Annotated in this window: 200 protein-coding genes, 5 tRNA genes, 3 rRNA genes, 1 other RNA gene and 1 riboswitch (1 of these 210 running past the window's edge); of the genes, 121 read left to right on the top strand and 88 right to left on the bottom strand. The window is 55.7% G+C overall.

Translation table 11 applies throughout. The features are described from left to right. From GVJ63_RS14090 to rrf (GVJ63_RS14075), 4 genes are all read left to right on the top strand, one after another. Nucleotides 1-99: ribosomal RNA gene (locus tag GVJ63_RS14090) — 23S ribosomal RNA — on the top strand; the annotation flags it as partial. Nucleotides 100-190: 91 nt separating this feature from the next. Continuing rightward, nucleotides 191-306: ribosomal RNA gene (rrf, locus tag GVJ63_RS14085) — 5S ribosomal RNA — on the top strand. A gap of 14 nt (nucleotides 307-320) precedes the next feature. Continuing rightward, nucleotides 321-396, top strand: a tRNA-Thr gene (locus GVJ63_RS14080). 34 nt (nucleotides 397-430) lie between these two features. Beyond that, nucleotides 431-546 (top strand): 5S ribosomal RNA (gene rrf, locus GVJ63_RS14075). Between the two features lie 193 nt (nucleotides 547-739). On the opposite strand, the gene GVJ63_RS14070 is transcribed toward rrf (GVJ63_RS14075), so the two are convergent. From GVJ63_RS14070 to msrP, 14 genes are all read right to left on the bottom strand, one after another. Continuing rightward, nucleotides 740-1,501, bottom strand: a complete 762-nt coding sequence (locus GVJ63_RS14070) for an amino acid ABC transporter ATP-binding protein (RefSeq protein WP_010699823.1) — start codon at nucleotides 1,499-1,501, stop codon at nucleotides 740-742. Between the two features lie 8 nt (nucleotides 1,502-1,509). Continuing rightward, nucleotides 1,510-2,610, bottom strand: a complete 1,101-nt coding sequence (locus tag GVJ63_RS14065; RefSeq protein ID WP_010255980.1) for an amino acid ABC transporter permease — start codon at nucleotides 2,608-2,610, stop codon at nucleotides 1,510-1,512. Between the two features lie 15 nt (nucleotides 2,611-2,625). Then, nucleotides 2,626-3,804, bottom strand: a complete 1,179-nt coding sequence (locus GVJ63_RS14060) for an amino acid ABC transporter permease (RefSeq protein ID WP_010255982.1) — start codon at nucleotides 3,802-3,804, stop codon at nucleotides 2,626-2,628. A gap of 68 nt (nucleotides 3,805-3,872) precedes the next feature. Beyond that, nucleotides 3,873-4,898, bottom strand: a complete 1,026-nt coding sequence (locus GVJ63_RS14055; protein WP_010255984.1) for an amino acid ABC transporter substrate-binding protein — start codon at nucleotides 4,896-4,898, stop codon at nucleotides 3,873-3,875. Nucleotides 4,899-5,441: 543 nt separating this feature from the next. Continuing rightward, a complete protein-coding gene (fis, locus tag GVJ63_RS14050; protein ID WP_003855228.1) occupies nucleotides 5,442-5,738 on the bottom strand; it encodes a DNA-binding transcriptional regulator Fis in 297 nt (98 codons plus the stop codon). A gap of 23 nt (nucleotides 5,739-5,761) precedes the next feature. Beyond that, nucleotides 5,762-6,727 carry a tRNA dihydrouridine synthase DusB gene (gene dusB / locus GVJ63_RS14045; RefSeq protein WP_008925814.1) on the bottom strand — a complete coding sequence of 322 codons (966 nt, stop codon included), beginning with the start codon at nucleotides 6,725-6,727 and terminating at the stop codon, nucleotides 5,762-5,764. Between the two features lie 367 nt (nucleotides 6,728-7,094). Then, entirely contained in the window at nucleotides 7,095-7,976 is an 882-nt protein-coding gene (gene prmA, locus GVJ63_RS14040; protein ID WP_010699821.1) for a 50S ribosomal protein L11 methyltransferase, read from the bottom strand. A 16-nt stretch (nucleotides 7,977-7,992) separates the two neighbouring features. Continuing rightward, entirely contained in the window at nucleotides 7,993-9,438 is a 1,446-nt protein-coding gene (gene panF / locus GVJ63_RS14035) for a sodium/pantothenate symporter (protein WP_010256003.1), read from the bottom strand. Continuing rightward, nucleotides 9,428-9,670, bottom strand: coding sequence for a YhdT family protein (locus tag GVJ63_RS14030; protein ID WP_010256005.1), 243 nt, complete (start codon nucleotides 9,668-9,670; stop codon nucleotides 9,428-9,430). Before GVJ63_RS14030 ends, panF begins: the two co-directional genes overlap by 11 nt. A 72-nt stretch (nucleotides 9,671-9,742) precedes the next feature. Continuing rightward, entirely contained in the window at nucleotides 9,743-11,092 is a 1,350-nt protein-coding gene (accC, locus tag GVJ63_RS14025; RefSeq protein WP_010256007.1) for an acetyl-CoA carboxylase biotin carboxylase subunit, read from the bottom strand. Nucleotides 11,093-11,103: 11 nt separating this feature from the next. Then, a complete protein-coding gene (accB, locus tag GVJ63_RS14020; protein WP_010256009.1) occupies nucleotides 11,104-11,565 on the bottom strand; it encodes an acetyl-CoA carboxylase biotin carboxyl carrier protein in 462 nt (153 codons plus the stop codon). Between the two features lie 25 nt (nucleotides 11,566-11,590). Beyond that, nucleotides 11,591-12,043 (bottom strand): type II 3-dehydroquinate dehydratase, encoded by a 453-nt coding sequence (gene aroQ / locus GVJ63_RS14015; protein WP_010256011.1) that lies wholly within the window; start codon nucleotides 12,041-12,043, stop codon nucleotides 11,591-11,593. A gap of 232 nt (nucleotides 12,044-12,275) precedes the next feature. Beyond that, a complete protein-coding gene (gene msrQ, locus GVJ63_RS14010; protein ID WP_010699820.1) occupies nucleotides 12,276-12,881 on the bottom strand; it encodes a protein-methionine-sulfoxide reductase heme-binding subunit MsrQ in 606 nt (201 codons plus the stop codon). Next, complete coding sequence (msrP, locus tag GVJ63_RS14005) at nucleotides 12,882-13,886, bottom strand: protein-methionine-sulfoxide reductase catalytic subunit MsrP (protein WP_010256016.1); 1,005 nt, start codon at nucleotides 13,884-13,886, stop codon at nucleotides 12,882-12,884. A 286-nt stretch (nucleotides 13,887-14,172) separates the two neighbouring features. On the opposite strand from msrP, the gene csrD reads away from it, so the two are divergent. From csrD to tldD, 8 genes are all read left to right on the top strand, one after another. Next, a complete protein-coding gene (gene csrD / locus GVJ63_RS14000) occupies nucleotides 14,173-16,122 on the top strand; it encodes an RNase E specificity factor CsrD (protein WP_010699819.1) in 1,950 nt (649 codons plus the stop codon). A 311-nt stretch (nucleotides 16,123-16,433) separates the two neighbouring features. After that, a complete protein-coding gene (mreB, locus tag GVJ63_RS13995; RefSeq protein WP_004385136.1) occupies nucleotides 16,434-17,477 on the top strand; it encodes a rod shape-determining protein MreB in 1,044 nt (347 codons plus the stop codon). A 148-nt stretch (nucleotides 17,478-17,625) separates the two neighbouring features. Further along, complete coding sequence (gene mreC, locus GVJ63_RS13990) at nucleotides 17,626-18,648, top strand: rod shape-determining protein MreC (protein WP_010256043.1); 1,023 nt, start codon at nucleotides 17,626-17,628, stop codon at nucleotides 18,646-18,648. After that, nucleotides 18,645-19,133 carry a rod shape-determining protein MreD gene (gene mreD / locus GVJ63_RS13985; protein WP_010256045.1) on the top strand — a complete coding sequence of 163 codons (489 nt, stop codon included), beginning with the start codon at nucleotides 18,645-18,647 and terminating at the stop codon, nucleotides 19,131-19,133. Before mreC ends, mreD begins: the two co-directional genes overlap by 4 nt. Nucleotides 19,134-19,141: 8 nt before the next feature. After that, entirely contained in the window at nucleotides 19,142-19,735 is a 594-nt protein-coding gene (locus GVJ63_RS13980; RefSeq protein WP_010699818.1) for a nucleoside triphosphate pyrophosphatase, read from the top strand. Continuing rightward, nucleotides 19,725-21,194: a ribonuclease G gene (gene rng / locus GVJ63_RS13975; RefSeq protein ID WP_003855268.1), complete on the top strand. Its 1,470-nt coding sequence runs from the start codon at nucleotides 19,725-19,727 to the stop codon at nucleotides 21,192-21,194. Before GVJ63_RS13980 ends, rng begins: the two co-directional genes overlap by 11 nt. 148 nt (nucleotides 21,195-21,342) lie before the next feature. Beyond that, nucleotides 21,343-25,167, top strand: coding sequence for an AsmA2 domain-containing protein YhdP (gene yhdP, locus GVJ63_RS13970; protein WP_159227027.1), 3,825 nt, complete (start codon nucleotides 21,343-21,345; stop codon nucleotides 25,165-25,167). A gap of 64 nt (nucleotides 25,168-25,231) precedes the next feature. Continuing rightward, nucleotides 25,232-26,677 carry a metalloprotease TldD gene (gene tldD / locus GVJ63_RS13965; RefSeq protein WP_010699816.1) on the top strand — a complete coding sequence of 482 codons (1,446 nt, stop codon included), beginning with the start codon at nucleotides 25,232-25,234 and terminating at the stop codon, nucleotides 26,675-26,677. 252 nt (nucleotides 26,678-26,929) lie between these two features. Here tldD and aaeR read toward each other — a convergent pair whose 3' ends face one another. Further along, on the bottom strand, nucleotides 26,930-27,847 hold the full coding sequence (aaeR, locus tag GVJ63_RS13960) for an HTH-type transcriptional activator AaeR (RefSeq protein ID WP_010256055.1): 918 nt from the start codon (nucleotides 27,845-27,847) through the stop codon (nucleotides 26,930-26,932). A gap of 230 nt (nucleotides 27,848-28,077) precedes the next feature. Between aaeR and aaeX the strand changes: the two genes are divergently transcribed. From aaeX to GVJ63_RS13935, 5 genes are all read left to right on the top strand, one after another. Then, complete coding sequence (gene aaeX, locus GVJ63_RS13955; protein ID WP_010256058.1) at nucleotides 28,078-28,281, top strand: p-hydroxybenzoic acid efflux pump operon protein AaeX; 204 nt, start codon at nucleotides 28,078-28,080, stop codon at nucleotides 28,279-28,281. A 7-nt stretch (nucleotides 28,282-28,288) separates the two neighbouring features. Continuing rightward, on the top strand, nucleotides 28,289-29,221 hold the full coding sequence (aaeA, locus tag GVJ63_RS13950) for a p-hydroxybenzoic acid efflux pump subunit AaeA (RefSeq protein ID WP_010256061.1): 933 nt from the start codon (nucleotides 28,289-28,291) through the stop codon (nucleotides 29,219-29,221). Nucleotides 29,222-29,230: 9 nt separating this feature from the next. Beyond that, nucleotides 29,231-31,183, top strand: coding sequence for a p-hydroxybenzoic acid efflux pump subunit AaeB (gene aaeB, locus GVJ63_RS13945; protein ID WP_010256064.1), 1,953 nt, complete (start codon nucleotides 29,231-29,233; stop codon nucleotides 31,181-31,183). A gap of 113 nt (nucleotides 31,184-31,296) precedes the next feature. Next, complete coding sequence (locus GVJ63_RS13940; protein WP_033780631.1) at nucleotides 31,297-32,748, top strand: NAD-dependent succinate-semialdehyde dehydrogenase; 1,452 nt, start codon at nucleotides 31,297-31,299, stop codon at nucleotides 32,746-32,748. Between the two features lie 55 nt (nucleotides 32,749-32,803). After that, the gene (locus GVJ63_RS13935; protein ID WP_010256069.1) at nucleotides 32,804-33,073 is read left to right on the top strand and encodes a hypothetical protein; all 270 of its coding nucleotides are present in this window, start codon (nucleotides 32,804-32,806) and stop codon (nucleotides 33,071-33,073) included. A gap of 65 nt (nucleotides 33,074-33,138) precedes the next feature. Here the strand turns inward: GVJ63_RS13935 and yhcN (GVJ63_RS13930) are convergent, their stop codons facing one another. The 4 genes from yhcN (GVJ63_RS13930) to argR all read right to left on the bottom strand — a co-directional run bounded on the left by yhcN (GVJ63_RS13930) (nucleotide 33,139) and on the right by argR (nucleotide 35,059). Next, entirely contained in the window at nucleotides 33,139-33,402 is a 264-nt protein-coding gene (gene yhcN / locus GVJ63_RS13930) for a peroxide/acid stress response protein YhcN (protein WP_010256072.1), read from the bottom strand. A gap of 93 nt (nucleotides 33,403-33,495) precedes the next feature. Next, the gene (locus tag GVJ63_RS13925) at nucleotides 33,496-33,762 is read right to left on the bottom strand and encodes a YdgH/BhsA/McbA-like domain containing protein (protein WP_010256074.1); all 267 of its coding nucleotides are present in this window, start codon (nucleotides 33,760-33,762) and stop codon (nucleotides 33,496-33,498) included. A gap of 88 nt (nucleotides 33,763-33,850) precedes the next feature. Continuing rightward, on the bottom strand, nucleotides 33,851-34,114 hold the full coding sequence (yhcN, locus tag GVJ63_RS13920) for a peroxide/acid stress response protein YhcN (RefSeq protein WP_022623941.1): 264 nt from the start codon (nucleotides 34,112-34,114) through the stop codon (nucleotides 33,851-33,853). A 474-nt stretch (nucleotides 34,115-34,588) separates the two neighbouring features. Then, nucleotides 34,589-35,059, bottom strand: coding sequence for a transcriptional regulator ArgR (argR, locus tag GVJ63_RS13915; protein ID WP_010256080.1), 471 nt, complete (start codon nucleotides 35,057-35,059; stop codon nucleotides 34,589-34,591). A gap of 428 nt (nucleotides 35,060-35,487) precedes the next feature. On the opposite strand from argR, the gene mdh reads away from it, so the two are divergent. Next, a complete protein-coding gene (gene mdh / locus GVJ63_RS13910; RefSeq protein ID WP_159227026.1) occupies nucleotides 35,488-36,426 on the top strand; it encodes a malate dehydrogenase in 939 nt (312 codons plus the stop codon). A 289-nt stretch (nucleotides 36,427-36,715) separates the two neighbouring features. Here mdh and mscM read toward each other — a convergent pair whose 3' ends face one another. The 3 genes from mscM to rsgA all read right to left on the bottom strand — a co-directional run bounded on the left by mscM (nucleotide 36,716) and on the right by rsgA (nucleotide 42,180). Further along, nucleotides 36,716-40,045, bottom strand: a complete 3,330-nt coding sequence (mscM, locus tag GVJ63_RS13905) for a miniconductance mechanosensitive channel MscM (RefSeq protein ID WP_158148963.1) — start codon at nucleotides 40,043-40,045, stop codon at nucleotides 36,716-36,718. 14 nt (nucleotides 40,046-40,059) lie between these two features. Further along, nucleotides 40,060-40,959, bottom strand: coding sequence for an archaetidylserine decarboxylase (asd, locus tag GVJ63_RS13900; RefSeq protein ID WP_010256089.1), 900 nt, complete (start codon nucleotides 40,957-40,959; stop codon nucleotides 40,060-40,062). A 171-nt stretch (nucleotides 40,960-41,130) separates the two neighbouring features. Beyond that, nucleotides 41,131-42,180 (bottom strand): small ribosomal subunit biogenesis GTPase RsgA, encoded by a 1,050-nt coding sequence (rsgA, locus tag GVJ63_RS13895; protein ID WP_010256092.1) that lies wholly within the window; start codon nucleotides 42,178-42,180, stop codon nucleotides 41,131-41,133. 101 nt (nucleotides 42,181-42,281) lie between these two features. Between rsgA and orn the strand changes: the two genes are divergently transcribed. From orn to GVJ63_RS13875, 4 genes are all read left to right on the top strand, one after another. After that, nucleotides 42,282-42,830, top strand: coding sequence for an oligoribonuclease (gene orn, locus GVJ63_RS13890; RefSeq protein WP_159227025.1), 549 nt, complete (start codon nucleotides 42,282-42,284; stop codon nucleotides 42,828-42,830). A 154-nt stretch (nucleotides 42,831-42,984) separates the two neighbouring features. Then, nucleotides 42,985-43,060: transfer RNA gene (locus GVJ63_RS13885), tRNA-Gly, on the top strand. 28 nt (nucleotides 43,061-43,088) lie between these two features. After that, nucleotides 43,089-43,164: transfer RNA gene (locus GVJ63_RS13880), tRNA-Gly, on the top strand. A 25-nt stretch (nucleotides 43,165-43,189) separates the two neighbouring features. Continuing rightward, nucleotides 43,190-43,265: transfer RNA gene (locus GVJ63_RS13875), tRNA-Gly, on the top strand. A 350-nt stretch (nucleotides 43,266-43,615) separates the two neighbouring features. Here the strand turns inward: GVJ63_RS13875 and queG are convergent. Next, nucleotides 43,616-44,755 carry a tRNA epoxyqueuosine(34) reductase QueG gene (queG, locus tag GVJ63_RS13870; protein WP_010256097.1) on the bottom strand — a complete coding sequence of 380 codons (1,140 nt, stop codon included), beginning with the start codon at nucleotides 44,753-44,755 and terminating at the stop codon, nucleotides 43,616-43,618. On the opposite strand from queG, the gene nnr reads away from it, so the two are divergent. The 15 genes from nnr (at nucleotide 44,754) to GVJ63_RS13795 (ending at nucleotide 63,059) form a co-directional block, all read left to right on the top strand. Then, entirely contained in the window at nucleotides 44,754-46,274 is a 1,521-nt protein-coding gene (gene nnr / locus GVJ63_RS13865; RefSeq protein WP_159227024.1) for a bifunctional ADP-dependent NAD(P)H-hydrate dehydratase/NAD(P)H-hydrate epimerase, read from the top strand. The two genes, queG and nnr, sit on opposite strands and share 2 nt — an antisense overlap. After that, nucleotides 46,271-46,747: a tRNA (adenosine(37)-N6)-threonylcarbamoyltransferase complex ATPase subunit type 1 TsaE gene (gene tsaE / locus GVJ63_RS13860; protein WP_010256103.1), complete on the top strand. Its 477-nt coding sequence runs from the start codon at nucleotides 46,271-46,273 to the stop codon at nucleotides 46,745-46,747. Before nnr ends, tsaE begins: the two co-directional genes overlap by 4 nt. Further along, nucleotides 46,744-48,414: an N-acetylmuramoyl-L-alanine amidase AmiB gene (gene amiB, locus GVJ63_RS13855; RefSeq protein ID WP_010256106.1), complete on the top strand. Its 1,671-nt coding sequence runs from the start codon at nucleotides 46,744-46,746 to the stop codon at nucleotides 48,412-48,414. Before tsaE ends, amiB begins: the two co-directional genes overlap by 4 nt. A gap of 46 nt (nucleotides 48,415-48,460) precedes the next feature. Beyond that, a complete protein-coding gene (gene mutL / locus GVJ63_RS13850; RefSeq protein ID WP_089414878.1) occupies nucleotides 48,461-50,326 on the top strand; it encodes a DNA mismatch repair endonuclease MutL in 1,866 nt (621 codons plus the stop codon). Next, nucleotides 50,319-51,269 carry a tRNA (adenosine(37)-N6)-dimethylallyltransferase MiaA gene (miaA, locus tag GVJ63_RS13845; protein WP_010256112.1) on the top strand — a complete coding sequence of 317 codons (951 nt, stop codon included), beginning with the start codon at nucleotides 50,319-50,321 and terminating at the stop codon, nucleotides 51,267-51,269. The genes mutL and miaA overlap by 8 nt, the downstream gene beginning before the upstream one ends. A 104-nt stretch (nucleotides 51,270-51,373) precedes the next feature. Next, complete coding sequence (gene hfq / locus GVJ63_RS13840; RefSeq protein ID WP_010256116.1) at nucleotides 51,374-51,685, top strand: RNA chaperone Hfq; 312 nt, start codon at nucleotides 51,374-51,376, stop codon at nucleotides 51,683-51,685. Nucleotides 51,686-51,757: 72 nt separating this feature from the next. Further along, entirely contained in the window at nucleotides 51,758-53,038 is a 1,281-nt protein-coding gene (gene hflX / locus GVJ63_RS13835) for a ribosome rescue GTPase HflX (RefSeq protein ID WP_010256119.1), read from the top strand. Nucleotides 53,039-53,265: 227 nt separating this feature from the next. Continuing rightward, entirely contained in the window at nucleotides 53,266-54,504 is a 1,239-nt protein-coding gene (gene hflK, locus GVJ63_RS13830; RefSeq protein ID WP_159227023.1) for an FtsH protease activity modulator HflK, read from the top strand. 3 nt (nucleotides 54,505-54,507) lie between these two features. Continuing rightward, on the top strand, nucleotides 54,508-55,512 hold the full coding sequence (hflC, locus tag GVJ63_RS13825) for a protease modulator HflC (RefSeq protein ID WP_010256123.1): 1,005 nt from the start codon (nucleotides 54,508-54,510) through the stop codon (nucleotides 55,510-55,512). A gap of 57 nt (nucleotides 55,513-55,569) precedes the next feature. Continuing rightward, a complete protein-coding gene (locus GVJ63_RS13820; RefSeq protein ID WP_010256126.1) occupies nucleotides 55,570-55,770 on the top strand; it encodes a DUF2065 domain-containing protein in 201 nt (66 codons plus the stop codon). A 166-nt stretch (nucleotides 55,771-55,936) separates the two neighbouring features. Next, entirely contained in the window at nucleotides 55,937-57,235 is a 1,299-nt protein-coding gene (locus GVJ63_RS13815) for an adenylosuccinate synthase (protein WP_010256129.1), read from the top strand. 218 nt (nucleotides 57,236-57,453) lie between these two features. Next, a complete protein-coding gene (nsrR, locus tag GVJ63_RS13810; protein WP_010256130.1) occupies nucleotides 57,454-57,897 on the top strand; it encodes a nitric oxide-sensing transcriptional repressor NsrR in 444 nt (147 codons plus the stop codon). 16 nt (nucleotides 57,898-57,913) lie between these two features. Beyond that, nucleotides 57,914-60,406, top strand: coding sequence for a ribonuclease R (gene rnr / locus GVJ63_RS13805; protein ID WP_061902002.1), 2,493 nt, complete (start codon nucleotides 57,914-57,916; stop codon nucleotides 60,404-60,406). A 69-nt stretch (nucleotides 60,407-60,475) separates the two neighbouring features. After that, complete coding sequence (gene rlmB, locus GVJ63_RS13800) at nucleotides 60,476-61,210, top strand: 23S rRNA (guanosine(2251)-2'-O)-methyltransferase RlmB (protein WP_010256134.1); 735 nt, start codon at nucleotides 60,476-60,478, stop codon at nucleotides 61,208-61,210. A gap of 220 nt (nucleotides 61,211-61,430) precedes the next feature. Further along, complete coding sequence (locus tag GVJ63_RS13795) at nucleotides 61,431-63,059, top strand: isovaleryl-CoA dehydrogenase (protein ID WP_159227022.1); 1,629 nt, start codon at nucleotides 61,431-61,433, stop codon at nucleotides 63,057-63,059. On the opposite strand, the gene bsmA is transcribed toward GVJ63_RS13795, so the two are convergent. Both bsmA and GVJ63_RS13785 read right to left on the bottom strand, forming a co-directional pair. Beyond that, entirely contained in the window at nucleotides 63,033-63,359 is a 327-nt protein-coding gene (gene bsmA / locus GVJ63_RS13790) for a biofilm peroxide resistance protein BsmA (protein ID WP_022623934.1), read from the bottom strand. The genes GVJ63_RS13795 and bsmA overlap by 27 nt on opposite strands. Nucleotides 63,360-63,415: 56 nt before the next feature. Further along, nucleotides 63,416-65,347 (bottom strand): methyl-accepting chemotaxis protein, encoded by a 1,932-nt coding sequence (locus GVJ63_RS13785; RefSeq protein WP_033758909.1) that lies wholly within the window; start codon nucleotides 65,345-65,347, stop codon nucleotides 63,416-63,418. 158 nt (nucleotides 65,348-65,505) lie between these two features. Between GVJ63_RS13785 and yjfP the strand changes: the two genes are divergently transcribed. Continuing rightward, nucleotides 65,506-66,255: an esterase gene (gene yjfP / locus GVJ63_RS13780; RefSeq protein ID WP_159227021.1), complete on the top strand. Its 750-nt coding sequence runs from the start codon at nucleotides 65,506-65,508 to the stop codon at nucleotides 66,253-66,255. 48 nt (nucleotides 66,256-66,303) lie between these two features. On the opposite strand, the gene GVJ63_RS13775 is transcribed toward yjfP, so the two are convergent. Continuing rightward, nucleotides 66,304-66,510, bottom strand: a complete 207-nt coding sequence (locus tag GVJ63_RS13775; RefSeq protein WP_010256150.1) for a hypothetical protein — start codon at nucleotides 66,508-66,510, stop codon at nucleotides 66,304-66,306. A 405-nt stretch (nucleotides 66,511-66,915) separates the two neighbouring features. On the opposite strand from GVJ63_RS13775, the gene rpsF reads away from it, so the two are divergent. Genes rpsF through rplI form a run of 4 tightly spaced genes read left to right on the top strand, consistent with a single transcriptional unit; the run spans nucleotide 66,916 to nucleotide 68,356 of the window. Further along, nucleotides 66,916-67,311 (top strand): 30S ribosomal protein S6, encoded by a 396-nt coding sequence (gene rpsF, locus GVJ63_RS13770; protein WP_003855334.1) that lies wholly within the window; start codon nucleotides 66,916-66,918, stop codon nucleotides 67,309-67,311. 6 nt (nucleotides 67,312-67,317) lie between these two features. Continuing rightward, on the top strand, nucleotides 67,318-67,635 hold the full coding sequence (priB, locus tag GVJ63_RS13765) for a primosomal replication protein N (protein WP_010256154.1): 318 nt from the start codon (nucleotides 67,318-67,320) through the stop codon (nucleotides 67,633-67,635). Nucleotides 67,636-67,639: 4 nt separating this feature from the next. Then, a complete protein-coding gene (rpsR, locus tag GVJ63_RS13760; protein ID WP_002210155.1) occupies nucleotides 67,640-67,867 on the top strand; it encodes a 30S ribosomal protein S18 in 228 nt (75 codons plus the stop codon). Nucleotides 67,868-67,906: 39 nt separating this feature from the next. After that, on the top strand, nucleotides 67,907-68,356 hold the full coding sequence (gene rplI / locus GVJ63_RS13755) for a 50S ribosomal protein L9 (protein ID WP_010256429.1): 450 nt from the start codon (nucleotides 67,907-67,909) through the stop codon (nucleotides 68,354-68,356). An 82-nt stretch (nucleotides 68,357-68,438) separates the two neighbouring features. Here the strand turns inward: rplI and GVJ63_RS13750 are convergent, their stop codons facing one another. Further along, nucleotides 68,439-69,116: a LysM-like peptidoglycan-binding domain-containing protein gene (locus tag GVJ63_RS13750; protein ID WP_152931566.1), complete on the bottom strand. Its 678-nt coding sequence runs from the start codon at nucleotides 69,114-69,116 to the stop codon at nucleotides 68,439-68,441. Nucleotides 69,117-69,336: 220 nt separating this feature from the next. On the opposite strand from GVJ63_RS13750, the gene fklB reads away from it, so the two are divergent. Next, nucleotides 69,337-69,957 carry an FKBP-type peptidyl-prolyl cis-trans isomerase gene (gene fklB / locus GVJ63_RS13745; protein ID WP_010256433.1) on the top strand — a complete coding sequence of 207 codons (621 nt, stop codon included), beginning with the start codon at nucleotides 69,337-69,339 and terminating at the stop codon, nucleotides 69,955-69,957. A 44-nt stretch (nucleotides 69,958-70,001) separates the two neighbouring features. On the opposite strand, the gene GVJ63_RS13740 is transcribed toward fklB, so the two are convergent. Continuing rightward, nucleotides 70,002-71,945, bottom strand: coding sequence for a bifunctional 2',3'-cyclic-nucleotide 2'-phosphodiesterase/3'-nucleotidase (locus GVJ63_RS13740; protein WP_050680379.1), 1,944 nt, complete (start codon nucleotides 71,943-71,945; stop codon nucleotides 70,002-70,004). A 293-nt stretch (nucleotides 71,946-72,238) separates the two neighbouring features. Between GVJ63_RS13740 and cysQ the strand changes: the two genes are divergently transcribed. Next, nucleotides 72,239-72,982 carry a 3'(2'),5'-bisphosphate nucleotidase CysQ gene (gene cysQ, locus GVJ63_RS13735; protein ID WP_010256437.1) on the top strand — a complete coding sequence of 248 codons (744 nt, stop codon included), beginning with the start codon at nucleotides 72,239-72,241 and terminating at the stop codon, nucleotides 72,980-72,982. 74 nt (nucleotides 72,983-73,056) lie between these two features. On the opposite strand, the gene GVJ63_RS13730 is transcribed toward cysQ, so the two are convergent. Then, nucleotides 73,057-73,614: a YtfJ family protein gene (locus GVJ63_RS13730; RefSeq protein WP_022623931.1), complete on the bottom strand. Its 558-nt coding sequence runs from the start codon at nucleotides 73,612-73,614 to the stop codon at nucleotides 73,057-73,059. 314 nt (nucleotides 73,615-73,928) lie between these two features. Between GVJ63_RS13730 and GVJ63_RS13725 the strand changes: the two genes are divergently transcribed. Continuing rightward, nucleotides 73,929-74,135: a DUF1107 domain-containing protein gene (locus GVJ63_RS13725; RefSeq protein ID WP_003855513.1), complete on the top strand. Its 207-nt coding sequence runs from the start codon at nucleotides 73,929-73,931 to the stop codon at nucleotides 74,133-74,135. Nucleotides 74,136-74,281: 146 nt separating this feature from the next. On the opposite strand, the gene GVJ63_RS13720 is transcribed toward GVJ63_RS13725, so the two are convergent. Then, nucleotides 74,282-75,604, bottom strand: a complete 1,323-nt coding sequence (locus tag GVJ63_RS13720; RefSeq protein WP_010256442.1) for a hemolysin family protein — start codon at nucleotides 75,602-75,604, stop codon at nucleotides 74,282-74,284. Nucleotides 75,605-76,122: 518 nt separating this feature from the next. Between GVJ63_RS13720 and GVJ63_RS13715 the strand changes: the two genes are divergently transcribed. Genes GVJ63_RS13715 through GVJ63_RS13705 form a run of 3 tightly spaced genes read left to right on the top strand, consistent with a single transcriptional unit; the run spans nucleotide 76,123 to nucleotide 81,958 of the window. Then, nucleotides 76,123-77,838: an autotransporter assembly complex family protein gene (locus GVJ63_RS13715; RefSeq protein ID WP_154210861.1), complete on the top strand. Its 1,716-nt coding sequence runs from the start codon at nucleotides 76,123-76,125 to the stop codon at nucleotides 77,836-77,838. Continuing rightward, nucleotides 77,835-81,602 carry a translocation/assembly module TamB domain-containing protein gene (locus tag GVJ63_RS13710; protein WP_159227020.1) on the top strand — a complete coding sequence of 1,256 codons (3,768 nt, stop codon included), beginning with the start codon at nucleotides 77,835-77,837 and terminating at the stop codon, nucleotides 81,600-81,602. The genes GVJ63_RS13715 and GVJ63_RS13710 overlap by 4 nt, the downstream gene beginning before the upstream one ends. A gap of 2 nt (nucleotides 81,603-81,604) precedes the next feature. Further along, the gene (locus GVJ63_RS13705) at nucleotides 81,605-81,958 is read left to right on the top strand and encodes a gamma-glutamylcyclotransferase (RefSeq protein WP_010256451.1); all 354 of its coding nucleotides are present in this window, start codon (nucleotides 81,605-81,607) and stop codon (nucleotides 81,956-81,958) included. 59 nt (nucleotides 81,959-82,017) lie between these two features. On the opposite strand, the gene ppa is transcribed toward GVJ63_RS13705, so the two are convergent. From ppa to GVJ63_RS13690, 3 genes are all read right to left on the bottom strand, one after another. Further along, nucleotides 82,018-82,548 (bottom strand): inorganic diphosphatase, encoded by a 531-nt coding sequence (gene ppa, locus GVJ63_RS13700; protein WP_003855519.1) that lies wholly within the window; start codon nucleotides 82,546-82,548, stop codon nucleotides 82,018-82,020. Nucleotides 82,549-82,648: 100 nt separating this feature from the next. Beyond that, nucleotides 82,649-83,098: a DUF441 domain-containing protein gene (locus GVJ63_RS13695; protein ID WP_003855520.1), complete on the bottom strand. Its 450-nt coding sequence runs from the start codon at nucleotides 83,096-83,098 to the stop codon at nucleotides 82,649-82,651. Nucleotides 83,099-83,159: 61 nt separating this feature from the next. Continuing rightward, nucleotides 83,160-83,570 (bottom strand): lysozyme inhibitor LprI family protein, encoded by a 411-nt coding sequence (locus GVJ63_RS13690; RefSeq protein WP_045139590.1) that lies wholly within the window; start codon nucleotides 83,568-83,570, stop codon nucleotides 83,160-83,162. 169 nt (nucleotides 83,571-83,739) lie between these two features. Here GVJ63_RS13690 and GVJ63_RS13685 point away from each other — a divergent pair, with 169 nt between their 5' ends. Both GVJ63_RS13685 and GVJ63_RS13680 read left to right on the top strand, forming a co-directional pair. Beyond that, nucleotides 83,740-85,299, top strand: a complete 1,560-nt coding sequence (locus GVJ63_RS13685; protein WP_010256457.1) for a methyl-accepting chemotaxis protein — start codon at nucleotides 83,740-83,742, stop codon at nucleotides 85,297-85,299. Between the two features lie 156 nt (nucleotides 85,300-85,455). Beyond that, nucleotides 85,456-86,109, top strand: coding sequence for a hypothetical protein (locus GVJ63_RS13680; protein WP_010699794.1), 654 nt, complete (start codon nucleotides 85,456-85,458; stop codon nucleotides 86,107-86,109). Between the two features lie 61 nt (nucleotides 86,110-86,170). On the opposite strand, the gene fbp is transcribed toward GVJ63_RS13680, so the two are convergent. Beyond that, a complete protein-coding gene (fbp, locus tag GVJ63_RS13675) occupies nucleotides 86,171-87,178 on the bottom strand; it encodes a class 1 fructose-bisphosphatase (RefSeq protein ID WP_010256459.1) in 1,008 nt (335 codons plus the stop codon). A gap of 168 nt (nucleotides 87,179-87,346) precedes the next feature. Here fbp and mpl point away from each other — a divergent pair, with 168 nt between their 5' ends. Further along, nucleotides 87,347-88,699 (top strand): UDP-N-acetylmuramate:L-alanyl-gamma-D-glutamyl-meso-diaminopimelate ligase, encoded by a 1,353-nt coding sequence (gene mpl / locus GVJ63_RS13670; protein WP_010256463.1) that lies wholly within the window; start codon nucleotides 87,347-87,349, stop codon nucleotides 88,697-88,699. A gap of 352 nt (nucleotides 88,700-89,051) precedes the next feature. Then, entirely contained in the window at nucleotides 89,052-89,792 is a 741-nt protein-coding gene (locus GVJ63_RS13665; RefSeq protein WP_010256466.1) for an oligogalacturonate-specific porin KdgM family protein, read from the top strand. A gap of 40 nt (nucleotides 89,793-89,832) precedes the next feature. Here GVJ63_RS13665 and yjgA read toward each other — a convergent pair whose 3' ends face one another. Then, nucleotides 89,833-90,378, bottom strand: a complete 546-nt coding sequence (gene yjgA, locus GVJ63_RS13660) for a ribosome biogenesis factor YjgA (RefSeq protein WP_010256467.1) — start codon at nucleotides 90,376-90,378, stop codon at nucleotides 89,833-89,835. Nucleotides 90,379-90,493: 115 nt separating this feature from the next. Here yjgA and pmbA point away from each other — a divergent pair, with 115 nt between their 5' ends. The 11 genes from pmbA to GVJ63_RS13605 all read left to right on the top strand — a co-directional run bounded on the left by pmbA (nucleotide 90,494) and on the right by GVJ63_RS13605 (nucleotide 100,190). Beyond that, nucleotides 90,494-91,834 (top strand): metalloprotease PmbA, encoded by a 1,341-nt coding sequence (pmbA, locus tag GVJ63_RS13655; RefSeq protein ID WP_010256470.1) that lies wholly within the window; start codon nucleotides 90,494-90,496, stop codon nucleotides 91,832-91,834. A 63-nt stretch (nucleotides 91,835-91,897) separates the two neighbouring features. After that, nucleotides 91,898-92,284 carry a cytochrome b562 gene (gene cybC / locus GVJ63_RS13650; RefSeq protein ID WP_010256473.1) on the top strand — a complete coding sequence of 129 codons (387 nt, stop codon included), beginning with the start codon at nucleotides 91,898-91,900 and terminating at the stop codon, nucleotides 92,282-92,284. A 295-nt stretch (nucleotides 92,285-92,579) separates the two neighbouring features. Next, complete coding sequence (locus tag GVJ63_RS13645) at nucleotides 92,580-92,927, top strand: glycine dehydrogenase (protein ID WP_022623928.1); 348 nt, start codon at nucleotides 92,580-92,582, stop codon at nucleotides 92,925-92,927. Between the two features lies 1 nt (nucleotide 92,928). Next, nucleotides 92,929-93,285: an SFCGS family glycine-rich protein gene (locus tag GVJ63_RS13640; RefSeq protein ID WP_010256477.1), complete on the top strand. Its 357-nt coding sequence runs from the start codon at nucleotides 92,929-92,931 to the stop codon at nucleotides 93,283-93,285. A 2-nt stretch (nucleotides 93,286-93,287) separates the two neighbouring features. After that, nucleotides 93,288-93,587 carry a DUF4312 family protein gene (locus GVJ63_RS13635; RefSeq protein ID WP_159227019.1) on the top strand — a complete coding sequence of 100 codons (300 nt, stop codon included), beginning with the start codon at nucleotides 93,288-93,290 and terminating at the stop codon, nucleotides 93,585-93,587. Nucleotides 93,588-93,714: 127 nt separating this feature from the next. Further along, nucleotides 93,715-94,491, top strand: a complete 777-nt coding sequence (locus GVJ63_RS13630) for a DUF4311 domain-containing protein (RefSeq protein ID WP_010256480.1) — start codon at nucleotides 93,715-93,717, stop codon at nucleotides 94,489-94,491. An 11-nt stretch (nucleotides 94,492-94,502) separates the two neighbouring features. Beyond that, nucleotides 94,503-95,144, top strand: coding sequence for a DUF4310 family protein (locus GVJ63_RS13625; RefSeq protein ID WP_159227018.1), 642 nt, complete (start codon nucleotides 94,503-94,505; stop codon nucleotides 95,142-95,144). A gap of 43 nt (nucleotides 95,145-95,187) precedes the next feature. Further along, nucleotides 95,188-96,318 (top strand): amidohydrolase/deacetylase family metallohydrolase, encoded by a 1,131-nt coding sequence (locus GVJ63_RS13620; RefSeq protein WP_159227017.1) that lies wholly within the window; start codon nucleotides 95,188-95,190, stop codon nucleotides 96,316-96,318. Beyond that, nucleotides 96,302-97,423 carry a DgaE family pyridoxal phosphate-dependent ammonia lyase gene (locus tag GVJ63_RS13615; RefSeq protein WP_159227016.1) on the top strand — a complete coding sequence of 374 codons (1,122 nt, stop codon included), beginning with the start codon at nucleotides 96,302-96,304 and terminating at the stop codon, nucleotides 97,421-97,423. Before GVJ63_RS13620 ends, GVJ63_RS13615 begins: the two co-directional genes overlap by 17 nt. Further along, entirely contained in the window at nucleotides 97,420-98,160 is a 741-nt protein-coding gene (locus GVJ63_RS13610; RefSeq protein WP_159227015.1) for a KDGP aldolase family protein, read from the top strand. Before GVJ63_RS13615 ends, GVJ63_RS13610 begins: the two co-directional genes overlap by 4 nt. Before the next feature lie 107 nt (nucleotides 98,161-98,267). Next, nucleotides 98,268-100,190, top strand: a complete 1,923-nt coding sequence (locus GVJ63_RS13605) for a transcription antiterminator (RefSeq protein ID WP_031594357.1) — start codon at nucleotides 98,268-98,270, stop codon at nucleotides 100,188-100,190. Between the two features lie 9 nt (nucleotides 100,191-100,199). Here the strand turns inward: GVJ63_RS13605 and GVJ63_RS13600 are convergent, their stop codons facing one another. Continuing rightward, nucleotides 100,200-101,099: a LysR family transcriptional regulator gene (locus GVJ63_RS13600; protein ID WP_010256496.1), complete on the bottom strand. Its 900-nt coding sequence runs from the start codon at nucleotides 101,097-101,099 to the stop codon at nucleotides 100,200-100,202. A 129-nt stretch (nucleotides 101,100-101,228) separates the two neighbouring features. Between GVJ63_RS13600 and GVJ63_RS13595 the strand changes: the two genes are divergently transcribed. Then, complete coding sequence (locus tag GVJ63_RS13595) at nucleotides 101,229-101,933, top strand: pirin family protein (protein ID WP_010256500.1); 705 nt, start codon at nucleotides 101,229-101,231, stop codon at nucleotides 101,931-101,933. Between the two features lie 52 nt (nucleotides 101,934-101,985). Here GVJ63_RS13595 and dolP read toward each other — a convergent pair whose 3' ends face one another. Genes dolP through GVJ63_RS13575 form a run of 4 tightly spaced genes read right to left on the bottom strand, consistent with a single transcriptional unit; the run spans nucleotide 101,986 to nucleotide 105,552 of the window. Further along, a complete protein-coding gene (gene dolP, locus GVJ63_RS13590) occupies nucleotides 101,986-102,558 on the bottom strand; it encodes a division/outer membrane stress-associated lipid-binding lipoprotein (RefSeq protein ID WP_010256504.1) in 573 nt (190 codons plus the stop codon). Between the two features lie 14 nt (nucleotides 102,559-102,572). Next, nucleotides 102,573-103,160 (bottom strand): DnaA initiator-associating protein DiaA, encoded by a 588-nt coding sequence (gene diaA, locus GVJ63_RS13585; protein WP_010256507.1) that lies wholly within the window; start codon nucleotides 103,158-103,160, stop codon nucleotides 102,573-102,575. 14 nt (nucleotides 103,161-103,174) lie between these two features. Continuing rightward, entirely contained in the window at nucleotides 103,175-103,570 is a 396-nt protein-coding gene (locus GVJ63_RS13580; RefSeq protein ID WP_010256511.1) for a YraN family protein, read from the bottom strand. After that, on the bottom strand, nucleotides 103,528-105,552 hold the full coding sequence (locus tag GVJ63_RS13575; protein ID WP_045139594.1) for a penicillin-binding protein activator: 2,025 nt from the start codon (nucleotides 105,550-105,552) through the stop codon (nucleotides 103,528-103,530). The genes GVJ63_RS13580 and GVJ63_RS13575 overlap by 43 nt, the downstream gene beginning before the upstream one ends. A gap of 62 nt (nucleotides 105,553-105,614) precedes the next feature. On the opposite strand from GVJ63_RS13575, the gene rsmI reads away from it, so the two are divergent. The 4 genes from rsmI (at nucleotide 105,615) to GVJ63_RS13555 (ending at nucleotide 108,739) form a co-directional block, all read left to right on the top strand. After that, entirely contained in the window at nucleotides 105,615-106,481 is an 867-nt protein-coding gene (rsmI, locus tag GVJ63_RS13570; RefSeq protein WP_045139595.1) for a 16S rRNA (cytidine(1402)-2'-O)-methyltransferase, read from the top strand. A 33-nt stretch (nucleotides 106,482-106,514) separates the two neighbouring features. Next, nucleotides 106,515-106,893: RNase P RNA component class A (gene rnpB / locus GVJ63_RS13565), an RNA gene on the top strand. 726 nt (nucleotides 106,894-107,619) lie between these two features. After that, entirely contained in the window at nucleotides 107,620-108,312 is a 693-nt protein-coding gene (locus tag GVJ63_RS13560; protein ID WP_132500349.1) for a hypothetical protein, read from the top strand. Between the two features lie 13 nt (nucleotides 108,313-108,325). Further along, nucleotides 108,326-108,739: a hypothetical protein gene (locus GVJ63_RS13555; RefSeq protein ID WP_232526493.1), complete on the top strand. Its 414-nt coding sequence runs from the start codon at nucleotides 108,326-108,328 to the stop codon at nucleotides 108,737-108,739. Nucleotides 108,740-109,096: 357 nt separating this feature from the next. On the opposite strand, the gene GVJ63_RS13550 is transcribed toward GVJ63_RS13555, so the two are convergent. From GVJ63_RS13550 to GVJ63_RS13505, 10 genes are all read right to left on the bottom strand, one after another. Next, on the bottom strand, nucleotides 109,097-110,071 hold the full coding sequence (locus tag GVJ63_RS13550) for a glutathione S-transferase family protein (RefSeq protein ID WP_033769817.1): 975 nt from the start codon (nucleotides 110,069-110,071) through the stop codon (nucleotides 109,097-109,099). Nucleotides 110,072-110,147: 76 nt separating this feature from the next. Further along, complete coding sequence (locus tag GVJ63_RS13545) at nucleotides 110,148-110,561, bottom strand: DoxX family protein (protein WP_010256522.1); 414 nt, start codon at nucleotides 110,559-110,561, stop codon at nucleotides 110,148-110,150. 202 nt (nucleotides 110,562-110,763) lie between these two features. After that, entirely contained in the window at nucleotides 110,764-111,048 is a 285-nt protein-coding gene (locus GVJ63_RS13540) for a YqjK-like family protein (protein WP_010256526.1), read from the bottom strand. Further along, nucleotides 111,048-111,443 carry a phage holin family protein gene (locus GVJ63_RS13535; protein WP_010256529.1) on the bottom strand — a complete coding sequence of 132 codons (396 nt, stop codon included), beginning with the start codon at nucleotides 111,441-111,443 and terminating at the stop codon, nucleotides 111,048-111,050. Before GVJ63_RS13535 ends, GVJ63_RS13540 begins: the two co-directional genes overlap by 1 nt. Nucleotides 111,444-111,445: 2 nt before the next feature. Next, nucleotides 111,446-111,751: a YqjD family protein gene (locus GVJ63_RS13530; RefSeq protein ID WP_010256532.1), complete on the bottom strand. Its 306-nt coding sequence runs from the start codon at nucleotides 111,749-111,751 to the stop codon at nucleotides 111,446-111,448. A gap of 35 nt (nucleotides 111,752-111,786) precedes the next feature. Beyond that, on the bottom strand, nucleotides 111,787-112,161 hold the full coding sequence (locus tag GVJ63_RS13525) for a DUF1090 domain-containing protein (RefSeq protein ID WP_010256536.1): 375 nt from the start codon (nucleotides 112,159-112,161) through the stop codon (nucleotides 111,787-111,789). A gap of 194 nt (nucleotides 112,162-112,355) precedes the next feature. Continuing rightward, on the bottom strand, nucleotides 112,356-112,703 hold the full coding sequence (gene mzrA, locus GVJ63_RS13520; protein ID WP_010256540.1) for an EnvZ/OmpR regulon moderator MzrA: 348 nt from the start codon (nucleotides 112,701-112,703) through the stop codon (nucleotides 112,356-112,358). Continuing rightward, complete coding sequence (locus tag GVJ63_RS13515; protein WP_010256544.1) at nucleotides 112,703-113,377, bottom strand: DedA family protein; 675 nt, start codon at nucleotides 113,375-113,377, stop codon at nucleotides 112,703-112,705. The genes mzrA and GVJ63_RS13515 overlap by 1 nt, the downstream gene beginning before the upstream one ends. Before the next feature lie 324 nt (nucleotides 113,378-113,701). Continuing rightward, nucleotides 113,702-114,478: a transcriptional regulator ExuR gene (exuR, locus tag GVJ63_RS13510; RefSeq protein WP_022623920.1), complete on the bottom strand. Its 777-nt coding sequence runs from the start codon at nucleotides 114,476-114,478 to the stop codon at nucleotides 113,702-113,704. Between the two features lie 86 nt (nucleotides 114,479-114,564). Further along, nucleotides 114,565-115,869: an MFS transporter gene (locus tag GVJ63_RS13505; protein WP_010699779.1), complete on the bottom strand. Its 1,305-nt coding sequence runs from the start codon at nucleotides 115,867-115,869 to the stop codon at nucleotides 114,565-114,567. A gap of 399 nt (nucleotides 115,870-116,268) precedes the next feature. Between GVJ63_RS13505 and uxaC the strand changes: the two genes are divergently transcribed. From uxaC to GVJ63_RS13490, 3 genes are read left to right on the top strand one after another with little or no spacing between them, the layout of a single operon-like run. Beyond that, entirely contained in the window at nucleotides 116,269-117,684 is a 1,416-nt protein-coding gene (uxaC, locus tag GVJ63_RS13500; protein ID WP_159227014.1) for a glucuronate isomerase, read from the top strand. Nucleotides 117,685-117,686: 2 nt separating this feature from the next. Continuing rightward, nucleotides 117,687-119,135 carry a tagaturonate reductase gene (locus GVJ63_RS13495; protein WP_159227013.1) on the top strand — a complete coding sequence of 483 codons (1,449 nt, stop codon included), beginning with the start codon at nucleotides 117,687-117,689 and terminating at the stop codon, nucleotides 119,133-119,135. Between the two features lie 4 nt (nucleotides 119,136-119,139). Then, on the top strand, nucleotides 119,140-120,630 hold the full coding sequence (locus GVJ63_RS13490) for a UxaA family hydrolase (protein ID WP_033780651.1): 1,491 nt from the start codon (nucleotides 119,140-119,142) through the stop codon (nucleotides 120,628-120,630). A gap of 295 nt (nucleotides 120,631-120,925) precedes the next feature. Here the strand turns inward: GVJ63_RS13490 and sstT are convergent, their stop codons facing one another. The 3 genes from sstT to GVJ63_RS13475 form a co-directional block, all read right to left on the bottom strand. Further along, nucleotides 120,926-122,158 carry a serine/threonine transporter SstT gene (gene sstT / locus GVJ63_RS13485; RefSeq protein ID WP_010256557.1) on the bottom strand — a complete coding sequence of 411 codons (1,233 nt, stop codon included), beginning with the start codon at nucleotides 122,156-122,158 and terminating at the stop codon, nucleotides 120,926-120,928. Between the two features lie 235 nt (nucleotides 122,159-122,393). After that, a complete protein-coding gene (locus GVJ63_RS13480) occupies nucleotides 122,394-123,362 on the bottom strand; it encodes a TerC family protein (RefSeq protein WP_159227012.1) in 969 nt (322 codons plus the stop codon). Between the two features lie 256 nt (nucleotides 123,363-123,618). Then, complete coding sequence (locus GVJ63_RS13475; RefSeq protein WP_010699776.1) at nucleotides 123,619-124,605, bottom strand: Gfo/Idh/MocA family protein; 987 nt, start codon at nucleotides 124,603-124,605, stop codon at nucleotides 123,619-123,621. 146 nt (nucleotides 124,606-124,751) lie between these two features. Between GVJ63_RS13475 and GVJ63_RS13470 the strand changes: the two genes are divergently transcribed. Further along, nucleotides 124,752-126,440, top strand: coding sequence for a chloride channel protein (locus GVJ63_RS13470; protein ID WP_122889570.1), 1,689 nt, complete (start codon nucleotides 124,752-124,754; stop codon nucleotides 126,438-126,440). Here the strand turns inward: GVJ63_RS13470 and GVJ63_RS13465 are convergent. Next, nucleotides 126,437-126,940, bottom strand: coding sequence for a M48 family metallopeptidase (locus GVJ63_RS13465; protein ID WP_010256568.1), 504 nt, complete (start codon nucleotides 126,938-126,940; stop codon nucleotides 126,437-126,439). The two genes, GVJ63_RS13470 and GVJ63_RS13465, sit on opposite strands and share 4 nt — an antisense overlap. An 83-nt stretch (nucleotides 126,941-127,023) precedes the next feature. Here GVJ63_RS13465 and rlmG point away from each other — a divergent pair, with 83 nt between their 5' ends. Then, on the top strand, nucleotides 127,024-128,142 hold the full coding sequence (gene rlmG / locus GVJ63_RS13460) for a 23S rRNA (guanine(1835)-N(2))-methyltransferase RlmG (RefSeq protein WP_159227011.1): 1,119 nt from the start codon (nucleotides 127,024-127,026) through the stop codon (nucleotides 128,140-128,142). Here the strand turns inward: rlmG and GVJ63_RS13455 are convergent, their stop codons facing one another. Further along, nucleotides 128,143-130,161: an NADPH-dependent 2,4-dienoyl-CoA reductase gene (locus tag GVJ63_RS13455; RefSeq protein WP_159227010.1), complete on the bottom strand. Its 2,019-nt coding sequence runs from the start codon at nucleotides 130,159-130,161 to the stop codon at nucleotides 128,143-128,145. Between the two features lie 267 nt (nucleotides 130,162-130,428). Next, nucleotides 130,429-131,136: a polyphenol oxidase family protein gene (locus tag GVJ63_RS13450; protein ID WP_115387156.1), complete on the bottom strand. Its 708-nt coding sequence runs from the start codon at nucleotides 131,134-131,136 to the stop codon at nucleotides 130,429-130,431. Between the two features lie 106 nt (nucleotides 131,137-131,242). Here GVJ63_RS13450 and GVJ63_RS13445 point away from each other — a divergent pair, with 106 nt between their 5' ends. From GVJ63_RS13445 to GVJ63_RS13430, 4 genes are all read left to right on the top strand, one after another. Beyond that, nucleotides 131,243-132,052: a 5'-nucleotidase, lipoprotein e(P4) family gene (locus tag GVJ63_RS13445; RefSeq protein WP_010256579.1), complete on the top strand. Its 810-nt coding sequence runs from the start codon at nucleotides 131,243-131,245 to the stop codon at nucleotides 132,050-132,052. Nucleotides 132,053-132,632: 580 nt separating this feature from the next. Continuing rightward, nucleotides 132,633-133,268 carry a carbonic anhydrase gene (locus tag GVJ63_RS13440; protein WP_029519418.1) on the top strand — a complete coding sequence of 212 codons (636 nt, stop codon included), beginning with the start codon at nucleotides 132,633-132,635 and terminating at the stop codon, nucleotides 133,266-133,268. Next, nucleotides 133,265-134,740 (top strand): SulP family inorganic anion transporter, encoded by a 1,476-nt coding sequence (locus GVJ63_RS13435; protein WP_159227009.1) that lies wholly within the window; start codon nucleotides 133,265-133,267, stop codon nucleotides 134,738-134,740. Before GVJ63_RS13440 ends, GVJ63_RS13435 begins: the two co-directional genes overlap by 4 nt. Before the next feature lie 269 nt (nucleotides 134,741-135,009). Beyond that, nucleotides 135,010-136,431 (top strand): GGDEF domain-containing protein, encoded by a 1,422-nt coding sequence (locus GVJ63_RS13430; protein ID WP_159227008.1) that lies wholly within the window; start codon nucleotides 135,010-135,012, stop codon nucleotides 136,429-136,431. 20 nt (nucleotides 136,432-136,451) lie between these two features. Here GVJ63_RS13430 and ddlA read toward each other — a convergent pair whose 3' ends face one another. Both ddlA and GVJ63_RS13420 read right to left on the bottom strand, forming a co-directional pair. Next, on the bottom strand, nucleotides 136,452-137,549 hold the full coding sequence (gene ddlA, locus GVJ63_RS13425) for a D-alanine--D-alanine ligase (RefSeq protein ID WP_159227007.1): 1,098 nt from the start codon (nucleotides 137,547-137,549) through the stop codon (nucleotides 136,452-136,454). Between the two features lie 225 nt (nucleotides 137,550-137,774). Beyond that, nucleotides 137,775-146,360, bottom strand: coding sequence for a GH36-type glycosyl hydrolase domain-containing protein (locus tag GVJ63_RS13420; RefSeq protein WP_159227006.1), 8,586 nt, complete (start codon nucleotides 146,358-146,360; stop codon nucleotides 137,775-137,777). A 307-nt stretch (nucleotides 146,361-146,667) separates the two neighbouring features. Between GVJ63_RS13420 and GVJ63_RS22495 the strand changes: the two genes are divergently transcribed. Further along, nucleotides 146,668-146,823, top strand: coding sequence for a YnfU family zinc-binding protein (locus GVJ63_RS22495; RefSeq protein WP_216844881.1), 156 nt, complete (start codon nucleotides 146,668-146,670; stop codon nucleotides 146,821-146,823). 118 nt (nucleotides 146,824-146,941) lie between these two features. On the opposite strand, the gene GVJ63_RS13415 is transcribed toward GVJ63_RS22495, so the two are convergent. Next, a complete protein-coding gene (locus GVJ63_RS13415) occupies nucleotides 146,942-147,214 on the bottom strand; it encodes a hypothetical protein (protein ID WP_223566104.1) in 273 nt (90 codons plus the stop codon). Nucleotides 147,215-147,580: 366 nt separating this feature from the next. Here GVJ63_RS13415 and GVJ63_RS13410 point away from each other — a divergent pair, with 366 nt between their 5' ends. From GVJ63_RS13410 to GVJ63_RS22380, 5 genes are all read left to right on the top strand, one after another. Continuing rightward, nucleotides 147,581-147,883 carry a hypothetical protein gene (locus GVJ63_RS13410; RefSeq protein ID WP_159227005.1) on the top strand — a complete coding sequence of 101 codons (303 nt, stop codon included), beginning with the start codon at nucleotides 147,581-147,583 and terminating at the stop codon, nucleotides 147,881-147,883. Between the two features lie 498 nt (nucleotides 147,884-148,381). Further along, entirely contained in the window at nucleotides 148,382-149,461 is a 1,080-nt protein-coding gene (locus tag GVJ63_RS13405) for a hypothetical protein (protein ID WP_235038359.1), read from the top strand. A 13-nt stretch (nucleotides 149,462-149,474) separates the two neighbouring features. Beyond that, on the top strand, nucleotides 149,475-149,939 hold the full coding sequence (locus GVJ63_RS13400) for a serine/threonine protein kinase (protein WP_159227004.1): 465 nt from the start codon (nucleotides 149,475-149,477) through the stop codon (nucleotides 149,937-149,939). Between the two features lies 1 nt (nucleotide 149,940). After that, complete coding sequence (locus GVJ63_RS13395) at nucleotides 149,941-151,968, top strand: hypothetical protein (RefSeq protein ID WP_235038358.1); 2,028 nt, start codon at nucleotides 149,941-149,943, stop codon at nucleotides 151,966-151,968. A 351-nt stretch (nucleotides 151,969-152,319) separates the two neighbouring features. Continuing rightward, nucleotides 152,320-152,523 (top strand): hypothetical protein, encoded by a 204-nt coding sequence (locus GVJ63_RS22380; RefSeq protein ID WP_235038357.1) that lies wholly within the window; start codon nucleotides 152,320-152,322, stop codon nucleotides 152,521-152,523. A 384-nt stretch (nucleotides 152,524-152,907) separates the two neighbouring features. Here GVJ63_RS22380 and GVJ63_RS13385 read toward each other — a convergent pair. Both GVJ63_RS13385 and GVJ63_RS13380 read right to left on the bottom strand, forming a co-directional pair. Then, nucleotides 152,908-152,983: transfer RNA gene (locus tag GVJ63_RS13385), tRNA-Ile, on the bottom strand. Nucleotides 152,984-153,185: 202 nt separating this feature from the next. Beyond that, complete coding sequence (locus GVJ63_RS13380) at nucleotides 153,186-153,977, bottom strand: SDR family oxidoreductase (RefSeq protein WP_159227003.1); 792 nt, start codon at nucleotides 153,975-153,977, stop codon at nucleotides 153,186-153,188. 138 nt (nucleotides 153,978-154,115) lie between these two features. Between GVJ63_RS13380 and GVJ63_RS13375 the strand changes: the two genes are divergently transcribed. Further along, nucleotides 154,116-154,700, top strand: coding sequence for a TetR/AcrR family transcriptional regulator (locus tag GVJ63_RS13375; protein WP_154210442.1), 585 nt, complete (start codon nucleotides 154,116-154,118; stop codon nucleotides 154,698-154,700). Further along, entirely contained in the window at nucleotides 154,697-155,215 is a 519-nt protein-coding gene (gene mug, locus GVJ63_RS13370) for a G/U mismatch-specific DNA glycosylase (RefSeq protein ID WP_033758840.1), read from the top strand. Before GVJ63_RS13375 ends, mug begins: the two co-directional genes overlap by 4 nt. 74 nt (nucleotides 155,216-155,289) lie before the next feature. Here mug and rpoD read toward each other — a convergent pair whose 3' ends face one another. From rpoD to rpsU, 3 genes are all read right to left on the bottom strand, one after another. Next, nucleotides 155,290-157,131 (bottom strand): RNA polymerase sigma factor RpoD, encoded by a 1,842-nt coding sequence (gene rpoD, locus GVJ63_RS13365; protein ID WP_010678531.1) that lies wholly within the window; start codon nucleotides 157,129-157,131, stop codon nucleotides 155,290-155,292. A gap of 536 nt (nucleotides 157,132-157,667) precedes the next feature. Continuing rightward, on the bottom strand, nucleotides 157,668-159,413 hold the full coding sequence (gene dnaG / locus GVJ63_RS13360) for a DNA primase (protein ID WP_159227002.1): 1,746 nt from the start codon (nucleotides 159,411-159,413) through the stop codon (nucleotides 157,668-157,670). Between the two features lie 118 nt (nucleotides 159,414-159,531). Next, nucleotides 159,532-159,747 carry a 30S ribosomal protein S21 gene (gene rpsU / locus GVJ63_RS13355; RefSeq protein WP_001144069.1) on the bottom strand — a complete coding sequence of 72 codons (216 nt, stop codon included), beginning with the start codon at nucleotides 159,745-159,747 and terminating at the stop codon, nucleotides 159,532-159,534. 278 nt (nucleotides 159,748-160,025) lie between these two features. Here rpsU and tsaD point away from each other — a divergent pair, with 278 nt between their 5' ends. Next, nucleotides 160,026-161,039 carry a tRNA (adenosine(37)-N6)-threonylcarbamoyltransferase complex transferase subunit TsaD gene (tsaD, locus tag GVJ63_RS13350; RefSeq protein ID WP_010249066.1) on the top strand — a complete coding sequence of 338 codons (1,014 nt, stop codon included), beginning with the start codon at nucleotides 160,026-160,028 and terminating at the stop codon, nucleotides 161,037-161,039. Between the two features lie 29 nt (nucleotides 161,040-161,068). Here tsaD and plsY read toward each other — a convergent pair whose 3' ends face one another. Next, the gene (gene plsY / locus GVJ63_RS13345; RefSeq protein WP_010249063.1) at nucleotides 161,069-161,674 is read right to left on the bottom strand and encodes a glycerol-3-phosphate 1-O-acyltransferase PlsY; all 606 of its coding nucleotides are present in this window, start codon (nucleotides 161,672-161,674) and stop codon (nucleotides 161,069-161,071) included. A 108-nt stretch (nucleotides 161,675-161,782) separates the two neighbouring features. Here plsY and folB point away from each other — a divergent pair, with 108 nt between their 5' ends. Beyond that, on the top strand, nucleotides 161,783-162,142 hold the full coding sequence (gene folB / locus GVJ63_RS13340) for a bifunctional dihydroneopterin aldolase/7,8-dihydroneopterin epimerase (protein WP_159227001.1): 360 nt from the start codon (nucleotides 161,783-161,785) through the stop codon (nucleotides 162,140-162,142). Between the two features lie 191 nt (nucleotides 162,143-162,333). Beyond that, nucleotides 162,334-163,152, top strand: coding sequence for an undecaprenyl-diphosphate phosphatase (bacA, locus tag GVJ63_RS13335; protein WP_010249058.1), 819 nt, complete (start codon nucleotides 162,334-162,336; stop codon nucleotides 163,150-163,152). Between the two features lie 15 nt (nucleotides 163,153-163,167). Here bacA and GVJ63_RS13330 read toward each other — a convergent pair whose 3' ends face one another. Both GVJ63_RS13330 and GVJ63_RS13325 read right to left on the bottom strand, forming a co-directional pair. Next, nucleotides 163,168-164,400, bottom strand: coding sequence for a multifunctional CCA addition/repair protein (locus GVJ63_RS13330; protein ID WP_159227000.1), 1,233 nt, complete (start codon nucleotides 164,398-164,400; stop codon nucleotides 163,168-163,170). A 158-nt stretch (nucleotides 164,401-164,558) separates the two neighbouring features. Then, entirely contained in the window at nucleotides 164,559-165,179 is a 621-nt protein-coding gene (locus GVJ63_RS13325; protein WP_010671133.1) for a TIGR04211 family SH3 domain-containing protein, read from the bottom strand. A gap of 272 nt (nucleotides 165,180-165,451) precedes the next feature. Between GVJ63_RS13325 and GVJ63_RS13320 the strand changes: the two genes are divergently transcribed. The 3 genes from GVJ63_RS13320 (at nucleotide 165,452) to hldE (ending at nucleotide 171,143) form a co-directional block, all read left to right on the top strand. After that, on the top strand, nucleotides 165,452-166,762 hold the full coding sequence (locus tag GVJ63_RS13320) for an inorganic triphosphatase (protein WP_010671132.1): 1,311 nt from the start codon (nucleotides 165,452-165,454) through the stop codon (nucleotides 166,760-166,762). Nucleotides 166,763-166,795: 33 nt separating this feature from the next. Next, entirely contained in the window at nucleotides 166,796-169,648 is a 2,853-nt protein-coding gene (gene glnE / locus GVJ63_RS13315; protein WP_159226999.1) for a bifunctional [glutamate--ammonia ligase]-adenylyl-L-tyrosine phosphorylase/[glutamate--ammonia-ligase] adenylyltransferase, read from the top strand. A 70-nt stretch (nucleotides 169,649-169,718) separates the two neighbouring features. Further along, nucleotides 169,719-171,143: a bifunctional D-glycero-beta-D-manno-heptose-7-phosphate kinase/D-glycero-beta-D-manno-heptose 1-phosphate adenylyltransferase HldE gene (gene hldE, locus GVJ63_RS13310; RefSeq protein WP_159226998.1), complete on the top strand. Its 1,425-nt coding sequence runs from the start codon at nucleotides 169,719-169,721 to the stop codon at nucleotides 171,141-171,143. Nucleotides 171,144-171,182: 39 nt separating this feature from the next. On the opposite strand, the gene GVJ63_RS13305 is transcribed toward hldE, so the two are convergent. Beyond that, a complete protein-coding gene (locus GVJ63_RS13305) occupies nucleotides 171,183-171,572 on the bottom strand; it encodes an accessory factor UbiK family protein (protein WP_033772624.1) in 390 nt (129 codons plus the stop codon). Nucleotides 171,573-171,743: 171 nt separating this feature from the next. Beyond that, a riboswitch (FMN riboswitch) is annotated at nucleotides 171,744-171,901 on the top strand. A 110-nt stretch (nucleotides 171,902-172,011) separates the two neighbouring features. Between GVJ63_RS13305 and ribB the strand changes: the two genes are divergently transcribed. Together ribB and ygiD are read left to right on the top strand one after the other, a co-directional pair. Next, nucleotides 172,012-172,668, top strand: coding sequence for a 3,4-dihydroxy-2-butanone-4-phosphate synthase (gene ribB / locus GVJ63_RS13300; protein WP_022623886.1), 657 nt, complete (start codon nucleotides 172,012-172,014; stop codon nucleotides 172,666-172,668). Nucleotides 172,669-172,903: 235 nt separating this feature from the next. After that, the gene (ygiD, locus tag GVJ63_RS13295; RefSeq protein WP_064689998.1) at nucleotides 172,904-173,689 is read left to right on the top strand and encodes a 4,5-DOPA dioxygenase extradiol; all 786 of its coding nucleotides are present in this window, start codon (nucleotides 172,904-172,906) and stop codon (nucleotides 173,687-173,689) included. A gap of 51 nt (nucleotides 173,690-173,740) precedes the next feature. On the opposite strand, the gene GVJ63_RS13290 is transcribed toward ygiD, so the two are convergent. The 3 genes from GVJ63_RS13290 to tolC all read right to left on the bottom strand — a co-directional run bounded on the left by GVJ63_RS13290 (nucleotide 173,741) and on the right by tolC (nucleotide 177,189). Next, nucleotides 173,741-174,901, bottom strand: a complete 1,161-nt coding sequence (locus GVJ63_RS13290; RefSeq protein WP_022623884.1) for a glutathionylspermidine synthase family protein — start codon at nucleotides 174,899-174,901, stop codon at nucleotides 173,741-173,743. Nucleotides 174,902-174,908: 7 nt separating this feature from the next. Then, complete coding sequence (locus GVJ63_RS13285; RefSeq protein ID WP_010249037.1) at nucleotides 174,909-175,580, bottom strand: DUF1190 family protein; 672 nt, start codon at nucleotides 175,578-175,580, stop codon at nucleotides 174,909-174,911. Between the two features lie 142 nt (nucleotides 175,581-175,722). After that, nucleotides 175,723-177,189, bottom strand: a complete 1,467-nt coding sequence (gene tolC / locus GVJ63_RS13280; protein WP_010249035.1) for an outer membrane channel protein TolC — start codon at nucleotides 177,187-177,189, stop codon at nucleotides 175,723-175,725. 213 nt (nucleotides 177,190-177,402) lie between these two features. Between tolC and nudF the strand changes: the two genes are divergently transcribed. The 6 genes from nudF (at nucleotide 177,403) to GVJ63_RS13250 (ending at nucleotide 182,854) form a co-directional block, all read left to right on the top strand. Continuing rightward, nucleotides 177,403-178,038 (top strand): ADP-ribose diphosphatase, encoded by a 636-nt coding sequence (gene nudF, locus GVJ63_RS13275; protein ID WP_033758832.1) that lies wholly within the window; start codon nucleotides 177,403-177,405, stop codon nucleotides 178,036-178,038. Continuing rightward, entirely contained in the window at nucleotides 178,035-178,460 is a 426-nt protein-coding gene (locus GVJ63_RS13270; protein ID WP_008925735.1) for a DUF1249 family protein, read from the top strand. The genes nudF and GVJ63_RS13270 overlap by 4 nt, the downstream gene beginning before the upstream one ends. Nucleotides 178,461-178,502: 42 nt before the next feature. Then, the gene (gene cpdA, locus GVJ63_RS13265; protein WP_022623882.1) at nucleotides 178,503-179,330 is read left to right on the top strand and encodes a 3',5'-cyclic-AMP phosphodiesterase; all 828 of its coding nucleotides are present in this window, start codon (nucleotides 178,503-178,505) and stop codon (nucleotides 179,328-179,330) included. 3 nt (nucleotides 179,331-179,333) lie between these two features. After that, nucleotides 179,334-179,915 (top strand): esterase YqiA, encoded by a 582-nt coding sequence (gene yqiA, locus GVJ63_RS13260; RefSeq protein WP_033772614.1) that lies wholly within the window; start codon nucleotides 179,334-179,336, stop codon nucleotides 179,913-179,915. 49 nt (nucleotides 179,916-179,964) lie between these two features. Continuing rightward, the gene (gene parE, locus GVJ63_RS13255; RefSeq protein WP_010249031.1) at nucleotides 179,965-181,860 is read left to right on the top strand and encodes a DNA topoisomerase IV subunit B; all 1,896 of its coding nucleotides are present in this window, start codon (nucleotides 179,965-179,967) and stop codon (nucleotides 181,858-181,860) included. A gap of 94 nt (nucleotides 181,861-181,954) precedes the next feature. Continuing rightward, a complete protein-coding gene (locus GVJ63_RS13250; RefSeq protein WP_010671124.1) occupies nucleotides 181,955-182,854 on the top strand; it encodes a LysR substrate-binding domain-containing protein in 900 nt (299 codons plus the stop codon). A gap of 295 nt (nucleotides 182,855-183,149) precedes the next feature. Here the strand turns inward: GVJ63_RS13250 and GVJ63_RS13245 are convergent, their stop codons facing one another. Both GVJ63_RS13245 and GVJ63_RS13240 read right to left on the bottom strand, forming a co-directional pair. Further along, nucleotides 183,150-183,458, bottom strand: a complete 309-nt coding sequence (locus tag GVJ63_RS13245) for a putative quinol monooxygenase (RefSeq protein ID WP_010249029.1) — start codon at nucleotides 183,456-183,458, stop codon at nucleotides 183,150-183,152. 48 nt (nucleotides 183,459-183,506) lie between these two features. Then, the gene (locus GVJ63_RS13240; protein WP_010249028.1) at nucleotides 183,507-184,088 is read right to left on the bottom strand and encodes an NAD(P)H-dependent oxidoreductase; all 582 of its coding nucleotides are present in this window, start codon (nucleotides 184,086-184,088) and stop codon (nucleotides 183,507-183,509) included. A 114-nt stretch (nucleotides 184,089-184,202) separates the two neighbouring features. Here GVJ63_RS13240 and GVJ63_RS13235 point away from each other — a divergent pair, with 114 nt between their 5' ends. The 4 genes from GVJ63_RS13235 to ftsP all read left to right on the top strand — a co-directional run bounded on the left by GVJ63_RS13235 (nucleotide 184,203) and on the right by ftsP (nucleotide 189,842). Further along, nucleotides 184,203-185,021 (top strand): transporter substrate-binding domain-containing protein, encoded by an 819-nt coding sequence (locus GVJ63_RS13235; protein WP_029519639.1) that lies wholly within the window; start codon nucleotides 184,203-184,205, stop codon nucleotides 185,019-185,021. A gap of 192 nt (nucleotides 185,022-185,213) precedes the next feature. After that, nucleotides 185,214-187,487 (top strand): DNA topoisomerase IV subunit A, encoded by a 2,274-nt coding sequence (parC, locus tag GVJ63_RS13230; protein WP_159226997.1) that lies wholly within the window; start codon nucleotides 185,214-185,216, stop codon nucleotides 187,485-187,487. Between the two features lie 45 nt (nucleotides 187,488-187,532). Beyond that, on the top strand, nucleotides 187,533-188,270 hold the full coding sequence (locus GVJ63_RS13225) for a 1-acylglycerol-3-phosphate O-acyltransferase (protein WP_010671121.1): 738 nt from the start codon (nucleotides 187,533-187,535) through the stop codon (nucleotides 188,268-188,270). Nucleotides 188,271-188,411: 141 nt separating this feature from the next. Next, nucleotides 188,412-189,842, top strand: coding sequence for a cell division protein FtsP (gene ftsP / locus GVJ63_RS13220; protein ID WP_010249023.1), 1,431 nt, complete (start codon nucleotides 188,412-188,414; stop codon nucleotides 189,840-189,842). Between the two features lie 98 nt (nucleotides 189,843-189,940). Here the strand turns inward: ftsP and dkgA are convergent, their stop codons facing one another. Next, nucleotides 189,941-190,765 carry a 2,5-didehydrogluconate reductase DkgA gene (dkgA, locus tag GVJ63_RS13215; RefSeq protein ID WP_010249022.1) on the bottom strand — a complete coding sequence of 275 codons (825 nt, stop codon included), beginning with the start codon at nucleotides 190,763-190,765 and terminating at the stop codon, nucleotides 189,941-189,943. A 204-nt stretch (nucleotides 190,766-190,969) separates the two neighbouring features. Here dkgA and GVJ63_RS13210 point away from each other — a divergent pair, with 204 nt between their 5' ends. Beyond that, nucleotides 190,970-191,878 (top strand): AraC family transcriptional regulator, encoded by a 909-nt coding sequence (locus tag GVJ63_RS13210; RefSeq protein ID WP_159226996.1) that lies wholly within the window; start codon nucleotides 190,970-190,972, stop codon nucleotides 191,876-191,878. Nucleotides 191,879-191,910: 32 nt separating this feature from the next. Here GVJ63_RS13210 and GVJ63_RS13205 read toward each other — a convergent pair whose 3' ends face one another. The 5 genes from GVJ63_RS13205 to GVJ63_RS13185 form a co-directional block, all read right to left on the bottom strand. Further along, a complete protein-coding gene (locus tag GVJ63_RS13205; RefSeq protein WP_010249020.1) occupies nucleotides 191,911-192,573 on the bottom strand; it encodes a DedA family protein in 663 nt (220 codons plus the stop codon). A gap of 210 nt (nucleotides 192,574-192,783) precedes the next feature. Continuing rightward, nucleotides 192,784-193,974, bottom strand: coding sequence for a cystathionine beta-lyase (gene metC / locus GVJ63_RS13200; protein ID WP_010671119.1), 1,191 nt, complete (start codon nucleotides 193,972-193,974; stop codon nucleotides 192,784-192,786). Between the two features lie 135 nt (nucleotides 193,975-194,109). Beyond that, nucleotides 194,110-195,396: a TRAP transporter large permease gene (locus tag GVJ63_RS13195; protein ID WP_010671118.1), complete on the bottom strand. Its 1,287-nt coding sequence runs from the start codon at nucleotides 195,394-195,396 to the stop codon at nucleotides 194,110-194,112. Between the two features lie 14 nt (nucleotides 195,397-195,410). Continuing rightward, nucleotides 195,411-195,917 (bottom strand): TRAP transporter small permease, encoded by a 507-nt coding sequence (locus GVJ63_RS13190; RefSeq protein ID WP_010671117.1) that lies wholly within the window; start codon nucleotides 195,915-195,917, stop codon nucleotides 195,411-195,413. Nucleotides 195,918-195,965: 48 nt separating this feature from the next. Further along, complete coding sequence (locus tag GVJ63_RS13185; protein ID WP_010249015.1) at nucleotides 195,966-196,937, bottom strand: TRAP transporter substrate-binding protein; 972 nt, start codon at nucleotides 196,935-196,937, stop codon at nucleotides 195,966-195,968. 352 nt (nucleotides 196,938-197,289) lie between these two features. Between GVJ63_RS13185 and exbB the strand changes: the two genes are divergently transcribed. From exbB to GVJ63_RS13170, 3 genes are all read left to right on the top strand, one after another. Beyond that, nucleotides 197,290-198,012 carry a tol-pal system-associated acyl-CoA thioesterase gene (exbB, locus tag GVJ63_RS13180; RefSeq protein WP_022623877.1) on the top strand — a complete coding sequence of 241 codons (723 nt, stop codon included), beginning with the start codon at nucleotides 197,290-197,292 and terminating at the stop codon, nucleotides 198,010-198,012. A 6-nt stretch (nucleotides 198,013-198,018) separates the two neighbouring features. Further along, nucleotides 198,019-198,441, top strand: a complete 423-nt coding sequence (exbD, locus tag GVJ63_RS13175; protein WP_159226995.1) for a TonB system transport protein ExbD — start codon at nucleotides 198,019-198,021, stop codon at nucleotides 198,439-198,441. A gap of 235 nt (nucleotides 198,442-198,676) precedes the next feature. Then, nucleotides 198,677-199,999 (top strand): MFS transporter, encoded by a 1,323-nt coding sequence (locus GVJ63_RS13170; protein ID WP_010671115.1) that lies wholly within the window; start codon nucleotides 198,677-198,679, stop codon nucleotides 199,997-199,999. Here GVJ63_RS13170 and GVJ63_RS13165 read toward each other — a convergent pair. Genes GVJ63_RS13165 through GVJ63_RS13145 form a run of 5 tightly spaced genes read right to left on the bottom strand, consistent with a single transcriptional unit; the run spans nucleotide 199,996 to nucleotide 205,256 of the window. After that, nucleotides 199,996-200,973: a spore coat U domain-containing protein gene (locus GVJ63_RS13165; protein WP_010671114.1), complete on the bottom strand. Its 978-nt coding sequence runs from the start codon at nucleotides 200,971-200,973 to the stop codon at nucleotides 199,996-199,998. The two genes, GVJ63_RS13170 and GVJ63_RS13165, sit on opposite strands and share 4 nt — an antisense overlap. Continuing rightward, nucleotides 200,970-203,417, bottom strand: a complete 2,448-nt coding sequence (locus tag GVJ63_RS13160; RefSeq protein ID WP_158131382.1) for a fimbria/pilus outer membrane usher protein — start codon at nucleotides 203,415-203,417, stop codon at nucleotides 200,970-200,972. The genes GVJ63_RS13165 and GVJ63_RS13160 overlap by 4 nt, the downstream gene beginning before the upstream one ends. Nucleotides 203,418-203,424: 7 nt before the next feature. Further along, on the bottom strand, nucleotides 203,425-204,123 hold the full coding sequence (locus GVJ63_RS13155) for a molecular chaperone (RefSeq protein WP_010671112.1): 699 nt from the start codon (nucleotides 204,121-204,123) through the stop codon (nucleotides 203,425-203,427). A gap of 25 nt (nucleotides 204,124-204,148) precedes the next feature. Beyond that, nucleotides 204,149-204,664: a spore coat U domain-containing protein gene (locus GVJ63_RS13150; protein WP_159226994.1), complete on the bottom strand. Its 516-nt coding sequence runs from the start codon at nucleotides 204,662-204,664 to the stop codon at nucleotides 204,149-204,151. A 22-nt stretch (nucleotides 204,665-204,686) separates the two neighbouring features. Next, on the bottom strand, nucleotides 204,687-205,256 hold the full coding sequence (locus tag GVJ63_RS13145) for a spore coat protein U domain-containing protein (protein ID WP_010249006.1): 570 nt from the start codon (nucleotides 205,254-205,256) through the stop codon (nucleotides 204,687-204,689). A 543-nt stretch (nucleotides 205,257-205,799) separates the two neighbouring features. Between GVJ63_RS13145 and GVJ63_RS13140 the strand changes: the two genes are divergently transcribed. The 3 genes from GVJ63_RS13140 to GVJ63_RS13130 all read left to right on the top strand — a co-directional run bounded on the left by GVJ63_RS13140 (nucleotide 205,800) and on the right by GVJ63_RS13130 (nucleotide 211,732). Further along, nucleotides 205,800-207,881, top strand: a complete 2,082-nt coding sequence (locus GVJ63_RS13140; protein ID WP_159226993.1) for a bifunctional diguanylate cyclase/phosphodiesterase — start codon at nucleotides 205,800-205,802, stop codon at nucleotides 207,879-207,881. Nucleotides 207,882-208,034: 153 nt separating this feature from the next. Continuing rightward, on the top strand, nucleotides 208,035-210,203 hold the full coding sequence (locus tag GVJ63_RS13135; RefSeq protein WP_159226992.1) for a bifunctional diguanylate cyclase/phosphodiesterase: 2,169 nt from the start codon (nucleotides 208,035-208,037) through the stop codon (nucleotides 210,201-210,203). A gap of 125 nt (nucleotides 210,204-210,328) precedes the next feature. Continuing rightward, complete coding sequence (locus tag GVJ63_RS13130) at nucleotides 210,329-211,732, top strand: PLP-dependent aminotransferase family protein (RefSeq protein WP_159226991.1); 1,404 nt, start codon at nucleotides 210,329-210,331, stop codon at nucleotides 211,730-211,732. Here GVJ63_RS13130 and GVJ63_RS13125 read toward each other — a convergent pair. Beyond that, nucleotides 211,729-212,211, bottom strand: coding sequence for a YlaC family protein (locus tag GVJ63_RS13125; RefSeq protein WP_010249002.1), 483 nt, complete (start codon nucleotides 212,209-212,211; stop codon nucleotides 211,729-211,731). The two genes, GVJ63_RS13130 and GVJ63_RS13125, sit on opposite strands and share 4 nt — an antisense overlap. 331 nt (nucleotides 212,212-212,542) lie before the next feature. On the opposite strand from GVJ63_RS13125, the gene GVJ63_RS13120 reads away from it, so the two are divergent. From GVJ63_RS13120 to GVJ63_RS13095, 6 genes are all read left to right on the top strand, one after another. Further along, nucleotides 212,543-213,142, top strand: a complete 600-nt coding sequence (locus tag GVJ63_RS13120) for a cupin domain-containing protein (RefSeq protein ID WP_010249001.1) — start codon at nucleotides 212,543-212,545, stop codon at nucleotides 213,140-213,142. Between the two features lie 133 nt (nucleotides 213,143-213,275). Further along, complete coding sequence (locus GVJ63_RS13115; RefSeq protein WP_159226990.1) at nucleotides 213,276-214,343, top strand: ABC transporter ATP-binding protein; 1,068 nt, start codon at nucleotides 213,276-213,278, stop codon at nucleotides 214,341-214,343. A gap of 15 nt (nucleotides 214,344-214,358) precedes the next feature. Continuing rightward, a complete protein-coding gene (locus tag GVJ63_RS13110; RefSeq protein WP_159226989.1) occupies nucleotides 214,359-215,360 on the top strand; it encodes an ABC transporter substrate-binding protein in 1,002 nt (333 codons plus the stop codon). A gap of 2 nt (nucleotides 215,361-215,362) precedes the next feature. Then, a complete protein-coding gene (locus tag GVJ63_RS13105) occupies nucleotides 215,363-217,102 on the top strand; it encodes an iron ABC transporter permease (protein ID WP_159226988.1) in 1,740 nt (579 codons plus the stop codon). Next, the gene (locus tag GVJ63_RS13100) at nucleotides 217,090-218,178 is read left to right on the top strand and encodes an MBL fold metallo-hydrolase (RefSeq protein WP_159226987.1); all 1,089 of its coding nucleotides are present in this window, start codon (nucleotides 217,090-217,092) and stop codon (nucleotides 218,176-218,178) included. The genes GVJ63_RS13105 and GVJ63_RS13100 overlap by 13 nt, the downstream gene beginning before the upstream one ends. 178 nt (nucleotides 218,179-218,356) lie before the next feature. Further along, nucleotides 218,357-221,206, top strand: coding sequence for a bifunctional diguanylate cyclase/phosphodiesterase (locus tag GVJ63_RS13095; protein WP_033772588.1), 2,850 nt, complete (start codon nucleotides 218,357-218,359; stop codon nucleotides 221,204-221,206). A gap of 41 nt (nucleotides 221,207-221,247) precedes the next feature. Here GVJ63_RS13095 and GVJ63_RS13090 read toward each other — a convergent pair whose 3' ends face one another. After that, nucleotides 221,248-222,312 carry a LacI family DNA-binding transcriptional regulator gene (locus GVJ63_RS13090; protein WP_159226986.1) on the bottom strand — a complete coding sequence of 355 codons (1,065 nt, stop codon included), beginning with the start codon at nucleotides 222,310-222,312 and terminating at the stop codon, nucleotides 221,248-221,250. Further along, on the bottom strand, nucleotides 222,309-222,563 hold the full coding sequence (locus tag GVJ63_RS13085; protein WP_159226985.1) for a hypothetical protein: 255 nt from the start codon (nucleotides 222,561-222,563) through the stop codon (nucleotides 222,309-222,311). Before GVJ63_RS13085 ends, GVJ63_RS13090 begins: the two co-directional genes overlap by 4 nt. Here GVJ63_RS13085 and GVJ63_RS13080 point away from each other — a divergent pair. Both GVJ63_RS13080 and GVJ63_RS13075 read left to right on the top strand, forming a co-directional pair. Next, a complete protein-coding gene (locus GVJ63_RS13080) occupies nucleotides 222,535-223,845 on the top strand; it encodes an MFS transporter (RefSeq protein WP_159226984.1) in 1,311 nt (436 codons plus the stop codon). The two genes, GVJ63_RS13085 and GVJ63_RS13080, sit on opposite strands and share 29 nt — an antisense overlap. Nucleotides 223,846-223,855: 10 nt before the next feature. Further along, on the top strand, nucleotides 223,856-226,219 hold the full coding sequence (locus tag GVJ63_RS13075) for a TIM-barrel domain-containing protein (RefSeq protein ID WP_159226983.1): 2,364 nt from the start codon (nucleotides 223,856-223,858) through the stop codon (nucleotides 226,217-226,219). Nucleotides 226,220-226,279: 60 nt separating this feature from the next. Here GVJ63_RS13075 and ftnA read toward each other — a convergent pair whose 3' ends face one another. Continuing rightward, a complete protein-coding gene (ftnA, locus tag GVJ63_RS13070) occupies nucleotides 226,280-226,786 on the bottom strand; it encodes a non-heme ferritin (protein WP_010248984.1) in 507 nt (168 codons plus the stop codon). A gap of 489 nt (nucleotides 226,787-227,275) precedes the next feature. Here ftnA and GVJ63_RS13065 point away from each other — a divergent pair, with 489 nt between their 5' ends. The 3 genes in view from GVJ63_RS13065 to GVJ63_RS13055 are tightly spaced (at most 4 nt apart) and all read left to right on the top strand, a layout consistent with a single transcriptional unit that may run on beyond the window. Then, nucleotides 227,276-227,944, top strand: coding sequence for a nucleoside recognition domain-containing protein (locus GVJ63_RS13065; RefSeq protein WP_010248983.1), 669 nt, complete (start codon nucleotides 227,276-227,278; stop codon nucleotides 227,942-227,944). Beyond that, nucleotides 227,934-228,407 (top strand): YjiG family protein, encoded by a 474-nt coding sequence (locus tag GVJ63_RS13060; protein WP_010248980.1) that lies wholly within the window; start codon nucleotides 227,934-227,936, stop codon nucleotides 228,405-228,407. Before GVJ63_RS13065 ends, GVJ63_RS13060 begins: the two co-directional genes overlap by 11 nt. A 4-nt stretch (nucleotides 228,408-228,411) precedes the next feature. After that, nucleotides 228,412-229,022, top strand: the 5' portion of a protein-coding gene (locus GVJ63_RS13055; protein WP_010248978.1) for a M20 peptidase aminoacylase family protein. Its footprint extends 493 nt past the window's final position; 611 of the gene's 1,104 nt are visible here — the first part of the coding sequence; its start codon is at nucleotides 228,412-228,414; the stop codon falls past the right edge of the window.

The raw sequence follows: 229,022 nt of genomic DNA, 5'->3' as shown, positions 1-229,022 counted from the left end.
CTGAAGGGACGTTGAAGACTACGACGTTGATAGGCCGGGTGTGTAAGCGCAGCGATGCGTTGAGCTAACCGGTACTAATGACCCGTGAGGCTTAACCTTACAACGCCAGAGGCGTTTTTGAGAGACACAATTTTCAGCCTGTACCGGATATATCTGCGCGGCCTTACGGGCGGCGCGGAGACAGAATTTGCCTGGCGGCTTTAGCGCGGTGGTCCCACCTGACCCCATGCCGAACTCAGAAGTGAAACGCCGTAGCGCCGATGGTAGTGTGGGGTCTCCCCATGCGAGAGTAGGGAACTGCCAGGCATCAAATTTAGTGTGCTGATATGGCTCAGTTGGTAGAGCGCACCCTTGGTAAGGGTGAGGTCCCCAGTTCGACTCTGGGTATCAGCACCAGTTAAGACACGAGTTCGGTAAATAAAAGAATTTGCCTGGCGGCTGTAGCGCGGTGGTCCCACCTGACCCCATGCCGAACTCAGAAGTGAAACGCCGTAGCGCCGATGGTAGTGTGGGGTCTCCCCATGCGAGAGTAGGGAACTGCCAGGCATCAAATAAGAGAGAGCCCTTTGCGTATGCGAAGGGCTTTTTTCGTTGTGGCAAACCGCGATAAAACTCCCTCTTCACAGCGTATCTGTCTGTCTATTCATAACAGCAACAGGTCAGTAAGCATATTAAAGCGGCTGTTCAGTCCATAAAAAACCCGGCACCAGGCCGGGTAGTGAGATAACTGAACGTCTGATCAGTGAATAACCTGCGATAGAAACGCCCGGGTACGCTCCGATTTTGGATTCGCAAAGAACTCCTGCGGTGGCGCGACTTCGACGATCTCTCCCCGATCCATAAAGATCACCCGGTCAGCCACCGTTCGGGCAAAGCCCATCTCATGCGTGACGCACAGCATAGTCATCCCATCCTCCGCCAGACCAATCATCGTATCCAGCACCTCTTTAACCATCTCAGGATCCAGCGCTGACGTGGGCTCATCAAACAGCATAATTTTGGGCTTCATACAGAGTGAGCGGGCGATGGCGACACGCTGCTGCTGTCCGCCAGAGAGCTGGCCCGGAAACTTATGTGCATGCTCGGCAATACGCACGCGTTGCAGATAGTGCATGGCCAGCTCATCAGCTTCCTTCTTTGGAATCTTTCTTACCCAGGAAGGTGCCAGCGTGCAGTTTTGCAGTACGGTCAGATGTGGAAAGAGATTGAAGTGCTGGAAGACCATACCGACTTCGGTGCGCACGCGCTCAATGTTACGAACGTCATCATTAAGATGGATACCGTCAACAACAATGCGGCCCTGCTGATGCTCTTCCAGATGGTTGATACAGCGGATCGTCGTCGATTTGCCGGAGCCGGAAGGTCCGCACAGTACGATGCGTTCACGGGGTTTAACCTGCAGGTTGATGTCTTTCAGTACATGGAATTGCCCGTACCATTTATTCACGTTCTCAAGCGAGATCATCAACGCGTCGGAAGAGTGTGTCATAGAGTCAGTCATGTAAAACCTCAGTGCGATGTACGCCCGGTGTGAAAGCGCTTTTCCAGATACTGGCTGTAGCGCGACATGCTAAAACAGAAGATCCAATAGACCAGTGCAGCAAAGACATAACCTTCGGTCGACATCCCCAGCCAGGTCGGATCGACCGTTGCCTGCTGGACGCTGCTGAACAGATCGAAAAGACCAATGATGATGACCAGGCTGGTATCTTTAAACAGTGCGATGATGGTATTGACCAGGCCGGGAATAGTGAGCTTCAGCGCCTGGGGCAGAATAACCAGCATCTGCGTCTTCCAGTAGCCCAGCGCCAGAGATTCGGCTGCTTCGTACTGACCTTTCGGCAGTGCCTGCAGGCCACCGCGAACCACCTCTGCCACATAGGCGGACTGGAACAGAATGACCCCGACCAGCGCGCGCACCAGCTTGTCGATGTTAGTGCCTTCAGACATAAACAGCGGCAGCATCACGGATGACATAAACAGCACGGTAATCAGCGGCACGCCGCGCCAGAACTCAATAAAGATAATCGACAGCGTGCGCACGACCGGCATGCGTGAGCGACGGCCCAGCGCCAGCAAAATACCCAGCGGCAGCGCACCGGCAATACCCACTGACGCAATAATCAGCGTCAGCGTTAATCCGCCCCATTGACGTGTTTCGACACGTTCCAGCCCCAGATAGCCGCCATACAGCAGAAACCAGACAATCACCGGATAGATGACAGCCCAGGCAGCAATGTAGCGTCCACGATACGGCAGGCTCTTCAGGAACATCGGCACAATCGACAACAGGCCGATCACCAGCGCCAGGTTAATACGCCAGCGCAATTCATGCGGGTAAAGCCCATACATGAACTGGCCGAAACGAGCATGGATAAAGACCCAACAGGCACCCTCTTTGGTGCAATCGGCGCGCGTGGTGCCGATCCAGTTTGCCTGAAAGACCAGCCAGTTCAGCGCGGGTGGAATGACGTGCCAGATAACCCAGATGCAAAACAGCGTCAGTAGCGTATTAAACCAGCTGGAAAACAGGTTTTTACGAGCCCAAAACCAGGCGCGACTGACCAGAGTCGTCGGGACGGGGGGCGTTTCATGCGTAGTCACAGACATAGTTATCCCGTTCTCTTAACGCTCAACCAGCGCAATTTTGCGGTTGTAGAAGTTCATAAGCATTGATATCAGCAGGCTGATAATCAGGTAAACGCCCATCGTGATAGCAATCGTCTCGATGGCCTGACCGGTCTGATTAAGTACCGATCCGGCGAACAGCGACACCATATCGGGATAACCGATAGCGGCGGCGAGTGAGGAGTTCTTCACGATGTTCAGATACTGGCTGGTCAGTGGCGGAATAATGACGCGCATGGCCTGAGGAATAATCACCTGGCGCAGCGTAACCGGATTAGGCAGCCCCAGCGACCGCGCTGCTTCATGCTGACCATAGGGTACCGACTGGATCCCGGAGCGGATCACTTCAGCAATAAACGACGACGTATAAATCGACAGTGCCAGCGTCAGGGCTGCCAGCTCCGGTATCATCACCGAGCCGCCACGGAAATTGAAACCGCGCAGTTGTGGCACATCCCAGTGCGTGGCTGGGCCAAACCCAAGGTGTGCAAGCAAAGGAAAGAGAATCAGCATCGCAACGGCAGCGGGCCATGTGCGACGTAACTGACCGGTTTTCAGCTGATGTTTACGGTTAAAGCGGTACAGGCCATAGCTCACAGCCGCGGCCAGAAGCAGTGCAATAACAAACGGCCAGCTGCCTGCTGCATAGGTCGGCCATGGAACGTAGAGTCCGCGATTACTGACATATGCCAGGTCAAAAGCATTCAGCGCCTGACGTGGGCCCGGTAGATTGCGTAAGACTGCAAAGTACCAGAAGAAGATTTGCAGCAGGGGTGGGATATTACGGAAGGTTTCGATATAGATATTCGAGAGTTTCCGCAGCAGCCAGTTGTCAGAAAGGCGGGCAAGACCGACCGCGAATCCGAGAATCGAAGCGAAAACAATACAGAGTGCAGAGACCAGCAGCGTGTTGGTTAATCCGACCAGAAACACGCGCGCGTAGGTATCTCCCTCAGTGTACTCAATCAGATGCTGAACGATGCCGAAACCGGCAGTGCGCTCAAGAAATCCAAACCCCGATGTAATACCGCGATTAGCAAGGTTAATAATGGTGTTATGCACCAGATAACCCACCACACCAAGCACCGCGACGACGGCGATGAGCTGATAAATCCAGGCGCGAACCGTGGGATTACCAAATGAAAAATCCCTTTTCACGGTTGGGCGTTGTGACATGTTGAAACCTCAGTAACGAAAGCTGGGGTAGGGCACCACAGAATAGGGTGCCCGATTAGTGAGGTCTGTTAACGTACCGGTGGTGCGTACTGAATACCGCCCTGGTTCCACAACGCATTCTGACCACGTGCAATCTTCAGTGCGCTGTCTTTACCGACGTTACGGTCAAAGCTTTCCTGATAGTTACCCACCTGCTTGACGATGTTGTAGGCCCACTTGTTATCCAGCTTCAGATCCTTACCAAAATCACCTTCGGCGCCCAGGAAGTGTGCCATGTCTGGTGTGGTTGGCTTGGCCGTCATCTGATCAACGTTCTTCGAGGAGATGCCCATCTCCTCCGCATTCAGCATGGCGTAGAGCGACCACTTCACGATGGTGAACCAGTCATCATCACCACGACGCACCAACGGCCCCAGCGGCTCTTTGGAGATCACTTCGGGCAGAACAATAAATTCGTCCGGTTTGCCCAGCTTAATGCGTAATGCGTAAAGCTGAGACTGGTCAGATGCCAGCGTATCGCAACGTCCGCTATCCAGCGCTTTAGCCGATTCATCAGAGCGGTCAAAGGTCACAGGCGTATATTGCATTTTGTTGGCTTTAAAGAAGTCCGCTACGTTCAGCTCGGTGTCGGTTCCCGCCTGAATACAGACAGTGGCACCATCCAGCTCTTTCGCACTTTTCAGGCCGGCCTTCTGGTGAGTCAGGAAGCCGATACCGTCGTAATAGTTCACGCCCGCAAACAGGAAGCCCATGCCGCCATCGCGCGATGAGGTCCAGGTGGTATTACGTGAAAGCACATCCACCTCGCCGGACTGCAGAGCGGTAAAACGCTCTTTCGCGGTCAGCGGGGTATATTTCACTTTGGTCGCATCACCAAACACAGCGGCAGCCGTCGCACGACACACATCCACATCGATACCGGTAAACTTGCCGCCAGCATCTGCATAGGAGAAGCCCGGCAAGCCGTCACTGATACCACATTGAACAAAACCTTTTTTCTTTATCGCATCCAGTGTGGTGCCTGCGTGTGCTTGCTGAGCAACGGCAACCAGCGAGGCAGCAGCGATCAGCGTAGAGAGCATCATCTTTTTCATAAAGCATCCTGTGTGGCGGGATCATGTTGTTATGTTTGCGCACTTTAGTGTGCGTTTTTCCTGTCTGTGGCGGTCAGCCATCCACGACTCTGCAAAGCTGATGCCAGGTTTGCAGGTTCCTGAATTCGTATGAAAGAACGGTTAATAATCGGAAGCACTTAGAAAGTTCCGCTAATATGGCGCACCAAAAGGAAGCAATGCGAGTCGACCCGATCACATTTAGTGCAAATAGTTTCACTATGTGGGAGCAGTGTGAGCATTCACTCAGGCAGAAATGTATGAAGAGATTGCGTTACTTTTTAATGCGCAGAAAGTCACATACCCAGCAGTGGCAGGGATGTGAAGCGAGGTGAGGGTCAGGCAGGCACTAAGTCAAATCACAGCGGGCGAAAGCGAGAGGGTGAAATATCACGCCAGCGATTGCAACTACAGTTACCATATTACCGGAAACTGTTTCACTATCATTACCGTGGCTTTGTGCGTCGACGCACAAATAAAAACGCCAGCCCGAAGGCTGGCGTGATTTACAGACAGAACTAAAAATCAGTTCATGCCGTATTTTTTCAATTTCTTACGCAGCGTACCGCGGTTGATACCCATCATCAGGGCAGCACGGGTCTGATTGCCACGGGTATACTGCATCACCATGTCCAACAGAGGCTGCTCGACTTCAGCCAAAACCAGCTCATACAGGTCGCTCACATCCTGACCATTCAGTTGAGCAAAATAGTTCTTCAGTGCCTGTTTAACCGAATCACGCAAAGGTTTTTGAGTTACCTGATCCTGTGAGTTAACGGTTGAAACGGTCAGTACGTCAGAATTTACGCGTTGTTCGAACATAGTTCTTTCAGCTCTTTATTTCGTTACGCAAGATTTTCGAAGTATGCCTCCAACGCCTCCAGCTGTTCGCTGGCATCCTCAATGGCGTTGAATGTGCGCCGAAACTGGTCATTCGGGGCGTGCTCCTGCAGATACCAGGAGACGTGCTTTCGCGCTATACGGTATCCCTTGCCTGAACCGTAAAAGTCGTGCAGCTCACGTATATGCGAAACAAGCAAGCGCTTGACCTCTGCCATCGGCAGCGGGGCAAGCAACTCCCCAGTGTCCAGATAATGCTGGATTTCCCGGAAGATCCACGGTCTTCCCTGAGCAGCACGTCCTATCATCAGAGCATCGGCCCCTGTATAGTCGAGCACCGCTCTGGCTTTATGCGGGTCAGTTATGTCTCCATTCGCGATAATCGGAATGGAGACACTCTGCTTAACTGTCCGAATGCTGTCATATTCAGCTTCTCCGTTGAACAGGCAGGCACGAGTGCGACCATGTATCGTCAGAGCCTGTATACCGCAGCGTTCAGCCAATTGGGCAATCGCGACACAGTTCCTGTTTTCAGGATCCCAGCCAGTACGAATTTTCAGCGTAACCGGCACATTCACTGCATTAACCACTGCGGAGAGAATTGACTCCACCACGGTGGGATATTGCAGCAAGGCTGAACCCGCCATTTTGCGGTTAACCTTCTTGGCAGGGCATCCCATATTAATGTCGATGACCTGTGCACCAGCCTCAACATTAATGCGTGCAGCTTGCGCCATTTCACTGGGATCGCAACCGGCAATTTGCACGGCGCGAATGCCTGGCTCATCGCTGTGAACCATACGTAATCGAGATTTGTCGCTAGCCCAGACTTCCGGGTTTGAAGACAACATCTCAGAAACTGCCATGCCTGCACCCATTTCGTGACACAGCGCCCTGAACGGCCTGTCGGTAATACCGGCCATCGGTGCTGCAATCAGTCGATTTCTCAGCTGGAGGTTTCCAATACGCATGAAGTCAGAATGGCCATACTGTGTCTGCAAGGCGGCGTATATTACGCATTTTTGCAGGAAGATGAAAGGCCAAACTTTGAACAATCAGCAAGAAAGATCAATGAAATCCGGGTCATGATCGATGCGCATATTTATTAAGCTTAAATATCAATGAGTTAACAATTTATGCTGAAATTGTGAGCAAAAGTTTTTCCAGAAAAGTACGTCAATTCGCCAGATAAAAAACGTCACATGCCGTGATTAACGATACAAGCATCCATTTCAAATCGGGAAAGCCCGCAACTTACGCTACGGGCTGGCTGAATGTTCTGTTAAGGCACTTTGTTACGGGCAGCGCGATATCAGAGGCGGCAGACAGGCGCTATATTCAGGATTTAATCCCGGTAATCCGGCACCACTCCTCTTTAACCGCAACCGGGTCGAGCGTGAACTCGCTGACATACGCTTCGCAGACGCTCTCTGCCTGGCTCTCTAACACGCCCGAGAGGCCCAGATGACCGCCAGACTTCGGCAGTACGCTGATCAGCGGGGCCAGTTCACGTAGCGGGCCGGCCAGGATATTGGCCACCACCACATCAGCCTGCAGATTTTCGGGTTGCTGGTGGGGCAGATAGAGTGACAGGCGATCAGAGACGCCGTTGCGCTCAGCATTATCCCGGCTGGCCTGAATAGCCTGCGGATCGATATCAATCCCGATCGCCTGAGCCGCACCCAGCTTCAGTGCGGCGATCGCCAGGATCCCCGAACCACAGCCGAAATCGATCACCGTTTTGCCCACCAGATCCAGCCCGTCAAGCCAGGTAAGGCAGAGTGAGGTGGTCGGATGCGTGCCGGTCCCAAACGCCAGGCCGGGATCGAGCATCACGTTGACGGCATCAGGATCCGGCACATCACGCCAGCTCGGACAGATCCAGAGCCGCTCACCGAAGCGCATCGGATGGAAGTTTTCCATCCATTCGCGCTCCCAGTCTTTATCTTCGATCTGCTCGATCCGGTGACGAAAACCGGCGCCCAGCAACGGATGCTGCGCCAGTTCGGCGGTAATCGCGGCCATATCAGTTTCTGCATCGAACAGGCCGATAACATCGGTATCGCCCCACAGGCGGGTTTCACCTGGCAGCGGCTCATACACCGGCGTGTCGTTGGTATCCTGAAAGGTCACTGAAACCGCACCGATGTCCATCAGCGCATCGCTCAGCGTTTCTGCGTGTTCACCTGAGCTATTAATTTTGATTTGAATCCACGGCATAACGTCTCTCTTTCCGTCAATGTTGCGGCGCGTCGACCGTTTGCGGCGCGCGTCCAAACAGGTTGCCCACTAAAAATGCCAGCAGGCTTAAAAGCAGTGAGGGCACAATGGGATGAAAACCCAGAATCTGCAGGTTCAGGCTCGCCAGAAAAGCGTAGCAGCCTCCACCCACCACCATGCCGGTGATGGCGCCTGCGGCATTAGCGCGTTCCCAGTAGAGACCCAGTACCAGCGGCCAGAGGAAAACCGCCTCAAGGCCGCCAAAGGCCAGCAGGTTGAGCCAGATAATCATATCGGGTGGATTCCAGGCCGCAATCAGCAGCAGGAGACCCAGTGCGAACGTAATGGTGCCAGATAACAGCCGCAGCCGCGTCTCATTTTCCATCTGCTGTGGGGCAACACGCAGATAGAGATCTTTGATCAGCGTAGCCGAAGCCTGTAACAGCTGGGCATTAATGGTCGACATAATGGCGGCCATGGGGGCTGCCAGAAACAGTCCGGCAGCTAACGGTGGCAGCACAGTGATCATCAGGGTGGGTATAACACTATCCGGCACGGTCAGATTCGGCAGTATCGCCCGGCCCAGCGCACCGGCCAGATGCATTCCCAGCATCAGGATCACCACCACAATGGTACCCAGAATAATGGCCCGATGGACTGCCTTGCTGTCTTTATAAGAGATGCAGCGCACCGCAGTATGCGGCAAGCCAATCACCCCAAAGCAGACCAGCACGACAAATGAACTGAGGAAGGTCGGCGTTATAATCTCACCCGGTCCCTGCGGCGACAGCAGAGCGGGATCAATGTCATGCAGTTTCTGCACGGCCGTGCTCAGGCCGCCAGCCTGATGAATCACCGCGAACAGCAGCAGAAATGTGCCAATCAGCATCACGATGCCCTGCATGGCGTCATTGAGAACGCTGGCACGGAACCCGCCAAAAGCGGTGTAGAGCGCAATAGTGCCGCCAAAAATCAGCAGACCCGTGTCATACGGGATGCCTGCGGCGGTTTCGAGCAGCCGCGCGCCGCCAATAAACTGCACCGTCATGGCACCGATAAAGGCAACCAGCAGGCTCAGACTTGCCAGCCAGATCAGCAGCGGGCTCTGATAGCGGGCGTAGAGCATGTCATTCAGCGTCACCGCATTATGCTTACGCGCCAGGATGGCAAACTTTTTCCCCAGCACACCCAGCGAGAGCCAGACGGCGGGCACCTGCACCATCGCCAGCAATACCCATCCCAGCCCATATTTGTAGGCGGCACCGGGACCACCAATAAACGAGCTGGCGCTGATATAGGTGGTGGTGAGCGTCATCGCCAGCACAAATCCGCCCATGGAGCGGCTGCCAAGGAAATATTCAGTGAGGAAGCTGCCCTCGCGCCTTTTGCGCACGGCAAACACCGACAGCGCGGCAATTAGCACCAGATAAATCAGTAACGGCAGGATAATTTCACTGTTCATTTGTGTCCTCCAGCGGCATGTCGCGGAAAATTAACCGCACCATCATCCAGCACAGGAATATGAACAACAGGGGAGCAAACAGGCAGGAGAGTTCAAACCAGCGCGGCAGGCCGGTGATACCAATTTCACTGCCACCCAGCCAGGCAGAAAGCCCCCAGGCTGCGAGCCAGAGCAGGGTGAGGTAGAGCGACCAGCGCGCCTCTTTATGTGCCTGTATAAAACGAGCATCCATGATTCAACCTTAACGCCAGCGGCAAAAGAAAAAGGCCGGATTAACCGGCCTCTGACTGACTCAGCGTTGCGTTTACTTCTCGTGCAAGCCGAGTTTTTTCTCCAGATAGTGGATATTGGTACCACCGTGCTGGAAGTTTTCGTCGGACATGATTTTCATCTGCAGTTCAACGTTGGTTTTGATACCGTCGATGATCAGTTCCGCCAGCGCATTCTTCATGCGGGCGATAGCCACGTCGCGCGTTTCGCCATAGGTGATCAGCTTACCGATCATGGAGTCGTAATACGGCGGTACGGTGTAGCCTGAGTAAATATGCGACTCCCAGCGCACGCCAAAACCGCCTGGCGCATGGAAGCGGGTGATTTTACCCGGACTTGGCAGGAAGGTGACCGGATCTTCAGCGTTAATACGGCACTCGACCGCATGTCCGCGAATAACCACTTCGTCCTGTTTGATCGACAGTGGCTGACCCGCAGCAATGCGCAGCTGCTCTTTGATCAGATCCACACCAGTGATCATCTCGGTCACCGGATGTTCCACCTGAATACGGGTGTTCATCTCAATGAAGTAGAACTCACCGTTTTCGTACAGAAACTCGAAGGTACCTGCGCCACGATAGCCAATCTCAATACAGGCTTTGGCACAACGATTGCCGATAAAGCTGCGCTGTTCTTCAGTAATACCTGGGCCTGGCGCTTCTTCAACCACTTTCTGGTGACGACGCTGCATAGAGCAGTCACGTTCGCCCAGATAGATCGCGTTGCCCTGGCCGTCAGCCAGAACCTGAATCTCGATGTGGCGCGGATTCTCCAGATACTTCTCCATGTAAACCATGTCGTTGCTGAAAGCCGCTTTGGCTTCCGCTTTCGTCATGTTGATGGATTGTTCCAGATCTTTGTCGCTGCGCACAACGCGCATACCACGACCGCCGCCGCCGCCAGAGGCTTTGATGATGACCGGATAACCGATGCGCTTCGCAAAGGCACGGTTTTTTTCCATATCATCGGTCAGCGAACCGTCAGAACCGGGTACGGTTGGGACGCCTGCTTTCTTCATCGCATTAATCGCAGAGACTTTGTCGCCCATCAGGCGAATGGTGTCTGCTTTCGGACCGATAAAGATAAAGCCGGAGCGCTCAACCTGCTCAGCAAAATCGGCATTCTCAGAGAGGAAGCCGTAGCCAGGGTGAATCGCCACCGCGCCGGTGATCTCTGCAGCAGAGATCAGCGCCGGGATGTTGAGGTAACTTTTAACTGACTGCGCCGGGCCGATGCAGACGGTTTCGTCTGCCAGCAGCACGTGCTTCAGGTCACGATCCGCGCTTGAGTGTACCGCAACAGTCTTGATGCCCAGTTCTTTACAGGCACGCAGAATGCGCAGCGCAATCTCACCACGGTTAGCAATAACAATTTTATCCAGCATGATCTGCCCCGTTACTCGATGATAACCAGTGGCTCGTCAAATTCGACCGGCTGACCGCTTTCAACCAGGATAGCTTTCACTACACCTGATTTGTCAGCTTCGATCTGGTTCATCATTTTCATGGCTTCGACGATGCACAAGGTATCGCCGGCATTCACTTTCTGGCCGACTTCCACAAAGGCTTTCGCATCCGGGCTCGGCGTACGGTAGAAGGTCCCTACCATTGGTGAACGCACGATGTGACCGCTGATTTCAGCCGGTGCCGCTTCGGCAACCGCTGCAACAGGAGCAACAGCTGTTGCCAGAGCAGGCTGTTGAACCGGCGCAGCGTAAGTCTGCTGCATCATCGGGTAACCCACGTTTGCAGGTGCACGGCTGATGCGAACGGACTCTTCACCTTCAGAAATTTCCAGCTCTGAAATGCCAGACTCTTCAACCAGTTCGATCAGTTTTTTAATTTTACGAATATCCATGAGTGGGGTTCCGTACTCAGTTTGATTAATTAGTTTGAGACAGGCGTTTTACTGCCGTTTGTAAAGCCCATGTGTAGCCGTCAGCGCCAAGCCCACAGATCACGCCAGCAGAGACATCAGAAAGATAGGAGTGATGGCGGAAGGGCTCGCGGGCATGCACGTTGGAGAGATGAACCTCGATAAACGGTATTTCTACCGCCAGCAGGGCATCACGTAGTGCGACACTGGTATGGGTAAACGCGGCAGGATTAATAATGATGTAATCCACATTGCCTTTGGCCTCATGAATGCGATCAATCAGCTGAAATTCAGCATTGGTTTGCAGGTGGCTCAATTCCACATTCAACTGGTCTGCCTGACGTGTCAAATCGTCAACGATCTGACGCAGCGTGGTATGACCATACTTCTCAGGTTCACGCGTTCCCAACAGGTTCAGGTTGGGCCCGTTTAAAAGCAGAATATGTAATTTATGCGCCATCGTGCTGCCATCTCCCGCAATCATTGAGGCATCGCGTAAAATACCTTGCGAATCTTCATTTGTCACCTTTGAGAATGAAAAAGAAGACCCGACGAGCAATAAAGCCGGGCATTATATCCGTTTCGTGTCATTTCGCAGCAAAATACTGGTCTTATCTGCGAAGATGATCGGATGTGGCCAGCGGGCCACATCTTTTATCAGAAAAGTGCAGAGGAAAACAACGGGTGAAGCGCTAGCGAGGCCACCATTTGAGAAATTTTTTGTAACGCCAGGCTAACAGTATTGCAGCAAGTAGTGCGTAGATAAGTGGCTGGGGTGACACGGTTTTCACTGACCAGATATAGTGAATCGGCACCAGAATGGCCACCAGATAGACCGCGTTGTGCAGGGTTTGCCAGCGCTTACCGAGCTTGCGCTGAGCGCGCTGAAACGACGTCAGCGCCAGGGCCAGTAATATCAGCCAGCTGATAATCCCCAGTGTCAGATAGGGACGGGAAATCAGCTCGCTGCCCAGCAGACGCAGATTGTCAGCGCCCAGCTCCAGCAGGTAATAGCTCAGCAGATGGAGGGAAGCCCAGACAAACGTCCAGACGCCAAGCAGACGCCGGGTGCGGATTAACAGCGGTTGCCTGCCATAACGTGCCAGCGGTGAGACCAGCAGCGTACCCAGCAGCAGTTTCAGCGCCATGCGGCCGGTAAAATGCTGAATATCTTTTGCCGGATCCGCACTCAGGCCGCCCTGCATCGCGGCAAGAACCAGATAAACCAGCGGCAACAGGGCCGCCAGATGCAGAATCACCTTAAGCCAGGTGATCTGTTTTATCGACAGGCGTACCACCTAGTAATTCTCCCGTAAATCCAGGCCACGATAGAGCGACGCAACCTGTTCGGCATAGCCGTTAAACAGCAGCGTTGGCTGACGTTCGACCTTCAGACTGCCGCCCGGGCCAATAAATCGCTCAGTGGCCTGCGACCAGCGTGGATGATTAACATGCGGATTCACATTGGCATAAAAACCATATTCATCTGCGGCGATCTGGTTCCAGGTCGTTGGCGGCTGATTTGCGGTCAGGGTGATTTTGACAATCGACTTAATGCCCTTAAAACCATATTTCCACGGCACCGTCAGGCGAATCGGCGCGCCATTCTGCGGCGGCAGCGCTTTGCCATAGACGCCGGTGGTCAGAATGGTCAGCGGATGCATGGCTTCATCCAGACGTAAACCTTCGACATAGGGATAATTGAGTCCGCCGCCAATAAAGCGATCTTTCTGACCTGGCATCTGCTCAGGATCGTACAGCGTCTGGAAGGCGACAAAACGCGCTTTGCTGGTGGGTTCCGCCAGAGAGATAAGCTTATTCAGCTCAAAGCCTATCCAGGGCACCACCATCGACCAGGCCTCCACGCAGCGCATGCGATAGATTCGCTGCTCCATGGCAAACCGTTTAAAGATGTCATCCATATCCAGGGTCACGGGCTTAGCCACTTCGCCATCAATGGTCAGTTTCCAGGGCTCTGTTTTCAGCGTACCGGCATTGGCGGCCGGATCGGCCTTATCCAGCCCGAACTCATAGAAGTTGTTATAGCCGGAAACTTTATCCGCAGGCGTTAAGGTCAGATCGGCCTGATATTGCGCTGGTTTGGTAAAGTCCAGCGGCCGGCCTGCTGGCGCGGGTGGGCGATCGTTGCCTTTGAACCAGCTGAGAATATCGGCTTGCGCCACGCCCGGCATACCCATCGCCGCTGCGCTCAGTCCCAGCGTTTTCAGCACCTGGCGGCGCTTCATGTTAAAAATGCTTTCCGGCGTTACGTCGGCTTCGGTCAGACGGGGTGTGCGTTTCATGGTGCCCTCTCCAGACAGGATGTCATTAACCAGCATGATGACTATTACTGATATCAGCCAGTTTCGCCCTGAAAATGTGAAATTTCCTGGCTGGCCGGTACGATGAGAATGCACCGAAAAGTGCCAGGATCAACGTCAGCGATGATATCCCGACGATATACTTCGGCTTCATACGTCCCGGCGCTGTCGGCAACGGCAAATTATGCTATTTTTGCTCGCGTTTTCGTCAGGCTGACGGTACAAGGTTGGGTGATCCGGTTATCACCGCAGTAATACAGGCACAGGGATGCGATTAACCACAAAATTATCTGCGTTTATTACCTTTTTAAGCCTGCTGGCCATGTCGTTGATGCTGGCAGGCTGTGCATTCAGTGTTTTCTGGTTCAGTCATCAGCGGGTTGAACATCGGGCGCAGATACTGGCGACCGAAGTGGATCAGGCGATGTTCACCCAGACGCCGGCAGAGCTGCATGTCTGGCTCACGCGTATGATGCCGATAATGAATGCCGAGCAGATTTCTCTTCACAACGGCAGGCAGACTTTCCTTACCCTCTCCCGACACGAAAACCAGATGCTGGAAGACGAGCCTAATCGTTTTATCCAGGTCGATGTGCCTTTGATGCACCAGACGGGTTTAGAGCTGCGGGTCGTCACCCTTGATCCTGCCAAAACCTGGCTGCGCTCCATTACCGGCACCTCTACGCTGGGCATCCTGTTTACCGTCATGCTGGTGATGAGTCTGGTGCTGCTGCTGATGCATCGCTGGCTCAGTCGGCAGTGGCGCGGTATGGAGCATCTTGAAGTGCGGGCAGAGGCGATTATCAGCGGTGAGCGCGGTGTAATGCCGAAACGCGGTGCGGATGAGTGGCCACCGAGAGCGAGCCGCGCACTGGATGTGTTGCTGGCGGATCTGCAGGAGGCGGGCGAGCAGCGTCTGCGTATCGACACGCTGATCCGCACCTTTGCTGCGCAGGATGGACGCACCGGTCTCAACAACCGGCTGTTCTTTGATAACCAGCTCGCCACCCTGCTGGAGGATCAGGAAGCAGTCGGCACCCATGGTGTGGTGATGATGGTGCGCCTGCCCGATCTGGACACGCTGAAGGATTCGCTGGAGCCGGGGCTGGTTGAGGAGTACCTCTTCAATTTCGTCAACATGCTTTCCACCTTTGTGCTGCGCTATCCTGGCGCCCTGCTGGCACGCTATTTCCGCAGTGATTTTGCCGTGCTACTGCCGCATCGCAGTCTCAAAGAGGCAAACAGTATTGCGGATCAGCTGATCAATGCTGTTGATTCCCTGCCGCCGATGCGGCTGGTTAATCGTGATGATCTCATCCATATCGGTATCAGCGCCTGGCACAGCGGGCAGACTGTGCCGCAGGTGATGGAAAATGCCGAAATGGCTACCCGACGTGCGGCACTGCTGGGCGGCAACAACTGGACCAATGGTGCCGGAAATCCGCAGGACGCCGGGCGGGGTAGTGTGCGCTGGCGAACCCTGCTGGAGAACACGCTTAGCCGTGGCGGCCCGCGGCTCTATCATAAACCCACCGTCAATATTGAGGGTAAGGTACAGCACCGGGTGATGCTGACCCGCATCTTCGACGGCGATAAAGAAGTGCTGGCCGCAGAATATATGCCCCTGGTGCAGCAGCTCGGCATGGCTGATGGCTGGGATCGCCAGTTAATGACCCGCATTGCGGCACTCTCTGAACTCTGGCCAGAAGAGACGCTGGTGATCCCGGTGACGATTACCTCGCTTCTTCAGCGCTCTTTTGTCCTCTGGCTGCAGAACATGCTGCTGCAGTGCCCGAAAGCGCAAAGAAAACGATTTTTATTTGAACTTGCCGAGGCAGATGTTTGTCAACACATCAACCGTTTAACGCCAGTTTTCCGCGCACTTAAGGCTTTTGGCTGTCGGGTTGCGGTAAATCAGGCGGGTTTAACCGTGGTAAGCAGCGCCTACATACGACAGCTGCCGCTGGAACTGATCAAGCTTGATGCCGGTCTGGTACGCAATATTGAGCGCCGGACTGAAAATCAGCTGTTTGTGCAGAGTCTGCTGGAAGTCTGTAAATGTACGGGCATTCAGGTGTTTGCTACCGGTGTCCGCACTAAAGCGGAGTGGCAAACCTTAGTCGCGTTGGGCGTAGCAGGTGGGCAGGGCGACTTTTTTGCTCCCTCGCTTCCGGTTAACAGTAACGTGAAGAAGTATTCACAACGTTACCGTATTTAATGAATTGCGGTCGTACTGACGGAAATTTACGGTTTTTTTTAATGTTTATCCGCGTCTGAACCTCTGAACTTACTGCCGGAAATGTTAGATTTTATGTCGGACAGGGCGAGGGGAAATAGCGTGAAATGCAGTGCTGATGGCGTCTGGTCGCCATTCTGCTGTTGTGGATCGCCAGTTCAGATGACTTAAACGCAATCAGGCGTCTTTTTTCACCGAAGCAGAACGTTTTTGCGCCTTGTGGCAGCTTCGTGTGGTTGGTAAAGTAAGCGGATTTTATTTTCCGCCCCCAGCTTGCAGGATTACCCCTTAGTATGTTTAAAAAATTTCGTGGCATGTTTTCCAACGACTTGTCCATTGACCTGGGTACCGCGAATACCCTGATTTACGTGAAAGGACAGGGCATCGTACTGAACGAGCCCTCCGTCGTCGCTATTCGACAGGATCGTGCCGGTTCACCGAAAAGTGTTGCGGCCGTGGGTCATGAGGCCAAACAGATGCTTGGCCGTACGCCAGGCAATATCGCAGCGATTCGTCCGATGAAAGATGGCGTTATCGCTGACTTCTTCGTGACCGAAAAGATGCTGCAACACTTCATCAAGCAGGTTCACAGCAACAGTTTTATGCGTCCCAGCCCGCGTGTGCTGGTCTGCGTACCCGTCGGGGCAACACAGGTTGAACGCCGCGCGATTCGTGAATCCGCTCAGGGCGCAGGCGCGCGTGAAGTGTTTCTGATTGAAGAGCCGATGGCTGCAGCAATTGGTGCGGGTCTGCCCGTTTCAGAAGCGACCGGCTCAATGGTGGTGGATATTGGTGGCGGTACCACAGAAGTGGCGGTGATCTCGCTGAACGGTGTGGTCTACTCCTCGTCAGTGCGTATTGGTGGCGATCGTTTCGATGAAGCTATTATTAATTATGTGCGTCGTAACTACGGTTCACTGATCGGCGAAGCGACCGCAGAACGTATTAAGCATGAGATCGGTTCAGCCTATCCGGGTGATGAAGTCCGTGAGATCGAAGTGCGTGGTCGTAACCTGGCAGAAGGTGTACCGCGCGGCTTTACACTGAACTCTAATGAAATTCTGGAAGCGCTGCAGGAGCCATTAACCGGCATCGTTAGCGCGGTGATGGTTGCCCTTGAGCAGTGTCCGCCTGAGCTGGCTTCAGATATTTCGGAGCGCGGCATGGTGCTGACCGGCGGTGGTGCGTTACTGCGCAACCTGGATCGTCTGCTGATGGAAGAGACGGGCATTCCGGTTGTGGTTGCTGAGGATCCACTGACCTGTGTGGCTCGCGGTGGCGGCAAAGCGCTGGAAATGATCGACATGCATGGCGGCGATTTGTTCAGCGAAGAATAATTGCCTCAACCGGCTAAGAACGCAATGATCATGCGAGGGAATGGCATGTGAACCGGCGCAATCTGTGCCGGTGCAGTGCGTTCAGCCCAGGGAAGCACGGTGTTATGCCGTCGCTTCCTCTCCTGTTGTCGAGGATCACGCAGATTATATGAAGCCGATTTTTAGCAGGGGACCTTCCCTGCAGTTGCGTCTATTCCTGGCGGTTATCGTGGCGATTGCCATTATCATTGCCGACAGCCGTGTGGGTTCTTTCACCCAAATACGCAACTATCTGGATACGTCGGTCAGTCCGTTTTACTTCCTGGCCAATGGGCCACGTCAGTTGCTGGATGGCGTGTCAGAGTCGCTGGCGTCGCGTCAGCAACTCGAGCAGGAAAACAAAGCGTTACGTCGTGAGCTCTTCCTGAAAAACAGTAACCTGCTAATGCTGGGGCAATATAAGCAGGAAAACGCACGCCTGCGTGAACTGCTGGGTTCACCGCTGCGTCAGGATGAGCAAAAGATGGTGACACAGGTCATTTCTACCGGCACCGATCCTTACACCGACCAGGTGGTAATCGACAAAGGCAGCGTTAACGGCGTCTATGAAGGCCAGCCGGTCATCAGTGATAAAGGGGTAGTCGGTCAGGTCATCGCTGTCGGACAACTCACCAGCCGTGTTCTGCTGATCTGTGATGCGTCACATGCCCTGCCGATTCAGGTGCTGCGTAATGATATTCGTGTCATTGCCGCAGGTAACGGTTGTACTGAAGATCTTCAGCTTGAGCATCTGCCGGGTAATACGGACATTCGGGTCGGCGATGTGCTGGTGACTTCAGGTATCGGTGGCCGCTTCCCTGAAGGCTATCCGGTGGGTGTGGTTTCCTCGGTAAAAGTGGATACCCAACGCGCCTATACGGTGATTCAGGCGCATCCGACCGCGGGTCTGCAGCGTCTGCGTTACCTGCTGCTGCTGTGGGGCGCCGATCGCAATGGTGATATGCCGCTGCCGCAGGATGAAGTTCATCGCGTTGCGAACGAGCGTCTGATGCAGATGATGCCGCAGGTCTTACCGCCTGCGGGAGAAATGGGCCCGCCTGCGCCTGCCGTACAGATGGGACCGCCTGCACCGTCAGCCACCAGCAGCAGTGGACAAAGCAACTCCTCGCGTTCACGCGGGGGGCAGCCTTGAGTCGATATCGCAGCCAGGGACGTTGGGTCATCTGGCTCTCTTTCCTGGTTGCGCTTGTCCTGCAGATCATGCCCTGGCCGGATGAAATTTATATGTTCCGGCCCTCATGGCTGCTGTTGATCCTTATCTATTGGGTGCTCGCACTGCCGCATCGGGTCAATGTCGGTAGCGGATTTGTGCTGGGTGCCATCATGGATCTGATTGCGGGTTCCACACTCGGCGTGCGTGCGCTGGCGCTCAGTATCATCGCCTACCTGATTGCCTTTAAGTTCCAGTTATTCCGCAACTTAGCGTTGTGGCAGCAAGCGTTAATGGTTATGGTGCTGTCGCTGGCGATGGATGTGATTGTCTTCTGGGCTGAATTCCTGGTAATCAACGTTTCATTCCGACCTGAAATTTTCTGGAGCAGTGTCGTCGACGGTATTCTCTGGCCCTGGCTATTCTTATTAATGAGAAAAATTCGTCGTCAGTTCGCTGTTCAATAAGGAAATTTATGGTAACCCTCTATCTTGCTTCCGGTTCACCGCGTCGTCGTGAGCTGTTAACTCAACTTGGTCTGACATTCGAGCGCATCGTGACTGACGTTGAAGAGCAGCGTCAGCCGAACGAAGCGGCGGAGATCTATGTCCGCCGTCTGGCCAATGATAAAGCGCAGGCGGGTGTCAAACTGGCCGCGCAGGATCTGCCGGTGCTGGGCGCGGATACGATTGTGGTGCTGAATGGCGAAGTGCTGGAAAAGCCGCGCGATGCCGCTGATGCCCGCGCGATGCTGTGCAAACTCTCTGGTCATACGCATCAGGTGATGACGGCGGTAGCGCTGGCCGACAGTCAGCAGGCGCTGGATTGCGTCGTAATCACTGATGTGACATTCCGCACCTTAACCGCCACCGACATCGACGACTATATCGCGACCGGCGAGCCAATGGATAAAGCGGGTGCATACGGTATTCAGGGCAGGGGAGGAAACTTTGTCCGCAAAATTAATGGAAGCTACCATGCAGTGGTCGGATTACCCTTGGTTGAGACAGGGGAGTTGATCAGCCATTTCGAGTCACTGCGTGCCGTAAGGGGTCAACATGACGGCTGAATTACTGGTAAACGTCACGCCTTCTGAAACACGTGTTGCCTATATTGACGGCGGCATACTGCAGGAAATTCACATTGAGCGTGAGGCGCGGCGCGGCATCGTTGGCAATATTTATAAAGGCCGTGTAAGCCGTGTTCTGCCCGGCATGCAGGCCGCTTTTGTTGATATCGGTCTGGAGAAAGCGGCCTTTCTGCATGCCTCAGATATCATGCCGCATACTGAATGTGTGGCGGGCGACGAAAAGAAAAACTTTATCGTGCGGGATATCGCCGAGCTGGTGCGGCAGGGACAGGATCTGGTGGTTCAGGTCGTCAAAGATCCGCTTGGCACCAAAGGTGCCCGGCTGACCACTGACATCACGCTGCCTTCGCGTTACCTGGTCTTTATGCCAGGCGCATCGCATGTGGGTGTCTCTCAGCGTATTGAGAGCGAGAAAGAGCGCGATCGGCTTAAAGCGGTCGTGGCTGACTACTGCGACGATCTGGGCGGCTTTATTATCCGTACCGCCGCAGAAGGCATCGGGGAAGAGGAGCTGGCGCAGGACGCGGCTTTTCTCAAACGACTCTGGACCAAAGTCAGCGAGCGTAAAAAGCGCAATCAGACCCGCTGCCTGCTCTACGGTGAGCTGGCTCTGGCCCAGCGTATTCTGCGTGATTTTGCGGGCGCGGCGCTGGATCGCATCCGGGTCGACTCCCGCCTGACCTGCGACATGCTGGTAGAATTTACCGGTGAATATATCCCGGAAATGGCCGGTAAGCTGGAGCTCTACAACGGTAAACAGCCTATTTTCGACCTGTTTGACGTCGAAAATGAGATTCAGCGCTCGCTGGATCGCAAAGTTGAACTAAAGTCAGGCGGATATCTGATCATCGATCAGACCGAAGCGATGACCACCATCGATATCAACACCGGTGCGTTTGTCGGCCATCGTAACCTTGATGAGACGATCTTTAATACCAATGTTGAAGCTACTCAGGCGATCGCGCGCCAGCTGCGACTGCGTAATCTTGGTGGCATCATCATTATCGACTTCATCGATATGAGCAACGAAGACCATCGCCGCCGGGTACTGCATTCGCTGGAAAGCGCGCTCAGTAAAGATCGGGTTAAAACCGGTATTAATGGTTTCTCGGCGCTGGGTCTGGTAGAGATGACGCGTAAGCGTACCCGCGAAAGCATTGAGCACGTTTTGTGCCAGGATTGCCCGGTCTGCAAAGGGCGCGGCACGCTGAAAACCGTTGAAACGGTCTGCTATGAAATCATGCGTGAGATTGTCCGGGTTCATCACGCTTATGATTCTGACCGCTTTCTGGTCTATGTTTCACCGACGGTGGGTGAGGCGTTAAAAACTGACGAGTCTCATGCACTGGCTGAAGTCGAAATCTTTGTCGGCAAGCAGGTTAAAGTTCATGTCGAAGCGCTCTACACCCAGGAGCAGTTCGACGTAGTGATGATGTAACGCCAGCCCGGTCACCGGTTTCTTCGGATATCGGGCTGAAAAATCGCCCTTGTTTGAGATAAAATGCGCGTTTTAACGCTTTTATCGGGAGACGGTCGGGTATGAGAACCAACTATCCGTCGTTTACGGAACACAAGGAGAGGCGTGAGTGAGGCAGTTGCCGAGGATTTTGTTACTGCTGGTCGCGGCAATCATCGTGATTGTCGCGCTGCTGGTCAGCGGATTGCGTCTGGTGATGCCGCATCTCGACAGCTATCGCAGCAACCTTCTGCAATACATCTCCGACAGCAGCGGCGTGCCGGTCAACGCCAGCCAGTTACAGGGTAAATGGGAGAATTTTGGCCCAACCCTGCAGGTTCGCGATCTTAGCGTCGATCTGCATGAGAACGGCAAACTCACTATCAAACGCATCAATCTGGCTCTCGACGTCTGGCAGTCCCTGCTGCACTGGCGGTGGCAGTTTCGCGATCTGACCTTCTGGCAGTTGCACCTCGATACTAATCGCCCGCTGCTGGATAACGACAAAGAGAAAAACAGCTTCCGTCCGGCGCAGATAAACGAACTCTTCCTGCGTCAGTTTGACCACTTTGACCTGCGTGACAGCACCATCCGTTTCCGCACCCCTTCCGGTCAGCATGCTGAGCTGGCGATCCCGCGACTCACCTGGGTCAATGAAGATAACCGCCACCGGGCCGAAGGCGAAGTCAGCCTGTCGAGCTTCACCGGCCAGCACGGCGTGGTCCAGGTGCGGCTTGATCTTAACGACAGCAACGGTTTACTCAATGATGGCCGCATCTGGATGCAGGCCGACGACGTCGATATGCGCCCGTGGCTGGGCCGTTGGGTGCGTGACAATACCCGGCTGGATAGCGCCCGATTTAGCCTGGCGGCCTGGGTTAACCTGCGCGATGGCGACATCTACGCCGGTGATCTGCTGCTGCGCAAGGGCGGAGCCAGCTGGCAGGGCGAGACCGGACGACACCGCATTGAGGTCGATGGGCTGACCGCGCATCTGTCACGTTTCCAGAATGGCTGGGTGGTCAATGTGCCACAAACCCGGCTCAGCACCGACGGCCACGCCTGGCCCGCCGGTCACTTCTCTCTGTTATGGCGTCCTGAAGATAAGCAGATGCTGGGACCGGATGGTCAGCCGGAAGTGCGCGTTCGCGCCACACAGCTGGTGCTGAGTCATATTGCGCCGATCGTTCCGCTGTTTGCGCCGCTCTCACCGGCACTGTTTGAAAACTGGCAGACGCTGCAGCCACAGGGCACCATCGATGGCCTGGCGCTGGATATTCCGTTACAGCAGCCTGAAAAAACCCGCGTACAGGTGAAGTGGCGTGATTTCAGCTGGCAGCACTGGAAACTGTTGCCGGGCATCAGCCATTTAAGCGGTGAAGCGCGCGGCAGCCTGAGCAATGGTCAGGTCAGTGTGGATATGGGGGCGGCGACCGTTTCCTATGGCGACATGTTCCAGGCTCCGTTAGAGATTAAGCGGGTGACCGGTGCGCTGCGCTGGCTGAATGATGATCATGGCCTCACGCTGGCGGGCGAAAATCTTGACCTGGAAGCACGCTCGCTCTGGGCGCGCGGCGACTTCAGCTACCAGCAGAACAGCGGCGGTGAGCCTCGTCTGGATATTCTGGCTGGTATCCGGCTTACCGATGCGGGCGATGCCTGGCGTTACTTCCCGGTGCCGCTGTTGGGTAACAGCCTGACGCACTATCTGAGTGGGGCAGTGAAGGGTGGCAAGGTGGATAACGCCACACTGCTGTTTGCCGGTAATCCGGCGCTGTTCCCGTTCAAGCATAATGATGGCATGTTCCAGGTCTGGGTGCCGCTTCGCCAGGCAACCTATGCGTTTCAGCCCAAATGGCCAGCGTTAAGCAATCTCGATATCGACCTTAACTTCCTGAATGACGGTCTCTGGATGAAAGCGCCAGTGGCGAAACTGGGCGAGGTGGACGCGCGCAACGTCACTGCGGTGATCCCCGACTACCTGAAAGAAAAACTGATCATTGAGGGTGATATCAGTGGTGAAGGCCAGCAGATCGCGGACTATTTCGGGCAGACTCCGCTGAAACCTTCACTGGGTGCCGCGCTGGAACAGCTGGAAATCAAAGGCCGCGTCGGCGGCCACCTGAATCTGGATATCCCGCTGGATGGTGAGCAGGTTCATGCCCGTGGCAATGTGGACCTGAACAATAATTCGCTGTTTATCAAACCGTTAAAAACCACCATTAACAATCTCTCCGGGCGCTTCCGTTACGACAACGGCAATCTGGCCAGTGAGGATCTGCGTGCGAACTGGTTTGGTCAGCCAATGGGCGTGCGTTTCAGCACTAAAGAGAATCCGGACGACTTTGGCGTGAACGTCAAACTTCAGGGCGACTGGCAGCCCGCTAAAATCAGCCAGGTTCCTGCAGCCGTCAGCAAGCAGCTGGGCGGAAATCTGCCGTGGCAGGGCGACGTCAATATTACGCTGCCCCATCATGGCGGCGCGCGTTATGACGTGACGCTGAACGGTAATGCAAAAGAAGTAAGTAGTCACTTACCTGCACCGCTCGATAAGAAAGCCGGTGAGGCGATGCCAGTCGCAATTAAGGCCAGTGGCGACCTGCACCATTTCGATCTCAGTGGCAGCGTCGATGCAAACCATCGCTTTAACAGCCGCTGGTTGCTGGAGCCGACGCTGCGCGTCGATCGTGGCATCTGGCTGAATGATGCGCAGAAAACACCTGCTCTGCCCGATCATCCCGGCATGGTACTGAACCTGCCCGCGCTGGATGGCGAGGCCTGGGTGGCGATGATGGCCGCAGGGGGAGCATCCGGGGGCAGCGAGTCAGACGGCGGCCTCAAAACGGGTGGCGTCACGCTGCCCGGCAATATCACGCTTCGTAGCCCGGCCGTCACCCTGGCCGGGCAGCAATGGCATGAGGTTGAAGCGACACTGGCTCAGAGTGCGGGCGGCAAGGGCCAGGTCGGCGTCAGGGCTAAAGAGCTGCGTGGTGCGCTGGCAATGGCCCCGAAAGCACCGTGGCAGGTGAACCTGGATTACCTTTACTACAATCCGCAGTGGGATAACGGTGAAGGCAAAGGCGGCAAAGCGCCACCTCAAAAAGCCACGAACATTAACTTCAGCCAGTGGCCCGCGTTACAGTTGCGCTGTAATGAGTGCTGGGTGCTGGGCCAGAAATATGGTCAGGTCTCCGCGATTTTGCAACCCCGCGGAGATACGTTAGCGCTTACTAACGGAAAAGTGGATACTGGCAGTTCACAGCTGAAAATCAACGGGGAATGGGTTAACCGCCCGGACGACCAGCGCACTTCGCTGAAGGGCACGCTGAAAGGCCCGAATATTAATAACGCGACCAACTGGTTTGGGGTCAACACGCCGCTGCGCGATGCGCCATTTGATATTGCGTATGACCTGCACTGGCGCTCTGCCCCCTGGCAGCCCTCGGCAGAGACGCTGAGCGGCACCCTGAAGACCCACTTTGGCAAAGGCCAGATCGCCGATGTGAATACCGGTGCCGCCGGGAAAATTCTGCGGCTGGTGAGCTTTGATGCGCTACTGCGCAAGCTGCGCTTCGACTTCAGCGACACCTTCACCAATTCTTTCTACTTCGACTCGATTAACGGCACCGCCTGGATCGAAAACGGCATGATGCGCACCGATAATCTGCTGGTGGATGGCCTGGAAGCGGACATTGCGATGCAGGGTAATCTCGACCTGGTGAAGCGTCAGATCGACATGGAAGCGGTGGTTGCGCCGGAAATATCCGCCTCGGTTGGTGTGGCGACAGCTTTTGCCATCAATCCGGTGATTGGCGCGGCGGTGTTTGCCGCCAGTAAAGTTCTGGGACCCCTGTGGAACAAGATATCGCTGCTGCGTTATCACATCAGTGGCCCGCTGGATAAACCGGAAATCAATGAAGTGCTGCGTAAACCGCGTGAAACTGACAACAAGTGAATTTGACGCCGTACCGGAATTACCGCAGGCTATGATTATCTGAGCACATAATGAGTGAGAAACGATGACTCTGAACCTGGTAAGTGAGCAGTTACTGACTGCTAACGGCATTAATCAGCAGGACCTATTTTCCCTGTTAGGGCAGCTTTCAGAACGTCGTCTGGATTATGCCGATCTCTATTTTCAGTCCAGCTTTCACGAATCCTGGGTGCTGGAAGACAAAATCATTAAAGATGGCTCCTACCATATCGATCAGGGTGTGGGCGTGCGTGCGGTCAGCGGGGAGAAAACCGGCTTCGCCTATGCAGACCAGATCACGCTGAATGCACTGCGTCTCTCCTCTGAAGCCGCACGCAGCATCGTACGCGAACAGGGAAATGGCAAGGCACACACGCTTTCTGCCGTGATGAACCGTTCGCTCTATCAGGCTATCGATCCGCTGAGCAGCCTGACACGTGAAGACAAAATTGCCCTGCTGCATCGCGTTGATAAAGTGGCTCGTGCGGCTGATCCGCGCGTGCAGGAAGTCAATGCCAGCCTGACCGGCGTTTACGAGCAGGTATTGGTAGCCGCGACTGACGGCACGCTGGCGGCAGATGTCCGTCCGCTGGTTCGCCTCTCTATTAGTGTCCAGGTGGAAGATCAGGGCAAACGTGAACGCGGCGCAAGCGGCGGCGGTGCGCGTACCGGTTATGCGTTTTTCCTGGCAGATGAAGATGGCGAAGTCCGCGCTGACGCCTGGGCGCGTGAAGCAGTGCGTATGGCGCTGGTGAATCTCTCCGCCGTGGCCGCACCTGCTGGTGCGTTGCCAGTGGTACTGGGTGCGGGCTGGCCGGGCGTGCTGCTGCATGAAGCGGTCGGTCACGGTCTGGAAGGCGACTTCAATCGCCGTGGCACCTCGGTGTTCAGCGGTAAAATTGGTCAGCAGGTTGCGTCTGACCTCTGTACCGTGGTGGATGATGGCACCCTTGAAGGGCTACGCGGTTCACTGGCGGTAGATGATGAGGGCGTTCCCGGTCAGTACAACATGCTGATTGAGAATGGTGTGCTGAAAGGCTACATGCAGGACAAGCTGAATGCGCGACTGATGGGGGTTAGCCCTACCGGTAATGGACGTCGTGAATCCTACGCGCATCTGCCGATGCCGCGCATGACCAACACCTATATGCTGGCTGGCAAGTCATCACCGCAGGATATTATTGAAAGCGTTGAGTATGGCCTCTATGCGCCGAACTTTGGTGGCGGTCAGGTGGATATCACCTCCGGCAAATTTGTCTTCTCAACCTCAGAGGCTTATCTGATTGAGAACGGCAAAATCACCAAACCGGTTAAAGGCGCAACGCTGATTGGTTCCGGCATCGAAGCGATGCAGCAGATCTCGATGGTGGGTAATGACCTGGCGCTGGATAAAGGCGTCGGCGTCTGTGGTAAAGAGGGGCAGAGCCTGCCGGTCGGTGTCGGTCAGCCGACCCTGAAGCTGGATAAACTGACCATCGGCGGCACCGCCTGATGTGACCCCAACAACCCGCCGCCTGGCGGGTTGTCAGAATGCTGACAAATCCATAGCCGGATGAACCTGGCAGCAATGCAATAGCTGAAAGCGCAGGGAACACGGGCAGAGGAGGAAAGCGTCCCGCGCCACGGATGGCGCGGGACGAGCGTGTCAGGGATGACGGATTTTGCGTCTTTCCGATCTGACCGTGTTTCCTTCGCTGGCTGGGTCTTACAGCTGGTCGGGACAGATGTTGTCAACAATTTATTGTTAGCTTTTACGGTGCTGCTGATACTGCTCAGCCACCTGTTCAAAATAGCCGGTCAGATAATCGATACAGACCTGCACCTTAAGCGGTAACTTATCCTTCTCGGTATAGAGCGCGTAGACCGGGCGCGGATCGGACTGATACTGCGGAAACAGAATATCGATCTCGCCTGCGGTGATCTCATCAATCACCCACATCATCGGCACATAGGCGATGCCATTGCCCGACTTCAGCCAGCGAATCAGCGTCAGGGAATCATTGGTCACAAAACGTCCCTGCGGTGCCAGGCGTGTCACTAATCCTTCCGGCGCAATCAGTTCGAAATTGTTATCGGGCCGTACGCTATATTCCAGCCAGGAAAAATTATCGATATCACCCGGCTTCTCCGGCGTACCATGCTGCGCCAGATAGCTTTTTGCGGCGCACACCACCATCGGCATCGCACCCAGGCGACGCGAAAATAAGCTGGAATCTTTTAACGCTCCCACCCGAATCACCAGATCCAGACCATCCGCGATCAGATCCGGGGCCGGAACGCCGGTGACCAGATTCACACTCAGCCCCGGATATTCCCGCAGCATATCGCTGGTCATGCCAGCTAACACGTTCTGCGCCATGGTAGAGGAGCTGCCAATTCGCAGTACGCCAATGGGCGTATTGTTAAAAGCGTAAAGCTGTTCATGCACCTGCGTCGCTTCGGCCAGCATACGGCGGCAGCCCTGATAATAGATTTTGCCCGCTTCGGTCAGCCCGATACTGCGGGTACTGCGATTCAGCAGTTTCACCTGCAATGCATCTTCCAGTTTCGCGACGATCTGGCTGATTGATGAGACGCTCAGATGAAGCTGACGCGCCGCAGCGGTAAACGAACCCAGTTCGACCACTTTAGCGAAGACAGACATGCCTTTCAGTCGTTCCATTATTTACTCTGGCTTAAAAGTGATTTAGATCACATTCTGTAGAAAACTTATAGTCAGGCGCGTTATTATAAGCGCGCCGGGGTATTTCCCGGTGATTCTTCATTGCCTGATACCCTTCGATGATACGCTATTATTAAGCCAGCTGCGGTTCGGATAACGCTTCCAGAGGGTTTTCCTGCGACATCTGAAGAGGCATGAGTATCCCGGCAAAGTCGAACTAAGGATTTGTGATGAGTGTGCTTCCGGTATTTGTCATGTTTGGGCTCTCTTTTCCGCCCATTTTCATCGAACTTATTATTTCACTGATGCTGTTCTGGTTAGTGAAACGCGTGCTTACGCCGAGCGGTATCTACGATCTTGTCTGGCATCCGGCACTTTTTAATACAGCGCTTTACTGCTGTGTGTTTTACCTTGTCTCCCGTTTATTAGTCTGAGGTTTAAGTGAAAGCACTCATAAGAAAAATCGCGCGCTACGCGATTACTATCCTGCTGGTCATCATCGCAGTGGTCATTATTTTCCGTGCCTGGGTCTTCTATACCGAATCGCCCTGGACCCGTGATGCGCGTTTCGCCGCTGATGTGGTGGCGATCTCCCCTGACGTCACCGGCCTGATTACCGAGGTTCCGGTACACGACAACCAACTGGTGAAGAAGGGCGATACGCTGTTTGTGGTTGACCGGCCGCGCTATCAAAAAGCGCTCGATCAGGCGCAGGCGGATGTTGAATATTACCAGGCACTGGTCAGTGAGAAACGTCGCGAAGCCGGGCGCCGTAACCAGCTGGGCACCTCCGCCATGTCGCGCGAGGCTATCGAGCAATCCAATAACGATCTGCAAACCAGCGAGCACCAGTTGGCGAAATCGGTGGCGACACGCGATCTGGCGAAGATTGACCTTGAGCGCACCACGGTGAAAGCGCCATCCGATGGCTGGGTCACCAACCTGAATGTCTACCAGGGTGAGTTTATTACCCGTGGTTCGGTTGCCGTGGCGCTGGTTCAGCAGCACTCTTTCTATGTGCTGGCTTACCTGGAAGAGACCAAACTGCACGGCGTGGAGAAGGGCTTCCGCGCGGAAGTCACCCCACTTGGCAGCAACATCGTGTTGCGTGGCACCGTAGACAGTGTGGCGGCTGGCGTCACCAACAGTAGCAGCTCGGTCGACAGCAAAGGCATGGCCACGGTAGATTCCAATCTGGAGTGGGTCCGTCTGGCGCAGCGTGTGCCGGTGCGCATCCGGCTTGATCAGCAGCCCGGCAATCGCTTCCCGGCGGGCACGACAGCGACAGTGGTGATCACCGGTCAGGCCGATCGTCAGCCTGAACAGGTTTCACCGATGGTCCGACTGTTTAATCGCCTGCGTGAGTTTGGTTAAGAGGGCGATATGATCGAGTTCCTGCGGTTCCCGGTAAAGCTCACCTTTGCGCTGGTGTTAGCGTTGATGGTGGGTTTTCACTTTAACCTTGAAACGCCGCGCTGGGCGGTGATGACCGCCGGTATCGTAGCTGGCGGTACCGCGTTTGCGGCCGGGGGTGACCCCTATTCAGGGGCGCTGCGCTATCGCGGCGTTTTGCGTATTATCGGGACATTTATTGGCTGTATCGCCGCGCTGACCATCATGATTGCCACCGTGCGTGCACCGGTCGTGATGCTGCTGCTGTGCTGCATCTGGGCAGGACTCTGCGTCTGGCTCTCTTCGCTGATCAAGGTAGAAAACTCTTACGCGCTCGGACTGGCGGGCTACACCGCGCTGATTATTGTGGTGACGGCTAATGCCAGCGGCGGTCTGACGCTGGTGCCACAATATGCGGTAGAGCGCTGCAGTGAAATCGTACTCGGCATTCTGTGTGCCATTCTGGCCGACATGATTTTCTCACCCCGTTCGATTAAAAAAGTGATCGACGCTGAGGTCGATTCGCTGCTGGTGGCACACTATAACCTGCTGCAACTCTGCGTCGCTCACGGTGATAAAGAAGAGGTCGATAAAGCCTGGAGCGCGCTGGTACGGCGCACCACGGCGCTGAACAGCATGCGCAGCCAGCTGATGATGGAATCCTCACGCTGGAAGAACAGCAATCGCCGTTTGCAGATGCTCAATACCCTGTCGCTGACGCTGATTACACAGGCAGCCGAAACCTTTCTGATCCAGAATTCCCGTCCTGATTACATTCCGCCCCAGTATCGTCTGATGGTTGAAAAACCAGCCTCGACCGTTGAAGAGGTGCATAAGCGGATGAAAGTGATGCGGCGGGTGATTGGTGCCAGCGGCAAATCAACGCCGGTCACGCTGGCCAGCTGGGTAGGCACTGCTACCGAATATCTGCTGCTGCTGAAAGGGATCAAAAGTAATAGCCGGATCACCTCGCTGGAAGAGGAGATTCTGCAGCGCGAGGTGGTGATCCAGGCGCGTTCCGCTGAAACGCATCATGCGATGATCAACGGTATCCGTACCTTTGTGGCGACCGCACTGGGTTCGCTGTTCTGGCTCTATACCGGCTGGACCTCTGGCAGTGGCTGCATGGTCATGCTGGCTGTCATCACCGCGCTGGCGATGCGCATGCCCAACCCGCTGATGATGGCAAAGGACTTTCTCTACGGCATGACGGTCGCGGTTCCGCTGGGCGCGCTCTACTTTATGTATGTTCTCCCGGCGACGCAGCAGAGCGCACTGCTGCTCTGCATCGCAATCGGCCTGCTCGGTTTTATCGGTGGTATCTTCATTCAGCGGCGTCAGCTCGGCACGCTCGGGGCGTTGATTGGCACCCTTAACGTTCTGGTGCTGGATAATCCGATGGAATTCCACATTAACGTCTTTCTCGATAACGTTCTGGGCCAGGTCATCGGCTGCTTCGTGGCGATGATGGTGATCCTGCTGATTCGTGATAAATCAAAAGCGCGCACCGGCCGCAAGCTGCTGAACCGCTTTATGTATGCGGCTGTCTCTGCCATGACGACCAATCAGGCGCGCCGGCGTGAAAACCATCTGCCAGCGCTCTATCAGCAACTGTTTCTGCTGCTGAACCTGTTTCCGGGTGATATCAACAAATATCGCATCGCCCTGACGCTGATCATCGGTCATCAGCGGTTACGCGACGCAGAAGTGCCGGTGAATGCCGATCTCTCTGCTTATCACCGGCAGTTGCGTTACACCGCTGACCGGGTGATCTCCGCCAGCAGCGATGACAAGCGGCGTTACTACTTTGAACGTCTGCTGAAAGAGCTGGATGTCTATCAGGAAAAACTGGCCCATTACGAGGCTCCCGCCAGCGTAACGGAACCGGTAAAACGACTGGCTATGATGCTGGATAAGTACCAGAACACGCTCATCCAAATCTGAATCTGGCCGCTGTGACCTGCAGCGGCCTGCGCAATCCCCACCCATCACAAAATCTGTCGCTTTTGCCAACTATACTCTCCAGACGGAAGAGCAAAACTGACAGGAGCGAATCAATGAAATCACTGCAAGAGAGCGAACTGTTCCGGACCGGCTATTTAGCGGACGGCCAGTGGCATCAGGCGGCTTCTACCTTTGACGTGACCAATCCGGCGACCGGTGAGGTGATTGCACAGGTGGCAAAAGCGGGTAAAGCTGAAACGGAACAGGCTATCGCCGCAGCGGAGCGCGCATTTCCCGCCTGGCGGGCGCAGACTGCAAAAGCGCGCGCTGAAATTCTCACTCGCTGGTACCAGCTGATCATTGAGAACAAGCGCTGGCTGGGACAGCTGATGACGACCGAACAGGGCAAGCCCCTGAAAGAGGCGGAAGGGGAAGTTGAATACGCCGCCAGTTTTATTCAGTGGTTCGCCGAGCAGGCGAAACGGACCAACGGTGAGATTATTCCGCCAGCTAAACCCGGCTCCCGTATTCTGGCAACCCGCGAACCGATTGGCGTTGTGGCCGCCATTACGCCGTGGAATTTCCCGATGGCGATGCTAACCCGCAAACTGGGGCCAGCTCTGGCTGCCGGCTGCACCGGCATTATTAAACCTGCCAATAACACGCCACTCTCCGCCTTTGCCCTGCTGGCGCTGGCGAAGGAGGCAGGCGTGCCTGATGGTGTACTGAATGCGGTAGCCGGTGATACCCATGCTATCAGCGATGCCATCATGGCCAGCAAAGCGGTACGTAAAATCTCGTTCACCGGTTCCACCCAGGTGGGCAAGCTGCTGATGCGTAATGCTGCCGAAACCATGAAAAAAGTGTCGATGGAGCTGGGGGGTAATGCCCCTTATATCGTGTTTGACGATGCCGATATTGATGCCGCCGTGCAGGGCGCCATTGCCAACAAATTCCGTAATGCGGGCCAGGTGTGCGTCAGCGTAAACCGCTTCTACATTCATAATGCAATCTATGATCGTTTCACTCAGCAGCTGGCTGCCGAAGTGAACAAGCTGAAGGTGGGCAACGGCATGGAAGAGGGCGTGATTGTCGGGCCATTGATTGAGGCATCGGCGGTGGAAAAGGTTGAGCAGCACGTCAATGATGCGGTAGCAAAAGGTGGCAAATTACTGGCGGGTGGCGAGCGACATGCGCTGGGTGGCAACTTCTGGCAGCCCACTGTGATTACTGAGGCGCACGAAGGGATGCAGCTCGCGCAGGAGGAGACCTTTGGTCCGGTGGCTGCCTGTTTCCGCTTTGATGATGAAGATGACGTCATCCGTCGCGCTAACGATACGCCGTTCGGCCTTGCCGCATACTTTTACACCCAGAATCTGCAGCGGGTGTTCCGTGTTTCAGCCGCGCTGGAAAGCGGCATGATTGGCATTAATGAATGTGCCGTATCAACCGAGCTGGCGCCGTTTGGTGGTGTGAAAGAGTCGGGGCTGGGCCGCGAAGGTTCGGTACTCGGCATGGAAGAGTATCTGGAGGTCAAAGCGCTGCACCTGGGCGGTTTGAGCTAGCGGACAGTAACGGGCGGCGAAGGTCGCCCGCAGACGGAGCATGGGAGCCGTCAGCATGAAAATCGAGCGTTTTGATTTTAATGAAATTGTCGATCAGGCCCATTTCTTCCGCCAGTTCAGCGAGCGATTTGCGCTGGAGGAGCGCCGCATCTGCGATCTGGATGGATTATGGGATGTGGTGACGGGCGATCTGTTACCGCTGCCGCTGGAGATTGAGTTTGTTAATCTGGGCAGGGGACAGCGACGGCGTTATGGCGCGCTGATTCTGTTATTTGATGAAGCGGAAGAGGAGCTGGAAGGTCAGCTTCACTTTAACGTCAGATAAAACGTCAGATAAAAAAAGGCCCCGGCGAGCGGGGCCAAAGGGTTCGTCATACATCTGACGAGGAATTATTTATAAAGCTGTGCGGTGATGTGATAGTTATCGCCGGTGCGCGCCTCAATAACTTTATAGGCGCTGGCACCCTGTTCATCCGCTTTCTGAGAAAGCTCAGCGCGGTAATCCATTGGCGATCCCGCGGTTCCACTGATGGTCACGGTGCCCGCAGGCTGCAGGTTCTGCGTCTGATCGCCGGTGACCAGCTGTGCGGCTGATGCGCCGAACGCCATAACGGAAAGCAGACTGACTGTAGCGATGGTTGTTTTGATATTCATGATTATCTCCTCAATACATTCAACAACCTGCGGTTTCTCGTAAAGGCGGGTCGTCGATATCTTCTGACGCCCTTCAGGCGTCATCACGGTTAATTATTTATAAAGCTCAGCGGTGACATGCCAGGTGTTATCCTGGTTGTTTTCGATGATGCGATAGTGGCTTGCGCCCTGGGCATCCGCTTTCTCTGACAGCACCTGACGGATATGCGTCTGGTCGCCATTTCGTCCACCAATGCTGATGGTCTGATTCATTGGCTGCAGACCCTGTGCCTGTTCATTGGACACCAGGCTGGCGGCGTTAGCACCCACTGAGAACAGGGATGCCAGACTCAGTGCAGCGATAGCTAATTTCATTTTCATGGTCAACTCTCCTGAAATTTCTGCTTCAGCTCTCCGGAGCGCAAAAGGGCGCGTCAGACAGAGAGCAGATGGCATTATCGGTTACGCCTTAGTTATACAGTGCGGCGGTAGCGTGATAGTTGCCGTTGTTGTATGCCTCAATCACGCGATAGGCTTTTGCGCCCTGCTGATCGGCTTTGTCGCTGAGTTTCTGTTTGATATCCATCGGTGAACCCGCCACGCCGCTGACACTGATGGTGCCGACAGCCTGCAGATTCTGCGCCTGTGACGCATCAATAGATTCTGCTGCCACAGCACCAAATGAGAGTGCGGAGAGAATGCTCAGGGTAGCAATGGTAGTTTTTACGTTCATAGATTTTTCCTCGTCGTCTATTTTTATCTTTTTATTTAGTGTGATTTGCATCACGAAAAGAAGTATAGAACTAATAACGTCAGAAATTAATACCCCGCTAATAATGTTTTTTTGTGATTCTTTATCCTTATGGCTACTTTTAATAACTTAACGTTATAAAAAAAGGATGAAAAGTAACCTTTAAGCCACTTTTAATTGCAAAAACAGTGAGATAGATCACTTTAACTTTTAGTGCGAAAGTCGGGCGTGCATCGGGCTGGAGTTTGATCTGGATCCGGGCAATGGTGCCGGTTCAGTGATGTAAAGCAGTGTAAAATAGCGCAGAAAGTGAAGCAGAGTTATCGATCTGACCAACAGCCGGGCGTGTTAAAGCAGGCTTATTACTTATCCAGAGCGGGTAATTGTTGTGGAAAGGGGTGAGCAGAGAGAACGAACTGACGATCTGGCGCATGATGGCCGGTCGTCAGTCCGCGATCAGAGTTCCTGTTCAAACAGGGTGAGGATGGCGCCGTGCAGCTGCTTAACGGTGAAGTCGCGCGCGCGGGTAATAAAGATTGTGTCATCGCCAGCGATGGTACCCAGAATCCCGTGCGACTTACCCAGTGAATCCAGCATACGTGCAATCAGCTGCGCTGCGCCGGGACTGGTATGAATCACTACCAGGGCATCGTTGTAGTCGATATCCAGTACCAGGTTTTTTAACGGGCTGGTGGTGGTCGGCACACCCAGCTCAGCGGGCAGGCAATAGACCATCTCCATCCTGGCATTCCGGGTGCGCACTGCGCCAAACTTGGTCAGCATCCGCGAGACTTTGGACTGATTGATATTTTCAAAGCCCTCGTCCTGAAGCGCCTGAACAATTTCGCCCTGGGAACTGAATTTTTCTTCTTTTAATAAGGCTTTGAAAGCCTTAACCAGATCGTCTTGTTTCGATGGGTTTCGCATAGGTTACCAATAAATAGAGAGAATAACCGCGCATCCGCCCGCGGCAGAGTGGTGATTATGCATTTATATGCATTTTTATGCAATCGTTCGATTGATGAGCAGCGTCCGGGCGGCTAGCGGGCGGCGATAATAGCAAATAAATCCGCTCAGACCAAAACACGCGTCACAGCCCCGGAAGGCGAAGGTTGCAAAGTTGTTATATTATTGGTGGTGTAGTAACAGAAAACGCACGTAGCCGTTCTCTGTCTGACGACGGCAAAGTTGTCGGTCATTCAGGTGCAATGATAAGTAACTTTTGAATCCGGAGATTAAGTGTGAAAACACGTAGAATTAACAACGGATATTTATCATCGCCTGAGCAGTTGATTAAGGTCTGACACAGATAGAATTTCGGCCCATCTCTGCCCCACCTTAATAAGGAGTTAAGAATGAAAGTTGCCGTTCTCGGTGCCGCTGGCGGCATAGGCCAGGCGCTCGCACTTCTGCTCAAAACCCAGCTTCCCGCAGGTTCAGAACTCTCGCTGTATGACATCGCGCCGGTTACGCCGGGTGTTGCCGTTGATCTCAGCCATATTCCTACCGCAGTGGCTATTCAGGGATTCAGTGGAGAAGACGCCACGCCTGCCTTACAGGGTGCCGATGTGGTACTGATTTCCGCTGGTGTCGCACGTAAGCCCGGTATGGATCGCGCCGACCTGTTTAACGTTAACGCAGGCATCGTCCGTAACCTGATCGAACAGGTTGCCACAACGGCACCTAAAGCGTTGATTGGTGTCATCACCAACCCGGTCAATACCACCGTGGCCATTGCGGCAGAAGTGCTGAAAAAGCACGGTGTTTACGACAAAAATCGGCTGTTCGGCGTGACCACGCTGGATATCATTCGCGCCAATACTTTTGTGGCTGCATTGAAAGGCAAGCAGCCTGACCAGGTGGAAGTCCCGGTCATTGGTGGCCACTCTGGCGTAACCATTCTGCCGCTGCTGTCGCAGGTTAAAGGCGTCAGCTTCAGCGATCAGGAAGTGGCCGATCTGACCAAACGCATCCAGAACGCCGGCACCGAAGTGGTGGAAGCCAAAGCGGGTGGCGGCTCGGCCACGCTGTCGATGGGTCAGGCAGCTGCACGTTTCGGTTTGTCACTGGTACGCGCGCTGAAGGGTGAAGCTAATGTGGTGGAGTGTGCTTACGTAGAAGGCGAGGGTGAACATGCGCGCTTCTTCTCCCAGCCGCTGCTGCTGGGTAAAAACGGTGTGGCTGAACGCAGGCCGATTGGTACCCTCAGCACTTATGAACAGCAGGCGCTGTCAGGCATGCTGGATACGCTGAAGAAAGATATCGCCCAGGGCGAAGAGTTCGTTAAACAGTAACTGACGGCTCAGGCTTGCAATAACGCCCGGCTTTGCCGGGCGTTTTACTTGTTGGCAAATCCAGGCCCGTCTTGCTATAAGATTGAGCCCGCGAAGGAAACACGGTCAGATCGGAAAGACGCAAAAGCTGTCATCCATGACGTGCTCGGCCCGCGCCATCCCTGGCTCGGGACGCTTTCCTCCTCTGACCGTGTTCCCTGCGCTTCAGGTTTATGCACCGCTGTAAGATTAAAACTGATCAGAGTGTGTCAGCAGAATGAAAACGCCCGGCTCAGCCGGGCGTTTTGCATTACAGTCCGCCAGACTTATAGGCGCGGGCAGCGGGTGTACCGTTGCTGGCAGGCAGCTTCTTGCCCAGGGTTTCCATACGCATCTGGAACGGCGGGAACGGCATCTCAATACCGTGCTGATCAAATCCGCTGAGAATCAACTGATGCAGTTCGTGACGAAGCGGCATACGGTGTCCCATCTCAGCAGCATGCACACGAAGTTCAAATAACTGAATTCCCTGCTGCAGATCGACCAGGAAGGCTTCCGGTTGCGGCGTGTCCAGGACATAGCTGCAGCGTTCAGCTGCCTGGATCAGAATGGTGGTCACCTGTTCACTGCTGACTTTCGCCGGAGCCGGAATGGTGAGCACCACGCGCGTCACGGAATCGGACAGCGACCAGTTAATAAACTGCTCGGTGATAAAGGCTTTGTTCGGCACGATGATCTCTTTGCGGTCCCAGTCGGTAATAGTGGTCGCGCGGGTATTAATTCGCGTGATACTGCCGGTCAGATCGCGGATCGTCACGGTATCGCCGATACGAATCGGCTTTTCGAACAGGATAATCAGACCTGAGATAAAGTTTGCAAAAATCTCCTGCAAACCAAACCCCAGTCCCACACCCAGCGCGGCAACCAGCCACTGCAGCTTCGACCACTCAATACCAATCATTGAGAAACCAATCAGCCCGCCAATCAACAGCAGCAGATATTTGGTCAGTGTGGTGATGGCGTAACCCGTACCTGGCGTCAGATTAAGATGCTGCAACAGCGCCAGCTCAAGCAGCGCGGGCATATTGCGCACCAGCTGGGTGGTGATAATAAACACCAGAATGGCGATCAGCACTGACCCCAGGGTGATGGGCTGAATCGACTCTACGCCCTGCACTGAGGTACTGACGTCCCACAGCTGAATATTCTCCAGGAAGCCAAAGGCCGAATGGATTTCTGACCACAGCACAATCACAGAGACCAGGGCGATAAGCATCAGGATAGAGCGTACCAGCCGCAGCGACTGCGCACTGATCGCATCCAGGTCAATTACCGGCTCTTCAATTTCAATCGCATCAGTGTTCAGAGAGCCTTGCTCCTTCTCCTCTTCACTGCGCGCACGGTTAGCCAGCATATCGGCACGGCGCTGACGGGCGCGATCAAAGCCAAGACGGCGACGCTGAATCAACATCCAGCGCCGGATAATGTGATAGATAACCAGCAACAGGAACCAGATGGCGACAGAGGTCTCCAGTCGCGCCAGCAGCGCCTGCGCGGTAGCCAGATAACCCACAGCGGAGGCGAGGGCAGCCATCAGCGGCATAGCGATCATCAGGTTCCACAGCATCCGGTTCACCATGTTCTCGCCATTTCCCTCTTTATCGAGATAGAGCGGAATCCCGGAACGCTTCAGGCTGACGGTGACAATGCTGATTGCCCCGCAGATCAGGATGAAACAGAGACGGCCCAGCGACGAGGAGAACTGCCGATCTTCCAGATTACCAAAGGCGATCAGCAACATAATCAGCGGCACAATTAATCCGATGCTCAGCGAGTAGTAGCGCATGGCGCGCGCCACCCGGTTTTGCGGCCAGCGGAAATGCACAATGAACAGGCCGTTAGGACGGGCAAAGGCAGCGCTGATCATAAACGCCCACAGCAGCGGCAGCGTGGCGGTAATGCCATCACCAATCGCTACGGCGATAGGGTAGGGCCAGGCGTTCTGCAGGCCATAACCCAGTGCACCCCATAATACCGGCAGCGGCAGCGCCACCAGGATCGACCAGAACAGGGTACGGATAGTCAGGCGGAAACGATCCTGCGTGACCTTGCCGACTTTGCTGGCGGAACGGTCAAGGAAAGCATTGAAGTGGCGGCGCGAACTGATGCTGAAGCCGACCAGCAGCAACGCACCAATAATCGGCAGCACCGAGTTGCGGCTGGTAAACATCATCGCCATCGCTTTGCCGAGCTGACCCAGCGTATCCAGCGACAGCAGACGGGAAAGATCTTTGGCCAGATCCAGCGGATAACTCAAACCAATCGGGTTAACGTCGGCGGTCCAGAACAGATAGCGGTGCGTCGCCTCTTTGACTTCCGTCAGCGCATCCTGCAACTGCGTGTTGCCAACCTTGAGCTTGGTGATCTCCAGAATCAGCGTGTCACAGCCGGAAATCAGCGAATTGAGCAGCTCCCTCTGAGTGCGTAGCTGCGCATCAAGAATACGCTTCTGGTCTGCGGTGAAGGGCTGACCATCGGCCTGCCGTCCCTTGCGCAGCGCCTCCTGGCGCTCCAGCAGATCTTCATAATTGAGACGCTGCACGCGAAGCTGTGCCATCTCATTATCAATCTGCTGCGACTTGGGCATCTCCGGCAGACGCGCGACCTGCGCGCGTAGCGCTTCGCCCAGCAGATTAGAGGCACCCAGCCACTGCGACTGTTCACGCAGGGTAGAGAGCGCCTGACGGACCTGAATAATCTGGTTGGTGGCCAGTCGCTGTTGCGACGCCACCAGATCCATGCGCTGCGCCTGCTGATTCAGGGCAACCGAGAGTTCGCGGTTAACCCGAAACTGATCGCTGATCTCTGGCGGAAGATCGCCACTGTTTTCTGCCAGTTGCTCGGTGCGGGCCAGCGCGACTTCGGCTTCACGTTGCCGCTGATCGTTGAGCTGGTTGCGCAGCGCCTGAAGATAGTTATCGAGCTGAGTCGCTTTGCGCTGGTGGGCTTCAGCCCGCATCCGCGCCAGTTCCTGACGGTTGTTGGCAGAGAGCTGTGCCAGCTCAAGTTCATCGACCAGCGCTTTATTCGCGGCGCTTTCCGCCTGGCGAGCCGCCAGTTGCAGCTGCCCCTGTGGCGAACTGCTGCTGACGCTCTGCAAACGGCGTTCACTCTCCGTCATCGCCCGGCGTGCTTCCGTCTGCTGCTGCGGCAGTTGCGACAGCGAATCACTGATTTCCCGCGCCCGATCCTGCTCCTGCCGTGCCTGACGCCCCTCTTCCAGCAGCTGGCTGCTGACCTGCAGGATCTCCTGATCCAGCTCGGCGCTGCTCATGTTGTTGCGCACGGTTTTCCCGCTGTCACTCAGCGCGGCGATCTGCTGACGCAGTTCGCGCGCCAGACGCGGAAAATCATCAATAACCTGCTGATATTGCGCCGCGCGCTCCAGCGATTCATCGCGTTCAGAGAGAAAGTTTAAGGCGGCTTCAATCGTCTGGATCTGTTCAGCCTGCGAGGGTGAACTTTTGGCCGATTTTATCTCTTCCAGCTGCTGTTTAAGCTGGCTGGCGTCAGGAAGGCTGGCCGCTAAGGCCGGGCTGCTGAGCCACAGGCTCAGCAGCAGGAGGAGAATCGAACGCACAGAGGACACTCAATTTAATCGACGATGACGTCGGAAATGTCTGTCGCGACCGGCAGCGCAATCGCCAGCGGTTGACCCAGACGGGTTTTGCTTTCTGCTTCCAGGCTTTCAGCCAGTTTGACGCGGCCAGGTGCGAACAGATTGATGACGGTAGAGCCAAGCTTGAAGCGGCCCATTTCCTGGCCTTTCAACAGCACCACGGCGCTTTCATCATCCGCTGCCGGATAGTGCCAGCGCTTGATCACGCCTTCACGCGGTGGCGTGATGGTGCCAGCCCAGACGGTTTCGATGCTGCCGACAATGGTGGCACCCACCAGGATCTGCACCATCGGCCCGATATCGGTTTCAAAGTAGCAGATGACGCGCTCGTTACGGGCGAACAGGTTGGGAATATTACGCGCGGTCAGCGGGTTGACGGAGTAGAGGTCGCCAGGCACATAAATCATCTCACGCAGGATGCCGTTGCACGGCATATGGACGCGGTGATAATCACGGGGCGCCAGATAGGTGGTGACGAACTCGCCATCAACAAATTGTGCCGCCATCCGCTCATCACCCGCCAGCAGGGCGTCAATGGTGTAGTGATGACCTTTAGCCTGGAAAATCTGATCGCCATCAATGTGGCCGAGCTGGCTGATAGCGCCATCCGCGGGCAGGGCGATGAGATTGGCATCGGCATCCACCGGACGCGCATCGTCTTTCAGCGGACGAACGAAAAAGTCATTAAAGGTGCGATAGCTGGCGGTATCGGGCTTACGCGCTTCCGCCATGTCGACTTTGTAAAACCAGACAAAGATGTCAATGACCAGTTTGGTCAACCAACCACCGCGGCGACTGGCGCCCCAACCGGCAAGTTCAGTCAGCCATTTCTTCGGGAGAATATGATTCAAGCCGAGTTTTAAACGATCAAACACCTTAGCCTCCTGGCTATTTTATGACGTTGTAAAAAAGGGGGCGGATTGTAGCAGCGCCCCGTTCAGATGGCGACTATACCCGAATTCCGGCACGCTGCACGGTCTGGACGCGCGACTGGAATGCACCTCGCAAAATGCCCCGGCTTATCCGTTCAGACGCGGTTATACCGATTAACTTTCACCATCAGGGAAATTTTTACGCGTTTTTACCTGCGCCATGCTCTCCAGGATACGGTGGTAGTTATCAAAACGGGACCTGTTGATTTTGCCCTGTTCGACCGCTTCGCGAATGGCACAGCCGGGATCGCTGCCGTGTTTACAATCGCGGAATTTGCAATCGCCAAGGAATGCGCGGAATTCGACAAATCCGCGGGTAATTTGTTCCGGCTCAAGATGCCATAAACCGAACTCACGCACGCCAGGTGAATCGATCACATCGCCGCCGTCCGGGAAGTGATAAAGGCGCGATGCGGTGGTGGTGTGCTGGCCTAAGCCTGAGCCATCCGAAACCTCGTTAGTCAGAATAGCGACCTGCTCTTCTTTGTCGAAGCCGAGCAGGGCATTCAGCAGACTCGATTTGCCGACGCCAGACTGACCGGCAAAGATACTGATGCGGTCGGTCAGCGCCGCTTTCAGGTCGTCCATGCCGTTTTTCGCCCGGCTGGAGACCATCACCACGCGATAGCCAATATTGCGATAGATATCCATCTGCTTATCGACAAAGGCGCGCGCCTTGTCATCCAGCAGATCGGTTTTGTTCAGTACCAGCAACGGTTCAATATCCAGCGTTTCGCTGGCAACCAGATAGCGGTCGATGATGTTTAACGACAGTTCAGGCAGGATTGCGGAGACGACGATGATCTGGTCGATATTCGCCGCCATCGGCTTCACGCCGTCGTAAAAATCGGGGCGGGTTAATACGCTGGTGCGCTCATGCACCGCTTCAACAATACCTTTGTTGCCGCTGGTTGCCGGACGCCACAGCACCCGGTCGCCGGTGACCAGCGAACGAATGGTTCGGCGGATATTGCAGCGGTGGGCGACGCCTGCGCTATCCTCAACATCAGCGTGCATGCCAAAACGGCTGACAACGACCCCATCTGCAGCTTCACCAAACAGGTTGTCATCCGCTTCCGGACGCTCTCTGCGTTGGTTGAGACGGCGATCGTGGTTAGCGCTTACGCGGCGTTGTTGGCCCTTCGACAGTTTATTTTTACTCACTCACCCTCACAGCGTTAGCCAGATTTCGCCCGGCTGGGCAAAACGTCTATGATACACCTTATTCATCGTAAATGACGACTACAGCAACCGCAGGAAACAGCATGGCTACTGGAAATGAACAGAATCTGATCTGGATTGATCTTGAGATGACCGGACTTGATCCGACGCACGATCGCATTATTGAAATTGCGACCCTGGTGACTGATGCCAACCTGAACATTCTGGCGGAAGGGCCGGTCATGGCCGTTCATCAGTCTGATGCGCAGCTGGCGCTGATGGATGAGTGGAATGTCCGCACTCATACCAACAGCGGTCTGGTTGCGCGGGTGAAGGAGAGTCAGATTGACGATCGTGCAGCAGAGCTGGCGACCATTGAGTTCCTGAAACAGTGGGTTCCGGCGAACACCTCGCCTATCTGCGGCAACAGCATCGGGCAGGATCGTCGTTTCCTGTTTAAGTATATGCCTGAGCTGGAAGCGTACTTCCACTATCGTTATCTGGATGTCAGTACCCTGAAAGAGCTGGCTCGTCGCTGGAAACCCGATATCCTTCCTGGCTTCAAAAAAGGAGGGACGCACCAGGCTCTGGATGATATCCGTGAGTCCGTGGCGGAGCTGGCGTACTACCGCGAACACTTTTTGCTGCTTTAATCGGCGACGGGTGCGCATGAAATCACCAGGTTGCTGATTTAATCAGCAAACGCGCTGAAAGCGAAAATTTTTGCTTTCAGACGCTTGCAGCAGCAACGATTTCTCGTATAATGCGCACCCCGTACCGGTGAAGAATTTATTAACGGTACAAGGCGCGGGAATAGCTCAGTTGGTAGAGCACGACCTTGCCAAGGTCGGGGTCGCGAGTTCGAGTCTCGTTTCCCGCTCCAGTTTTAAAATGTAAGCAGTACCCTCTTTGCGGGAATAGCTCAGTTGGTAGAGCACGACCTTGCCAAGGTCGGGGTCGCGAGTTCGAGTCTCGTTTCCCGCTCCAGTTTTATTTAGCAGTGCCCTTCTATGCGGGAATAGCTCAGTTGGTAGAGCACGACCTTGCCAAGGTCGGGGTCGCGAGTTCGAGTCTCGTTTCCCGCTCCAGATTTAACATCACCCTCATTTCAGTCCGTTAGCCGGCTGTTTTACGTCGCGTGATTTTGATTGTTTCATGAAGGTTATCCACAGCACTGCACCCCATCATCTGCGCCTGTTACGGCGATCTGTAAATGGCTTTTGAACAGAGTTATCCACAACCTTGCAGGTTAACCGAAGCGATAGCCGCATTATTAAATAAACACAACTTTTATATAAGTTGTTGATATTTATCATTATGAAAATATTTCAATTTGTTATTTAACAGCAAAATCAGCGTTGTTGCAGTTGAATGACAACAGCTTTTTATTTTTATTCACAGCATGTGGAAAACGATAATTCGCGATCAAGCTGTTCAATCACGCATCACGCGGTAAACCCTTCTCTACTGCACGAACCAGGCGCTTCTGCTGGGCAGGTTGCACTTCAACCACGAGTTGCTCGCGTTTCTGCTGCTGCTGCGTGATTGCCCATAGAATATGTTCATCCAGCAGGTCACTTTCACCGAGTCGTTGTTCCAGTACCTGAACGATTTCGGGCGACCAGGGCGCGTTACCCAGCGCCACTGCAATATTACGCAGCCAGCGTAAATGACCAATGCGGCGAATCGCTGAGCCTTCAGTGATGCGTAAAAACTTCGCTTCATCCCATTGAAACAGATCGATCAGCTCAGGGGCGTGTAGCGCCGCTCGCGGTGAAAAGTCGCTTTCGTCACTGAGTTGTCCATAGCGATTCCACGGACAGATCAGCTGGCAGTCATCACAGCCATATATCCGGTTGCCCATCAGCGGGCGAAACTCTTCCGGGATCGCGCCTTCCAGCTCAATGGTGAGATAGGAAATACAGCGCCTGGCATCCACGACGTAGGGCTCAACGATCGCGCTGGTGGGGCAGATGGTCATGCAGGCGACACAGCGGCCACACTGCTCCTGCTGCGGTGTATCTATCGGCAGCGGAATATCGATCAGCAGTTCGCCGAGGAAAAACCATGAGCCTGCTTCCCGATTCAGTATCAGCGAATGTTTGCCGGTCCAGCCGAGTCCCGCTTTGGCCGCCAGCGGCCGCTCAAGCAGCGGGGCCGAATCCACAAACGGGCGAAAATTAAGCTCGCCACAATGCTGCTGGATCATTTCTCCGAGCTTTTTCAGTCGATTGCGCAATACTTTGTGGTAATCACGACCTAATGCATAACGGCTGACATAGCCCAGTTGGGGATTTTTCAACGTGCTGGCAAAGGCGGCTTTGGCCGGAAGGTAGTTCATGCGAACGCTGATAACGCGCAGCGTGCCGGGCAGCAGTTCATGAGGACGCGCCCGCATCATGCCGTGTCGCGCCATCCACTCCATCTCGCCATGATACTGCTTATCCAGCCACGCCTGCAGGCGCGGCTCTTCCGCACTGAGATCGGTATCGGTGATGCCGACCTGCTGAAAGCCGAGATCCAATCCCCACTGTTTAATCTGTTGTGCGAATTGATGAAGATCGAGAGGGTATGACATGAGTAACCAGGATTCGAAGAAAAACAGCCGCAGTTTACCATATTCTGTCTGGCCTGCGCAGGCTGTGGCCCAGCTTGAGCAACAGGGGGCCGATGCGCTCGGCATTACGCTGTATGAGCTGATGCTGCGTGCCGGACAGGCCGCTTACGAGCATCTTACTGCGCACTGGCCAGAGGCCAGCCACTGGCTGATTCTGTGTGGTCACGGCAACAACGGTGGCGATGGTTATGTGCTGGCGCGACTGGGACAGGCGGCGGGCAAAACCGTTACGCTGCTGGCGTGCGAAAGTGAAAAAGCGTTGCCGGAAGAGGCGCAGCGTGCACGAGACGCGTGGCTGGATGCGGGCGGTGAAATTCATGCGGCCGATGCGGTCTGGCCAGAGCAGATCGATGTGATTGTGGATGCGCTGCTGGGAACCGGCAGTCATCGTGCGCCCGAAGAACCCTATGCCACGCTGATCCAGCAGGCGAACGCTCATGCGGCGCCGAAACTTGCCATTGATATGCCTTCCGGCTTATCAGCCCGCAATGGCACCGCGCCCGGTGAGGTAATTAATGCCAGCCATACGCTGAGTGTGGTTGCTCTTAAACCGGGCCAGATCACTGGCAAAGCGCGAGATTACATTGGAGAGCTTTACTATGCCGATCTCGGCCTGGCCGCTTTTCTGGCGGGCGAAGGGGCTCCCATCGCGCGTTATGATGCCAGCGCATTAACCCGCTGGCTCAAGCCGCGCAAACCAACCTCGCACAAGGGCAGTCATGGCCGGCTGCTGGTAGTGGGGGGCGATGCCGGTACCGCTGGCGCGGTACGGATGACGGCCGAAGCGGCGTTGCGCAGCGGTAGTGGGTTGGTGCGAGTACTTACTCACAAAGATAATATTATTCCGATCCTGACCGCCCGGCCCGAAATTATGGTCGATGAACTGACCGATGAGCGCCTGACGGAGGCGCTGGAGTGGGCCGATGTCATTGCGATAGGGCCCGGTCTGGGTCAGCGCGAATGGGGAAAGCGGGCGCTGAAGCGGGTAGCGAGCAGTGAAAAGCCGATGCTTTGGGACGCGGATGCACTTAACCTGCTGGCAATCAGTGCGGAGAAACGTCAGAATCGCATTATTACGCCGCATCCTGGTGAAGCGGCGCGTTTGCTGAATACCGAGACCAGTGAAATTGAGAGTGACCGCTTACATGCAGCGCAGACATTGGCGCAGCGTTATGGCGGCGTAGTGGTACTGAAAGGTGCCGGTACGCTGATTGCCAGCGAGCAGGGTGAAATGGCCTTTGCTGACGTGGGCAATGCCGGTATGGCCTCCGGCGGTATGGGCGATCTCCTGAGTGGAATCATCGCCTCGCTGGTGGGCCAGAAACTGACGCTGTTTGATGCGGCCTGCGCCGGCTGCGTTGCACATGGTGCCGCGGCCGATGCGGTCGCTGCGGAACGTGGTACGCGCGGTATGCTGGCAACTGATTTACTGGATCTGCTGTGGCAGTTTGTTAATCCTGAGATGAATAAAGAAGCATGAAGACCTGTGTTATCTCTTTGCCCGATGAGGCGGCTACGCTCAGTTTGGGCGCTCAGCTGGCGCGCGCCTGTGGCAGCGCGGCAGTGATTTATCTCTATGGCGATCTGGGGGCGGGTAAAACCACCTTCAGCCGCGGCTTTCTGCAGGCGCTGGGCCATCAGGGCAACGTCAAAAGCCCTACTTACACGCTGGTTGAGCCTTACACGCTGGACGACCGTACACTTTATCACTTCGACCTCTATCGTCTTGCCGATCCTGAAGAGCTTGAATTCATGGGCATCCGCGACTATTTCAGCGGCGATGCTATCTGCCTGGTTGAATGGCCGCAGCAGGGCGCCGGTTTTCTGCCGCCGCCCGATCTCACGCTAACGCTGCGTTACGTGGGTGAGGCGCGTGAAGCGGAACTGACGGCACAATCCTCGTCGGGCCAGCAATGGCTTGAACAATTTGGTCAGGGCAGGGATCAGGCATGATGTCACGGATGAAAATAGCGCTGGTGACACTGTTGCTGCTGGTCTGTACACCCCTGTTTGCTGCCACCCTGTCGGATATCAAAGTCGCCAATGGCGACAGCCAGGCAACCATCACCCTGAACTTTGCCGGACAACCTGTCTATGGCTTCTTCCCGCTGCGCAATCCTGACCGTGTGGTGCTTGATGTGCGCCAGAGCGGCGTGGTTCAGGGGCTGCCGTTAAATTTCAGCGGCGAAAACATCGTAAAGCGAATTCGCACCAGCACCCCGAAAGATAAACAGAGCGTGCGGCTGGTGTTTGAGCTGACGCAGGCGGGTAAAACCCGGGCGGTCACCCAGCGCAATGGCAACAGCTACAGCGTGGTCTTCACCATTACCGGTAAGCCGCCTGCTGTTACGCGCAGTGTGCCTGCGCCGGTAACGGCCCCGACGCGCGTGCCCACCCAGAGTGCCGCAGCGGCGAACCCCTTTAATTCGAATCCGGTGACGTCCGTGACCAGCACAGCCAGCACCGTGAGTCCTGGCCGGGCCGTCAGCCAGAACGATACCGTGATTGTGGCGATTGATGCCGGACATGGCGGTCAGGATCCCGGCGCTATCGGGCAGCGCGGACTGAAAGAGAAGAACGTCACAATCGCGATTGCACGTAAACTGCGGGTGTTGCTGAATAACGATCCGATGTTTAAAGGCGTCCTGACGCGTGATGGCGACTATTTTATCTCGGTTATGGGCCGCTCCGACGTGGCGCGTAAAGCCAACGCCAACGTGCTGGTTTCAATTCATGCTGACGCTGCGCCGAGCCATGCGGCGACCGGTGCATCGGTCTGGGTATTATCAAACCGCCGGGCCAATAACGAGATGGCTAACTGGCTGGAGCAGAAAGAGAAACAGTCTGAGCTGCTGGGCGGCGCAGGTGACCTGCTGGCTAACAGTCAGGCCGACCCCTACCTCAGCCAGGCGGTACTTGACCTGCAATTCGGTCACTCGCAGCGTGTCGGTTATGACATCGCCCAGAAAGTGTTGCAGCAGATGCGCAGCGTGACGTCGCTGCATAAACGTCTGCCTGAGCATGCCAGTCTTGGCGTGCTGCGTTCACCCGATATTCCTTCTTTGCTGGTGGAAACCGGCTTTATCAGTAATTCCTCGGAGGAGCGACTGCTTGGCAGTAGCGCACACCAGGATAAGATTGCGCAGTCGATCTATAAAGGTCTGCGCACTTATTTCCTGGCGCACCCGCTGCAATCCATCCCAAAGGAGGAAAACCGGCCGCTGGGCTCGTCGCCAGCGGTTAACGTCGCCAGCAACCCGGCGACCGGGGTGACGCAATATACCGGCGTAACTCAGCGCCATACGGTAACGCGCGGTGAGACACTTTCCGGGATTGCCGCGAAGTATGGCGTCAGCATGGCGACCCTGCGTGAGATGAACACCCTGAAGCGGGATGTGGTATGGGTCGGACAGCGGTTGAAAGTGCCGGCCAGTGCGGCCGCCAGCCGCACCACGCGCGCCACGCCACGCGGCGTTGTGCGTCATAAAGTGGTCGTGGGTGATTCACTGACCGGCATTGCCGCACATTATGGCGTCAGCCCGAAAGCGATAATGCAGACCAATAATCTGAAATCGACCAACGTCATGTTGGGGCAGAACCTGAAAATCCCTGCATCCTGATTGTTTGCCCGGCCGCTGCGCCGGGCGGCCAGCTAAAAGGAAAACCATGCCGATACAAATTTTACCGCCCCAACTGGCAAACCAGATTGCGGCGGGTGAAGTGGTTGAACGTCCTGCATCGGTTGTAAAAGAGCTGGTGGAGAACAGCCTGGATGCTGGTGCAACGCGCATTGACGTTGATATTGAAAAGGGGGGCGCAAAGCTTATCCGCATTCGTGACAACGGCTGCGGCATCGTGAAAAGCGAGCTGTCGATGGCGCTGGCCCGACACGCCACCAGTAAAATCGCCTCACTGGATGATCTGGAAGCGATCATGAGCCTGGGTTTTCGCGGTGAAGCGCTCGCCAGTATCAGTTCTGTCTCCCGCCTGACCTTAACCTCACGTACCGCCGATCAAACCGAAGCCTGGCAGGCCTATGCGGAAGGGCGTGATATGACGGTAACGGTTAAACCGGCTGCGCATCCCTGTGGGACCACGCTCGAAGTGCTGGATCTGTTTTATAACACCCCGGCGCGCCGCAAATTTATGCGCACAGAGAAAACCGAGTTCGGTCATATCGACGAAGTGATCCGTCGTATTGCACTGGCGCGTTTTGATGTCGCGCTTTCACTGAGCCACAACGGCAAAATGATGCGTCAGTATCGGGCCGTCAGCGAGGAGAGCCAGCGCGAACGGCGACTGGCAGCTATCTGCGGCACCACGTTTATTCAGCATGCGCTGCGAATTGACTGGCAGCATGATGATCTCTCGCTGCGCGGCTGGGTCGCCGATCCCGCCGGTTCGCGCCAGGTCACCGAGTTACAATATTGCTACGTCAATGGCCGGATGATGCGCGACAAGCTGATTAATCACGCTATCCGCCAGGCTTTCCAGACCCAGCTCCAGGATGACCAGCAGCCCGCTTACGTGCTCTATCTGGAGATCGATCCGCATCAGGTGGATGTCAACGTTCACCCGGCCAAGCATGAAGTGCGTTTTCATCAGTCACGCCTGGTGCATGATTTTATTTATCAGGGCGTGGTCAGCGCGTTACAGGCGATAGCGTCACCCATTTTGCCTGCGCTGCAGGCAGAAGAAGCCGCACCGCGCTGGCAGCCGGAAAACCGTCAGGCGGCGGGGGGTAATCATTTTGCGCAGCCTTCAGCGCCCGCCAGCGAGAATCAATCTTCAGCCTCCACGCGGCAAACACCGCCCGCAGCGGCGCCGGCCTGGCAAAACAAAGAGAACGTGTATCGTCAGCGTGAAGGCGCGGTTTATCAGCAGTTGCTGAAAACGCCTGTCAGCGCCACGCCGCCGCCAAAAACCCGTGAACCGGCACCGCGTCCAGCCGAAAAACCCTCGCCGCTGGCCGCGCATGCCCAGAGCTTTGGCCGGGTACTGACCGTGTTGCAAAACCACTATGCGCTGCTGGAGCAGGATCAGAAGTTAATGCTGATGGCGCTGCCGGTCGCGGCGCGCTGGCTGAAACAGGCGCAGCTTGAACCGGGTGAGGAAGGGCTTAAACCGCAACCCCTGCTGATTCCGGTGCGGCTCAAAATCGCCCTGGATGAACGGCAGGCCGCAAAAGAAAAGAGCAGCCTGCTCAATCAGATGGGTATTGATCTTCAGCCCGAAGGTGACCACGTGACCTTACGCGCGGTGCCTTTACCGTTACGAACACAAAATTTACAAATCTTGATTCCTGAGCTGTTAGGCTATCTCGCCCGGCAGCAGGAGATCTCTGCGACGCAACTGGCCCAGTGGCTGGCGCGGCGTCAGGATACAGAGTCCTCCGACTGGAATCACTCACAGGCGATCAACCTGCTGGCAGAGCTTGAACGGCTTTGCCCACAGCTGCTGAAATCGCCGCCTTCAGGCTTATTACAGCCCATAGAGATTGAGAGCGCGATCAACGCGTTGAAGCATGAGTGAATTAAACCAGGCTGGCCGGCCAAAGGCTATTTTTTTGATGGGACCCACGGCTTCTGGCAAGACTGCTTTAGCAATTGAATTGCGTAAGCGGTTACCAGTGGAACTAATCAGCGTAGACTCTGCCTTAATCTATCGTCAGATGGATATTGGTACGGCGAAACCGTCGGCTGAGGAGTTAGCAGTGGCCCCCCATCGTCTGCTCGACATTCGCGATCCCGCTGAAGCCTATTCGGCAGCGGAGTTCCGGCGGGATGCTTTAGCAGAAATGGCGGATATCGTTGAAGCCGGACGAATACCGTTGCTTGTTGGTGGAACCATGCTCTACTTCAAGGCGTTACTTGAAGGATTGTCGCCGTTGCCCTCGGCCGATCCCGACGTTCGTCAGCGGATAGAGCAAACGGCGCGTGAAAAAGGCTGGGAAGCTTTACACCGCCAGCTGTGTGAAATCGACCCGGTTGCCGGCAGTCGTATTCATCCGAATGATCCGCAGAGACTTTCGCGAGCACTGGAAGTTTTTTTTATTTCGGGTAAAACTTTAACGGAACTGACAAAAACATCCGGTGAAGCGTTACCCTACGACGTGCAACAGTTTGCCATCGCCCCCGCGAGCCGTGAATTGCTGCACCAGCGCATCGCGTTGCGTTTTGAGCAGATGTTGGCGTCAGGATTTGAAGCGGAGTCTCGGGCCCTTTTTGCACGAGGTGATTTGCATACGGACATGCCTTCCATTCGTTGTGTTGGCTATCGTCAGATGTGGTCTTATTTATCGGGCGAAATCGATTACAGCGAGATGGTTTATCGGGGAATTTGCGCAACCCGGCAGCTTGCTAAGCGACAGATGACCTGGTTACGCGGTTGGGAAAATGTTCACTGGCTTGACAGTGACGAGCCCCGGCTGGCGCGTGATACAGTGTTACAGGTTCTTAGTGCGAAGCATGGGTGATTGTGTACAATTGATGGGTTATCGTGCGCAAATTTTTACGCAGTTTTTTTCAGAACCATAGGTTCTACTTGCAACAAACAACAAGCATATAAGGAAAAGATAGAATGGCTAAGGGGCAATCATTACAAGACCCGTTTTTGAACGCACTGCGTCGTGAACGTGTTCCGGTTTCGATTTATCTGGTTAACGGTATTAAGTTGCAGGGTCAGATTGAGTCATTTGATCAGTTCGTCATTTTGTTGAAAAACACGGTGAGTCAGATGGTGTATAAGCACGCCATTTCTACCGTTGTTCCTTCACGCCCGGTTTCTCACCATAGCAATAATACCGGTGGCGGCAGCAACAATTACCATCATGGCGGCAGCAACACAACTGCGCAGCCACAGCCACAACAAGACGGTGATAACGCAGAATAACGCGTCACCGTACAGCCAGGAACGGAGAACAGCGATTTTCCGTCCTGGTCTTTTATTTAGCGAGGTTATAGCTTGTTTGACCGTTATGAAGCCGGTGAGCAGGCCGTACTGGTACACATCTGGTTCTCCCAAGACAAAGAAGTAGAAGATTTGCAGGAGTTTGAAACCCTGGTCTCTTCTGCTGGCGTTGAGGCGCTGCAAGTGGTTACTGGCAGCCGCAAAGCGCCACACCCCAAGTATTTTGTCGGTGAAGGAAAGGCCGTTGAAATTGCCGATGCGGTAAAAACAACAGGAGCATCGGTCGTATTATTCGATCATGCCCTTACGCCCGCTCAGGAAAGAAACCTCGAGCGCCTGTGCGAATGCCGGGTCATTGATCGCACCGGTTTAATTCTGGATATCTTTGCCCAACGCGCACGTACCCACGAAGGTAAATTGCAGGTTGAGCTGGCACAGCTGCGCCATCTTGCGACACGTCTGGTGCGCGGCTGGACCCACCTTGAACGCCAGAAAGGCGGGATTGGTTTACGTGGCCCGGGTGAAACGCAGTTAGAAACGGACCGCCGGCTGTTGCGCGGCCGTATCAGTCAGATTTTGTCTCGTCTTGAGCGAGTTGAAAAACAGCGTGAGCAGGGACGTCAGTCACGCGCCAAAGCGGATGTGCCAACGGTTTCGCTGGTGGGTTACACCAACGCCGGCAAGTCGACCCTCTTTAACGCCATGACCTCCGCCAATGTCTTTGCCGCAGACCAGCTGTTTGCAACGCTCGACCCCACACTGCGCCGTCTGAATGTTGCTGATGTCGGGGACGTGGTACTGGCGGACACGGTAGGCTTTATTCGCCATCTTCCTCACGACCTGGTTGCCGCTTTTAAAGCCACGCTGCAGGAGACTCGTCAGGCGACGCTGTTAATGCACGTGATTGATGGGGCTGACCTTCGCGTCACGGAAAATATCGCCGCCGTCGATGCCGTACTGGAAGAGATTGAAGCGGACGAAATCCCGACGTTACTGGTGATGAATAAAATCGATATGCTCGACGGATTCGAACCACGTATCGATCGTAACGAAGAGAACCTGCCAATCCGCGTCTGGCTTTCCGCCCAGACAGGCGCAGGCATTCCGTTGCTATGGCAGGCGCTGTCTGAGCGTCTGGCGGGTGAAATAGCCCAGCACGCATTACGTCTGCCACCGGAAGCGGGGCGACTTCGCAGCCGTTTCTATCAGCTGCAGGCGATTGAGAAAGAGTGGAATGAAGAAGACGGCAGTGTAGGATTGCAGATTCGTATGCCCATTATTGAGTGGATGCGTTTATGTAAGCAGGAACCGTCGCTGACCAGTTACATTGTTTGATATTGCCCAAACGCATTTACCTTAAAAATTGAAGATTGTCGCACTTTCTTTGCAGACCCGAATACGCTGGCGTTACCCGAGTATTTTGGATTTCAGCAAGGCGGCAACTGAGTGAATCCCCGGGAGCTTACGCAGGTAAGTGACCGGGGTGAGCGAAGGCAGCCAACACCGCTGCAATCCGAAAGCTGAAGGGTAAAAATCGTAATTACAATAAATGGAGTAGAAACATGGCGTGGAATCAGCCCGGAAATAACGGACAGGACCGCGACCCGTGGGGAAGCAGCAATAATCAAGGCGGCAACTCTGGGGGGAATAAGGGAGGACGGGAATCCGGGCCTCCTGATCTGGATGATATCTTCCGTAAGCTGAGCAAGAAGCTTGGTGGACTGGGCGGTGGCAAACAGAACGACAACGGTCAGCGCGGCTCCGGCAGCGGTGGCAAAATTGTTGGTATCGTGGCTGTTGCTGCTGTAGTCATCTGGGCTGCAAGCGGTTTCTACACCATCAAAGAAGCGGAACGTGGCGTGGTGACGCGCTTCGGTAAGTTCAGTCATCTGGTCGAACCCGGCCTGAACTGGAAGCCGACATTCGTTGATCAGGTGCGTGCGGTTAACGTTGAATCGGTGCGCGAACTGGCTGCTTCTGGCGTCATGCTGACTTCGGATGAGAACGTGGTACGCGTGGAGATGAACGTGCAGTACCGCGTGACCGATCCGGAACGTTATCTTTATGCTGTGACCAGCGCGGACGACAGCCTGCGTCAGGCTACCGACAGCGCACTGCGCGGCGTGATTGGTCGCTCTACCATGGACCGCATCCTGACCGAAGGTCGTACCGTGGTGCGTAGCGATACCCAGCGTGAAATCGACGAGACGATTCGCCCTTATAACATGGGAATCGCGGTGCTGGACGTCAACTTCCAGGCTGCACGTCCGCCGGAAGAGGTGAAGTCTGCATTTGATGACGCGATTGCCGCACGCGAAAACCGCGAGCAATACGTTCGCGAAGCCGAAGCTTACGCCAACGAAGTTCAGCCTCGTGCTAACGGCCAGGCGCAACGTATTCTGGAAGAGGCACGCGCTTACAAAGAGCGTACCGTTCTGGAAGCGCAGGGTGAGGTGGCGCGTTTCGCCAAGATCCTGCCTGAGTATAAAGCTGCACCCGAAATCACCAAAGAGCGTCTCTATATCGAGACCATGGAACGTGTGCTGAGCCATACCCGCAAAATACTGGTTAACGATCGGAGTAATAACCTGATGGTGCTGCCGCTGGATCAACTGATGCGTGGCGGTCAGACTTCATCGGGCCAGAATGGTCAGAAAGGCGCGAACGGTTCTTCGCAGCCTGCGCGCTCCGATAGCAGTGCCAGCCGCAATGACACGTCGTCATACAGTCCGGACAACATCATGGATCAGCGTCGGGCAAATGCTCAGCGCAGCGACAGCCAGCGCGAAGGGAGAGAGTAATCGATGCGTAAGCCAATAGTATTTTTAATCATTGTCGTGCTGGTGGCGCTCTATGCGTCCCTGTTTGTGGTGCAGGAAGGGCAGCGAGGCATTGTTCTGCGCTTCGGTAAAGTCCTGCGCGACGGCGAAAACAAGCCGCAGGTGTTCGAGCCGGGTCTGCATTTCAAGATTCCATTCCTGGAAACGGTTAAAACGCTGGATGCGCGTATCCAGACCATGGATAACCAGGCCGATCGCTTCGTCACCAAAGAGAAGAAAGATCTGATCGTAGACTCCTACATCAAGTGGCGTATCAGCGACTTCAGTCGCTACTACCTGGCCACTGGTGGCGGTGATGTCTCTCAGGCGGAAGTGCTGCTGAAACGTAAGTTCAGTGACCGCTTGCGTTCTGAGATGGGTCGTCTGGATGTGAAAGATATCGTAACGGACTCCCGTGGTCGTCTGACTACCGATGTGCGTGACGCGCTGAATACCGGCTCTGCAGGCAACGATGATGAAATCGCAACCCCTGCGGCTGATGACGCGATTGCCAGTGCAGCGGCCCGTGTCGAGCGTGAAACCAACAGCAGCGAACCGGCTCCGAACCCGAACAGTATGGCGGCGTTAGGTATTCAGGTGGTAGATGTGCGTATCAAGCAGATCAACCTGCCGACCGAAGTGTCTGATGCGATCTTTAACCGTATGCGTGCTGAGCGTGAAGCGGTAGCGCGTAGCCAGCGTTCACAGGGTCAGGAAGAGGCGGAAAAACTGCGCGCCCAGGCCGATTACCAGGTCACCCGTACTCTGGCTGAAGCCCAGCGCGAAGCACTGATTACACGCGGTGACGGTGATGCGGAAACGGCGCGGTTGTTTGCCGATTCGTTCAGCAAAGATCCTGACTTCTACGCCTTTATTCGTAGCCTGCGTGCCTATGAAAACAGCTTCAATAGCGATCAGGATGTGATGGTGTTAAGCCCGGATAGCGACTTCTTCCGATATATGAAGGCGCCCTCTAACGCGACACGCTAAGAACTGATATAACCTGTGGGCCGACAATGTTGTCGGCCCTTTTTTTTGGGTATCAGAATGAAAACAAGCATCTGGATGGCGCTGGCGCTGGTGTTAGTGCTGGAAGGGTTGGGACCGATGTTTATGCCGCGCGCCTGGCGACGCATGATCCTGACGATGACGCGGTTGCCCGATCGTCTGCTGCACCGCTTTGGTGGAGGACTGGTCGTTGCTGGCATGGTGATTTACTGCATGCTCAGCCTGCACGGCAACCTCTGAGGCTGACGTTCAGACCGGCTAAATTGTGCCTTTCAACGCTATTATCCCCAACATGTTGTAGTGATCAAAACTCAGGCAAAAAAGCGCGCAATCGTATGCTAAAAGTGCTGAAAACCACGGGATCAGATGGTAGAATCCTTTTTTAAGCAATCGGTGATTTTGAGAAATGGGTAAGAACGTCGTCGTACTGGGCACCCAATGGGGTGACGAAGGTAAAGGTAAGATTGTAGACCTTCTGACTGAGCGCGCGAATTACGTTGTGCGTTATCAAGGCGGCCACAATGCGGGCCACACGCTTGTCATCAACGGTGAAAAAACCGTCCTCCACCTGATCCCTTCTGGCATTCTGCGCGATAACGTCACCAGCATCATTGGTAACGGCGTAGTGCTCTCTCCTGAAGCCTTAATGAAAGAGATGAAAGGCCTGGAAGCGCGCGGGATTCCGGTACGTGAACGTCTGCTGATTTCTGAAGCCTGTCCGCTGATCCTGCAATATCATGTTGCGATGGATATGGCGCGTGAACGTGCTCGTGGCGCCAAAGCGATTGGTACCACGGGGCGTGGCATCGGACCGGCTTATGAAGATAAAGTCGCTCGCCGTGCCCTGCGCGTCAGCGACCTGTTTAACAAAGAAACCTTTGCTGCCAAGCTGAAAGAAGTGGTCGATTTCTACAACTTCCAGCTGGTGGAGTACTACAAAGAGCCGGCAGTCGACTTCGATAAAGTGCTGAGTGATGTGATGGAAGTCGCTGACATCATCACTGGCATGGTCGTTGACGTCTCTGAACTGCTGGACGTCGCGCGTAAGCGTGGCGATCTGATTATGTTTGAAGGTGCGCAGGGTACGCTGCTGGATATCGATCACGGTACCTATCCGTACGTGACCTCATCCAACACCACCGCAGGTGGCGTAGCGACCGGTTCAGGCATTGGCCCGCGCTATGTCGACTACGTGCTGGGTATTGTGAAAGCTTACTCAACCCGCGTTGGCGCAGGCCCGTTCCCGACCGAGCTGTTCGATGAAACCGGCGAATTCCTCTGTGCGCAGGGTAATGAGTTTGGTGCGACCACCGGTCGTCGTCGTCGTACCGGCTGGCTGGATGCGGTAGCGGTTCGCCGCGCAGTTCAGATCAACTCCCTGTCAGGTTTCTGCATGACCAAGCTGGACGTGCTGGATGGCCTGAAAGAGGTGAAGATCTGTGTGGCTTATCGTATGCCTGATGGCCGCGAAGTGACCACCACGCCACTGGCGGCAGAGAACTGGGAAGGCATTGAGCCGATCTACGAAACCCTGCCAGGCTGGAGCGAGACAACGTTTGGCGTCAAGACGCTGGAAGGTTTGCCTCAGGCCGCGCGTGACTACATCAAGCGTGTGGAAGAGGTAACGGGTGTGCCGATTGATATCATCTCAACCGGCCCTGATCGTAGTGAAACAATGATTCTGCGCGACCCGTTCGACGCGTAATCATTCAGGCCGGACGCTGTCCGGCCCTTGTTTTTCCATTCTTTGATGCCACTTAACCTCCCTTCGCTTGTCAAACCTTCTGCTGGCTTAAAAAAGCGCACGGCCAGACAGACTCTGGTTTATCATCGTAGCTAATCGAATGGCGATCCGATTTAATCCTGGCATCAATCACAGGGCGAATAAGGTCATGCCGCGCCTGAAGGTTCACTGAGGTTACTGTGCAGCTCACGAGTTTTACTGATTATGGCTTACGGGCACTGATTTATCTGGCATCGTTGCCGGAAGGTCAGCAGACCAATATTACGGAAGTGACGAACACTTATGGTTTGTCCCGTAATCATATGGTCAAAATTATCAATCAGCTGAGCCGGGCGGGCTATGTCGCCGCAACGCGTGGTAAAAACGGGGGCATTCGTCTGGGTATGCCAGCTCGTCAGATTGTCATTGGCGATGTGGTACGTAAGATGGAACCACTACAATTAGTGGATTGCGCGTCCTGTTCCATCACGCCAGCCTGTCGTCTGAAGCAGGCGTTACATGATGCGGTGCAGCGATTTTTGCAGGAGCTGGATAGCTATACGTTGGCAGATCTGGTCGAAGGAAATACACCACTTTATGAGATCATCTTGTCCAGATCGCCGGTGGAAATAAATATTAAATGACATCGGAGGAACCGCTATGTCAAAAGATCCTTTTCAGGATAGAGAAGCTGAAAAATACGAAAACCCTATTCCGAGCCGTGAATTTATTCTGGCTCTGTTAGAAAAACGTGAAAAACCGGCCAGCCGCGAAGAGCTGGCTGAAGAGATGAATCTGCAGGAAGAAGAACACCTTGAGGCGCTACGTCGCCGCCTTCGCGCCATGGAGCGTGATGGTCAGCTGGTGTTCACCCGCCGTCAGTGTTATGCCCTGCCAGAACGTCTTGATCTCCTGCGCGGTAAAGTCATTGGCCACCGTGATGGCTACGGCTTCCTGCGGGCAGAAGGTCAGAAAGATGACCTCTACCTTTCCGCAGAACAGATGAAATTCTGTATGCACGGTGACGTGATCCTGGCGCAGCCGCTGGGTGCCGATCGCAAAGGCCGCCGCGAAGCGCGCGTGGTCCGGGTGCAGGAACCCCGCAACAATCAGATCGTTGGCCGTTACTTTACCGATGCCGGTGCCGGCTTCGTGGTACCGGACGACAGTCGCCTGAGTTTTGACATCCTCATCCCGCCTGAAGAGACGATGAATGCCCGCATGGGTTCCGTGGTGGTGGTTGAGCTGGTCCAGCGTCCGAACCGTCGCAGCAAAGCGATCGGTAAAATCGCCGAGATTCTGGGCGATGATATGGGTACCAGCCTGGCCGTGGATATGGCGCTGCGTACGCATGAAATCCCGCACACCTGGCCGCCGGAAGTGGAAGCTCAGGTCAGCAAACTGAAAGAAGAAGTCCCGGAAGAGGCCAAAAAAGGCCGCGTCGATCTGCGTAAGCTGCCGCTGGTCACCATCGATGGTGAAGATGCCCGTGACTTTGATGATGCTGTTTACTGTGAGAAGAAGCGTGGTGGCGGATGGCGTCTGTGGGTAGCTATCGCGGATGTCAGCTATTACGTCCGTCCTGGCACCCCACTGGATGACGAAGCGCATCAGCGCGGAACCTCGGTCTACTTCCCGTCGCAGGTTGTGCCGATGCTGCCGGAAGTGCTGTCGAATGGCTTATGTTCGCTTAACCCGCAGGTCGATCGCCTCTGTATGGTGTGCGAGATGACCATCTCGACCAAAGGTAAACTGACCGGCTTCAAGCACTACGAAGCGGTGATGAACTCCCATGCGCGTCTGACCTACAACAAAGTCTGGAACATTCTGCAGGGCGACAAAGAGCTGCGCCAGCAGTATGCGCCACTGGTTAAAGACCTTGAAGAGCTGAACAACCTCTATCATGCGCTGGAAGCCGCTCGTGAAGAGCGCGGCGGTATCTCGTTTGAAACGGAAGAGGCGAAGTTTATCTTCAACGCCGAGCGCCGTATTGAGCGTGTTGAGCGCGTGTCACGTAATGACGCCCATAAGTTGATCGAAGAGTGCATGATCCTGGCGAACATCGCCTCGGCACGCTTCGTTGAGAAAAATCAGGAACCGGCGCTGTTCCGCGATCACGATCGCCCGACCGACGAAAGCATCAAGAGCTTCCGTACCGTGCTCAACGAGCTGGGACTGAGTCTGCCTGGTGGTAATAAACCACAGCCAATCGACTATGCGGCGCTGCTGAAGCAGGTTGCCGATCGTCCTGATGCGGAAATGCTGCAAACCATGCTGCTGCGTTCAATGAAGCAGGCCGTTTACGATCCGGAAAACCGCGGTCACTTTGGTCTGGCGCTCTCGTCGTATGCGCACTTTACCTCGCCAATCCGTCGTTATCCGGATCTGACGCTGCATCGCGCCATCAAATATCTGCTGGCAAAAGAGCAGGACGAAGGTAAAGGCCTGGTACAGCGCGCCATTAAATACCTGATGCCGAGAGATCGCAGCGTCGCCAAAGATATGACGACAGCAACCGGCGGCTATCACTACGACATGCCGCAGATGCTGCAACTGGGCCTGCACTGTTCCCTGACCGAACGCCGCGCCGATGAAGCGACCCGTGACGTCGCGGACTGGCTCAAGTGTGACTTCATGCAGGATCAGGTTGGCAACGTCTTCAACGGCGTCATTTCCAGCGTGACCGGATTTGGCTTCTTTGTACGCTTAAGCGATCTGTTCATTGATGGTCTGGTCCACGTTTCGACGCTCGACAACGATTACTACCGTTTTGACCCGGTAGGTCAGCGTCTGATCGGTGAATCGGGCGGTCGCACCTATCGTCTGGGTGACACGGTTGAAGTGCGTGTTGAAGCCGTCCATATGGATGAGCGTAAAATCGACTTTGCCCTGATCTCCAGCCAGCGTCAGGTACGTGGTGAAGGCAAAACCGCACGCGACCGGGCGAAGCGTGACGACAAAGCGCCAGCGAAACGCCGTCGTGATGCGAGCAAGAAGTCCAACTTCGAGCCGGACGCCGCTTTCCGGGGCGACAAGAGTAAGCCCGCCGCTGCAAATACCGAGAATAAAAGTAAAAACGTCTCGGAAAAAACCCGTAAAATCGCCGCCGCCACCCGGGCGAAGCGCGCCAGAAAAAAGGCGCAGCCTGACTGATGCGCGCACCCGCCCTTTCTCACTGAGAAAGGGCGGTCATTCATTCATTTCCAAACACTGAGCAGATCGATGAGCGAAATTATTTTTGGTATCCATGCCGTGCAGGCGCTGCTGGAACGTGATCCACAACGTTTCCAGGAAGTCTTTATCCTCAAAGGCCGCGACGATCGTCGCCTGCAACCCGTGGTCGCCGCGCTGGAAGCTCAGGGGGTCGTGATTCAGCTGGCCGAGCGCAAGTGGCTCGACAGCCAGGTTGAAGGCGGTGTACATCAGGGTATTGTGGCGCGGGTAAAACCGGGTCGTCAGTATCAGGAAGGCGACCTGCCGGATCTGCTGCAGAGCCTGGAGAAACCCTTCCTGCTGGTGCTGGACGGGGTCACCGATCCGCACAATCTGGGTGCCTGCCTGCGCAGTGCCGATGCGGCCGGTGTTCACGCGATTATCGTGCCGAAAGATCGCTCTGCTCCCCTGAATGCAACGGCCAAAAAAGTGGCCAGCGGCGCGGCAGAAAATGTGCCGTTGATCCGCGTCACCAACCTGGCACGTACCCTGCGTCTGCTGCAGGAGTACAACATCTGGGTTGTCGGTACCGCAGGTGAAGCTGACCATACCGTCTTCCAGAGCAAAATGACCGGTCCGATGGCGCTGGTGATGGGCGCGGAAGGGGAAGGCATGCGTCGTCTGACCCGTGAGCATTGCGATGAGCTGATCAGCATTCCGATGGCGGGCAGCGTCTCTTCGCTGAATGTCTCGGTTGCTACGGGTGTCTGCCTGTTTGAAGCGGTGCGTCAGCGCAACGCCTGATCCCCGATGTGATCCTCGCCACAAATTAGTTCCTGTACCAGGCATAACTGCGCGTCATTCGTATATACCCAAAGGATTTCGGGTTGCATTGAGGCGGCAAGAGAACGAATCCCGATGAGCTTACATGAGTAAGTGATTCGGGTGAGTGAACGCAGCCAACAAAAATGCAGCTTGAAAGACGACGGGTATACTTACTGAGTGACATCCGCGAGGAGTGGTTATGACCTGGACAACACACACCGTTTTTAATCAGCCCCATCCTCTGAGCAACAGCAACCTGTTCCTGTCTGATACGCCACTCGGCGAGGCACTGTCACGCGAAGGCGCCGGATGGGACCGGGAATGGCTGGCTTCGGTAGGCCGACAGCTGGGCAGCGCCGAGTCGCTGGAGCTGGGCCGGCTCGCCAACGCGGAGCCACCTGAACTGCTGCGCTACGACGCCCGTGGCGTACGGATGGATGAAGTTCGTTTTCACCCCGCCTGGCACCTGCTGATGCAGGGTGTCTGCGCCAGCCGCCTGCATAATCTCAGCTGGCATCCCACAGTACGTGAACAGGCCAGCGTGGCGCGGGCTGCGCGCTTTATTCTGCATGCACAGGTTGAAGCGGGCACGCTTTGCCCGGTGACCATGACGCACGCGGCCATTCCACTGTTGCAGACTTATCTGCCTGCCGCGTTCGAAGGCTGGCTCGATCCGCTGCTCAGCGATCGTTACGATACCCATGCGCAGCCCGGCGACCAGAAACGGGGTCTGCTGATCGGTATGGGCATGACGGAAAAACAGGGCGGCAGCGATCTGCTCACCAGCACCACCCGGGCCGAGCCGCTGGGGGCGCGCGGCCCGGGTGAAGCCTACCGGCTGACCGGCCACAAATGGTTCTTCTCGGTGCCGCAGAGCGATGCACATCTGGTGCTGGCGCAGACGCCCGCCGGATTAAGCTGCTTCTTCCTGCCGCGCCTGTTGCCTGACGGGTCACGCAACGCCATCCAGCTTGAGCAGCTTAAAGATAAGCTGGGTAATCGCTCAAATGCCAGTTGTGAGGTGGAGTTTCGCGATGCGACCGGCTGGCTGCTGGGAGAAGAGGGCGAAGGCGTGCGGCTCATCCTTAAAATGGGCGGTATGACGCGCTTCGACTGCGCACTCGGCAGTCATGGTCAGATGCGGCGTGCATTCTCGGTGGCACTCTGGCATGCACATCAGCGCCAGGTGATGGGGAAAAACCTGGTGGATCAACCGCTGATGCGTCAGGTTCTGGCACAGCAGGCGCTGCAGCTGGAGGGACAAACCGCGCTGCTGATGCGGCTGGCGCGCGCCTGGTCACAACCGGCAAAACCGCATGAGGTCACGTTTGCCCGCTTATTCACTCCGGCTGCAAAATATCAGATCTGCAAAGCGGGAGCCCCGTTCGTCGCGGAGTCGATGGAAGTGCTGGGGGGCATCGGCTACTGCGAAGCGAGCGAGCTGCCGCGCCTCTATCGTGACATACCGGTCAACAGCATCTGGGAAGGGTCGGGCAACGTGATGTGTCTTGACGTACTGCGCGTGCTCACCCGTCAGGCAGAGGTTTCGGAGATGCTGAGTCAGGAATTTGAAGCGGTGAAAGGGAGTAATCGTCATTTCGATGCGCGCTGGCGTCAGTTACGGCTGCGAATGAGCAAAGTCCCCGAAGAGCAGGCGCGCGAGGTGACCCGCACGCTGCTGCAGCTTGCGACCGGCGCTCAGCTACTGAAATATGGCGAACCGCCGCTGGCGGATGCATGGTGCCAGCAGTGGCTCGATCGGCGTGGCTCCCGCCCCCTTGAGACAGCAATCACAGACCGTTTACTGGCCCGTGGCTGTGGCAGGTGATGCGCCGTAAAGAATCGCGCTGGCGTACCAGAGACCGGGCATTACCGTTTCACTCAGCGCCACGATCTGATAGTAAGCCGCACCGGCCTGGTTAGCCCGGGTGGCCACGGCCCGCCCGGCATCATCCGGTGAGCCGCGCACGTTAACGGTAATATTGCCCAGCTTTGGCAAACCGCCACTCTGCGCCCGTGAAATCTCCTGCGCCTGTTGCGTCGGCGCGGGCGGTGCTTTTGGCGTGGTCTCAAGCGCGGAACAGCCTGCCAGCAGCAGGCTTATCACCAGTAAACAAGCGAAACGCATAGCAAAACCCTCTTTCAGGACGAAGCATTAAGTGTATGCCATCGCCCTGAATGACGTCAGGATTTAAGGCTGAATACGCTGACCAGCTGGGTCAGGTGGTGCCCTTTATCACTCAGGTTCTGCGCGCTGTTTTCCGCCTGTGTCACCAGTTCGCTGTTCTGGTGAGTCGCCTGGCTGATCTGGTTCATCGCCAGATTAACCTGGCCGATGCCTGCCGCCTGCTGCTGCGCCGCCACGTTGATCTCGCCCATCAGCGCCTGCACCTGCTCGATGTGGGTCACAATGTCGCTCATCGCATCGCGCGTCTGCTCAGATAACTGATGGCCCTCCGCCACGTTGCTGATGGAAGTCGCAATCAGTCCATCAATCTCTTTAGCGGCCTGCGCAGAACGCTGTGCCAGCGCACGTACTTCTGCGGCCACCACGGCAAAGCCACGGCCCTGTTCCCCGGCACGTGCCGCTTCAACGGCGGCATTCAGCGCCAGGATATTGGTCTGGAAGGCGATCGACTCAATCACGTGGGTGATATCAGCAATGCTTTGTGATGAAACCTTAATCGCCGACATGGTGTTGACCGAGCGCACCACCGTCTGGCTACCGTGACTGACGATATCGCTGGCTTCGGCCACCAGTGACATCGCCTGACGCAGGCTGTCTGCGGTGTGTTCAACCGTCGCGCCAAACTGCTCCATGCTGGCGGAGGTCTGCTCCACGCTGCTGGCCTGACGCCCGATCTGCTCGCTGATGTTATGACTGCTGGCCGCGATGGTGTCTGTGCCGTCGCTGATCTCCTGCGCCGCGCCGCGCACCTGGCTGACGATTTTCTCCAGACCATCGCCAATGCCGTTGATCGCAACGATCAACTGGCCCACTTCATCGCGACGCTGGGTATCCATATGGACCTGCAGATTCCCGGCAGCATACTGCTCCGCCAGATGGATCACCTGCTGCAGCGGACGGGTAATCGCCCGACGGCTGTACCAGACAAACCCCAGCGCAAAGACCACCACCAGAATCAGTCCGGTTATCAGGAACAGGTTACGGCTATGCGTAATCGGGGCGAGCAGGCTTTCACGGTTAACTTCGCCGGCGATCACCCAGTTCCAGCCCGGCAGCTGCTGCCAGGCCAGAATCTGGTGCTCGCCGTTGATCTCTGCCTGCAGCATGCCCTGCGGCTGAGTCAGCAGCGGCTGGAGTGTCGCGTCATCCCAAGCGGGTCGTTTTCCTTCGTCGTGCTGATCGAACAGATACTCTCCCTGCGTCTTACCGGGGGTGCCGTTGAGCACAAAGAAATGACCACTATCACCCAGCTTGCGTGCCAGGATTTTTTCACGCATCAGCGCATACTGCTTATCAATGCCAACGCCGACAAACAGGATGGCGACAACCTTGCCACTCTCATCTTTTACCGGCTGATATTGTGTGATGTAGCGATGGCCGAACAGCGTCGCCAGCCCCTGATAGACGTCGCCCTGACTGACGCTTTTCCAGGCGGCGCCGTTGCGGTCAAGCTGCGTACCGATTGCGCGACTGCCATCCTGCTTTTTCAGCGAGGTGGAAATACGGATAAAATCATCGCCGTCACGCACAAAAATGGTCGCCACGGCGGCGGTGCGTTCGGTGAAATCATCTACCGCGGTCTGGTCGAGGTTCAGCGTTTTTAACCCGGCGCGCAGCACCGGCGTCGAGAAGGCACCGACCTGCACCCGGGAGCCTTCATCCAGGCTAAAACGCTTAGGCAGGAAACTTGTAAACAGACTGGTGTAGTGAGCCACCTCTTCGGTGAGGGTGGCGTTGAACATGGTGGCCATTTCACTGATGCCCTGCACCTGGTTTTGCATGTCATCGATGGCGAGATTTTCCAGCTGCCGCGAAGCGGTGTGGCTCTGGGTTAGCGTCAGAACCAGCAACAATAAAGCTACGCTGAGAGACGTCAGTACAGACAGCTTAACTCCAAGACTCAGGCCGCTGAGAGAGAGACGCTTCATAAATTACCTTTGATCAAGTTAGGGGGACACAACATCAACGGCAAAGCGCGGGAAAAGTTTAGGCCGAAATCTGGCGACTAAACGCAGCAGGGGATTTCGTAAATTAACCCGCAGACGTACACTCAATCGGCACGCCTTGCCCCTTCTCAGGAGAGACCATGATTGAACTCACCACAGAAACGCTGGCCGGTATCGAATGCCTGCACGCCACGCCTGCCGGACAACGGCATCAGCCACTGCCTACCGTGCTGTTTTATCACGGCTTTACCTCTTCAAAAGAGGTCTACGCCTACTTCGCTGTCGCGCTGGCTCAGGCGGGGTTCCGGGCGGTGATGCCGGATGCGGATCTGCACGGCGCGCGCTATCACGGCGATGCCGATGCACGCCTTGGTCGCTTCTGGGAGATTCTGAAACAGAACATTGATGAGCTGCCGCAGCTGGAATCGGCGCTGCGCGCTGACGATCTGATCGCCAGCGAGCGTTTTGCGGTGGCGGGCGCGTCGATGGGCGGCATGACGGCGCTGGGCGCGATGGCACGTTATCCGCAGATTCAGAGCGTCGCCTGCCTGATGGGATCGGGCTATTTTATGCAGCTCAGTCAGTCGCTCTTTCCGCCGCTGGTGGCCGACACGCCTGAGCAGCAAGCGCAGTTTGCTGCCCGCATGGCACCGCTGGCCGACTACGATCCCTGCAACCGGCTGGAGGCCCTGGCAAACCGTCCGCTGCTGTTGTGGCATGGTGAGGCGGATGAGGTGGTGCCCTGGGCGGAGAGCGTCCGGCTGGAGAGGGCGCTGCGGGAAAACGGGCTGGCGCAGCTTCTGACTTCGCTGTCGGAAAAACAGATTGGACATAAGATCACGCCATCAGCATTGACGGCGCTGGTCAGCTTTTTTAAACAGCAGCTATAAAAAATGAACGGGCGGAGAGTGGATCTGCCGCCCGTAAACTTACCGGCCTTACCAGTGCGCAGACGATTTTTCTGCTGCTCTGGCAGGCGCGTTGACCGGGTTCTTTTGTGGCGCATCCAGCCGATTAACGTAGATATAACCCGATGCCGCTTCGCTGCTGTGACTTCTTATCTGCTGCGCACAGTCAGCATTGCTGGCAAGAGCGGGTGGAGACAGGAAGAGACCCAGTAAAGTGGCGATGACGAACGTTTTCATGCCCGACTCCTCACTTCAGGGAACACACTCTGTTAGACGCCGATAAGCCAAACCGTAACGTCTGCATTAAGTTTAGCGACTGTGCACATTATCGCCAGATCGTCCGCCTGAAGCTCTTTATCAGCTTTTTTGAACCTTTCCCGCTTAACGCGCTGTATTCACATGATTAGCACGAAAAGCTACCGTATATGGCACGCCGGATGGCATTTGTTGAAATGTGCGCTTGAGTTTAGCCGTCGCCGCCAGTATGATTACGCGTCAATTTTTCAGCCGCATTCTCAGGCTGTGTCCCACAAACGCTCGTCACAACGAACCTTTGTGGGACACAGCCTATAACGTTCCTTGCTTCCATGGGCCGCGGTTGACCCCGACAGGAGGCTGAATAATCCGTAAGGAGCAATTTCGATGCGTCATTACGAAATCGTATTTATGGTTCATCCTGACCAGAGCGAACAGGTTCCTGGCATGATCGAGCGTTACACTGGTGCTATCACTGGTGCAGAAGGCACGATTCACCGTCTGGAAGACTGGGGCCGCCGTCAGCTGGCTTACCCGATCAATAAACTGCACAAAGCGCATTACGTTCTGATGAACGTTGAAGCGCCGCAGGAAGCGATCGATGAGCTGGAAACGAACTTCCGCTTCAACGACGCCGTTATCCGTAGCATGGTTATGCGCGTTAAAAACGCGGTAACTGAAGCATCGCCGATGGTTAAAGCGAAAGATGAGCGTCGTGATCGTCGCGAAGATTTTGCTAACGAATCCGCTGATGAGTCAGATGCTGGGGATTCTGAAGAGTAATCCATCGTGACGGTTAATCGACTTCGCCTGTCTGGCACTGTGTGCAAGACGCCGGTTCGAAGAGTTAGCCCGTCAGGAATTCCTCACTGTCAGTTCGTGCTTGAGCACCGCTCAGTGCAGGAGGAGGCCGGGTTTCACCGGCAAGCCTGGTGTCGTATGCCGGTTATTATCAGCGGCAGCGCCCATCAGGTGATTACTCAACATATAACGGTCGGCACGCAACTCACACTCGACGGTTTCATTAGTTGCCATCAGGCACGAAATGGCCAGAGCAAAGTGGTGTTCCATGCCGAGCAGATTGAATTGATAGATTCTGGAGACTAGCCTAATGGCACGTTATTTCCGTCGTCGCAAGTTCTGCCGTTTCACCGCGGAAGGCGTTGTTGAGATCGATTACAAAGACATCGCAACGTTGAAAAACTACATTACCGAAAGCGGTAAAATTGTCCCGAGCCGTATCACCGGTACTCGTGCAAAATACCAGCGTCAGTTGGCTCGCTGCATCAAGCGTGCGCGTTACCTGTCTCTGCTGCCGTACACTGATCGTCATCAGTAATCGGCAACTGTCCATTAACGACTTTAAGAGGATAAGGTAATGCAAGTTATTCTGCTTGATAAAGTAGCAAACCTTGGCACCCTGGGTGATCAGGTTAACGTTAAAGCGGGCTACGCTCGTAACTTCCTGGTACCACAGGGCAAAGCTGTTCCTGCTACCAAGAAAAACGTTGAGTTCTTCGAAGCACGCCGTGCTGAACTGGAAGCCAAACTGGCTGACGTTCAGTCTGCAGCAACTGCACGCGCTGAGAAAATCAATGAACTGGGCACTGTAACCATCACGTCTAAAGCGGGCGATGAAGGTAAACTGTTCGGTTCAATCGGTGCCCGCGACATCGCTGATGCAGTGACTGCAGCTGGCGTTGAAGTGGCTAAGAGCGAAGTTCGTCTGCCGAACGGCGTTCTGCGCACTACCGGTGAGCATGAAGTAAGCTTCCAGGTTCACAGCGAAGTATTCGCGAAACTGAACGTGAAAGTAGTTGCTGGTTAATCTTTATTAACTGAGCACGACACAAACGCCGGCCCTGTGCCGGCGTTTTTGTTTTTGTGCCTTTCAATCGCCGCTGTTCGCGTTACTGCGCGCGAATAAAGCTGCCGTCTGGCTGACGTGTAAACAGCACCGGACCGTTTGCGCCCTCCACCGTCAGACCTGTTACAGCCCCCTGCGCATCCTGACGGATTTTCACCTGCTGACCACTTTTCAGTGAGCTGAGTGGCTGATCGCTGCCTTCCACCCGCGCCATCGCAAACACATCATTGACCGGCAGACTATTATCACGAAACAGCTGCGCCAGCGTCTGACCGGAAGCGATGGTCAGATTGCGCCACTCGCCCTGAGAATCGGCTTTTGGCGTCTGCTGAGACGGTGGGGATGACGGCTGGCGGCTACTGTTGTTCTCATAAATATCCGCCTGCATCGGCACCTCTTTCTCCGTCTGGGGTGCGACCGGCTGCTCGACCGGATAGCGCAGCGTGCTGGCGGGCCAGAGAAACGCCACCAGCATCACCAGCAGTGCGGCCACAATGCCACGGCGGTGCGGCGCAGGCAGCGGGTCCATCCAGCGAATGTGGTCGGTAAAATGCCAGATACGCTGAAGCCATGTCGGCAGGCGGGATGACGTGTCTGAAGCCATTCGGGGTTCCTCCTCTCCGGCAGGCTGCTTTAGCCTGCGTGCGGCCAGCCAGGTCTGCAGCCGGGATACAAGATGTTTTGCACGCATCCTGCGGCGTCGTGGGGCTATCTGGCCCATGTTTGCTCTCTTATTCGTGTGCTACAGAGGGGGTGATCCCCCCCGATAGTTATAGTATGGGCAATACCGGCGCGAAGTGCCTGCCAGCATTGATAAAATTGACGGCTCTATTGTTTCTCTTTCCCCGGCAAAAGTCATCTGCGATGCAGGGCATTTTACGCCAGCGGCCTGCGCTGCTATGCTGCCCGTTCGAATTTATCCGAGAGTGAAAGGAACGAAGATGACTACCCCTTCTTTCGACAGCGTCGAAGCACAAGCAAGTTACGGTATTGGTTTACAGGTTGGCCAGCAGTTGCTGGAATCTGGTCTGCAGGGTCTGCAACCAGAAGCACTGCTCGCGGGTCTGCGCGACGCGCTGGAAGGGAACTCGCCGGCCGTACCGGTTGATGTGGTTCATCGCGCACTGCGTGAAGTGCATGAACGCGCTGAAGGCGTGCGTCGTGAGCGCACCGAAGCCATGGCCGCAGAAGGTCAGGCGTTCCTGCAGGAACATGCGCAGCGTGAAGGCGTGAGCAGCACCGAATCAGGCCTGCAGTTCAGCGTGATTACTCAGGGCGAAGGTCCAATCCCATCACGTCAGGATCGCGTACGCGTTCACTACACCGGTAAACTGATCGACGGCAGCGTATTCGACAGCTCTGTTGCCCGTGGCGAACCGGCGGAATTCCCGGTAAGCGGCGTAATTCCAGGCTGGATTGAAGCGCTGACCCTGATGCCGGTTGGCTCAAAATGGGAACTGGTGATCCCACAGAACCTCGCGTATGGCGAGCGCGGTGCGGGTGCCTCTATCCCACCATTCAGCACCCTGATCTTCGAAGTCGAACTGCTGGAAATTCTGTAATTCCGGACGCTGCAACCCCCCCGGTTGCAGCGTTTTCTTCCGCCTTATTTCTGCTGTAAATTCACCTGCCACAGAGCAAAGCCGATCGCATCTGTCCCTTTGGGCTGAAGCGGATATTGCGCATGCTGCTTAATAAATCCGGTCGCTTTATCACCCGGTGCCGTTTCAAACTGAATGTCGAGCGGGGTGGATGAGGTAATCGGTGCCAGCCGCCAGTTATTGTCCGCCTTCGGCTGAACTTCACCGTGCGCTTTGGTTTCCGCGCTGATGTAGGCTGCAACCACGGAACGGTTCTCATCCGGCGAGGCAAAGGCAATGTATTTATCTCCGGTGCCGGCAAACTTGCCGCCGTAAGCGCGATAGTTATTGGTCGCCACCAGGAAGGTCGCCTGTGGATCGACGGGTTTACCCTGCCAGCTAAGCTGACGGATACGTGAGGCCTCAGGATGGATCAACTGACACTCTGCGTCGTAGCGTGCGGGCTGGGTCACATCAATCTGATAATTAACCCCGTCAATCACATCAAAGTTATAGGTGCGGAAATCCCAGTTGATCAGCGACTGCGTTTTCGTGCTGTGGGGATCGATCTGATTAAACTGGCCCGCTGAGCACTCCAGCCACTCTTTTACCTGCGCACCGGTGACTTTCATGACCACCAGGGTATTGGGATAAAGATAGAGATCGGCCGCGTTACGGAAGGTCAGCGCGCCTTTCTCCACTTCGACATAGCTGGCCGGATCGTTTTTACGTCCGCCCGCTTTAAACGGCGCAGCAGCAGAGAGCACCGGCAGACGGCCCAGATCCGGATCGCCCTGAATGAAATGCTCCACGTAGGCGCGCTGGGCATTATTGACGATCTGTACCGTCGGATCGTCCTGTACCAGCGACAGGTAGCTGTACATCACATCGGCGGACTTGCCGATGGGCTTCGCCACAAACTCCCGCGTGGCGCGGTGATCGTCAGCCAGTACCTTCACCAGCGCCGGATCCTCTGCCGCCAGCGATTTCTTCGCTGCGGTATCGTAGATTGGCCGCGCCTGTGCTTTGCCGCTGCTCACCTGCCAGCGTCCGCCCTCATTGTTCAGCACCAGGTCAACCACGCCAAGGTGATCGCCCCACATGCCTGGCATCACCGCCGGAATACCGTTCAGGGTGCCGTTGGCGATATCTGCACCCTTGATGTCAGCAAACTCCTTGCCGGGGAAGACCGCATGCGCATGACCAAACAGGATGGCGTTAATGCCTTCCACCTGGCTGAGATAGTAAACCGAGTTCTCCGCCATCGTGTGATACGGCTCGCTGCTCAGGCCGGAGTGGGGAATAGCGATAATCAGATCGGCGCCCTGCGCGCGCATCTCAGGCACGTAGCGGCGAGCCGTTTCGGTGATGTCATCGACGCGTACCTTGCCCTGCAGGTTGGCTTTATCCCACACCATGATCTGCGGCGGCACAAAGCCGATATAACCTATCTTCAGGGTCTGCGTTTTGCCCTCGCGATCAACCACCGTGGTGGATTTGATGAGGTATGGGGTAAACAGCGGTTTGCCGCTCTTCACATCAATCACGTTGGCGTTCACATAGGGAAAGCGTGCGCCCGCCAGCGCTTTTTTCAGGTAGGGCAGGCCATAATTGAATTCATGATTGCCGAGGTTACCGACGCTGTAATCCAGCGTGTTGAGCGCCTTGTAGACCGGATGGATCTCGCCCTCACGTAATCCTTTGGCCGCCATGTAGTCACCCAGCGGGCTGCCCTGAATGATGTCGCCGTTATCGACCAGCAGGCTGTTTTTCACCTCCTGGCGTGCGGCGTGGATCAGCGTGGCGGTTCGCACCAGACCAAACTTCTCGGTTGGCGTGTCTTTGTAATAGTCGAAATCCATCATATTGCTGTGCAGATCGGTGGTTTCCAGTATCCGCAAATCCACCGTCGCCGCCTGGGTGGCGACGGAAACGCTCAGTGCCAGTAACATCATTCCGGGCTTAAACATGCTTGCTCCTGCTGCAAAATAAATAAGGATCTCAAAATAATGTAAAAGCATGACAGATAGTCATTTTAAATCGTGATGGGTATAACGTTTTAGCGCATCGGTCAGCGACGGATTCTTAAACGATGGAGGCGTAGCGGCACAGGCGTGGCGATAAATGGGTAACTATGATATTGATATATCTATAAATTGAATCGCCGGAGTGCCTGTAAATGGGTTCTTCAGGCGGAACTGCTAAAATGTCACTATCTGACGATGAGCTGATCCTGCAGCAGACAGACACAATGAGGTGAAAAATGTTAGAGCAAATCTGCCAACTGGCACGCGAAGCAGGCGACGCGATTATGCAGGTCTATAACGGTGCCGCGCCGCTTGACGTTTCTCACAAATCGGATGATTCACCGGTGACCGCCGCGGATATCGCTGCACACGAGGTGATCCTCGCTGGCCTCAAAAAGTTAACGCCTGATCTCCCCGTGCTGTCAGAAGAAGATCCGCCAGCCTGGGAGGTGCGTCAGCACTGGCAGCGCTACTGGCTGGTCGATCCGCTGGATGGCACCAAAGAGTTCATCAAGCGTAACGGCGAATTCACCGTTAACATTGCGCTAATCGAAGCAGGCAAGCCGGTAATGGGCGTGGTCTATGCGCCAGTGCTGGGCGTGATGTACTCCGCTGCAGACGGCAAAGCGTGGAAAGAGGAGGGCGGTCAGCGTGAACAGATTCATGTCCGTGATGCGCGTCCTCCGCTGGTGGTGGTGAGCCGTTCACATGGCGACGACGATGAGATGAAAGAGTACCTGAAGCAGTTAGGTGAACATCAGACCGTCGCGACCGGATCCTCACTGAAATTCTGCCTGGTGGCAGAAGGAAAAGCCCAGCTCTATCCCCGTTTCGGACCCACCAACATCTGGGATACCGGCGCGGGCCATGCCGTGGCGATGGCGGCGGGCGCGCATGTGCACGACTGGCAGGGTAAAACTCTGGACTACGCGCCGCGCGAATCCTTCCTTAATCCTGGCTTCCGCGTATCACTGTTTTAACGCTGTCTGAGCGCTCAGCCTGCTGAAGGCTGAAACCCCGGCGGGCGGTGCTCTCCCCACCGGGGCTTCAGCGATTAATCCTTCAGCAGGGAGGTGACCAGCGTAATCACTTTTGTCACTTCATCCTGCGTCAGCGATCCATCCTTCACAAATTTCACCTTACCCTGCTTATCCAGCACCACAATGGCGGAACCGCCCGGCTGTAACTGCCAGGCATGCTGCACATTGCCCTTGCTGTCGACAACAAACTGCGACCACGGATATTGCTGCTTGTTAGTCTCGACGCTGCTGCGCACAAACATGCCCGTACCGGGAATGGCATCATCTGTATTCACGATGGTGGTGGTCTGATAGCGATCATGCGGCAGCTTCGCGGCCTTAATCGCCTCGATCAATGCGGCATTCATCTCTTTAGCGGATGAGCGACCCGCGATGTGCTGAACCACGCGAACTTTTCCGCCGAGCTGCGCGCTATTCCAGTTTTTGTAGCTAAACTTATCCTGCTGCAATAACAGCTCGCCTTTGTCGTTCACGCCAACGGCCGGTACCCGCATATCCTGCCTGAGGTCATGAGCCATCACGCTTGCCGGTATCAGTAAAGACAACGCTACAGCTGCCAGAATTATTCGCATTGCTATTTCCTTGAGTGATCAGACCAGTTAGTCATTTTACTGCAATAGTAAGCAGGGATGATGCGCCTGTCCTGGAAAGGTGTCAGGTTTGTTATGGCCTCCACAATTCCTTAACCAACGAAGGTTTATACTGTGTTGTGTGAGCCTGATAACAGAGTGTTCTGTAATGATGTGTCAATTCAGTAAAAAAAATCACTTTTAGGAACATTAGTAGGTTTGAGTGTTCTATAGTTATCGCGAATTCGCGCTTCATGGGCTGGAACCAAATTTGGAAACGGCGAAGCGTGCTTAAAAATGTACAGGAGTTAGTCAGTATGAAGATCTTCCAGCGCTATAATCCGCTACAAATAGCGAAATATGTAAAAACGCTGTTCAAAGGAAGGTTGTATATCAAGGACGTCGGCGCGTTCGAGTTCGACAAAGGGAAAGTATTAATCCCGCGCGTCAAAGACAAACAGCACCTGAGCGTGATGTCAGAAATTAACCGCCAGGTCGTTCGTCTCAAACTTGAGTTCAACTAATCATAAGGGCGCCGATGGCGCCCTTAGTGTCTGGCCAGTCAGGCCATTTTATTTGTCACTCTGAACCTGAGCAGTGCCAACAATTCTCACAGACTACGTCACATTCCGGTTGTTCCGCGCTGTCCATGTCCAGACTGCTGGTCATTCTACTCTTCTTCGCTTTTTGTCATGCTCAGCACCGGCGGTCGTTCATCGATGCGGGTGACCAGCAACTGATCGATGCGATAGCTATCAATATCCACTACCTCGAACTTGTAGCCAGCAAACTTCACAAAATCGGTACGCTTCGGAATCTTACGCAACATATACATCATAAAGCCGCCGATGGTTTCGTAGTTGCCTGACTGCGGGAAATCATCAATGTCCAGCACGCGCATCACGTCATCAATCGGCGTACCGCCTTCAACCAGCCATGAATTCTCATCGCGCGCCACAATCTGCTCTTCCATACCCTGGCCAACCAGATCGCCCATCAGCGTGGTCATTACATCATTCAGGGTAATAATGCCCACAACCAGCGCATATTCGTTCATGATCACCGCGAAATCTTCTCCGGCGGTTTTAAAACTTTCCAGTGCTTCAGAGAGGGTCAGCGTGTCCGGCACGATCAGCGCCGAGCGAATCTGCAGGCCGCTGTTCAGCGCCATGCTCTGATTACCCAGCACGCGCAGCAGCAGCTCTTTGGAGTCGACATAGCCAACGATATGGTCGATATCGCCGCTGCAGACCAGAAACTTCGAGTGAGGATGCTGGGCGATTTTGGTTTTGAGGCTGGTCTCATCTTCGTGCAGATCAAACCAGACAATATTCTCACGTGAGGTCATGGAGGAGGGAACAGTACGTGACTCCAGCTCAAACACGTTTTCAATCAGCTCGTGCTCCTGCTTACGCAGCACGCCAGCCAGCGCACCCGCTTCAACCACCGCGTAGATATCGTCGGAGGTGATGTCATCTTTACGCACCATCGGCAGCTTGAAAATACGGAAGAAGACGTTAGCCAGGCCATTAAACAGAAACACCAACGGACGCATTATCAGCAGGCAGAAACGCATCGGGTTGATGATGCGCAGCGCGATGGTTTCCGGTGCGACCATGCCGACCCGCTTTGGGGTTAAGTCAGCAAACAGGATAAACAGGCTGGTGACGATGGTGAAGGAGCAGATAAAGCTGAGCTGCTCCGCCAGTTCCGGCGAGACAAACCGGTTAAACAGGCCGCTGAAAACCGGCGAAAACGCCGCATCGCCAACAATACCCCCCAGGATGGCGACGGCGTTGAGGCCAATCTGCACCACGGTGAAGAACATGCCCGGCGTTTCCTGCATTTTCAGCACGCGCTGCGCATTTACGTTGCCTTCATCGGCCAGCAGTTTCAGTTTGATCTTACGGGCGGCCGCCAGCGAGATCTCCGACAGAGAGAAAAAGGCACTGATTACGATCAGTAACAGAATGACAAGTAAGCTATCTAACATATGAGATCCAAAGGGTTATCCACTTGTCATTTTTGGCCTGGGCAGCGTGGGTAAGCGCAAACAGAGTTGGTTTATCCGTGAAACAAAGCTATCCGTGCCAAAAATGTCTGCGCCAGTTCGACAACAAACGACATGTCGGGGCAGAAATGAAAACAGGCGGCATGCCTGTGGTGGCCGATTATAGCAGGAGCGCTCATTGCGCCGCCAGAGGGCAAACCGCTGCTTAAGGGCGCATTAGCAGCCAGAGCGGCCGGTTACAGACTCGGATTTATCTGAGTGAGTCATATCGGACTGATCATTCCGACCCGCAGGAGTTGTATCGCTCACCCCATTTACCGACAATAGCCCCGTTATTTGACTTAGATGTCAGAGTTGCTCCGCCGTTTGCCATAAAGTGCGGCTATGATGAGGATGTTGCCGTTGCGGTAGTGCGGGCAAAGAAGATTAATAAGCGCCCCGCGGAAAAGGGGCCGGCATGATTAACAGGAGTACAGGTGCCACGATTTTATGTTTATTGCATGGCTGGCCTGCTGCTTGCCGCGCCCGCCCTTGAGGCGGCGACAGTGCGATTACAGGTAGACGGCTTATCCGGGGATCTGCAAAAGAATGTCAGAGCGCGTCTGTCCACCATCGGCAGCGATGAGGTCTCTAATGATGGCCGCTTTCGCGCGCGCGTTTCTGTTGCGATAAAAGAGGGGCTGCGCGCGCTCGGTTATTACGAGCCCACCATCGATTTCGAATCCCGCCCCGCGCCTGCGCAGGGTGGACGACCGGTATTAGTGGCACACGTAACGCCTGGTGAACCGGTAAAAATCGGCGGCAGCACGATTGTGGTCGAAGGCGATGCGCGTAATGACGCGGATTACAAAGCCTGGGTGAAGCAGGGACGCCCTGAAGTGGGCAGCCAGCTTAACCACGGGCAATATGACAAATTCAAAAGCGGCTTCTCTAATCTCGCACTGCGTAACGGCTATTTCGACGGCACGTTTAAAAAAAGCCAGCTTGGTGTCTCGGTGGAGCGGCGTGAAGCGTTCTGGGATATCGACTACGACAGTGGCGAACGCTATCGCTTTGGCGACGTCACTTTCCAGGGATCGCAAATTCGCGAAGAGTACCTGCAAAACCTGGTGCCGTTTAAAGAGGGGGACTACTACAGCTCCCGCGATTTAGCCGAGCTGAATCGCCGCCTCTCCGCCACCGGCTGGTTTAATTCGGTGGTGGTCGCGCCGGAATTCAGCAAGGGACGACAGACCAAAGTGCTGCCGCTGAGCGCAGTAATGTCACCCCGCACCGAAAACACCATTGAAACCGGCGTCGGCTATTCCACAGACGTTGGTCCGCGCCTGAAAGGGACCTGGAAAAAACCGTGGATCAACGACAGCGGCCACAGCCTGGCGGCCAGCGCCTACGTTTCCGCGCCGGAACAGCAGGTCGATCTCAGCTACAAAGTGCCGCTGCTGAAAAGCCCGCTTGAGCAGTACTACACCTTCTCCGGCGGCCTGAAGCGCACCGACCTAAACGACACCAAAGCGGATACCACGACGCTTGCGATGTCGCGCAACTGGGACAGCAGCAGCGGCTGGCAGAAGGCGGTCAACCTGCGCTGGAGCCTGGATCACTTTACTCAGGGCAGCGTGACCAACACCACTATGCTGCTCTATCCCGGCGTCAGCGTAAACCGTACCCGTTCCCGTGGCGGCCTGATGCCGACATGGGGCGATTCACAGCGCTATTCGGCAGACGTCTCTGATACCACATGGGGTTCAGACGTCGACTTCCTGATCCTGCAGGCGCAAAACGTCTGGATCCGTACCCTTGGCGACAGTCATCGCTTTGTGGCGCGCGGCAATCTGGGCTGGATCGAAACCAACGACTTCGAAAAAGTGCCGCCGGATCTGCGCTTCTTTGCCGGTGGTGACCGCAGTATTCGTGGCTACAAATATAAAAACATTTCACCGCGCGATGATGACGGCAAACTCACCGGTGCGTCAAAACTCGCCACCGGATCGCTGGAATATCAGTACAACGTCACCGGGAAATGGTGGGGCGCGGTGTTTGTCGACTCGGGCGAAGCGGTTAACGACATCAAGCAAAGTAACGTCAAAACCGGTGCGGGCGTCGGCGTGCGCTGGTCTTCACCGGTTGGCCCAATCAAATTTGATATCGCCAGACCCATCGGGGATGACGAAGAGCATGGATTACAATTTTACGTAGGGCTGGGGCCAGAACTATGAAGCTGTGGAAAAAGGTCCTGATCGGCATTCTGATCTTTCTGGTCGTGCTGTTGGGTGGGGTGGCATTTTTAATCGGTACCACGCCTGGGCTGCATTTAGTGCTGAAAGGTGCGTCGCGCTGGGTGCCGGGCCTGTCAATCAAGCAGGTCGATGGGGGCTGGCGTAACCTGACCCTTAACGGTCTGCGTTACGAAATGCCTGGGGTCAGCGTCGATGCCGGGCAAATTCATCTGGCGGTGGATCTCAACTGCCTGCTGCACTCCTCCGTGTGCGTTAACGATGTCTCCCTGCGCGATATCAGCGTGGTGGTCGACAGCAAGAAAATGACGCCTGCGGCACCAGCGCCGGAAGAGGAGAGTGGCAACACTAACCTCAGCACGCCATACCCCATCACGCTGCGTCACTTTGGCCTGCACAATATCAATGTCAAAGTTGATGACACCGCAATATCGCTGCTCGACTTCACCACCGGCCTGCAGTGGCAGGATCGTGCGCTGACGCTGAACCCGACCCATATTCAAAGCCTGCTGATTGCGCTGCCGAAAGCGGCGAAAGTGGTCAATGACGAGGTGGTAGAACCGAAAGTCCAGCAGCCACATCCCGCTGAAAAACCGCTGGGTGAAACGCTGCAGGCGATGTTTGCGCAACCCCTTCTGCCTGCGATGCCTGATTTCCGTCTGCCGCTGGATATTGAGGTGCAGCAGATTCTGGGTGAACAGCTGCGCATTACCGGCGACACCGATATTTCCGTCAGCCGGTTGCTGCTGAAAGCCAGAACCGCCGATCGTCAGATGCAGCTCAGCACGCTGGAGGTGGACTCGAACCTCGGCAACCTGAAGGGTAGCGGTCAGGCGATGCTGGCGGATAACTGGCCAGTCGATTTCTCCCTTAACGGCACAGTGAATACCGATCCGATTAAAGGCGAAAAGCTCGCGCTGAAACTTAATGGCGCGATGCGCGACGAGCTGAAGATGGGGCTGAACCTCTCCGGTCCGGTGAATGCGCAGCTGGACGCCACGACCCAGCTGGCGGTGGCGGGATTGCCGCTGTCACTGAAGCTGACCAGTCCGCAGTTACGCTGGCCGCTGACCGGTCCGGTAGCGTATCAGGCGGATAACCTGGACTATCAGTTCAAAGGCAAAGCCACCGATTATGTGATGTCGCTGCAGACTGCCGTGAAGGGTGAATCTGTACCACCGGCGACGATCTCGCTGACGGGTAAAGGCAACGTTGAGCAGTTCAGCCTCGACCGCCTGCGCGTGGCTGCGCTGCAGGGCAATATCGATCTCACCGCGCTGGTGGACTGGAGCAAGGCGATAAGCTGGCGCAGTGAGCTGACGCTGGCGGGAATTAATACCGCTAAACAGTATCCCGACTGGCCAGCAAGGCTGGATGGCAAAATCACCACCCGCGGCAGTCTGTATGGTGGCAGCTGGCAACTGAGCGTGCCGCAGCTACAGCTGAAAGGCAATGTGAAACAGAACGCCGTGACCGCTGATGGCTCCCTGACCGGTAACAGCTATAACCAGTGGACGGTGCCGGGCATTAAGCTGGCGCTGGGACGCAACCATCTGGATGTTAAAGGCGCGCTGGGCGACAGTCTGGATCTCGATGCCAGTATCGACGCACCCCAGCTCGACAATGCGCTGCCGGGTCTGGGCGGCGTCATCAACGGCACAATAAAAGCGCGGGGTACCCTGAAGGCACCGCAGCTGCTGGCCGATCTTAATGCCCGTGGTCTGCGCTGGCAGCAGATGCAGATCAATCGCGTCACCCTGAATGGCGACGTCCGTTCCGGCGAGCAGGTGGCGGGTAAACTGCAACTGCGCGTCGAGCAGCTGAAGCAGGATGCGCTGAACATCAGCCTGCTGACGCTGAACGCGGACGGCAATGAGCATCAGCATCAGCTGAAGCTCAATGTGCAGGGCAAACCGGTCTCTGGCCAGCTGGCGCTGAACGGCAGCTTTGATCGCCAGACGGAGCGCTGGAAAGGGTCGCTGAACGACACCCACTTTGATACGCCAGTCGGTGAGTGGCGTCTGACCCGCGCCATGGCCATCGACTATCTGAACAGCCGCCAGACGGCCACCATCGGCCCACACTGCTGGCAGAACCCCAATGCGCAAATTTGTGTGCCGGAGCCGGTTGAAGCGGGCCCGGCAGGCAAGGCGCATGTGGTGCTGAATCGCTTTGACCTGGCGATGGTGAAGCCGTTTATGCCGGATGCGACTCAGCTTAGCGGCCTGTTCAGCGGTGACGTGCGCGTCAACTGGACTGCCGATGGCAGCCTGCCGACCGGTACCGTGGCGCTGAAGGGCAACGGCGTGAAAGTGGTGCAGGATGTGCAGGGCAACAATCTGCCGATCGCCTTTGACACGTTGAACCTCAATGCCGCGCTGCGAAACGGGCGCGCCCAGCTCGACTGGCTGATCCGCATCGCCAATAACGGTCAGCTGGATGGCAACGTGCAGATCGACGATCCGCAAAACCGCCGCACGCTGGGCGGTAACGTCAACATCCGCAATGTCTCGCTGGCGATGCTCAATCCGGCACTGATGCAGGGCGAGAAGATCAAAGGCAGCCTGAACAGCAGCCTGCGCCTGGGCGGCAGCGTGCAGCAGCCGCAGGTATTTGGTCAGCTTGGCCTGACGGGTGTGGATGTGGATGGCAACTTTATGCCGGTTGACCTGACCAGTGCCAACCTGAATCTGGTGTTTAACGGCATGAGCTCCACCCTGAACGGGCTGGTGCAGACCGGGCAGGGCAATATCAACCTCAGCGGTAACGCAGACTGGAGCCAGCTCGACAACTGGCGTGCGCGCATTGCGGCGCAGGGCAGCCGGGTTCGCGTGACCGTGCCGCCGATGGTGCGCATGGATGTCTCGCCGGATCTGGTGTTTGAAGCGACGCCAGCGGCCTTTAACCTTGATGGCCGGGTCGATATTCCATGGGCGCGCATCACGGTGCAGGAAGTGCCGGAAAGCGCCACTGGCGTCTCGTCGGATGAGGTGTTGCTGGATAAACAGCTGAAGCCGATTGCACCGCAAACCGCCGCGATTCCGATTAACAGCAATCTGGTGATCCACGTCGGCAACGATGTGCGACTCTCTGCGTTTGGCCTGAAAGCGAAGCTGAATGGCGATCTGAAAATGGTGCAGGATAAGTCAGGACTCGGCCTGAACGGTCAGATCAACATTCCGTCCGGTCGTTTCCACGCTTATGGTCAGGATTTGATCGTGCGTAAAGGCGAGCTGCAGTTTGCCGGTCCGCCGGATCAGCCTTACGTCAACCTGGAAGCCATCCGTAACCCGGATGCCACCGAAGATGGCGTCACCGCGGGTCTGCGCGTCACTGGCCTGGCGGATGAGCCAAAAGCGGAAGTCTTCTCCGATCCGGCGATGTCGCAACAGGAAGCGCTTTCCTATCTGCTGCGCGGTCAGGGATTGGGCAGCGACGGCGACAGTAACGCCCTCACTTCAGCACTTGTTGGCTTAGGGGTTGCACAAAGTGGGCAGGTTGTGGGTAAAATCGGGGAGACATTCGGTGTCAGCAATCTCGCTGTTGATACTGCCGGTGTTGGCGACAGCCAGCAGGTGCAGGTCAGCGGCTATGTGCTACCGGGTCTGCAGGTAAAATACGGTGTTGGCATATTTGATTCACTGGCGACGTTAACCTTGCGTTACCGCCTGATGCCTAAACTCTATCTGGAAGCCGTGTCCGGTGTGGATCAGGCTCTCGATTTGCTCTATCAGTTTGAGTTTTAGCAATGCGAATAATTGTCTACGGCAGTTTACGGCGCAAACAGGGAAACAGTCACTGGATGACGAATGCGCAGTGGCTGGGTGATCACCAGATTGAAGGCTTTGAGCTTTACAGTCTGGGCCATTATCCCGGCGTGATTGAGGGCAATGGAGCGGTACATTGTGAGGTGTACCGCATTGATGCCTCAACCCTTGCGGAGCTGGATGCGCTTCGCACCAAAGGGGGAGAGTACAAACGTTATCTGACTCAGACGCCGTTTGGCAGTGCATGGCTTTATGTCTATCAACGCTCAGTGGCAGGACGCCAGCGCATCATGAGTGGTGACTGGCTGAAGCGCGATGAGGAGCCAGAGGCCTGAACAAAAACACCGTCCATCCGGACGGTGTTTTTTTTTCGACTCACAAACCGGCAGCAGAATTACTTCTTCTGTGCGCGCTCGTAAGAGGAGATGATTTCAGCTTTAGCGGCTTCGGCATTATCCCAGCCATCCACTTTCACCCATTTGCCTTTTTCCAGATCTTTGTAGTGCTCAAAGAAGTGGGTGATCTGTGCACGCAGCAGTTCTGGCAGGTCGTTCACATCTTTGATGTGATCGTACTCTTTAGAGAGTTTGGTGTGCGGAACGGCAACCAGTTTGGCATCTTCGCCAGACTCGTCGGTCATTTTCAGCACGCCAACCGGACGGCAGCGGATCACTGAGCCTGGAACCAGTGGATACGGGGTCGGAACCAGTACGTCAACCGGATCACCATCCAGAGAAAGGGTATGGTTGATGTAGCCGTAGTTGCACGGATAGAACATGGCGGTAGACATGAAACGGTCTACAAACAGGGCACCAGACTCTTTATCAACTTCATATTTGATCGGATCAGCATTCGCTGGGATCTCAATGACAACGTAGATATCTTCTGGCAGGTCTTTACCTGCTGGCACCTGGTTCAAACTCATCTGGCATTCCTTCAGTAGTCGTATGTTGAGTGTCGGCTATTATAGCCAACTGACTCTGAAAGTATGCCCCCTTTTTGGCGTTTCGGAATGCGCCCAAACGCTACTTAGCCGCCACAAACAGCGAAACAATGCCTGCGGCAATCAGTGGTCCTACCGGCACCCCACGGAAGAACGCCACGCCAATCACTGTACCAATCAGCAGACCACCAATCACCGAAGGCTGGACGCTCATAAAGTTCACGCCACGGCCGCCCAGCCAGGCGACAAAGATCCCTACCAGAATCGCCACAATCGACTTCCAGTTAGCAAACGACTTGATCAGCGCAGAGGCGGGCAGTGAGCCGCTTGCCAGCGGGGCCATCACCGCCACGGTAAGAATAATGATGCCTAAGGTAATGCCCTGTTTTTCTACGTAGGGGAAGAACTGAGCCAGCGGGGTAATTTTAATCGCCAGCAGCACCAGAATCGAAATCGTGACCGCGTTGTTGTGAACGAAATAACTCAGCACGGCGAGGCAAATCAGAATGATGGTCGAGGCGTAAGCAGCCATGGTTTCTCCCTGAAGGTTAATGAGTGCGCTGACTTCAGTCAGCGCAAAAGCCGGTTATCGATCAGCAGTCATCGGGGTTAGCACAGCTGCCTTTACCAAGTGACTGCAGCATCAGTGCCTGATTGCGCACCAGGCTCAGGCTCTGAGCGCTCAGCGCCACGCTGCCCAGCGAGCCTTGTGTACTGAGCTGGCTGCGGCTCGCCTCAAGCCAGCTGTCGCGGTAGCTCAGCCAGGCGCGCTGCGCGGCACGCAGTTTGTTTTTAGGTTCGCCGGAGAGGGTTTTCATCAGTTTGTTGTACTGCTTATTCATCTCCTGATCCCAGGCCCGATTAGCCGCAGCGTAGCACTGGTTCATGGCAAGGGTAGTAGAGGCGTCATTGAGGCAGCGATCGGGCGAGGCGTCTGTCGGCAGATCCTCTGCCAGCGCCGCCGTGCTGAGGCACAGCAGCATCAGAAGTAATCCTGGTTTCATTCTTTTCTCCGGATAACGGATAAGCGGCGATTAGCTTGATGGATGTTCCCGTGATGATCAAGTTGTTAACACTAATCAGGGTTAAAGTTTCGCGCCGTTACTGCCGATACTTCATCCGTTTTAGGGCCGCTGGAAAATTTGCCTTTTCACATACACGGAAACTATCTGGATGAAACAGTTATCACTTCGCACGGGGTTGCTGGCATTGCTGGCATTTATGACACTGCTGCTGTTGGCGGTGAGTTTTATGGGTATCGTGGCAATTAACAAAGGGAATCGCTCGCTGGATGTGATCAACCGCATTCAGGGGATCGAGCTGAACAGTCTTTACCAGAGCAATGCCGATCTGATGCGGGCCCGCGCTAACGCCGCGCTGGCGGTGCGTAAAATTGAAATTGGTTTGCTGGAAGAGGGGGCGGCAGTAACAAAACTGTCGCAGGCGGATGTGGTCTCATCACAGCAAAGCCTGAAGCGCTTTGTGGACGCCGGAACGGTGACGGCGCACGGCAAAAAGCTGGCCGATGCGGTTTCGGCCAGTTACAAAGCCTATCTCGACCAGGGCATCAAACCGATGATGAACGCCCTGGATAAGCAATATACCGACGAGTATTACCAGCTGCTGGAAGGCAACCTGGCGACGCTGGCGGCCAGCTACAACAAGGCCGTCACGGACTTCAGCCAGCTGGCCGATCAGATCACGCAGGCCCAGCTGGCGCAGGCGGCCTACAACGAAACCAAAATGAAAATCCTGATCGCCGTGGCGGTGGTATTAACACTGCTGCTGCTGGTGCTCGCCTGGCAACTGCTGCGTAGGATGCTGCTGCAGCCGCTGAACCTGGCCATTCTCCATCTTGAGCAGGTCGCGGCGGGCGACCTCTCGCAGGCGCTGCCACCGTCGGGCAACAATGAGCTGGGGCGGCTTAATCATGCGCTCGCCGGGATGCAGCAGTCGTTGCGTACCTCGGTGAGTCAGGTGCGCGAAGCGAGTATGCAGATCGACATCGGCAGCCGTGAACTGGCCGCGGGCAACGTCAATCTGTCGCAGCGTACCGAAGAGTCCGCCGCCTCGCTGGAGCAGACTGCCGCCAGCATGGAGCAGCTCACGGCAACCGTGCGGCTTAACGCCAGCAATGCCCAGCAGGCGCACCAGCTGGCTAACGCGGTCTCTGATACTGCCGATCGCGGCGCGGAGGTAGTCTGCTACGTGATGGAAAAAATGCATGAGATTACCGACAGTGCCAATCGTATCGGCGACATTCTTGGCGTGATTGATGGTATCGCCTTCCAGACCAACATTCTGGCGCTCAACGCCGCCGTTGAAGCGGCGCGCGCAGGCGAACAGGGCCGTGGCTTTGCGGTAGTGGCAAATGAAGTGCGCACGCTGGCACAGCGCAGCGCTAACGCGGCCAAAGAGATCCGTACGCTGATTAGTGATTCACAGTCGAGGGTGAAAGAGGGCAGCGAGATGGCGACGCGGGCCGGGGAAACCATGGATGAGATTTCTGGTGAGGTCATGCGCGTAACGGCACTGATGAAAGAGATTTCGATGGCCTCCGACGAACAGAGCCGTGGCATTGAGCAGGTTAATCTGGCGGTCACACAGATGGATGCGGCGGCGCAGCAGAACGCGGCGCTGGTAGAGCAGGCCACCGCCGCAACCCAGTCGCTGGAAGCGCAGTCCGATCAGCTTCAGGCAACCATGGCGCAGTTCAGGTTGCAGACGGCGTAAAAATGGTGAGCGCATTTATGATGCGCTCATTCTTTTTTCTCATTTTTACTAAAGTCGACATGTTAACTGTTCTTTGAGCCTAAGTTATTTTTATCTAATGTTTTTTTAGTTAGCATGGATAATAAATCATTATTGTAAATAATCAGGACTGAGAATATGGATACTGTATTCGTTGAAACCCTTGAAAGGCTAACTTCCCTGTTGGAGCGTTCGCCTCTTAATGTCATGTTGGCTGTGATATTGCTTACTTTATTTTATTTATGTCGGCGGATTGCTAAAAATATTAAGGTCGAACATGTTTTTCAGCATACACTTAGCAATAAAATTAAACTTTTGAAAAATAAAATTAATGATGGAATTATCGAAAAGGAAGAGTCAACGCATCTTAAGAATCGTTATGTGACACTATCGAATCAGCAGATTTATGGTATAAAAAACAGGATAATTCAGCAGGAAGTTATTGGCATCATTAACCATTCGAGTGAAATAACAGATTTTAAGTATTTTGCTGTCCATCAATATGTTTTGAGTATCGATAATGGTGGTAAGCTATATTTCAATAAATCTAAGATAAGCTCCAGAATTTGCACTGCTTTTATGCTTTTAGTTATAGGTCTGGCAGCATTGGCATTGGGGATATTCATAATGTCTGCTGGCTCCTTTTTTGGCTTATTCATCAGTTTTCTGGGGCTGCTTTTATATTTTGCAGGATTAGTTCATTTTCCCGCTAATTCAGGTATGCGCAAACGAGCTGAAAAAGAGATAGCCCATTATTACCAGCATCGCGATGCGGCTGAGACGCACTATTAGCGAAACAATAAAAAAGCCTGCATTGAGCAGGCTTTTAAAATTTTACCTTACCACTGCCGGATTAACCCTGACGGCAATCCGGGAACTCGGCCAGGAAACGCTCAACGTCGTTCACCATCGCCTCGTTACCGCAGTAGAACGGGCAGCGCTGGTGCAGCGTGACCGGTGGAATATCCAGAATACGCTTCTGACCGTCGCTGGCTTTACCGCCCGCCTGCTCTGCCAGGAACGCCATCGGGTTGCACTCATACAGCAGACGCAGCTTACCCTGAGGATGGCTGGCGGTGCTTGGGTAGAGGTAGATGCCGCCTTTCAGCAGGTTACGATGGAAATCCGCGACCAGCGATCCGATGTAACGTGAGGTATAAGGACGGTGCGTGGGCAGATCCTCTTCCTGACAGAACTTCAGATATTTCTTCACACCCTGCGGGAAACGAATGTAGTTACCTTCGTTAATGGAGTAGGTGTAACCCGTTGGTGGATAGGTCATACGTTCGTGGCTGAGGCAGAACACACCCAGAGACGGATCGTAAGTAAACGCATGCACGCCTGCACCGGTGGTATAAACCATCATGGTGGAGGAGCCGTAAACCACGTAACCGGCAGCGACCTGCTTGTTGCCTGGCTGCATGAAGTCAGCTTCAACAACCGGCGTACCCGGCTCGCTGACGCGGCGGTAGATAGAGAAAATGGTGCCGACGGAAACGTTAACGTCGATGTTAGAAGAACCATCCAGTGGATCCATTAACACCACGTACTTACCGTTTTCTTCACCTTCAAAGATCACAAACTCGTCTTCTTCCTCAGAAGCGATACCGGCGACGATGCCACGTGCTTTCAGTGCTGCCTTCAGTTTCTCGTTGGCAAACAGATCAAGTTTCATCTGCTGCTCACCCTGAATATTCTCGACGCCGCTGGCACCCAGAATATCCACTAAACCGGCTTTGTTGATATCGCGGTGGATGATTTTGGCACCCAGCTTAATAGCGGAAATCAGCGCTGTCAGTTCACCTGTAGCGTGCGGAAAGTCATGCTGCTTCTCGACGATAAATTCGCCCAACGTTTTCATAACACATTCCCTGAATCTTCGATGGAGTGGCAGCACGCGTAACAGTCTGCCAACGGATGCGTACGCAGTTTAGCCGATTGAACTTCAAAAACCATAGTCCTAATCCGTTTCTTCCATCTGCGAGCGGCGTTACACTGTGCGCCGAACTTTTGAGTAATGGATCACGTAATGCGCATTCACATCCTCGGGATTTGTGGCACTTTTATGGGCGGTCTGGCGATGCTGGCCCGTTCACTTGGTCATCAGGTGACCGGGTCAGACGCCAACGTTTACCCACCTATGAGTACTCTGCTTGAACAGCAAGGTATTGAATTAACAGAAGGTTACGACGCCAGTCAGCTTGACCCGGTGCCTGACCTGGTGATAATCGGCAACGCGATGACGCGGGGTAATCCTTGCGTGGAAGCGGTGCTGGAACGCAACATTCCTTACCTCTCTGGCCCGCAGTGGCTGCACGATTTCGTGCTGCGCGATCGCTGGGTGCTGGCGGTCGCGGGAACCCACGGCAAAACCACCACAGCCGGCATGGCAGCGTGGATTCTTGAGGCCTGCGGCCTTGAGCCAGGGTTTATTATTGGTGGTGTGCCCGGAAACTTCGATGTCTCGGCAAAATTAGGAAAAAGTCCATTCTTCGTGATTGAGGCGGATGAGTACGACTGCGCGTTTTTCGATAAGCGCTCCAAGTTTGTCCATTACTGCCCACGTACGCTGATCCTCAATAATCTTGAGTTTGATCACGCCGATATCTTTGACGATCTGCGGGCGATCCAGAAGCAGTTCCACCATCTGGTGCGGATCGTGCCGGGCCAGGGCAAGATCCTGCTGCCGGAACATGATCCTAACCTCAAACAGGTGATGGCAATGGGCTGCTGGAGCGAGCAGGAGAACGTCGGCGAGCACGGGCGCTGGCAGGCGAAGAAGCTCACCAACGATGCGTCTCACTGGGAAATCTGGCTCGACGGCGAAAAAGTCGGGGAAGTAAACTGGGCGCTGGTAGGTGAACACAATATGCACAACGGGCTGATGGCGATTGCTGCCGCGCGCCATGTGGGTGTGAAGCCGGAAGATGCAGGCCAGGCGCTGAACAGCTTTATCAATGCGCGTCGACGGCTGGAGCTGCGCGGCGAAGTGAACAGTATCAAAGTCTATGATGACTTCGCCCACCATCCGACCGCGATTCTGGCGACGCTGGCTGCCCTGCGCAGCAAAGTTGGCGGCAGAGCGCGTATCCTGGCTGTGCTGGAGCCACGCTCCAATACCATGAAGATGGGCGTCAGCAAGAACGATCTGGCACCGTCGCTTGCGCGTGCTGATGAGGTCTTTCTGTTCCAGCCGCACCATATTCCGTGGCAGGTATCAGATGTCGCAGAAGCGTGCATTCCGCCTGCGCACTGGAGCGCGGATATCGATACCTTGGTGGAAATGGTGGCCAAAGCCGCTCAGCCAGGCGACACGATTCTGGTCATGAGCAACGGCGGGTTTGGTGGCATCCACCAGAAGCTGCTGGACAGGCTGGCATAATGTCACAGGCGCCCGTTTCGGGCGCTTTTTTAAAAGCATTATCTCCGGAAATATTATTCCCTCAATAAATCCCGCATATTTTTGAATTCGATCTGCTCACTCTTCCTGCCGTTGCCATGTTTTTCTTATTAGTGTCTGAAACAGAAAGGCCGCTCTCGCCGGTTATTTCTAGCATCATCCCTGTAGTAACTGAGGAATAATAATTAACGCGTTAAAGTTAAAGGGATAAATAACAGGTTCTCTTTATGCGCGATCTTATATTGATGAGGGTTTTAAATATAAGTTAACTCTGGGTTAAACGAATGAGTTCGGATAATTCATTGCTCTGATTACCACTAATAAGGATGTTCATATGGGAAATAATAATTCATTGTCGTTTTTGCTGGGCGCCGCGTTGTTATGCAGTTCTGCTGCGGCGCTGGCCACGGCTACCGTTGATTACCGGCATGAGTACCGCCTTCGCGACCGCACGCACTACGACAAGCTGGGTCTGAGCACCACGCTGCCGGACAATATGTTTCTCGGGGTCGAAACCAAATTCAAAACCGGCGGCGCCGATCCAAAAGACAAATATTATAACGACACCGTGTTAAACGTAGTGGAGGTGACCTTTCTGAAGTCGTATTACTGGGGAAACTGGACAGTGTCGCCTTTTATTCAGCCAGAATTTAACTCCTCGCGCACTGAATGGAAATTTGGTGTGGCACCCTGGTATAAATTTAATGATCGCTGGTCTCTCGGTGGCCTTTATCGTCTTGAGCTGACCGATTATGCGCATGACGATCAATGCCGTACCGGAGGTATTGATTATTGCGATACTGACCGGCATCGCACTGCCAACCGTTTTGATCTCTATCTGCGAAATAAAAGCGATCGGCTGACCACCACCTATAAGCTGGTGTATAAACACGCGGATGCGAAACTCTTTGCCAATAAACATGATGATTACGAACAGGAGTTACAGTTCGATTATGCGCTTGGCAACGATCGCGTCTGGGTGCCTTACGTCACCTTTGGTGATATCGGACGTTCTGCGACATCGAGCGAACGCCAGCTGCGGCTGCGCACCGGTATTCTCTATATCTATCGATGAATGCGCTGCCGGGAGGCGGGCGAGGCTGCCCGCCATGGCGTTACTTCGCTTCGGCCAGTTCGCGCAGATACTGGAAAATCTGACGGGCAGACTTCGGCGGCTTGCTGCCTGCTTTCTCTTTCTGCGCGTTACGGATCATGCTGCGTAACTGCTGACGATCGGCATCGGGATAAAGCGCAATCACGTCGCCCATCGCTTCATCACCCTGTTCAATCAGACGATCGCGCAGCATTTCCAGTTTATGGAACAGCGCAACCTGCTGGTTATGGCGATTATTGAGCTTATCCAGCGCAACGCGGATCGGCTCCACATCAATACTGCGCAGCAGTTTACCGATCAGCTGCAGCTGACGGCGGCGACCCTCTTTCTTGATGCGCTGTGCCAGTTCAACTTCAGTACGCAGGCGCTCATCCAGCGGGATTTTATCCAGCGAGTTTTTACCCAGATCAACCAGTTCGGCACCCAGGCGCTTTAACTCTTCTGCATCGCGTTTAATTTCACTCTTACTGACCCAGATAATCTCTTCATCTTCTTCTTCGTCATTATCTGGCACATCGTCGAGCCACTCATCGGGCTGTTTGGTCATTTCCGGGCTCCCAAAAAAAAGAGGCTAATCCTACCAGTTTATCGGGTGACTGCGAAATTGTTCTCTGACTCTGATAGACTCAAATCATTCACACATAAGATTAGACGGCAGGTCGATGAACGTATCTACTCAGGTTGCAGAACAGCGAAAAGTACTGGAGCAGGCCATTGCGCAGGCACTTGAACTGGCTAAAGCAAGCACTGACAGCGCGGAAGTGGCAGTCAGTAAAACCACCGGCATCGGGGTCAGCACCCGCTATGGCGAAGTGGAAAACGTCGAATTCAACAGCGACGGTGCGCTGGGCATCACCGTCTATCATCAGAATCGTAAAGGCAGCGCCTCATCGACCGACCTCAGCCCGGACGCGATCAAACGCACCGTGCAGGCGGCGATTGATATTGCGCGCTATACCTCGCCCGATCCCTTTGCCGGTCCGGCCGACGCAGAGCTGCTGGCCTATGATGCGCCAGACCTGGATCTCTACCATCCTTGGGAGATTGATGCTGACCGCGCCATTGAACTGGCTGCGCAGGCGGAACAGGCATCACTGCGCGCCGACAAGCGTATTACCAACACTGAAGGTGGCAGCTTCAACAGCCACGTCGGCATCAAAGTCTTTGGCAACAGCCACGGTATGTTACAGAGCTACTGCTCAAGCCGTCACTCGCTCTCCAGCAGCGTGATTGCCGAGCAGGATGGTAATATGGAGCGCGACTACGCCTACACCATTGGGCGCGCGTTTGAAGATTTGAAGAGCCCGGAGTGGGTCGGTGCAGAGTGCGCGCGCCGCACGCTCTCCCGTCTGGCACCGCGTAAACTTCCGACCATGAAAGCCCCGGTGATTTTCGCCTCAGAAGTGGCAACCGGCTTATTTGGTCATCTGGTTGGCGCGATCAGCGGCGGCAACGTTTACCGTAAATCGACCTTCCTGCTGGATTCTATGGGTCAGCAGATCCTGCCGGAGTGGCTCACCATCAATGAACAGCCGCATCTGCTGAAAGGGCTCGCCTCCACGCCATTCGACAGCGAAGGGGTGCGTACCCAGGCGCGCGACATCATCAAAGATGGCGTGCTGCAGACCTGGCTGTTAACCAGCTACTCAGCCCGCAAACTGGGCCTGACCAGCACCGGTCACGCTGGCGGCATTCATAACTGGCGCATTGCGGGCCAGGGCCACAGCTTTGACGACCTGCTGAAGCAGATGGGCACCGGGTTAGTGGTGACCGAACTGATGGGACAGGGGGTCAGCGCCATTACCGGTGATTACTCACGCGGTGCGGCCGGGTTCTGGGTCGAGAATGGCGTTATTCAGTACCCGGTCAGCGAAGTGACTATCGCCGGAAATCTCAAAGAGATGTGGCGCAATATGGTGACCATCGGTGACGATATTGAAACCCGCAGCAATATCCAGTGCGGTTCAGTGTTACTGCCTGAGATGAAGATAGCGGGACAATAAAGATGGATTCCTGAAGCAGCCGGTTGGCTGCTTTTTTTTCATCACAATAAAAAGGAAGTAATGATGCGTAAGCATGTGATTGCAATGTTGTCGGCTTCTCTGTTGTTCTCCAGCGTCAGTCTCTATGCGGCGGATCTGGAGCAGGATATGGATACACTGAATGCGAACCTGAAAATCGTCAAAAAAAGTGACAATGCTCAGGAGATGCAGCAGGCGTTAACCAAAATGCGTGCCGCAGCGCAGGATGCGCGACAGGGCACGCCGGATAAGCTGGAAGGCCAGCCGGCTGACAGCCCACAGGTGAAAGATTTCCATGCCGGTATCGACTCACTGATCGCGCAGATCGATGTGGTCAGCGCGCTGGCGAAAGCCAACAATGTGGACGGGGCGAAACGCGAAGCAGCGAAGTTCGACGACATCCGCAATACCAACCATAAGAAATTCCGTTAATCAGATCGCCGGCCAGCCAGGCCGGCGGTTTTTTACCATCACTTCTGCTTATCACCGCACCCTGAACCCCCGCGCGTCCGGCTTGTCGCCGCACAACATCACCGCTTTTCTCGGTTAAATCCATCAAATAACGCATTCTGCGACACGTGTCGCACTAAGCATGCAGCCTGCGATCTGACGCACAACCTTCACTTCAATTTCCACTTGCTGCTGGAAATGTTGCCTCTCCACAGCCGGGGCGATGACCGCTAATTTGTTTTTAACGCGAATTATCCGGTTTAACAGGAGTAGCAAGGTGAGTAATAACGGCGTCCCGGTGTATGAAGCGGCACCTGAGAAAGTGCAACAGCTGGCTGACAGCGTGATGACGCAGATTGCTGCGATCTATCAGCAGCAGGGTATTCAGCCCAATGCGGTTCAGCAGCAGATGCTGCAATCGCATGTCGGTGCCATGGCGTCACGCTCGCTGAGCGGTGAGCCGCTGCCGGAAGTGGAAGCGGAGCTGTTTGAAGATATTCCGCCGGAAACGTTAGCGCTGGCGCAGCAGGTCGTCGATCTGTTTGGCAATCTGCCCCGCGAAGAGGCCTGGCTGCTGTCAGTGCATATTGAAGTCGCGCGATCAAACAACCAGAGAGGAACATAAGATGGTAACAGTAGTGATTGGTGATCGTTTAGGTAAAGGACAGAAAGTGGCGGCGGGCATCGAAAAAGCGGGTGGCCGTGCCGTCGTGGTGCCAGGTGTCGCTGCTGACATGAAACTGGGTGACGTGATGAAGGCGGAAAACGCCGATTTCGGCATCTCGTTCTGCGGCAGCGGCGGCGCCGGTGCTATCACCGCTCAGAACAAATATGGCTACAAAGCAAAACATGGCATGCGTTCTGTCGACGAAGGCGTCACCGCCATTAATGAAGGTGCCACGGTGCTGGGCTTCGGCTTTATGGATAAAGAAGAGTTAGGCGAGCGGCTGGTGCAGGCCTGGAACAAGAAGCACGGCAGCTGATTATGAAAGAACAATACGTTACCCAGGTGACGGTCGAGGGCAAAGGCGACACCAGAGCGAAAGCCTTTGCCGATGCCCTGAGTCGTGTGCAGAACCAGGTTCTGCGCGCGACGCAAAAAATTCTGCTGCGCATTGAACCTCAGGATGTCCGGGTGCTGCGCGCGCAGGAGAGCGTCAAAACCGAGAAGTTTCTCTTCTTCTTTCTGGCGCGCCAACGGCGGAGCTTCAGCGTCACGCTGGAGATCACCGTCAGCGTCACCGTTTTCGACACCGAACAGGTGGCGTTCACGGCGGCATCGTAAAACAGAGCCTGTTAACGCCAGCCAGCCGTTTGCCCGATGCTCTGCTGTCGCGACATCGCGATGATCAGGCGTGGGCGATGCGGCGGCGTGGATAGGGCAGGTAAAAACGACAACAAGGTACAACAACATGTTTTTAATCATTTTGTTTAAGTCGTTGATCATTGGCGGGCTGGTAGGGGTCGGCGTCGGTGCGGGTGCTGCGCGCATGTTCCACGCGCCAACCACTCAGGGCATGGGCGCTTTCCGTACGCTGGGCGAGCTGAACTCGTGCGAGGGCGATCCGGCATCCCACTTCTCCTTTGGTCTTGGCTTCTTTTTCAATGCCTGGGCATCGTCGGTTGCAGCCGGTTCATTCACTCAGGATGTGGATCATCGCATCATTCCAAACTGGGGTGCGGCCGCCTTGATGGTGAAGAATCGTAATGTGGCGGAGACGCTGCACGATCCGAAAAAAATGGCCATCGCCTGCGGCATCATCGGCATGATCGTGGTCGCCTTCCTCAACTCCACCGCCTCGGCTGTTCCGGCTGCGCTGCAGGTCACGGCGGTCAAAGTGCTGGTGCCCGCCGCTAACCTGCTGGTGAACACCGTCATGCCGGTGATCTTCTGGCTGGCGGCGATCGACGCGGGCAGAAAGTCAGGCTTCTGGGCCACCATTTTTGGCGGTCTGGCGCAGCTGATCATGGGCAACGCCGTGCCGGGACTGGTGCTGGGAATCCTGATCGGTAAAGGCGTGGAAGAGAGCGGCTGGAACCGGGTCACCAAAGTCATGATGACCGCCATCGTGCTGCTATTTGTGCTGAGCGGCTTCTTCCGTGGTTTCGATATGAAGCTGCTGCAGTCCTTCCAGCTCGGCATTCCCGGCTGGCTCGACATGATCCATAACTCAGTCAGCGGCAAATAAGAGGCGATGCGATGAACGAAAATAAAGGCTTCTGGTACGCCGACTGGTCTTTCCCGATCTTTGTTGGCCTGCTCTCTTCTGGCGTCTTTGCCGGGACACACATGTATTACCTCTATGGCATCGGCGCGTTCAACGAAGTGGCGTTTGTGTCGATGCTGCGCGCAGGCATGGAGACCGGCGTCTACGGCGCGGTCGCCGCCTTTGGTGCCAGCTTCTTGTTCGCCCGTATCATCGAAGGCTCGCTGGTGGGCATTCTGGATATCGGCGGGGCGATTCAGACCGGCGTCGGGCTGGGCGTTCCGGCACTGCTGCTGGGTGCGGGCATTGTCTTCCCGGTGGCGAACTTCGCTGCCTCGCTGGCGACGGGCCTGGTGATTGGTGTGGCGATTGGCTACCTGATTATTCTGGCGCGTAAATTCACCATCAATCAGAGCGACTCAACCTACGGCGCAGACGTGATGATGGGTGCGGGTAATGCCTCGGGGCGCTTTCTGGGGCCGCTGATCATCCTGTCAGCCATGGCGGCATCCATTCCGATTGGCCTGGGTTCGCTGCTGGGCTCGCTGCTCTTCTATCTCTGGAACAAGCCCATTACCGGCGGCGCCATCCTCGGCGCGATGATCCTTGGGGCACTGTTTCCGATTGCTCTCTGATCTCACCGGCAGCCCGGCAGCGGGCTGCCGTTAAGGAGAAACCATGTACGACTTGATTATTCGCGGTGCGCGTCTCAGCGATGAGCAGGTGGTCGACATTGCGCTGCAGGATGGCCGTATCGCCGCCATAGGCAAGGTGCAGGGTAACGCGCAGCACGAGCGCGATCTGGCTGGCCGTTACTACCTCAGCGCAGGCTGGATCGACTCCCACGTTCACTGCTATCCCAAATCACCAATTTATCATGATGAAGCGGATGCGATTGGCGTAGCGCATGGCGTCACCACGGTTGTCGATGCGGGCAGCACCGGCGCAGAGCATATTGATGACTTTTACCGGCTGACACGCGCGGCACAGACCCAGGTTTATGCGCTGATCAATATCGCCCGCACCGGCATCGTCACCCAGAATGAGCTGGCTGACATGACGCAGATAGATGGCGAGGCGGTGCAGCAGGCGGTGGCGCGGCTGCCCGATTTTATTGTCGGCCTCAAGGCGCGCATCAGCAGCAGCGTGGTGGGCGAGAATGGTGTGCAGCCGCTGATTAAAGCGAAGGCGATCCAGCAGGAAACCGGCGGGCTGCCGCTGATGGTTCACATTGGCAATAATCCGCCCAATCTCGACCAGATTGCGGATCTGCTCACCACGGGCGATATCATCACGCACTGCTTTAACGGCAAACCCAACCGTATCCTGACGCCGCAGGGCGAACTCAAAGCGGCGGTAAAACAGGCTATCGCGCGTGGCGTCAAACTTGATGTCGGCCACGGCAGTGCCAGCTTCAGCTTTGAAGTCGCCCGCGCGGCGATTGCGCAGGGCATTCTGCCCGACACCATCAGCTCTGACATCTACTGCCGCAATCGTCTGGCCGGACCGGTTCACAACCTGGCGCATGTGATGTCGAAATTTTTCAGTGTCGGTATGACGCTGCCGCAGGTGATTGACTGCGTAACGGTCAATGCGGCGGCAGGACTGCGCCTGCAGCGCAAAGGCCAGCTGAAAATCGGCTACGACGCCGATCTGACTGTGTTTAGCGTCAAAGAGGAAACCCGGCCATTCATCGATTCAGAAGGTGAACAGGTCGCAGGTGAGAAGCATCTGGTCCCGCTGGCGGCCGTCGTTGCTGGTACGTGGATCGCGACTGAAGAAGGAAAAGCGCATGACCTCGGTATATGAAAAGTATGGCCTGAAGCCGGTGATTAACGCCTCTGGCCGTATGACGATCCTCGGCGTCTCTACGCCATCGAGTGAGGTGATCGATACGGTGAAATATGGCCTCGATCACTACTTCGAAATGAAAGATTTGGTGGATAAGACCGGTGCTTATATCGCCGGTCTGCTGAAGGTGGAGAACGCGCTGGTGGTCTCCTGCGCCTCGGCCGGTATCGCCCAGAGCGTGGCGGCGGTGATTGTGAAAGACAACGACTGGCTGGTGGATAACCTGCATGCCGCGCCGCTGACCGTCCCGCATCAGATTGTGGTGCCAAAAGGGCACAACGTGAACTATGGCGCACCGGTCGGCAGCATGGTGGCACTGGGTGGCGGACAACTGGTGGAAGCGGGTTACAGCAACGAGTGCTCACCCGCCCAGCTGGCGGCGGCGATCACCCCACAGACCGCGGCGATCCTCTATGTAAAATCGCACCACTGTGTGCAGAAGAGCCATCTCGATGTGGCGCAGGCCGCAGCCGTTGCGCGCCAGCATGGCGTCCCGCTGATCGTCGATGCGGCAGCGGAAGAGGATCTGCAATGCTACTACCAGGCGGGTGCCGATCTGGTGATCTACAGCGGAGCAAAAGCGATTGAAGGGCCGACCAGCGGACTGGTAATTGGCCGACACCACTACGTTGAGTGGGTCAAGCGCCAGACCAACGGCATTGGCCGCGCGATGAAAGTGGGCAAAGAGGGGATCCTGGGGCTGACCCAGGCGATTGAAAACTATCTGACGCAGCCAAAAATCAGCGGCGCGCAGATGGCAGAAAAAATGACGCCGTTCATTGAACAGCTCAACAGTCTGAATGGCGTGACGGCCCGGGTAGTGTGGGATGCCGCCGGACGCGACATCGCCCGGGCTGAGATCAAGTTTGACGAAGCCGCGATCCAGCAGCGCACCGGCGATCTGGTACAGGCGCTGAAAAACGGCGATGTGGCGATCTACTTCCGTGGCTACAAAGCCAACGAAGGGATCATTGAGGCGGACGTGCGCAGCGTCAGCGCCGATCAACTGCACACTATTTTCACCCACATTCAGGCACTGTTAAACGGAGAGAAAAACGCATGACGCTGACACCCAATTTCTATCAGGATCGTCTCTGCCTTAACGTACTGGCGGGATCGAAAGAGAATGCGCGCGCCATCTGGCAGGCGGCAGAAGGGCATGTGCTGGTCGGCGTGCTGTCGAAAAACTACGCCAGCAATGAAGCCGCTATCGCCGATATGCGCGAGTATGCCGCGCTGATCGATAATGCGCTCTCGATTGGTCTGGGTGCGGGCGATCCCAATCAGTCACAGATGGTGAGTGAGATTGCGGCAGTGCTGCAACCGCAGCATGTGAATCAGGTCTTTACCGGCGTCGCCACCAGCCGTGCGCTGCTGGGGCAGTCGCAGACGATAGTGAACGGTCTGATCTCGCCCACCGGCACGCCAGGTCTGGTGAAAATCTCCACCGGACCGCGCAGCTCAAAACAGTGTGACGGGATCGTGCCCGTCGAAACGGCGATCGCGATGCTGCAGGATATGGGCGGCAGCTCGGTAAAATATTTCCCGATGGGCGGTCTGCAGGCGGTGGATGAGTATCGCGCTGTGGCGGAAGCCTGTGCAAAACTGGATTTCTGGCTGGAGCCAACCGGCGGCATCGATCTGGAAAATTTCGGTGAGATCGTGTGCATAGCGCTGGAGTCGGGCGTCAGCAAAGTGATCCCGCACGTCTACAGTTCGATCATCGACAAAGACAGCGGAGAGACCCGCGTTGAAGATGTGAAGCAGTTGCTGGCCATCTGTAAAACGCTGCTGGCTTAGAGATCAACACGATCTGCCTGCAACAGGCAGATCGCGCAACATGGACGTTGCGAGACGATCTCCGTAGGCTGATGTTCCCTATTTCTGTCTGCAAACAGGTAACGCTTGTGAGATTTCCCAATCAGCGCCTTGCGCAACTGTTCGATGCCATGCAAAACGAAACGCTGCCTCAGGATGAGCTGGCGCGGCGTTTCGCCGTCTCGACACGCACCGTGCGTACCGATATCACGGCGCTGAATGCGCTGCTGGCAGAACATGGCGCGCAGTTTGTCCTCAATCGCGGCGCGGGCTATCAGCTGAAGATTGAGGATGCTCAGCGCTTTCAGCATCTGCAACAGCATACCGCGTCGCCGCTGCGGGTACCGCGCACCTCGCCGGATCGGGTTCGCTACCTGCTGACCCGCTTTCTTACCGCCGCTTATTCCCTGAAACTTGAAGAGCTGGCAGAGGAGTGGTTTGTCAGCCGCGCGACCCTGCAGAATGATATGGCGGAGGTGCGCGAATGGCTGGGGCGCTATCACCTCACCATTGAGAGCAAGCCCCACTACGGCATGAAGCTGTTTGGCAGCGAAGTGGCAATTCGTACCTGCCTGACCGACCTGTTATGGCAAATTGATCAGGCGCAGCCCGAGAGCCCGCTGCTCACTATCGAAGCGCTGAACAGCGGCATGCTGGAGACGCTGCGCCCGCTGCTGCAAAGCTGTTTTGCTCAGCACAACATTCGGCTCAGCGATGAGGGTGAACGCTATCTGCGGCTTTACTGCGCCGTGGCGGTGCGGCGCATCAGTGAAGGCTATCCGCTTAACGATCCGGGTGCAGAGGAGATTGGTGATGAGGTGCGTGAAGCGGCCCATCACCTGATTAATCTGATGCGCCCGCTGGTCAGCAAACCGATTTCACCGGCGGAAGAGAACTGGCTGCGGGTCAATATCGCCGCGCGACGCATTCAGGCGATTGCTCCCAGCGCCATCAATGCTGATGACGCCGACGCGCTGGTGGACTATCTGCTCAGCTTTATCAACACGCATTACAACTTCAATCTGCAAAACGATCAGCAGCTGCGTGCTGACCTGCTCACCCACATCAAAACCATGATTACGCGGGTGCGCTATCAGATTCATATTCCCAACCCGCTGCTCAGCAACATCAAACAGCACTATCCCATGGCCTATGATGTCACCTTAGCGGCGGTGACCAGCTGGGGAAAATATACCCCTTACGTCATCACCGAGAATGAGATTGGCTTTCTGGTACTGCATATCGGTGTCGGGCTGGAGCGCCACTATGACGTCGGTTATCAGCGTCATCCGCAGGTGCTGCTGGTCTGCGACAGCGGTAACTCTACGCTGCGAATGATTGAGGCGATGCTGCTGCGCAAATATCCGCAGTTGCAGGTCACGGCCCGCCTGTCTCAGCGCGAGTATGAGGCGCGCAGCCGCATCGACGAAGATTTTGTTATCTCTACCATCCGGCTCAGCGAAAAAGAGAAGCCGGTGGTGGTGATGTCGCCGTTTCCCACCGGTTTTCAGCTGGAACAAATTGGTAAGCTGGTGCTGGTGGACCGTACCAGGCCCTATATGCTGGCGAAATTTTTTGATGCTCAGCACTTTCATATCGTCGACAGGCCGATGACCCAGTCTGAACTGTTTCGCCAGCTGTGCGATCAACTGGAGGCGGAGGGATTTGTGGATGCGGCGTTCTATCCGTCGGTTGAAGAGCGCGAAGCGATTGTCAGCACCATGCTCGGCGAAGGCATTGCGCTGCCGCACTCGCTGGGGCTACTGGCAAAGAAAACCGTGGTTTACACGGTGCTGGCGCCGCACGGCATCGCCTGGGGAGACGATACCGCCTATGTCATTTTCCTGCTGGCGATCAGCAAAAGTGAATATGAAGAGGCGATGGCGATATACGATCTGTTTGTGACGTTCCTGCGTGAAAGGGCGATGACCCGCCTGCGGGACAGCACCGATTTCACCCGCTTCAGGGCAGTGGCGATGGATTGCCTGAGCCGCTCCTGGCCCTCGCCCTGAATCGGCGCTTTAGTTTTTCTTCGCCAGCAGGCGCGGGATCTCACGCAGGCACCAGGATTTGGCTTCGCCCATGCTGTCACGCCGCCACGCCATAATAATATCAACCTCGCGGGTATATTCCGGACTCACCACCCGCAGACGGCCTTCCGCAATATCCTGCTCCACCAGCGAATAGGGCATGGTCGCCACGCCCAGGCCAGCGAGTAGCGCACGGCGCTTGTCATCCATGCTGCTCACGGTCAGGCGCTGCTGCTTATCCAGTAACTGCACGGTCAGCACCGGGCGCTCACGCGCGGTATCTGCGACCGCAATGCCACGGTATTTCACCCGCGTCACTTCAGACTGGGGTTCAGGCTCGTTATGAATCGGATGGTCGGCACTGGCGACGTAGACGCTCATCATGGTGTAGAGCTTGCGCGTATTGATCTCGGTGGAGGCGCGGAAGTGCATATCGGGGGCGATCACGATATCGGCCCGGCCTTGTTCCAGCCGTTCCCACGCGCCCGCCAGCACTTCCGTCACCAGCGAAAATTGTGTGTTGGCCTTGTCGGCCAGCCGCGTCACCAGCGGAAACAGCGCATCAACAGGTACCAGTGCTTCGGTGACGATGGTCAGATGGGTTTCCCAGCCACGTGCCAGCGCTTCCGCATCGGTGGTGAGCTTATCGGCTGCTTCCAGCAGCACCCGGCCACGCTCCAACAGCATGCGTCCCACGTTAGTAAATTTGGTACGGTGACCGGAACGGTCAAACAGCACCACATCCAGCTCCTCTTCCAGCTTTTGCATGGTGTAGCTGAGGGCGGAAGGAACGCGCCCCAGTTCATCCGCCGCCGCGGCAAAACTGCCACGCCGATCAATCGCATCCATAACGCGTAAAGATTCAAGGGTTAACGCACGCTCTTTAGCCATCCCGGTTCTCTGTCAGGAAATTTGAACATGCCCGGCAGATTAACTGGCTAACAATCCGGCGTCCAGACTTTTACCATGGGAGCATATAGTCCGTGGCCGATCCTCGTCACCGGATGCTGGAGGTAAACAATGATAACGACACGCAGTGCGTCCGCATGTGGTCAGGCCGATTTCGGCTGGTTACAGGCGCGCTACAGTTTCTCTTTTGGCCACTATTTTGATCCCAAACTGATGGGGTACGCGTCGCTGCGCGTACTGAACCAGGAAGTGCTGGCGCCGGGTGCTGCTTTTCAGCCGCGCACCTATCCACAGGTTGATGTGCTGAACATCGTGCTGCAGGGTGAAGCTGAATACCGCGACAGCGAAGGCAACACGATCAGCGTGCGGGAAGGGGAGGCGCTACTGCTCTCTGCTCAGCCGGGCGTGAGTTACACCGAAATGAACCTGAGCAAAGATCGACCGCTGACACGCATGCAGCTCTGGCTGGCCGCCTGTCCGGAGCGCGAAAATCCACGGATGCAGAAAATCGCCCTGACGGATGGCCGGTTGTCCCAGCTGATCGCCTCGCCGGATGGCATGGACGACAGTCTGCAACTGCGTCAGCAGGTGTGGATTCATCAGGTCGAGCTGGCACCAGGCGAAAAGCATTCGCTGCGGTTACAGGGGCCGCGTGCCTATCTGCAGTCGATTCACGGTTCGCTGGAAGCGATGTCCGGCACGGATCATCAGGAGAAGCTGGGCTGTGGCGATGGTGCATTTTTGCAGGAAGAGAAGCTGTTGCAACTGACGGCGAAAACCGCGACCCGCGCGCTGGTCATCGACATTCCCGTCTGAACATCGGGCATTAAAAAAGGCGGCCATGGCCGCCTTTTTTGCGTTTTGCGTATTACTTCAGCATGGTGAAGGCCGTGGTGACGTGCTTCACGCCACTGACGCGGCTGGCGACATCAGCCGCTGCCTGCGCTTCCTGCGGTGTCACCAGACCCAGCAGGAACACTTCGCCATTCTCCGTCGTCACCTTCACGTTGGAGGATTTCACCTGATCGCTGCCCAGCAGCTGCGAGCGGATTTTGGTGGTAATCCAGGTGTCTGACGATGTGGTGCCCAGCGTCACTTTCTGGCCGATACGGATCTCGTTATAGACCTCGGTTGCGCCATCAACGCCCATGGTGATCTGTTTGGCACGACCGGCGATCTCCTGCGAAGGCGCCTGACCGGTCAGCAACACTTTGCCCTGATAGGCCGTGGCGATAATGCGGGCATCGGTTTTAATCTGCTGATCTTTAGCCAGCGCGTTAGTCACGCGTAGCTCCAGCGTGCTGTCATCAACCTGCGTACCCACCGAGCGTGGATCGGTGGCCGTTTTAGTGGCAACCGCTGCGCCACCCGCCACAACCGCAACGCAGCCCTGCAGCAGCATGGCGGTTAACAGAATAGCTATAGCATTCAATGCTTTCATTCGTGCTCCTTCGGTCATTCCTGATGGGGAAAGAGAGTGTTATCGATCAGATCGCATAAGCAATTAACGGTGAGCATATGCATCTCCTGAATACGGGCGCTGCGATGCGACGGAATGCGGATCTCCACATCCTGCGGACCCAGCAGGCCGGCGAGCTCTCCGCCATCATACCCGGTAAGCGCAACGATAGTCATATCGCGTGTTACCGCCGCTTCCACGGCCTTAACGATGTCACGGGTGTTGCCACGGGTTGAGATAGCCAGTAACACATCGCCTGCGTGTCCCAGGGCGCGCACCTGCTTGGCATAGATCTCATCGTGCAGGCGGTCATTACCAATCGCGGTCAGCATCACGTTGTCGGCACTCAACGCCAGCGCCGGTAAGCTTGGGCGTTCGGTCTCGAAACGGTTGATCATGCTGGCGGCGAAGTGCTGTGCATTGGCGGATGAGGCACCGTTGCCACAGCTCAGGATTTTATTGCCATTCAGTAACGACTGCACCAGCGTCATAGCGGCGCGGGAGATGGCATCGGGCAACGCTTCGGCTGCGGCAATCTGAGTTTGAATACTTTCGGTAAAACACGCTTTAATTCTGTCCTGCACACGACCACCTGGTTCTAAACGTCTGCATTAAAGGCATTCGGCAGCCACTCGAGCGCCGTGCCGGTAATGGCGATGATGTCGAAACGGCAATTCACTGTTTCAAAACTGCCGCCGCGTTGCGCCAGCCAGAGAGCGGCAGCGCGCAGCAGCTTTTGTTGTTTATTCCGGGTTACGCTGGCGAGCGCGCCACCATAACGCGCATCGCGTCGGTAGCGAACTTCAACAAACACCCAACAGTGCCCGTCACGCATTATCAGGTCAAGTTCACCATTGCGAAAGTGAACATTACTGGCGACCCATATCAGGCCAGCCTGCTCCAGATAGCGCCGGGCATCTTCTTCATGCCTGGCGCCAGTCTGACGCCGATTTAGTTGGCCGGTGCGATTTCGCCCCGACGATACTGGTTCCATGTCAACTTCCTGTTGATCACACAATCCGTGTCGGCGCTGAGCTTGCCGGTATTGCCGTCCAGCGTAAAGCCAGGTGACTGACGCATCTGGTTAAAGTGATTCGCCAGCGTCCAGGCATCCATTCCCATGGCATAGAGGCGCACCAGCGAATAGTCATTATTGAATGACTTTGATGTCTGCTGCATCAGGCCAGGATTGCTGCCGGAGAGCAGCGGAATATCGCTGAACTGCAGGCCATCCATTTCCAGACGGAAGTCCGGGCCGGCACCGGCTTGCGCGCTGCGCGAACTGGCGTAGAGCGAGATATTGCTGCGACTGCCGGTGCGCATGGTGATCATCGGTTTGATCAGCTGCAGTTCGTCCTGCGTTGAGACAATGTAGACCGCATCGACACCGCCGCCGCTGCTGGTGCTGACCACATCTGGCGTGTTCTGCTGCGGTGCCGGGATAGTCAGGCCCGCAATCGTAACACCCTGCGGCTCGGCAGGTGCAGCGTTCACTGGCGTACCGGATAAACTGATGCCCGCGCCGCTGTTAATGCCCTGTTTCAGCTCTGAGGTCGAACCAAAGCGCTGCTGCATCACGGTGCTGCCACCCAGCGTCTGCCACTCCTGAGCAAAGGCATTGGTGACGCGATCGCCCAGTCCACTACGCGGAACCAGCAACAGCGGCTGGCGTTTGCCCTGATCCCAGATATGGTGCGCCGCATCGCGCGCTTCGTCTTCAGGAGAAAGCGCAAAGTAGCAAATATTCGGATGGTTCTGGATCTTTTCCGGCTCGTTGAGCGCCAGCACATTCAGTGGCGTCTGGCTGTTGGCGACCTTCTCAACGTTGCTCTTAAGCAGCGGGCCGACCACGATGGTGGCACCATCCTGCTGTGCCTGCTGCATCACCTGTTCAATCGGCTGGCTGCTGGTGTCATAGACCTTGATCTGTGCGTTGCTGGCCGGTTCCGCGGCAGCAGGCTGTGATTGAGGCTGTGGCGTCGCGTCGGCAGGCTGTTGCTGCTGCGGCGCGCTGATGGGATCGGTGGAAGAACCAGCAGCGGCAGCGGGTTGGGTGCTGGCGGTTGCATCAGCAGCGGCGGGCTGAGCTGCCGCAGGCTGAGCGACCGGCGCGGAGATGCCATTCTTCGCGTCGTTAAAGCCTTTCTGAATCGCGTTGGCGAACACCTGCGCCTGGCCATTCAGCGGCAGCAGCAGCGCGATGATGCTGGTTGAAGCTTTGGTGTAGTTCTGCATCTGGCTCAGCTGCGTCGGCAGCGTTTTGGCCGCCGGGTTCTGCGGATAGCGGGTCTGCCAGTCTTTGATGCCTGACTTGAGCATCTCGGCATCCTGCGTGTTGGCGCGCCAGACCGCGAGCAGATCCAGCCAGCCCTGCAGCACATTTTCATCGGCATTGATGACCAGGTTGCTGACTTCCTGCGGCGACATCTGGGTCAGTGTCTGCCAGGTGGCGTCGATATTGCCCTGATGATCGGTGCCTTTCAGCAGCGGCTCCTGGGCAATATAGTTGCGCAGCAGCGAGAGTGAAGGGCGACCCTGTGCGCTGGCGATCTGCAGGCTGTAGTAACGCGCCAGCTGATCCTGCGACAGTGCGCCGGTTTTCACTGCCGCTAACAGCGGTTCGGCGTCTTTGATCTTCTGCTGTGCAATCAGCAATTGCGCTTTCAGCAGCAGGGATTCCTGTTGCTGCGTCTCAGAGAGCTGCTGCGGCAACTGGCTCAGTTGCTGAGTCGCCTCAGGATACTTTCCTTCCTTCAACAGGGCGCGGATTGCAAGTAATTGCCAGTCGGTCTTGCTATCATCGCTGCTTTGCTGCGCTTGCTGCAGATAGTAAGCGGAGCTGGCTGTGACGGGCCCCTGAATATTGACGGTTGAGGTTTGCGGCCCCTGACCGCTACATGCGGCTAAAATCAGCCCAGCAAGAATGACAGGCAGAAAGCGTCCTGCTTTATGACGAACGACTTTTGAAGGAAGCATACTGTATCCAGTGATGTTTTTTTCAAGATGCTCAATATTAAATCGGCAATTCGGATGAAACAATGAAACAACTCGATCGGGCAGAGATTTCTGCCAGCACGCTCTACATCGTTCCAACCCCGATTGGTAATTTGGGTGATATCACCCAGCGGGCGCTGACGGTGCTTTCGAGCGTCGATCTGGTCGCTGCGGAAGATACACGTCATACCGGACTGTTGCTACAACATTTCGCCATCAATGCGCGACTCTTCTCACTTCATGACCACAACGAGCAGCACAAGGCTGAACTGCTGCTGACGAAGCTGCAGGAGGGTCAAAGCATAGCCTTAGTTTCTGATGCTGGCACGCCGCTGATCAACGATCCGGGCTACCATCTGGTGCGTCGCTGCCGTGAAGCGGGCATTCGTGTGGTGCCGCTGCCGGGCGCCTGTGCTGCCATTGCTGCATTAAGTGCTGCAGGGCTGCCATCCGATCGTTTCTGTTACGAAGGGTTTCTGCCCGCCAAAACCAAAGGCCGTTGCGACGCCCTGCGGGCGCTGGTGCAGGAGCCGCGCACGCTGATTTTCTATGAGTCGACCCACCGTCTGATCGACAGCCTGCAGGATATGGTGAGTGAGCTGGGTGCCGAACGCTACGTGGTGCTGGCGCGCGAGCTGACCAAAACCTGGGAGTCGATCTACGGTGCACCGGTCGGCGAGCTGCTGGCGTGGGTAAAAGAAGATGAGAATCGTCGCAAAGGCGAGATGGTGCTGATTGTCGAAGGGTACAAAGTCGATGATGAAGATGCGTTACCAGCCGATGCACTGCGTACGCTGGCGCTGCTGCAAAAAGAGCTGCCGTTGAAACGCGCGGCTGCGCTGACCGCTGAGATCCACAGCGTGAAGAAAAATGCGCTTTATAAGTATGCGCTGGAGCAGCAAGAGGCGTGACAAATGCCGGCGAATGTCCTATTATCCCGCGCCGAAGCTGACCAGACAGTCGCCGCTTTGTCGTCGTCCTCACTTGTGGGGAGACGGGCAGAGGGGAGGAAAGTCCGGGCTCCATAGGGCAGGGTGCCAGGTAACGCCTGGGAGGCGCAAGCCTACGACCAGTGCAACAGAGAGCAAACCGCCGATGGCCCAGAAATGGGATCAGGTAAGGGTGAAAGGGTGCGGTAAGAGCGCACCGCGCGACTGGCAACAGTTCGTGGCACGGTAAACTCCACCCGGAGCAAGGCCAAATAGGGGTTCACAAGGTACGGCCCGTACTGAACCCGGGTAGGCTGCTTGAGCCAGTGAGCGATTGCTGGCCTAGATGAATGACTGTCCACGACAGAACCCGGCTTAACGGTCAGCTTCGACTTTTTATCAAAAACCCCGCTTCGGCGGGGTTTTTGCTTTGTGTTGCGCGGTGACAGGATGAATGACTGCCCACGACGCTTATTCCTGAAAGAGTGCGGTTAATGATTGGCTGGGAGATCGCGCCTGCGCAGGAAACAGGGTCAGATCGGAAAGTCGCAAAATCCGTCATCCCTGACATGCTCGGCCCGCGCCATCCCTGGCGCGGGACGCTTTCCTCTTCTGACCCTGTTCCCTTCGCGTTTAGATTGTCATTGCGGTCAGACTAACCCAGCTCCCTGAGCCTTGAGTGTATCGTATCAGCCAGATTCACTCTGATATGAGTTTGTCATCAGTCAAAAACCCCGCTTCGGCGGAGTTTTTGCTTTGTGGGGTATGTGCAGGCAGCGGTCAATGTCGAAGTTTGGTGCATCATGCTCAGCGTCCCTGGGCAGACGACTACAGAGAATGAAAAACTTTTTGCATTTACATCAACAGCAATTACAGCTTCATATACATCACAAAGTCCAAGCATTGCCTATATAGCAAAATATTCGATACTGAGTACAGGTACAGCTAATACCGGTGCATCATTTTTCGCAGGTTACCGTACACCTGGTATTCACTAAATAGAGCTTTTCCTGTGGTTTGTGCTTATTGTTATTGTGGTTAAATTTTGTAATATTCCTCACAGGGTAAATGGAAATTAAATAGAGGGAATTATGACTCGTGGATTTGTGAGGTACCCAATTTGAGCAATCGTGGAGAAATCCTGGATTCATCCCGATTTGGTTCAGAAAACGGGATTAGGCATGGGCTTCTTTATTCAGGAGTGCTTGGCTGGCTTGATATGGGTCACGCTCGCGGAGATGATGTTCGTAAACTTATGGCACAGTTCTCCACTGGTGAAGCTGGCAGCGATTCTTATTACCGGGTGCGTTATGAACAAACTATGGGGATCAGCCGGTTTGCTACTGGTCGCTTTAATGTCTGGGAGATAAAAAAAGGGAGAACTCTCACAGAAAGGCAGAGTATTGCATTGGCGATGATGATGAGTACTGCTGTCGCTTTTGAAAATTGGCAGTCAATGCCCTGGTTCAGTTGGTATACTGATAGCGGTTTCAGTGGCGAGGATCTTGTGTCGGACTTATTTGGTTTCTATAAAGTTAATTATCCCCGCGTATATTGGGGAGAACTTAAGATTGCCAGCAAAGAATCAGCCCTACGCCGATGGGACCATTATGGACCGATTAGTCGTTATAAGAACACGGGTTTTTTACCCTTGTTATTTCCTGATCCTATAGAAAAATTCACCTGCCCACGCCCTTATAAAGGTCAGCTTCCGCGATTTATGAAACAGGTTATGCCATATAAATTTACTCCGAATGATGACATAGTGCGACGGTCTAATGATAAAGCCGGAATCATTAACGCATTTCAGTAAACAGAGAGTGAAAATGTTAAAAAGGATCGCTGCAATCGGCGCTGTCATTATCATTATTTTCCTGTTGATTGATTTTAGTATGCAGAAGGTTGCTGAACGGGATGAAGGTTACACTCAGTCAAATCTATGGGCATATTATCTATACACTGACAGGGATATCAGGAGGGCCCCACGTGCATCTGAATCATATCATTTTACGTTTACCGCGCAGGATGGTAGTCAACCGCAGGAAAGTAGTATTGTTTACAGCACGGATGCTCCTTTAGTTGAGGTTAAAAATTATCTGGCGTCCTTAGGTTACAGGGCGGTGGAGCATAATGGATGGTCTGAAAAATGGGAAAAGGAAGGTAATGTTACGCCTTACTTCTATATATCTCATGACAGCAAATCACATTCGCTAACGCTAAGTAAGGTAGATTTTCGCTGACAATCTTCAGTGACCCAATCTCCAGCACTAATCAAGCGACTCTTCCCCCCAAAACCAGATACGCGACGTGTGGTTTAAGCAATCTGCCTGAACGGTCAGCTTCGACTTTTTATCAAAAACCCCGCTTCGGCGGGGTTTTTGCTTTGTGACGCGCGGTGGTTTGAAGGTCAGCGGTGAGATCGCGCCTGCAAAGGAAACAGGGTCAGATCGGAAAGTCGCAAAATCCGTCATCCCTGACATGCTCGGCCCGCGCCATCCCTGGCGCGGGACGCTTTCCTCTTCTGACCCTGTTCCCTTCGCGTTTAGATTGTCATTGCGGTCAGATTGTATCTGCTCCCTGCGCGATATGCAGGCAGCTTAACCGCGGCCGTGCGGCTCGTCCCAGTCAAACGCCGGGCCCAGCGAAATGACGCCATTCGGATTGATGGTCTTGTGGCTGCAATAGTAGTGATGACGAATATGCGGCAGATTAACCGTCTCTGCGATACCAGGCATCTGATAGATATCACGCAGGAAACCACTCAGGTTTCTGTAGTCACTAATGCGATGGCGATCGCATTTAAAGTGGGTCACATAGACCGGATCAAATCGCACCAGTGTGGTCCACAACCGCAGATCCGCTTCGGTCAGTTGATCGCCGGTGAGATAGCGATGCTGGCCTAAAATCTGCTCCAGCCGCGACAGCGAATGGAACAGCGCAGTGACTGCCTCGTCGTAAGCGGACTGAGAAGTGGCAAAGCCCGCTTTGTAAACGCCGTTGTTCACGGTGTCGTAGATCCAGCTATTCAGTTCATCAATTTTTTCGTGCAGAGCAACAGGATAATAATCCCCGGCACGGGCACCGACAGCATCAAACGCACTGTTGAACATGCGGATGATATCGGCAGACTCATTGCTGACGATGGTGTTCTGCTGCTTGTCCCACAATACCGGCACGGTTACACGGCCACTGTATTGCGGATCGGCGTGCAGATAGAGCTGATAGAGGAACTCATTCTGGTAGAGCTTATCGCCGGTCGCATCCTGAAAATTATCATCGAAGGTCCAGCCATTCTCCAGCATCAGCGGATGCACCACGGAGACATCGATCATGCTATCCAGACCCTTCAGCTGACGCATCAGCAGCGTGCGGTGCGCCCAGGGGCAGGCCAGCGAGACATAAAGATGATAGCGGTCGCGTTCGGCGACAAATCCCGCTTTACCCACCGGGCCAGCACTGCCATCCGCGGTAACCCAGTTGCGGAAAGCCGACTCTGAACGCTTGAAGCGTCCGCCGGTAGATTTGGTGTCGTACCAGGTGTCATGCCAGACACCGTCAATTAACTGTCCCATAATGGCTCCAATGCAAACAGGGCGGGGAAATGTCCCCGCCCTGCTAAGTATATGTGGCATTACGCTTTATGTGAGATTAGCGCGCAATCGCTGGCTGTGTTTTTCTTTTGCTGATCAGGCGATCAATGCTGTATGCACCAGGACCCACCAGACCTAACACCAGGAAACCCCCGGCGATAGAGAGGTTCTTCATGAACATCAGCTGGTTCACGCCTTCGGCAAAGTTACTGTGGAACAGAAACGCGGTCAGGATGGTGAAGCCTGCAGTAAACAGGGCAGTGAAACGGGTCAGGAAACCAAACAGGATAGCCAGACCGCCGCCAAACTCCAGCAGGATAACCAGCGGCAGCATAAAGCCCGGGACGCCCATTGCTTCCATATATTGCTGAGTACCTGCATAACCGGTGATTTTGCCCCAGCCAGCCGTAATGAACAGGATTGGCATCAGGATGCGAGCCAGTAACAAACCAACGTCTTCGAATTTTTTCATCATTTACTCCAGCGCTATCAGGGATGCAGGGCAAGCTGCCCGCAAGGTTTATGCCCGCTGAAAGCAGTATTGCGTTCATTGGGTTGATAGCTGGAGATGATAGTCGCGGAGTGGAAAGGTTGTAAGCGAGATATACTGTCAGTGTTTTTCAGAAATTCTGATGAAGAAAAGCCGGCCTTTTCAGGACCGGCTTTTAGCAAAATTAACGCGGTGGCAGAGCGGACTTGATCATGCGCCAGGTACTCCAGGCGCCGAATCCCCGTTTTACCCAGCGTAACAGCATGTTGGGACTGCGAACGGAGTAGATAGCCAGCGCACTGCTGCCAATGGCCAGGTAGCGGCGTAAGCTGAGGAAGGTGAACCAGCCGCGATCGTAATGGGCGGTGCCTTCCAGCCAGTCACGCCGCGCAGCGCTTAAATCCAGCCGCTGCTGCTGCACATGCTTAAGCAGTTCATGGATGCGTTCTTCACGCTCGCGGCGGCTCATCAGCGCTGGTCCTCAAGTAAATCCCGGTCTGTTTCCAGCTCCTTGCGCGTGTGGCGCAACAGCGTGGACTGACGTGATTTGTGAAGCGTCCAGAGCCCCAGAATAACCGCCAGCAGTAGCAGCGTGCCGGTCGTGATGCCAATGGCCATCAGACGGTACTGCGCATCCACTGCCCAGATAATCAGAACCATCAGGCTCATCAGACCAAATGCAGTGAACAGCATTGTCAGGCCAACCATCAACAGCAGCTGAATCAGGTTAGCTTTCTCGTGCTCCAGTTCCACCACTGCCAGACGAACGCGTGTCTCGACCATGCCAACCAGCGTGGTAACAATGCGCTGGCCGATGTTAATGACCCCTTTAGCCGGGCCGTGGTTATGCTGTGAGTCAGCCATAATTATCGACGCGAAATGAGCATGCCCAGTGCGACGCCAATCGCTGCACCGATACCCACACCATGCCATGGATTTTCACGCACGTAGCCTTCGGCTTTTTGCGCCGCTTCGCGGGTGGTCGCAGCAATGCGCTCGCTTGATTCGCCCAGACGTTCACGTGAGCTATCCAGCGCCACACGCGCTTTATTGCGAAGTTTATCCAACTCGCCTTTGGATTTTTCAGTGCTGCTGCTCAGCACCTCTTCCAGGGTATCGGCCAGGTTTTTCAGTTCAGCACGCAAATGTTCCGATGATGTGTCTTTAGACATAAAATACTCCTTTAACATCAGTTGGTTAGTTCCGATTAATAGGGCTCCGCCTGTAACTTTTTCAGCTCCCGGCGCGCTTCATCCAGTTTTTGTTGTCGCTTAGCAATCTTCTCCTTGTCATGGCCCTCTTCACGCTCTTCCCTGAGTGCGTGCTCACGCTCAGCAACTTTCTGCTTCTGAGCGTTAATTCTTTCCAGATGGGCGGCCTCGAGCTTTTTGTCGCTGCAATCGGCCCGGACTTCTGTCAGCGCGCGCTCCAGACCGTTAACCCGGCGCTGGTTGTTATGCTTCTGCGCCATCCCGATTTCACGCTGAATATCCTGCTCTTTCTGCTCACACAGCGATTCTGCCGCCAGCAGCGAACCCGACAGCGAAAACAGCGCGACTCCCAGTAATACTTGATATTTCATTGGTCCTGGACCCTTCCATTGCGACCTGATCCGTCATCACCCGCGTAATCATATGGCTGCGGGTGCTAAGAATCGACTCTCGCTTAAGCATAGACACCCATAGTAAAAAGTTCAAAGAAGACCGGGAGATAGAGCGCCTTTCAGACCGCCGAGCGATGGCGCGACGGTCTGAAAAGGAGAGGGGAATCGGGAGATTACGCCAGTGAGAGGTGCTGAGAGTGATCGTGCTGCGCCACAATAAAGCCCTGTGGCAGCAGACGGCGTAACACCTTCTGGGCCGCCAGGCTCTGCTCTTCGCTATCAAAATGGATGATCAGTGCATCACCCGCAGGCGTAATGCTTTTGATACGAATACCCTGCGCACTTAATTGCTGGTAGAGATAAAAACCATCGGGCAGGGTGGCGCCAGCATGGGAAACCCGAATCTGCACCACCGTCTCGTGCTTCATCAGACCGGGGACCACACAAAGCGCGACCAGCGCAAAGACGCCAGCGATCAACCACGGTAACCACCGTTTAGGAATAGCCTGCAGCAGTTTCATTACTCGGCTTTCCCGTTCTGATTCGCCTGACGCTTACGCCATATGACCACCAGCGATCCCACCAGACCAAACACCAGCAGCACCAGCGGCAGCATCATCAGGAAGAACATCATCTCATCTTCATAACGACGGAAAATCGGGGTTTTACCCAGCGCGAAGCCGATAACGGTCAGAATCACCACCCACAGGAACGCACTTACCCAGTTGAAGAACTGAAAGCGGGCATTACTGAGGCCTGATAATCCGGCGATGGTAGGCAGCAGAGTCCGCACAAACGCGATAAAGCGACCAATCAGCAGGGCAGATAAGCCGTGACGATGGAACATGCTGTGCGCGCGCAGATGATACTGGGCAGGAAGATGGGAGAGCCATTTCTGTACCGTGGGCGTGTTACCCAGCCAGCGGCCCTGTAAGTAGCTTACCCAGCAGCCAAGACTGGCACCGGTCGTTAACACCAGAATCGTCAGAGGGAAGCTCATGGTGCCTTTAGCAATCAGTACGCCGACCAGAATCAGCAGACTGTCACCCGGCAGAAATGCAGCGGGAAGAAGGCCATTTTCTAAAAACAAAATCATAAACAGCACGCCGTAAATGGCCCATACCAGCGTGGGATCGGAGAGGGTTTCGTAGTCCTGCTGCCAGAGGGCATGCAGCAACGATTGCAAAATATCCATCAATTCATTCCTGAACATCATTGTTAAACATGTCCCACAGGGACTTAAACGCAGACCGGCATTTCGTTATAAATTTTAGGAGCGCAGCCTGGGCGGGATTTTCCGGATCCTTCCAGAATTGATTGTTAAATCAGCGACTTTATAACCCCCAGTCGCAAAGGGTAATAAAAGGGCGATAACTGTAACAAAAATCGCCTGTCTGAGACAGGAAAACTCTCTGGCGAACAGGAGTTTTACCTTGTGAAACGGCGTGTAAAAAGGAGCTTTACATGACCTGACACTATTGCAGATTAACTGACCGTCTCAGGGCATTTTCAGGCACTTTTAGCGGGCGTTATTGGACCCATCAGGCAGGATGACCGGATTCTCACCAAACATGTATCGATCCACGTTAAATTCAAAATCATCCGCCGTCGCGTTAAACAGCATCTGTTTAGTATTTTCCAGATGTTGCCACATCGCCAGTTTGCTGGCGGCGGGATCTTTGCGCATCAGAGCTTTAAGAATCTGATCGTGGTCGTCGCACCAGCTGAGAATGCTGCGCTGGTCGATGTGTTCGTGAAGTTTGAGCCAGTAGGGATTGTGCAGGCGGTGCAGCCACATTTTTTCAACGATGGCGGCTAAGGCACTGTTCTGGGTGGATTGCGCGATACGTACATGAAACTGCATATCCCACTCGGAGTCGCGGAAGTGATCCTCCTGGCGGGCTTTTTCCTGAATCGCCATCAGGTCGATAATGTCCTGACGCGTTACCTGCGTCGCAGCGAACTCGGCCACATTACTCTCAATCAGCTGACGAGCCTGAAGCAGTTCGAAGGGGCCAAACGTGGCGAACTCCAGCTGACTGCTGGTGGAAGCGATGCGGTTCTGCTGCTGGCTGGCAATGACGTGGATGCCCGAGCCTTTGCGGACCTCAACATAGCCTTCAACTTCCAGCATGATGATCGCTTCGCGTACGACGGTGCGGCTCACTTCCATCTCTTCGGCAATCAGGCGCTCAGCAGGCAGTTTGTCACCCACCGGATAGATCCCGGTTTCAATGCGGCTTTTCAGCTCGCTGGCCAGCTGTTGATAAAGTCGACGGGATTCAGTGAAGTCCATAGCACAATCCTGGTAGCAGACAGATAAGTTGTTATACCACTTCAGGAGGTGCGAGGAAATGGGCTGGCTTGCGCCAGCCCGGCAGATTAACTGCGAACGGCGCTGGCCTGCGGAATAACAGCTTCGGCATTCAGCTCTGAAATGGGTTTATTTTTCAGAACCGTCCAGATAACGACGGCACCCAGCAGATCAAACACCGCCAGCGCGGCAAACAGTGGGCTGAAGCCCAGCGTATCGGCCAGTGCACCGACCACCAGCGCAAACATGGTGCTGGCGGTCCAGGCTGCCATGCCGGTCAGGCCGTTAGCCGTGGCAACTTCATTGCGGCCGAAAACGTCTGAGGAGAGGGTGATCAGCGCGCCAGAGAGGGCCTGATGCGCAAACCCGCCGATGCACAGCAGACCAATAGCGACGTAGGGGCTGGTGAACAGGCCGATGGTGCCCGGCGCAATCATTAACACCGCACCCATCGTCACGACCATCTTACGGGAGACGATCAGGTTAACGCCGAACCAGCGCTGAAACAGCGGCGGCAGATAGCCACCGAGGATGCAGCCGAAGTCCGCGAACAGCATCGGCATCCAGGCGAACATCGCAATCTCTTTCAGATTGAAGCCGTAAACCTTAAACATAAACAGCGGAATCCAGGCGTTGAACGTTCCCCACGCCGGTTCTGCCAGAAAACGCGGCAGGGCAATACCCCAGAACTGGCGGTTACGGATAATCTCCAGTGCTGACATTTTGCGGGTGTTGCCGGTCTGATGCTGTGCTTCCTGGCCGGAGATAATATAGTCGCGCTCTTCATCGCTCAGCTTCTTCTGCTGTTTCGGGTGCTTGTAAAACACCAGCCAGCTGAGTGCCCAGGCCATGCTCAGCACGCCGGTCATGATAAATGCCATCTGCCAGCTGTGCGCCACGATCGCCCAGACCACCAGCGGCGGAGCCAGCATCGCACCGATAGACGAACCCACGTTAAAGTAGCCCACGGCGACCGAACGCTCTTTAGCCGGGAACCATTCGCTGCTCGCTTTCAGTCCGGCCGGGATCATCGCCGCTTCAGCCGCACCGACTGCGCCACGTGCCAGCGCCAGTCCGCCCCAGCTGCCCGCCATCGCCGTAGCGGCACAGAAAATCGCCCACATAATAGCAAACACCGCGTAGCCGACTTTGGTGCCGAGCAGATCCAGTACATAACCTGCCACCGGTTGCATCAGCGTGTAGCAGGCTGAATAGGCCGCAATTATGTAGGAGTACTGCTGCGTGGTGATATGCAGCTCTGACATTAATGTCGGGGCCGCCACGGCAATGGTGTTACGGGTCAGATACCCCAACACCGTACCGAGCGTCACCAGTCCAATCATGTACCAGCGTAACCCTTTGATCTTACGCATCCTCTACCTCTTCCAGTTCTGTATGCGGTCTTGCCGCTGTTGTTATCTGGAGCGGGACAGCACGTGATGCAGCTCTGCTCACGCCCGCAGGTTCTGTATGAGCAACCCTGTTATGACCTTGCCATTTGTGAGTCGCTAACGACCTCACGATGGGGCGAGAGCCTAACTTGTTATACAACTTTAAAAGTTGAGAGCCATCACAAAAACCCTTTCTGCACTGTGGGATACTGGAAACCTGCGTAATGACAGCCATTTAGCGCGATACGGGCGACAAAAACGTCCATAACGGCAGCCAGCTACCGCCGTTTATGTGAGCAGGATCGCAAATAAATCCGTAACGGACTAAAATTGGTATGATAACTTTGGGCCATCCGTGGTTCAGTCGATGAGGAAGCATGTATGTCACGTTTCATGACCGAAGATTTTTTGCTGGATACCGAATTCGCCCGTCGTCTCTATCACAACTATGCAAAGGATCAGCCGATTTTCGACTATCACTGCCACTTGCCGCCGCAGCAGATTGCCGAAAATTATCGCTTCGCCAACCTTTATGACATCTGGCTGAAGGGCGATCACTATAAGTGGCGGGCCATGCGCGCCAACGGTGTGGCTGAGGCGTTCTGTACCGGTAACGCCAGCGATCGTGAAAAATTTGACGCCTGGGCGCGTACCGTGCCGCACACTATCGGCAACCCGCTCTATCACTGGACCCACCTGGAGTTACGCCGGCCTTTCGGTATTACCGATACGCTGCTTTCTGAGAAAACGGCTGACAGCATCTGGCATCGCTGCAATGAACTGCTGGCGCAGGATAGCTTTACCACGCGCGGCATCATGCAGCAGATGAAGGTGAAGATGGTGGGCACCACTGACGATCCGCTGGATGACCTGCGCCATCACCGCGCGCTGGCAGACGATGCCAGTTTCAGCGTTAAAGTGCTGCCGAGCTGGCGTCCGGACAAAGCGTTTAATATCGAAGCGGAAACCTTCCTGCCGTGGATCGAGACGCTGGAGCAGCTGACGGACATCAGCGTGCAGCGTTTTGACGATCTGCGCAGCGCACTGCATCAGCGGCTGGATCACTTCGCGGCGCACGGCTGTAAAGTCTCCGATCACGCGCTGGATGTGGTCTGCTACGCCGAGGCGGATGACGCCACGCTGGATGCGATTCTGGCGCGTCGTCGCAGCGGTGCCGCGCCCAACCCGCAGGAAACGGCACTGTTTAAAACGGCGGTATTGGTCTGGCTGGGCAGCGAATATGCTCACCGTGGCTGGGTGCAGCAGTATCACATTGGCGCACTGCGCAATACCAATCCGCGCCAGTACCAGCTGCTGGGGCCTGATGTCGGCTTCGATTCGGTCAACGATCAGCCGCTGGCCGAACCGCTGGCACGCCTGCTGGGCGCGCAGAATCTTAATAATGCGCTACCTAAAACCATTCTCTACTGCCTGAACCCGCGCGACAACGAAGTGCTGGCTACCATGGCGGGCAACTTCCAGGGCGAAGGTCAGGCGGGCAAAATGCAGTTCGGTTCAGCCTGGTGGTTCAACGACCAGCTGGATGGTATGCAGCGTCAGATGACGCAGCTGGCGCAGATTGGTCTGCTGAGCCGTTTCGTCGGCATGCTGACCGATAGCCGCAGCTTCCTCTCCTACACCCGCCACGAATATTTCCGCCGGCTACTGTGCCAGATGATAGGCCGCTGGGTGGAACAGGGTGAAGCGCCAGCCGATGAAGCGCTGTTAGGTCAGATGGTACAGAACATCTGCTTCAACAATGCCCGCGATTACTTCGGCATCGAGCTGGGAGCCTGATAATGAAAAGGCTAAACCGTCACGACTTTCCGGGCGCCGTCTATCGCGACCGGGTGATCCAGTTCGGCGAAGGCAACTTCCTGCGCGCCTTTATTGACTGGCAGATCGACTGGCTCAATGAACATCAGGGCACCGATGCCGGGATCGTGGTGGTGCGGCCGCGCAACCGTGAAGTCAGCGACAGCCTGAATCAGCAGGATGGACTCTATACCACACTGATCCGCGGGCTGAACGATCAGGGCGAGCAGGTCAGCGAAACCCGGCTGATCCGCAGTCTCAACCGTGAAATCCAGCCCTGGCAGCAGTTCGGCGAATTTATGGCGCTGGCCCGTAATCCGGATCTGCGCATGGTCTTCTCCAATACTACCGAAGCGGGCATCGCCTTTGTCGGCACCGATCAGCTTACCGATCAGCCCGCCAGCAGTTTCCCCGGCAAACTGACGCAGCTGCTGTGGGCGCGCTATTCCCACTTCAATGGCGCCAGCGACCGGGGCTGGCTGGTGGTGCCGTGCGAGCTGATTGACCATAACGGCGATACGCTGCGCGATCTGGTACTGCGCTACGCCGATCAGTGGCATCTGCCCTCCGAATTTAAAACCTGGGTTCATCAGCACTGCGCGTTCTATAACACCCTGGTCGACCGCATCGTCACCGGCTTCCCGGCGGAAAGCGAGCCGCTGCAACGCGAGCTGGGTTATGAAGATCGCTATCTGGTGGCGGGCGAAGTCTACTATCAGTTTGTGATTCAGGGGCCGTCGGCGCTGTTTAATGAACTGAAGCTGGCGGCGCTGTCGCCGCAGGTTCGGCATGTGGATGACATTGCGCCCTATAAAGCGCAAAAAGTGGCCATTCTCAATGGCGCGCACACTGCAATGGTACCGGTCGCGTTTCTGGCCGGTATTGAGAGTGTGGGAGAGGCGATGGCCGATCCGGCTATCGCCGGATTTGTGGATAACCTGCTGCGTCACGAAGTGATCCCGACGCTGGATCTGCCTGCCGATGAACTGCACGCGTTTGCCGATGCGGTACAGCGTCGTTTCCGCAATCCGTTTATTCGCCACGCGCTGCTGTCGATTGCCCTTAATGGCATGACCAAATTCCGCACCCGTCTGCTGACGCCACTCCTTGCCGCGCATCAGCAAACCGGCGAGTGGCCGGCACACATCACCTTTGCGCTGGCTGCGCTGATCGCTTTTTATCGCGGCGAGTCAGCCGGCAAGAGCTGGCCATTGCAGGACGAGCCGCAGTGGTTACAGCGCTACGCCGACGCCTGGAAAGCACTTGATGCGGATCAGCTGTCACCGCAACAGCTGGTGAACGGCGTACTCAGCGACGCGCAACACTGGGGTGAAGATTTAACCCGTCAGCCCGGACTGGCTGCGGCTGTCACCCAACACCTGCAAAATATCATCGCCCACGGAATGCGTGAGGCGCTGAGCCAACTGAGATAACGCTATGCAAGACGCAATTAAAATTGATCCCCGCGACAATGTCGCCGTGGCGTTACGTGATTTAGACGCGGGCGCCATGATAGAGCTGCCGCCACTGCGTGTGGCGGTGCAACAGGCGGTCGGACGCGGGCATAAATTTGCCCTGCAGCCTATCGCGCAGGATGAGCTGGTGATCAAATATGGGCTGCCGATTGCCCATGCCACGCAGCCTGTGGCCGCCGGTGAGTTAATCCATTCGCAGAACGCCCGCACCAATCTCAGCGATCTGGATCAATATGCGTATCAGCCCGAGTTTGTGACGCTGCCGCCGCAGCCGGGTGACCGTGAGGTGCAGATCTATCGTCGTGCTAACGGCGAGGTTGGCATCCGCAATGAGCTGTGGATCCTGCCGACCGTCGGCTGCGTCAACGGCATTGCGCGTCAGATCCTGCAGCGTTTCCTGAAAGAGACGCAGGAGGCAGAAGATATCGATGGCGCGTTCCTGTTCAGCCATACCTTCGGTTGTTCGCAGCTGGGGCAGGATCACGAAAACACCCGCACCATGCTGCAGAACATGGTGCGCCATCCTAATGCTGGCGCGGTGCTGGTGATTGGTCTCGGCTGCGAAAACAATCAGGTTGATGCCTTCCGTGACACCCTCGGCGCGTTTGAAAGCGACCGGGTCGAGTTTATGGTGTGCCAGCAGCATGACGATGAGGTGGAAGCCGGGCTGGAGCGGCTGCACGCATTGTATGAAAAAATGCGTCACGACCAGCGCGAGCCGGGCAAACTCAGCGAGCTGAAGTTTGGTCTGGAGTGCGGCGGTTCGGATGGTTTGTCTGGCATCACCGCCAATCCGTTGCTGGGACGTTTCTCGGACCAGATGATTGCCAATGGCGGCACGACCGTACTGACCGAAGTACCGGAAATGTTTGGCGCAGAACGGATTCTGATGAGTCGCTGTCGCGACGAGGAGACCTTCAGCAAAACGGTGGCGATGATCAACGATTTCAAACAGTATTTTATCGATCACCAGCAGCCGATCTACGAAAACCCGTCGCCAGGCAACAAAGCGGGCGGTATCACCACGCTGGAGGAGAAGTCGCTGGGCTGTACTCAGAAAGCGGGGCAGAGCCAGGTGGTCGATGTGCTGAAGTATGGCGAACGGTTAAAAACGCCGGGGCTGAATCTGCTGAGTGCGCCGGGCAATGATGCGGTCGCCACCAGTGCGCTAGCGGGAGCTGGTTGCCACATGGTGCTGTTCAGTACCGGACGCGGCACGCCTTATGGCGGTTTTGTGCCGACGGTGAAGCTGGCTACCAATACGCCGCTGGCGGAGAAGAAACCGCACTGGATCGACTTTAATGCCGGACGGTTGATCGAGGGAATGAGTATGGATGCGATGCTGGAAGACTTTGTCGACAGCATTGTGGCGATTGCCAGTGGTCAGCCGACCAACAACGAGAAGAACGATTTCCGCGAGCTGGCGATTTTCAAAAGTGGTGTAACGCTTTAAACAAAAACGACCCGTTAAAGTGCGGGTCGCTTGAGATCGTTGATAAAGTCCGGCTCTGTGGCGGTGAGACCGAGCCTGCGAAGGGAACACGGTCAGATCGGAAAGTCGCAAAGGCCGTCATCCATGACACGCTCGGCCCGCGCCATCCCTGGCGCGGGACGCTTTCCTCTTCTGCCCGTGTTCCCTGCGCGTTGAGTTTATCCGTTGCGGCTGGATTAACCCTGATGTGGGCATAGCAGCAGTCTTAAGCAATCCGTAATTATTCATACGGGTCGCCTTTTTTATGTTAACTGAATCAGGCCCGACTGGTTTCGCGCTCCGCTTCTGCCTGACAGACGGCGGCGGTAAACAGAATATCGGTTGAAGAGTTCAGTGCGGTTTCCGCCGAATCCTGCAGGACGCCGATAATAAAGCCGACCGCCACCACCTGCATTGCCAGATCATTCGGAATGCCGAACATGTTACAGGCCACCGGGATCAGCAGCAGCGAACCGCCCGCCACGCCAGATGCACCACAGGCACAGAGTGATGCCACCAGACTCAGCAGAATCGCCGTCGGCACATCAATGCTGATCCCCAGCGTATGCACCGCCGCCAGCGTCAGCACGGTAATGGTAATCGACGCCCCCGCCATACTGATGGTTGCGCCCAGTGGAATCGACACCGAATAGGTATCCTCATCCAGATCCAGACGTTTCGCCAGCGCCATATTCACCGGAATGTTGGCGGCAGAACTGCGGGTAAAGAAGGCGGTCACGCCGCTTTCGCGCAGGCAGGTGAAGACCAGTGGATAGGGGTTGCGACGGATTTTATAGAACACCAGCAGCGGGTTCACCACCAGCGCCATCAGCAGCATACAGCCGATCAGTAGCGCCAGCAGATGCGCATATTGCCACAGCGCGCCAAAGCCGGTAGACGCGAGGATCGAGGCCACCAGACCGAAAATACCAATCGGCGCGCAGCGAATCACGCAGCGTACCAGCCAGGTCACCGCATGAGAGGCATCATTGAGAAAGGCGCGGGTAGTGTCACTGCTATGACGGAACGCCAGCCCGAGACCAATTGCCCACACCAGAATGCCGATGTAGTTGGCGTTCATCAGGGCCGTGATTGGATTCGACACCATGCTCATCAGCAGTCCGCGTAACACTTCGGTAATGCCGGATGGTGGTGTGATTTCCGTGGTGCCCACCGCCAGCGTCAGCGTCTGCGGGATCAGATGGCTGAAGACCACCGCGACGACCGCCGCGAAAAAGGTGCTCAGCAGATAAAGCATAATAATCGGCCGGATATTGCTCTTCTGGCCCTGCTGGTGGTTGGCAATCGAGGCGATCACCAGCATCAGTACCAGCAATGGCGCGACTGCTTTCAGCGCACTGACAAACAGTTCACCCAGCAGACCGACCGCGATAGCGGCATCGTGTGAAATCCAGGCGAGCGCCACACCGGCGATCAGCCCAATCATGATTTGCTTCACCAGGCTTCCGGCGAGCAGCGTGCCCAGACGTGCGGAGAGAGTTTTCTGCATAATATTTTCTATATTTTGTCGCGGATGTAGTTTCAGACGCGATGTTTTGCATCGGCTAAAACGGTTTGCCCGGCGGAGTATAAGGAAAAGATCGGACGAGAAAAGAGAAAGTTCTGTCACTGTGGAGCAGGTCAGATTTTTATTATGCTGGATAGTGGAAGTGTGACAGAGGGATGAAATGGCGTGACAGGCTGCCACAAAATAAAACAGGGGCATCGGCTGCCCCTGCAGGTAATTATGGTGCGAGCTTTTTCTGGTCTCTTTTGCGGTTAACCCAGGCATTAATCAGCAGGGTTGATGCCAGAATGGCACCGACCACACCCAGCGAGATACCGACCGGGATATGGTAGAGGTCGACAATCAGCATCTTAAAGCCGATGAACACCAGCACAATCGCCAGGCCATACTTCAGCATCGAGAACCGTTCCGCCACGTTTGCCAGCAGGAAGTACATGGCACGCAAACCCAGGATAGCGAACAGGTTTGAGGTCAGTACGATAAACGGGTCAGTGGTCACGGCGAAGATCGCCGGGATACTGTCGACCGCAAAGATCACGTCGCTGATTTCCACCATGATCAGCACCAGCAGCAGTGGCGTCGCAAACAGCACGCCGTTTTTGCGGGTGAAGAACTTCTCGCCGTCGAGATCGTCAGTCATGCGCAGATGCTTACGCAGCCAGCGCACCACAGATTTTTCGCCCACCGCGCTGTCATCCTCTTTCGCCAGCGCCATTTTCACACCGGTAAACAGCAGGAAGGCACCGAACACATAGAGGATCCAGCTGAACTGCGTGACCAGCCAGCTACCGGCGAAGATCATGATGGTACGCAGCACGATAGCGCCTAATACCCCATAGATCAGCACCCGGCGCTGCAGATTGGCCGGAATAGAGAAGTAACTGAACAGCATCAGCCAGACGAAGACGTTATCCACCGCCAGCGCTTTTTCCAGCACGTAACCGGTCAGGAAGGCGAGCGTCTGCGTGTTAGCGACTTCACGTCCCGCGCTGCCCTCCAGATACCACCAGAAGGCGGCGCTGAACAGCAGTGAGACTGAAACCCAGATCAGCGACCAGACGGCCGCCTGTTTGAAAGACATGGTCTGCGCGCCACGGCGTCCCTGCAACAGCAGGTCGATAGCCAGCATGATAAGCACCACAACCGCAAAGCTGCCCCACAGTAAAGGCGTACCCACAGTTTGCATATTCGTATCCTGTCCGAAAAATAAAAAAAACGGCTGAAGTCAGAAGACGTCAGCCGCTTATTTTTGTGTAAGCAAACCTCGCCTTCCGGCAAGGTCTCACTTACAACACAGAAATTGATTCCGGGTTGCCTGATGACCGGATGCTTTCGCATCGTAATGACGATCAATCAGCTTACAAGTTACTCCCCTTTGCAGGAGGGTAAGTTACGGTTTAGCCGCACAGGAAGCAACACCTCTCAGACATATTTAGAAATATTTACACAGCAGCCTGGTCGGCCGGGAAGATCACGCCGGTCTGGCGGCGTATCTCAGTCAGCAGCGATGCAGTAATCCGCGAAACCTCAAGCGAAGGGTGGTCCACCTGGCGCTGCTCAACCAGCCGGGCAAAAGCGGCGGCCTCATACAGCATGGTGTTGATATGCTGCGGCTGGCTCAGCGTCTGCTTTTCCGCGCCCCGCGGCACAAAAGTCAGCTGCTGGCACTCCGATAACTTCTCTATCACCAGCGCGCCCGCTTCACCCTGAATCTCGCTGGGGAGGCTGGAATCACTCACCTTCGAATGCAGAATCGTCACGTCGAAATCACCGTAGCTCAGCACCACCACGCCGTGCGCGTCCACGCCGCTTGCAAGCAAAGTCGCCCTGGCCTGCACGCGATCTGGCTCGCCCCACAGCGTCACCGCCGAGGCCAGGCAGTAATAACCGATATCCATAATTGAGCCATTCGACCAGCGCGGATCAAAGGTATTGGGGTTCTCGCCGTTGAGATAGCGTGGGTAACGTGAGGAGTACTGGCAGTAATTCAGCAGCGCTTTTCGCAGTTTCCCAACGTCAGGCAGTGCCTGCTGCAGCCGCAGAAAATTCGGCAGGCTGGCAGTTTTAAACGCCTCAAACAGCACCACCTGATGCTCACGGGCGCAGGCGATCATTTCCTCCACTTCTGCCAGATTAGAGGCCAGCGGTTTTTCGCAAATCACATGCTTGCCGTGCGACATAAACAGCAGCGCCTGCTGGCAGTGCAGGGCGTTGGGGCTGGCCAGATAGACCGCATCGATCTCCGGGCTGGCGGCCAGCGCTTCCAGTGAGGTAAAGGTCTGTTTGCAGGGATAATCGGCGATAAAGGCCTCAGCCTGCTGCTGACTGCGTGAATAGACCGCACAGAGCTTCATCGCTCCGGTTTCATGAGCAGCATCAATAAACTGGCGTGTAATCCAGTTTGTTCCCACAATGGCAAAACGAATCACGTCATCTCTCCGGCAGCTGTAAAGCGGCAGAGTAACATCTCACCCACGCTGTGCAATGGTGCCGGGCGGGCAGGGATTGATCCTGCGATCCGCATTCCAATAATATGCGGAAGCGATGATGTTTATGTACCAACCAGGGAGCGCAGGTGAAAGCAAGTAAGCACGCATTAAACTGGACCACACTTCTGATCGCCATTCCGGTCGGGTGTGCGGCGTCGCTGGTGACGCTGGCTTTCCGCGGCGTGATTGAACTGATCAACCATCTGCTGTTTGCCCGCAGTGGCGAAATAACCGAATCCCTGCATCTCTGGCCGTGGATCTTCTGGCCGCTGCTGGTGGGGGCGGGCGGCGTACTGGCGGGCTATTTTCTGCGTTATGCCGTTGCCATCGAGCAGCAGCAGACGGTGAAAACGGATTACCTTGAAGTGATCAACGCCCGGCTGGATGCGGTGCCGACCCGGACCTCACTGTTCCGCGCCTTATCGTCGATTGCCAGTATCGGCAGCGGCGCCTCGATAGGTAAAGAGGGGCCGATGGTGCAGCTCTCGGCACTGTGCGGCAGTGCGATTGGTCGCCTGTTACCGGCCTCACTTAACCTGAAAAACAGTGACGTGGTGGCGATGGCGGCGGCGGCGGGCCTCGCGTCGGTTTACCATGCGCCGCTGGCGTCGGCGATTTTTGTGGCGGAAATCGCCTTCGGCATTTCTGCGTTGCAGCGGCTGATCCCCCTGATCATCGCTGCCGCCACGGCGGTGATGACCATGTGGACGCTGGGTTTTCGCAGCGCGCTCTATCCGCTGGCAGACGCGAACTTCGCCATGGATCTCAGCAGCCTGCTGATGACGGTGGTGATTGGTCTGTGCGCCGGTCTGGCGGGCTGGATCGTGATTAAATGCATCGCCCGCAGCAAAGTGCTGTTCAGCCGGGTCGCCTCCCTGCCGCTGCGCCTCGGAGCGGGCGGTTTTGCGGTCGGCTTACTGGCGCTGATCTCCACTGATATCCTCGGCAACGGCTACGAGGTGATCGTCAAAGTGATGGCAGGGCACTACCTGCTGCCGGGTCTGCTGCTGCTGCTGGTGCTGAAAACCCTTGCTACCAGCCTGTCGGTAGGCTCGAACGCCGTCGGCGGACTCTTTACCCCTTCGCTGCTGATTGGCGCACTGCTGGGGGTGATCATCGCGACGATGGGGGCGGCGTTGCATCTGCCGCTTGGCAATGTGCTGCTCTATGCCGCGATTGGTATGGCGGCGGTGCTGGCGGCGGTCAGTCAGGCGCCGTTGATGGCGATGCTGATGGTGCTGGAGATGACGCTCAACAGCAGCCTGCTGTTTCCGCTGATGATCGCTACCGTGCTGGCGTCGATGGTGGTCTATCGCCTGCAATCCGCCAGTACTTATCCGGTCGTAAGTCATCACTTCAGCCGTTCAGAAGCGAAATATGATTTCGATAACATGCGCATTGCCGAGCTGATTATTGCGGGTGCGGCGTTGCAGCCGGAGGAGTCGGTGGGGCAGGCGCTGGCGGTCAGCTCCCTGAAGCGTGAACGCTATGTTTATGTGATCAACGCCGCGGGCGCTTTCCTCGGTGTGGTCTCGATTCATGAGATTTCGCGCCGGGTGCTGGCCCAGGAGATCACCCTCGACTCACCGGTGCAGTGCGTGATGGATCAGGATTTCCCGGTGGTGTATCAGAATCAGAGTATGCGTGAGGGATGGGAAGCCTTTGCGGCGGTGACGCTGGAGCGGTTGCCGGTGCTCAACAATCCGCAGGAACGGCGCTTTCTGGGCGCGCTGACCAAAACCAGTCTGATTCAGAAAGCGCAGGAGTTTCTTTAAGCCGCGTTGCCGCGCATCGCCTGGTCCGTCATCCACAGTCGCGCATCAAATTCGAGCTGGTGATAATCCGGCTCCATATGGCAGCAGAGCTGGTAGAACGCCTTATCGTGATCTTTCTCTTTAAGGTGTGCCAGCTCATGCACCACGATCATCCGCAGAAACGGCTCTGGCGCGAGGCGGAAAAAGGTCGAGATACGGATTTCCGCTTTCGCCTTAAGCTTACCGCCCTGAATCCGCGAGATGGCAGTGTGCAGCCCGAGTGCATGCTTCATCACCTTAATCTTGTTATCCCACATCACTTTGCTGATCGGCGGCGCATTGCGCATATAGCGATTTTTCAGCGCCTGCGTGTAGTCATACAGCGCTTTATCACTCATCACGTCGTGGGTGTCAGGATAACGTTCCTGCAGGAACGCACCTAAGCGCTGATGGGCGATCAGCGACTGAACCTGCTCAAGAAGGGGGGCAGGATAACCCTGAAGGTAGATCAGTGAGGACATTAGGGATTCCAGGCGAAAGACAGTATACTGCGCCCCCGATTTTGGGGCGAAAATCAACCAAAGTGTACCACGCCGGAGAATTCATGAGCCAACTTGAACTGAACGATCGCACACTGATCCTGCATCGCTTCCCGCAGATGCGTGACGAAAGTCCATTACAAGCCTGGGATGCGGCTGATGAATATCTGTTACAGCAGGCGCTGCCAGAGGGGCCGGTGCTGGTCTTCAACGACAGTTTCGGGGCCTTAACCTGCGCCCTGAATTCGCGTACCGTCTGGCACGTCAGCGACTCCTGGCTGAGCCAGCAGGCCGCCCGTAAGAACCTGACCTTTAATGGGCTGGATGACAGCGACGTTCACTTTGTTGATAGCCTGGCTGAACTGCCTGCTTCACCTGCGGCTGTGCTGATCAAGGTGCCTAAAACCCTGGCGCTGCTGGAGCACCAGCTGCGCGCCATTCGCGAAGTCGTCACGCCTGATACGGTGATTCTGGCGGCGGCGCGCGCCAAAGAGATCCATAACTCTACGCTGCAGCTGTTCGAACAGATCATAGGTGAAACCAAAACCTCACTGGCGTGGAAAAAAGCGCGTCTGATCTACAGCCAGTTCAGCAAGCCTGCACTGCGCGAGGCCACGCCGACGCTGGTCTGGCCGCTGGATGGCACCCCTTATCAGATTCACAACTACGCCAACGTCTTTTCACGCGCTTCGCTGGATATCGGCGCACGGCTCTTTGTGCAGCATCTTCCGGAAAACATTGAGGGCGAGATTGTCGATCTCGGCTGTGGTAACGGCGTGGTGGGGCTGGTGGCGCTGGAGCAGAACCCGCAGGCCGAAGTGCATTTCCTTGATGAGTCTTACATGGCGGTCGCTTCCAGCAAGCTTAATGTGGAAGTGAACCGTCCTGAGGATCTGTCACGCTGTCAGTTCCTGGTGAACAACGTGCTGAGCGGCTATCCGTCAGATCGGCTGCACGCGGTGCTGTGCAACCCGCCGTTCCACCAGCAGCACGCGGTGACCGATCACCTGGCATGGCAGATGTTCCGCGATGCCAAACGCTGCCTTCAGTATGGCGGCGAGTTGCGCATTGTCGGCAACCGCCACCTCGATTATCACCACAAGCTGAAGAAGCTGTTTGGTAACTGTACGCTGATCGCCTCTAACCAGAAGTTTGTGGTGCTGCGCGCGGTGAAAATGCGCTAGTCAGACGGTTAATGCCAGCTGCGTCGCCTGCGCAATCGCACGGCGCGCATCCAGCTCCTGCGCCACATCTGCACCGCCGATGACTGTCACCCTCTGTCCTTTTGCACGCAGCGCGGCTTCCAGTTCGCGCTGCGGCTCCTGTCCGGCACAGATAATCACATTATCGACCTCCAGCAACAGCGTTTCGCCGTTGCGCCGCAGATGCAGGCCGCTGTCATCAATCGCCAGATACTCAACGCCGCCCCACATCTCAACGCCCTGCGCCTGCAGACTGGCGCGATGGATCCAGCCGGTGGTTTTTGCCAGCCCGGCACCCGGTTTTCCCGATCGGCGTTGCAGCAGCCAGATTTGCCGTAACGCAGCAGGCGGCTCGGGTTTCATCACGCCGCCACGCTGCGTCAGGCTGTGGTCGATGCCCCATTCGGTATAAAACGCCGCCAGATCTTCGTCATGGGATGGCTGTGACAGATACTCCGCCACATCAAAGCCAATACCGCCTGCGCCGATAATCGCCACCCGTTTCCCCACCGGGCGCTTATCGCGCAGCACCTCCAGATAGCTCAGCACGCTGGGGTGGTCGATGCCCGGAATATCGGGCGTACGCGGCTGAATGCCGGTCGCCAGCACCACTTCATCGGCGTCACTCAGCTGATCCGCCGTCACCCGCCAGCCCGTCTGAACCGTCACGCCTGCGGCTGCCAGCTCATGCCGGAAATAGCGCAGCGTTTCGCTGAACTCCGATTTGCCAGGGATCAGCCGGGCAATATTGAACTGGCCGCCTATCTCCGGCGCGGCCTCATAGAGTGTTACCTGATGACCGCGCTGGGCCGCCTGCAGCGCAAACGCCATTCCGGCCGGACCGGCACCCACTACGGCCAGCCTGCGCGGGGCGGTGCTGGCGATGACCGGCATCAGCGACTCATGGCAGGCGCGCGGATTGACCAGGCAGGAGGTAATTTTACCGGCGAACACCTGATCGAGGCAGGCCTGATTACAGGCAATGCAGGTGTTGATGCTGTCCGGTTCACCGCGCTGGGCTTTAGTGACAAAGGCGGGATCGGCGAGAAAAGGGCGCGCCATCGACACCATATCGGCGCAGCCGGACTGCAACAGCTGCTCGGCGACGGCGGGATGGTTGATGCGATTGGTGGCGATGACCGGCACCTTCACCTGTTCACGCAGGCGCTGCGTCACCCACGCAAAGGCCGCACGCGGCACGCAGGTGGCGATGGTCGGGATGCGCGCCTCATGCCAGCCAATACCGGTATTGAACAGCGTGACGCCGCACTGCTCCAGCTCGCCCGCCAGCAACAGCGTCTCCTCCAGCGTGCTGCCCTCTTCGATCAGGTCGAGCATCGACAACCGGAAGATGATGATAAAGGCATCGCCGGTCGCGGCGCGAACGGCGCGGGTAATTGCCAGCGCAAACTGCATCCGCTGCCGGAAGTCGCCGCCCCAGCGGTCGGTGCGCTGATTGGTGTGCTTCACCAGAAACTGATTAATCAGGTAGCCTTCGGAACCCATGATCTCCACGCCATCGTAGCCCGCCTGCTGTGCCAGTCGGGCGCAGCGGGCAAAGTCCTCAATGGTCTGTTCAATCGCCGCCTCACTCATCGCCTGTGGCGTAAACGGATTAATCGGCGCCTGGCGTGCTGAGGGCGCAACCAGATCGGGCTGATAGCTGTAACGACCGGTATGCAGGATCTGCAGGGCGATTTTGCCCTGATGCTGATGTACTGCCTCCGTGATCTGCCGGTGCCAGTCACATTGCGTCTCGTCGGTGAGCATCGCGCCATGCGCGGTGGTGACACCCTGGGCATTGGGGGCGATGCCGCCGGTGACGATCAGCGCGACACCTTCACGCGCCCGCTCGCCGTAAAAAGCCGCCAGCCGGGCTGCACCATCCGGGTGTTCTTCCAGTCCGGTGTGCATTGACCCCATCAGAAAGCGGTTTTTCAGTCGGGTAAAGCCAAGGTCAAGCGGCGTAAACAGCGCAGGATAGTCAGGATTGACGGACATGATAGTCACTCACGGTAAAGTGGTCGGATGAGTTCACTCTAGCCACTTCTGCGTTAAAAAAAAGTGAAAGAATGTCAGGGTGTGAGTGAAATCATAAACAACGGCAGGGGAGTGAGGTGAGTAACAAAGAGTGGGCGGAGGTCGCCCATGCCTTGCGCAAAGAGGTTAAGACCGTCATCCGTGGCCCGCGTAGCTTTGCGACAGGCGTCAGCGCCCGTCACTGTTCAGGTTCCGCTACATGCTGTCAGCGCGGTGCCAGAAAACCCATTAACGTCGACGGATCCACGAATAGCGGGAGTGATAGCCGCTGCCGTGGTGGGTATTGAAGCGGTAGCTTGAACCGCTTTCGGCCATGCAGTAGGTGCAGACATTGACGTTATCGATCTGCGCAGCCGGCACCCCCGCGTTTATCAGCAACTGCGTTGCCAGCGCAGGCAGATCGAACCAGACACCCTGCTGGCGGGCAGCGGCCTGTGGACGTTGCGCCAGAGGATTAACCGGCTGGTTCTGGTGCCAGCGCAGCCCGCTGGCCAATGCCGGGTTCTGCGCAATCTCCGCCAGCTGCGGTTCGGCCAGTTCATAACAGCAGGGGCCCATCGCCGGACCGATCGCCACCATCAGGTTCTGCGGCTCGCAGCCCTGTTCGCACAGTTTTTCAACCGCGCGGGTCAGCACACCCGCCAGCGTACCTTTGAGTCCGGCATGAACCGCGGCCACGATCCGCTGCTGGCGATCGGCGAACAGCACTGGCAGGCAGTCGGCGGTGTAGACCGCCACCGGGCGTGTCCCGCTGCCGATCACGCCATCAGACTCGCAGCTTTTGGGTGGGATGTTCTCGATATCGGTGACCACGGTCGCGCTGTGGCGCTGATGTCCATAGGCGGCATCAGCGGGTGGTGGCTCTCCGGCTGGCTGAAACGCATATTCGAGCCACTCCAGCGAATCGAGCAATGGCGAGCGCGGGATCACGGCCATAGGAATCTCCTGTTATAACAGCGTGCGTTGGGCTGCCCACAGCTTACGTTAACTGCTACATTTTTGAAGCTTCTCCTCAGACCTTTCTCACCTTAAGGATGAAATGATGAAAACCTCCGCAAAACTGGCTGCATCCGGACTGGTCGCGCTGCTGCTTACCGGCTGCGCCTCGTCGTCACATCAGACCGCGCAACAGCAACTCGGCCAGCAATCGGTGCTGGCGGTAAACTGGTTCCAGCAGTCTGGTGAATATCAGGCGCTGACCTGGCAGGCATTTAATACCGCGCGTATGGCGTTTGATCAGGCCCCCTCGCTGACCGGCAAACCCAAAGCGGTGATTGTCGATCTGGATGAGACGATGCTGGATAACAGTGCCTACAGCGCGTGGCAGGCGAAGAACGGCCAGCCGTTCAGCAGCAAAACCTGGTCAGCCTGGACACAGGCGCGGCAGGCGAAAGCGGTGCCGGGCGCGATAGAGTTTGCGCGTCATGTCACACAGAATGGCGGCACGCTGTTCTATGTGTCGAACCGCGATCAGAAAGATTACGCGGCCACGGTCGCTAACATGCAGCAGCTCGGCTTCCCCAACGTCAGCGATAAAACGGTACGTCTGAATACTGACAGCTCCAATAAGCAGGCGCGTTTCGATGCCATTAAAAATGCCGGCTATAACGTGGTGCTCTACGTTGGCGATAACCTCAACGATTTTGGTGGCGCGACCTGGCATCAGGGTAATCAGACGCGTCGTGATTTTGTGAATCTTAACCATCAGCAGTTTGGAACGCAGTTCATCGTGCTGCCGAATCCGCTCTACGGCGACTGGGAGAGCGGAATGGCGGAAAACTACAATAAACTGACGCCCGAACAGCAGCTGTCTGTGCGGGAATCGCGCCTGCAAAGCTGGAACGGTAAATAATTCGTCAAGAAAAAGAGCCTGACCGTGTCAGGCTCTGTTAAAACATGGTCCTGATTTACTTTCTCCCGTCACTATTTTGCTGCAAATTAAATTAATTATCTCTTGCTTCATTCTTATCTAAAATCAGGCATATCTGACTGGCTATCAGCAATTAAGCCGGTTGATCGTGCTAATGGTTAATTTTTTAATTAAGAGTATTCCTGGTAAAAAGCAGGCCGTTTGGTATGGCAGTGAATATCCCCTTGGTTAATGATTGTATTTTTTTGTCAGCAGTAACTTTAGTTTATTATCTTTTATATTTTAACCTATTGATACTTTTAATTTTAAAATGATTTTCGCTAATTATTCCACTTCTCTTCTGCTTAATTAAATTTACTTAACCCTGACTCTTACTGACGCCGGATTGACAAATAGCATGATGTTAAAGTGCTGTGAAATATTGCTCGTGCATTGGTAATGGTTAGCGGCTATAACCTTTTTCTGTGACTCAGTTCTTATTTACCTGGCGGCTCACGCTTTATTTGTGAGCCGATACACTTTGTGGTTAGCCAGGATGCGACATCCCGGTAGTAGAGAGAAGATGATTGTGACGACACTTAAACCCTTATTAGCGAAAAATCGCAGTTGGGCATTACAGCGCCGCCAGCGTAATCCAGACTACTTTAAAAAATTCCTTCATCAGCAAAAGCCGCACTCACTCTGGATAGGTTGTTCTGATAGTCGCGTTCCGGCAGAAGTCTTAACCGGCTCCCATCCTGGCGAACTCTTTGTGCATCGTAATATCGCCAACATGGTGATTGAGGACGATGACAATTTACTGAGCGTGCTGCAATACGCGCTCTTTTTTCTCGGTGTAAAACGCATTGTATTAAGCGGCCACTATGGCTGCGGTGGGGTGGAAGCCGCGCAGAATCTGCCGGGCAGCGTGCTGGACGGGCAGGAGAGCGCGCTGGCGAGACGCATTCAGACGTTGCGTCATGACATTCAGCATGGCCTGGCGGAAAGCCCCCCTTCAGACGCGGAGCCGGGTGAACAGCTCGATCGGCTGGTTGAGGCCAACGTTAAGGCGCAATTCGCCAGACTGGTGAAATCTGAACCGGTCCGGCAAATCTGGCAATCGGGCCAGGAACTGGAGGTGTTTGGTTGTGTGTATGACCTGCGCTCCGGCCATCTTAAAGAGCTGATTCATCAATCTGCAGAGGAACCTTCATTATGAACCTCGATACCCTGCGTCGTGATATTCCTGCGGGTCTGGTGGTGTTTCTGGTCGCCTTACCGCTCTGTCTTGGCATCGCACAGGCCAGCGGATTACCGCCGTTTGCCGGTCTGCTGACCGGTGTGATTGGCGGCCTGGTGGTCACATCACTGAGTCCGTCCCGGTTTGCCGTCAGCGGCCCGGCGGCAGGCCTGGTCACCATCGTCGTCGCCTCAATGGCGTCTCTGGGCAGTTTTTCCGCCTTTCTCACCGCGCTGATTATCGCCGGAGCACTGCAATGTCTGTTTGGCCTGCTGCGTGCCGGACGGTTTATTTCGCTGGTGCCGGGCAGCGTCATCAAAGGGATGCTGGCAGCGATCGGTTTGCTGCTGATCATGCAGCAGATCCCGGTGGCGCTGGGAGCCGCGGGCGATGCGGAGCTGGTTTCACTGGTGACCGGTGAGATGACCTTCTCGCTGCCCGCGGTAGCGGTAGCGGGTGTCGGCCTGGCCATTTTATGTCTCTGGACCACCGCACCGGTGAAGCGGATCAAAGCGCTGGCCTGGATCCCTGGGCCGCTGATTGCCGTGCTGATAGGCTGCCTTGCTACCGTCGTGGGTGGACGGCTGTTCCCGGAAATGACCAGCGGTCTGGCGCGTATTTCGTTGCCCGCTTTTGACAGCATTTCCGCGCTGGTAGCAGAGCTGGAAACGCCCGACTGGATGGCCTGGCAGAATCCGCAGGTCTGGGTTGTTGCGGTAACCTTAGCCCTGGTCGCCAGTCTGGAAACGCTGCTGAGTCAGGAGGCGCTGAAAAAACTGCGTCCTCAGACGCCCGCGCCATCGCCTAACAAAGAGATGTTCGCGCAGGGCATCGGTAACCTGGCGGCCGGTTTCCTTGGCGGGATGCCGATAACGGCGGTGATTGTGCGCAGTTCGGTTAACGTCAGTGCGGGCGCGCAGACCAAACTGTCGATCTTCATTCACGGTGTGCTGCTGCTGATTTGCGGCATGTGGTTCAGTGAGATGCTGAACGCCATTCCGCTGGCCAGCCTCGCTGCCGTGCTGCTCTATACCGGCTACAAGCTGGCGACACCCAAACTGTTTATTGAGCAGTTCCGGATGGGCGCGCAGCAGTACGTGCCGTTTCTGGCCACCATCGTCGGTATTATCACGCTGGGCATGCTGGTCGGGATTGGTATCGGCATCGCCACGCAGATCCTCTATAGCATCTATAAAAGCCATCGCAACGCGCTGCAGCTCACCCGCTATGACGACCACTACGTGCTGCGCTTTCAGCAGAACCTGACCTTTATGCACAATCCAAAGCTGCAGGGATTGCTGGATGAGATCCCGGAGAACAGCGTAGTCATCGTCGATAACGACAATGCGGAATATATCGATCCCGACGTCAAAGCGGTGCTGAAAGATTTTGGCGATAATGCCGACAAACGCGGCATTCGCCTGAGTCAGTGGCCGGTTGCCGTAAAATAGCGTTTAGCGCAACGGTAAAGTCGTCAGAACAGCAAAAATCGGATATCTCGGATATCCGATTTTTTTATTTGCGATGCATAATAGAGCCCCAGTTTTTGCTGTCATCTGATGGGTTTAGCCTCAAAACGGTAACTTTTCTGAGTTAGCCCATGAAACGAGGTTTTATCGCCGGATGACATTGAGGATATTCAGGATTTAATCATTCTGACACCACGCGCCTGTCCAGGCTGGCGTGGACAGCCAGCCTCTCTGTGACAAGGTCCGGATGTATGCGCATACAGCTGTTTGAAGAGCACAACGTTAAGAAGAACGCATTTTCACTGTTTTTAATCACGTTGCTGTTTTGCTTTATCGGCGGACACCTGCGCTTTCCACAGGAGCTGTCGCTGTTCTGGCCGGTCAATGCGATCGTCACTGGCGTGATCGTCCGGAATCCTTTTCTGCATCAGACCCGCTATTACCTGGCCACCTTTGCTGCGATGGTGTTTAACGACATCGTTTTTTCAGGCTGGGCGCTCTCTGCTTTTACCCTCAACATGGCGAATCTTCTGTTTGTGCTGGTGGCGGTGACGCTGCTGGTAAAACATCTTCAGCACGACTCCGGCAGCGAGCGTATAACCAGCGTGCTGCGCATTTTTCCGGCCTGTCTGCTGGCCGGACTGGCCTGCGCCAGCTGGGGGGCGCTGGCGCAGCAGGCCGATTTTAACAACGGGCTGGTGACGGCCTGGGGCGAATGGTTCAGCGAACAGTTCTCAACCGGGCTGATGCTGCTGCCCTTTTTGCTGACGCGCGACTGGGCGTCGCTGTCGCCCCGGCAGTTTATGCAGATGCGCAAGCTGGCACCGGTTGTCGCCGTGATTTTTTCGCTGGTGATTGGCGCGATGATGGGCGGCGCAGGCAGCCTGACGTTCCCGGTTCCGGCGCTGGTCTGGTGCGCCATCGTGCTGCCGATGCCGCTCACCAGTCTGGTGATTTTGCTCACCGGCATTAGCGAAATCATTCTGGTTTCGCATGGCGTGATGAATATCCAGGGCGATGACAATATGCTGCCGATCACCCATCTGACCTCGGCACGGCTGGGCGTGGCGACCATTGCGATCAGCCCGCTGATTGTGGCGGTGAGCATGGATGCGATTCGCCAGCTCAACCAGCGTCTCGCGCTGCGCGCCAACTATGACTTCCTGACCCGGCTGCTGTCGCGTTCCGGCCTCTATGAAAGTCTGCGTGCTGAGCCGATCTTCCCGGACCGCCGGGCGGGCGTGATCCTGCTGGATGTCGATTACTTCAAAGCGATTAATGACAATTTTGGTCATGATGCGGGTGACAGCGTACTGGAAGAGATCGCCCGCCGTATGCAGCGCGTCGTGGGTAAAGAGGGGCGCATCTGCCGTTTTGGCGGCGAAGAGTTTGCGGTGGTGCTGTTCGACCAGAATCCGGAAAAGCTCTACTTTCTTGCTGAGAGCATCCGGCAGAAGATGGCGAAAGAGAAGTTCTGGCTGCAGGGCAGTACGGCCACAGTAACCGTCAGTCTGGGGCTGGCGCATGGCAGTGCCGGTGAGGCGCCGGAGTGGCACCGCGTCATCAACCGGCTGATCTCCGCAGCCGATAAAAATCTCTATCTGTCGAAACGCAATGGCCGCAATCAGACCTCGCCGGTTAACTACCGTGCCATCACCAGCGACGTGGCATAACGCCACGCCGCCGGGTTCTGTCAGCTGACGCTGCTTTTCAGGGTACTGACCTGCTGGTGGCGTTCAATCGCCAGGTCGATCAGACGACTGATCAGATCCTGATAGCTGAGTCCGGCTGCCTGCCACAGTTTCGGATACATGCTGATATTGGTGAAGCCGGGCAGGGTATTCACTTCGTTGACGATAATTTCGCCATCGGCAGTTAAAAACACATCGACGCGCGCCATGCCAAAGCACTCCAGCGCGGTAAAGGCCTTGATGGCAACCTCACGTATCGCATCGCTGGTTTCCGGTGAAATGGCTGCCGGGACCATCGTCTGCGCACCGCTCTCAGAGATATATTTGGTGTCATACGAGTAGAAAGCGTCATGCACCACCACTTCACCGCAGGGACTGGCTTCAGGGGCATCGTTGCCCAGCACCGCACACTCGATCTCGCGACCTTTGATACCCTGTTCAATCAGCACCTTGCGGTCAAAGGAGAAGGCCAGCGCCAGCGCGGCATCAAATTCTTCAATGCTGTCCACTTTGCTGACGCCCACCGATGAACCCTGGTTGGCGGGTTTGATAAACAGCGGCAGGCCAAAGCGGGCAATGACTGCGCTGGCGTCCAGCTGTGCACGCTGGGCCTGGGTGACGCTCACCCACGGCGCGACGTTGAGGCCGGCGTCGCGCAGCAGGCGTTTGGTAAAATCTTTATCCATGCTGACCGCAGAGCCCAGCACGTCGGAACCGACAAAAGGTAACGAGGCCATACGCAACAGGCCCTGCAGGGAGCCATCTTCACCCAGCGTACCGTGCACAATAGGGAAGATAACGTCGATCTGCGACAGCGGATGGGCGTTATGACGGGTGATGATCTGCTGCTGAGTCGTGCCGGGCACCAGCGCCACATCTTCAGCGGCGTGATTCAGCGCGATCAGCGCCGGATTTTCAGCGTTAAGTAAGAAGTTTGAAGCATCGTTAAGACGCCAGTGTCCCTGCTTATCAATGCCCAGCAGCACCACGTCAAACCTGGTTTTGTCGATCGCCTCAAGGATATTTTTGGCCGACTGTAACGACACCTCATGCTCAGCCGATTTCCCGCCAAACACGATCCCTACCCGCAACTTTGTCATCAATTTTGCCCACTGAAAAAATCAAAACCACAAGATAGCATGGGCTTCGCGAGGGAAAACAGGGCAGGGCGACAGATAATTGTGGGCAGGCGATTAACCCTCGCCACTCACCAGAACGCTGCCGTTCAGCTCCCAGTGCTGACGCGGGTGGCAGCTCAACGGCCCGCTCGCAAAGGTCACTGAATCTCCTCTTTAAGCTGATGCAGGCGGGTTGTCAGGTTTAACTTAACCTGATGCAGAGCCCAGCCTGACTTCAACCTGATGTTCCTGGCGATGGCTTTCCAGCGCTATTTCGTCACCGTCACACCGTTTGCCATCCAGCCACAGCTGATAAATGCTGTCACCGCGAGTGACCCGGATGTTGTAGATCCCTTCCCCCTCACGGTAGACAATTTTTATCTCTGACCAGTCAGCGGGAAGCTGTGGCCGGACAGACAGCGCGTTGCCGCGCCGGCTTATCCCAAGCAGACTCTCACTGATAAGCTGATAGGTCCAGCCTGACGAACCGGTATACCAGGTCCAGCCACCCCGCCCGCTGTGGCCTTCGGCCGCATACACATCCGCAGCCATCACATAAGGCTCTGCTTTGTAGATCGCCATATCCTGTTGATTGCCACTATGATTAACCGGATTAATCATAGAGAGCAGGGACCAGGCGCGCTCTGTTTCACCCATCGCCGCAAAGGCCATAATCGCCCACAGAGCCCCATGGGTGTACTGACCGCCATTTTCCCTGACGCCCGGTAAATAACCGCGAATGTAGCCCGGATTTGGCCCTGCACCATCGAAAGGCGGAGTGAGCAATTTAATCAGCCGGTTATCCTTATCAACCAGATGCTGATAAAGCGCCTCCATCGCTGACCGGCATCTGGCGTCCTCGCCTGCGCCAGAGAGTACCGACCAGCTCTGGGCAATGGCGTCTATCCGGCACTCACTGTCAGCATGTGAACCGAGCGTCTGGCCACTGTCAAAAAAGCCGCGCAGATACCATTCGCCATCCCAGGCCGCATGGTTAAGCGCGGTTTTGAGCGTCTGCGCGTGCTCCTGACAGTGGCGGGCGGTATCGGTATCGCCGAACCGCACAGCCAGCGCGGCAAAGCGGTCCAGAACCGTATAGAGGAAGAAGCCGAGCCAGACGCTTTCACCCTTGCCGGCAATCCCGACGGTACTCATACCATCGTTCCAGTCCCCGGAACCCATCAGCGGGAGGCCGTGCTGACCGAAAGTAAGGGCGTGGTTAACCGCGCGAACGCAGTGCTGCCATAGCGGTTCGTTAATCTTACTGACGCCCGGAAGCTCATAGACAGACTCTTCGTCCTCTGCCAGCAGGCGACCTTCAAGGTAGCTGACGGGCTGTGACAGCAGCGCAATATCATCGGTTGCCTGCACATAGCGGCACAGCGCATAGGGCAGCCACAGGTAGTCGTCGGAGCAGCGGGTTCTGACGCCGCGGCCAGCAGGCGGATGCCACCAGTGCTGTACATCTCCCTCGATAAACTGGCGGGATGCACACAACAACAGCTGATCGCGCAGGCGCTGCGGGGCAGCGTGAGTCAGCGCCAGCGTATCCTGCAACTGATCGCGGAAACCAAAGGCACCACCAGACTGATAGTATCCGCTGCGCGCCAGCAAACGGCTGGCCAGCGTCTGGTACAGCAGCCAGCCGTTTGCCAGTAAATCGACCTCCGTTGCCGGTGTCTGGATTTGCACTTTAGTCAGTAGCTGGTGCCAGTGCTGTTTAACTTTGGTCAGCTCGTTCTGAGCCTCCCCGGTGGAGAGGAACTGCTGCATCAGCGCGGTCACTGTACCCTCATCTTCCCCCACGCCGAGGGCAAAAACAAAGCTGCGGCTGTCGCCGTCAATCAGTGTCGTCAGCGTCTGCAGCGCGGCGCAGGGATCCATTCCTGCCCCGGTGTTACCCGACAGACCGCGAACATTCATCATCGCGGGCTGCCGTGTGGTGCCGTTACGACCCAGACACTCAAGCCGGTTGCCGCTGTGCGCAATCCGGGTACCTGTGACGGCAAAAAAAGCGGTCCGTGCAGAGCCCGTGCTGTTATAAAAGTTTCTGGCCAGAACCGCGCTGCCTGTCGCGATAGCGGCAGGGGACGTCACCACATGCCTTGCGGAGCGGCTCGCCAGCTCACCCAGAACCCATTCGACGTATCCGGTAATCGACAGATTACGCGTTTTGCCAGAGAGGTTACTCAGCGTCAGCAGGGAAAGTCTGACCGGCGCCTCTTCTGCCACGAACACCGTTAACGTGCTGCTGATGCCATACTCCGTGTGTTCAAACGTGCTGTAACCGAAGCCATGACGGGTCAGATAATCCCCCTTGCCGCGAACCGGAAGCGGCGTGGGCGACCAGACATCACCCGTCTCTTCATCACGCAGATAAAGCGCTTCGCCAGAGCTGTCACTGACGGGGTCATTGTGCCAGGGCGTCAGACGATATTCATGCGCGTTTTCATACCAGCTATAGCCCTGGCCACTCTCGGAAATGACGGTGCCCAACTGGCTGTTGGCCAGCACATTGCACCACGGCGCAGGTGTCTGCTGCTGGCCGGAAAGAATGATGTGATATTCGCTGCCGTCCTCGTTGAAGCCACCGGTGCCATTAAAAAACTGCAACCGCTCCGGCGAAAAGGTGACGGCTGCAGGCGGCGGCGTCTTACTGACCGATGGAAACGCAAAAGCCGGCGGGGTGCGCACCGGTTTTAACAGCGTGCTGAGCTGATCGGCGAGGCTGCCGTTCCGGCCTTCCAGCACGACCGCCGCGACGCTCAGCAACAGTTGCAGATCGTCAGCGGAAAAACTTTCGCTTTTGCGGATAAATATGCCGCCAGGTTTGTCCGCCTGCTGCCGTTCATCTCCGGCGGGGATCAGGGTCGTGAGCTGATTGAACAGGTTCTGCTGGTAGCCGCCCTGGTCGCTGTTCAGGATGAGCAGATCGACCGTCAGCCCTTTTTGTCGCCAGTACTGATGCGCCTGAATGAGGGTGGTGACCAGGTCGAGCTGATTAATGTTTTCTATCCGAACCAGAAGAATCGGCAGATCACCCGAAATCGCATGACGCCACAATGACTCCTGGCCCAGCCGGTTCTGCATCAGCGCGTCTGATTCGCCACGCATTTCGGCACTGGAAAACAGCACGGCACTGGCCAGCTGATTAAACAGGCTGGTATCTTCGGTGCGGATATTCAACTGACGCAAGGCGACCTGACTATGAGACCACGCCAGTTCAAACACCCGATCGGCGCTGATGTGGTTACGGTACTTCTCAATCAGCGCAATAGTGGTGTCACGCTGAAGTGTCACACCGTAAAGCATATCGATGGTGACGGCCTCTCCCGCTTTTAACGTCACTGACTGGCGAATTGATAACACGGGATCTAACACCGCTCCCTGCTGACCCGTTAATTCACTGCCCGGCATCAGCGCCTGAGCATCGGCTGGCGTCCTGCCACGCCCGAGAAAACGAGCCCGGTCGGTTTCAAAAGAGGTCTGGCGGCCGGTATTGCCATGTATCGCCATCGCGTGAAACATCCATGCCGTCACTTCATTCTCTTCACGTGGCCGACGGTGAGCCAGAATCGCTTCCAGCCTGTCAACGATTTCAGTCTGGACGAACAGATTACTGAACGCAGGGTGGGCCATATCGCTGGCTGCTGGTGCCAGTACCACTTCTGTGTAGCTGGTGATATCGAATGGGCGGGTCTGACGGGAACGGTTAGTGACCGTGATGCGTCTGATCTCCACATCATCTTCCGGGGAGACCACGATATGCGTGTGAATGCTGAAGGTGGTGCCTGAAGCGTCAAACTCAATCCCGGCATCATTGAAACGGGTTTTATAATGCGGACGCTCGCAGCAGGTCGGCTGATAGCTGTGAGCAATCACTTCGGCGGATTGCAGATCGGTAACGTAGCAGAACGTTCCGTAGTTGTTGCTGGTGCTATCTGCACGCCAGCGGGTGAGTGCCAGCCCCTTCCACTGGCTGTAGCCTGTCCCCGCGTGCGTCACCATCAGATGATAATCTGCATTGGAAAGCAGCTGAAGTTGTGGCTGGCGCGGATCTGAACCACTGAATTCACGCTGGTCGGGAATGCTGCGCTGCTGTTTAGGGTCACTGTTTTCGACAAAACTGCGGCGTGGGGTATAGAGCTCAATATCATCAGGCACTTTTTCCTGAAGCAGCAAACGCGACGACTGAAACAGTGCGCTGGACATAAAGCGCGCGACCATGGGCGCATCCAGCAGCTGGTGAGAGAGTGCTAGCAATCCCATCGCCTGGTGATGGGCCATATACGATTTGACGATCGCAAATGGCTGACCGGGAGCCAGTCGATCCGCGGTGAAATCCAGCGCTTCGTAATAACCGTAGTCACCGCTGGCACCCATTTTTTTAAGTCTTATCAGATTAGCCGTCGCCTCCTGCGGCAGCACCATCAGCGCCAGCAGCGTCGCATAGGGCGCAACAACATGATTGTCATTCAGGCCGCGTTTCAGACCCAGTTCTGGCGTACCAAATGCCCGATACTGGTAGTTATGATTGACGTCAAACGCAGCGTAACCCGATTCCGAAACGCCCCAGGGCGTATCGGTGCTGTTACCCGAGACAATTTGTTGCCTGACCGCCGATAACGCCATCTTTTCCAGCAGCGTGTCGGGGTAAACCGGCATGACCAGGTGCGGCATCAGGTATTCAAACATTGAGCCGCTCCATGACATCACGGCGGGCTGGTTATTCAGCTGAGTAAATAAGCGACCCAGTACAAACCAGCTCTTGGCCGGAAGCTGGCTGGTGGAGATAGCAAAGTAGTGCGTCAGGCGGACTTCTGAAGGGAAAAGGTCATATTTGCTGGCGTCCAGCAGACCGCTGTCCATGTTATAGCCCACGCTGAGTAAAGACGTGGCCGGATAATAGAGAAAGCGGAAGTCCATACTGGCGTGATCGCTAAGGCGGCTGTCCAGCTCCAGCAGGGCAGCCATCCGTTCGCGGGCGGCCCATATTGCAGTCTCTGCCTGTTTTTCCGGGAGTCCGGGGCGGTTCAGGTTCAACTCAGCGAGCCACAGCAATGACGGAATGTCGGCAGGCAGTGGCGCATCCGGGCTAACCCAGCTGAAAAGGAGGGACCACTCCTGAGTAAAATCGACCAGCTGCTGCTGGAAAAGCGCCGGCCAGTTTACCCGCGTTGTCGGAAGATAAGCCTGTTCTGCCAATACGCTTAATGCCAGCAGAGCCTGCATCCCGGCGTGAAAATCGACGGGCGAAGCGCGCTGCATCAGGCTTAACTGCGCATCGATTTGCTCCACAATGTCGCTGCGGGTGTCGCTCAGTTGGTCTTTAAGCAGTGAGAAGGTATCGGAGAGACCTTCCAGGATACAGGGGAGAGACATCACCGGCTGGTATTTCCACTGCGCCAGGCCAGCCTGAAGGGTCACAAGGTGAGCCGCCATATTACCGCTGTCTACGGTTGAGACGTAGCGTGGGTTCAGTGGTTTTAACGTCTGGGTGTCATACCAGTTATAAAGATGTCCTCTGAAATGCTCCATTCGATCAAGGGTATCGAGGGTGTCGAGAGTACGGCTGATGACCCGATTCTGGCTGATATAACCAAAATCCCATGCCGTCAGGTTTGCCAGCAGCGACAGGCCAATGTTGGTCGGTGAGGTCCGGTTGGCCACCCGCGACTCCGGAATCTCCTGCAGATTATCCGGCGGCAAATGGTTGTTGTCACTGCTGGCAAATTCGTTAAACCAGGCCCAGGTTTTACGCGCGGTGCGACGCAAAAAGAGGCGCTGTTCCGCTGAAAGGCTGCCTGGCTGAGCGCGTTTGGGCTGGCTCATGCGGCTCAGTAACGCGGGGGCGACCGCCCACAATAAAGCGAGCGCCAGTGCGACATGCGTCATCAACGGCATGCTCAGGCTGGTCAGGAATACCAGAGCCGCGCCTGCTACCGGATTAATCCACATGCGGCGGTAGAAATGGCGCACATCAGGCTCGACAGGTTTCTGTGATGAAGCGCTTTTCCACTCGTTCAGAAAGCGGTGGCTGATAGTCAGGCGCCATAAGGTTACGATAATCGCCTTCAGCGACCAGTAACTCTCGTGAGGCAGGATGGCCAGCGCCAGGCCAGCGCGGGAGAGGCGGTTAAAGGCATCGGTGACCAGCATGGATAAATGCTGCCGCCAGGCACGCTTTTTACTTTTCGTCACCCCGTCGATTACCAACGCTGGCAGTCCCGGAAGCAGCAGAAAGAGCATGATGCATCCGACCCAGAATGCCGGGTTCGGTACTATCGTGCACAGCATAAACACCAGCATCAGCAGGGCAGGCGCCACCAGGCTGCGGCGCAGGTTGTCTGTTAATTTCCAGCGGGAAAGCGCACTGAGCGGGTTCTTTTGACGACTGCAATCTTCCTGCCGCACCTGCAACCGTAGCCAGTTAAGGAGCTGCCAGTCGCCCCGCACCCAGCGAAATCGTCGGGCAACATCGCTCAGATAACTATCCGGATATTGTTCATACAGGACGACGTTACTGACCACACCGGAGCGGGCATAGCACCCCTCAAGCAGGTCATGGCTCAGCACCAGATTTTCCGGACAGGTATTGCGTATCGCCCGGCTAAAGGCAGCGACATCGTAAATACCCTTGCCGACAAATGAGCCTTCACCAAACAGATCCTGATAAATATCGGATGAGAGTGAGGAGTAAGCATCATTCCCCGGAATGCTGCTGCACAGCCGGGCATAGCGGCTCTGACCGTTAACCGGTATCTCTTCAGCCAGACGAGGCTGCAGGATGGCATAGCCTTCAACCACCCGATTTTTGACATCATCGAACACCGGCGCGTTGAGCGGGTGGGCCATGACGCCAATCAGCTTATGCGCAGTCTCACGCGGCAGTATTGTGTCGCTGTCGAGAGTAATCACATATTTAACGCTGTGCAGCTGAGCCTGTGTGGCACCTACCGTGACGCTGAAGGCGTTTTCTTCACCCTGAAGCCAGCGATTCAGGGCATGGATCTTACCGCGCTTGCGTTCATACCCCATCCAGACGCCCTGAGAAATATTATGGGTGCGGTCACGGTGTAACAGGGAGAAGAGCGCAATGTCCGATTTACCCCCGCTGTAGCGCCGATTCAGCGCTTCTGTTTTCAGCACGGCGTAACGGATAAGCGCGGCGTCATGATGATGGTCCTGTTCGACGCTATCGGTAAAGTCGGTCAGTAACGCAAAACTGATATTCGCTAAGGCGTTACCGAGATAGCAGATTTCCAGAGAGCGCAGCAGGGCGTCTGTTCCCTCATTGCTGCTGAGTAAACAGGGGATAACTACCAGTGTGCGGTCATGCTCCGGTACCGCCAGAGAATAATCGAGTCGGGGCAGGGGAAGGGGATGGCGGCTACGGGTGGTTAACTCGCTCAGCAACTGCAAGGCTAGCTGGCTGCTGACAATGATGGCGGGCAGCACCAGCAACCACAATAAAGATGCCATGCCCGCCTGATGGGTGCTGTAGAGCATCTCGGCGGTAAACGCGGTTGTCAGCAGTAAAAGGCTGCCTAACCAGGAGAGTAAAGGAGTCTGGCTCAGATGCTGCCGGCTCCTGTTCAGCCACGTCACCTTAACGTCAAGCTGCTGTTCCAGTTGCTGAAATCCTTTATCCAGCAGGTAATAGCCGACATGCTGCTGACGCAGGGGAAGATCAGGCTGGCTGGCCAGCGTCAGCACAGCCTGGGCGACTTCACGTTCATCAAACCGACTGTGCCGTGCCAGACGTTCAATCACGTGGCGGTAGTCATCGCGACTGTCAAAATGCATCAGCGGGTATGTCCCGGTGGGATCCTGCTGCAGGACTTTCTCAACCAGGCTGACGGATTCGACAAAGGCCTGCCAGTCAATTTCGCCGAGTTGCCGCAGGCCGGTAATACTATTGCTGACAGAGAGCTGACTCAGGGCCAGCTGCCGGTTGAACTGCTCAATGACTTCCGAGGTTTTCCGGCCGGTATTTTCCAGCTGTTGTTCGACCCAGGTTAACGCCAGAGTATTGTTCTGGCCACTTAAGCGCCGTTCAAGTTCAGCGACGAAAGCGCCGGAAACCTGCGGGTTCTGGCGGGCCATATCAGCGATGACCAGAATAACTTTTGACGCATCTTCGGCGGCAGTGGAGAGGATATCGCTGATCCACTGCTCCGCTTTATTACGTTCCTGATGTACCCTGGCCACGTCAGCCGCAATCCGGGCCAGATTGTTGATAAGCGCAAACCGTAACATGGCAGGCATGGCCCACAGTTCGCCGAGCAGCAGGGGCGTAACGCGCTGGTAAGCAGCGATAAAAGGATGCAGGACGCTGGTTTCCAGTCGGCCATCACTGTGCTTAATCATCTCCTCGGCGATAGCCTGGATGCGCAGGTAATGAGCCGACTCCTCCAGCATGGGCAGTCCTTTACCGAATTTTGCCGGTAACAGGTGCCGGACCAGGCGGATCTGCTCTTCAATGATGTAAAAATTATCCAGTATCCAGACGGCCGCCGGTGACTGGCTGCGCTTATCGCCTTCACTCAGGATCTCTGCGCTGCGCGTCAATGACAATTCATTATCTGCCAGCTGCTGCAACAGTCGGTAGGACCATTTTCCACCCGACAGATTATGCGTTTTCGCTAATTTTTCGCCGTAGTTATCCATTTGTTCAGCCGAAAAAATATCTGGCCGATGGGCCTGATAAATACCTTCTGTCGGGAACAAAGGAAAATGCTCATCGGGTAATTCACTTTCCCGGCTGAACCACGTCGTCAGTTTTATTTTCACACTCATTTCCTTGCGCTTACGCAGCAGCTGGATCCGGAAAAAAAGAAAGGATGACAAAAAAGGAGCCAAAAGAAGGGCTGGAGGTGATAAACAGGTATAGATGATATTGATTATAGTCCTGTTTCCGTTATTCGTAGCTATCCTGATTAACCGGCTGGCGTTCTCTTATGGCGATAAAATAAAGTTAAAAAAATAAACAGCTGCCTTCTCCTCACCTTAGCCCTGTTTAACATCAGAGCCGACAGATAAAAAAATTAATTTACCTGCACTGTGTTACGCTGAGGAAAATATTTCAGAGGATAACGACATGACCTGGTTGAGCTTTCTCTTCGACGCGCTACACAGCAGCGAAACCAATACACAGTGTCCGGTGTGTAAAAAGTTTTCCAGACAGTCTGTAGCTAAAAAGAATAAAGGACAGGCAGTCTTATGCCCTCACTGTAAGTCATTGTATGTTATATAAAGTCCGTCGTCTTTTTATGTTGCGAACAGCAGGCAGCAGCAAGTCATACTGTTTAACCTTATCCCTCATTGAGGCAATATCTTCGTAACATTAATTTCAATGTGCTGATAACTCTGCATTATCTTTCGTACTCGGTGAAATAACGCTTTGATTCACCCTGGTCGAGAAATTCGAATGGTGACAGTTGAATAATATCTGGTCCTGCAGACCACACTTCATTAACTCTTGAGATAATATCGCCTTCCTGAAGCGTCAGAAGGTTATTAATGCGTAACACAGCAAATCTGCCATTTTCAAATTCGACCTGATACAACGCAACTTTCTTCAGCGGCATGATGGTTCTTCCACGAATTACCCGGCAGCAGAGTTCAGCACTTGATGAACTTTTCATGATAAACCTCTAATCTATTCATACTCTTCTGTTCAATAAATTAATCTGCAGAATTGTGAATCTGACCTCAGCGCACACGTTGTGCAGATTTCAATTGGCCCGTCTGGACTGCATTTGTTCATATCCGTAAATATAGCGGGTTTATGAAAATAATCTGATACACCCTCTGCAGGGTTAAAAAGTGACTCCGGGGTATCAGTCGGGTTATCAGAGTGAATTTGCGGCGGCCTGGAGAAAGGGTAATTCTGAGAGTGAAGGATTCGACATTACTAACTGAGCGTTGTATCTAATCCTGGGGGCAGGTCATATAATGCGGGTGATGCAGGTGATTGGGCTGGCTACATCAATGCACAAGGTGGCCCGTTTGTGCATCGTGATGGACTGGTGGTGCGGCCTTGGTATCAACCTGATGATTACCTGAATGAGTATCGTGAAGAGGTTGTGCGTCTAAAAGGGTTGCAGACTTTAACCGCTGGTGGTGATTCCCACATCCTCACTCGTGTAAATCAGTGGAAGCTGGTGCCAAAGCAGGCTGTTGGTTTGGAGGTTGACCTTCAGGACGCGAATGCGGCCTCTTGGAGTTCTGACAATAACTGTACGGATCCACCTAAATGTAATCTAAATCCTGTTCTTCCAAGCGGCGAAATCGACCATTGGAATAGCTCCTAATGATAGAGATTTTAGAACTAACGGCCTTAAATCAACTAAATGAAAGCGATTTTAGTGCTTACATGTTGCGCAAATGGCTTGTTAGCTTTTGTTTGGTTAGTCGAAAATTTTCAAGACTTAATTGGTCGCTTTTACATCTCACATTTGCCCTTAAAACCAACCTTTTGTTAGAGATAATTCACAAACTCTCAAATGCCATGGGAGGTATGAATGGACGATAATCATAAAATTAACTTTCAATATCATAGGTATGTGGCCTTGTCGTCAATTTTAGCGGTCTTTGTAATTAAGATTTAAGCTGTATTTATATACAGTACTTGCTATGATGAGAGACATTCGATGTGGTGACTTGATACTTAAACCTGCTTGAAAAATCTCTTTAATTTAAAGGATTGGTGAGAGCATTCCGCTAGGTTTAGACAGATTAGTAGCATGAGATTGATCGTTAATCTATCAAGTGCCATAAATGCCACTGACTAACCAGTTGGGGTAAGATTTATGCTGCATCAGAGATTTTTAGTAAGCCAAATTGATGCTTTTGATGAGCAGTTCGGCTCATTTAGTGCTTTAAAATCTTTTCCAGTAGGTGTTGGATTTATAGCCAGTTTTATTTACGCCCTTAAGAACAAAGGGTTATACTGGCGTAAAATTTTTTCAATGGACTTGGAAATGCGAACTGACCCTCACAGCGACCCCAAAGCATGGGAATCATATTTCAAAAGCATTATCTGGCTTCACTATAAACCCGCAAACTGTTGTGACCTACCCGACTCGCATGGCGGAGATTTTGGTCTTGAATGCTACACTTTGGAAGGACACGTTTTTCAATGTTATTTACCTGAGCAATCGAGTGATATTGATAAGCTTTATAAAGCACAACGAAAGAAAATCTATAACGATATTGAAAAGTTCTCTAAAACTAATGTTAAAGAACTTAAAGAACTTTTTGGTAGCCTAAAAATAAGTCGCTGGATTTTGGCTACACCGTTCAATAAATCATCTAAACTCAGTCAGTATTGTACTAATAAATCATTAAAAGTTCGAGATTTAGGACTTTCATATGTAACTGATGATTTTCAAATTATTGTGCAAACTGAGAAGAATTACATTCAAGAGTCATTTGCTTTACGTAAAGAGTCTTATCAACTGAGTTTAGAACTTAATGATACGACAATTGAAGGTGCAATTGATTTCATTAGTAGTAATAGTTCTTTTCTTGAAAAGTTAAATTTAAAACTACCAAAAATAAATGATTCACTTTCAAGGCAAGAACAGATTAGGAATTTTTTAATTCAAAAGTTTCTCGATTATCAAAATTTATTAGACACGCTCAAGACAAATTGGGTTGATATCTATGAAGTAGTTTATAAGTGCATACAGCAAAGAGAGAATAACTTAGTTGGTACGTTCATGCTTGCGCCTTCAGATGCACAACCATCTGGAATTATGACTGAACATATTGAGTCGCTGAAAAAATGCATTGAAGAAGAAGTTCCAACTTTCAAACAGGCAGATCTTGAAAAAATCACATGGGGCGTTATTTCTGACTGGCTGATACGTTGCCCATTAGATTTTTAAGGTAGAAAATCATATGAAAATTACAATTGAAGAAGTTATCAATAAACCTTTTACTTTTACAAAAAGGCCAGAGCTTCTACCTTGTGACATGAGACCATTATGGCGTTGTAGTCTAGTATTGATAGTTTTTTCTCTGGTTGGACGTTCTGGTTGCTGCTCTTTGAAGAAACTTCATGTGGTTAATTGGGCCTTAAAATCCGATCAAAATAGTACAAGCTATGAGATTTGGACGTTAAATAAAGAAAGTATTAGGCCTGAAGTTCGTATGGATCCAACTCTTGATAGGGCAATTGAATTATTATTGTATGAAGGTTTTATTATAAGACATAATGATAAGTTCAAAATCTCCGAGAAAGGGGAATTGTGCGTAGCTAAACTTATCGCACTTGAGGTGTTCAAGGATGAACGTTTTAAACTAATAAAGTATAAAAAAGAGTTATCCGAAACTAACATTAATAAAATATTTCAGGTAGGTTGATATGTCATTAGAGATAATTTCATTAGAAATTGTTGCAAATACTACCGATGGGCGCTACGGCGTATCCATCCCATTTTCGAAGGGTTTATTTTTACTGAGAGTAGAAAACTCTCATGGTAAATCCACTTGCATGAACGCGATAGCCTACGCATTAGGTATGGAAAAAGCTTTAGGAGTCGGCGCTGCAAAAATTCCATTTCCTCCCTCACTTACAAGAGCTTTAACTACAGCTGATGGAAAGGAAGTAAAAGTAATATCATCATATGTATTGTTAAAAATAAAAAATCATGATGGTAATATCGCCTCTCTAAAGCGGAACATAATAGGATTTGAAAGTGACAATATAGTCTACATTGATGAAATTAATGAGGACGATAATTCCATAAAGAGTGGCTCATATTTCCTTCATCGTGAAGGAGATACTGACCGTGATATGGGATTTTATAAGTGGCTTTCTAAATTTATTGGTTGGGCACTTCCTATGGTACCTAATCATAGTGGCAAAGATACCATCCTTTACCCCTCTGTACTTTTCCCTGCGTGGTATGTAGAGCAAAAAAAAGGGTGGGCATCGATAATGGCTACAATACCAACACAGTTTGGTATTAAGGAGGCTAAAAAAAGAGCGCTAGAATTTTTGATGGCTCTAAATGTAAATGAAAATATTCTGAAGAGAAGTGCATTAAAAAATAGTATTGATGAGATATCAAATCATTGGAAACTGATTCGGCGTAATGCTGAATTAGTTGCTTCAAAAGTATCAGCAGTAGTCGCTGGAATACCTGAACAACCCGAAGTAAAATTTGATAATTATAAAATTGATCTTGTTATCAAAGAAGGTGACAAAATAAAGTCGTTAGTTGAATTGAGAACGGAATATTCTATTGAATTAAATCTCTTAGAAACTAATGCATTGAGCAATATTAATGATGAAGCTTTGCAATTTTCAGTACAAAGAAAAATTAGCTCTAAAGTTGATGAGGTTCACGCTTTAGAGCAGGTTATACAAGATATTAGTGATCATAAAAGCTATATTAATTATCAGATACTTTCTACAAAAAAGAGACTGGAAAATCTTTTAGATGATAAGAAGAAATATGAAGACTTAAAGAAAATTTCAGACTCATCAGTATATGATTCCACTAAGTTACTATCAAACGAATGCCCTACGTGTGGAGGGCAATATAATGATAATCTCTTGGATTTCTCATCTCAAGAAAATCTTATGACATACGAAAGTAGTTTGGTCTTTATTAAAGAGCAGATAAAAGCGTTTGATTTTGTATTGTCAGATTGTAATGGTCAGTTGAAATTTAAGGAAGCAGAGCAAAGACGAATCGAGTCAAAAATTGCAACACTTAAAAGCGAGATAAATAAATTAAAAAATACAGACTACCCATCTTTAGCAATGCAAGAAGAGTATTTAAGACACAAAATAAATTTAGAAAATTCAATTGATGATATTGATGATGCGGTAAGAAATATTACAGACATTCGACTGGAATTAGATTCACTACATAAGAAATATAAAAAACTGACATCGGAGAGACGTTCCTTTCCTGAGCGAATTCTTTCAAAAGAAGATGCAAATAAATTACTTAATTTGAAAAATGGTGTCGTTGATCGGTTGAAAAAATACAACTTCACTAGTTTTGACTCGGAGTTAATTGGTATCTCAGAAGATAACTACTTACCTAATAGAGAAGGTTATGATATCGGTTTTGATACCTCTGCAAGTGATGGTATTCGAATTATTTGGGGGTATTTGATTAGTTTATTTTCTTTAGGTCAGGCATTCAATACTAATCATCCTGGAATTATTATATTTGATGAGCCAAGGCAACAAGAGGCAAACAAGGTTAGTTTCGCAGAATTGCTTAAAGATGCTGCTGAATCTACAAAAATTAATGGGCAAATTATTTTTGCTACATCAGAAGACGAAAGTGTTCTTGTGGATGCTTTAGATGGTTATGAGTATACAATTGTTTCCTTTAATAAAGATGAAGGGAAGTTAATAAGAAAGTTATAAATTAACATTTAGGATGGTGCTTTCTTGAGCCGTTCAAGTTGAGGAACGGCTCGGATAAATTATGAAATGTTATTTGTAATTTTATTGTGATTTGTTAATTTTTTCTAAATTTAGACATGCTTTCTACAAAGCTATTTATTATTATCCTATAAAGTTTGTGAACTATTTGCTATTTGCTATGAGCATTGACGTGGCAGGTCAGGGCAGGGTGAGAGTTTTTGACCTAGAATTGATTATACTGCCCGCCTCATCGTATTTTTATGCATACGAATTCAGGATCAAATTTTTTTCCTAGCTTTCTCATCTTAATCAGGATCAATTCTTAAGTTCTACCTATCGATTGGAGTTTATATGTCTATTCGAGCAAGTGGGGCAGAGCGTAAGAAAAATGTTGTTCCAATCGCTAACAAGCGAGCAAACCAAATTAAGCCACTCGCTGGATTGCTTAGCCCGGTCGCAGAAGAGGTTTGGAACAAGAATGCCAGAATTCTCTCCGAACGCGGAACGTTCGAGCTTGAACATTATTTACTGCTGATTCTTTACTGCAATGCCTAGCATTACATTGTAGAGGCCGATAGCTCTAGCGCGGAGAAGGCTAAAACGATGATGGCGAGCCGTGGACTTGCTGGTGAGGGCGACAGTGGCGGTGAGAAAACCAATCCGGTCTTCGCCGCTAGAAACATTGCTTTCAGCCAACTCGTTCGCGCAGGCTCGATGCTTGGCCTTGATCCTCTTAGTTCTCTCCGTGGCGGTTCAAGTAGCAAGAGGGACGAACACAATGAATTTGACAGATTTTAATTTTTTTTTCACGGTCATCGACTGCCACTATTCAAGTGGAAAGCAGGGTTCAAGCGAGAAGTTGAGTATTTTGAAGTATCCCCGAGGTATCCCCGGCTATTTTGAAGTAGTGCAGAATTGATGCTAACTTATTGATAAATTTGGTGGCCCCTGCTGGGCTTGAACCAGCGACCAAGCGATTATGAGTCGCCTGCTCTAACCACTGAGCTAAGGGGCCAGCGGAGCGGGGATTATAAAGTATCTCTTCAGGGCAATCCAGCACTCAGCCACCGGTTGCTGAAATAAGCAGCAGTGATTTACCTGCTGATTTCTATAACAAATCTGGCGAACCGCGATCCCGAAGTCGCAAACAGGCACGGATAATGCTTCTCCGTGCCTTTAGTGAAACCGGACTTCAGTCGTTATGGCTGATGGCTGACTCAGCGCTGACGATAACGGGATGCTGATTGATTCCGTGAAAGGTGGGGAACCATTGTGCCACGAGCCTGATCGTAGTCGTGCCACATCTGCAGATCCTCCAGTGCCGGAATGGTTACCGTCTCCTTGCTGTCGAGTCCGGCAAGCGCGGCGTCCACCATCTCATCAACGTCCATCAGCATTTCAGCCGGGATGTCATTAATAGACTGGCCTGCGCGATCGAAAATCTCCGTACGGGTCGCACCGGGCAACACCGCCTGTACCTGCACGCCGCTCTCTGCGAGTTCACGCTGCATCGCACGAGTCAGAGTCAGTACATAAGACTTAGTGGCGTTATAAGCGCCGTTGAACATCTCGTGCACCAGCGACAACACCGAGGCGATATTGATAATGATGCCGTTACCGCGTGCTTTGAAAGCCCGGCCAGCCGCCTGTGCCAGACGGGTGGGTGCCAGAATATTTAACGCCAGCATGGTGTTAATGCGTATGATGTCCGCCTCCAGAAACTCTCCCTCAACACCCATGCCCGCGTTGTTCAGCAGCAGCGTAATCTGTGCGTTGTTCGCGAGCTCCGACTCCACGCGTTGCAGATCCTGCTCGTGCGTTAAGTCAGCCGCCATAACCGTCACCCGAATATCGTGCTGCTTTGCCAGTGCGTCAGCCAGGGTAGTGAGCCGCCCCTGATCGCGTGCGACCAGAATCAAATCATAACCGCGTGCTGCCAGTCGTTTTGCATAGGTCGCACCGATACCGCTGGATGCGCCGGTGATTAAAGCTGTGCCTGATTGTGACATCTCTTTTTCCTCGTATGATGGTCGTCATAATAGCCATCAATATGACGATCATCATATCTGTCGTCAAGCTGGAATATGATGACCGTAATAATTACTATAATAGCCAGACGCTACGTAGCAGACACCGCAGGAGATGAGATGGAGAAGCAGAGCAGCAAAGCGCATACGCGGCGGCGTATCCTTGATGAGGCGGCGCGCGTGATGCGTGAAACCGGCACCGAAGGAATTGGTGTAGCGGCGCTAATGAAGCGGGTCGGGCTGACACACGGCGGTTTTTATGCGCATTTTACCTCACGCGAGGAGCTGGTAGAGGAGGTGCTGAAGCATATGTTTGCTGAAGCCGATACCTTAAAGCCCGCGGAGTCCGTGACCCAGCCAGCGCAACAGCTGGCAGATTTTATTGATAGCTATCTTTCCGAGGCGCATCGCAATGCACCAGCGCAGGGCTGTCCATTAGCCGCTCTGGTGAGTGAAGTAGCTCATCTTCCACAGCCGACACGGCAGATCTTCGCACAGGGCTTTAATGCGATGCACGGCAGTCTGACGCAGATATTACGTGAGTTGAAGTTGCCCGATGCGGAAGCGCTGGCCTCCAGCATGCTGGCAGAGATGGTTGGCGCGCTGGCGCTGGCGCGCGCCTGTCCGGATGCAGAGCAGGCCAGCCAGATGCTGCAACGCAGCCGCGATGCGCTGAAGCAGCGAACGCTGGAGGTGGCGGCATGAGTGAACACGCGATCCGCGACATCATCACCTCCGGTCTTGATGTGCTGTTCTGTGGCATTAATCCGGGTCAGTCAACGGCCCATCAGGGGTTTCACTTTGCGCATCCCGGCAACCGGTTCTGGAAAGTGATCCATCTGGCGGGATTCACCCAGCAGCAGCTGAAGCCGGAAGAGGAGCAGCGCTTAACGGAGACCGGCTGCGGCATCACCATGCTGGTTGAGCGGCCTACGGTACAGGCGAGTGAGTTAGCGCCTGATGAGCTGCGCGATGGCGGTAAACGGCTGATGGAAAAGGTACTGGATTACCAGCCGGCTGCGCTGGCGATTCTGGGTAAGGATGCGTTTCGTCGTGCTTTTAAACAGAGCAAAGTCGAATGGGGCAAACAGCCGATATGTATGGGAAAAACGCAGGTGTGGGTGTTGCCGAATCCCAGCGGCCTTAATCGCGCATCCCTGGACGAGATGGTAGAGGCGTATCGTCAGCTCTATGTGGAACTGCATGCGGGGAACGAATGAATCTGCGCAGGGCAGGGGAGAGGCGGTAACAGGCAGGCATAAAAAACCCCGGCGAACCGGGGTCTTTGTCTGACTTAATCGTCGAGGAAGCTGCGCAGCACTTCCGAACGGCTCGGATGGCGCAGTTTACGCAGAGCTTTGGCTTCAATCTGACGAATACGTTCACGCGTAACGTCGAACTGTTTGCCCACTTCTTCCAGCGTATGGTCAGTGTTCATATCGATACCGAAACGCATGCGCAGCACTTTCGCTTCGCGCGCGGTCAGGCCAGCCAGCACGTCATGGGTCGCAGAACGCAGGCTCTCTGAGGTAGCAGAATCCAGCGGCAGCTCCAGCGTGGTGTCTTCGATAAAATCGCCCAGATGTGAATCTTCATCATCACCAATCGGCGTCTCCATAGAGATCGGCTCTTTAGCGATTTTCAGCACCTTGCGGATTTTATCTTCTGGCATCAGCATACGTTCAGCCAGCTCTTCCGGCGTAGGTTCGCGGCCCATCTCCTGCAGCATCTGGCGTGAAATACGGTTGAGCTTGTTGATGGTCTCAATCATATGCACCGGAATACGGATGGTACGCGCCTGGTCGGCGATAGAGCGGGTGATAGCCTGACGGATCCACCAGGTCGCATAGGTTGAGAACTTGTAACCACGGCGATATTCAAACTTATCTACCGCTTTCATCAGGCCGATATTACCTTCCTGAATCAGGTCAAGGAACTGCAGACCGCGGTTGGTATATTTCTTGGCAATCGAAATAACCAGACGCAGGTTAGCTTCCACCATCTCTTTCTTGGCGCGACGTGCTTTGGCTTCACCGATCGACATGCGACGGTTAATGTCTTTGACCTGTTCAATGGTCAGACCGGTCTCTTCTTCAACCTGCGCCAGTTTCTGCAGGGAACGTGTCACGTCATCCTGCACTTCCAGCAGCTTTTCAGACCACGGCTTGTTCATGGCCAGTGCGGCTTTGAACCAGGTTTCATTGGTTTCGTTGCCGGTAAACAGCGTGATGAAGTTTTTCTTCGGCATTTTGCACAGCTCAATACAGAGCTTCATGATCAGACGTTCCTGCGTACGGACGCGTTCCATCATGGTGCGCATGCTGCCTACCAGGTAATCGAACTGCTTCGGTACCAGGCGGAACTGCTTGAAGACATCAGAGAGGTTCTGGATTTCAGCAACGGCGGCAGCATGACTGCGACCTTTGCTTTTAATCACTGCGCGGGTAGTTTCATACTGCTTACGCAGGTCAGAAAACTTCTCGCGCGCCAGTTCCGGATCGATTGAGTTATCGTCGTCGGAGCTGTCATCATCCTCCTCATCTTCTTCTTCATCGTCCTTACGATCGGCATCAGAGAGTTCAGAGCCCACGTGCGTTGCCGTTGGGGCGATATCTTCTTCTGCGTTAGGATCGACGAAACCGGTGATCAGATCGGAGAGGCGTGATTCGCCTGCTTCAACTTTGTCGTACTGATCCAGAAGATACGTAATCGCTTCAGGGTATTCGGCTACAGAACACTGAACCTGGTTGATACCGTCTTCAATACGCTTAGCGATGTCAATTTCGCCTTCGCGCGTCAGCAGTTCAACGGTACCCATTTCACGCATATACATGCGAACCGGGTCAGTGGTACGCCCGATTTCAGATTCAACGCTGGATAACACCTGAGCGGCAGCTTCCGCAGCATCTTCGTCAGTATCGGAGCTGTTTTCGTTCAGCATCAGATCGTCGGCATCCGGGGCTTCTTCAACCACCTGAATACCCATGTCGTTAATCATCTGGATGATGTCTTCGATCTGATCTGAGTCGACGATATCTTCCGGCAGATGGTCATTGACCTCAGCATAGGTCAGATAGCCTTGCTCCTTACCACGGGTGACAAGAAGCTTGAGCTGTGACTGCGGGTTTTGCTCCATAAGACGGTATCCACACTTCTGTTAAATTAGATTGGTGTCGGTCGGCAGCGAGCCAACAATAGCAGTAAAGGCATTTAATTCTTGCCGCTGCCTTCGTCGCGGCGTGGGCTTTGCCCATCAGTAATCGGCACTTAAGCCGCTTGTATAAACTCTGTGCTAAGGGCCTGGCTTACTTGCCATTCTGCTCCCCGGCAGTGCTCGCTTTCCTCACGTACTTCAGTACGCTCCGGAAGCTGTGCGCTGGCGGTGACCAGACTGGCTTCGACGCCTGCGGCCTTTAAACTATGTGCTGCGGGCCTGGCTTACTCGCCATTCTTATCCCCGGCAGTGCTCGCTTTCCTCACGTACTTCAGTACGTTCCGGAAGCTGTGCGCTGGCGGTGACCAGACTGACTTCGGCGCCTGTGGCCTTTAACTTGTGGTACTGCGGACTATTTCGGTCCCGGCATCACTCACGGTAGCGAAACGGGTGTCAGCGGCACTAAAACAGGCAATCTGCCCTTTCATCTGTCAGAACGGGCAGCGTGCTGAAAACAGTTACTTTCTGGCAAACGCCTGACTGAGAGTCCAGAGTTCCCGGCGCTCATCGGCGCTCAGTCCCTGGGTGCGTTCACGCGCAATCAAAAACTCCAGGCGCTCTTCAAGAGCAGAGTCGTAGATGCTGGCCAGCGAGTCCTGAAACACCGCTTCGGCTTCCTCATCTACTATCATGTGGTTCCAGATCGCCAGTGTTTCAAGCGTCTGACTAAAATTTGTTCCGCGATATAACTCTAGTAGCTGACCGGTGGTCAATCCAGGATTCTCATTACAATGGCCCACTAATTCAATAAATAGCGGTAAACCCGGCATTTTTGACTCAGACAGCCCATCAAGCGAAGGCACCAGGGTGGCCAGCTGCGGACTCTGAATCAGCAACGCGATCAGCACGCGCATAGTGGTACGCTTCAGCGGTGGCGCTACCGGCGTCGTTCCACTTGCGGCCAGCTTCGGCATCAGCTTTTCAAGCTGATTGTCGTCAAGAATACCCAGTTTATTCCCCAGTTCCTGACGCATATAAATACGTAAGGTCTCACCAGGGATCTGCGTAATCAGCGGTAAAGCCAGCGTGCTCAGGCGCGCTTTTCCGTCGCGTGAGCTCAGATCCACCTGCGGCAGCAGGCTATCAAATAAAAACGAAGAGAGCGGCATCGCCTGCTCCATCCTCGCTTCGAAGGCGTCTTTACCCTCTTTGCGTACCAGCGTATCCGGGTCTTCACCATCGGGTAAAAACATAAAGCGTAGCTGACGACCATCATTCATGTAAGGCAATGCGGTTTCAAGCGCACGCCATGCCGCTTCACGACCAGCCCTGTCGCCGTCGTAACAGCAGATCACGGTGTCGGTACTGCGGAAAAGCAACTGAATATGTTCAGCAGTGGTGGAGGTGCCTAATGACGCGACGGCATAATCTATCCCGTACTGCGCCAGCGCAACCACGTCCATGTATCCCTCAACCACTAACAGGCGGGCGGGTTCAGGATGGTTCTTAACGGCTTCATAGAGGCCATAGAGCTGGCGGCCTTTATGGAAAATAGGTGTTTCCGGCGAGTTCAGATACTTCGGCGTATCGTTACCCAGCACGCGTCCGCCAAAACCTATGACGCGTCCACGCTTATCGCGAATCGGAAACATGACGCGGTCGCGAAACCGGTCATAAGTTCGGCCTTTGTCATTGCTGACCAGCATGCCCGCTTCCATCAATGACTCGCGATCTTCCGATTGCTTACCAAAACGCTTGAGAACGTTATCCCAGCCGGCTGGCGCGTAACCTATGGCGAAGTGATTGATGATTTCGGCGCTCAGACCACGACGATCAAGATAGTCGCGTGCTGGCTGCGCACTGGATTGCTGCAGACCCTGCTGATAAAAACCGTTCAGGTTCTCCATCAGCTGATACAGGCTCTGGCGCTGATGGCGTTCCATCTGGCTGGGCCCGCTGCCTGCTTCATAAGGCACGTCTAAACCGTGGGAAGTGGCTAACTCTTCAATACTTTCCACAAACTCCAGACGATCAAAGTTCATTAAAAAGTCGATAGCGTTGCCGTGTGCACCACAGCCGAAACAGTGATAGAACTGCTTTTCGCCGTTTACGGTGAAAGAGGGCGTTTTTTCATTATGGAAAGGACAGCACGCATGGAAATTCTTACCCTGCTTTTTCAGCTTAACGCGGGCATCGATAAGATCCACGATATCCGTGCGGGCAAGTAAATCGTTGATAAATACGCGTGGAATTCGTCCAGCCATACGCCCCAGATTTTCAGCTCATAAACGGCAACAAGCCGCGCTTCCTTTCGGAAAGCACGGCCTTTTACTTGACTCTGTCTGCGTGAATCACGCGGTGGAGGCGGACCTCCGGAACGACTTAGTACAGACGAGTGCGGCGTGCGTTTTCGCGAGCCAGTTTCTTGGCGTGACGCTTAACTGCTGACGCTTTAGCGCGCTTACGTTCGGTAGTCGGTTTTTCATAGAACTCACGACGACGAACTTCAGCCAGAACGCCTGCTTTCTCGCATGAACGCTTGAAGCGACGCAGTGCTACGTCAAATGGCTCGTTTTCACGTACTTTAATTACCGGCATGTAACTCTCACCTCGATAAAATTCGGTTTTTGCTGCTGACTGCGGCGCCAGCACATTTCAAAATGGTGCAGCATTTTACTCCAACTCAAGTTGGTTTGTAAAGCACCATGGATAATTTGAAACCAACAGGAGCGTTTGCCTGTGCGGCTGCCGGTTTTTCCAGGGGCGGGAGTATAGCGCACTCTTTAGCCGACAGAAAATGACTTTTTACGGTGGATGCCCGCGCTGCACATCCAATTGCTGTGATAAACTGCGCGCCGCAAGAATGAGGTGATGCAATGCGAATTCTGGGTATTGAAACGTCGTGCGATGAAACCGGCATCGCAATCTATGATGACGAGGCCGGATTACTGGCTAACCAACTCTACAGCCAGGTAAAACTGCACGCCGATTATGGCGGTGTGGTGCCGGAACTGGCCTCACGTGATCACGTGCGTAAAACCGTGCCGTTGATTCAGGCTGCGCTGAAAGAGGCCGGTCTGGAGCCGCAGCAGATCGACGCGGTGGCTTACACGGCAGGCCCTGGGCTGGTCGGTGCGCTGCTGGTTGGTGCCACCATTGGCCGCGCCCTGGCGTTTGCCTGGAAAGTCCCCGCCGTGCCGGTCCACCATATGGAAGGCCACCTGCTGGCGCCGATGCTGGAAGAGAATCCGCCGGAATTTCCGTTTGTCGCACTCCTGGTGTCGGGCGGACATACGCAGCTGATTAGCGTCACCGGCATTGGTGAATACGCGCTGCTGGGTGAATCGATCGATGATGCCGCGGGTGAAGCGTTCGACAAAACGGCCAAGCTGCTTGGGCTGGATTATCCGGGCGGGCCAATGCTGTCGAAGATGGCGCAGCAGGGCACGGCGGGACGTTTTACCTTCCCGCGTCCGATGACCGATCGTCCGGGCCTGGATTTCAGCTTCTCTGGCCTGAAAACCTTTGCCGCTAATACCATCCGCGCCAATGATGATGATGCTCAGACCCGTGCTGACATCGCCCGCGCCTTTGAAGATGCGGTGGTGGATACGCTGTCGATCAAATGTAAGCGTGCGCTGGATCAGACCGGCTTTAAGCGTCTGGTGATTGCCGGTGGCGTCAGCGCTAACCGCACACTGCGCGAGCAGATGGCGATCATGATGCAAAAGCGCGGCGGCGAAGTGTTCTACGCCCGCCCGGAGTTCTGTACCGATAACGGTGCGATGATCGCGTATGCGGGCATGGTGCGGTTAAAAGGCGGAACGCGGGGAGAGTTAAGCGTCAGCGTGCGACCGCGCTGGCCGCTGGCGGAACTGCCCGCCATCTGATGTGAAAAAAGCCGGCTTGCCGGCTTTTTTTATGGCTGAGATTTCTTTTTGCGCTTCCAGATCTTGCCTTCCTGACCCCGCCACAGCCGCTGAATATTGTCGTGATGACGCAGCAGGATCAGACAGGAGAGCATGGAAACCGGGAAGGTGAACTGCGGTTTGAACCACCACACATAAAAAGGCGCGATCAGCGCGCTGACGATGGCACCCAGCGAGGAATAGCCGCTGAGTAAGACCGTTAACAGCCAGGTGCCGGTGACCAGCCCGGTTAAGTCCCAGCCAATCGGCGCAATCGCGCCAAATGCCGTCGCCACACCCTTGCCACCGCGAAAGTGAAAGAACACCGGATAGATATGACCCAGACAGGCGGCAATGGCGGTCAGACCGAGATAGAGCGGAGTCACGTGCATCAGATAGGCCAGCCAGACCGGCACCATCCCTTTCAGCACATCAAACACTAATACGCTGGCTGCTGCGGTTTTACCCCCCAGACGCAGGACGTTAGTGGCACCCGGATTGCCGGAACCGTGTGTGCGCGGATCGGGCAGGCCAGCGAGTTTGCAAACCAGAATCGCACTGGAAATCGAACCGCAAAGATACGCGAAAATAATCATACCAAGCGCGAAAGCACTCATAACACCGTACCGTTCCCTTTAGGGTCGTTTTGATCTCTTTAACCGTGGATAATACGCATAATCAGCCGGAAGTGGTATCCGGCTTAGCCAAAAACAGAGACTCTCATCATGGATATCGTATTTATAGAACAACTCACGGTCTTCACCACTATTGGCGTTTACGACTGGGAACAGGGCATACAGCAGAAGCTGGTGCTCGATGTCGAAATGGCCTGGGATAACCGTCTGGCGGCCAGCAGCGACGATGTGAAAGATTGTCTCAGCTATGCGGATGTCTCCTCGGCGATTCTGACGCATCTTACCGGCAGTCGTTTTGCGCTGGTTGAACGGGTTGCTGAAGAAATCGCGGATCTGTTGATGAACCGTTTCAATTCGCCTGGCGTCCGCATAAAGGTAAGCAAACCGGGCGCTGTAGCCCACGCAGCACAGGTTGGCGTGCGAATTGAGCGCGGGACTATTCCTAAATAAATACGATGTGATTGCCATCACAATGAAACCAAACCAAATTACTGTCTGTCATAGCGTGTACCGTTTCGTTACAGCAGGCGAAATGGTGTAGACCTTAAGGTTTAATTCAGGCTGATAGCGGCATGATTTCAGGCGATAGCCACGCGCTACCGCCTTTTTAATGGTTTTGAAACGGATAGAGGAAACATTTGATGGCAGATATTCATCAGCTTTGGGTAGCTGCAATCCTGGGCGTTGTGGAAGGGCTGACCGAATTTTTACCGGTCTCTTCCACAGGGCACATGATTATAGTGGGTCACCTGCTGGGCTTTGAGGGTGAAAAAGCCGAGACCTTTGAAGTTGTGATCCAGTTAGGATCGATTCTGGCTGTAGTAGTGATGTTCTGGCGCCGTCTGTTTGGCCTGATCGGCATCCACTTTGGCGAAGTCAAACATGAAGGCGTCGGCACTGGCCGTCTGTCGCTGATCCATATCCTGCTGGGTATGGTACCGGCGGTGGTCGTGGGTCTGGTGCTGCACGATCAGATCAAAACGCTGTTTAATCCGATCAACGTGATGTACGCCCTGGTGGTAGGTGGTGTGCTGCTGCTGGCAGCTGAGTACCTTAAGCCAAAACAGCCGAAAGCGGTGGGCGTCGATGATATTACCTATCGTCAGGCGTTTATGATTGGCTGTTTCCAGTGCTTAGCGCTGTGGCCGGGCTTCTCACGTTCCGGTGCAACCATCTCCGGTGGCATGCTGATGGGCGTGAGCCGCTATGCCGCGTCGGAGTTCTCCTTCATCCTGGCGGTGCCAATGATGATGGGTGCGACCGTACTGGATATGTACAAGAGCATCGGCTTCCTGACGATGGCGGATTTCCCGATGTTTGCGGTGGGCTTTGTCACGGCGTTTATCGTGGCGCTGATTGCGATTAAAGCTTTCCTTCAGCTGATCAAACGCATCTCGTTTGTTTCGTTCGCGATCTACCGTTTTATTGTGGCAGCCGCGGTTTACATGGTCTTCATGTAAAGCCCACGCAGCCTGCTAGTCAGGCTGCGTAATCGCCAGACCCTGCGCGACGGCGTCAATCCGTCGTCGCGTCAACTCTTCCCGCACTTCTGCACCTTTAAATCCCGCTTCGACCACCGCTTTGGTCGGCACCGCCTGCGCCAGCGCAAAAGCACGACGCAGATAGTCACCCTGCGGATAAGGCATGCTCTCCAGTCCGGCTCGCCCGCGCGCATCCGCTTCGCTGGTCAGCGCCATCTGCTCAACGCGCTGTGGCTTACGCCAGGCATCGATTCGGTCAAACAGTGCCACCAGCGACGCGGCAGATTGCCGTTCAATGGTGTGCACCACGTCGTGAAATTCGGTCACAATCAGCGCCAGATCGCGAATCGCGTTTGGCACCCGCAGTCGCTGGCACAGCGCCTCGACCAGGGGAACGCCGGCCAGGCCATGACCGTGGTGGCTGGGCCACAACTCAGGCGGCGTCAGCGCCTTGCCGACGTCATGGAACAGCGTGGCGAAGCGCACCTCGATCTCACTGGAGAGGGCGGCGGCCATCGCCAGTGTTATCAGCGTATGGACGCCAGTGTCGATCTCCGGGTGCCACTTAATCGGCGCAGGAATACCAAACAGATTATCCAGCTCAGGAAACAGCACCTGCAATGCACCGCAGTCGCGCAGGACCTGAAAATAGACCTGCGGATTACGGGAACTCAGCGCCTTTTCCGTCTCTTTCCACACCCGCTCAGCAGTGAGATTCGACAGCTCGCCGCTTTCGGCCATCTGCTGCATCAGCAGCTGGGTTTCGGGGGCAATACGAAAGTTGAGATGGGCAAAACGCGCCGCAAAGCGCGCAACGCGCAGTACCCGCAGCGGATCTTCACTGAAGGCGTCAGAGACGTGACGCAGCAGGCGCAGGGCAATATCACGCTGGCCATTATAAGGATCAACCAGCACGCCGTTTTCATCCTGCGCAATCGCATTGATGGTCAGATCGCGGCGTTGTAAGTCCTGCTCCAGCGTCACGTCGGGCGCGGACCAGGTGACAAAACCGGTGTAGCCTTTCCCGTTTTTCCGCTCGGTACGTGCCAGCGCATATTCTTCGCGACTGACGGGATGCAGGAAAACGGGAAAATCGCGACCGACCTGGTGATAGCCCTGCTCAAGCATGGCTTCAGGCGTGGAACCTGTCACCACCCAATCTTTGTCTGTAACCGGCAGATTCAGCAGCGCATCACGCACCGCACCGCCAACAAGAAACGTCTTCACGCAAAACTCCAGAGAAAAAGAAATGACCTGCACGCCGGGCGCATCCCGCGCCTGAAATCAGCGGTGCATCTCATTTTATTGTTGCACAGATTCCCCGGATTGCAGACATGCCAAAAGGGGGATCCTGCGATCCCCTGCTCAAATCCGGCTAAATGGTGTCAGTTCATCCAGCGATCGCTTTTCTTACGGCGCGGCAGCATGTGCGGCAGTAACAGGCCCAGCAGCAGGCCGACGCCCAGCACGCCGCCGCCATACATAAACCACTGCATGATGATGGTGCGCTGCTTATCATCCAGCTGAACGTTAGCGGCGCTGACTTTCTTCTGCGCGACGATCAGCTCATTTTTCAGCTTCTGATTCTCGCCTTTCAGCCCGTTGATAACGCCGTCGCTGCTGGCGACTTTGTTCTGCATTTCAGCCGTGCGCTGGTTCCAGCTGTTGTCGATGTTATCCAGTTTGGCAGTCAGATCTTTCACCTGCTGCTCAAGCTGAGGCACCCGGGTGCGCAGGCTCGGATTAGCACTGAGCTGCGACAGCGGGATCCAGGTGGTGCGGCCTTCCGAATCACGGATCTGGCCATAATGCGTGTCATTGTTGGTCTGTAACAGCTGCACCTCTTCCCCGGCGTTCAGCTTACCGAGCAGGCGAAACTGATCGCCCGGTCCACTGCGAACCCAGGTTGAAAGTTCATCAGAAACATAGCGTTTTTCTTCGGCATGGGCAGGTGCAAGGGTGCTAAGGGCCAGCAAAGTGAGTCCAGCGAGAGTAATTTTTTTCATTCGATTTCGTTTGGCTTAGTCTGACTAAAAATTTACCGGCACAGTCTGGAGAGGCCTCGCATAAATCTGAATGAGAACTATCCTGGTCTCATGAGAGTGCGAAAAGGTCTGCGAAAGAGCAAAGAAAGCAGAGACAGCGCGGCTTCTGTGCATTAATCTTCGCCTGATAACCCCTTGCCCTCCAGGCGACAGCTTGAGTAACCTGCTGATAATCGCCTGAAATATGCAGGAAACACCCTCTTAAGTGCCAGCGGCGTAGTGAATAAAAAATTATGACCATCGAAATCGAACTAAAGTTCATTGCAACTCCACAGGCGGCCGGGAAACTGGCTGAACTGCTCTCCACTCTGCCGCATCAGCATCAGGCTGCTCGCGAGCTGACCAACATCTACTTTGAAACCGACGACAACCAGCTACGACGCTGGGATATGGGATTGCGTATCCGCGGCGTAGACCAGCGTTATGAAATGACGCTGAAAGCGGCGGGGCAGACGCTCGGCGGACTGCATCAGCGCCCGGAATACAACGTTGAGCTCAGCGAACCGGTTCTGGACATTGCACGCCTGCCGGCAGAGATCTGGCCGCAGGGCACCGATGTCGCGGCGTTGCAGCCGCGCTTGCAGCCCCTGTTCACCACCCATTTCCAGCGCGAGATCTGGCTGATCACCACAGGCAACAGTGAAATTGAAGTGGCGTTTGATCAGGGCGAGGTCACGGCAGGTGATCTCAGCGAACCGCTGTGCGAGATCGAGCTGGAGCTGAAACGTGGCGAACGCCAGGATCTGCTGGCCTTCGCACAGCAGCTGGTGGCGCTGGGCGGTCTGCGTATGGGCAGCCTGAGCAAAGCTGCCCGCGGCTATCAGCTGGCGCAGGGTAATCCGCCGCGCCAGATACAGCCTTTCCCGCTGCTGAAAGCGGGCGCCAAAGCCACCGTAGAGCAGGGCATGGTGGCCGCGATGTCAGCAGGACTTCATCACTGGCAATATCATGAAGAAGTCTGGCTGCGCGGCAATGCGGCGGCCCAGGATGCGGTGCGCGAAGCGCTGGATCTGCTGCGTCAGGCGTTCAGCCTGTTTGGTGCGCTGGTGCCGCGTAAAGCCAGCAGTGCGCTGCGTCAGCAGCTGACCACGCTGGAAGAGACGCTGGTGAATGAAGAGCAGGATGCTGCCACTTTCTGCTTATCTTCCCTCTCGGTTGAGACGCAGCTGGCGCTGACACACTGGCTGGCTGAATCTCAGTGGCGTCAGTGGATCGATGCCAAAGGGGAAGCCAAGCTGCAGGGTTCCTATAAACGCTTCAGCGACATTATGCTGAGCCGCGTCAATGCCGATCTGAGAGAAACGTTCATCACGGTAAAACAACCCAACGAGTATCAGGACAAAGCTACCCGTCTGGCGCGTCAATTGCTTACCGTCCACCTGCTGGCGGGATTCTATCCGTCTGAGGCGGTCGTGAGCTGGCTCGACCCGTGGCAACAGCTGCTGTCGGCAATTCATGAAAAACAGACGTCCGGGTTAGCCTGGCTGGCGATGCAGGCGCTGAAACAGCCTCCGTTCTGGCTCACCAGCGGCGCTGGTCGCTAACGGGCATTCCGTCACGCCATCAAGGAGGGAGTTATGTTGTCAGCACTTCCCGCGTTGCTACGCGACCAGGCCGAAGAGGCCGCCCGACAGATTGGGTTTCCGCTGGCTTCGTTAAGCCCGGAGCAGGCTGCCGGACTGGCTTTCAGCGATTTTGTGCTGGAAAACCTGCAACAACATCCCGACTGGTGGCAGGCGATGCTCGACCAGCCGCCGCAGCCTGATGAGTGGCAACACTACTCTGCGTGGCTCAATCAGGCGCTTAGCGGCATCGACAGTGAAGCGAGCCTGATGCGTGAACTGCGGCTGTTTCGTCGCCGTATGCTGGTACGCATCGCCTGGATGCAGTCTCTGCAGCACGCCACAACCGAACAGAGCCTGCAACAGCTCAGCGCATTAGCCGAAGTGCTGATCAGCCGGGCGCGTGACTGGGTTTATCAGGATTGCTGTCGTGATTTTGGTACGCCCTGTAATGCGGACGGCGACGCGCAGCCGATGCTGATTCTGGGCATGGGCAAGCTGGGCGGCGGCGAACTCAATTTTTCTTCTGATATTGACCTGATCTTTGCCTGGCCGGAAAACGGCACAACGCGTGGCGGACGGCGTGAACTCGACAACGCTCAGTTCTTTACCCGCATGGGACAGCGGCTGATTAAAGTGCTGGATCAACCCACCATGGATGGTTTTGTCTATCGGGTGGATATGCGTCTGCGCCCGTTTGGCGACAGCGGCCCGCTGGTGATGAGCTTTGCCGCGCTGGAAGATTATTACCAGGAGCAGGGACGCGACTGGGAGCGTTACGCCATGGTCAAGGCGCGGCTGATGGGTGATGACCACGATCGCTGGAGCCTGGAGCTGCAGCAGATGCTGCGGCCATTCGTTTACCGCCGCTACATCGACTTCAGCGTGATCCAGTCACTGCGTAACATGAAAGGGATGATCAGCCGCGAAGTGCGGCGACGCGGGCTAAAAAACAATATCAAACTGGGTGCGGGCGGCATCCGTGAAACCGAATTTATCGTGCAGGTATTCCAGCTGATTCGCGGCGGGCGTGAGCGCTCATTACAGCTGCGCTCACTGCTGCCGACGCTGGAGGCGATCAAAACCCTGGCCCTGCTGCCCGCGGAACAGGTCGATGCGTTGCGTGTTGCCTACCTGTTCCTGCGGCGGCTAGAGAATCTGCTGCAAAGCCTGGGCGACGAGCAGACCCAGACCCTGCCAGAGGATGAACTGCATCGCGCCCGGCTGGCGTGGGCGATGGATTGTGCCGACTGGCCTGCTCTGATGACCCGGCTCGACGGCCAGATGGCGGCGGTGCGCGCTATCTTCGACGAGCTGATTGGCGAAGATACCCCTGAGATTGGCGATCAGCGTGAGCTGGCAGAGTTTCAGGTGCTGTGGCAGGACCAGCTGGAGGATAGCGAACTGGCGCCGCTGGTGCCGCAGCTCAGTGACGAGCAGCGGCTTACGCTGCACCAGACGCTGGAGGCGTTTCGTCAGGATATCAACCGGCGCACCATCGGCCCGCGTGGCCGTCAGGCGCTGGACCAGCTGATGCCGCGTCTGCTGAGCGAAGTCTGCCCGCGTGAAGATGCGGCGGTGACGCTCGGCCGCCTGACGCCGCTGCTGATCGGCGTATTGACCCGCAGCACCTATCTGGAGCTGCTGACCGAATATCACGGTGCGCTGCGCCACTTAATTCGCCTGTGCGCCGCCTCACCGATGGTAGCCAGCCAGCTGGCGCGTCATCCCTTATTGCTGGATGAACTGCTCGATCCCGCCACGCTCTATCAGCCAACCGCCACCGATGCCTATCGCGATGAGCTGCGACAGTATCTGCTGCGCATCCCTACCGAGGACGAAGAGCAGCAGCTGGAAGCGGTGCGGCAGTTTAAGCAGGCACAGCATCTGCGTATTGCTGCCGCCGATATCGCCGGAACGCTGCCGGTGATGAAAGTCAGCGATCATCTCACCTGGCTGGCAGAAGCGATTATCGAATCTGTGGTGCGCCAGGCATGGAATATGATGGTGCAGCGATACGGCCGTCCTTCGCATCTGAGTAATGAACATGAACGCGGTTTTGCCGTGCTGGGCTACGGCAAACTGGGGGGCTGGGAGCTGGGTTACAGTTCTGACCTCGATTTGGTGTTCCTGCATGACTGCCCGGCAGACGCGGTGACAGAAGGGGAGCGCAGCATCGATGGCCGTCAGTTCTATCTGCGCCTCGCCCAGCGCATCATGCATCTTTTCAGTACCCGCACCTCCTCCGGCATTCTCTACGAAGTGGATGCGCGCCTGCGTCCTTCGGGCGCGGCGGGCATGCTGGTGAGTACCTTTGAGGCCTTTGAAGAGTATCAGCGCAGTGAAGCCTGGACCTGGGAGCATCAGGCGCTGGTCCGGGCACGCGTCGTCTTTGGCGAGGCGGCACTGGGTGAACGTTTCAGCGTGATTCGTCAGGCGATTCTGTCGCTGCCACGTGCCGCCGAAGCGCTGCAAACTGAAGTGCGTGAGATGCGTGAAAAGATGCGCGCTCACCTCAGCAACAAACATAAAGGTCGCTGGGATATTAAAGCCGACGCGGGCGGCATCACCGATATTGAATTCATCGCCCAATATCTTGTCTTACGCTACGCCGCTGAGCAGCCTGAACTGACGCGCTGGTCTGACAATGTGCGCATTTTCGAGCTGATGGCGAAGTACCATAAAATGCCCGCCGATGAAGCACAGGCGCTGACGCAGGCTTATGTGACGCTGCGCGACGCATTGCACCATCGCGCCCTGCAGGAACAGCCCGGCCACGTTGAGCCAGAGGCCTATGCAGCGGAGCGGCAGACGGTTCTGAGCAGCTGGCAGCGCTGGCTGATAACGCCTGCGTCTATCCTGGCGTGATGCTGATAGCACAAATCGCAACTGTGCTATCATCCGCGCACTATTTTTAATGCAGTCTGGAGTGTCTGGAATGAAAGTGACTCTGCCCGCGTTCGGCCAAGCCTCAGTGCTGGTTGTTGGCGATGTAATGTTGGATCGTTACTGGTATGGCCCAACCAGCCGTATCTCCCCTGAAGCGCCGGTTCCGGTGGTGAAAGTGGACACGGTTGAAGAGCGCCCTGGCGGCGCGGCAAACGTGGCGATGAACATTGCAGCACTCGGTGCCGCGTCGCGACTGATTGGCCTGACTGGCGAAGATGATGCGGCGCGTGTGTTGAGTAACACGCTGAAAGACGTCAACGTGCATTGTGACTTCGTGGCGGTCAAAAGCCATCCGACCATTACCAAACTGCGCGTGCTTTCCCGTAATCAGCAGCTGATCCGCCTCGATTTTGAAGAGGGCTTTGATCAGGTCGATCCGGAGCCGATTCACCAGAAAATGCGTGATTCACTGGCTGCCGCGGGTGCGCTGGTGCTGTCCGATTACGCCAAAGGCGCGCTCTCCAGCGTGCAGACCATGATTACTCTGGCGCGCGAAGCGGGCGTACCGGTATTAATTGATCCGAAAGGCACCGATTTTGCGCGCTACCGTGGCGCGACGCTGCTGACGCCGAACCTCTCTGAGTTTGAAGCCGTGGTCGGCAAATGTAAAAACGAAGAGGAAATTGTGGCGCGCGGCACCCAGCTGATCGCCGATTTTGACCTCGCCGCGCTGCTGGTGACCCGTTCAGAAAATGGCATGACGCTGCTGCAGCCGGGCAAAGCGCCTCTGCATCTGCCCACCCAGGCACAGGAAGTCTATGACGTGACCGGTGCGGGCGATACGGTGATTGGCGTGCTGGCGGCGGCATTAGCGGCCGGTGATTCGCTGGAAGAAGCTTGTTTCCTGGCCAACGCGGCTGCGGGTGTGGTGGTGGGTAAACTGGGTACGTCCACCGTCAGCACCGTTGAGCTGGAAAATGCGATTCATGCCCGCCCGGAACAGGGTTTCGGCATCATGACCGAAGCGCAGTTAAAAGCCGCCGTGGAGATGGCCCGCCGCCGTGGCGAAAAAGTGGTAATGACCAACGGCGTGTTCGACATTCTGCATGCCGGTCATGTCTCCTACCTGGCAAATGCCCGCAAGCTCGGCGATCGACTGATTGTCGCGGTGAACAGCGATGCGTCAACTAAACGTCTGAAAGGCGAAAGCCGTCCGGTGAACCCACAGGAAAACCGGATGATCGTGCTGGGCGCGCTGGAAGCGGTCGACTGGGTGGTGGTATTTGAAGAGGATACGCCGCAGCGGCTGATTGCGGGCATTCTCCCTGACCTGCTGGTCAAAGGGGGAGATTACAAGCCGGAAGATATCGCGGGCAGCAAAGAAGTGTGGGCAAATGGCGGCGACGTTCAGGTGCTGAACTTCGAAGATGGTATCTCCACTACCAACATTATCAAAACCATCCGCGGCAGCTAAAGCGCAGCGTAAGCGGGAGCCGGGCTCCCGCTTAAGGGCTTATTCTGGCTTGTTGTCCGCAACAGGCTTCACCACGTCCGCAACCGGTGACGGCGAGGCTGCAGGTGAGGTCGCTACGGCGGCTGATGGTGTGGTCGCCGCAACAGGCGTTACCGGTGCGGTTGCCGTCGGCGGCGTACCGGCTGATGACCCCTGACTTTCCAGCTGCGCCAGACGCTGCTCCAGCGCCGCCAGCTTCTCACGTGTACGCAGTAATACCTGCGTCTGCACATCGAACTCCTCACGGTTGACCAGATCCATCCGGGTCAGCTGCGCCTGAAGAACCTGACGAATTTTCTTTTCGACATCATCACCAAACTCACGAACACCTTTAGGCATCGCTTCGTGAACCTGACGGGCAAGTTGTTCAATTTTTTTCGTGTCGATCATGATGATTTCCTGGTTACGGGGAGCTGTGTCAGCGTGTTTACCAACGTAATAAGTGTTAAGTGTAATGCCAGAAATGAAAAGGATAAACCTCAAATCGGTAACGCAGGAAATGCAAAAGCAATTGCGCTATTGATGATTGCCGCCTCAAACGATCGGCGTTATAGTTAAAGTGCTTATTCTCAGGGCGGGGCGCAATTCCCCACCGGCGGTAAATCAGCTTCGGCTGAAAGCCCGCGAGCGCTTTATCTTGATGAAAAGAGAGGTAAAGGTCAGCAGATCCGGTGTAATTCCGGGGCCGACGGTTACAGTCCGGATGGGAGAGGGTAACGACATCTGTCGGACAATTGTGTCTGCTTCACGTTATTGCCACGTCTTTTTGACGTCACTCCTAAGCACGCCCTGATTCTGGTAACCCATACATTTTAAGGTTTTTATTACCATGAATCAGACGCTACTTTCTGAATTTGGCACGCCTGAACAGCGTGTAGAACGTGCTATCGCCGCCCTGCGTGAGGGACGCGGTGTGATGGTACTCGACGATGAAAATCGCGAAAACGAAGGCGACATGATCTTCGCCGCAGAAACCATGACCGTTGAACAGATGGCACTGACTATACGTCACGGCAGCGGCATCGTCTGCCTTTGCCTGACCGAAGCGCGTCGCCAGCAGCTCGATCTGCCAATGATGGTGGAAAACAACACCAGCTCTTTCGGCACTGGCTTCACCGTGACCATTGAGGCCGCAGAAGGCGTCACCACGGGCGTCTCCGCGCAGGATCGTATCACCACCATCCGCGCCGCCATTGCCGACAATGCCAAACCCACCGATCTGCATCGCCCTGGTCATGTCTTCCCGCTGCGTGCCAGCGAAGGCGGCGTATTAACCCGTGGCGGGCATACCGAAGCGACTATTGATTTAGTCACCCTGGCCGGCTTTAAGCCCGCAGGTGTGCTGTGCGAACTGACCAACGACGATGGCACTATGGCTCATGCGCCAGAAGCGATTGCGTTCGCCCGTCAGCACAACATGCCGGTGGTGACCATCGAAGATCTAATCGCCTGGCGTCGCGCGCACGAAACACGCCACGCCAGCTAATCTGGCTGCCGCGATATACAGGCCCCTCTTGGGCCTGTTTTTCTTCCTGCCGCCCAGGGATGGCGCGGCCTGACCGCTGACTACTCCTCTTTCCTTCATGTCGAAACGCTGTTAAACCTGCCACGTTAAATTTCATTCAAATTTCCTGATGATCACCATCATGGTTATCCGCGTGATAAAGCAGCGGATGCGCGTATCGTAATGGCTATCAAATACTCGATCCCGGGGATCACGAATGAGCCAGTTACGAATGCCAGCGCTGTTTTTGGGTCACGGCAGCCCGATGAATGCCCTTGAAGAGAATCGCTATACCGCCGCGTGGCGTCACCTGGGCGATACTCTGCCACGTCCACGCGCGATTATTGCGGTTTCGGCGCACTGGTATACGCGCGGCACCGCCGTGACGGCAATGGGACAGCCTGAGACCATTCATGATTTTGGGGGCTTTCCGCAGGCGCTGTTTGATACGCGCTATCCGGCACCGGGATCGCCTGAACTGGCGCAGCAGCTGGTGGAGCAGTTAGCGCCCGTTGCGGTGACGCTGGATCACGAGTGGGGACTGGATCATGGTTCCTGGGGTGTGCTGATCAAGATGTATCCGGAAGCCGATATTCCGGTGGTCCAGCTAAGCATTGATGGCACCAAACCTGCGGCATGGCACTTTGAGATGGGTCAGAAACTGGCTGCACTGCGCGATCAGGGTGTGATGATTGTCGCCAGCGGCAACGTGGTACATAACCTGCGTAAAGTGCGCTGGGATGGCAACAGCGAAGTTTATCCATGGGCCAGCAGTTTTGAACAGTTTGTCCGCGATAACCTGGCGGTGCAGAGCGATGCTGCTTCTCATCCGCTGGTTAACTTTATGGATCATCCTGGTGCGGCGCTTTCTAATCCGACACCTGAGCACTATCTGCCGCTGCTCTATGTACTTGGCGCACATCAGCCAGATGACGCCATCAGCATTCCGGTTGATGGCATGGAGATGGGTGCGATCAGCATGTTGTCGGTTCAGGTAGGTTAGGGAAGCCAGAAGAAAACAGGCCAGAAGCTGGCCTGTTATTATCGCGGTGCATTAACCGATAAAAGCGTGCGGATAGAAACGGGAAAGATCCTGCGTGATCAGGTCGCGATCTTCCCGCAGGCCGATACCGGCCGGTTGATCGTCAATCAGCCAGCTGCCGATCAGCGTATAGCTGTCGCCAAACTTAGGCAGCGGATGGAACTGCTGGACGATCATTCCCTCTTCGCCATAGGGTCCATCGACGCGGGCGATCTCCTGACCATTTTCCACGATGCGGATGTTGGCACCTTCACGTGAAAACAGCGGCTTCACCACATATTTGTCCATGTGCGGCACGTCATCTTCCGCGAACCAGGCGGGCAGCAGGTTAGGGTGATTCGGAAACATCTCCCACAGCAGCGGCAGCAAGGCTTTATTCGAGATGATGCTTTTCCAGGCCGGTTCCAGCCAGCGCACGCCAGCATCGCCCAGCTTGGTGGAGAACATCTCACGCAGCATGAATTCCCACGGATAGAGCTTGAACAGGTTGCTAATCACCTGATCCTGGGCGTCGGTAAATTCCCCTTTTTCGCCCAGTCCAATTTCATCCATGTAGAGAAACTCACTCGGCAATCCCGCTTCGGTGGCGCAATCCTGAAGATATTGCACGGTGCCGCGATCTTCGTCAGTATCACGGCAGCAGGCGAAGTGCAGCCAGTTGAAGCCGTGCTGCTGATGTAACGCGGCAAAGCGTTCGATCAGCTTTTCCTGCAGGCTATTAAACTGATCGCTGCCTGCGGGGAGCTGACCGGCGTTAAGCTGGTCTTCCAGCCACAGCCACTGGAAAAATGCCGCTTCATACAGCGAGGTCGGCGTATCGGCATTGTTCTCCAGTAGCTTTACATCGCCTTTGCCATCCCAGGCGAGATCCAGACGAGAGTAAAGCGAAGGCTGACGCTGATGCCATGAATCGCGCACAAAGTCCCAGGTGTGTTTAGGAATGCGGAATTTAGCCAGCAACGCTTCGCTGTTAACCACTTTTTCCACCACCTGCAGGCACATTTGATGTAATTCAGCGGTCACCTCTTCCAGATGCTCGATTTGCGCCAGCGTGAACTGATAATAAGCATCTTCACACCAGTAGGGTTCACCATGCATGGTGTGAAAACGAAAACCGAACTCGGTGGCTTTTTCGCGCCAGCCTGGGCGCTCTGAAATGGCAATGCGTTCCATCGGGGCGTTAGCCTCCCATTGAGCGGCTGGAAGTGCCGCTGGCGCTGCTACGCTGCATGCTGTTCTGCTTCGCGACGGTTTCACCAAAGCCACCACGGGTAATGGTGGAGGTGGTAGCCGGTTTTGGTGCCAGCGCCGTTTTCGGCACGGTCATGCTTTTGCCGGATGTTGCTGCACCATAATTACGGCCTGATGCATCAACAAACTGACCATTGGCCGGGCTGCGGGCATTTTTCGGTGAGAAGAGCGGTTGCTGTGCAAAGCCCGAACCACCGCCCATCATGCGACCCATCATGTAACCTGCCATCAGTGGCATCCAGAAGCTGCCGCCACTCTGCTGCGATTCGGCATTAGTGGTGCCCACGCCCGCCTGAGCCGGTGTCTGCTGACACTGGTTTTCACCAAATTCAGCGACACAATCTTCACGCGTGGCATATTTTGGCGCGGTGCGTTCCGCCTCTTTTTTCGCTTCATTGAATGCGGTAGTACATTGCGCACTCTGGCCCGGATTGGCTTTTGAACAGTCATCGGCATTCTGGTACATCGAAACTGTTTCGTCGTTCTGTTCACAACCAGCCAGCATAAATACCGCCGAAACGGCGATAGCAACGGGCGTTAAATGGCGTGCCTGCCAGCTTTTGCGAAAAGCGGCATAGCGAATAGATTTTGTGCGTTTCATTATGATTATCCTGTGCCCAAAGGTAGCGCATAGAATAGGGGATGGGGGGGTAAAATTGAAGCTGGAGGCCTGATACAACAGGGATCTTTACTTAGTTATACGTTCAACAGAGAGACGGGCCGCAAAGCAGCCCGTCCGCTCATTAATTACCGAAAGGATTACCGCTGCTGTGGCGAGCCGCAGGACGCGCTGCCTCAGAAGAGCCGGTTGCCGCCGGACCGCTATCCACGCGCGCGGTCTGCTGTGCATTTTCCGGTGCTACCGTTTCCGGTGAGGTCGGGATCTCTTTACCCAGCTGGCTGTTCAGTTTCTGCAGGCTCTGCTCATTGAGCGTACCCAGCGCATAGCTGATATTCAGCTGGTTAATCAGATAGCTATAGCGCGCATCAGAGAGCTGCTGCTTAGCGTTGTAGAGCACGGTGGTTGCATCCAGCACATCAACGATAGTACGCGTACCAACCTGATAGCCCGCTTCTGACGCATCCAGAGAGCTTTGCGCAGAGACCACGGCCTGTTTATAAGCGTTGATGCTGCTGATAGAAGCATTCACGTTGTTAAACGATGAGCGGACTGTCTGAACCGCAGAGCGGTGCGCGCTTTCCAGCGATTCACTGGCGCTGACGAAGCTGTACTGTGCCTGTTTCACCTGAGAGGTGACGCTGCCGCCGCTATAGAGTGGCAGTGAGAAGCTCAGACCCACCTGGTTAGAACCGGTAATGGAGTCAGTAGACCCCTGGCTCTGGTTCGCACGGCTGCCGCCATATTTGCTGTTCGACATGCCGGTAGAGGCCGTCAGACCCAGCGTCGGCATGTGACCAGCTTCAGCGGAGCGGATCTGCTCACGGGCTAAATCCTGGTTCAGACGCGCAGAGAGCAGCGACAGGTTACGGCTTTCCGCCTGCTTAAGCAGCGCGCTGACCGGTTCGGGCTTATCGGTTCTGAAGCGATCAATGCTCAGCGACGCCAGCGACATGTAGTCCATGCCGGTGATCTGACGCAGCGTTTCCACGTTGTTATCGAGGTTATTACGCGCGGTCACTTCGTTAGCCAGCACGCTGTCATATTGCGCACGGGCGTTTTGTACGTCAGTAATGGCAACCAGGCCAACGTTAAAGCGCTGGGTGGTTTGATCCAGTTCGCGATAGATCGACTGTTTCTGCGCTTCGGTGTAAGAAAGGGTATCAATCGCTTTCAGCACGTTGAAGTAGGCGGTCGCGGTGTTCAGAATCAGATCCTGCTGCGCCACCTGATAGGTCACATCCTGAATACCGGCAGCTTTTTCCTGCAGGGTCAGTGCGCGCCATTTCGACATGTCGAAAATAGTCTGGGTTAATTGCAGCGAGCCGCTGGTCGTGTTGGAATGGAGACCGCTACTGTCGCGATAGCCGTTGTTATAGGTGTAGTCTGCACCCAGGCCGAGCTGGGGTAATAATGGGCTACGCGCTTCGTTGATTTTCTCAAAGGCAGAATCGCGATCGGCAGCGGCGCTGCGCAGATCCGGGTTGCTCAGACGTGCTTGTTGATAAACCTGAAGCAGGTCTTCGGCCTGGCTGGCGAAGCTGAAACCGCCCAGGCTCAGCCCAATAAAAAATGGGAGCAGTTTTTTCATTTGCATTCCTTTTGTTGCAGCAAATTGCAGTGGGTGCGCTGCCGGGTAAGCCAAAAAATTATCGCCGATTCTAGCAGAGGGCAACTGTGAGATAAGTTGGCTGAACGTGCCTTCTCCCCCTAATTTACGTAAATAATTCAGAAAGAACCACTTACATGGAGCACGGTTACAGGCTTTTTTCGCTCCACCCCAATCTGCATAAGGAACCCGATGATGCCGGAAGAAAAAAAATCCCCTGTGACTTTCACAAAAAACGATGTAGAAATTATTGCACGCGAAACCGTCTATGATGGTTTTTTTTCCGTCGTACGTTATCGCTTCCGCCACCGCCAGTTTAACGGCGAAATGAGTGGGGAAGTACAGCGCGAAGTTTTTGAGCGCGGACATGCCGCCGTGCTGCTACCTTATGATCCCTTACGCGATGAAGTGGTGCTGATTGAACAGATCCGCATCCCGGCTTATGACAGCAGTGTTTCGCCCTGGCTGCTGGAGATGGTCGCCGGCATTATTGAGCCCGGTGAATCTGTTGAGCAGGTCGTGCGCCGTGAAGCCGTTGAAGAAGCAGGATTAGAGGTCGGCCGGATTAAGCCCATGCTTAACTATCTGGCCAGCCCTGGCGGCACCAGCGAACGTCTGTCGGTGCTGATTGGGGAAGTGGATGCCAGCCAGGCAGAGGGATGCCATGGTCTGGAGGAAGAGAATGAGGATATTCTTGTCCATGTGGTAAGCCGCGAACAGGCTTACCGCTGGGTGGAAGAGGGGATAATTGACAATGCGGCGTCTGTCATCGCCCTGCAATGGCTGGCGTTGCACCATGAGAAACTACGCGAAGAGTGGATACAAAAATGAAACAGCGCTATACCCCTGACTTTCCCGAAATGATGCGGCTCTGCGAAACCAATTTCGCCCAGTTACGCCGCCTGCTGCCGCGTAACGATGAGGCGGGAGAATCGGTGATCTATCAGGTGAGTGGCGCCCGTTATCAGCTGACGATCCAGGAGTCCACACGCTACACCACGCTGGTGGAGATCCGCCAGGTCGCGCCTGCCGTGAGTTACTGGAGTCTGCCCTCGATGTCGGTAAGGCTCTATCACGATGCGATGGTCGCCGAAGTGTGTTCAACTCAACAGATCTATCGTTTCAAAGCGCGCTATGATTATCCTAATAAAAAATTGCATCAGCGCGATGAAAAACATCAGATAAACCAGTTTCTCGCAGACTGGCTGCGCTACTGCCTGGCACATGGTGCGATGGCAGTTCCGGTCTGCTGATGCGTATAATGCAGTAAATGGCGTGGAGACGAAGGAAACGCTTTGGATAGCCTGCTAACTCTTCCTGCAGCGAACGGTTCCGAAATCAGGATTTTGCAAATCACGGATACCCACCTGTTCGCGGGAAAACATGAATCGCTGCTTGGGGTGAACACCTGGTCGAGCTATAAAGCGGTGCTGGATGCGATTATTGCGCAACATCGCGACTACGACCTGATTATCGCCACCGGCGATCTCGCCCAGGATCACTCTATCGAAGCCTATCAGCATTTTGCTGAGGGCATCTCACGTTTGCCGCGGCCCTGCGTCTGGCTGCCCGGTAATCATGATTTTCAGCCCGCGATGTTCGACACGCTGGCAGCAGCTCATATCAATGCCCACAAGCAGGTGCTGGTGGGTGAGCAGTGGCAGATTGTGTTGCTGGACAGCCAGGTCTCGGGTGTGCCGCACGGGATGCTGAGCGATTATCAGCTGGAGTGGCTCGATAACGCGCTGGCCCGCTATCCGCAACGTCATACGCTGGTCCTGCTGCACCACCATCCGCTGGCCTCTGGCTGTACCTGGCTCGATCAGCACAGCCTGCGCAACTCACATCAGCTTGATGCGGTGTTACAGCATTACCCGTTAGCCCGGACGCTGGTCTGTGGTCATATTCACCAGGAGCTGGATCTTGAGTGGCACGGTCGTCGTGTGCTGGCCACCCCTTCAACCTGCGTTCAGTTCAAACCGCACTGCACCAGCTTTACGATCGACACCGTGGCACCAGGCTGGCGCTGGTTCACGCTGTATCCGGATGGCGGCCTTGAGACCGAGGTTAACCGGCTCGACACCGACGCTTTTCGTCCCGATTTAGACTCAGAAGGATACTGACGCGTGGCGGTATTACTCTATCTGCACGGTTTTAACAGCTCGCCGCAGTCGGCTAAGGCGACGCAGTTCCGGCAATGGTTAGAGGCGCAGCATCCGGAGATCGAAATGATTGTGCCCCAGCTGCCGACGTTTCCGGCCGATGCCGCCGCAATGCTGGAAGATCTGGTACTGAGCCGCAGCGGCGAAACGCTGGGGCTGGTGGGCTCGTCGCTGGGCGGTTATTACGCCACCTGGCTGTCGCAATGCTTTATGCTGCCTGCTGTGGTCGTCAATCCCGCGGTGCGGCCTTTTGAGCTGCTGGCGGATTTCCTGGGCGAAAATCAGAATCCCTACACCGGCCAGCAATATGTGTTAGAGTCACGCCACATTTACGATCTGAAAGTAATGCAGATTGAACCGCTGGAAGCGCCCGATTTACTCTGGCTGCTGCAACAGACCGGCGATGAAGTTCTCGATTACCGTCAGGCGCTCGACTATTACAGCGCGTGCCGTCACACGGTAGAAGAGGGCGGAAATCATGCATTTACTGGATTCGAGCGCCATTTCCCGCAGATTCTGGACTTTCTCGGTCTGAATCATCCCTGAGTAATGCGGAAATCGCACCCCATTTCACCCTTCTAATCAGACATTTACGATGAGTCAATCTAACTATAACGCGGATGCCATTGAGGTCCTGACTGGCCTTGAGCCTGTTCGCCGTCGCCCGGGGATGTACACCGATACGACGCGACCCAACCATTTGGGTCAGGAAGTGATTGATAACAGCGTCGATGAGGCGCTGGGCGGCCACGCGAAGCGGGTTGAAGTGATTCTGCACGCTGACCAGTCGCTGGAAGTTATTGATGATGGTCGCGGCATGCCGGTGGATATTCACCCGGAAGAGGGCGTGCCTGCCGTCGAGCTGATCCTGTGTCGTCTGCACGCGGGCGGCAAGTTCTCCAATAAAAACTATCAGTTCTCGGGCGGCCTGCACGGCGTCGGCATCTCGGTGGTTAACGCCCTGTCAAAACGCGTCGAAGTCACGGTGCGCCGTAATGGCGAAATCTATGACATGGCGTTTGAGAACGGCGACAAAGTCCAGGATCTCACGGTTACCGGCACGGTGGCTAAACGCAACACCGGCACGCGCGTCCATTTCTGGCCCGATGAAAGCTTCTTCGACAGCCCACGTTTTTCGGTGTCACGCTTATCACATCTGCTGAAAGCCAAAGCGGTGCTCTGTCCTGGCGTTGAGATTGTCTTTAAAGACAAGCTGAACAATACCGAACAGACCTGGTGCTACGAAGATGGCCTGACGGACTACCTGTGCGAAGCGGTGAATGGCTTACCGACGCTGCCGGAAAAACCGTTTGTCGGCAGCTTTGCTGGCGATGTGGAAGCGGTTGACTGGGCGCTGTTGTGGCTGCCGGAAGGCGGTGAGCTGTTAACTGAAAGCTACGTTAACCTGATCCCGACCATGCAGGGCGGGACTCACGTCAACGGCCTGCGTCAGGGGCTGCTGGATGCGATGCGCGAGTTCTGCGAATACCGCAACATTCTGCCGCGTGGCGTGAAGCTCTCCGCTGAAGATATCTGGGATCGCTGCGCCTATGTGCTGTCGGTGAAGATGCAGGATCCGCAGTTCGCCGGGCAGACCAAAGAGCGCCTCTCTTCACGTCAGTGCGCAGCCTTTGTCTCTGGCGTGGTAAAAGATGCCTTCAGCCTGTGGCTGAACCAGAATATCCAGATCGCAGAGCAGCTGGCTGAGCTGGCGATCTCCAGCGCCCAGCGACGTATGCGGGCAGCCAAAAAAGTGGTGCGTAAAAAGCTCACCAGCGGTCCGGCGCTGCCGGGCAAGCTGGCAGACTGCACCGCGCAGGATCTAAATAAAACAGAACTGTTCCTGGTCGAAGGGGACTCGGCAGGCGGCTCGGCCAAGCAGGCGCGCGATCGTGAATATCAGGCGATCATGCCGCTTAAGGGCAAGATCCTGAACACCTGGGAAGTCTCTTCCGATGAGGTGCTGGCGTCGCAGGAAGTGCATGATATTTCCGTGGCGATCGGCATCGATCCCGACAGCGAAGATCTTTCACAGCTGCGCTACGGCAAGATCTGTATTCTGGCGGATGCGGACTCGGATGGTCTGCACATCGCCACGCTGCTGTGTGCCCTGTTCGTGAAACATTTCCGTTCACTGGTCAGAAACGGACACGTCTACGTTGCCATGCCGCCGCTCTATCGTATCGATCTCGGAAAAGAGGTCTACTACGCGCTGGATGAAGATGAGAAAGAGGGCGTGCTGGAGCAGCTGAAACGCAAAAAGGGCAAACCTAACGTTCAGCGCTTTAAAGGGCTGGGCGAGATGAACCCCTTACAGCTGCGCGAAACGACGCTGGATCCGAATACCCGCCGTCTGGTACAGCTGACCATCAGTGAAGAGGATATCGATCAGACGCTGCGCATGATGGATATGCTGCTGGCGAAGAAACGTTCCGAAGACCGGCGTAACTGGTTGCAGGAAAAAGGCGACAAGGCCGATATCGAAGTGTAAAAAAACAGGACGCGAAAGCGTCCTGTTCTCTTTGTGCTTCAGCCAGCACATCCCCGGAGAACCCGGCAGATTCAGAGCAGAGACAGTAACCCTTGTGAAAATTACCCTGGAAGAGCTACGCGCCTGGGTGGCGGTGGTGGACAGCGGTTCTATTACCGCGGCGGCATCCCAGCTGGCGCAGACCAGTTCGGGCATCAGCCGGGCGTTGTCCCGGCTGGAGAGTAAGCTGCAGACCACCCTGCTGCATCGCACCACCCGACGGCTGGCGCTGACCGAAGAGGGACAGGTTTTTCTGGAGCATGCGCGACAGATCCTGGCCTCGGTTGAGCAGGCCGAAGAGCAGATAGCCCTGCGGCGCGAGATGCCGTCAGGGCGGCTGCGGGTAAACGCCGCCACCCCTTTTATGCTGCATGTGATTGTGCCGCTGGTGGACGATTTCCGCGCCCGCTATCCCCTGATCCAGCTTGAACTGAATACCGACGATATCCTGATCGATCTGCTGGAGCAGCAAACGGACATTGCCATTCGCATCGGCGAACTGCGCGACTCTACGCTGCGCGCCCGGATGCTTGGCAGCAGTGCGATCCGGCTGATGGCCAGTCCGGCCTATCTGGCGAAAGCGGGCACCCCGCAGAGCGTTGCCGATCTCGCGCAGCATCAAATCATCGGCTTCAGCCATCTTGAGGCGCACAACGTCTGGCCGATATGGCAGCCTGATGGCGATTTCATGCGCATTAAGCCCACAATCTCTGCCTCCAGCGGCGAAACCATCCGGCAGCTGGCGCTGGCAGGACAGGGGATCGCACGCCTCTCCGACTTTGTCAGCCGGGAAGATTGCGCGGCAGGCCGGCTGGTGCCGGTTCTCCCCGCTGAAACCCGCGAGCTGCGGTTGCCGGTGCATGCGGTCTATTACCGTAACACCACGCTCTCTTCGCGCATCGGCTGCTTTCTGGATTTTCTCCGCACCGAGATTGATCGGCGTCAGCTGCTGTGATCTCTCCTGGCATAATAAAAAACCCCTGTCATAGGGCAGGGGTTTGGAGATGCTGGCAAGTCTGGCCGGATTCGCTGTGAGATTGTGCTTGCACAGGGAACACGGTCAGATCGGAAAGACGCTCAAGCCAGTCCCTGGTCGCTCTACCCGCGCCATCCCTGGCGCGGGACGCTTTCCTCTTCTGACCGTGTTCCCTTCGCGTTGAGCTAATTCATTGCTGCCAGAGGCACTCAGGTTTGAGGTTGTCAGCAGCCTGACCCCTTTTACCGAAAAGGGGTTAAGCCTTCAGCACGAATCAGGCGCTGGGTTCCAGCACCAGAATCTTCACATCCACGACATCATCTTTAATGATGGCGCGATGCGCATCCATGTGCGGCATCTGCTGATGCTGCTCCAGATGACGCAGCGTTTCCCACTGTTCCAGCATAAAAATGGAGTCCGGCGAGTTCTGTTTCCACGGCACCTGCGCCTGATGGTCCAGCAGCGCGTCATACTGATGGCAGCCTTCTTCTTCTAAAACCAGCGGGATCAGTTTTTTCACCGCATCCAGCACGGCCTGACGGCGACCGGGTTTGACACAAATTTCAGCAACGACTGTTAACATTCGCGAATTCCTCTTTCGTGGGAAAATAGGGGGTGTCCCCCAGCCATCTTACGCAAAAACGCGACTAAGATGGGTCCGATAAGCGGCAATATCGCGTGGCACGTCCGGCGCTTTAATCACATCGTTGCAGATAAAGGTCGGCAGCGCTTCCATGCCCAGGAACTGGTTGGCTTTGTGGAAGTGCAGATAAAGACCGTCGACGCCGACGCCTTCAAAGAACTGCTCCGGGTCGGTAAAGGCCTGCAGCGGCGCGTTCCAGGTCAGTGACAGCATATATTTTTTGCCCTGCAGCAGACCGCCGGAACCATATTTCTTTGCCGCATCAGAACGGGTACGGCCATCGCTGGCGTAGAGCGAGCCGTGGCCTTCGGTAAAGACTTCATCGATGTAACGCTTCACGGTCCACGGCTCGCCCATCCACCAGCCTGGCATCTGATAAATCACCACATCACTGTCGACATATTTCTGCACTTCATCTGCGACCACGTAGTCGCTGTCAGCCAGGGTCACAGACACCTCATGCCCCATGTCACGCAACTGGCTGGCCGCAACGTCGGTCAGCGTGTGGTTCAGTTCGCCTTTAGAGTGGGCAAAGGTTTTGCCGCCATCGATAATTAAAATCTTGCTCATGAATTGTTTGCCTCATTTCCTGAATATGGCGCTTAGCTTACGCGCGCTACGGTCGCAGAAAAATGGGAGGTTGATCACAACACTTTTGCTGTGGAAGCAACAATGCGCCGGTTTATGGCACCATCGGCAGGCAAACTCACCATGAAAACAATTAAAGAAAAACGCAAAATGAAAAAAATAGTCTTCGCTTTGCTGCTGGCCAGCAATGCTGTCCAGGCACAATCTCATCTCGACACCATCCTCAGTTCTAAAACGCTTAAGGTCTGCACCACCGGTGATTACAAGCCTTACAGCTACCTGCGACCCGATGGTCAGTATGAAGGGCTGGATATCAGCATGGCGAACGCGCTGGCTACCTCGCTCGGCGCGAAAGTGGAGTGGGTGCCAACCAGCTGGAAAAACCTGATGCCCGATTTTCTGGCAAAGCAGTGTGATATCGCCGTCGGCGGCGTCTCCGTCACGCTGAAACGCCAGCAGACCGCCTGGTTCGCCCGGCCGCTGGATGTGGATGGCAAAATCCCGCTGGTGCGCTGCAGCGATAAAGATCGCTTCCAGACCATCGAACAGCTCAACCGGCCTGACGTGCGGCTGATTGAACCGGCAGGCGGCACCAACGAAGCCTTTGTGCACAGCCACCTGCCAAAGGCCTCACTGACGCTGTTCCACGATAACGTCACCATCTTCCGGCAACTGGTGGACAACAAGGCGGATGTGATGATCACCGATGCCTCTGAAGCGCGTTTTCAGCAGCAGCATTACCCGACGCTCTGCGCGATCAATCCCGACAAACCGCTGCAGTATGGCGAGAAGGCTTACATGATTCCGCGTGACGATATCAGCTGGAAGCTCTATGTCGATCAGTGGCTGCATCTCAGCACCGCCACAGGCGAATATCGTGACATTGCCCGCCAGTGGATGGGTGCAAAGCCCTGAGCCACTTCCACAGACAGGTCAGACACTTGCCGGTCTGAATCCGGCGTGCCTCCGGCACATGAAATCGCGCGGCGGGACGCCTGCTCTCCCGCGCTTCCCCTGTGACTAACACCAGCGAATAAGGTACTATCCTCGCCAAACCACCGCCGGGTGTCCCGCCGTTGTGGGCCACGATGTGAGGATGAGAAATTAATGAGTGAACTGACTCAGGATGGTGCAGAGCGTCTTGCCCTGCACACATTCACCGAGAATGCGTACTTAAACTATTCGATGTACGTCATCATGGACCGCGCCCTGCCTTACATTGGCGACGGATTAAAGCCGGTTCAGCGACGTATCGTCTACGCCATGTCCGAACTGGGACTGAGCGCCAGCGCAAAATTCAAAAAATCGGCGCGTACCGTAGGTGACGTGCTGGGTAAATACCATCCGCACGGCGACAGCGCCTGTTATGAAGCGATGGTGCTGATGGCGCAGCCGTTCTCCTACCGTTATCCGCTGGTCGATGGCCAGGGTAACTGGGGTGCACCGGATGATCCCAAGTCATTCGCGGCGATGCGTTACACCGAATCCCGCCTGTCGAAATATGCCGAGCTGCTGCTGGGTGAGCTGGGTCAGGGGACGGTCGATTATCAGCCGAACTTTGATGGCACGCTGCAGGAGCCGAAGATGTTACCGGCGCGCCTGCCCAATATTCTGCTGAACGGCACCACCGGGATTGCCGTGGGTATGGCGACCGATATTCCGCCGCACAACCTGCGCGAAGTGGCTCAGGCCGCCATCGCACTGATCGACTCGCCGAAAACCACGCTGGAACAGCTGCTGGATATTGTCCAGGGGCCTGATTATCCTACAGAGGCGGAGATCATCACGCCGCGTGACGAGATCCGCAAAATCTATCAGACCGGTCGCGGCTCGATTCGCCAGCGTGCAGTCTGGAAGAAGGAAGAGGGCGAGGCGGTGATTACCGCGCTGCCGCATCAGGTGTCGGGCGCGCGCGTGCTGGAGCAGATTGCGAACCAGATGCGCAATAAAAAACTGCCGATGGTGGAGGATCTGCGTGATGAATCGGATCACGAAAACCCGACCCGCCTGGTGATCGTTCCGCGCTCCAACCGCGTCGATCTCGATCAGGTGATGAACCATCTGTTCGCCACCACCGATCTGGAAAAGAGCTACCGCGTTAATCTCAACATGATCGGGCTGGATAACCGCCCGGCGGTGAAAAATCTGCATGAGATCCTGACCGAATGGCTGGTGTTTCGCCGCGATACGGTCAAACGTCGTCTGAATCACCGCCTGGATCGCGTGCTGCGCCGCCTGCATATCCTGGAAGGTTTGCTGGTTGCGTTCCTGAACATCGATGAAGTGATCGAGATCATCCGTACTGAGGATGAGCCTAAGCCGGTCCTGATGTCACGCTTTGGCATCAGCGAAACCCAGGCCGAATCGATCCTCGAACTGAAGTTGCGCCACCTGGCAAAACTGGAAGAGATGAAGATCCGTGGCGAGCAGGCGGAGCTGGAAAAAGAGCGCGATCAGCTGCAGGCCACGCTGGCCTCTGAACGCAAGATGAACACCCTGCTGAAAAAAGAGTTACAGGCTGACAGCGCCAGCTACGGCGACGATCGTCGCTCGCCGCTGCGTGAGCGTGAAGAAGCCAAAGCCCTGAGCGAAACCGAGCTGGTGCCGTCTGAACCGGTGACCATTGTGCTGTCGCAGATGGGCTGGGTGCGCAGCGCCAAAGGCCACGATATCGATCCAGCCGGACTCAGCTACAAAGCGGGCGACAGCTATCTGGCTGCAGCACGCGGCAAGAGCAATCAGCCGGTGGCCTTTATCGACTCCACCGGCCGCAGCTACACGCTGGATCCGACGTCGCTGCCTTCCGCGCGCGGGCAGGGCGAGCCGCTGACCGGCAAGCTGACGCCACCGCCGGGTGCGGTAGTTGAACAGGTGCTGATGGAGCCGGATGACCAGCGCCTGCTGATGGCCTCTGATGCGGGTTTTGGCTTTATCTGTACCTTCAGCGATCTGGTGTCGCGCAACCGCGCCGGTAAAGCGCTGCTGACGCTGCCGGAAAACGCCCGTGTGATGACGCCGATGGCCGTCCATCATGAAGATGACATGCTGCTGGCGATCACCCAGGCGGGACGGATGCTGATGTTCCCGGTCGGGGAGCTGCCGCAGATGTCGAAAGGCAAGGGCAACAAAATCATCTCGATTCCATCCGCGGAAGCGGCCGCCGGTCAGGACAAACTGGCCTGGCTGATGATTTTGCCGCCGGGCAGCGCTATCACGCTGCACGTGGGCAAGCGTAAAATGCTGCTGCGCAGTGAAGAGCTACAAAAATTCCGCGCCGATCGCGGACGTCGCGGCACGCTGTTACCGCGCGGCCTGCAAAAAATTGATCGTGTTGAACTGGATGCGCCTGCGCGTCCGGCGAGCCCGGATAGCGAAGCGTAAACTACCCGGCTGACACCGCGTCAGCCGTGGCTCAATGAGGGAACTATGTTACTGATTCTGCGTGCCATTATTGTGGTCATCTATTCGATCTTAGTCTGTATATCTGGCTGTATCTGGTGTCTGTTTTCACCGCGTAATCCGCGTCATGTCGCCACATTTGGCCATCTGTTCGGCAAACTGTCGACGGTATTTGGCCTTAAAGTAGAACTGCGCAGACCGGAAGGTGCTGAGAATTATGGTAATGCGATCTACATCGCGAACCATCAGAACAACTATGACATGGTCACCGCGGCTAAAATGGTGCAGCCCTGTACGGTGACGGTGGGCAAGAAGAGCCTGTTGTGGGTGCCGTTTTTTGGCCTGCTCTACTGGCTGACCGGTAACCTGCTGATCGATCGCGATGACCGTGCAAAAGCACGCGGCACGATCGGTCAGCTGGTGGATGAGTTTAACAGTAAGCGCATCTCCATCTGGATGTTCCCGGAAGGGACGCGCAGTCGTGGCCGCGGCCTGCTGCCGTTTAAAACCGGTGCCTTTCACGCCGCAGTGGCGGCGGGTGTGCCGATCATTCCGATTGTGGTCTCTAACACGCATGGCAAGATCAACCTCAATCGCTGGAAAAACGGGCTGGTGATCGTTGAGATGCTGCCACCGATTGATGTAAAGGCTTTCGAGTCGTCGTCGGTGCGTAAGCTGGCGACCCACTGTCGCGAACTGATGGCGGCAAAGCTGGAAGAGCTGAACGCCGAAGTCGCAGAACGCGAAAAAAACGGAAATATCTGACCGGCGAACCATTCGCCGAACTATCCTGCAGGGATGCCGCACGGCGGGGCACGTCCGCCCGCCGTGAACGCAGCACAGCAAAAACAGATCAATAAAAACAGGGTCGGCGCCTAGCGCCACGCGTAAAGGGTCAGAAGTTTTATGTCTTTCAGCAGACGTCAGTTCATCCAGCTTTCTGCCGGAGCGGCGCTTAGCGCCAGTGTACTACCTCATGCGGCGCGTGCCGCTTCTTCAGCTAATGGCGATACGCCACTTCCGGTTCCGCCGTTGCTGGAATCCCGTCGCGGCCAGCCGCTGTTCCTGACAATGCAGCGCAGCCACTGGTCTTTTAATGGCGACAACAACAAAGTGCCGGTGTGGGGCATTAATGGCCTCTATCTTGGCCCGACCGTCCGGGTTTACAGCGGCGACGACGTTAAGCTGATCTACAGCAACCGTCTGAACGAGCCGGTCTCCATGACTATCAGCGGCCTGCAGTTGCCGGGCGCGCTGATGGGTGGCGCGCCGCGTATGATGTCAGCCGGTGTCGACTGGTCGCCGGTGCTGCCGATTCGTCAGGCGGCCTCAACCTGCTGGTATCACGCCAACACGCCGAACCGCATGGCTCCGCACATCTATAACGGACTGGCGGGGATGTGGCTGGTGGAAGATGATATTGGCAGGCAGCTGCCGTTGCCGAAGCATTACGGCGTCGATGACTTCCCGATTATCATTCAGGACAAGCGGCTCGATAACTTTGCCACGCCGGTCTATGACCCACCGCAGGATGGCGGTTTCCTGGGCGACACGCTGCTGGTGAATGGCGTACGCAATCCGTTTGTGGAGGTATCACGCGGCTGGGTGCGTCTGCGTCTGCTGAACGCCTCGAATGCGCGCCGCTATGAGATGGTGCTCAGCGACAATCGCCCGTTTATGGTCATCGCCAGCGATCAGGGCTATCTGCCTGCGCCGGTCGCGGTGCAGCGCCTGTCACTGGCGCCGGGCGAACGCCGCGAAGTGCTGGTGGATATGTCGCAGGGCGATGAAGTGTCGATTACCGCAGGTACGGCGGCGGGCATTATGGATCGGCTGCGCGGTTTCTTTGAGCCATCCTCCATTCTGACGTCAACCCTGATCCTGACGCTGCGGCCAACCGGCTTGCTGCCGCTGGTGACGGATAATCTGCCGATGCGGCTGCTGGCCGATCAGATTCTGGATGGCGTGGCGGTTCGCACCCGTGAATTCCGCATCGGTGACAGCATGCCGGGCATTAACGGCGCGATCTGGGATATGAGCCGCATTGACACCACGGCACAGCAGGGCACCTTTGAGCGCTGGATCCTGCATGCTGACCGGCCACAGTCGCTGCATATCCAGGGCGTGATGTTCCTGATTAAAAGTGTCAATGGTGCACAGCCGATGGGCGAAGATCGTGGCTGGAAAGATACGGTGTGGGTCGATGGCAGCGTGGAACTGATGGTCACTTTCCCGCAAAGTTCGTCAGATCACTTCCCGTTCGTCTACTACAGTCAGACGCTGGAGCTGGCCGACCGCGGCACTGCCGGTCAGCTAGTGGTGCAGCCCAGCGCATAACAGCGCGGTCAGGCAGGAAGAACCCGCCTGACCGCGTTAATCGTTAGCTGCCCCAGCCGCAGGGCAGATAAGGTGAGGTCACCTGGTGACGCCCAGCCTTAGTTAAAGGTTTCCGGATCCGGCCCCAGACGATTGCCGCTGTCAAGCTTCGCAATATCGCTCACTTCATGCTTGTCCAGACGGAAGTCGAACACCTTAAAGTTCTCTTCAATGCGGGCTGGTGTCACCGACTTCGGAATCACCACCAGGCCGCTATCCAGATGCCAGCGGATTACGATCTGTGCCGGCGTCTTGCCATATTTCTTCGCCAGCGACTTGATTATCTCCTGATCGAAGACCCCTTTGCCGCCCTGCGCCAGCGGACTCCAGGATTCGGTCTGGATCTGATGCAGTGCGTTCCACGCATGCAGCGTGCGCTGCTGTAGCATCGGGTGCAGCTCAATCTGGTTCACCACCGGCGTGACACCGGTTTCATCCAGCAGTCGCTTCAGATGCGCCTCATGGAAGTTACAGACGCCGATACTTTTAGTCAGCCCCTGCTGCTGCAATTCAATCATCTTCTTCCAGGCATCGACATAATTGTCTTTTTCCGGGCACGGCCAGTGCATCAGATAGAGATCAACCTGCTCCAGTTTCAGTTTCTCCAGGCTGGTTTCCATCGCCTGCTGAACGTTCTGCTGATCGTCGTTCCAGAGTTTGGTGGTCACGAAAATCTCTTCACGCGGCACGTCAGTTTCCTGCAGTGCCTGGCCAATCGCCTCTTCATTCTTATAGGCGGCGGCGGTATCGATTGAGCGATAGCCGACCTCCAGCGCTTTCAGCACCGCATGACGTGCATCTTCAATGCTGGCCTGCCACACACCGAGTCCGAGTTGCGGCATCATATTGCCATCGCGCAGTTTGATAATGGGTTGGTCTGCCATAGTTGCTCCTTTCCGTTGCGGTTAATCCGTGAGATTTCACTGTGCTTAAGTCTAGCCAACAATTCTCAGCCTGCTTAGCTGAGGCAACAACAGTGGTTCTGCCGCCATGCCCGATCCGGTAAATTTCTTGCCTGATTCTCCAGGCTGCTGGTGATTCAGGCATTCGCACGGCACACTGGCTTTTTGCCCGTAAAAGGAGTCGCTATGGCGCACGATGCCCTGTGTCACCGGCTGGCGCAGCAGGTCGTCACATTAATGACCCATGGTCACGACCGTCTTTGCCCGGTCGAAAATGTGTCGCTGATTTACGCTAATCAATATCGTCCCCGTACGCCGATGATGTATCAGCCCGGCATTGTGATCCTGTTTCAGGGCAGCAAAACCGGCTATCTCGGCAGCACCGTGTTTCAGTATGACGCCAGCAAGTACCTGATGCTCACGGTGCCGCTGCCGGTGGAGTGCGAAACCTGGGCCTCGCCAGAGGTGCCGATTGCCGGGCTGTGTCTTAATGTCGATACCGCCAGCCTGCAGGATCTGCTGATTGAAATCGGCGATGACGATCAGTTCCAGCCGCAGCCGCAGACCTCAGGGATCCACTCGGCGTGGCTGACGGAACCGATGCTGTGTGCCGCTGAGCGGCTGCTTGATGTGATGACCCAGCCACGCGATGCGCGGGTGCTGGGGCCGCACATCGTGCGGGAGATTATCTACTACGTGCTGACTGGCCCGATTGGTGGTGCGCTGCTCTCACTGGTGAGCCGACAGACGCAATTCAGCCTGATCGCGCGTGCCCTGCGACGGATTGAGAATCACTATGCGGAAAACCTCAGCGTCGATGCGCTGGCGGCGGAAGTGAACATGAGCGTTTCAGCCTTTCACCATAACTTTAAAGCGGTCACGCAGACGTCGCCCCTGCAGTATCTCAAGCGATATCGCCTGCATCAGGCGCGATTGCTGATGCTGCACGATGGACTGAAAGCGAGTGCGGCGGCGGTGCGGGTTGGCTATGAAAGTCCCTCACAGTTTTCGCGGGAATTTAAGCGCTATTTTGGCGTGACGCCAGGGGAAGAGGTGAGTCGTGTGCGGCAGACAGTAGCGGATCCGTCCGCCTGAGTGGCGGCGGATCCTGATGCTACGCGCTGACGTCAGGCCTGTTTCTGCCGACGCTTTTTCCAGATAACCAGAATGCTGCCGAACAGCCCGAGAAACAGCAACACCATCGGCAGTATCATCAGGATCGCCATCACCTGATCTTCATGACGCTTGATGAACGGCACCTGGCTGATGCCATAGCCAAACGTCACGACGATGCCAACCCACAGCACGCCGCTGAGCCAGTTGAAGAGCTGGAAGCGACCATTCTGCAAGCCCGCAATGCCCGCCATGGTCGGCAGGATCGTCCGGATGAAGGCCAGAAAACGGCCCACCAGCAGCGCCATCAGGCCGTGACGGTTAAACATATTCCAGGCACGCTGGTGATACTGCGCCGGAAGATGCATCAGCCAGCTCTTCACCAGCCGGGTATTTCCCAGCCAGCGACCCTGCAGATAGCTCAGCCAGCAGCCCAGGCTGGCGGCGGTGGTGAGGATCACCATCGTCGGCACAAAATCCATTACCCCTTTTGCCACCATCGCACCCGCCAGCAGCAGCAGGCTGTCGCCCGGCAGGAAAGAGGCGGGTAACAGCCCATTTTCCAGAAACAGCGTCAGGAACATCACGCCGTACACCACCCACACCACATCCGGATTTGCCAGCGCGGCAAAATCCTGATGCCAGAGCGCGTGGACAATCTCGTGTAAAACACCCATTTGCTATTCCATCACGTCACAAGGAACTATCCGTCTGCATTCAGGCAATCGGTCGCGGCGCTGCGCAATAAATGCAGCGACCTCACTGATGACCTGAACGGTCTGGGATAAATTTTAACAATAAATGAGCAGCAGCCCGGCAAACTCTGCGGGTGGCCGCTACCCGGTTCATCTTCTGTTTAGCGTCTGTTTATCTTTTGCCTGAGTTTATTAACGCGTCAGGCGCGCAAAACCGGCGTCCAGGTCAGCCAGCAGATCGTCAACGTGCTCCAGACCAATATGCAGCCGCACCAGCGTACCGGTGAAATCGACTCCACCCGCCGGACGAATCGCGGCCAGCTCTTCCGGCTGATTCGCCAGGATCAGCGATTCATAGCCGCCCCAGGAGTAAGCCATGCTGAAATGATGGAAGTGATCGAGATATTCCGCCAGCTGGGGCGCGCTGAGTTTTTCCTGCAGGATAAAAGAGAACAGGCCGCTGCTGCCGTTAAAATCACGCTGCCAGAACTGATGACCTTTGCTCTGCGCCAGCGCCGGGTGATTAACCCGCGCCACTTCGGGACGCGCTGCCAGCCACTCTGCCACCTGAATCGCGCTCTCTTCATGCTGACGCAGACGGGTACCCAGCGTGCGCAGCCCCCGGCTCGCCATGTAGGCGGTATCGGCATCGACCATCTGACCCATCAGATAGGAGTTCTCGCGCAGCTGATCGATACAGCGCGCATTGGCGACCGCCGTGCCGATCATCGCATCGCTGTGACCAATCAGATATTTGGTGCCCGCCTGAATCGAAATATCGATGCCGTGCGCCAGCGCATCAAATAAAATACCGGCCGCCCAGGTGTTGTCGATCATAATGATCGCCTCGGGCGCTTTGGCGCGAACCGCCGCCACAATCGCCGGAATATCCTGAACTTCCATCGTGATAGAGGCCGGTGATTCCAGGAAAACGACCCGGGTATTGGGCTGCACCAGCTCACCGATTTCACTGCCGATACAGTGATCGAACCAGCCCGTTGAAACCTGCAGCTTAGTCAGGATCTTAGTACAGAAATCCTGGGTCGGTTCATAGACTGCGCCACTCATCAGCACGTGGTCGCCCGCCTCGACAAACGCCAGAATCGCGTTCGCCACGGCAGCCGCGCCGCAGGGGTAGAGCACACAGCCTGCGCCGCCTTCCAGCTCCGTCATCGCATCCTGCAGCGCAAAGTGCGTCAGGGTGCCACGACGGCCATAAAAGAGTTCGCCTTTTGCCCGACCGGCGGTGGCGCGTTTCTTCTCCGCGACCGTATCAAAAACCAGCGAGGAGGCCCGTTGAATCACACTGTTCACCGAGCCCTGGGTATAACGCTTGCTGCGTCCTGCACTGACGAGCGTGGTATCAATTTTTCTGGTGGTCATGAGTCGCCTTTGCCGCTTCTGACTAAGCCCTCACGTTACCACGAAACGACCAGCAGGGTTGAGACTCAATGGTGATTATCAGAGTGCTTCGCAGGATGAAAATCGGGTCCGCCACCGGACCCGATTTTGCCGACGCTACATCACGCCCATCAGGCGCGGTAACCAGAGGGAGATGGCGGGAATATAGGTAATCAGCATCAGCACGATAAAAAGCATGCCGTAAAACGGCAGCATGGCTCTGACCACCTGCTCGATTTTCTGCTTACTGACCGCACTGGCGACAAACAGTACCGTACCGACCGGCGGGGTGATCAGGCCGATCCCGAGGTTGGTCAGCATGATCATGCCGAAGTGAACCGGATCGACGCCAAGCGCGGTGGCGACCGGCAACAGCACTGGCGTCAGGATCAGGATCAGCGGTGCCATATCCATCAGCGTCCCCACCACCAGCAGCAGGATGTTGATACACATCAGGATCACATATTTGTTATCGGAGAGGCTCGTAAAGGCCTCGGTGATAATCGTCGGCAGTTGCATGAAGGTCATCACCGCGCCAAATCCGGCGGCAAAGGCGATCAGCACCATCACGATGGTGACAGTCTTAATGGTGCGGAACAGCAGGATATGTAGCTGGTTCCATTTAAAGTCGCGATAAATAAACATGGTGACGAAAAAGGCCCAGATACAGGCGATCGCGGCGGACTCCGAGGCGGTAAAGATACCGGAGAGAATGCCACCCATGATGATCACCACGGTAAACAGGCCCCAGAACGCGTCGAAGAAGATTTTCAGCGCCTGACGAAACGGAATACGTTCTCCTTTGGGATAGCCGCGTTTATGGGCAAAACCCAGGCACATTATCATCAGGCAGCCACCCAGCAGCAGGCCGGGAAAGATACCGGCAACAAACAGCGAGGAGATGGTCACCATGCCGCCGGTCGCCAGCGAGTAAATCACCGAGTTGTGGCTGGGTGGCGTCAGCACCGCCTGCACTGAGCCGCTGGCGGTGACGGCGGCGGCGAAATCACGCGGATAGCCTTTCTCCTCCATCTGCGGAATCATCACCGAGCCAATCGAGGCGGTATCCGCCACCGATGAGCCGGAAATCGCGCCAAAGAAGGTGGAGGCGACAATGTTCACCAGCGACAGGCCACCGCGGATAAAGCCGACAAAGATATAGGCGAAGTTGACCAGCCGCCGGGCAATCCCGCCCTCCGCCATAATCGCACCCGCGAGAATAAAGAACGGGATAGTCAGCAGCGAAAATTTGTTAATGCCGTTGGTCACCTGAATCACCACCGCTTCGAGCGGCAGATCGATCCACCAGGCGCCAATAAAGGCGCTCAGCCCCACCGCAAAGGCGACCGGAAAACCCACCATCAGCAACACCAGCAAACTGCCTATCAAGATCAATGCATCCATTTTTCTGCTCCGCGTTAGTGGGTGCCGCCCAGCGTGACAATCGGCCGCTGGCTCTGATCGCCGGTCAGCAATCGCTCAACAACAAACAGCAGGGTGAAGATCGCGCCAATCGGAATCGGCAGATACATCTCGCCGTAAGTTACTGCCGGTAATGAAGCGAGCGTCTGCACCCACATCGCTTCGCACAGGCTGTAACTGGCCTGAAAGATCACCAGACAGGTGATGATCATCAGCAGATCGCTGACGCGCAGCATCAGGCGTTGCCGGGCGGGTGACAGGCGATCGGTGACCATGGAAACGCAGATATGCGTTCCGGCCCGCAGTCCGACCGGTGCGCCAATAAACGTAAAAATGATCATGCAGATAATGGCCACCGGTTCCGGCCAGGAGAGCGCGCCGTTCATCACGTAGCGGGCGAAGATCCCGATCGGGATCACCGTCACCATAATCATCAGTGCCACGGCGGCAATCAGCATGCACAGCAGATAGAGCCCATCCATCAGACGTGTATAAGCAGCCATAATTGATACCTGATTAAGCACGCCACACGGCAGTGTGGCGCGGAAGGGTTATTTCACCTCAGCGATCCGGGTCATCAGATCCTGATATTTGCCGCCAAACTGATCGCGCACCGGCTGGGTCGCTTTGACGAAGTAGTCGCGGTCGGTCTGCTGGAAGGTGACGCCACCCGCCTTCATTTTGGCGATCGACTCTTCGGTATAGGTCGCCCAGAGCTGGCGCTCCTCATCCTGCGCCTCTTTGCCGAGCTTCTTCAGTAGCGCCTGATCCTCAGGTTTCAGGCGATCCCAGGCGCGTTTTGAAAACAGGATCATCTCTGGCTGGATAAAGTGGCCGCTGAGGGTGTAGTACTTCGCCACCGGCATATAGTTATGGGCGACAAAGGTCGGTGGGTTGTTCTCGGTGCCATCGACCACACCGGTCTGCATCGCACTGAACACTTCACTGACGCCCATCGCCACCGGATTCGCGCCCATCGCTTTCAGGGTCGCCAATGAGATGGCGCTGTTCTGCACCCGAATCTTCATGCCTTTCAGATCTTCCGGTTTTGCCAGCGGCTTCTTGGTGATCATGTTGCGCTCACCGGCATCGGTCCAGCCCAGGAACACCATGCGGGCGTTGGGATCTTTATCGAATTTGTCGGCAATCTCGCGGCCTATCTCGCCATCCAGCACTTTGTGCATGTGGTCAATGTCGCGGAAAATGTAGGGCAGGGTCAGCACGCTGGTTTCCGGGGCGATCGAGGTGACTGGCGCCAGCGACACACGGATCATGTCGATTGCGCCCAGCTGCACCTGTTGCAGCGTCTGATCTTCGTCCCCCAGCACGCCACCGGCGAAGAGCTTCATCTCCAGCCGTCCATCGGTGGCCTGTTTGAGTTTGTCGCCCATGTGCTGCAGGGCGACCACGGTCGGATAACCGGCAGGCTGGACTTCAGCCACTTTGATCACCTGTGCCGTGGCGGTGGCGCTCATCATCATCGCCGCCAGGGCACTGGCCAGGCATGTTTTCGTCATTCTCATTATTTTGTCTCCCGCAGAGGTAGGACGGCGTCCGGCGTCGGGGGCTAACCGGAGAGAACCGTGTGGAGCCAGCATAGTGAAAACGCGCGCCAGTAAAATGCGGCAATGCTGATTGAATGAATGCCATCACATTTTGAAACGATGTTTTAATAAATTTTCATGCAACTTCACATTTTCGAAACATCCTTGTCAAAAGTGTTTAAACCTGGTCAATTGCGGGTAAATGGCGGCGATCAGCTTTGTAAATACTAATGAGAACTACTATCAATTCGCCGTCGTTTTGCTATTATTCGCGCTTGTCTCGCATCCCTGAATCAGAAGTTGGAGAAGCAGCGTGGTAGCCAGTGATTTGATGCAAACGGACCTCTCCGTTTGGGGCATGTATCAACATGCCGATATCGTGGTAAAGGTGGTCATGATTGGCCTGTTATTGGCCTCAGTGGTGACCTGGGCGATCTTCTTCGGCAAATATGCCGAACTCAGCGCCGCTAAGCGCCGCCTGAAGCGCGAGCATCTGGCGCTGGGCGAAGCCCGCAATCTGAATGACGCCGCCCGCATTGCCCAGTCGTTTACCGGTCACAGCCACAGTGTGGTGCTGCTGAATGATGCGCAGAATGAGCTTGAACTGTCGGCTGGCGTGGAAGATACCAACGGGATTAAAGATCGCACCAGTTTCCGCCTTGAGCGCCGCGTCGCTGCGTTCAGCCGCCATGCAGGCCGGGGCAATGGCTTCCTGGCGACCATCGGTTCGGTTGCGCCGTTTATCGGCCTGTTCGGCACCGTATGGGGCATCATGAACAGCTTTATCGGCATCGCTAAAACCCAGACGACGAACCTGGCGGTTGTTGCACCGGGTATCGCCGAAGCGCTGCTGGCAACCGCGATTGGCCTGATCGCTGCGATTCCGGCGGTGGTGATCTACAACGTCTTTGCCCGCATGATCGCCAACTACAAAGCCTCGCTGGGTGATGTCGCCGCTCAGGTGATGCTGCTGCAGAGCCGTGATATCGATCTGGGCACCGTCGCCACTGATGTTCCGCGTCCTGCGACGGCTCAGAAACTGCGCTTAGGGTAAGTTCTTATGCCAATGCGATTAAACGACGATCTGGAAACGGATGGTGAAATGCATGAGATCAACGTGACGCCGTTTATCGACGTCATGCTGGTTCTGCTGATCATCTTTATGGTGGCCGCGCCGCTGGCCACGGTCGACGTACGCGTCAATCTGCCCGCCTCAACCAGCGCGCCACAGCCGCGCCCGGAAAAGCCGGTTTATCTGTCGATTAAAGCGGATAAGCAGCTTTACGTCGGTAACGATCAGGTCACGCCGGAGTCGCTGGTTAACGTGCTGACTAACCAGACCCAGGGCAACAAAGAGACCACCATTTTCTTCCAGGCGGATAAGTCAGTCGATTATGAAACGCTGATGAGCGTGATGGATAAGCTGCGCACGGCGGGCTATCTTAAAATTGGTCTGATGGGCATGGAAACCGTGAAGAAATAGCGGGTTATCCGGCTCAGGAAAAAGGCGACTGTTCAGGTCGCCTTTTTTTATGGCTGCTCTCCAGCCCTATAAAATCAGGCAAATCAGGGCCAGGGTAATCACTTATGCTCCTCGAACTGACTTGTTAATTAGTTGTTACTTATGTACATGGGTTTGTAAAGTGCAATGGTGAGCCAGGTCACATTAATCCCGCATCAGGCAGGCTAAAACGGCTAAAAAACAACAGGAAGCCGTTATGAGTCACACCCCCTCTTTACAAAAGCCGCCGAAAAGTGCCGCCCGAACCATCTTCACCGTCACCAGTGGTAACTTCCTGGAGATGTACGATTTTATGGTGTTTGGCTACTACGCCACCGCCATTTCAAAAACCTTCTTTCCCGGCGATGACCCGTTTGCCTCCCTGATGCTGACCCTGATGACTTTCGGTGCAGGCTTCCTGATGCGCCCGCTGGGGGCGATCATCCTCGGTGCCTACATCGACCATCATGGTCGTCGTAAAGGGCTGTTGCTGACGCTGGGCTTAATGGCGATGGGCACCCTGACCATCGCGCTGGTGCCGGGCTATGCCACCCTGGGCGTGGCAGCGCCGATTCTGATCCTGCTGGGACGGCTGTTGCAAGGCTTCTCGGCGGGCGTGGAGCTGGGTGGCGTGTCGGTCTATCTGGCCGAAGTCGCGCCCAAAGGACGCAAAGGCTTTTTCGTCAGCTGGCAGTCGGGCAGCCAGCAGATTGCGGTGATCTTTGCTGCTCTGCTGGGTCTGATGCTGAATCATCTGCTGGCGAAAGAGGCGGTGACGGAGTGGGGCTGGCGTATCCCGTTTGTGATCGGCTGTCTGATTGTGCCGTTCCTGTTCTATATCCGCCGGATGCTGGAAGAGACCGAGGCGTTCAGCAAACGTAAACATCATCCGAGCATGACGGAAATCATGCGGTCGGTCGCCAGCAACTGGGCGCTGGTGCTGGCGGGGATGCTGATGGTGGTCACCACCACGGTGATGTTCTACATGATCACCGCCTTTACCCCGACCTTTGGTAAAACGGTGTTGATGATGAGTGACAAGCAGGCGTTCCTGGTGACGCTCTGTGTCGGTGTCTCAAACCTCATCTGGCTGCCGCTGATGGGGGCGTTGTCGGACCGCGTCGGTCGCCGTCCGCTGCTGATCATTTTTACCCTGCTGATGATTGTCACCACCTGGCCGGTGCTGCACTGGCTGGTGGGATCGGCCAGCTTCGCCCACCTGCTGGAAGCGGAACTGTGGCTGTCGTTTCTCTATGCCAGCTATAACGGTGCGATGGTGGTCTATCTGGCGGAGATCATGCCTGCTGAGGTGCGCGCCGCCGGTTTCTCCATGGCTTACAGCCTGGCGACGGCGCTGTTTGGCGGCTTTACGCCTGCCATCTCCAGCTACCTGATCCACGCCACCGGTGACAAAGCGATGCCGGGCGTCTGGCTGACCTTTGCCGCAGTCTGTGGGCTGATCGGCACGTTGCTGATTGGCCGGATGGTGAAGCAGTATCAGACCCGTCACAGCGGCACGCCGGTCAGTGCTTCACTCTAAAACGACAAATCGACCACCACGCTGTCGCTGTAGTTTCCGGCTGGCGGCGTGTTCTGCGTGGTCAGGATGCGCGCGGTGTAGTTAAAACCGCGCGTCAGTCCATCCGTGGATACCGCCGTCGAGGTGGTACTGCTCCAGCGTTCAGTGCCTGCCGATCCCCAGCGATTGCTGGTGGTGCTTTTATAAATTTCATAGCTCAGCCGATTCGCGCCGCTCGCCATATTCCTGACGCTGCCCACCGGATAACTGCCGTTGCTCAGCCCGACGGTATAGGTGCTGCCTTTGCTGCACAACACGTTGATGGTCTGTGATACGGCGGAGAAGCTGCCGACCAGCGGCGCGCTGCCAAAGCTGATATTCGGCGCGGTAATGGTGGTGCAGTCATTGGTAAGAATGGCGGTGATATTAATCGGGATGACACCGCTGCCGTTCTGCTCGCTTAAACAGACATTGCCAATCGCAACGCTGGTGCAGATGCGATAAGTCACGGCCATATTCAGCGTCAGCTGGTACGTCCCGGCGGCGACCACCTGACCGGGAACGGTGCGCAGATAGACCGGGATGGCGAAGTTAAGGCTGCCCAGCAAACCCGCCAGGTTGATCAGGGTCTGCGAACCATAGACAAATGGCGTGCCGCCAATCGTCAGTTCGGTAGCGCAGGCCGTGTCGGTGCAGAGCCGCACCGGCACATTATCGCTGCCGGTATCACCGCTGCGTTTCAGCGTACCGCGCGTGCCGTTGCTATTGGTCGCGCCCGTCAGCTGAAAGGTGATCTGGTTATTGCCCAGCAGCGACAGCCCGGCACCCGCGCCACAGTTGACGTTGGCATTGGTGGTGGTGGAACTGACGGTGGTGTTAGCCACAAAGGTTGTGACTGAACCGAAACTGGCGGTCGATGCGGGCAGGGCGCAGGCGGCGTAGCCCAGCGACGGCAGTAAGAGTAGCAGGCCAGCCAGTATCACAGATTTCATCATGGTCGGTTTCCGGACGTAAAAGATTCAGCGGGAGAGGGGGCGCTGCCTGCGGCAGGGGCGGGCAGCGCACAGGTCAGGGGGCCGTAAGTTTTCAGCGCCTGCGGCTGACCGCTGGCGATGCGCAGTTCGGTTTCGCACTGGCGGCCATCGGGCGTCACCACCTGCATCGGGTTACTTGCGGTGAGATCTTCCATCCAGACGATGCCATCCCAGCCGACATACTCGGTGGGATGATCGGGACGCTGCACCAGGCTTGATACCGGCAGCGGCTGGCCCTGCGCATCGACCAGGATTACGCTGGCTGAGCGCAGTTTCTCCACCGGGAAGTTGAGCAGATAACCGCTCTGGCGTTTCACCGCAAAGCGCTGCTCAACCCGTGGCGTGGTCATATCTGCCGGCAGGTCGAGGGTGTCGATATCATATTTGGCCGGGTAGTAGCTGCTGATGGCGGGCACCAGCAGATAGCCCTGTTGATTGGTGCGTCCCATCGACTGATTCTCGTAGCGCACGTTAACATCGGGATAGTTGGTCTTCACCAGCACAAAGGCGTCGTTGATCTCGTTAGCGGCAAAGACGCTGTTGTCCATTAACACCAGCGCACCCGAGAGATCGGCCCACTGGGTGAGGTTATCATCATCGCCATAGAAGCCCGCCGAGGTATCAATCTGGTTGTTGCGATAGCGCAGACTGCCCTGACGATAATCGCCGCTGTCTCCGCTCTGATTCGCCCAGGAGGCATCCCAGGCGAACCCGCCGTCGCTGGGCATGGCGCGTGAGGCATAAACGCGCTGACTGTCGCGGCCACGCTGGTCGCGTTCGTTGCTGAGGGCCACGCTGCCCTGTTCGCCAAACGGGATCACCAGCGAAATCGCCCCGGTCCAGCTTTTCTCCTGCTGATCGCGGCTGGCCGAGACATACAGACTGCTGTTACCCCACAGGTTTTTACTCCATGAGAGGTTCCACAGCCGGGTGCGATCGCCCTGACCGTCGGTGATGTCGATGAAGGCAGCACCGACGCTGCCAAAGCGGTTCAGCGAGACGCTGGCGCTGTACTGAGCACTGCGGCGTGAGAGTGCGTAGCGGCTATCCGCCTGGCTACCGGCACGGCTGCCGACCAGCGCCAGATTGCCGAAGTCGCTGCTGCGCTGGGTCTGTTGAGTGCCGATGTTGAACCAGCGGTTATTGTACTGATATCCCCAGCTATATTGCCTGCCGCTCTCGCCATCGAGCTGACTTTGCGCCACCGCGCCGTTGACCACGCCCCAGCTGCCGACGCGCAGCTGACCACCCAGCCCGCCCATCGCCAGCGTTTCGCTGCCTTCGGCGTGGCTCTCCAGCGTCAGCCAGTCGGTCATACCGTAACGATAAGAGCCGCTGGCCGCTGCCTCACCATAATCGAAGTTCTTTATGCCATAGTTTTCGCGGATTGCCCCGGCAGAGAAGGCGTAGTCCGACAGCCCCGATTTCAGCAGGTTACTGGAGACGTAAAACGGCATGGTGGTGGTGACACGGCGGCCAACCGCATCGGTGGTAGTGATCACGGCATCACCTGCGCCGTTAACGAATGGCACATTGGTCATCGACCAGGGGCCAGGCTGCACGTTCGCCTGGCTGGAGCGATAGCCGTTGATAAAGAGATCGACGGTGGAAGGCACGGCGGCCTGACCGGAAAAAGCGGGCAGCGGATAGGTCACCAGATCGGGACGGACGCTGAAGTCGCGACCGACGCGGATGCCACCGAGCCGCACGCTGCTGGTCCAGGCCAGCGAGTCGGTGACCAGATCGCCGACTCGCCAGCTTACCGCCGCATTCTCATCTTCATTGCTCCACCAGGTGTCGTAGCGGATATAGCCATCATCCTGATAAGTCGTACTGCCTTCCAGCTGCTGTTGCCAGACGCCGTTAGTGGAGAAATGACCGGCATCACCAAACAGCCTTAGTTCGTTCCAGGCGGACAGGCGGGAGCCACTGTTATCCGTGCGGCTGGCGTAAAGATCATAATTAATCAGCGCGCCGCTGCTGGTACGGCCCGGATAGCGCGGTCCGTTCTTCGCCTCGCCAATCACCTGACCGGGTAGCCACTCAGGCGGTACGGTCAGCAGCAGACGCTGTCGCGCAGCGTCATACTCTACTTTGATGGGTTGCAGGCTGCTGACATCGACCTGCGGCTGCTGGCCCAGCTTATCCGCTGGCAGGCCGGCACGCTGCAAATCGCCACTGCGAATCCAGAAATGACCGTCGCGCTGCTCTGCCGGCACAATATTGCCGTTCTCCTGCTGGTTAATCACCAGCTCCAGCATATATTGCTGACCGTTGCTGCTGGTCTGCAGGCTGGGTGGCGGGGGCAGGGATGAGTAAGTCTCCGCCAGCACAGGATCCGGCGTAACAGCGTAAATGACGCTGGCCACGGCCAGCGCGCAGGGATGCAGGGAAAACGGTCTCATTCAGCGCTTACTTCTGGGCAGCGCTGCGCCACTGGCTCTTGTTAACCTCTGCGGTGAGTTCGCCGCTTACTGGCGAGGTGAGCGGCCAGCGGTGATAGCTGTCAGCCAGCACATAGCCGTATAAGCCTTCGCCCAGTTTGCGACCACCAATCGCCACATTGCTCAGCCGGGCGTGACCGCTGCCGCTGTTGGTTAACTGGAGCCAGCGCCTGCCGCCCTCGCTGACCTGTTGCCAGCGCAGAGCCGGGCGAGCGCTGTCTGTGTTCAGCCCGGTACCGTAAACAAACAGCGGCACCGAATAGCGCATCTGGAAGGTCAGCCCGGCCTGATTCTCGCCGGGATTACGCGGGGTCGGGATCTCATCCAGCACCACCCGATAGGCCAGCTCTTTACCGGCCGCAGGCGGCGTCTGTTTAATCAGCCTGACCAGCTGTTTCTGGCCTGGCTCCATCCGCACCATTGGCGGGCTGGCGACCACCTGCTGCTGAGTCTGATACTGCTCCTGGCCATTGTTCTGCTGCCAGCTGAAGACGCGGATCTGCATCATGGTGGTGCTGTTACCGCGATTCTCCAGCCAGAGTTCGCTGGCTTTCTCTTCAGGATTAATGGCGGGATCGATGGGCCAGATCATGACCGAATTCGCGGCGAAGGCCGGGGAGAGCAGGGTGGAACTTAGCAGCAGCAACAGGGCGCGCAGTGGCTTCATGATCATATCCTTGTTTTCTATCACCTCACCAGCTCAGGGTGACGGTCAGCGTGTCGGTATAAACGCCGGCGCGCGCAGTGCCGGGCAGTTGTAGCTGACCGTAGATCGGCAGCGTAATGTTATTGGCATTGCTATAACTCAGCGGCACCGCCTGGTTCACCGGGATCACCGTGGTGCGGCTGGCGTTGCTAAAGAGCGTGTAGGGAACGGTGTTGCTGAAATTGGGCAGCTTCAGGTTACGGGTCGTGGTGAAATTGTTGCCCTGATTAATGCTCATGCTCAGCGTTGTGCCCGGTGTACAGGCGAGATTAATTGAGGTGCTCTGCAGATAGCTGGCGTTGACGGTACTCGCCGCCACGCCAGACTGCGTGCCGAAATTAAGCGTGCCAAAGACGCCGGTATTGGTACCGGATATCACGCAGCCTGCCACAATCGACGCGGTAACCTGGAAGGTGCTGGTTGGCAGACTCCAGGCGCTGATACTCCCTGTCAGCAGGGGCAGACCGCATGCGATCGTCAGGCAGGATCGCCAGAGAACCAACCGTATTTACCTGCGACAGCAGTTAATAGTTCACGGCAACGTTAATCGTGTCGGTATAGGTTCCGGCAGGGATCAGGGGATTGAAGCCGCCGCCGACCACCCGGCCATAGATGGCGTAGTTGGTCCCCAGCGTCGGATCGGTGGTACCGCTGGCGGCGATAGGCGTATTGTTGGCGATCGCCGTGGTAAAGGAGGCATCACTGTAGAGGGTATAGGCGATGCCCTGCGCATTATCCGATCCCAGTACCAGATAACGCGGCGATGCAGAGGCGGTGCCGTAGATGGTCGCCGGTGCAGTATTGCTGCTGGTGACCACCACGTTGTAATCCTGACCAGTGGTGCAGCGCACAAAAATACCGTTACCAGCCGCACCGACCAGTGTGGCGTTCAGGGTATCGAAAGTGGCTGCGCTGCTACCAAAGTTCAGGGTACCGAAGTTAACGCCCGCCGTAGCCGACTGGCCGTTCACCAGACAACCGGTGGTCAGGGTTAACGTGGCATTGATGGTTCCCGAGGTCGTCGCCGCCTGGGTTAATGACGGAATAGCGACAGTTAATCCTGCAGCGGCAAACAGAAAAAGCTTGAGTTTCATAATATTTCCTTACGGATTATCCAGAGTCAGTGCTTTTTCACCCGGTGTTTATTAACGATTCAACCCAAAATAAAGGAAATAAAATAACAAGGTAGGCAGTGCCGCTATCTTAAGAAAAATCTTAGACTTAAGAATGCTGATTTATATCAGTTTTACTTACTATAGATCAGTTAAAGCGTTACGCGAAGCCTTGCTATTTATTTTTGATTAATCAAAACGTCACTCCGGCCGATAACCCAGTAACAGCAAGGCGCGAAGACGAGGCGATAAAAAAAAATCCTTTGTTTTTTCGGTATCTGGCATGCTTTCTGCTTCGGTGATATGTTCCTGTACCAATCAGACATAATAACGGTTTACCAGCTTGCTCTGCGGGCGGTTAATAAGATGCAGGTTATAAATGGCCAGCGTCGGCGGGCGCGTTTTGCCTGGCCTTCAGGACCACAAAATACCGAAATTTAATCACTTTCACCCATCGGGTGTTTTCAGATCACTTATCAGACTGTACACAGCACCCGTTTCTCCGCGGGTGGTGAGGAGTTGCACATGTTGCCTGTCACCTGGGATAGCGTCCTGATCTGCGTTTCGCTGATCGTGGTGTTCATTGCCTCTTTTACAGCCCTGGATACTGCCGGACGGGTAGCGGTATCCCGTGGCTGGAGCGCCCGGTTCTGGCTGTTGGTGGGCGGCATCGCAATGGGGATTGGCGTCTGGGCAATGCACTTTATCGGGATGCTGGCGATGATGATGCCGATGATGATGCGCTATGACACGCGACTGACGATCCTCTCGCTGCTGGTGGCGATCCTGGCGTCTGTGCTGGCTTTTGGCCAGACGGTGGGTGGCCTGCATCTCACCCGCCAGCGGCTGCTGCGCGGCACGCTGATCCTGGGCGCGGGTGTGGTGGTCATGCACTATCTTGGTATGTATGCCCTGCTGATTGAACCGCAACCGGAGTGGAATGCGCTGCTGGTGGCGCTCTCTGTGCTGATTGCGTTTGCGGCCTCTGGCCTGGCGCTGTGGCTGGCCTTTCATCTGCGCCAGGGCGATCATCATCTGATGCTGATGCGCGGGCTGGCCTCTCTGGTCATGGGCATCGCCATCGCCGGTATGCACTATGTGGGTATGGCGGCAGCAGAGTTCAGCCACAGCAGTATGATGCAGCCGCACGGCGTCAGTAATGCGGGCCTGGCGGTGTGGGTGACGCTTATTACCCTGACTATTCTGGGTGTCACTCTGCTGAGTTCGATGCTGGATGCGCAGCTGCGTGCCGCGCGTCTGGCGACCCGCCTCAATCGCGCTAACCAGGAATTGCGTCAGCTGGCGATGCATGACAACCTGACCACGCTGCCCAATCGTGTAATGCTGGAGCAGCAGCTCGATCTCGCCATTAAACAGGCGATGCTTAATGAGCATCGCTTTGCCGTGATCTATATGGATCTCGATGGCTTTAAAGCGGTCAATGACACATGGGGACATCACGTCGGTGACCGGTTGCTGGTGGCAGTGGCGGAACGGCTTTGTAACCAGCTCAGCAACACGATGCTGCTGGTGCGTCTGGGAGGCGATGAATTTGTGCTGATGGCTGAGTGCGATATCAGCGCAGCCCGCCAGCTGGCGCAAAAACTGGTTAAAGTTATCAGTTCGCCGTTTGAACTTGACCGCTATGTGCTGCACGTTTCACTCAGCGCGGGCATTGCGATCTTTCCGCTGCACGGTCGCAACCGGCAGGAGCTATTGTTTAATGCTGATGCGGCGATGTATCACACCAAACACAGCGGACGAAACGGCTGGTGCCTGTTTGAACCAGCCATGAGCGCCGCGACGCAGCATCAGCTGGAGCTGGCGAACGATCTGTGGGAGGCGATAGAGCGCGAGCAGATGCGGCTATTCTATCAGCCGAAATTCTGTTCAGGCGGCACCAGGTTAATGGGATTCGAAGCGTTGTTGCGCTGGCAGCATCCGCAGCGCGGTTTACTGACGCCTGAGCTGTTTCTGCCGCGCGCCGAAAAAACCGGTCAGATTATTGCGCTGGGGAACTGGGTGATCGGGGAGGCCTGTAGTCAGCTCAGGCTATGGCACAACCAGGGCCACAGTGACTGGACAGTATCGGTGAATCTCTCCGCGTTGCAGTTTCACCAGCGTGATTTGCTGACTATCCTGACGCAGACCCTGGCGCGTAACCAGCTGCCAGGCAGCGCGCTGATGCTGGAGATCACTGAAGCGATTGCCATGCGCGATCCCGCTTTCAGCCAGCAGCGCATTCGTGAATTGCAGCAGGCGGGTGTCAGTGTCGCGATTGATAACTTCGGCATCGGTTATGCCAACCTGCTGCATCTCAAAGATCTGGATGCCAGTGAACTCAAAATTGATCGCAGCTTTATCAACTGCCTGCGGCCCGGCAGTGAAGATGCGACCGTAGTCAGCGCCATGCTGACCCTGGCGCAGAGCCTCAATCTGCGCATGGTGGCGGAAGGGGTGGAGACTGAAGAGCAGCAGCATTTGCTCACCAGCTTAGGCTTTGATGCGTTGCAGGGGTATCTGCTGGGCAAGCCAACGCCAGCGGACCGGGTTGAGGCGCTGAGTTTTCCCTCACTGCGACAGCCGGTGGCGTCACTGTCCGGCTGATAGCGCTGACAGCAACGATAGATTTCATCACTCAGAATGAGTGGAAGGATGCAGGGTTCGCGGCTCATTAACCGCCGGGCTGTGCCGATAACTAAGAGAATAATTTTAAAACCCTCTGCCCAACCACAAGCTCTGCTTTCGCGGGAATGCACTATGTTAGCGACCTCATACGACTCTTTTATCGTCATCGTCTCCGTTCTTGTCGCGATGCTGGCTTCGTTTACCGCCTTAGATATGGCGGGACGGGTGGTGCATTCAACCGGCAAAGTTGCGCTGGTCTGGCTGTTCGGCGGCGGTTTTTCCATGGGCATCGGCATCTGGGCGATGCACTTTATCGGCATGCTGTCGATGAACATGGAGATGGTCATGAGCTACAACGCCGGGCTCACCGCCTTTTCTGCGGCCATCGCGGTGTGTGCATCGATATTTGCGCTGTGGCTGGTCTGCAGTGGCGATCTGCCTTTGCCGCGCCTGGCGGGCGGCGCGCTGATCCTCGGCAGCGGCGTAGTCGCGATGCACTACACCGGCATGGCGGCGCTGATGTTCTCCCCCGGTATCGTCTGGAAATGGGGCTGGGTGGCGCTGTCGGTGGCGATCGCCCTGGCCGCCTCTGGCACCGCGCTGTGGCTGGCGTTTAACCTGCGGGAAGGACAGACCAGCCGGGTCACCCTGCTGCGCATTGGCGCATCGGTGGTGATGGGCTGTGCTATTGCCGGCATGCACTACACCGGCATGATGGCGGCAGAGTTTCCCGTCCACAGTCATCCGGTCGGGCAGGGCGTCAACAGCAACTGGCTGGCGATTCTGGTCACGGTGGTCACTATTTCGATTCTGGGCATTACCTTGCTGGTGTCGATGCTGGATGCGCGGATGCAGGCGCGTACCTCGATTCTCGCCAGTTCGCTGGCTGAAGCTAATCGCGAGCTGGCACAGCTGGCGCTGCACGACAACCTGACGCGGCTGCCCAACCGCATCCTGCTGGAGGATCGGCTGGAGCAGGCGATCAACAAAGCGAACCGTGAGCAGAGGCAGTTTGCCCTGATGTTTATGGACCTCGATGGGTTTAAGGCGGTCAACGACGCGTTCGGGCACCACATTGGCGACAGTCTGCTGGTCGGCGTGACCGAGCGCATGAGCGAGCAGATGACCGGCTACTTTACGCTGGCGCGGCTCGGCGGGGATGAGTTTGTGCTGCTGGTGGAGATCGACGATCCCAATGATGCGGCGGCCATCGCCGATAAACTAGTCAAAGCGGTGGATCGTCCGTTTGATATCTCACGCTATGAGCTGGTGGTATCGCTGAGTCTTGGCATCGCGGTCTATCCCGGCGATGGCGTGGATGAGCGCGAACTGATGTTCAACGCCGATGCGGCGATGTACCACACCAAAAATAATGGCCGTAACGGCTACACCTTCTTTCAGCCTTCTATGAACATTCAGGCCCAGAGCCAGCTTCAACTGAATAACGATCTCTGGCAGGCGCTGGATCATGATGAACTGCGCCTGTTCTATCAGCCAAAATATTGCGCGCCGAGCGGTCCGATTCTCGGTTTTGAGGCGCTGCTGCGCTGGCAGCATCCGCAGCGCGGCCTGCTGTCGCCCGATAAATTTCTGCCAATGGCAGAAAAGACCGGAATGATTGTCAATATCGGCAACTGGGTAATCCATGAAGCCTGTCGCCAGCTGCGCCAGTGGCATCTGCAGGGCCATCCGCACTGGTCGGTGGCGGTGAACCTGTCGGCGTTGCAGTTTGAGCAATCGAATCTGGTGAAGACGGTGGTGGATGCGCTGGAAAAACATCAGATTCCGGCCGAACTTCTGACGCTGGAGGTGACGGAAACCACCGCGATGCGCGATCCCGATGAGAGCGTGCGTATTCTGACTGAGCTGACCCAGCTCGGGGTGAAAGCTTCAATTGATGACTTTGGCACTGGCTACTCCAGCCTGCTCTATCTGAAACGGCTACCGGCCAGTGAACTCAAGATTGACCGGGCCTTTGTGAATGAGCTGCAGCATCACACAGAAGATGCCACCATCGTGTCGGCGATAGTGGCGTTGGCGCAGTCGCTGCAATTAAAAGTGGTGGCCGAAGGCGTTGAAACCGCTGAGCAGCAGGCCTTCCTGACCAGCCTGGGCTGTAATACGCTGCAGGGCTATCTGCTGGGCAAGCCGGTTCCCCCGGAGCGGGTGCCGGAGCTGGCTGATTATGTGGTGGCAGAAATTGAAGAGGTGATTGCGGAAGTGAGTCTTAATGCCGAAGCCGAAGCCGAAGCCGAAGCCGAAGCCGGGCAGCCGCTGACGCCGCAGGTCGCTGTGATCTGACCTGCCTGAAGCCGTGAAGAATCAGCGCAATCGGATAAAGCGATTCGCGCCGCCTGTCATTGGTCGCCGTGCGTGGTAAAGTCTCGCGGTCAGACTATTCACGGTCAAACAAGGAGAGGTCACCCGTGGCGAAATACCAGCGATTGATGGATGAGATTCAGCAGCAGATAGAGGCCGGCATCTGGCTGCCGGGCACCCGTCTGCCGTCATTGCGTCAGCAGGTCGCGCAGCAGGGCGTCAGCCTGATGACGGTGCTGCATGCCTATGAGTTGCTGGAGAGTCAGGGCTGGATCGTCTCCCGTCCACAGTCGGGTTACTACGTTGCACCGCGTGCCTTAGCACCCGCGCCGCTGAGCGTGGCGATCAGTGAACAGGTCGATATCAACGACTTTGTGTTTGATGTGCTGCAGGCCACGCGCGATCCGGCCATCGTGCCGTTTGGCTCCGCCTTTCCCGATCCCGCACTCTTTCCGCAGCGCCAGCTGATGCGCTCGCTGGCTAACGTCTCTCATCATCTGACCCCAACCGATGCGCTGCACAATCTGCCGCCTGGCAACGCCACACTGCGACAGCTGCTGGCGCAGCGCTATGCGCGTCAGGGCATCACCCTGTCGCCGGATGAAATTGTCATCACCAGCGGGGCGCTGGAAGCGCTGAACCTCAGTCTGCAATCTCTGACCGAGCCGGGCGATTATGTGGTGATTGAACAGCCGAGTTTTTATGGCGCGCTGCAGGCGATAGAGCGGCTTAAGCTCAAGGCGCTGGCGATTCCGGTCGACGCCAGAAATGGCATCGACCTCGTCCAGCTGGAGGAGGCCCTGCAGCGTTGGCCGGTGAAAGCCTGCTGGCTGATGACCACCCTGCAGAATCCACTGAGCGTAACCTTAACGCCGGAACGCAAACAGCAGCTGGTCGCACTGCTGGCGCGTTATCAGGTGCCGATGATTGAAGATGATGTCTATGCCGAACTCTGGGCGGGTGATGCGCCGCCGCTGCCGGCGAAAGCCTGGGATCGCCAGGGGAACGTGCTGCACTGCGGCTCATTTTCAAAGTCGCTGGTGGCAGGATTCCGGGTCGGCTGGGTCGCGGCGGGGCAGCATGCGCAGCGTATTCAGCGGCTGCAACTGATGAGCACGCTCTCTACCAGTGCGCCGATGCAGCTGGCGCTGGCCGATTTTCTTGCCACGCGGCGTTACGACACCCATCTGAAGCGGCTGCGACAGATTCTGGCGAAGCGACAGCAGATGGTGCGCCAGGCGTTAATGAAGGTGCTGCCGCCGCAGGCCACGTTCAGCGAAGCGCGCGGCGGCTATTTTCTCTGGGTGACGCTGCCAGAAAGCATCAATACGACCCGGCTCTATCAGCGGGCGCTGGCTCAGGGGATCAGTATTGCACCGGGGCAGCTATTTTCGGCAGGTGAGCAGTTCAGGCACTGCTTCAGGTTAAATACCGCCTGGCCGTGGGATAGTCGGGCCGAGGCGGCAATCGTGAAGCTGGGTCAGCTGATGGCGGAAGGGCAGGCGGATTAAACCCGCGCCGCTTCCTGATGGCCCCAGGTCAGGTAGTAGACATCATAGAAGTCCACTTCCCCTTTTTGCGTCAGCAGACGCTGGATACCGCTCTTCACGCGTTCTGGTGTCTCAGGCAGTGACAGAATGCGTGAGATTGCCTGTTCGCGCACCGGCTGAATGTAATACCACTCGCCGTTGTAGCAAACGCGCAGATCGAGGGCATCGATATCTTCAAAGCGATATTTCGGGTTGATATCCAGCAGCATCAGCACACTCATCACCAGCACAAACACGGTGGCAAACCAGAAGGCGGGCCAGCCGAGCATCTCGGTGGTGAAAATCAGCGCCACGCACAGGCCGTAGCAGAGATACATTACTGCCCAGAGACCAGGGTGGTTCTTCAGAAACGAGAGGCTGAAACGCGGCAAATTGTCGCGACGTTCTTCGCGGTTAAGCAGGGCGATCTCGTCAATCAGGATTTGTTTAATAGCGTCCATTTGTTACCTCACTGTCATCTGTTAGCTATTACAACAGATAACAGTCAAGCATATCAGAAACAGATCTGTGCTTTTTTTATATAACAGTTTATACGACAGTGACCGGGGCGTCGGGCTGCTGCGCCTCTGTGACGTTCCGCCTGACATTTTGCAACACTTTGCCGCAGTAAGAACCGCTATCCGCCGTCGCGCAGGCACACTCCGACCCTATAGTTAACGACACATTTGGCTTTAGTCAGCAATATCAGTCAATTATCTCAATTGTGTCGTCTGGCGCACATTGCATTGTGCCGCGGGTTTGCCACACTTAGAAAAACATCGGAGAACCTGTATGCGTGCCTCATCCTCCAGTCTGCTATTAATGATGTCCTTTGCCGCTGGCACCTTCTCGGCCGGGGCCTCTGACAATCCTCAGCATCTGATGCTTGCCAGCCCGTCGGGCGGTGTACCCAATAACCCGTTACCTCTGATTATCTGGCCGCGCGTGGTGCCGGAAGAGGAGGAGATCGCCGCGTGGTTTGAGAAAACCTTTGAGGAGAACGGCTGGCCTCCCGCCTGGCGCTATCCGATCTTCCCATACACCCATTATCATCCTAATACCCATGAACTGCTGGGCGTCGCTGAAGGCTGGGCGGAAGTGCTGTTTGGCGGCGACAGTGGCCGCATGGTGACCCTGCGCGCAGGCGATGCGGTCCTGATTCCGGCGGGTGTCGGCCATCGGCAGGTCAGCGCCAGCGAAGATTTTATGGTGATAGGCGCCTATCCGCACGGGATGTCGCCGGAGACGCTGCGCGATGAGCCCGCGAAGCTAAAAATGGCCCAGGAGCAGGTAAAAAAAGTGCCGTTGCCGACGCAGGATCCCTTTACCGGCAAAGAGGGCGCATTAACCGAGATCTGGCAGCCGATTGCGGCGCTCACCGCCCAGCAGTAAGCCACGGGGCGAGCACGCCCCGATGCCGCTTCGCCAGCCCGGCTTTCGCGTCCCGTAAGCCTGGCTGTCACCGGGCTGTCATCAAACTGTCGTAGCGTTTTGCCCAGCATGTTAACGGCAAAGGCAGAGTAAGATGGCGGCAATATCGTTAACCGGACTGAGCAAAGCGTTCGGCGCACAGCCGGTACTGGACGCGATTTCGTTACAGATTAACCAGGGCGAGTTTGTCGCCGTTCTTGGGCCTTCTGGCTGCGGCAAAACCACCCTGCTGCGCCTGCTGGCCGGCTTTGAAACGCTCGACAGCGGTGAAATCCACATCGGTGAACGTCAGGTTGCCGCAGACGGGCTGCACCTGCCGCCGGAAGCCCGCGAGCTCGGCGTGGTGTTCCAGAACTACGCTTTGTGGCCGCATATGACGGTCGCGGAGAACGTCGGCTACAGCCTGAAGGTGAACGGTGTGGCGCGCGCAGAACGCGAACTGCGCACCACCCAGGCCCTGACGCTGGTCGGGCTGGATCGCTTCGCCGACCGCCGACCCGCCGATCTCTCCGGCGGTCAGCGCCAGCGCGTGGCGCTGGCTCGCTGCCTGGTGGCACGGCCGACGCTGGTGCTGCTGGATGAGCCGCTGGCTAACCTCGATGTCCATCTGCGCGCCACCATGGAAGAGGAGTTCCGCCGCTTCCATCGCCACAGTGGCGCCACCTTACTCTATATCACCCACGATCAACGCGAAGCGATGGCACTGGCCGACCGCATCGTGGTGCTCGAACACGGCAGAGTAATGCAGTTCGCCAGCCCGCAAACCCTGTGGCGCGAACCGGCTAATGAGATGGTGGCGACCTTTATTGATGAGGGGCGGGTGCTGCCGGTCAGCGACATTGAGCCGCTCGATCCGGGTCAGGCAACCGCCACGCTCTGCGGGCTGCGGGTTTTGCTGCGCTGCTCGCCTCACCAGCGCCCGCTGCCGCACGGCAAAGCCAGCTTCCACAGCGTCAGTTTTCACCTCGCCACTGAGGGAGAGCGGCAGTTTGCCGCCCGCGTTGAGCGCATTATCTTTCGCGGTGGCTACCATCAGATCAACCTTCGACCGCTTAATCAACCGGATGTCAGCCTGTCGCTGACGCTTAATGATGCTGCATTACTGGCGGTGGATGACACCGTCGGCGTCGCCGTCGATGACGGCTGGATTCTTCCTGCATAAAGGGTTTCAGAAACCATGAAAACGGCTTTTCGTACTCCGCTTCACGCGCTGTTGTTGCTCTCGGGCCTCGCGGCCTCAACCCTGTTGCAGGCGGCCGACGCGCCCGGCGGCAAGCTGGTGGTTTACACGTCGCAGGCACCTGAAATTGCGCAACAGACCATCGATGCGTTTAAGGCCGCGTATCCGGCGGTGGAGGTGGAGTGGACCCGCAACGGCACCACTCAACTGATGAACGTGCTGCGCACTGAGATGATGAGCGGCCAGGTCAAACCCGATGTGCTGCTGGTGGCCGACGCGATCAATCTGGGCGCGCTCAAGAAAGAGGGGCAGCTCTATTCATATCCGGCCGCCCCGGTCAGCCACCTGAAGCCTGCCTATTACGATGTGGATAAAACCTTTTTCGGCACCAAAATTATCGCCACGGTGATCGCCTATAACACCCAGCGTGCGAAGCCAGTCAGTAGCTGGAAAGCGCTGGCAGTAGAAGAAAACAGAGGCCAGATTGCGGTCCCCAGTCCCCTCTATTCCGGTGCGGCGCTCTATAAGCTGCATACCGATATCCATACCCCGTCGATTGGCTGGGCGTTCTATCAGCAACTGGCCGCCATCGGCATTGCGCCACAGGGCGGCAATGGACCGGCGCTGAAAGCGGTTGCCAGCGGCATGGATAAGTATGGCGTGATCACGGATGCCGATATTATCCGCGCCAAAAAGCAGGGATCGCCCATCGATCTGGTCTATCCGCAGGAGGGCGTCTCCTATGTGACCGAGCCGGTGGCGATCATGAAGTCGGCGCATAATCTGCTGGCCGCCAAAGCCTTTGTTGATTTCATGCTGTCGGAAGCAGGACAGCAGCTGGTGGCGAAGCAGGGCAACCGGCCGGTCGATGCCCGCGTGGCGGCACCCGGTGGCTTTGCGCCGATTGAGCAAATCACGCTGCTGACGCCGGATGTGGCACAAGCGGTGGCCGAGGATGCTCAGGTCCGCGAAACCTTTACTGAACTGTTTGGCGGCTGATCGTGAGCGTGCTGGGCAACGAATGGCGAAGAGGCCAGGCCGCCAGGCATCGCAGATGGCGGGCGGAACCGCTGGTGCTGGGCATACTGGTGTTGGTGATCGGCCTGCTGTCGGTGGCACCTTTTGCCCGGCTGATGGGAACCGCGCTGGCACCGGATGGCATACTGGATAGCGATCGCCTGCTGAGATTGCTGACCAGCCGGCGGGTGCTCAGTGCCACGCTGAATACCCTGGCGATCGGCATCAGCGCGACGTTGCTGTCGCTGCTGCTGGGAACGGTGGCCGCCTGGCTGGTGGCGCTCACCGATTTGCGTGCCAAAGCGGCCTGGGTATTCGCCTTTATCCTGCCGCTGATGATCCCGCCGCAGGTGACTGCGCTGGCCTGGGTACAGGCGCTGGCACCGGGCAGTCTGCTGGCCACAGCGGTGAATGCGCTGGGCGGGACATGGCTGGCACCCGGTCAGCAACCGCTCTATTCCGCGACCGGCATGGTACTGCTGCTGGGTCTGCACAATGCGCCGCTGGTGTTCCTCACGGTGCGGGCTGGCCTGCGTCGACTCCCCGCCGAACTGGTGGAGGCGGCCCGCATCAGCGGCGCATCACCCCGGCAGATTCTGTTCACGGTGATCCTGCCGCTGGCGCGCCCCGCGATCTTCGCCGGGGCGGCGCTGGCGTTTGTCGCTGCGGTCGGGAATTTCGGTATCCAGGCGATGCTGGGTATTCCGGCGCGGGTGCCGACGCTGATTACGCTGGTTTATCAGCAGCTCAATACCCTCGGCCCCGGTGCGCTGCCCAATACCGCCGTCTACTCGATGCTGATTGCGCTGATCACCCTCGCCGGGATGCTGATTAGCGGCTGGCTGGGCGGACGACGCGATGTCCGGGTCAGCGGATCGCCACGACCCTGGCACCAGCCGCTGCGGCGCGCGCGACTGCCGGGCGAAATCATCGCCTGGCTGTGGATGGTGATCACCTTGCTGCTGCCGCTCAGCGCCTTGCTGACCACCGCCTTAACCCGCGGTTTCGGTCAGGCTCTGAACTGGCAAACCCTGACGATGGAGAATTTTCAGCAGGCGCTGTGGGGCTATCCGGCGATACGGCAGGCGTTCTTTACCAGCCTGTGGCTCACCGGCCTGACGGCGCTGCTGCTCAGCGTCATGGCACTGTTCCTGGCTTTCTTTCTCAGCTGGCATCGTACCCGGCTGGTGCGGGGGCTGGGATTCGCCAGCGAGCTGACCTATGCGCTGCCCGGCATTGTCACCGGCGTCGCAGCGATGCTGTTTTTCCTGCGGCCGCTGCCGCTGCTGGGATTTTCCCTTTACGGAACGGTGTGGATTATTCTCGCGGCCTATCTGGCCAATTTCCTGGCGCTGGTGTTAAGGCCGACGCTGGCCGGGTTCGCGCAAATCGAACCGTCACTGGATGAGGCGGCGCGCTTATGCGGCGCGGGTCTGATGCGGCGGATGACTGACATCCTGCTGCCGCTGGCGGCGCCTTCTGTGCTGGCCGGTGCGCTGCTGGTGTTCCTCACCGCGCTGAATGAAATACAGGTTTCAGTGCTGCTGGTTACCGCGCAAACCCAGACGCTTGGCCCGACCATTATTTTCCTGGATGAAGGCGGATCGGCGCCGCTGGCGGCGGCGGTCGGATGCCTGATGATTGGGATCGTGCTGGGCTTAATGCTGCTGGCTTCACGGCTGACGCGCCGTCTGCCGCAGGGAGTCCTGCCATGGCAAGCCTGACGGTGATCAGTGGCGTCGGCGGAAAACTGCCGGCCGCTTTCCTGCTGGAGATAGAGGGATATCGTCTGTTATGGGATTTAGGTGCCGGGCCGGAGCCGGGCGTCCGGCCCGCAATGGACGCCATCGGCCAGGTCGATGCGCTCTGCCTGACCCATTCCCATGTGGATCACGCGGCGGCGCTGGATAGCTGGGCCGACATCGGTTCACCGCCGGTCTATGCCAGTGAGATTACCTGGCAGCAGCTGGGCGAGGCTGGCGTTCCGGCTCAGGCGCGACGCATCCTGCCATTGCGCGGCCAGTGCGCGCTGGGGCCGCTGAATCTCTTTACCGGTCGCAGCGGGCATTCGCCGGGATCGATCTGGTTCCATCTGCCGATTGCGGGTGGCATCACCTATATGGGCGACTGGAGTCGCGAATCGCTGCTGTTGCCGTTTGATTGCCCGCCACGCGCACGGCTGTTGATTACCGATGGTTCCTATGGCGACCGCAATCAGCGACTGGCGCAGCAGATCGACGCGCTGGCCCTGGTGGCACAAGGGGGCGCCGTGGTCACCGCGCCGCTGCACGGGCGCGGCCCTGAGATGGCGCTGCAGCTCAGCGCTCGCGGGCTGCCGGTAGTGATGTGTCCCCAGGTGCGCGAAGAGGTGGCGCAGTTGCTGGCGCTCAACAGCCTGCCCGCCGCGGCGATGCTGGCGCTGGCCCGGTTATTGCGCGTCGCAACACCCGACCACTGGCGACCGGATACGGTAATTGTCGCGGCGGATGCGGTGGCTGACAGCGGGCTGGCGGCGCAGCTCAGCCATCAGCCCGACTTTCGTCTGATCTTCAGCAGTCACGTTTCCAGCGGCACCCGTGCCTTTGAGATGCTGCAATCCGGCATGGCACGCTGGCTGCCGTGGAATGTGCATCCGCCGCTCGACGATCAGCTGGCGCTGATCAGACAGACGGCGGCCCAGAAAGTGATCCCGGCGTTTGTCGCGCCGCAAGAGTGCCAGCAGCTGATGAGCCAAAGTCCGGCAATGCTCTGCTGGCAGCACCGTTATTCGCTCTCCTCGCGCTGGGAGCGGGTCGCCTGACGCGCCGCCACCGCGGAGTCATTGAACATTTACTCGCCGCTGCCGATAAACCCCTTATAAACACTGATTAATCTTCTTAATGCGCTTGTCATCTCAGCTCTTTTCGGCTGTAGTCTGCGCACGCTATTAAGAACATTCCTAAGCCGTCATCCGGCTACAGAGCAGCAGGCTAATCACAATGGATAATAACTCTGAGGTCATCTATCGCATGCTGGTACAAAGCGTGAATGATTACGCCATCACTATGCTAAAACCTGACGGTATCATCGGCAGCTGGAATCAGGGTGCTCAGCGCACGATAGGCTATACGCCAGACGAGATGATTGGCTGCAGCTTCGCTCTGTTGTATAGCGAAGAAGATCGCCGCCGGGGCCTGCCGCAGCGTGGGCTGGATATGGCTGCGACTGCCGGACACCATGAAAGCGAAGGCTGGCGCTATCGCAAAGATGGCAGTGCTTTCTGGGCACACGAGACGATCGACCCGATACGCAATGACGCCGGTCTGCTGGTGGGATACGCCTGTATTACCCGCGACTGCACTCAGCAGCAGGAGCAGCAGCGCAAAGAGCGGGAGCAGGAGATGCGCTTCCGCCTGCTGGTGGAGGGCGTTACCGATTACGCTATCTATATGCTCGATCATGACGGCAACGTGGTGAACTGGAATGCCGGGGCACAGCGCGCCAAAGGCTATGTGGCGGAAGAGATTGTCGGCCAGCATTTTTCCCGCTTCTACAGCGCCCAGGATCGCCTGAACCGTGTCCCGGAGCAGAACCTGCAAACCGCTTATCGCACCGGCCGCTTTGAAGATGAGGGCTGGCGCTACCGCAAAGATGGCAGCGCCTTCTGGGCGCATGTGGTGATCGACACGATCCGCGACGATCAGGGCAAGCTGCTGGGCTACGCTAAAATCACCCGCGACTGCACCGAACAGCAGCGCGTCCGCAGTCAGCAACGGGAGCAGGAGCAACGTTTCCGTCTGCTGGTAGAAGGAGTCACCGATTACGCCATCTATATGCTCGATGTCGACGGCGTGGTGGTGAACTGGAATGCCGGTGCGCAGCGTGCCAAAGGGTACAAAGCGGATGAAGTGGTGGGTCAGCACTTCTCGCTGTTTTACAGTTCCCAGGAGCGGCTGAACCGCATCCCGGAAGCGAATCTCGGTATCGCGCTTAAGACCGGCCGTTTTGAAGATGAGGGCTGGCGCTACCGCAAAGATGGCAGCGCCTTCTGGGCGCATGTGGTCATCGACGCGATCCACGATGATGACGGTAAGCTGGTCGGCTTCGCTAAGATCACCCGCGACCGCACGGAACGCCGTGAGCAGGAGCAGCAGGTGCTGCGCGCCAGGGATCTGGCTGAAGCCCAGAGCACCCAGAAAACCGCGCTCTCTAAATTCCTGGATAACATCATCGCCAATATTCCCTCCTGCGTGATCGTTGAAGATGCGATCACCCGCGAGATCCTGCTGGTTAACGACCGCACTCAGCAGCTGTTCGGCCTGTCGAAATCGCTGATCGTCAACAAGCGCCCGCATGAATGTATGTCGCCCGAACTCAGCGATTACTTTAATAATCTGGCGGATGTTGCGCTGCGCAGTGAGGGTATGCATGAACGTGAGCAGTTGCTGATGACCGCCAGCGGCGAACGCATTCTGCATACCCGCGCCACCGCGATTAACGGTCAGGATGCGCGACGTAACTACCTGATGCTGCTGGTGGAAGATGTCACTGACCAGCGCGCCGCTGATGCCCGTATTCACCATATGGCGCACCACGACAATCTCACCAGCCTGCCGAACCGCATTCTGTTCCGCCAGCGTCTGAGTGAAGCCTTGCGCACTGCCGGTCAGATACAGCGTCAGACTGCCGCGCTCTGCCTTGATCTCGATAACTTTAAAAATGTGAACGATGCGCTGGGCCACCAGATTGGCGACGAGTTGCTGCGCAGTGTGGCTAAGCGTCTGCGTAACGCGCTGCGTGACCAGGATACTCTGGCGCGTATCGGAGGCGATGAGTTCGCCATCGTGCTGCCTTCGGTGGCCAGTAATGAAGAGGCGAGCATTGTGGCGCAGCGCCTGATCGAGGCGATTCGCCCGCCGGTTAACGTTGAAGGCCATAATCTGTCGGTCGGGCTCAGCGTGGGTATTGCGCTCAGCACCACCATCACCAATACGCCGGAGCAGCTGCTGCGCTGTGCGGACATGGCGCTGTATGAAGCCAAACGCAACGGTCGCAACCGTTATGAGCATTTCACGCTGGAGATGGACGATGTGGCGCGCAGTCGACGCCTGATTGAAAACGATCTGCGCGATGCGATTAGCGGCGGGCATCTGCGGCTCTACTATCAGCCCATCACCAACGGCGATAACCGTACCATCATTGGCTATGAGGCGCTGATGCGCTGGCATCATCCGGTTCGCGGGCTGATCATGCCCAACGACTTCATCCCGATCGCTGAAGAGACCGGCCTGATTCATATGCTGGGGGCGTTTGCACTCTACGAAGCCTGTCGCGAAGCGGCGAGCTGGGAAGGGGAGCAGTCGGTCTCGGTCAACCTCTCACCGCTGCAGTTTAAAAACAGCTCGCTGGTGCCGGTGGTGGAAGGTGCGCTGAAAGAGTCGGGTCTCGATCCGGCGCGGCTGGAGGTTGAGATCACCGAATCGGTGCTGCTGGATGATTCGCTGGGTAATATCCGTACCCTGCAAAATCTCAAGGCGCTGGGCGTGCAGATTGCGCTGGATGATTTCGGCACCGGCTATTCGTCGCTGAGCTATCTGCGATCTTTCCCGTTCGACAAAATCAAAATCGACAAATCCTTTATCAATGATATGGGTGACAGCCGCGAGGCGCTGGCGATTATCCGCGCCATCACCGGCATGAGTCGCAGTCTGGATATCCAGATTACTGCCGAAGGGGTGGAGAGCGATGAGCAGTTCGCTAAGCTGCGCGATGAGGGCTGTACCCTGTTCCAGGGCTTCCTGTTCGGACGGCCTCAGCCGTCGGAACTGCGGCTGAAAACGCTGGGTTAATCCGCGCCGGGTTAATCCATACCGTGTTAATCCATACCGTGTTAATCATAGAGGCCATGCTGCTGGACCGGTGCATGGCTGAGATTATCGCGAATGCGCCGCACCGACTCGCGCACCACCAGCCTGCCATTCAGCAGCAGGCTGCCGGTGGGTGTGCCGGGATTCAGTCGCATCTCCTGCAACATTCTCACTGCCGCTGCGCCCAGCTCATCACGTGGCACCTGCACCGAGGTCAGCGGAATATCGTGGATAGCGGCCAGGTTAAAGCCATCCATACTCATCACCGAAATATCCTGCGGCACCCGCAGACCGGCCTGCTCCAGCGCAGTGACGGCGCCCGCCGCAATGTAATCACCGCTGGCGAGAATCGCGGTCGGGCGAAGCGCATCAGGGCAGTGGCGCAGATACTCACTCAGCCGCTCCGCCGCTTCATTGCTGCTGAAGCTGTTCAGGGTCAGCAGATGCTGGCGGCTGTCAAACCGCAGGTTCATGGCATGCCAGGCGTCGCGCACCCCCTGCAATCGCTGCTCCATGGTGTAGCGGCGTAAGCAATGCAGCGACAGGATCTGCCGGTGTCCTTGCTCAAACAGGTAGCGCGCTGAGAATTCACCAATCAGCTGATGATGGGGCGAGACCGAAGGCAGGCGCATTCGGCGATCGCGGGCGTTAATCAGCACGCAGGGTTTGTTCATCTCCGCCGCCAGCTGATGAATATGCTCATCATCAATGCCGATCAGCAGTGCCGCTTCGGTCTGCTGCATCTTATCGATAAACAGCGCCGCATCACTTTCCACCTCCTCCAGCGGGCAGTAGCGCAGCCGCACCTCATGCGGCTCTACCGCCTGGCTGATCCCCTGAATCACTTTGTAGTAGAAGATGTCACTGCGTACATCAAAGGCGCGCGGCGGGGCAAAGACCATCAGGTTATTCAGCAGCAGGCGACCACTGTGCAGATTGTTAAGGACGCCCTGCTGCTGCGCCACGACCAGCACTTTGTCACGGGTGGCGGGCCGGGTATTGGCTTTACCCGCCAGCACCCGCGACACCGTACTGATGGAGACGCCGCTGAGTGCCGCAATCTCGCTTACTTTCAGCCTTTGTTTCATTCTGTGATCGCCTTCAAATCTGCTGATGAAAAAATTTTCATAACCTGCTGAATCGCGTCAGATAAGCGTTTCAGTGCCATTTTCTGCCGGGATTCAGCCTGCCATGAAAAGCGTTGCAAAAAAGTGTCTGTACCCACGTTTCGCACTTTTCTAAGTTCGTTACAGGACACGCGGTACGCCAGCAGGCGGTGTGCGTCATCAATGGCAATCAGGAGTGGCACAATGAGCCTCGAATCAACAACCAAACCCATCAGTGCATCCCGCACGGTGCGCGTGATTAAAAATTTACGCTGGTGGATGCTGGGAATGTTCCTGCTGGGTGTAACCGTCAACTACATCACCCGCAACTCGCTCGGCATTCTGGCACCGGAACTTAAAAACAGTCTGCACATGACGACCGAACAGTACTCCTGGGTGGTGGCGGCGTTTCAGCTGGCCTATACCCTGTTTCAGCCAATCTGCGGCTGGCTGATCGATGTGATCGGACTGAAAATGGGCTTCCTGATCTGTGCGCTGATCTGGTCGGTGACCTGTCTGCTGCACGCCGGCGCGGGAAGCTGGCTGCATCTGGCATTGCTGCGCTTTGTCATGGGCGCCTCTGAGGCGGCGGCAACGCCCGCGAACGCCAAAGCGATCGGTGACTGGTTTCCGAAAAAGGAGCGTCCGGTCGCGGCGGGCTGGGCGGGCGTCGGCTTTTCGATTGGTGCCATGCTGGCACCACCGATTATTTATGTCGCGCACATAACGTTTGGCTGGCAGGGCGCCTTTCTGCTGACCGGCGGGCTGGGCCTGCTGTGGGTTGCACTCTGGTGGTGGGGATATCACTCGCCCGAGAGCCATCCTCGTCTCTCTGATGAGGAGCGGGCCTTTATTAATCAGGACAACGAAGCGCTCGGGGAAAAACTGCCGTTCTTCACCGCGCTGAAAGTGATTGGTAAAGAGAAGAAATTCTACGGCATCGCCATCCCGGCTTTTCTGGCCGAACCGGCCTGGGCGGTCCTGAGCTTCTGGGTGCCGCTCTATCTGGCCAATGAGCGCGGCATGGATCTCAAGCAGATCGTGATGTTTGCCTGGCTGCCGTTTCTGGCCGCCGACCTCGGCAGCGTCGCCAGCGGCTATCTGACCAAAATCTATGTGCGCTGGTTTGGTCTCACCCGCGTCAATTCGATTGTCGCCAGTTCGGTGACCGGCGCACTGCTAATGGTCTCCCTGGCGCTGATGACGCTGGTAAAAGATCCCTGGCTGGCGATCGCCCTGATCTCGGTCGGTGGCTTCGGCCATCAGGTGATCTCCTGCATGCTGAGCGCGCTGGTGGTGGAGCGTTTTGATCGCCGCCAGATGGCCACGGTCAACGGCATGCGCGGCTCCTGCGCCTGGATCGCCAGCTTTATCTTCTCGCTGATTATCGGTGTCACCGCCGATACCATCGGCTTCAATCCGCTGTTTGTGGCGATGGGCTTCTTTGACCTGATTGGTGCCGTTTTCCTGGTGATGATGGTCGCCGAACGCCGCCAGCGCCCTGCTAACCCATAAGGATATCGTGATGAAAACCCTGAAGAACTGGACGCTGCATCAGCAGGCCGATCACTTTGTTGAACTCAAGGTCGAAGATCGTCACTTCCTGCGGCTTTACGTGCTGGAGGATAAGCTGATGCGCGTGCTGCTGAAGCGCGACGGTGAGCTGGCGCTGAACCGCACCTGGAGCATTGCGCCTGTCAACGACGTGCCCTGGCAGGGGCGGGATCGTGAGGCGCTGGATGGCTTTACGCTGCCGGCATTTAAGGTTGAACACGATGCGCAGCAGTTGCGCATCAGCACGCAACGGCTGCGTGTCACGGTGCATCAGCCGCTCTGCCTGAGCTGGGAGCAGTTTGATGGTGAGAGCTGGCAGCCGCTGGCCGCCGACCGTCACACCGGTGCCTATCTGCTCAATGCGCACGGTGATGGAGTCGAGCACTATCAGCGTCGCCAGCCGCAGGATCGGGTTTATGGCCTGGGCGAGAAGAGCGGCGACCTGAACCGCGTTAACCGCCGTTTTGAGATGCGTAATCTGGACGCCATGGGCTACAACGCCGCCAGCACCGATCCGCTCTATAAACATATTCCGTTTACCCTGACGCAGCGCGATGGCGTCAGTTTTGGCCTGTTCTATGACAACCTGAGCAGCAGCTGGCTCGATCTGGGGAATGAGCTGGATAACTACCATCTCCCTTATCGCCGTTACCGCGCCGAAGCGGGCGATCTCGATTACTACATGATGCTGGGCCCGACGCTGCTCGACGTCACCAAAGCCTTTGTGCGTCTGACCGGTCGCACCCTGTTTCAGCCGAAGTGGAGCCTGGGCTACAGCGGGTCCACCATGCACTACACCGACGCGCCCGACGCACAACAGCAGCTGCAATCCTTTATCCGTCTGTGTCGCGAGCATGAAATTCCCTGCGACTCGTTCCAGCTCTCTTCGGGTTACACCTCGATTAACAACAAGCGCTACGTTTTCAACTGGAACTACGACAAAGTCCCGAATCCCAATGCGCTGAGCGACGTGTTTCATACTGCCGGAATGAAGCTGGCGGCCAACATCAAACCCTGCCTGCTGCAGGATCATCCGCGCTATCAGGAAGTGGCCGCGCAGGGGCTATTTATTCGTGACTCTGAGCAGGATCGTCCTGAGCGGTCGGTGTTCTGGGACGATGAAGGATCGCACCTCGACTTCACTCATCCGCAGGCGGTGCGCTGGTGGCAGGAGAATGTCACCCGGCAGCTGCTGGAAAAGGGCATTGATTCCACCTGGAATGACAACAACGAATATGAGGTGTGGGATGGCGAAGCGCGCTGTCACGGTTTTGGTCAGCCGATCGCCATCAAGCATATCCGGCCGGTAATGCCGTTGCTGATGATGCGCGCCTCAATGGAAGCCCAGCAGCAGTTTGCACCGGACAAACGCCCTTATCTGATCTCCCGTTCCGGCTGCGCCGGGATGCAGCGCTATGTACAGACCTGGAGCGGCGATAACCGCACCAGCTGGCAAACGCTGCGCTACAACATCCGCATGGGACTGGGGATGAGCCTCTCCGGGCTGTTTAACGTCGGGCACGATGTCGGCGGCTTCTCGGGCGATAAGCCGGATGCCGAGCTGTTTGTGCGCTGGGTTCAGAATGGCGTTATGCACCCGCGCTTTACTATCCACTCCTGGAATGACGATCACACGGTAAACGAGCCCTGGATGTACCCGGAGGTCACGCCGATGATCCGCGAGGCGATCCGGCTGCGCTATCGCCTGATGCCCTACCTCTATAACCTGGCGTGGCAGGCCAGTGTGGAAGATGAGCCGATGCTGCGCCCGACCTTCCTCGATCACGAGCAGGATCCGCTGACCTATCAGGAGTGTGATGACTTTATGCTGGGGCGCGATCTGCTGGTCGCCAGCGTAGTGGAGCAGGGCGCGCGCAGTCGTGAAGTCTATCTGCCCCGTAACCGCGGCGGCTGGTATGACTGGCACAGCGGCAAGGCGTTTGCGGGCGGCGAGACCATCACGCTGGATGCGCCGCTGGATCGGCTGCCGCTGCTGGTAAGGGCCGGTGCGGTGATCCCGCTGGGCGAGTGCGAAAGCACCACCGATGCGCGGCGTGATACGGTGCGGCAATGGCAGCTATGGCCTGCCCCCGAAGGCGTGCAGACTCAAGGCGAAATGTTTGATGACGATGGCGAGAGCCACGGCTGGCAACAGGGGAATGCGCTATGGCTTCGCTGGACGCTCTGCAGCAGCGCCACGCGTATCGACCTGACGGTGGAAAAACGTGGAGATTACCAGCCAGCCTGGCGGGAGATCGCGCTGTTACTGCCTGCGGGGGAAAGCCGTGAACTGTGGGTGAATGGCGGGAAAGCCGCGAGTTACCGGCTGGAATAGCGGTGCAGTGGTGTCAGCAAGACGGCAATAAGATCGGCCCCGAAAAGGGGCCGATAAACATTATTCTGCGTGGTTCTCGGTGCTCATGCGGCCCAGATCTTTATCGACCAGGAACAGACCGTTGCCGCTGTTGCTGACCAGCGCCAGTTTATCCAGCACGGTTTTGAACAGTTTCTCTTCTTCATGCTGCTCGGCGACATACCACTGCAGGAAGTTGAAGGTAGAGTAATCCTGTGAGGTCATGGCAGCATGGGCCAGTTCATTGATTTTGCTGGTGATCAGCTGCTCATGCTCCAGCGCCTGCTGCAGAATTTCATTCAGCGAGGTGAAAGAGACTGGCGGCGCAGCGATGGTACCCAGCACCGGCATGCCGCCGGTATCGCTCAGGTAATCAAAAAGACGCTGCATATGCTGCATCTCTTCGCGTGAATGCATCTTCAGGAAGGAAGCGGCACCCTCAAAGCCTTTGTCGCTGCACCAGGCGCTCATTTGCAGATAAAGATTGGCAGAGAAAAATTCCAGGTTCAGCTGGTCGTTTAAACGCCCAGTCATTTCAGCAGTCAGCATGGCCGAGTCCTTTTAAGAAGATGTTAAATAAACAGGTATAGTCGGTGAATTATGCATCAAATATGTTAGTAAAGCGAAGGCTTTTCCGCAAAAACAGCCAATTTATCTGATTGATTTAAATAGAATTATTTCGCAAATTGAATGCGAGCGATTCTCATTCTGCATCACTCCTTATCGGGCAACAAAATCAGGGTTTCAGCACCATGATAGTGCGCCCGGTCGCTATCCTGCTGGTGCAATCGCCGCTGAAGCTGGAGAAATAGCGGTCATCTGATAACGCGCCGGAAATATCACGTTGCCGTCAGAAAAAGATATTTCGCAGAGCCATAACAGTCATGTCGTGGATTAAACGCCCGGTGGTGGCAGCAGGGCCATTAATCATCGCGCGCCGATCGGCTCTGGCATAAATCATGCTTAGAACTCAGTTCCATATATTGAAACTTGCCACGGCAGGGAACAGGCGGCAAGCCAGGTTATCAGGAGAAAATAATGTCAGATGAAAGTGTGGTAAGTCCGGTAAAAATGACGGCGACCAAAGGCAGTTATGTCGCGTTAATTTTTGCCATCCTGTTTTTCTCAGGGCTGTTTTATAACGTCGAGGGTCTTTCATGGCTGGGCGCCTTTGACTTCACCACGCTGGGCGGCAGCTTTGGCACCATGAAAGATCCCGCCAGCAACACCTTTCTTGGCGCAGGCGGACTCAGTGCCAAAGCGGGTTTCCTGTTTGCGCTGTCGCTGACGCCCACGGTGATGCTGGCGCTGGGCGTGCTGGAAATCTTCACCCACTACGGCGCGATTCGCGCGGCGCATCGGTTGCTGACGCCGCTGCTTAAGCCGCTGATGGGGCTGCCGGGCCATTGCGGTCTGGCGTTAATCACCGACCTGCAAAGTACCGACGCGGGCGCGGCATTAACCAAAGAGATGGCAGACCAGAAACAGATCGGTAAAAAAGAGGTGGTGGTGATGAGTGCCTGGCAATATTCCGGTGCCGGCTTAATCAATAATTACTTCGCCATCGGCTCCGCGCTATTCGCCTCAATGACGCTGCCGATTATTATTCCGCTGTTATTAATGTTCGTGCTGAAATTTGTCGGTGCGGCGATAACGCGCGCTGTGTTAAACAGTGTTTATAAGAAGGATTTCGCCGATGGAAAATAAAATCACGACCAGCAGTAATCCCTTTGATGTGTTTGTGACCGGCGCGCGTAAAGGCTTTCACATCGCCATTCACAACCTGATGCCAAATGTGGTGATGGCCTATGTGCTGGCAGAAGTGCTCAATCTGCTCGGCATCATGCAGTTTCTCGGGCACGTTTTTGCGCCAGTGATGGGGCTGTTCGGCCTGCCGGGTGAGGCAATTACGGTGCTGCTCACCGCCTGGCTCTCATCGTCTGCGGGTACCGGCGTAGCGGTGAGTCTGCTGACCAAAGGGCTGCTGACCGGCGCGGATATCACGATTCTGGCCCCGGCGATTTTCCTGATGGGATCGCAGCTGCAATATATGGGACGGCTGCTGGGCGTGGCCGATGTGCCAAAAAAATACTGGCCGCTGCTGATGCTGGTGAGCATCATCAACGCGCTGATCGCAATGTCTGTTATGCGTCTGTTTATTCAGGAGTAACGCTGTGTCTGAGGTATTAGAGCATTACCACTATTTGCACGAAATTCCGGAGCTGGGTTTTCAGGAGGTGAAAACCTCGGCCTACATCGCCGATCAGCTGGAGAAAGCGGGCCTGAAGGTGACGCGCAATATCAATAACACCACCGGCATTGTGGCCGAGATCGACAGCGGTGTACCGGGCCCGGTGCTGGCGCTGCGCGCGGATATGGATGCGCTGGGGCACATCATTGATGGCGTGCCGTGTGCGCGCCACACCTGCGGTCACGACGGTCACTCTTCGGTCGTGCTGACGGCGGCGACGGCTCTGCTGCAGGAGGGCGCGGTGAAACGTGGCCGGCTGAAGATCCTGTTCCAGCCCGCCGAGGAGCTGGGCGCCGGTGCGCTCTCAATGATCGAAGGTGGCGCACTGGATGATGTGGAGATGATTCTGGGGTTCCATCTGCGTCCGCTGGAGGAGTGCGTGGTCGGACAGGCGGTGCCTGCGGTGCTCTACTCAGCCTGCAGCACGCTGGAAGCGACCATCAAAGGCCAGCCCGCCCATGCGGCGCGTCCGCACCTGGGGGTGAATGCGCTGGATGCTGCCGTACAGGCGGTTCAGGCGGTCAACGCCATACA

The organism is Pantoea sp. 18059 (assembly GCF_902706165.1).
GTDB lineage: Bacteria > Pseudomonadota > Gammaproteobacteria > Enterobacterales > Enterobacteriaceae > Pantoea > Pantoea agglomerans.
Note: the sequence above shows the minus strand (reverse complement) of the source record. Positions and strands in the feature narration are given on the sequence as shown.

Coding starts and splice junctions, on each gene's coding strand:
- GVJ63_RS13440 (WP_029519418.1), top strand. CDS start 132,633: ATGATTGTGACGACACTTAAACCCTTATTAGCGAAAAATCGCAGTTGG.
- GVJ63_RS13375 (WP_154210442.1), top strand. CDS start 154,116: ATGGAGAAGCAGAGCAGCAAAGCGCATACGCGGCGGCGTATCCTTGAT.
- hflC (WP_010256123.1), top strand. CDS start 54,508: ATGCGTAAGCCAATAGTATTTTTAATCATTGTCGTGCTGGTGGCGCTC.
- rnr (WP_061902002.1), top strand. CDS start 57,914: ATGTCAAAAGATCCTTTTCAGGATAGAGAAGCTGAAAAATACGAAAAC.
- GVJ63_RS13465 (WP_010256568.1), bottom strand. CDS start 126,940: ATGTCCTCACTGATCTACCTTCAGGGTTATCCTGCCCCCCTTCTTGAG.
- GVJ63_RS13685 (WP_010256457.1), top strand. CDS start 83,740: ATGAAACAGTTATCACTTCGCACGGGGTTGCTGGCATTGCTGGCATTT.
- GVJ63_RS13635 (WP_159227019.1), top strand. CDS start 93,288: ATGAAAGAACAATACGTTACCCAGGTGACGGTCGAGGGCAAAGGCGAC.
- GVJ63_RS22380 (WP_235038357.1), top strand. CDS start 152,320: ATGTCTATTCGAGCAAGTGGGGCAGAGCGTAAGAAAAATGTTGTTCCA.
- GVJ63_RS13820 (WP_010256126.1), top strand. CDS start 55,570: ATGAAAACAAGCATCTGGATGGCGCTGGCGCTGGTGTTAGTGCTGGAA.
- argR (WP_010256080.1), bottom strand. CDS start 35,059: ATGCGAAACCCATCGAAACAAGACGATCTGGTTAAGGCTTTCAAAGCC.
- GVJ63_RS13935 (WP_010256069.1), top strand. CDS start 32,804: ATGAAAATCGAGCGTTTTGATTTTAATGAAATTGTCGATCAGGCCCAT.
- mutL (WP_089414878.1), top strand. CDS start 48,461: ATGCCGATACAAATTTTACCGCCCCAACTGGCAAACCAGATTGCGGCG.
- GVJ63_RS13615 (WP_159227016.1), top strand. CDS start 96,302: ATGACCTCGGTATATGAAAAGTATGGCCTGAAGCCGGTGATTAACGCC.
- amiB (WP_010256106.1), top strand. CDS start 46,744: ATGATGTCACGGATGAAAATAGCGCTGGTGACACTGTTGCTGCTGGTC.
- mug (WP_033758840.1), top strand. CDS start 154,697: ATGAGTGAACACGCGATCCGCGACATCATCACCTCCGGTCTTGATGTG.
- GVJ63_RS13785 (WP_033758909.1), bottom strand. CDS start 65,347: ATGAAGCGTCTCTCTCTCAGCGGCCTGAGTCTTGGAGTTAAGCTGTCT.
- ygiD (WP_064689998.1), top strand. CDS start 172,904: ATGAGCCAGTTACGAATGCCAGCGCTGTTTTTGGGTCACGGCAGCCCG.
- parC (WP_159226997.1), top strand. CDS start 185,214: ATGAGTGAACTGACTCAGGATGGTGCAGAGCGTCTTGCCCTGCACACA.
- GVJ63_RS13075 (WP_159226983.1), top strand. CDS start 223,856: ATGAAAACCCTGAAGAACTGGACGCTGCATCAGCAGGCCGATCACTTT.
- GVJ63_RS13455 (WP_159227010.1), bottom strand. CDS start 130,161: ATGTCCGTCAATCCTGACTATCCTGCGCTGTTTACGCCGCTTGACCTT.
- rlmG (WP_159227011.1), top strand. CDS start 127,024: ATGAGCCAACTTGAACTGAACGATCGCACACTGATCCTGCATCGCTTC.
- accC (WP_010256007.1), bottom strand. CDS start 11,092: ATGCTGGATAAAATTGTTATTGCTAACCGTGGTGAGATTGCGCTGCGC.
- orn (WP_159227025.1), top strand. CDS start 42,282: ATGGCTACTGGAAATGAACAGAATCTGATCTGGATTGATCTTGAGATG.
- panF (WP_010256003.1), bottom strand. CDS start 9,438: ATGAACAGTGAAATTATCCTGCCGTTACTGATTTATCTGGTGCTAATT.
- GVJ63_RS13630 (WP_010256480.1), top strand. CDS start 93,715: ATGTTTTTAATCATTTTGTTTAAGTCGTTGATCATTGGCGGGCTGGTA.
- metC (WP_010671119.1), bottom strand. CDS start 193,974: ATGACCACCAGAAAAATTGATACCACGCTCGTCAGTGCAGGACGCAGC.
- msrP (WP_010256016.1), bottom strand. CDS start 13,886: ATGAAACGCACACCCCGTCTGACCGAAGCCGACGTAACGCCGGAAAGC.
- GVJ63_RS13205 (WP_010249020.1), bottom strand. CDS start 192,573: ATGGGTGTTTTACACGAGATTGTCCACGCGCTCTGGCATCAGGATTTT.
- GVJ63_RS13320 (WP_010671132.1), top strand. CDS start 165,452: ATGACCATCGAAATCGAACTAAAGTTCATTGCAACTCCACAGGCGGCC.
- GVJ63_RS13120 (WP_010249001.1), top strand. CDS start 212,543: ATGCGTGCCTCATCCTCCAGTCTGCTATTAATGATGTCCTTTGCCGCT.
- GVJ63_RS13725 (WP_003855513.1), top strand. CDS start 73,929: ATGAAGATCTTCCAGCGCTATAATCCGCTACAAATAGCGAAATATGTA.
- GVJ63_RS13225 (WP_010671121.1), top strand. CDS start 187,533: ATGTTACTGATTCTGCGTGCCATTATTGTGGTCATCTATTCGATCTTA.
- GVJ63_RS13490 (WP_033780651.1), top strand. CDS start 119,140: ATGCAAGACGCAATTAAAATTGATCCCCGCGACAATGTCGCCGTGGCG.
- bsmA (WP_022623934.1), bottom strand. CDS start 63,359: ATGCGTTTCGCTTGTTTACTGGTGATAAGCCTGCTGCTGGCAGGCTGT.
- GVJ63_RS13145 (WP_010249006.1), bottom strand. CDS start 205,256: ATGAAACTCAAGCTTTTTCTGTTTGCCGCTGCAGGATTAACTGTCGCT.
- prmA (WP_010699821.1), bottom strand. CDS start 7,976: ATGCCGTGGATTCAAATCAAAATTAATAGCTCAGGTGAACACGCAGAA.
- GVJ63_RS13540 (WP_010256526.1), bottom strand. CDS start 111,048: ATGAGCCGCCGCGAGCGTGAAGAACGCATCCATGAACTGCTTAAGCAT.
- GVJ63_RS13550 (WP_033769817.1), bottom strand. CDS start 110,071: ATGGGACAGTTAATTGACGGTGTCTGGCATGACACCTGGTACGACACC.
- rplI (WP_010256429.1), top strand. CDS start 67,907: ATGCAAGTTATTCTGCTTGATAAAGTAGCAAACCTTGGCACCCTGGGT.
- GVJ63_RS13580 (WP_010256511.1), bottom strand. CDS start 103,570: ATGGAACCAGTATCGTCGGGGCGAAATCGCACCGGCCAACTAAATCGG.
- GVJ63_RS13750 (WP_152931566.1), bottom strand. CDS start 69,116: ATGGGCCAGATAGCCCCACGACGCCGCAGGATGCGTGCAAAACATCTT.
- GVJ63_RS14065 (WP_010255980.1), bottom strand. CDS start 2,610: ATGTCTGTGACTACGCATGAAACGCCCCCCGTCCCGACGACTCTGGTC.
- hldE (WP_159226998.1), top strand. CDS start 169,719: ATGAAAGTGACTCTGCCCGCGTTCGGCCAAGCCTCAGTGCTGGTTGTT.
- GVJ63_RS13115 (WP_159226990.1), top strand. CDS start 213,276: ATGGCGGCAATATCGTTAACCGGACTGAGCAAAGCGTTCGGCGCACAG.
- GVJ63_RS13495 (WP_159227013.1), top strand. CDS start 117,687: ATGAAAAGGCTAAACCGTCACGACTTTCCGGGCGCCGTCTATCGCGAC.
- GVJ63_RS14055 (WP_010255984.1), bottom strand. CDS start 4,898: ATGAAAAAGATGATGCTCTCTACGCTGATCGCTGCTGCCTCGCTGGTT.
- rlmB (WP_010256134.1), top strand. CDS start 60,476: ATGAGCGAAATTATTTTTGGTATCCATGCCGTGCAGGCGCTGCTGGAA.
- GVJ63_RS13680 (WP_010699794.1), top strand. CDS start 85,456: ATGGATACTGTATTCGTTGAAACCCTTGAAAGGCTAACTTCCCTGTTG.
- sstT (WP_010256557.1), bottom strand. CDS start 122,158: ATGCAGAAAACTCTCTCCGCACGTCTGGGCACGCTGCTCGCCGGAAGC.
- GVJ63_RS13925 (WP_010256074.1), bottom strand. CDS start 33,762: ATGAAAATGAAATTAGCTATCGCTGCACTGAGTCTGGCATCCCTGTTC.
- GVJ63_RS13170 (WP_010671115.1), top strand. CDS start 198,677: ATGAGTCACACCCCCTCTTTACAAAAGCCGCCGAAAAGTGCCGCCCGA.
- GVJ63_RS13430 (WP_159227008.1), top strand. CDS start 135,010: ATGCGCATACAGCTGTTTGAAGAGCACAACGTTAAGAAGAACGCATTT.
- GVJ63_RS13400 (WP_159227004.1), top strand. CDS start 149,475: ATGAAAATTACAATTGAAGAAGTTATCAATAAACCTTTTACTTTTACA.
- GVJ63_RS13525 (WP_010256536.1), bottom strand. CDS start 112,161: ATGAAATATCAAGTATTACTGGGAGTCGCGCTGTTTTCGCTGTCGGGT.
- rsmI (WP_045139595.1), top strand. CDS start 105,615: ATGAAACAACTCGATCGGGCAGAGATTTCTGCCAGCACGCTCTACATC.
- GVJ63_RS13155 (WP_010671112.1), bottom strand. CDS start 204,123: ATGAAGCCACTGCGCGCCCTGTTGCTGCTGCTAAGTTCCACCCTGCTC.
- aroQ (WP_010256011.1), bottom strand. CDS start 12,043: ATGGCGCATAAATTACATATTCTGCTTTTAAACGGGCCCAACCTGAAC.
- GVJ63_RS13715 (WP_154210861.1), top strand. CDS start 76,123: ATGGCTGGCCTGCTGCTTGCCGCGCCCGCCCTTGAGGCGGCGACAGTG.
- GVJ63_RS13125 (WP_010249002.1), bottom strand. CDS start 212,211: ATGGACGCTATTAAACAAATCCTGATTGACGAGATCGCCCTGCTTAAC.
- GVJ63_RS13415 (WP_223566104.1), bottom strand. CDS start 147,214: ATGAAAAGTTCATCAAGTGCTGAACTCTGCTGCCGGGTAATTCGTGGA.
- accB (WP_010256009.1), bottom strand. CDS start 11,565: ATGGATATTCGTAAAATTAAAAAACTGATCGAACTGGTTGAAGAGTCT.
- plsY (WP_010249063.1), bottom strand. CDS start 161,674: ATGAGTGCTTTCGCGCTTGGTATGATTATTTTCGCGTATCTTTGCGGT.
- exbD (WP_159226995.1), top strand. CDS start 198,019: ATGCCAATGCGATTAAACGACGATCTGGAAACGGATGGTGAAATGCAT.
- uxaC (WP_159227014.1), top strand. CDS start 116,269: ATGTCACGTTTCATGACCGAAGATTTTTTGCTGGATACCGAATTCGCC.
- rng (WP_003855268.1), top strand. CDS start 19,725: ATGACGGCTGAATTACTGGTAAACGTCACGCCTTCTGAAACACGTGTT.
- mreC (WP_010256043.1), top strand. CDS start 17,626: ATGAAGCCGATTTTTAGCAGGGGACCTTCCCTGCAGTTGCGTCTATTC.
- GVJ63_RS13435 (WP_159227009.1), top strand. CDS start 133,265: ATGAACCTCGATACCCTGCGTCGTGATATTCCTGCGGGTCTGGTGGTG.
- GVJ63_RS13775 (WP_010256150.1), bottom strand. CDS start 66,510: ATGAAAACGTTCGTCATCGCCACTTTACTGGGTCTCTTCCTGTCTCCA.
- GVJ63_RS13270 (WP_008925735.1), top strand. CDS start 178,035: ATGAAACAGCGCTATACCCCTGACTTTCCCGAAATGATGCGGCTCTGC.
- hflK (WP_159227023.1), top strand. CDS start 53,266: ATGGCGTGGAATCAGCCCGGAAATAACGGACAGGACCGCGACCCGTGG.
- mzrA (WP_010256540.1), bottom strand. CDS start 112,703: ATGAAACTGCTGCAGGCTATTCCTAAACGGTGGTTACCGTGGTTGATC.
- GVJ63_RS13080 (WP_159226984.1), top strand. CDS start 222,535: ATGAGCCTCGAATCAACAACCAAACCCATCAGTGCATCCCGCACGGTG.
- yjgA (WP_010256467.1), bottom strand. CDS start 90,378: ATGACCAAACAGCCCGATGAGTGGCTCGACGATGTGCCAGATAATGAC.
- GVJ63_RS13515 (WP_010256544.1), bottom strand. CDS start 113,377: ATGGATATTTTGCAATCGTTGCTGCATGCCCTCTGGCAGCAGGACTAC.
- aaeR (WP_010256055.1), bottom strand. CDS start 27,847: ATGGAACGACTGAAAGGCATGTCTGTCTTCGCTAAAGTGGTCGAACTG.
- dusB (WP_008925814.1), bottom strand. CDS start 6,727: ATGCGTATTGGAAACCTCCAGCTGAGAAATCGACTGATTGCAGCACCG.
- GVJ63_RS13530 (WP_010256532.1), bottom strand. CDS start 111,751: ATGTCTAAAGACACATCATCGGAACATTTGCGTGCTGAACTGAAAAAC.
- aaeX (WP_010256058.1), top strand. CDS start 28,078: ATGAGTGTGCTTCCGGTATTTGTCATGTTTGGGCTCTCTTTTCCGCCC.
- GVJ63_RS13110 (WP_159226989.1), top strand. CDS start 214,359: ATGAAAACGGCTTTTCGTACTCCGCTTCACGCGCTGTTGTTGCTCTCG.
- GVJ63_RS13620 (WP_159227017.1), top strand. CDS start 95,188: ATGTACGACTTGATTATTCGCGGTGCGCGTCTCAGCGATGAGCAGGTG.
- csrD (WP_010699819.1), top strand. CDS start 14,173: ATGCGATTAACCACAAAATTATCTGCGTTTATTACCTTTTTAAGCCTG.
- rpsR (WP_002210155.1), top strand. CDS start 67,640: ATGGCACGTTATTTCCGTCGTCGCAAGTTCTGCCGTTTCACCGCGGAA.
- GVJ63_RS13720 (WP_010256442.1), bottom strand. CDS start 75,604: ATGTTAGATAGCTTACTTGTCATTCTGTTACTGATCGTAATCAGTGCC.
- GVJ63_RS13085 (WP_159226985.1), bottom strand. CDS start 222,563: ATGGGTTTGGTTGTTGATTCGAGGCTCATTGTGCCACTCCTGATTGCC.
- GVJ63_RS13060 (WP_010248980.1), top strand. CDS start 227,934: ATGGAAAATAAAATCACGACCAGCAGTAATCCCTTTGATGTGTTTGTG.
- cysQ (WP_010256437.1), top strand. CDS start 72,239: ATGTTAGAGCAAATCTGCCAACTGGCACGCGAAGCAGGCGACGCGATT.
- dnaG (WP_159227002.1), bottom strand. CDS start 159,413: ATGGCTGGACGAATTCCACGCGTATTTATCAACGATTTACTTGCCCGC.
- GVJ63_RS14070 (WP_010699823.1), bottom strand. CDS start 1,501: ATGACTGACTCTATGACACACTCTTCCGACGCGTTGATGATCTCGCTT.
- mdh (WP_159227026.1), top strand. CDS start 35,488: ATGAAAGTTGCCGTTCTCGGTGCCGCTGGCGGCATAGGCCAGGCGCTC.
- GVJ63_RS13195 (WP_010671118.1), bottom strand. CDS start 195,396: ATGGATGCATTGATCTTGATAGGCAGTTTGCTGGTGTTGCTGATGGTG.
- GVJ63_RS13305 (WP_033772624.1), bottom strand. CDS start 171,572: ATGATCGACACGAAAAAAATTGAACAACTTGCCCGTCAGGTTCACGAA.
- GVJ63_RS13640 (WP_010256477.1), top strand. CDS start 92,929: ATGGTAACAGTAGTGATTGGTGATCGTTTAGGTAAAGGACAGAAAGTG.
- tldD (WP_010699816.1), top strand. CDS start 25,232: ATGACTCTGAACCTGGTAAGTGAGCAGTTACTGACTGCTAACGGCATT.
- GVJ63_RS13665 (WP_010256466.1), top strand. CDS start 89,052: ATGGGAAATAATAATTCATTGTCGTTTTTGCTGGGCGCCGCGTTGTTA.
- tsaD (WP_010249066.1), top strand. CDS start 160,026: ATGCGAATTCTGGGTATTGAAACGTCGTGCGATGAAACCGGCATCGCA.
- fis (WP_003855228.1), bottom strand. CDS start 5,738: ATGTTCGAACAACGCGTAAATTCTGACGTACTGACCGTTTCAACCGTT.
- GVJ63_RS13140 (WP_159226993.1), top strand. CDS start 205,800: ATGTTGCCTGTCACCTGGGATAGCGTCCTGATCTGCGTTTCGCTGATC.
- mpl (WP_010256463.1), top strand. CDS start 87,347: ATGCGCATTCACATCCTCGGGATTTGTGGCACTTTTATGGGCGGTCTG.
- fklB (WP_010256433.1), top strand. CDS start 69,337: ATGACTACCCCTTCTTTCGACAGCGTCGAAGCACAAGCAAGTTACGGT.
- GVJ63_RS13285 (WP_010249037.1), bottom strand. CDS start 175,580: ATGAAACGCACAAAATCTATTCGCTATGCCGCTTTTCGCAAAAGCTGG.
- GVJ63_RS13240 (WP_010249028.1), bottom strand. CDS start 184,088: ATGAGCAAGATTTTAATTATCGATGGCGGCAAAACCTTTGCCCACTCT.
- GVJ63_RS13795 (WP_159227022.1), top strand. CDS start 61,431: ATGACCTGGACAACACACACCGTTTTTAATCAGCCCCATCCTCTGAGC.
- GVJ63_RS13695 (WP_003855520.1), bottom strand. CDS start 83,098: ATGGCTGCTTACGCCTCGACCATCATTCTGATTTGCCTCGCCGTGCTG.
- GVJ63_RS13595 (WP_010256500.1), top strand. CDS start 101,229: ATGATAACGACACGCAGTGCGTCCGCATGTGGTCAGGCCGATTTCGGC.
- GVJ63_RS13600 (WP_010256496.1), bottom strand. CDS start 101,099: ATGGCTAAAGAGCGTGCGTTAACCCTTGAATCTTTACGCGTTATGGAT.
- GVJ63_RS13545 (WP_010256522.1), bottom strand. CDS start 110,561: ATGAAAAAATTCGAAGACGTTGGTTTGTTACTGGCTCGCATCCTGATG.
- GVJ63_RS13235 (WP_029519639.1), top strand. CDS start 184,203: ATGGCACCATCGGCAGGCAAACTCACCATGAAAACAATTAAAGAAAAA.
- GVJ63_RS13395 (WP_235038358.1), top strand. CDS start 149,941: ATGTCATTAGAGATAATTTCATTAGAAATTGTTGCAAATACTACCGAT.
- pmbA (WP_010256470.1), top strand. CDS start 90,494: ATGAACGTATCTACTCAGGTTGCAGAACAGCGAAAAGTACTGGAGCAG.
- exuR (WP_022623920.1), bottom strand. CDS start 114,478: ATGGACTTCACTGAATCCCGTCGACTTTATCAACAGCTGGCCAGCGAG.
- GVJ63_RS13380 (WP_159227003.1), bottom strand. CDS start 153,977: ATGTCACAATCAGGCACAGCTTTAATCACCGGCGCATCCAGCGGTATC.
- GVJ63_RS13190 (WP_010671117.1), bottom strand. CDS start 195,917: ATGGCTGCTTATACACGTCTGATGGATGGGCTCTATCTGCTGTGCATG.
- ppa (WP_003855519.1), bottom strand. CDS start 82,548: ATGAGTTTGAACCAGGTGCCAGCAGGTAAAGACCTGCCAGAAGATATC.
- GVJ63_RS22495 (WP_216844881.1), top strand. CDS start 146,668: ATGACCTGGTTGAGCTTTCTCTTCGACGCGCTACACAGCAGCGAAACC.
- dkgA (WP_010249022.1), bottom strand. CDS start 190,765: ATGGCAGACCAACCCATTATCAAACTGCGCGATGGCAATATGATGCCG.
- exbB (WP_022623877.1), top strand. CDS start 197,290: ATGCAAACGGACCTCTCCGTTTGGGGCATGTATCAACATGCCGATATC.
- GVJ63_RS13730 (WP_022623931.1), bottom strand. CDS start 73,614: ATGCGAATAATTCTGGCAGCTGTAGCGTTGTCTTTACTGATACCGGCA.
- GVJ63_RS13535 (WP_010256529.1), bottom strand. CDS start 111,443: ATGGCTGACTCACAGCATAACCACGGCCCGGCTAAAGGGGTCATTAAC.
- GVJ63_RS13065 (WP_010248983.1), top strand. CDS start 227,276: ATGTCAGATGAAAGTGTGGTAAGTCCGGTAAAAATGACGGCGACCAAA.
- GVJ63_RS13100 (WP_159226987.1), top strand. CDS start 217,090: ATGGCAAGCCTGACGGTGATCAGTGGCGTCGGCGGAAAACTGCCGGCC.
- yhcN (WP_022623941.1), bottom strand. CDS start 34,114: ATGAACGTAAAAACTACCATTGCTACCCTGAGCATTCTCTCCGCACTC.
- GVJ63_RS13290 (WP_022623884.1), bottom strand. CDS start 174,901: ATGGAACGCATTGCCATTTCAGAGCGCCCAGGCTGGCGCGAAAAAGCC.
- GVJ63_RS13165 (WP_010671114.1), bottom strand. CDS start 200,973: ATGATGAAATCTGTGATACTGGCTGGCCTGCTACTCTTACTGCCGTCG.
- GVJ63_RS13090 (WP_159226986.1), bottom strand. CDS start 222,312: ATGAAACAAAGGCTGAAAGTAAGCGAGATTGCGGCACTCAGCGGCGTC.
- ddlA (WP_159227007.1), bottom strand. CDS start 137,549: ATGACAAAGTTGCGGGTAGGGATCGTGTTTGGCGGGAAATCGGCTGAG.
- GVJ63_RS13815 (WP_010256129.1), top strand. CDS start 55,937: ATGGGTAAGAACGTCGTCGTACTGGGCACCCAATGGGGTGACGAAGGT.
- GVJ63_RS13405 (WP_235038359.1), top strand. CDS start 148,382: ATGCTGCATCAGAGATTTTTAGTAAGCCAAATTGATGCTTTTGATGAG.
- rpsU (WP_001144069.1), bottom strand. CDS start 159,747: ATGCCGGTAATTAAAGTACGTGAAAACGAGCCATTTGACGTAGCACTG.
- aaeB (WP_010256064.1), top strand. CDS start 29,231: ATGATCGAGTTCCTGCGGTTCCCGGTAAAGCTCACCTTTGCGCTGGTG.
- GVJ63_RS13480 (WP_159227012.1), bottom strand. CDS start 123,362: ATGCAAACTGTGGGTACGCCTTTACTGTGGGGCAGCTTTGCGGTTGTG.
- GVJ63_RS14030 (WP_010256005.1), bottom strand. CDS start 9,670: ATGGATGCTCGTTTTATACAGGCACATAAAGAGGCGCGCTGGTCGCTC.
- GVJ63_RS13740 (WP_050680379.1), bottom strand. CDS start 71,945: ATGTTTAAGCCCGGAATGATGTTACTGGCACTGAGCGTTTCCGTCGCC.
- bacA (WP_010249058.1), top strand. CDS start 162,334: ATGGCAGATATTCATCAGCTTTGGGTAGCTGCAATCCTGGGCGTTGTG.
- yhcN (WP_010256072.1), bottom strand. CDS start 33,402: ATGAATATCAAAACAACCATCGCTACAGTCAGTCTGCTTTCCGTTATG.
- GVJ63_RS13135 (WP_159226992.1), top strand. CDS start 208,035: ATGTTAGCGACCTCATACGACTCTTTTATCGTCATCGTCTCCGTTCTT.
- GVJ63_RS13705 (WP_010256451.1), top strand. CDS start 81,605: ATGCGAATAATTGTCTACGGCAGTTTACGGCGCAAACAGGGAAACAGT.
- nnr (WP_159227024.1), top strand. CDS start 44,754: ATGAGTAACCAGGATTCGAAGAAAAACAGCCGCAGTTTACCATATTCT.
- GVJ63_RS13160 (WP_158131382.1), bottom strand. CDS start 203,417: ATGAGACCGTTTTCCCTGCATCCCTGCGCGCTGGCCGTGGCCAGCGTC.
- GVJ63_RS13450 (WP_115387156.1), bottom strand. CDS start 131,136: ATGGCCGTGATCCCGCGCTCGCCATTGCTCGATTCGCTGGAGTGGCTC.
- mreB (WP_004385136.1), top strand. CDS start 16,434: ATGTTTAAAAAATTTCGTGGCATGTTTTCCAACGACTTGTCCATTGAC.
- yjfP (WP_159227021.1), top strand. CDS start 65,506: ATGATTGAACTCACCACAGAAACGCTGGCCGGTATCGAATGCCTGCAC.
- dolP (WP_010256504.1), bottom strand. CDS start 102,558: ATGAAAGCATTGAATGCTATAGCTATTCTGTTAACCGCCATGCTGCTG.
- GVJ63_RS13610 (WP_159227015.1), top strand. CDS start 97,420: ATGACGCTGACACCCAATTTCTATCAGGATCGTCTCTGCCTTAACGTA.
- rpsF (WP_003855334.1), top strand. CDS start 66,916: ATGCGTCATTACGAAATCGTATTTATGGTTCATCCTGACCAGAGCGAA.
- fbp (WP_010256459.1), bottom strand. CDS start 87,178: ATGAAAACGTTGGGCGAATTTATCGTCGAGAAGCAGCATGACTTTCCG.
- GVJ63_RS13095 (WP_033772588.1), top strand. CDS start 218,357: ATGGATAATAACTCTGAGGTCATCTATCGCATGCTGGTACAAAGCGTG.
- tolC (WP_010249035.1), bottom strand. CDS start 177,189: ATGAAAAAACTGCTCCCATTTTTTATTGGGCTGAGCCTGGGCGGTTTC.
- ribB (WP_022623886.1), top strand. CDS start 172,012: ATGAATCAGACGCTACTTTCTGAATTTGGCACGCCTGAACAGCGTGTA.
- nudF (WP_033758832.1), top strand. CDS start 177,403: ATGCCGGAAGAAAAAAAATCCCCTGTGACTTTCACAAAAAACGATGTA.
- GVJ63_RS13325 (WP_010671133.1), bottom strand. CDS start 165,179: ATGAAAAAAATTACTCTCGCTGGACTCACTTTGCTGGCCCTTAGCACC.
- GVJ63_RS13245 (WP_010249029.1), bottom strand. CDS start 183,458: ATGTTAACAGTCGTTGCTGAAATTTGTGTCAAACCCGGTCGCCGTCAG.
- ftnA (WP_010248984.1), bottom strand. CDS start 226,786: ATGCTGACTGCTGAAATGACTGGGCGTTTAAACGACCAGCTGAACCTG.
- GVJ63_RS13185 (WP_010249015.1), bottom strand. CDS start 196,937: ATGAGAATGACGAAAACATGCCTGGCCAGTGCCCTGGCGGCGATGATG.
- GVJ63_RS13575 (WP_045139594.1), bottom strand. CDS start 105,552: ATGCTTCCTTCAAAAGTCGTTCGTCATAAAGCAGGACGCTTTCTGCCT.
- GVJ63_RS13710 (WP_159227020.1), top strand. CDS start 77,835: ATGAAGCTGTGGAAAAAGGTCCTGATCGGCATTCTGATCTTTCTGGTC.
- GVJ63_RS13445 (WP_010256579.1), top strand. CDS start 131,243: ATGAAAACCTCCGCAAAACTGGCTGCATCCGGACTGGTCGCGCTGCTG.
- rpoD (WP_010678531.1), bottom strand. CDS start 157,131: ATGGAGCAAAACCCGCAGTCACAGCTCAAGCTTCTTGTCACCCGTGGT.
- ftsP (WP_010249023.1), top strand. CDS start 188,412: ATGTCTTTCAGCAGACGTCAGTTCATCCAGCTTTCTGCCGGAGCGGCG.
- GVJ63_RS14060 (WP_010255982.1), bottom strand. CDS start 3,804: ATGTCACAACGCCCAACCGTGAAAAGGGATTTTTCATTTGGTAATCCC.
- GVJ63_RS13505 (WP_010699779.1), bottom strand. CDS start 115,869: ATGCGTAAGATCAAAGGGTTACGCTGGTACATGATTGGACTGGTGACG.
- parE (WP_010249031.1), top strand. CDS start 179,965: ATGAGTCAATCTAACTATAACGCGGATGCCATTGAGGTCCTGACTGGC.
- miaA (WP_010256112.1), top strand. CDS start 50,319: ATGAGTGAATTAAACCAGGCTGGCCGGCCAAAGGCTATTTTTTTGATG.
- hfq (WP_010256116.1), top strand. CDS start 51,374: ATGGCTAAGGGGCAATCATTACAAGACCCGTTTTTGAACGCACTGCGT.
- tsaE (WP_010256103.1), top strand. CDS start 46,271: ATGAAGACCTGTGTTATCTCTTTGCCCGATGAGGCGGCTACGCTCAGT.
- GVJ63_RS13980 (WP_010699818.1), top strand. CDS start 19,142: ATGGTAACCCTCTATCTTGCTTCCGGTTCACCGCGTCGTCGTGAGCTG.
- GVJ63_RS13625 (WP_159227018.1), top strand. CDS start 94,503: ATGAACGAAAATAAAGGCTTCTGGTACGCCGACTGGTCTTTCCCGATC.
- glnE (WP_159226999.1), top strand. CDS start 166,796: ATGTTGTCAGCACTTCCCGCGTTGCTACGCGACCAGGCCGAAGAGGCC.
- queG (WP_010256097.1), bottom strand. CDS start 44,755: ATGTCATACCCTCTCGATCTTCATCAATTCGCACAACAGATTAAACAG.
- GVJ63_RS13555 (WP_232526493.1), top strand. CDS start 108,326: ATGTTAAAAAGGATCGCTGCAATCGGCGCTGTCATTATCATTATTTTC.
- folB (WP_159227001.1), top strand. CDS start 161,783: ATGGATATCGTATTTATAGAACAACTCACGGTCTTCACCACTATTGGC.
- GVJ63_RS13690 (WP_045139590.1), bottom strand. CDS start 83,570: ATGAAACCAGGATTACTTCTGATGCTGCTGTGCCTCAGCACGGCGGCG.
- GVJ63_RS13940 (WP_033780631.1), top strand. CDS start 31,297: ATGAAATCACTGCAAGAGAGCGAACTGTTCCGGACCGGCTATTTAGCG.
- cybC (WP_010256473.1), top strand. CDS start 91,898: ATGCGTAAGCATGTGATTGCAATGTTGTCGGCTTCTCTGTTGTTCTCC.
- GVJ63_RS13210 (WP_159226996.1), top strand. CDS start 190,970: ATGGCGCACGATGCCCTGTGTCACCGGCTGGCGCAGCAGGTCGTCACA.